The following is a 230,686-nucleotide window of genomic DNA, read 5'->3' on the forward strand; positions in this document are numbered from 1 at the left end:
CGGATACGGGCTTCAGTCCGAGGAACGTATAACGTCCGCCCTTTCCGCTTTCCAGCACGAAGGATCCAGGCTCAGCCGCCTGCCACGCCGGGGCCCAGGAGATGACCGTTGGTTCCTGTATGGGGTAGCTTCGCACGTAAGGCAGCACCGAATAATCTTTCGCCCAAGCCTTCCAAGCCTCATAAGATGTCAGAATCATCCGCCATTCCGCCTTTACCGTTCGTTCCGATTGTGATATTGGGATTAGTATACTTGAAAACCGCTGTGAAAAAAAGAGGGCCTTCGCACCCATCAACAGGAAGAGCCCGCTCGTGAGGAGCGGGCTCGGGTTAAGCGTAAGGACTAATCTTCAAATTGATACAAAGGCGTGGACAAGTAACGTTCGCCGTTGCTCGGAACGATGGCTACGACACGTTTGCCTGCGCCCAGTTCTTTCGCCACTTTCAGAGCGGCATAGATCGCTGCGCCGGAAGAAATACCGCCAAGGATCCCTTCTTCTTTGGCTACACGGCGGGACGTCTCGAACGCATCTTCGTTCTCCACTTGAATGACGCCATCGTAAACGGAGGTGTTCAGAATATCCGGCACAAAACCGGCTCCGATTCCTTGGATTTTATGAGGACCTGGTTTACCGCCGGAAAGCACTGGAGATGCTGCCGGTTCTACCGCATAAATTTTGATGCCCGGGAAGTTTTCTTTCAGCACGCTGCCGGCGCCTGTGATCGTACCGCCCGTGCCGATGCCGGAGATGAACGCATCCAGCTTGCCGTCGTGGGCTTTGATCGCTTCGACGATTTCCGGACCGGTTGTCTCGCGGTGAATTTTCACGTTCGCTTGGTTTTTAAACTGCTGAGGCATGAAGTAGGACGGATTCTCAGCTTGAATTTCTTCAGCGCGCTTGATCGCGCCTTTCATACCTTCGGCCCCCGGCGTCAGAACGAGCTGTGCACCGTAAGCACGAAGCAGGTTGCGGCGCTCGATGGACATCGTTTCCGGCATAACCAGAATCGCTTTATAACCTTTCGCTGCAGCTACCAGAGCAAGCCCGATACCCGTGTTACCGCTGGTAGGCTCGACGATCGTGTCGCCCGGCTTGATGCGGCCTTCTTGCTCAGCCACCTCGATCATGCTGATCGCAATACGGTCTTTCACGCTAGCACCCGGGTTCTGGTACTCCAGCTTAACATAAATTTCCGCACTGCCCTCCGGCACGACACGGTTCAATTTGACAAGCGGCGTATCCCCAATCAAATCCGTAACGCTTTGAACTAATCTTGCCATTTGCGAATTCTCCTCCTCAAGAGCGGCTCAAAATATCCGAGTGTTTTGCTAGGTATTATATTTTCATATTATCAACCCCCGCCAAGGTTGTCAATATGAAAATTACATGGCATGGCTCAATACGTTCCGCTCACCTTGACGTTCCACTTTTCCCGCAAGCGCTGCATCGTTTCCTTCAAAGGCGGCGCTTCCCGCAGCGCCAATTCCTTGCGAACTTGCTCGCGTATCGCTTCCGGGCTGCCTTTGGACTGCACTTTACGCTCTTTGACCCGAACGATCACGAATTGTCCTTCGACTTCTACCGGTTTCGAAATTTGCCCTGTCTGGAGCGACTTGGCAGCTTTCATAATAGGAGCCGGCACGAACGGATCGTCCTCCTCAAACCATCCGAGATCGCCGCCGCTCCCTCGCGTCGCATCGTCGAGGGAACGCTCCTTGGCGACCTTGGCAAACTCCGTCCCTTTGGCCAAATCATTCAACGCACGCTGTGCCTGTTCCTTGCTCGCTGTCACGATCTGCTCCAACCGAAGCAGAACGGTCGCCTTAAATTCGTCGGGATGACTTGCGATATAATCATCCACGTCGGCGTCGTCGATGGCGATGCCTTGAATCGAAATCTTTTCCGTATAAAGCTTGTGACGGACGTCCTCATTCAATTGCTCACGCGTCAATCCAAGCTGTTCTTCCATCGCTTGATAAAATTCATTCTCGCTTTCGTAGCCTTGCTGCATCCGTTCTAGTTCCCGCTTGATTTCAGACTCGCTAACCTGAATGCCTAGCGTTTCCGCTTCCCTGCGAATGACCTCATGGTCAATCATTTGTTCGAGCGTCTCTTTGCCGTGTTTCTGAAGCAATTGTTGTTCCAAATCTCGCAGCGTAATATCTTTATCTCCGATGCTGGCAATCGTTAGCTCATGATCGGCCTTCGACGGTGGTTCGAGTATGGGATCCGCAGCGGGCTGAAGGAAGGAACGGGCCGTTAATACGGAGGAAAGGATGCCCACAGCGATCAGCAACACAGCGATCATTCCCCATAAAACCTTAACGTTTCGCATGTCCTATCCCCTCGAATGGTCACTCTCTATCTTCGGACAGACCTCTTCCGCCCCTCATCGCCTCTTAGATAGATTCAATCAGTTCGCTTAATTCGCTCCCGTTGAACCTATAGGTTTCATTGCAAAAGTGACAAGACACCTCTGCTTGCCCGTCCTCAGCCAGCAGTTGCTCCAGCTCGGAACGTCCCAGACTGATCAAGGTTTGCTCCACACGCTCTCGCGAACATTTGCATTGGAACTTGATATCGTCCCGACGTTCCAACACTTCCACATCGGGCAGCAGCGTCTTCAAAATCGACTCCAAGCTCTCGCCTTGATCGAGCAGCTTCGTAATTGGTGGCAGCTCCCCGAGCTGTTTCTCCAGCTGGGCGATCTCTTGACCGTCCAGGCCGGGAAGCAGCTGGATGATGAACCCTCCTGCAGTCTTCACGGTATAATCAACATCGACCAGCACGCCAAGCGCTACGGCCGACGGCGTCTGCTCGGATTGCGCGAAATAATAGGTGAAATCTTCGGCGAGTTCACCGGAAATTATCGGAATGCTTCCCCGGTAAGGCTCCTTTAAGCCTAAATCCTTGGTGATATACAAAAAACCGTCGGTGCCGACCGCACCGGCCACATCCAGCTTGCCGATCGCATTCAGCGGCAAGTCGACCTCCGGGTTATCCACGTAGCCCCGCACTTCGCCCTTGGCGTTCGCATCCGCTACGATTTGGCCGATCGGACCGCCGCCTTTGACTTGAACCGTCAGCTTCTCTTCGCCCTTCAGCATGGTCCCCATCATAAGCGCGGCCGTCACCGTTCGCCCCAAAGCCGCCGTTGCGGTCGGAGTCGTCTGGTGTCTGACCCGGAGCTCTTCCACGATATGCTTGGTCCGAACGGCAAATGCGCGCACCTTGCCGCCGAACGCCGTTCCTCGGATCAAATAATCTTCTTGCATAGGATCACATATTCCTTTCATAAATCAGTTGAAGCCCCTGTAAGGTTAACAGCGGGTTGACCAGCTCGATGGTACGCGATTCGCTTGCGATCAATTCGGCCAGACCTCCGGTCGCAATAACGCGGGGATCCTTGCCCGATTCCTGCTTGATCCGGTCGACAATGCCGTCCACTTGACCGGCAAAACCGTAAATGATACCGGCCTGCATGGAATTGACGGTGTTGCGCCCGACCACGTTTTTGGGCTTTACAAGCTCGATGCGAGGGAGCTTGGCGGCGCGCTGGTACAGCGCTTCCGTCGAAATGCCGATGCCCGGAGCGACCGCCCCCCCGATATATTGCCCGGATTCGTCGATATAATCAAACGTCGTCGCCGTACCGAAATCCACAACGATACAGGGAGGACCGTACAAGTCGATCGCTGCCACCGCGTTCACGATGCGGTCGGCACCCACTTCTTTCGGATTTTCATAACGAATGTTCAGTCCGGTTTTGATGCCGGGACCGACGACAAGCGGCGTTTTCTTTAAATATTTTAAACATAAATGCTCGAGTACAAACATCAGCGGCGGCACTACGGAAGAGATGATAACCCCCTCAACCTGGTCCAATTCGATGCCCGCATGCTGGAACAAATTGTACATCATGATCCCGTATTCGTCTGCAGTGGTCGAACGATTCGTGCTCAACCGCCAGTGATGCAGCAGCTGCTTCTCTTCGTAAATACCAAGCACGATATTGGTATTCCCCACGTCCACTACTAAAATCATGCGCGCTCCTCCTTCTGCCCCTTCTGTTCGTTCAAATCCAAGCTGATGTCGAGCGCTTGCACCGAGTAGGTCAATCGGCCGACGGAAATAACGTCAACGCCGGTTTCCGCAATGAGGCGCACGCTGTCAAGGCTGACGCTGCCCGACGCTTCTACCATGATATGCGGGGCCTGATTTTTAATGCGCCGCACCGCTTGCTCCATTTGCCCGGGCTCCATGTTGTCGAGCATGATGAGGTCCGGACCGGCTGCGAGCGCTTCCTCCAGCTGTTCGAAGCTCTCGACCTCGACTTCAATCTTCATCGTGTGCGGAATGTTGGCACGCGCGCTTTTAATGGCTTGCGCGATCCCTCCGGCGCCTTTAATATGATTATCTTTGATCATGACCGCATCATATAAGCCATACCGGTGATTATGGCCGCCGCCCACACGCACGGCGTACTTCTCCAGCATCCGATGGCCCGGCGTCGTTTTGCGCGTATCGACAAGCCGGGTCGGGAGCCCCTCCAATCGATCGACAAACTGCCGCGTGCGCGTCGCAATGCCCGACATCCGCTGCAATAAATTCAATGCCAGCCGTTCTCCAAGCAAAATGCTGCGCGTGCTGCCCTCAATCTCGGCCAGCACCGTTCCATGGCTGACAGCTTGTCCTTCGCCAGCCAGAGCCTTGAATCTCAAGGCGGGGTCTACGACGGCGAAAACCGCCTTCGCAACCGGCAGTCCGGCGACGATGCCCGTGTCCTTGACATGAATGATTCCTTTCGATTCCGAAGCTTCCGGAATCGTCGTCATCGTCGTGACGTCCCCCATCCCGATATCTTCTTCCAGCCAGGCTTTCAGGTTATGTTCCAAAGCCGTCCGATTCAACTCAAACATCGTCAATCCGTCCTTCCGTCGTTCCATTCACCCGGTTGAATACCGTATGTTTACGCCACAGCAAGTCATCGCGTTCGGGAAAATCTTCTCTGTAGTGTCCCCCGCGGCTTTCCTCCCTAATCAGGGCGGCTTGTGTTGTCAGAAGTGCACAAATAAGCAGATTCGCGAACTCATACTCCTCCCGTTTGGCTAAGGAGTTGTCGAAAATAGCCAGATGCCGCTTCAATTCTTCATACCCTTTGGCCAGTCCTTTGCCATTGCGTTTCAAGCCGGCGTAACGCAGCATCAGCTTCTGCAGCTTCAGCTTCTTCTCCACGACCGGTTGAATGGCTTGCCCCGTAGCACGCCCCCGCTCGCTAAGCACTGGCGTTTCCGTTATCTTATCCAGCTCGCGGATACGCTCTACAATCCGGCGTCCGAACACGATCGCCTCGGACAACGAATTGCTGGCCAGCCGATTGGCTCCGTGCACGCCGGTCGACGTGACTTCGCCGCAGGCGAACAGCCGTTTCACCGTCGTTTCGCCGTGCAAATCCGTCTCCACGCCCCCCATCATGTAATGGGCGGCCGGGGCGACCGGGATCCAGTCAGAGGATAAATCCAGGCCGAAGGTCAAACAAGTTTCATAGATCGTAGGAAAACGGTATTTAACCGTCTCCTCGGATTCGTGCGTAAAGTCAATGTAAACGAAGGTCGACTTCGTCAGCTCCATTTCGCTGACGATCGCACGCGCGACGATATCCCGCGGCGCCAGCTCCAGTTGAGGGTGGTAACGATCCATGAAGCGTTCTCCATTGATGTTGCGGAGAACCGCTCCCTCGCCCCGTACCGCTTCCGAGATCAGGAAACGCGGGGCGCCCGGATAACAAAGGGCCGTCGGATGAAATTGAATAAACTCCACATCGCGTATGTTAGCTCCGGCCCGGTAAGCGATGGCGATGCCGTCCCCGGTCGCAATGTCCGGGTTGGTCGTATAACGGAACAACTGCCCCGCTCCGCCGCTGCACAACACCGTGGCGTTAGCGCGTATGAATACTTTCTGCCCGTCAGGCTTCTGTACGAGAGCCCCGAAGCATTCGCCGTCCTGCGTAATGAGATCGATCACAAAATGATCGTCCCAAATTTCAATATTCGGGTCCTGCTTGGTCCGTTCGGACAACGCGCGTACGATCTCCGCGCCCGTCGCATCTCCTTGCGCATGCAAAATACGCCGCTGGCTGTGCGCACCTTCTTTCGTAAGGGCGTACCGGCCGTCCTCCATATCAAACTCGGTGCCCATCCGGATCAAATCTTTCACCCCGGCAGGGCCTTCGTGTACGAGAACGTCCACAGCCGAAGAGGAACATAAGCCCGCTCCGGCAATTAGCGTGTCTTGCCGATGATAAGCCGGAGAATCCTCATCGGAAATAACCGCGGCGATGCCTCCCTGTGCGTAACGTGTGTTGCTGTCCAGCAGCGATTTTTTCGTGACCATCAGCACTTTATGCGTTTCGGCGCTTCTAAGCGCGGTAAAAAGACCGGCGATGCCAGCGCCGATCACGATCACGTCAGTATATACGGTAGGAAGCTGCTGCAAATCGAAATTGACCATATAACGGGGGATCATGAGCCTCCACCTTCCTAACAAGAGAAGTAGCGCATGCTACTTGACCTGCAGCATGCGCTCCAAGGATGCACGGGCCTTATCGGCCACGTCTTGCGGTACGTATACTTGGGGACTGTTCGTCTCCAAACATTTAACCACTTTCTTCAAATTATTCACTTTCATATTCGGACAAACCAAGTATTTGGTGGCAAAATGAAATTGCTTATGCGGGCTGTCAAGGCGCAGCTGATACCCGGTGCCGTCTTCTGTGCCGACGATAAATTCCTGGCAATCGGATTCCTTGCAGTACTTGATAATGGCCGTCGTGCTGCCGACGAAATCACCCATTTTGACAACCTCCGGACGGCATTCGGGATGAACCACGAATTGGGCGTTCGGGTGCAGAGCTTTCATCTCCTCAACGTCTTTAACGGTCAGCATATCGTGAGTGTTGCAGTAGCCTTCCCAGATGATCATTTTCTTGTCCGTGAACTTGGATACGTAGTCGCCCAGATTCTTATCCGGTACCCAGATGATTTCATCGGAATCTACCGAGTTTATGACTTTGATGGCGTTAGCCGACGTACAGCAAATGTCCGTTTCGGACTTCACTTCGGCCGATGTATTGATGTACGCGACGACCTTGGCATTCGGATGCTGTTTCTTCAAGGCGCGAAGCCCGTCAACATTGACCATATCGGCCATCGGACAACCGGCGCGCTCATCGGGAATAATAACCGTCTTGCCCGGAGCCAAAATCTTAGCGCTTTCTCCCATAAAGTGTACACCGCAAAATACGATGACATCGGCATCCGTCGATGCGGCTTTTTGTGCAAGAAGGAACGAATCCCCGCGGAAATCGGCTACTTCTTGAATTTCATCCCGCTGATAATAATGGGCAAGTATAATGGCGTTACGCTCTTTCTTTAATTGAGCGATCCGTTCTTTCAGCTCGCGCTGCTGCTCGGCTTTGCGCTCCAGTGCCAGTGCTTCCATAACACACCTTCCTTTGCTTTCCTCTCGAATGTAAAGACCCCGAAATAGATGGTGAAAATGTTCACAAAGATAATAAAGATTTACACCTAATTTACACGCGGGGGCCCCGCCATGTCAATGTTTAAATACCTACAAAAAGAAACAAATATACGCTTCGGACACATCGCCTGTACGACTGCTTATCCCTCACGGCCAGTTTCTCGCTTATCAACGCTTTTTGCCTGATACAAAAAGGAAAAACCGGCACCTTTCGGCACCGGTTTGCGTGATATTATTGATCCTGCTCGTCATCCGAGCTTTTCTTCTCGATATCGAGCTTATTGGAGTCCGCAGCTTGGTCTTGGCTTTGGATGTTCACTTTGACATCATCGTTCTTGCCGTCAAGCGCCGGCTCCTCATCAGGAACCGCACCCAATTTGCCGCTGTCGATCAGTTCTTTAATTTGATCTTTCTCGAGCGTTTCTTTCTCGATCAACGTCTCGGCGATCAAACGAACTTGGTCGCTGTATTTGGTGAGAATCTGTTTGGCACGTTCGTAACAAGCGCGAATGATCGACTGCATTTCTTGATCGATCTCATAAGCGATCGCATCGCTATAGTTCTGTTCATGCCCGATATCGCGGCCGAGGAACACCTGGCCCTGCGTCGTACCGAACTGCATCGGTCCAAGCTTATCGCTCATCCCGAACTCGGTTATCATCCGACGAACGATGCCTGTAGCGCGCTGGAAGTCGCTGTACGCGCCGGTTCCGATTTCGCCGATGAACAACTCCTCGGAAACGCGTCCGGCCAACAAGCCGGTCACTTTGTCGAGCAGCTCGTTCTTCGTCTGCATCATCTTGTCTTCGCCTTCTTTAGGCAGCATCATCACGTACCCGCCCGCGCGTCCGCGCGGGATGATCGTAACTTTGTGCACCACATCGGCATGCTCGGCGTGAATCCCGACGATCGTATGACCCGCTTCGTGGAAAGCGACCATCCGCTTCTCGCGTTCGCTGATGATGCGGCTCTTCTTCTGCGTACCGACAACAACGCGGTCAAAAGCTTCGTCGATCTCATCCATGGAGATGTCTTTGCGATTGCGGCGGGCCGCAATGAGCGCAGATTCGTTCAAAAGGTTCTCCAAGTCCGCGCCGGAGAAGCCGGTTGTGTAACGAGCCAGCTGATCCAGCTTCACATCCTTGGCCAAAGGCTTGTTGCGCGCGTGTACCTTCAGCACCGCTTCGCGGCCCTTCACATCCGGACGGTCAACCGTGATTTGACGGTCGAAGCGTCCCGGACGAAGCAGCGCAGGGTCCAGGATGTCCGCACGGTTGGTAGCGGCAACGATGATAATGCCTTCGTTCGCTCCGAATCCGTCCATCTCTACGAGCAATTGGTTCAAGGTTTGTTCCCTCTCGTCATGACCGCCGCCGAGACCGGCGCCGCGCTGACGACCAACCGCATCGATTTCGTCTATAAATATGATACAAGGCGCATTCTTTTTGGCGTTCTCGAACAAATCGCGCACCCGGGACGCACCGACACCGACGAACATTTCGACGAAGTCGGAACCGCTGATGCTGAAGAACGGAACGCCGGCTTCGCCAGCCACCGCTCTGGCGAGCAACGTCTTACCCGTACCCGGAGGGCCTACGAGCAGCACCCCTTTCGGAATACGCGCCCCTACAGCCGCAAACTTGCGCGGGTCTTTCAAAAACTCTACGACTTCCACCAGTTCTTGCTTCTCTTCATCGGCTCCGGCCACGTCTTCGAAGGTGACGCGTTTCTTCTCTTCGTTGTAAAGCCTTGCCCGGCTCTTCCCGAAGTTCATCACCTTACCGCCGCCGCCCTGGGCTTGATTCAGAAGGAAAAAGAACAAGATGAAGATGATGACAAACGGAATAATGGAGGTGAGGAAACTAATCCATACGTTGTCCCCTTCCATCTTCTCGATAAATACGTTACTTGCGGGAATGTCGCTTTGCTCGATCAAGCGGAAGATGTTTCCGCTGCTCTCTTCATACGGCGCCCGGGCTTCGAAATTTTTCTTTTCCGGCGTATCCGCGTTCTTTAGCTTCCCCCTGACCAAATACGTCTGAGCATCATACTTGACGATGATCGATTCGACGTTCTTGTTCATCAAATGTTGTCGGAGTTCGCCATAGCTGACTACGGATTTCTGATCGTTCTGGGTGCTGATGAAATGGACGATTCCAACGGTGACCAAAAAGATGAGCAGATAAAAGCCTGTATTACGTATAATGCGATTCATCCCCTACCTCCTCTCAACAAACGGCAACTTTGTATATTGTACCACAGCAAGTCTCGGCATCTCAAGAAATGCTACGTGGAGTAAATCTCGGGCTTTAAAATGCCGACATAAGGCAAATTGCGGTACTTCTCCGCATAATCGAGGCCGTATCCGACAACGAATGCATCAGGGATGACAAAGCCTTTATAGTCTGCGTCCAAATCGGCCGTTCTACGCGCAGGCTTGTCAAAAAGTGCCGCGATGGTGATCGAAAGCGCATTGCGCCGTTCCAGCACGTCGATCAAGTAGCTAAGCGTCAAGCCGCTGTCGATGATGTCTTCAACGATGAGTACGTGGCGGCCTTCGACGGAGATATCCAGGTCTTTAATAATCTTGACGACTCCCGACGATTTGGTGGAATGTCCATAACTGGATACGGCCATAAAATCGATTTCGAGAGGGATCGTAATATTTTTAACCAGATCCGACATGAAAATAAACGCACCTTTCAGCACGCAAATGACGAGCGGATTCCGGCCTTCAAAATCTCGACTGATAATCTCTCCCATTTCCTTCACTTTGTCTTGAATTTGTTGCTCGCTGTACAGGATTTCTTGAACGTCGTTTTGCAAGAGAGGTCCTCCTACTGTTAGTTAAAATCGCATTGCCATTCGATATGCAGCTTGCGCCTGCCGTCCTCGCGGACTAAAGCCTGCGCCGATCTTCTCACGCCCGGCAGCCACAGAATTCGTCCTTCGGCATCGGTCACAACCGGTGTACGCTCCCGCAGGTAAGGCGGTACTTTCGCATCGATGAACATATCTTTCACTTTTTTCGAACCGTTTAACCCAAGCGGCGACATCCGGTCACCGGTTTGGCGGCTTCGAACCGATAAAGGAAAGGACATGTCCATAACGTCGAACACCGCTTCGCGGACGCCCAGGACTGACGGCATCGGGTCATCCGGCTCCAGCCAGCGAAACACCATCCGCGCGCCGGTTTCGGGTATGAATAACTCGGTCTGTCCCTCGCTTACATGGTAAGCGTACGGGGGGGGTGGTAACACCATCCTATGTATCATGACACGATCATATTCCCTGCGAAACGTGAGACGGGAATCGACATCCATGCGAACGCTTCCGGCCTTCGTCTGAAGGACGGCGTTCCGTAGTTGTTCGATCTGATGATAATCGACGGAATCCGGGTCCAGCGCAAGATAACTTAATATTAGTTTAATCAACCGCCTTTGTAAAGCGACGTGAACCCCGCCGAACCATTGGGCCGACCAAGCAACGGAACCGTTTTCTGCGTTCACAAATTGTTCGAAAAGCGCTCTCGTTTGCTGCGTGAGCAAGTCGTCCTCTTCCGCCGCCAATATCGCCAGACGGTTTAACGACTCGGGCAGCCGATCCTGGTAACGCGAAAGATACGGCAGTACCTCCAATCGGATTTGATTACGGAAATACTTCGTCTCCAGGTTGCTGCTGTCCGTTCTGAAAGTTAACCCGCGCTGCTCGCAGTACCGAATAAGCTCGGCCTTATATATACGTAACAAGGGCCGAACAAGTTCCAAATCTTCCGTCTCGGATCTCCGCAGCGGAATACCCGCCAAGCCGGAAGGGCCCGTACCTCGAAGCAGACGCATAAGCACCGTCTCGGCCTGATCGTCGGCGTGATGGGCCAATGCGATCCGCCCTGCCCCCGCTTCACGCGCAGCCTCGCGCAGGAAAGCATAGCGGAGTGCTCTGGCAGCGGCTTGCGCATTCGCCTTCGTTCCCGCCAAATAGCCGGGCATGTCCAGCACCTTCAAGTAAAAAGGCAGCCGTAACGAAGCGGCCAGCTCTCTCACGAACTCCGCTTCTTCGTCCGCCTCCCGTCCTCGAAACCCATGATTGACATGGGCCACCGATAACCCCCAACGATGGCGTTCGGATAACGCAAAAAGGAGATGCAGCAGCGCCACGGAATCGGGACCGCCCGATACCGCTACCACTACTCCGTCCCCCGCTTCAAGAAGCGACTCTTCATCAATGAATCGCTCCACCGTGGACATTAACGACCAAGCTGCATCCATACTGAATTTCCTTCCTTCTCTCCTTGGGCATGACTCAATGCAGCGAAAAATAGACGGCTGCCGCGAACAACATCAAGGATGCGGCAAAGCAAGCTTTAATCCATGCGCCGTGCTTATTCCGCTTGGTGACCGGCCGCGCAGCGAGCATGCTTTTGGCCCGCCAATCCGCAAGCGCCTGCTTAGACGTTTCGTATCGTCCGGTCAGCGCCTTGCGCAAAATCGGCTCCACGGAAGCAAGCGACTTGTTCGCCTTCAGCAGGTCGAGCAGCATGTCTACGGTGCGGTTCTGCGGAAGCATGGAAGCCGCTCTCGCAAACGTACGCTCGCGGTCGGCCACACCCAGCATTAACGCAGCGAACGAGAACAAATCATAGGCTTCGCTTGCCACCCGGGAACCGCCGCCCCAATACCCGCGGTCAAATACCTCCGTAAACTGTTTGACGGCACGCCCTTTGGCCGTGACGCCTCCGAAGTCGATTAACTCGACGTCACCGTATTCCGTTATGAGCATGTTCTCCGGCTTCAAGTCGCCGAACACGTAACCGCCTGCATGTAATTCGGTCAGCTTGCGCAGCAGATTGAGACCGATCAAATAAATCCACTCAATCCCTTTATCGCGAATAAAATCGTTTAACGATTTTCCTTTAATATATCGCATCACGCTGAACGGATAATCGACTCCGCTCCAGCAGAAATCGTCCGCTTCCAGCCAAAGCTGTTGAAACGAAGAGGCAGATTTCGACAACGCTTGTAACGCATTCACTTCGGATTGATGATCCAATGAATCGAAGCCCATCTTAAGGGCGAACTGCTGTTTGCCGCGGCGAACCAAATACACCTTGCCGTTGGCGCCTTCTCCGAGCAAGCGTTCGACTTGATACTGGTTCTTGTTCCATTTGCCTTGTATAACGGTTCCCGCCGCAAATGAGGGTTCAAACGATGTAGTCACTCCAGATCCCTTCCTCACGCGATCTTCCAAGACCGGTGATGTCGTGTACCTCCGACTTGGTCTCGTACCCATACTGTGTATCCCCGGTATTCCCGGCTACAAAATGAACGACTTTTAATAAGGCGGGCCCTGTGGGCGTCGTTCCCCTCATGTTTAATTTATAGAACAACCTGTTCAAATTTGCAAGATCGCGCGTCCAACCGAGGTCCATTTCGACCTCTTGGTCGCCTGATAGATTCGCCGGGAAGTGAAAGACGGATAACAAACTTTCGCCGGCCCGCGACTGCAGGCTGAGCTGCAAATCGTAAATCGCCTCTTTCACCGCCTGCAGCTTCGGCTTCATGCTCGCGCTCGCGTCGATCAGCAGTGCGACTTTCAGATCGGCTTTCTCCGACCAATCGTCGATCACGCGCACAACCTCGGAGCGTTCGTTCGGCGGCAGCGCTTCGAGCTTATCGTGTCCAAGGATGCTCCGCAGCTCAGCCCCGACAGCTTGCTGAACTGTCTGCACAACCGTTTTACGCGTCATCATCTGAACGGTTTGGGACAATTGGGCCGGTTTCACCAAGCGGCTGATCCCCCCGCCGGCCTGGGCAATCTCATGAATCTCGACGGCGCCGAGGTCGCCGATCTCCCCGGTGTCCGCAATGCCGACTACATGCACGACAATGCCTTCCGCCTTGGCATGGGCCGCGGCGATGACCGGGCTTATGCCGACATTCGAGCAGCCGTCCGTAATCAATATAATTTGTTTCATGTCGATCCCTCCTTTATATTATTCTTATTTTTTCCATTCGAGAGAATTCTAAACTGGTTTATATGCAGAAAACCGCTGGAGCAGCGAGGCTCCAGCGGTTTAGTTCGATATAGCACCATTCCTTAACTGACCGTCCTCGGACGTTCGATCCGCTCCATTCCCGGCGTCCGGAAGGTCGCCCACTCCGGCCTGAACTTATCGACGCGCGCGACCACCACCGTCATGTCGTCATAAATCTCCCCATGATGGTAACGCACGACCCGTTCGAGCAGGATGTCCGCGAATTCCTGCGGATGATCGGCGTCGATCTCGGTGATCATCCGTTTCATCCAGAGCTCCTTATTCACCGCGTGCCCCGGCGCATCGTAGATCCCGTCGGTCATCATGATTAAAATATCGCCGTGTTTCAACGGTACGCTGACCAAGTCCACGTCGATCTCTTGCAAGATGCCGACCGGCAAATTGTTGGCGGTCACCGGAAACACCTCGCTGCCGCGTTTAATGAAGCTGGGGGTCGACCCGATTTTCATAAACGTCGTGTTGGCGCTGTACTGATCGATCAGCGCAACGTCGACCGTCGCGAACACTTCATCGGACGAACGAAGCATCAACACAGAGTTAACCGATTTGATAGCGAGCTTCTCGTCCATGCCGGATTGCAGCAGCTGCTGCAGGATCGACAGCGCCGCGCTGCTCTCCGCCCGCGCCCGCTCTCCGTTGCCCATCCCGTCGCTGAGCGCTACCGCGAACTTTCCGTTGCCCAGCTCGATCGTGCTGAAGCTGTCCCCGGACAGGAGGTCGCCCCCCTTGGCCGCCCCCGCAATTCCGGTCTCCACCTCGTACTCTTTCGCCGATCCGAACAACACCGTGCTGTACCCGTCCTTCCGGTCAAGCGCCTGCTCGTTCTTCACGGCGATATGCTCGCCCACGATTTCCGACAGCAGCGGCGCGATAATTTTACGGCACTCGTCAAACCCGCGCGTGTATTGATGGATGATTTCGATCTCGACATTGCCCTCATCCAAGCTGATAATATCGATGCTGTGAATGGCCAGCCCGAGTTCTTCCAGAGCGCTTCGAATTTGCTCCTCTTGCATGAATAACTCTTGGCCTTCCCGCTTGATTTCCTTCGCCAGGTCCTCCATCACCTGGGAGACGCCGGACAACTGTTCAGCTACCAATTGACGGCTGTCGAGAATTTGTTTCTTCCAATGCTGATCGTTCTTATATAAATGGTATTGCTGCAGCATCACTTCGAGCACCTGGTCCGGTTTGACGCATATTTTCTTCCATCCCGGCTGAATATCCTTCCGTGTCATCGTCTCGCGAAGCTCGACCTCGGTCATCATGTCCGTCATATATTTATAGGTGTGGTAAAAACGTTCGTCCCAGCACTGCGTCCGCTTCCAGCAGGCGGAGCACGACTTCTCCGCGACGGAGTTCATGAAGTGGCCCACCTCCTCTTCTTTGCGCATCGGCTGGGTGTCCACGGTAATTTGTTTAAAGCTTCGGGACAACTGACGGAACACTTCGGAGAACTGCTCCACGCGATGCGCCGTCACATCGCGCACCCGCCTCGCGTAATCCTGCTGCGACTTGAGATTCTCCTGCGTACCCGGCACATATTTGGCCAAGGTTTGAATGACGCCTTTGGGGGTAAGAAGGAATAAAGCAACGGCAGCCACCGACTCCCAGGTCGAGCTCATAATATCGGCCTGGTTTCCGAGATACACCGATAAGATCGACGAGCCGAGCAGCATGCCGAAAGCAACGGCCATTCTATTGCCTTCCTTCAATAGACCGGCCAGCATGCCGGCGAAGGCAAGCAAGCTCATCTGGTAGATTGCGCTGGAATTGGCCAAGCTGAGGATCAGTCCGGTCACGACACCCACCGAAGCTCCGAGCGGAGCTCCTCCGACGAGCGCAAACAGCAGAATCAGGTAACGCGACAACACATGCTCCAGCGTCATCGGGCCCGCAATCCAACCGACCGTTCCCGTCATCACCGAAGCGAGCAAGATGATTAAACAAATAACCTCCTCGTTTTTTAAACTGTAGTTTTTACGCGTTAACGTAAAGACAGGCACCGCTTGCAAAAATATATGGGTCAAAATCAGGCTTAACAACGCCCCTACCCCGGTCATCATCAGCGTATACCAGCTAAGATTCTCCGACGCGAGGTGGGAGAACAGCCGTACGAAAAACGTAGTGGCAAACACCATTGCCGGCGCATAAGAGATGTCGGAGCGCTGGAAACGCTCGACGCCTTTTTGCAGCAGGAGGAACACGACCATCTCCGCGATCAGGTAGCCGGTATGCATCGGCTCCACCGAAAACAAACTCCCTCCCGCTATAAAAACTGCCGTCCACACGAGCAGCTCCCGCCGCAAAAAATACATGACGGCAAAAAAGGCGACCCCGAACGGTGCCAACTGATCGAGGATCATCGCCCGTCCGAGCAGAAATGCCATGAACAAGAGTAGAATCGACCATTTCCTTGCGACGACGGCTTGTACGAGCCGGTTCTCCACAAAAACGCCTTTTACCGAGTCGCCCATCCGCCGCATGCCATCCGAACCTGCTGAACTCATTCGTTGAAATATTTGCCTTTTTTGCATAATTGTTTAACACCACCCATATACTATTAGTGTTACTTAGTATATAGCGTGTCCAGCAGAAAGTTTGTCAGAATGAGGTAGTCCAGCCGATGTTTTTTCCGACAAAATGAGGGCACTTGCAAAACATGAAAGAAACACGTGTCAAATAGAATTGCAAGCGCTTACAATAACGTATGTTCGGTTTAACGTCACGATTTGTTCGGTTTTGTTCGTCCACGTATCGGCGGTATTTACAGGAGGACCTGTCGATTTGCGGGGACGGAAATGAAGATACGACAAAAGTAGTCCCGCTTTGCGAATGGGATGACGGATCGAGTAGGAGGAGGCGCCTAGCCTCCGTCCTCTCACACCACCGTACATGCGGGTCCGCATACGGCGGTTCCAAAAGGTTAACAAAGCTCTAAATAACGAGAAAGCAAACTTTTCAGCCCTTTCGCTTCCCAATAGGAAGCCGGAAGGGCGTTGTTTGTGTTTCGAGACATTTCCCACGACCCGCGCCTGGAATTCGCCATCATAAAGCAAGCCCATTCTGGAACGCCGAGTGCTCGGAGCTCGCGGATTCGGGTACGCACCCGTTTCCACTGCTTCCATAAGCACATACGCAATCTGCGTCGAATCCATTGGTCGAATTTCTCGCAGTGACCTTTCGCCGAGGCTAGTCGGAAGTAGCCGATCCAGCCGATGAGATAACGGTTCAACTGCAAAATCCGGTTTTCCATAGACATCGATCGCGCTCGGTTCGTCAGCTCCCGCACCTTCTCTTTGAATCGTGAGATGGTTTGTGGAGCTAATCGAATCGTCGCTTTCTTGTCCCTCAGGAAGCTAAAGCCGAGGAACTTACGGTTCCAAGGGCGGTCTACCGCGCTTTTCTCTCGATTCACTTTTAGTTTTAGTTTTCCTTCTACGAAGCGTGTTACCGACTCCATGACGCGTTCGCCCGCACGTTTACTGGCTACGAAGATATTACAGTCGTCCGCGTAGCGGACGAAACGCAATCCTCGTTTGGTTAGCTCTTTGTCCAAGTCATCCAGCAGGATGTTGGCTAAAAGCGGACTGAGCGGTCCACCCTGCGGCGTACCTTCTTCCGTCTTCTCGAGTACTCCATTCGCCATGACTCCTGCGTTTAGATAGGCACGGATCAGCTTCAGAACACGCTTGTCCGTCACTTTCCGCGCTACCCTTGCCATGAGCATGTCGTGGTTCACTCGGTCAAAGAACTTCGCCAAGTCCATGTCTACGACCCATCGAAAGCCTTCCTGGATGTAGTGCTGGGCTTGCTTTACCGCATCGTGCGCTCGCTTCCCGGGACGAAAGCCGTAGCTATGCCTCGAGAAGTCCACGTCAAAGATCGGATTCATTACTTGCAGAAGGGCTTGTTGGAGGAAACGGTCCATTACGGTCGGGATGCCGAGCAGCCTCACGCCGCCCCCGGGTTTGGGGATTTCCACCCGTTTGACGGGCATGGGTCTGTACGTTCCCGCAAGGAGTTCAGTTTTCGCCGTTTCCCAGTGTGTTTTCAGGTAAGCTTGTAGATGCGCTACCGTTACACTGTCCACACCGGGGGCTCCCCCGTTCTGCACCACTCGTTTGTAGGCGAGCCTGAGGTTATCTCCTCTGAGTATTTGCTCCAACAAGTCGTTATTCGCTTCGCGAGAGGAAGGGGCGGCTTGTGCCGACGAAGAACTCGGCGCTCCGGCATACCCTGACGGCTTCACCGCTTCTCTTTGCCGCGAGCTCTCTTGCGAGATATTCTGCTGTCTTTGCTCTTCATACGAACGCATCGGTTTCCTCTCTCCTTTCGGTTCAGCCCTTCCGGTTTCCGGCGTCCCGTACTCCCGTACTATGGCTTCTGCTGACTCCTGCGGATTCAGCGCGGCTTCTCAGCCGCGGTTACGAAGTGACTTCGCGTGTTCCGCAGGTCTCCCCAGATAAGAACGTCATCTTTCTGCCCGCAGCCACTGGAGTCTACAACGTTAGCTCTTGGCGACTTCGGATTTCGTCATGTATGGGTGACTCATCCAGCTAACCCTGCCTCAAATCCAGTTCGTGTACCTTGGCTCGTGCATTTGCCTCCAGCTTCCTTCAGATTCCGCCTCGCGGTGGACACCCTTGCTCTTGGCTAACGGTAGGCGTTCGCCAGCCCCCGTTCGGGACTCTCACCCTAGAGATGACGCCCATGCTGGGCGTACCATGACAGAATAAGACCCCGGGAGCGATCAACGCTTCCAGGGTCTTATTGTTTCTATAGCGGCAGAGGGGATCGAACCCCCGACCTTACGGGTATGAACCGTACGCTCTAGCCAGCTGAGCTATGCCGCCGCAACAAGCATGAGTATATAATAGTCAGGAAGCGCTTGTCAAGCGTTACAGGCTGCGAGTTGTTGGAAGTTGCATGCAAAAAAGCTGCCCGCGCCTGATCCTGCACGAACAGCTTTGATTATTTTAGAAGTAGGCTTCAGTTAATCCCGACGCGCACCGCGTCCGCCGCGCTTGCCCTCGGTATTCTTTTTGAGGGAAGAAATGCGGTCTTCGCTGTCTTTCAGGAAACGCGCCATTTTGTCTTCAAAGGTAAGTCGATTTACGGGAGGCTTACCGCCACGTCCCCCACGGTCGCCCCGATCGCCACGGTTAAAACCGCCACGGTCGCCACCGCCGCCGCCACCTTGTCTTTCGAAACGAGCGGGTCTTGTCGGAGGAGCGGCATCTACCGGTCGATCCACCGCTTGCTTGATGGACAGCCCGATCTTGCCGTCTTTGTCGACATTAATCACTTTCACGGTGACGATATCGCTCAGCTTAAGATGATCGTTGACATCTTTAACGTAGTTGTCCGCGATCTCCGAGATATGCACCAGTCCGGTAACTCCCTCGGATAGCTCAACGAACGCCCCAAAGTGAGTAATGCCCGTTACTTTGCCTTGCAGCTTGCTGCCCACTTCAATTGCCATAAAGTAAACTGTTCCTCCCTTAAATAGTTAAAAAACGAATAGAAAATGAAGCTACGCCGATTATAACGTACGCATCTCATACGGTCAACAAGGGTATGCGCAAAACGGGCATCCTACTTTTTGGCAGTTTGCGGCGTATAAAACAACGTCTCTCCCTCTTTTACATATTGTAGCTCTTTCCGGATGATTTGTTCCACGTATTCCGGATCGTTCAGTCTCGTAATCTCGCGCTGCGCATCGCTTTGAGCTTGCTTCGTTTCGTCCAGCTTCTGCTGCAGCATGCTCACTTTGTCCTTCCGATCGTTGATCTTTTCGGTTTGATTCCAGAGCGTGATGCCGGCCCAACTCAGAAAGCAAGTGAGAATCAGCATCACCAAGCGGCGCCGACGAATCGAGCCCTTATTATGGAGTTGCGGATGAGTTGCTTTAGAGACTGCCTGCAAGGTTCGAATCCTCCTAAATCGATCAAAAGAACCGGCGAACGAAGTTCGCTACGCTTTGACCCGTAGTCTTCACCCATGCGGGAAGCGGAAACCGAATCCACCTTCCAAGCGGCCTGAAGAGCCATAGCAGCATTTTCCACACAGGGTATACTAATTGTAACATAATTTTATAAAGGAAAATAGCGGTTGCAAGCAAAAATCCTAAAATGATCACAGTCAATCGATAGAGTCCGATTAACGGCTTGACTACAAGCAGCATGAACATGCTCCGCACTATTCTTGCCGTCGCCACCACGACGCGGATGGTAAACTTAATTACCCGTATCACCGTCCGGCTAAACAGCAAAAAGTAAATGATAATGCCGATGCCCAGACCCAGAAATATGAACGGGCGAACTTCCCCCCAATTGCTCTCGTACAGCAGCTTAAACACGATCAAGGTACCGATGAACCAGTACGCCAGATCCAAGACGGCTTTCAACCAAGCAGGCGCTTTCAGCTGGCCAGAAAGCACCCTGTATACGTCGAACAATCCGCCTAACGATAATCCGCCCGCACACATCATGCCGAGCGTTATGAATTGAATTTGTAACGTCACTTAAACAGCTTGCCCCACAGCCCTTTGGATTTGCCCTGCGCGTTTCCGTCCAAATAGGCCAGCTCGTTCACGTATCCTTCGATTGCCACCAAACCTTGATCCAGGCTCAAGTTTTTGATGTGCAAATTTTGACCCCTGATCATTAAATACCCGCTGTCCGTTTCAAGCAGAAACTCCTCGCTGTCGAAGCTCTCCACGTTCAAGACGCCGGATACTTCGAGCAGCTTCCGGTTTAACATCTTGATTTCCTGCCGTTTGACTTTGCCCGGTTGCTCTAACATGGGTTCGTCCCCCTCCTGAACGCTTTGGACGTACGCTTCCGTACACAAAGCTTGTTTACTATAAACGTATGGAGGGTGGACGAGGTTTAGAACCTATGAACGGATGGAATCCGCCGGTTCCCGGCAGTCCGGTACCCGTCATGCAAAAAAAAAGAGCCGGTCCCTGTCGTTTCCGACAAGGGACAGCCCTTTAACGAACACCGCTGTGAAACCGCCCGTTATAAAAATGAATCCGTTTCCTGCGCATTTCTTTCTTCCTTCAGCAGGGTGTACATCTTGGCCGCATCTTCCTTACGGGTCGATTCGGACAACAGTTCCACCCGTACGGTGACCAGCTTTTGGCCGAATTGAACGGTAAGCTCGTCGCCTACCTTCACCGTGCTGCTCGGTTTCGCTTCCCGGCCGTTGATCCAGACGCGTCCTTGTTCGGATACGTCCTTCGCGACCGTGCGCCGCTTAATCAGACGGGACAGCTTCAGAAACTTGTCAAGACGCATTACTTCACCGCTTCTTTAAGTTTGTTGCCGGCTTTGAACGCCGGAACTTTGGATTCCGGAATGGAGATTTCTACACCTGTTTGCGGGTTACGGCCCGTGCGGCCGGAACGCTTGCGAGTTTCGAACGTGCCGAAACCGATCAATTGTACTTTCTCGCCGCCTGCGAGCGCATCGGTTACTTCACCGAGGAAACTGTTCAAGACGGATTCAACATCTTTTTTGGTCAGTCCGCTTTTCTCTGCAATGCTATTGATCAAATCTGTTTTGTTCATGGTTTCTAAATCCTCCTCATAAAAATAACGCTGAACTTAATATTCTTTGCCCATCAGGGAAATCCTGCTAGACCGCTTATTTTTTCAGAACTTTTTTTGCTTCCTGCCATAAGTCTTCCATCTCTTGTAAATCAGTTTGGTCAAATGTTTTGCCTTTTAAACGAAGCTGCGATTCAATATAACCGAAGCGCGTCCGGAATTTACGATTGGCATCCGCCATCGCTTCTTCCGGCTCCACTTTGAGGAATCGGGCAAGGTTCACGACGGCGAACAGCAAGTCGCCGAGTTCCTCCTGCTGCTCCGTTCTCGTATATTCGCGAATCGCTTCCTTCACTTCCTCGAGCTCCGATTCGACGATCGGGAGCACTTCCTCCAGCGTCTTCCAGTCGAAGCCGACTTCCGCCGCTTTCTTCTGCAGCTTGTACGCCTTCAATAAACCGGGCAGATCGTTCGGAACGCCGGACAATACGGATTGCTGCGCCGGATCGATGCCCTTCTTGCGCTTCTCCTCGGCTTTGATCTGCTGCCAATTGCCGAGCGCTTCTTCCGCATTCTCGGCATCCAGCGTGCCGAACACGTGCGGATGACGGCGGATCAGCTTTTCGTTCAATTCCGCGATAACGTCGAAGACGGTGAATGAACCTTCATCCGCTTCGATTTGCGCATGGAGCATAACCTGCAGCAGCAGGTCTCCGAGTTCTTCGCGCAGGTGGTCCGGGTCGTCCTCATCGATCGTCTCCAGCACCTCGTAGGCTTCTTCAATAAGATTTCGCCGCAGCGACTTGTGGGTCTGCTCGCGATCCCACGGGCAGCCCTCCGGACTGCGGAGAATCTCCACGATTTCATGCAAACGGCTGAACGTGCGGCTGTGAACGTCTTCGCGTTCCGTGCGCGGCACCCAAACGAGCGACAGATTGCCGAAGCCTTCGATGCGGTCGAGCTCATACAGCGGCACCTCCCGCACCCGTTCTTCCCCGGCGACGCCGAGCGCATGGCCGACTGTAACCATGTAATCGTCGGGGTACAGCTCCATCAGCGTCAGCTTGACGTCCGATGCCGTGAACGTGTCGTACACTTGTCCGATGAGCGTATGCAGCTGCGGATTCAAGCTGTATCTGGACAGCGAGGTGGCGTCCAGCAGTTGAAAGCCCTCGATCGGGTCGAAGCCGAGCCGCATGAACGCTTGGTCGAGAAAGCTCTCGCCGCCCATCATGGTCAGCAGCACGCCTTCGCGGGAGCAACGTTCGCGGAGCAGCTGCACGGTCCGCTCCGCCACCATCGGATGACCGGGCACCGCGTACACGATTTCGCCGGCAGTCGTTTGCTGCGATTGGGCGATAAGCTCGGAGGCGATCGTTTCATACACTTCATCGAATCCCGCATTCGCTTCGTAGATGTGATCGAACGATTCGTATCGAATGTGGTGATGATCCAGCAGCGCGACCATCGGGTGCTCCTTGGTGCGCAAGTACAACGCACCGCCGCGGTTGCCGACGGCTTCGAGCTTGCGCCAGACGCCGAGCGTCAGCTGGTTTTCGTCACCGGTTCCGAGGCCGACGATGGTAATTTGCGGTTGAGCGGTCATTATCGCTGATTCCTCCTTGGTTGGGCGCGGCCGCGTGAACAGCTCGCCGGCCGCGTAAGTATGTAGAACGAGTGCGTACGCCCCGTGAACGTGCGAGTTTGCGTGGGGCGCAAGGGCAGCACGGCGATAAAGAGCAAAGCCGGGGCACCGCGTGTGGCAGGCAGCGCGTGGAGCGCAAGTGCAAAAGCCCGGGGCTCCGCGTGCGGCGGGCAGCGCGTGGAGCGCAAGCGCAAAAGCCCGGAGCTCCGCGTGCGGCGGGCACCGCGTGGAGCGCAAGCGCAAAAGCCCGGGGCACCGCGTGCGGCGGGCAGCGCGTGGAGCGCAAGTGCAAAAGCCCGGGGCTCGGCGTGTGGCAGGCAGCGCGTGGAGCGCAAGTGCAAAAGCCCGGGGCTCGGCGTACGGCGGGCAGCGCGTGGTGCCACAACGCAAAAGCCCAGGGCTCGGCGTGCGGCGGGCAGCGCGTGGAGCGCAAGTGCAAAAGCCCGGGGCTCGCGCTACCGCACCAGGCGCCAGCGCCGCAGCAGCGCAAGCGGTTTGCCGCGCAAGCGCGGGACGAGCGCGAGATCCTGCGCGGTGACGACGCGCAAGTAGAGCAGCGCGAGCGCATACGCGAGCCCGCCCACGGCGACGCCGCCGAGCGCGACGATCGCGGCCAGGCCCCGGGGGGGCATGGCCGCGAACAGTCGCGCGAGCAGCGGCGCAGCGCCGTGCGTCACGGCCAGCAGGCCGAGCGTCATGATGCCGATGCCCAGCATCGGCATCATGACGGCGCGGCCGCGCGGGGCCGTAACGCCTGCGGCGCGCAGCGCGTGCGCGAGCGCGAGCCCGGCCGCGAGCGCATAGGCGGCGACGGCGGCCCACGCGGCGCCGTCGATGCCGTAGCGCGGCACGAGCGCGGCGTTGAGCGCGAGCTTCGCCAGCGCGGCGGCGAGCAGGTAAAGCGCGGGCGCGCGGACGGCGCCGAGGCCCTGCAGCAGGCTGCTCGACACCAAGTTTACCGCCGACAGCACGGCAGTGAACGATAGCACGATCATCGCAGACGTCCCCGCGGAAGATTTATAGAACATCACGTTCAGCGGCTCAGCCAGCATCGCCAACCCGAACGATGCCGCCAGCCCGACGAGCCACGTCACGCGCAGCGCGTAACCGGCCCGGCTGCGTACCGCTTCCGCGTCGCCGCGATGCCGTGCTTCCGCCATGGCCGGCACAAGCGCGGCCGACATGGAGGCCGCGATCATCGTCACCAGCTGAACAAGCGGCAACCCGTGGTTGTACAGACCGTACTGAAACAAAGCGCCGGTTTCGTCCCAACCGGTTTGTCTAAGCAGGCGCGGCATCGTGAACGAATCGACGAGCCCCAGAATCGGCGTCGCAAGCGTTCCGAGGCAGAGCGGAATCGCATAGAGGGAAAGCCGCTTGGCGAGCGTCCAGTCGCTACGCCATCGGCCCCTCACCGTTAAGCCTTCCCCTGCCGCTTCAACCGCCGGCAAGCGATCCGTTTGCCGCGCCTTGCGCCAATACCACAGCATGGCGGCAAGACCGGCCGCCGCGCCCGCCACCGACCCGAACGTGGCGCCGGCGGCGATCAGCTCCGGACTGCCCCCGAGCCTGATCAAGGCGAGCAGCAGTCCGACCATGACAGCGACGCGCACCGCCTGCTCGATCACCTGCGACCAAGCCGTCGGCGCCATATCGCCGTAGCCTTGAAAATAACCGCGCAGCGCCGACATCACCGGCACGATCAGCAGCGCGAAGGAAACGCTGCGGATCGCGGCGGCAGCTTGCGCCGCCCCCATCCAATCTGCGAGGACATCCGCGCCCATATATAAAAGCAGAAAGAACAAAATACCGCTAGCCAGAAGCAGAACGGACGCGACACGCAGCACTTGCTTCGCTTGCGCGTTCCGGCCGTCGGCCGCATATTCGGACACGAACTTGGAGACGACGAGCGGGAATCCGGCGGTAGCCAGAAACAAAATAAGCGTATACAGCGGAAATACCGCATTATAAATACCGAACACCGCATCGCCCGCCATGTTCTGCAGCGGGATCTTTTGCAGCGTCCCGATCATCTTCGAAGCGACCGCAGCCAAACCGAGCATCGCCGCACCTTGCAGCAGCGACGTAGCGGCAGGCGAGGTTTTCCCCGCACCGCGACGCGGGTCGCTCGCCCGGGCACTCCAACCAGCGCCTGCACGCAGCCTTCCCTGCTCTTCCCTCCCCGGCTCCGCCGGTCCGGTTTCTTCATCGGCCCGCTCCGCTTCTCTACGCCCCGCTTGCTGCTTCATCCTCGTTCTCCTTGCCTCCCGTGCCTAGTCAACGCCAACATTATACCGCATTTACGCATCTTTTCCAAAACCGGACGGGCAACAAAAAAGCTTCCCGCTTCTCCCCGCCGCCGGGAAGAATTCAGGAAGCTTGTGCCCTAGCTGTCATCAATATCGTACGGACCATACGACTATCGGATTATTGCTCCATCTGTTTAGCCAAGAAGCCGGCCGCCGTCTCGGCCATTTTCAGCTCCATTTGACCCATCTTCACATTCTCGTCTTTGGTAAATAGGATGACCGATCCGATCGGATCGCCACCCGCAACGATCGGGGCGATGACGTAAGAACCGTAAGTATCCGGGGCGTCTTTACAAATTTCATAAGAGCCCGTGCTTGTTTCCATCGAAGCTTTGCGGCTTTCCATGCAGGTTTCGACCAGAGGCCCGACGGGTTTCTCCAAATAATCCTTCTTCGAACCGCCAGCAACGGCGATAATATTATCGCGATCAGATATCATGGTAATGTGATTGGTGCTTTCAAAGAGCGATTCGGCATATTCCTTGGCAAAATCCCCGAGTTCACCGATTGGAGAGTATTTCTTCAAAATAACCTCTCCGTCACGGTCCACGAAAATCTCAAGCGGGTCCCCTTCCCGGATACGCAGAGTACGGCGGATCTCCTTCGGGATCACAACCCTGCCAAGATCGTCGATACGACGAACGATTCCAGTTGCTTTCATAATTCTAGATGCCTCGCTTTCCTTGAAGAATGTGATACAATCTGGATTGCCCTTTGTATACAATGTAGGGAATTCGACTGCCCATAGTATTCTTCGATTCCCAGAGGGTTATGCACCTACCGCTTGACTGCCGGCTGCCTTACGCGCCTATGTACGGGCTGCCGCTGTTTACATTATGCCCCAAAAAAAGAAAACAAAACAGGGCGCCCTTTCGGGCGCCCTGGTAATGTTTACTTCTTCTCTTCCGCTTTCGGCGCATCTGCCGCCGGTGCCGGAGTCGGAGCTGGAGTGGCTTCCGGCTTCGGCATATTGTTCGTCTGAATCAAGCCCGGAAGCTCTTTCTCCAGAAATTCATAAATTTTCGCCTGCGCCGCTTCCGAGCGCAGTCCTGCTTTCACGTCGTCGAACGTTTTGCTCGAACGCGACTCGACTTTCATCACATGGTAGCCGTAACTCGTTTCCACCGGATCACTGATTTTGCCGATCGGCAGTTCAATGGCCGCCTTTTTAAATTCAGGCACCCATTGTCCGACTTCCGCATTCTCATACTTCCCGCCGGTTTCCTTCGAACCCGGGTCGTCGGAATATTCTTTAGCCAGCGCATCAAAATCCCCGCCGCCGTTCAGCTTGTCCTGCACTTCTTTCGCAAGCTTCAGGGCGTCTTCCTTCGTACGCTTTTCCGCCCCTGTCGCTGCATCGGTCGTGCCGACCAGAATGTGGCGCACGGTCGCGATCGTATAGGCGCTTGGATCCTGCGCCAATTTGTCGTCGTAAGCCTTTTTCACTTCGTCATCCGTCACTTTGCTTTCTGCGGACACGATCGTGACCAAGCTGTTGCCGATGAAATCCTGAATGTCCTTCTCCGTCACATTGGCATCCTTCAGCGCCTTTTCCATGCCGCCTTCCTGCATGCCGAGGTACGTCTTAATCTGTTCCATTTGCTCGCTGGCTTGCTTCGCGGCGTCGGCTTTCGCTTTCTCGTCCGCGCGGGCGCCGAGCACTTTGAAGGCGAGCAGCTGATTCATGATGTCTTGCTGGAATGCCGGATCGGTCTTAAACTGCGCGTATTGCGGGTAGAACATCATATTGATATTGACGAATTTATCAAATTCGCCTCGGGTCACGTTAACGCCGTCTTTCATAGCAATCAGCACATCGCCCGGGTTGCCCGTCGCAGCCGGAGCTGCCGGCGTTTCTACAGCCGGAGCCGGCGTCGCCGCTGGCGCTTCCTCTTTCTTGCCGCATCCCGCGGCTAACCCTACGACTATTACAAGCGCCATAAGAGCAGTCATTCTCCGGTATTTCTTCCTGTTATTTTGCTGCATTTTGTAGTTCTCCCTTCGATTTCAGCGCACGCTTGTATTGTACCAGAAACCTTTCAAGTAAATCGATGGATTGTTCTGGTGTCAGTCCCTTGCCTTTCGTTTCGATTACCATGTTCGGCCCGCTGACCAACCGTACGCGATTTTCGAACTCCTGCTGCAGCTTTGCCCACTCGGCTTCATTCAGATTACCGGTCTGATCCGCATGTAGACGAAGTTCATAATCGAGCCCCTTCTGCGTGATCGTCTCGATCGCATACTGCGCCCCGTATACTTTCAAACGCGCAGCGCGCAGCAGATTATGCACCGCATCCGGCAAATCGCCGAACCGGTCCACCAGCTCGTCATGCAGCTCGTTCGCTTCTTCAAGCGACTGCACAGCAGCAACCTTTTTGTAAATCTCGATCTTTTGCATGCTGTCGTAGATGTAATCGCCCGGAATGTAGGCGTCCAGCTGAATGTCCAGCTGCGTCGACCAGACCTTCGTTTCCGGTACGGCCTCGCCGCCGATCTCTTTCTTCCGCTTCTGAATCTCTTCGCCCAGCATTTGCGAATACAGATCGAACCCGACCGAAGCGATAAAGCCGGACTGCTCTGCGCCCAGCAAATTGCCCGCGCCGCGGATGGACAAATCTCTCATGGCAATTTTAAACCCTGACCCTAGTTCTGTAAACTCTTTTATCGCCTGCAGACGCTTCTCCGCCACTTCCGTCAACACTTTATCCCGTTGGTAGGTGAAATACGCGTAGGCGATCCGATTGGAGCGACCGACACGGCCGCGCAGCTGATACAGCTGGGACAAGCCCATTTTGTCCGCGTCATGGACCACCAGCGTGTTCACGTTCGGAATGTCGACGCCGGTCTCGATAATACTGGTGCTGACCAGCACGTCGTATTCGCCGTCGAGAAAATCGAGAATCGTTTTCTCCAGCTCCTGCTCCGACATTTGCCCGTGCGCTACCGTTACCCGCGCGTCCGGCACCAGCATCGAGATCTGCTCCGCCATTTGGGTAATGCCTTGAACCCGGTTGTACAAATAGTACACCTGTCCCTCGCGCGCCAGCTCCCGCTCAATCGCTTCCCGTACGAGCGAAGCGCTGTACTCCACCACATACGTTTGCACCGGGAAACGATTCTCCGGCGGCGTTTCAATGACCGACAAATCGCGTACGCCCAGCATGGACATATGCAGCGTCCGCGGAATCGGTGTCGCCGTCAGCGTCAGCACATCCACATTCGTCTTCAGCCGCTTCAGCTTTTCTTTGTGCGAGACCCCGAAACGCTGCTCCTCGTCTACGATGAGAAGGCCCAAATCCTTAAACTGCATATCCTTGGACAGCAGCCTATGTGTTCCGATGACGACGTCAACCGTACCGGCTTTAATACCCTTCATCGTATCCGTCTGCTCTTTCTTCGAACGGAATCGGCTTAGCACTTGAATGTTGAACGGATATCCGGAGAACCGCTCGCGGAACGTCTCGTAATGCTGCTGCGCGAGAATCGTAGTCGGCACGAGCACGGCCACCTGCTTCCCGTCAATGGCCGCTTTGAAGGCCGCGCGGATCGCCACTTCCGTTTTGCCATAACCGACGTCGCCGCACAACAAACGGTCCATCGGACGGGGCTTTTCCATGTCCTGCTTGATCTCTTCGATCGCCCGCAGCTGATCGGCCGTTTCCTCGTAAGGGAACATGCCCTCGAATTCCTGCTGGTAGGCGGTGTCGGGTGAAAACGCATACCCCGTCGTTGCCTGACGTTCCGCATACAGCTTGATGAGGTCATCGGCAATGTCTTGCACCGATGCGCGCGCTTTGGTTTTAACCCGGTTCCAATCGGAGCCGCCGAGTTTATACACTTTCGGCTCTTTGCCTTCCTCCGCGCCGACATATTTCTGAACGTGGTCGATCTGTTCAATCGGTACCGAGAGCTTGTCGCCTCCGGCGTATAAAATGTGCAAATAATCTTTATGAATGCCGCCTACTTCTAATGTTCCGATGCCTACGAATTTCCCGATTCCGTGGTTGACGTGAACGACGTAATCGCCGACCTTCAGCTCCTGGTAACTTTTGATCCGCTCGGCATTCTCGATCTTTTTGTCCACTTTGCGCGCTTTGCGCTGCTTCTGCGTGAACATCTCGCCTTCGGTAATGATGACCAAATGAATGCCCGGCAGCTCAAATCCCGTCTGCAGGTTGCCTTCCACGATCATCGGCTCTTCGATATGGTAGTCGTCGAGTACCCGCTTGATCCGCTCGACGCGCTCCGGTCCGCCCGCCAGCATCATCACTTTCGCGCCGGCCTTTTTCCAGCGTTCCATTTCGCTCTTCAGCAAATTCATTTGACCGTGGAAGTTTTGCATGACACGGCACATGAAGTTGATGATATTTTGCGGAACCGCGCCCGGCACTTGTCTCAGGAATAACGACAGGTACAGAGTCGGATACGGCTTGCGGTGAAGCAGCGTTTCATAGGGCTTCGACAATACCAGCTGCGGCATATATTTGCCGTCCGACAGCGACATCGTCATCCATTCCGCTTCGTCCTTCTCGAGCTGCTTTGCCGTTTCCAGCAGTCGCGCCGGTTCGTCGATGAGCAGCACCGTATCCTTAGGCATATAATCCAGCAGCGTTTGCCGCTCCGGAAACAGCAGGGACATATATTTGAACATCCCTTGAACATGCTGCCCCTGCCGCATCTGCTCGATTTCATGTCCGATGCCTTCGAGCAAACGGTCTTTGGCCGTACGATCGGTCATCTTGTTCAGTTGCTCCTGCAGCAGTTCATAGGCATGCTGCGCCGCTTTTTGTAAACGGTTTCGATCCGCTACAATCTCGCGACAAGGCACAATCGTGAGCTCCTGAAATTTATCCATCGAGCGCTGGTCCCCGGCATCGAAGGAACGAATGGAATCGACCTCCACGTCGAACAGCTCGATCCGGAACGGATGCGGCGATGTCAGCGGGAACAGGTCGACGATGCCGCCGCGGACACTCATCTCCCCTTTATTCTCGACACGCTCTACGCGCTCGTAGCCAAATTCCACCAAACGCTCAATCCATGACTCCAGCTCAACGGATTGTCCGACCTGGATCGTAAATCGGGCCGCCGCGATCGCTTCCTGGTTCGGCAGCAGCCGCCGCATCCCGGCGTACGGCACGACGACAATCCCGCGGAAGCCTGCGGCCAAGCGGGATAACGCGTCAATACGCTGCGCCAGCATCTCCGGACTTGCGATCGCCGCCTCCGCGGCCAGCAGTTCCTGCGCCGGGAACAACAGCACTTGTCCCGGAGGAACCAGCTCCACCAAGTCTTCGAACACCTTCTGTGCGGAAAACATATTATGCGTCACGACAAAAAGCGGCTGACGCAGTTCTTCATACAACGAAGCCAGCATCACCTGCCGCGAAGAACCGGTGAGACCGGCGACCAATTGCTCTCTCATACCCGACCGAATGCCCGAAACGATCGTCTGGAAATCGGAATCGGCCGAGAATGCTTGAATTAATGCCTGCAACACAGGACACCCCTCTCAACCACACTAAAAAAGCCTAGAGCGAGAATCGCTTTAGGCCGGTCCATGAACGAAAAGCAGGATCGCCGAAATGCGAAAAAACCCCTGTCGCGAGGACTGCATCGATACTGCCGATGCCGCCTGATGACTTATTGCAGAGGATTCGCGAGGAGCGAGAGCTCCGGATTGGCTTCCAGCGCTTCCTTGCAGTAATCGCATACCACCTTGACGGTGACATCCCCATTCGGGTTATACGATATTATATCTCTCCGCTCTTCGGGGGTCAAGAAATGGAAGCCGAGCTGAAACTCGTTCACTTCCCCTTGACGGATCTCCCCAATAAACGTTTGACAATGGCGGCAAATATAGGTGACGGCCATCCTTCCAACCTCCTTACGCTTTACGGAAAAAGCGTTATTTTCAACCAGTATGCCCAACTGGCGAGGAGATTAGCCCGGGTCCGTCTTAACCGTTGTATTTGGCCATCGTATTTTCAAAGGTATGCTCAAGCAGATGCTCCATCGCTTCACAGGTCTTATCGAGCAGCTGAGGCATCTTCGTCAATTCCTCTTTCGAAAATGTATGCAGCACGTATTCGGCGATATCCCGCCCCGGCGCCGGCCGCGAAATTCCCATGCGAATCCGCTGGAACGACTGAGTCCCGAGGTGCTGGATGGTTGACTTGATGCCGTTATGCCCGCCGGCGCTGCCTTGATAACGAAGCCGGATGCTGCCGAACGGCGTATCCAAGTCGTCGTAGACCACGATTAAATCTTCGACCGGCGCTTTATAAAAATCCATAAACGCGCGTATCGATTCGCCCGACAAGTTCATGAACGTCTGCGGCTTGAGCAAGTATACCTTCTGCCCTGCCACCACGCCTTCCCCCAGCAATGCCTTGCACTTGCTTTGCGTAATCTTAATGCCGTGCCGGTCGGCGAATCGGTCCAGCGCCATAAACCCGATGTTGTGCCGGGTCTGTTCATATTGTTTGCCCGGATTCCCGAGGCCCACAAACCATTTCAAAGCGATTTCTGCTCCCTTCTAGCGGCAACGCCTTCGTTCGCCCTTCATCGGCGTCTTCAAGCGTCTCTTCTCTAATGATAACCGAAAACGTCGTCCGCGCCAACTTAACATGGACCTATCCGACAGGATGTGACCAAAGTTCCTTCTTTTCGATCCCCCCTCTTTCCCCCCTTCGCCAAGTGGGGAGGACTCGGGCGCTTCGCCCCGAGACCCCGAAAGGGAGCGTACCTGCCACCGGGCCGTCGTTGAAGCGGCTGTAGGGCGTGGAGCGCTTTTCGTCCCCCTATTCCCGCGCCTTAACGGCGGGGAACGGGGGACACGCTGTCATGCGGCGTTCTTACCCGGTGTTGTGCCTGCGATCGAGCAAACTCCGGCAATCGAGCGCAAGACGACCATCCGAGCGTCGACTCGCCCCAGGCCTTTGGCCTGAGCTTACTTCAAGTGGGGCAGAGCGGGAGCACATCCCGCGCGTTTCACCTGCGCGCCCGTGCTCGAACTGAATTAACTCGAGTTCCCTGCCAGCGCGGCCTGCCTTTGCGTTAGTGCACGAGCACCATCAGTACGGCTGTACCCATAGTGCTAGAGCATGACTCCCGCAACCTCGGCCGCGCCTGTGCTCGTTATGCGACGCTCGGCTTCCCGGACAGCAAAAAACGTATCGATTCGCATCGATACGCTGGACTTCTCGCTTATACGGTCTCCTCGGATTTGGCGGCCGCTTCGGCCGGGGCATCCTCGGTTTTTGCGCCAGGCTCTTCGTCCACGGTTTCCGGCTCCGCTTTTTGCGGCGTCAGGATGGTGGCCAGGACGTCGTGCTCGTTGGTTTTGATTTCGATTCCAGCGGATAGCTGTAACGAGGAAACCAGCAAATTTTCGCCGATGCCCAAGGAGCTGACGTCCACTTCGATCACGCTCGGGATTTGTGTAGGCAAGCAGCGTATGTCGAGCTCATGAAGCTGAATTTGCAGAATGCCGCCCTCCTGGACGCCGATCGCCTCGCCGGTGTACTCTAATCGAACTGTAGTGTTAACCGGCTCATCCATGTTGATTTGATGGAAATCGACGTGCAGCAGCTGACGGTTAATCGCATCGCGTTGGATTTCATTGATCATCACCGGCTGTTTGCCGAGCTGCGGAACATCCAGTTCGATAATCGCATGCCGGTTTGCTTTGATCAGGGCAAGGAGCTCCTTTTGATCGATGGCAATGGATGTTTGGGGCACCTTTTTACCATAAACGACAGCCGGCACTTTACCTTCTGCGCGCAGACGGTTGCGGTCACCCTTCGTTCTGCCGCTGCGAGCTTCCGCCTTCAATGTTGTAGCCATAGGAATACCTCCTTCATTTGGGGACAAGCCCTAACTTCTACTACTTTACCCAAATGAAGGAGGTCTGAAACGTCTTTCCTCAAGAAAACGCTCCGCCCCGGCGGATCGCTATTCGTCTCCCATTCACGCCTCCAGAACAAATAGCGGAACTAGAGTTCGCTCATTGCTCCAAATCCGGCAATTTTCGCCGAAAAGGGGCAAATCAGATACCCTGGCTCCGCTATTTCCCTTCAAAGGGAGAATTATCGCTTAATAACACATCACCGTTCCGCTATTCGCAGAACAACAGGGAATCGATTAATCCCGCCGCGAATAACAACTCAATCGTCCGCTTCCCTAACCATGAACCGTAACTTCGACCTTTCCCCGGCTAACGCCAAGTCCGAACCGATCCGCCACCGCAGGGGATCGGCTGCCTTACGCCTGCCGCTACTGCTTCTTCGACGACGCCTTCTTGGCGGCGAATTTAGCACGCAGCTTATCGGCATAACCCGCCTTGTTCACCTGCCGCTCACGGGCGATCGCCAAATCCCCGGGCTCCACGTTGTTTGTAATGGTCGAACCGGCAACGACATAAGCGCCCTTGCCCACCTTTACCGGCGCAATCAGGTTCACATTGCTGCCGACGAAAGCGTCGTCTTCCACTTCCGTCACCTGTTTGTTGAAGCCGTCGTAGTTGACCGTGATGGCGCCGCAGCCGACATTGACGTTACGGCCGATTACCGCATCGCCGATGTAGCTCAAGTGGGACACCTTCGTATCGTCTCCGAGCTTGGCGTTCTTAATCTCGACAAAGTCGCCGACCTTCACGTTCTGACCGAGGTCCGCGCCCGGCCGCAAATAAGCGAACGGCCCGACCGAAGATCCCGCGCCGACGACCGCATCCTGAAGCACGGAATGCTTCACGGTCACTCCGGAGGCGAGGCTGCTGTCGGCGATATCAGCCTGCGGCCCGATAACGCAATCTTCGCCGATAACGGTGCTGCCGCGCAGCACGGAGCCCGGGTGCACGACCGTATCGGCACCGATCCGCACGTCGGCTTCAATATAAGTCGCAGACGGATCGATGATCGTAACGCCGTTCAACATATGCCCGCGGTTGATGCGCGCGCGCATCGCTTGCTCGGCCTCCGACAGCGCCAAGCGATCGTTCACTCCGATCGACTCGACCGCATCGTCCAGCACGTAACCCTCTACCCGTTCACCTTGACCATTCAGGATGCTAATGACGTCTGTAATATAATATTCGTTTTGCGAATTATCGTTCTTCACTTGCGCCAAAGCCGTGAACAGCTTGCGGTTGTCGAAGCAGTACGTGCCCGTGTTGATTTCCTGTACCCGGCGCTGCTCCGGCGAACAATCCTTGTCCTCCACAATCTTCGTCACATACCCCTGCTCGTCACGGATAATGCGGCCGTAGCCTTTCGGCTCCGCCACATTCGCCGTCAATATCGTAGCGGACGCCCCGCGCTCCTGATGAAGCCGGATCATCCCCTCCAGCGTTTCATTCGAGACGAGCGGCGTATCCCCGCAAATGACGATGGCAAGGCCTTCCTCATCGCCAAGCAGCGGCTTTGCCTGCAAGACGGCATGACCGGTCCCGAGCTGCTCTGCTTGCAGCGCATATTCGGCGCGTTCTCCCAAATAGGATTTCACCGCTTCCGCTCCATGCCCTACGATAACGACTGTACGCGATGTATTTAAATTTTCGAGGGTGGACACGACATGACCGACCATCGGTTTACCGCAAACCGGATGCAGTACTTTGTATAATTTCGATTTCATTCGCTTACCTTGGCCCGCTGCGAGCACAATGCCTATAATGTTCAAAACGATTCAACCCCTAATCCTTATAAAAAATAAATCCACATCATGTTATGCGAACGCTATGCACAAAGCGCAATGAAATAAATATGCCATAATCCCAATATAGCTCACTTACCTGTAAAAGAAAAGAGAGCCTGTCCGGCTCTCTTAAATTGTAAACGGTTAAGCACCTTCTTCAATAACTTCTTCTTCCGTAGCAGCACGATCATATTCAGCCAATACGGCGGCCTGAATTTTTTCACGTGTGGAAGAGGAAATCGGGTGTGCGATATCTCTGAATTCTCCGTCCGGAGTCCGTTTGCTAGGCATCGCTACGAACATCCCGTTATTACCGTCAATGACTCGAATGTCGTGAACGACAAATTCGTTATCGATGGTAATGGAAGCAATAGCTTTCATTCTGCCTTCGGAATTCACCCGGCGAAGTCTGACGTCAGTAATTTGCACCTCTGTGTTCACCACCTTTTTCCATCTAGAAGACTTGAGTAGTAATTCCACATTTTAGTGCAAATTCCTGCTGCCAAACTGAGATTTTTTCTCAATTTTATAAATACTTTATATATTGCAAATTATTCGACATTTACCGCGGCAATGAGCTCTATTTCGACAAGCACATCTTTCGGAAGACGCGCTACTTCAACCGTCGAACGAGCCGGCTTGTGGTCGCTGAAGTACGAAGCATAGATTTCATTCACCTGAGCGAACTGGTTCATGTCTTTGATGAATACGGTAGCCTTCACCACTTGACCGAACGACGAGCCCGCTGCGGCTAAGACCGCTTGCAAATTGCGAAACACTTGATGCGTTTGCTCGGCAATTCCGCCTTGCACGAGTTGGCCGTCCAGGCCGAGCGGAATTTGTCCCGATGTAAACAACAGATTGCCGAATTGAACGGCTTGCGAATACGGACCGATGGCGGCAGGCGCCTGATCGGTTGCAATGGTTTGTAACGCCATAATTTTCACTCCCCGCGAATTTCGCTTTCTTTAAAATAAGTACCTGGCACTACTTTAATTTGACGCGACTTCGGATCTACCACAGAAAGCTTGGCGAGCGAGATATAATCCTCCACCAGGTGCTCTTCCACCTCGCCGGACTCCACAAACACCCCTACGCCTTCCACCGTCGCTTTAAACTCTTGCAGCAAATCCATCATGCCCTGAATCGTTCCGCCTACGCGCATGAAATCGTCGATAATCAGTACTCTCGACTCCTCTTTCAAGGCGCGGCGGGCAAGCGACATCGTCTGAATGCGCTTATTGGACCCCGACACATAGTTGATGCTTACAACCGAGCCCTCCGTCACTTTACTGTCGCGACGAACGATGACCACCGGCAAATTTAAATAAGTGGCGGTCGCATAGGCGAGCGGAATCCCCTTGGTTTCCACGGTCATCACGATGTCGATGTCTCTCTTCGCGAACACGGACGCGAACAGCTTCCCGATTTCGTTCAAGATCATCGGCTGCCCGAGAATGTCGGACATGTACAAATAACCGCCGGGCAAGATGCGCTCGGGCTGTTCCAATTGACGGCACAGCTGGTGAATGAACTGCAGCGCGCCGGCCGCCGTCACTTTCGGTATGTACTGAACGCCTCCGGCTGCTCCCGCGAGCGTCTGCAGCTCGCCGAGGCCCTCCTCTTCGAACACTTCTTTAATAATCGCCAAGTCTTCGCTGATGGAAGATTTGGCCGAATTATAACGATCTGCGAATGTCGTTAATGGAATAAGCGTGTGGGGGCGAATAAGCAAGTATTGGGTCATCTCCACCAATCTTGCGCTTCTTTTTAATTTTTTCAAGAGTGACCCCCCTTTGGCCAGATGCAAAATAACGATCTGCTGAAAATCCGAATGTTATAATCAAAATATATCATCTTTATACGGGTTTAATCAAGATCATCCCGTTAAAATATTGTGACATTTATGTTATGTAACATTACACATTATCAAATTATGTCACTTAAAATTACATCAACATCACGTCAACAAGCGAACCGCATATACGTCTTTGCAAAAACCGCGGAGCCCATTGTAGATCCGAGGCACCTTCGCCTCCTTGGATACTAGCCCGAAGACGGTCGGCCCGCTCCCGGACATGAGCACACCGTCAGCTCCCAAGCGCACCATCACTTCCTTCAGTTGTTTGACTTCCGGGTACAGATCCAGCGTGACCTCCTCGAGCACATTGCCGAGACGGGCGCACAGCTCGTCGAACCGCTTCTCCCGAATCGCGTCCAGTACGCAGGCGGTTGAAGGATGGTTTTTGATTTCGGACGCTTTCAGCTTGCCGTAAATTTCCGAGGTGGACACATTAATCGGGGGCTTGGCCAGCACGACCCAGCACTGCGGAGGCGATTCGATCGGCTCCAGCTTCTCTCCGCGCCCCCGGGCAAGCGCCGTTCCTCCGGTTACGCAGAACGGCACGTCCGATCCCAGCTCGGCGCCAAGCCGCTGAAGCTCTTCGGTCCCTATGCCGAGCTTCCATAGCTTATTCAGGCCGCGCAGCGTCGCCGCCGCATCGCTGCTTCCCCCGGCCAACCCGGCGGATACCGGAATTTTTTTATCCAAATGAATATAAACGCCCTGCCTCACTTCGTAACGTTCCTTAATCAAACGCGCCGCTTGAAACGCTAAGTTCTTCTCATCGAGCGGTATGTAGCCTGCTTGACTGGAAATAATGATCGTATCCCGTGGAAGCTCCTGCATCTCGATACGATCGGCCAAATCCACCATCGTCATGACCATTTCGACTTCATGAAACCCGTCGGCCCGCTTGTACAACACATCCAGGGACAAATTGATTTTTGCCGGCGCTTTCTCGAACACTTTCATAACACACCTTCTTTACACCTGTCTGACTTTTCCTGCCATGAGGCCGAATGCCATTTATGTCATTTAACCTAATACTATACCAAAAAGGAGACAAAAAAAAGCTAAAGCCCGGGTTTCGCGCTTTAGCTTCATGTTTCGACCGTTCGTTATTGTCCTGTATATGGCGAATAGGAAGAGGCGTTCGCCGGAGTGCCGTGCGAAGCCGCGTAATACGGCACATTCTGCACCGGATATGAAGAAACGCCAGCTGCAAAGCCGGACGGTCCGAACGAGACCGGAGGCGGCACGGGCTGCTGCATAGCAGGACGATATGGCGTCTGAACCGCCTGCGCTTGCACCTGCGTCTGCCGGGCAAGCGTTTGCTCCGCGATCTGAATGGCCCGCTTCACCATATTGCCGGCATCCTTCGTGCGAATTCCGCCCCAACCTTCCCGCTGCACCGTTTCATAGAACCCTAAATCTTTGGCCAGCTCATATTTAAATTGTTCCGACATCACGCCTCTGCGGCTTCTACGCCCCATATCCGAAACCCTCCTTCAAAGGATGAATGTTCGAGTTATGAGGTTAGTATGCGCCCGCCGCAGCAAATTCATACGAATGCAACTTTACATCTCATCCGAACGTCTTAAAAAGCGAAAGGACGAATAAGCGCCGAGTCCGCAGCACACAGCGATTCACATGGATAGGGCTACTAAAGAAAAACGACTGACCACCTAACGATCAACCGTTCCTTATGTAACCTTATTGCTGTATTGTAATCCGTACTTCTCCGTCGTCGTTACATACTGTGACTTCGACAGATTCCGTCAGTATGTCCGCATAACTGTAAGAAACTCGCTTGAAGGTTTGCTGTTCTTGATCCAGCTTCACAATGAAAACGGAAGGGTAGGTTTCCTCCAAGACTCCGGAGCGTTCAACCGTCTTGCGGCGGCCACCATTCGCTCTAAGCATTATCTTCTGTCCGACATGAGGTTCCAAACAACGTTTGATCTCCAATAGCGCATTTTTAGCCATTGACTGCTACCACCTCTTTCCTTCTAGATTATTATAACGCAACATAGGTAGTATGTCAATTTAAGCGAAATATTATATCAGCGTCTTTGATTAGTTGTCAACGATTATTTTCCCTGATTTTATGCGGTTTTACGCTAGGCGCTTCCGTATTCGTTCACCAAATTGTCGAATAAAAAAGAAAAAGCACCATTTCGGCGCTTATTTCGGAGTGGCATATTGAATTTTCGGCACGCCTCTTCGGTAGCTTCCCAGCGATTCGATGCCCCCGATCCCTTCGAGACCGCTGTGCGTCAACCCGATGACATCGACTATGTTTACGGTTTCTTTGATCGGCGTATAAGCTACTTTCACCGCAATGCACAATGGATCAAGCGCATGGATCAAGACGCGGGCCGGCGAGCTGGCAAAGTTCGCTCCCGCCTGCAGCAGCGCTTCAAAGTGCGATTGGCAAGCGCCTGCGACGATCGTTAAGGCATCGAGACTTTTCTCGAACTGCCTGGCGGCTTGAACCGCATTTACGAAGTTATGCGAATTCTTGTAACTGCTAAGCTTGGTAATATCGCCTGCCGGCCGATGCTTTACAAAGCCGTCGTGCCCCGTTATGACCACAATGTCGGGGCGTACCAGCGGAAGCAGCCGATACACCGCATCGGCCATATTCGCCTCGGCTACGTAATACCCTTCGGCGGGAACCCGCAATTCACCGTATAAGTTCATGCACTTGCGCAAATAATTCGGATCGCCGTCCAAATGCAATACTTTGCCTGGCATTTCGAAGTAAACGGGATGTTTGGCCGGCTCCCCCGCCGGCCAGCCGGGCGGCCCTGTCGTCGCCGCCGCCAATCCGTTGCGCGGCATCGTGTCCATCCATTTCGGACGTGTAATTGCTTTATCGAGGTAAGGATCGAGCTGCGGCATCACTTCCAGATCGACAAGGGGTGCATCGGCCAAAAGCCTAAGCTCCACTCCCCGAAGAACCGCCAGCTGTTGCCGGATTTCTTGAATTTTAAAAACGATATCACCACCATACGACTTCCGAGTGACCAGGTCTCCCTGCTTCATGGCTGCATCGCCTCCCCGTCTATCGTATGGCGGTTCTAGGCATTTGGTGCAGACGTTTCGCCCAGGATCGTTATTTGGCGGTTCTTGCCGTCTTCAAGTAATCGGCTAAGCGGTGCGACAACTTTGCATACTCTTCGATCGACAGCGTCTCGCCGCGCCTCGAGGGTGCGATTCCCGCACCCAGCAGCAGACGTTCCAGATCGGGCTTCGATTCTTTATCGAAATATTTGGCCGCCAAGTTGTTGTAAATCGTCTTGCGGCGCTGCACGAAGCTGGCCTGCATGACGTCAAAGAAGAACGCCTCGTCTTCGACTTCCACCGCCGGCTTCTCTCGCACCTTGAGCTTGATGACCGCCGAGTCCACGTTCGGCTGCGGAATGAACACCGTTTGCGGCACGATCGCGACCACTTCCGGTTCGCAATAATACTGTACGGCGATGCTGAGCGAGCCGTATTCCTTGCCTCCGGGCTTTGCCGCCATTCGCTCGGCCACTTCCTTCTGGATCATGACGACAATGTTCTCGAGCGGCAGCCGCTCTTCCAGCAGCTTCATCAGGATCGGGGTCGTCACATAGTAAGGCAGGTTAGCGACAACGCTTACTTTCGATACGTCTTGAAACTTATCCTTGAACAACGCCTGCAGGTCCACCTTGAGTACGTCCCCGTGCACCACTTCGGCCTGCGGATAAGGCGCCAGCGTCTCCTCCAGCATCGGCAGCAGCCGCTGGTCGATCTCGACGGCTACGACTTTGCCCGCACGTTTAGCGAGCTGCTGGGTCAATGCCCCGATGCCCGGACCAATTTCGAGCGCGCCCTTCGTCTCGTCAAGCTCAGCGGCAGAGACAATGTTGTGAAGCACATTCTGATCGATCAGAAAATTTTGTCCGAGGCTTTTCTTGAGCACAAAGCCGTACTTCTGCATCAGTTCCTTGGTTCGCTTCGGCGAAGCGATATCCTCGGACGCTTGTCCGTAACCCGGTTCATTTCCGTTTCGACTCATGACGTGGCACCCTCTTTTTCATTCAATTCCCGACGGGCCGCTTCAAACTCCTCCCGGGAAATTTGAAACATGCGGCAGCGGTTATAAAATTGCTTCCCGTTGCAATAACCGATTCCGAGACGATTGCCCATCGCAAGTCTCCGGGCGGCCGCACGAGGATGCACGATCAGCCCGGCCTCCATCAGATCGTCCCATGTGATAGCCGACTCTTCGTTTCGACCGTCGGTCCTCACGTTGGCCAGTGCCGTGCGAATCGCTTCGACCGATGCGTTCTCGACGCCGATATCGCCCTTGCTTGTCGCCGCCTCCTGCGTCAGGAAGGCATGCTTCGCGCCGGGTACTTCCTTCGTAATAATTTTGCGAATACGCTCCCCGGCATGATCGGGATCCGTGAATACGATTACGCCCCGCCGTTCTTGCGCAAGCTTAATGCGTCGAATAACGTCCGCATTGATCGCCGAACCGCCCGTTTCGATGGTTTCCGCTTCTACCGCTCGCTTAATGGCTACCGTATCGTCCTTACCTTCCACTACGATAATTTCTTTAATCATGTGCACGTACCTTCCTTCGTGAACAAGAGAAAAAGAAGAGGGACGCCTCACGAGCACCTCTTCTTATCTGCCGATCTATATATAATGAATGTAGTCTTTCCGAATTGCAAGCGCCTAATCCGCCGACGGTTTTTTGGGACCGATAATGTATACCGTATAACCGCGCTTCGTACCGAAACGAGTTGCATAGTCACCGTTCTCGAAAAAGACGTCGATCTTGTTCCCTTTCACAGCGCTGCCTGTATCTTCGGCTCGGCGGAAGCCGACGCCCTCGATATAGACCCACCAGCCGATCGGGATCACTTTAGGATCGACTGCAATCGTGCGACCTTCCGTTACCTTCGCGCCCGAAGAAGTTACGCCGTATTGCGGATGACTTTCATCCTTGCCGGTGGATGACACCCCCGCCGAATAAGCGGTTAGCGTAACGTTTTTGATTACTTGCTTGTAGCCGAATTTGACGCCGTTCTTGGTCAACTCCTCGACGTTCGGCGATGAAGAGGACAGAACGACAACCGGATTTTTCGTCCCGACGGCCACAATGCGTTGTTTGCTCTCGGTTTGTACTTGCTGATCCACGACCTGCTCCGACACAAGCACGCCGTCTTCATACACTTTCTCCAGCTTCTTCACAAGGAGGCCCTTCTGACCTTCCTGCAATACTTGCTCTTTGCCCTTTAACAATTGGGGCTCGCTCTTGGTTACTGTATCGAATGCGATCGGTTCTTGCACATCTGCTGTTTCTTTCGTCACGCGGACAACCTTCAGTTCCGCATGAGGGCTTACTTCCGTTTCCTTAGCCGGAATGACTTTATCGAGCTCGCCCACAGGGACGTTCAAATCCTGCAGAGCGGCCTCTACCGTCTTGCCAACCGTGTAAACTGTCTTCGTCTCGCCGTCGGCGGTTAATTGCACCGGCGTCGTATGCGTGATCGCAATGCGGTCGCCCGATTTCACCTTTGCATCCAGCGCATGGGAAATACGGTCGTTCTCGCTTACTGCGATTCCTTGCTCATCCAGTACTCGTTGCAGTACCTCTTCCCGGGTTTGGAACGTGCGTTCCTGTCCGTCTACAACGATCGATACGCGCTTAATGGCCGTACCGTGCAACATCATCAAGAACATGAAAGTCATAGCGAATGAAATGAGAGCGATAATCGAAATCATACGCAAGTTTTCATGCGTCCATCGCAACGCGAAGGTCATGCTGGATGATCGTCTTACATGGGTTTGCCCTGGTGTTTCAGCGCCCACTTGTTCGGTCCTCCTTAAAGCCTCGCCATTCGAGTGTTATGCATGATAAGATTCTGACGCGACTATGGTAAATTGTTTGATTGCCATTACCAACGTTTGTGCTGCTGACATCAGAGTATCCACTTGCCTGCCGTATTCACCCCCCTCGGGTGTAAAGAGTAGCCAGCTTGGACACGAATCCCTTTTACGGGAAACACAAAAAAAGTCAGCGGAGAAGAGGAACCTTCCCGTGACTTTTCTCATTTTGTCCAAATGAAAATAAAAGCACACGACAATGCGTTACCTCTCTCTAGACGCTTACGAGGTTAGCTGACGGATTCGGACTTGAGAGTCGCCCTACCCCGGGACAGTTGCCCGCCCCAGAGATTCACCCCTAAAAAACACCTTGGCAATCATGAATGGACCGCCGCGATGTGGTTCCCCCGTTTTCCTTTCGGAAACTCAGCGATGTTGGAATTCTGGTAATCGTATGAAGTTATTATTGAGTGTACGACGCGAGGGGTTTGGTTGTAAAGTATACAAACGTATAAAAAAAGAACGGTTTTTACCCATTTTCGTTTAAATATACTCATTACATGAATAAAATACATCTATCTCTCATTCGCACGAACCGATTTAGCTGTTTTCTTTATTTTTCTCGATTCGCTATAAGTAACAGCGTTTATGCAAGCGTTTCCCAGAGCCCAACACACTCACTTTAAACGAAAAAGTTCCATCGCATTTCGAGTCGTCGCTTCGGCTAATTGCTCGATCGAAATGCCCTTGATTTCGGCCGCCGTTTCGGCGACAAGACGGACGTAAGCGGACTCGTTTCGCTTGCCCCGATATGGATGCGGAGTTAAATAAGGCGCATCGGTTTCAATCAAAAGCCGGTCCATCGGCACCTTCTCGAGTACCTCTTTCGGTTGCTTGGCATTTTTGAAAGTTACTGGGCCGCCGAAAGAAATGTAAAAATTCATATCGAGACACATTTTGGCCGTCTCCCAGCTGCCGGAGTAACAATGCATCACGCCGCCGACCTCCGCCGCTTTCTCCTCGCGCAGCGTTTGTACGACGTCTTGATGCGCATCGCGGTTATGGATCGCAATCGGCAGGCCGACCCTGCGGGCCAGACGAATTTGTTCGCGGAATACCCGATTCTGTACGTCTTTCGGCGACGTATCCCAATGGTAATCAAGCCCGATTTCGCCGATGGCAACCACTTTCTCGTGACGACACAACGATTCGATCCAGGCGAGATCTTCTTCCCTCATATCTTTGGCTTCCGTCGGATGCCAGCCCACCGTCGAGTAGATGAAATCGTACTGCTCAGCCAGCGCCAAGGAGCTTGGAATCGTCTCCCGATTAAATCCAATATTCACGATTCGACTTATTCCGTTGTCTCTTGCGCGCGCAATCACCTCGTGTCGGTCTTCATCGAATTGCGGCGCATTCAGGTGTGCATGTGTGTCGATTAGCATAACGTTTTCTCCTTCATCTTCTATATGTCGTTTAAGATCTTAGCAGCTTCCGAATTTCTTTATCCAAAGCTGGAAGATGTTTCAATACGAGTTCCTGCGGGTAATACAGGTGGTATTTTCCGTTCTGGATCCCGCTGATCGAACGCACGATTTCGGATTTTCGCGAGATTTCCGTCAACGTGTCGTGCGCATCGAGCAATAAAATCGGCAGTTTCTCATCCTGTTCGCCCGGCCGGTACACATCATAGGATTGATCGGACGGGAAATCGACTTCCAGGTAATAGGAGGGATCTAATCCTAGATTGCCCATTTTTTCACGAAGCCGTTCCAGCATGCCGACGTCCATAATTTCCAGCGTTACATATTTGAATAAACGCCGCTGCAAGAAGCGTGAGCACAAATCAGCCAACACCGCATCCTCTTCCATCGTCCATTGCATCAGCACCGTTTGCATCAACGCTTCATCCAGCAAATGGTATTCTTCCGTGGTCAGCCGATTGCCGAACAAGCTGGGCAGCGGTTCGAGCAGAAAGTGGAACGGATACCCTTCATCAAACAGTTGTTTGGCTCTTTGAAAAATTTTATGCAGGACGACTTCCGCGCTTCGGGTAACCGGATGGAAGTACACTTGCCAATACATCTGGTATCGGGACATCAAATAATCCTCAACGGCGTGCATCCCGCTTTCCTTAACTACGATATGTCCTTGATACGGCCGCATCACGCGCAAAATTCGCTCCAGATCGAAGGTGCCGTAATTTACGCCGGTGAAATAAGCATCGCGCAGCAGGTAATCCATCCGGTCCGCGTCCAGCTGACTCGAGACGAGGCTGACGACGATTTCTTGCTGGTACGTCTTGGCAATAACGCCCGCTACCTGCTGCGGGAACGTCGGAGAAACGCGTTTCAGCACTTCGTTGACTTCCGTGTTGCCGAGTACGATTCGGCATGACCAATCCTCATGGTGAGTCCCGAACGTTTTCTCAATCGAATGCGAGAAGGGACCGTGTCCGACATCATGCAGAAGCGCCGCGCACAAGCATAACAGACGTTCTTCTCTCGGCCAATCTTCATATTGATTACGCTCGAACTGCGAGATGATTTTGCGTGTTACTTCATAAACACCCAGCGAATGCGAGAACCGGCTATGCTCGGCGCCGTGAAAGGTGAGAAAACACGTTCCCAGCTGACGGATGCGGCGCAGCCGTTGAAATTCCCGGGTATTGATGAGATCCCAGATCGTCTGATCCTGCACATAGATATACTTGTGAACCGGATCTTTAAACACTTTTTCTTCTTCCATCGGTTGTTGCATGGTATCCCTCCTCGCAATTTGCAGGTTTTGATCGACAATATTCCGCCAAAACATTGAAAATTGTCGAATGTTGTCGATTTATTTATTCCAAATTTTTGTTTCGACACGGCGTATAGATTTACATTTTATGGATGTATAAAGAGACTTTTGGTAAGTAAAACCAACATTTTAGCTCTACTAGTAGCGTTATTCTATTCCATGTTATACTAATCTAGCAGCCAGGTCCATAAATTGTCACTTGGTGTTGCATTTTTAGGTTGACTATTTTGGGAATGGTTGGTATCATAGGTTTAAAGAATTATGTCGAAACATGACGATTATTTTCATTCCGCTTCGCATTCATTCTAAAATAAACAACTTCTGGAGAGGGGAATTTTATTATTATGATGAAATCAACTGGTATCGTAAGAAAAGTCGACGAACTTGGTCGTGTTGTTATTCCAATCGAATTGCGCAGAACGCTTGGCATTGGCGAGAAGGACGCTTTGGAAATTTATGTAGACGGCGAGCGCATCATGTTGAAGAAATATGAGCCGGCCTGTATCTTCTGCGGAAACGCCGAGAACGTCTCTTATTTCAAAGGAAAAATTGTTTGTCACGAATGTTTATCTGAAATGCCAATACCTGTGACAAAATAAAAAAAATAGGTTATAATATAAATAGCAATATTAACTATGGTAATTCTAACCTTTTTCATATCTCCTCTATATCCCTGATTCGAGCTTGCCCCGAATCAGGGTATTTTTTTGTGCCGATCAACCTTGATGCAGCAAATTATACAATTCGCGTTTCGGAACGCCGCGCTCCTGCGCAGCCCTCCTAAGCGCTTCCTTATGGTCCAGCCCGTCCGCTTCGTATCGGGCCACATGCTCCTCAGGCGAGAGGCCGGTCCACCACGCCGTCTCCTCCGGGATTCCCCCGTCACCCGCCCCGCCGCGAACGATGAAGCAGTATTCACCCTGCGGCGGATGGTCAACCAAATAGGCGAGGCATTCGCGGATCGTACCGCGGACGGCTTCCTCATATTTTTTCGTTAGCTCCCGGGTCAGGCAAACCTCCCGTTCTTCGCCAAGAACTTCCGCCATCCGCGTCAGCGTCTTCACAATCCGGTGAGGCGATTCATAACCGATCACTGTAGCCGCTTCCCGTCTCCAGGTGGCAAGCTCCTGTTCCATCGGTTTGGCGTCACGCGGCGGGAACCCGACGAACAGAAACCGCTCCGTCGGCAAGCCCGACATGATTAAAGCGGACAACGCCGCGTTCGCTCCCGGAATCGGGACCACCGCAATGCCCGCCTCAATCGCCAGTCTGGCTAAATCGGCCCCAGGGTCGCAAATGGCGGGCAGCCCCGCATCGCTCACCAGCGCGATATCGTCTCCGCTCTCCATGAGCCGGATGAGCTCCGGCCCGCTGGCATGTTTGTTATGCTCATGATAACTGACAAGCCGTGTGCTGATGTCGAAGTGCGTCAGCAGCTTGCGCGTCTGGCGCGTATCCTCCGCCGCGATCCACCGAACCTCCTGCAAAATCCGGACAGCCCGGTACGTCATGTCCTCGAGATTGCCGATCGGCGTGCCGACCAAGTACAGTTTTCCCTTGCCGGACTCGTTATTATAGCTTTTTTGAATGTTCACGCGCATCGATTCCTTCTATTAATAAGTGTCCGGATTATGATCCAGCGTCAGCCGACGACCAAAGTATACGTCCATCAGTTCGTCGCTGTATTCGTTCTGATTTTTGTAAACGATCAGCGGGGGCAGCGTGCGAATTTCCGGCTTCCCGTCGCGCATTCCCTCAATCAGCACCATGTTGGCTTCATGGTCCGCCCGCGGATGCACGAAACGAATCCGTTTCGGTTCCAGACGGTACTCCCGCATTAACGTACAAATTTCGACCAGCCGGCTCGGCCGATGCACCATCGCTACCTTGCCCCCGGTTCGGACCAGCCGGCTGCTGACACGAATGACGTCTTCCAACGTGCAGAACAGCTCATGGCGTGCGGCGGCTACATGCTCATTGATGTTTTGTTCGCCATTAGGAACAGGCAAATAGGGCGGATTGACCGTCACGGCATCGAACAGTCCGTGTCCAATCTCCTGAACGGCGCTGCGCAGGTCGCCCTGCCTGATATCGATTTGTGCGTCCAGCCGATTCAGCTTGACGTTCCGCTGCGCCATCTCTGCCAGCCGCGGCTGAATTTCAACGGCCGTAATGTGCGCCCGCGTTCGAGTCGTCAACAGCAACGGAATAACACCGTTCCCGGTGCAAAGATCGATCATACGCCCGCGAGTCGGTACCGAGCAAAACCTTGCGAGCAGCACCGCATCCAGGGAAAAGCTGAAAACATCCTCGCTTTGGATAATTTTCAAATCTTGCGTCAGCAAATCATCGATGCGCTCACGCTCATATACAGGTACGGATTGTTCCAAGTGACAACTCCTCTTTCTTCCAAAAAAACCGTAGAGAAGTCAATCCTCCCTACGGCTAGTGTTCTTATTTATTTAGAAACGACATGCAGAACAAACAATCGCCCTCGGTCCGTAAATGACCGTAGTTTACATTGCAAATATGAAAGCCTTCATGGTAAATCCGAGTTAAATTATCGAGACCTTCACCGGTAACCTCTTTTATCCTCGCCGCTTCCTCCTCCGAGGAAGCCGGATCCGCAAGAGCCGGTGCGGCATCTTTCTTTAACAGCTTGCGCAGCTGACTGTTTTCTATACCGAGTCGTTTGTTTTCTTCCAATAGCTCGATAATTTGTTGTTTGATTTGACCGAGCTCCGCATACAACGTGCCCACTTGCTCTTCCATTTGATCGATTTGAATGAAAATGTCCCTTTTCACCACGATTGCCATCACCTCAGAGAGAGCCGTTCCCTTATCCGTGATACTCCACCACATCATCTAATGGGAGATCCATCACTTTCTTAAGCTCAAACACTTGTACCTTCGCCATCCGTTCCGCCACATTCATCGATATCAGGCGGCCGTTGCCGAACGATGTAATCACTTCGCTACCTACACGGGGCAGATCGTCTTTGGCGCTTTCATAGTTATCGTGCTCGTACTTCAAGCAGCACATCAAGCGACCGCATAGACCGGATATTTTGGTCGGATTGAGCGACAAGTTCTGATCCTTCGCCATCTTGATCGATACCGGCTCGAAATCGCCAAGAAACGACGAACAGCATAAAATTCTGCCGCAAGGGCCGATGCCGCCGAGCATCTTCGCTTCATCGCGAACGCCAATTTGGCGAAGTTCGATCCGCGTACGAAACACACTGGCCAAATCTTTAACCAATTCCCTGAAATCGACACGGCCTTCCGCCGTAAAATAAAAGATGATTTTGTTGCGATCAAATGTATATTCAACGTCAACCAACTTCATCCGGAGCTGGTGATCCTTGATCTTGTCCTGGCAAATGGCAAACGCGTTCTTCGCCGCTAGTTTATTGTCCTCCACAAGCTTCGCGTCCTGATGGTCGGCGATGCGTATAACCTTCTTGAGCGGCAACACGACATCCGATTCGCCCACGGTTCTGCGACCGATGACGACTTTCCCGTATTCCACGCCGCGCGCCGTCTCCACGATAACTGCGCTATCTTGGTCGACCGGCAAATCGCTCGGGTCGAAGTAATAAATTTTACCCGCTTTCTTAAAGCGGACTCCCACAACAGAGAACAATCCTACACCCCCTTAAGCTGCATTATTATATGTTCCAGCGCAAGCTGGGGATTGGCATGAAACCGCAATCGTTTCTGAGTCTCAATCGCTTGATCCAGGCACGCGATCCAGTGTTGGGGCGGCCGGCTTAACGCCTCTTTGGCCATCCACTCCGTTTGGTCGGAGAAGACGATCCCTTCACGGCGGCCCGTACCCAGCTGGACCATGTCTTTGAGCCACAGAATCAGCATATCCAACCAAAGCGAAAGCCGATCGCCGAGCTCGCCTTTCGACAGCTTCTGTTGTGCGGTCAGAAGCGCGACAGGCAGCCGAGTCAAGCTTTCTCTAGTCAATTGTATCACTAGGTTTCGAATTTCTGCAAACCCATTTCCTTGAATCATTGCGCGCGCGGCTTGCGGTCCCGCCGCCAATCGGACGGCGATCTGGACGAGCACCGGGGAATGGCCTTCCTTCAGCAGCAAATCCTGCATTTGCTGACGCATCATCGGCACGAAAGGAACCCATTGCGAGCGCGAGCGTATCGTCGGCAGCAGCGCTTGCCCGTTATCCGTAATGAGTACCGCAACCACCTGCGACGATGGCTCTTCCAGAAATTTCAGCAGGCTGTTGGCCGCTTGCGTCGTCATTTTGTCCGCGTCTTCCAGCACGTACATCTTCAAGCCCGATACGGTGGACCGGTACGCAAACTGCTTCTGCAGCTCGCGGATTTGTTCGATTTTGATCGAGGCGCCGTCCGGCTTCAGCCAGTGGAGGTCCGGATGGTTGCCATGGGCCACTTTACGGCAGTCGAGGCATTCGCCGCAGGCATCGTCAGGCAGCACCTTGCAGTACAACGCCATCGCGAACGCTTTCGCCATTTCACGGCGTCCGGAGCCGCTCGGCCCGGTAAATATATAGGCATGCGACACTTTATCGGTTCGAATGCTGTTTTGCAGCATGCGCTTAACCCGTTCTTGTCCTACAATCGCTTGAAACGACATGACGCTCTTTGTTCCTTTCCCTATATCAAGCGAAATCCGCAGCCGTCGTTAATTAGAAAAATAAATTAATGAGCATGCCGCGAATTTCTCCAATCTTCTGCAGCAAATCAATGCGACCTTCTTCGGTCGACAGCATATCGTCGGCTAGCCCCAGCAGCTCCTGATCGACTTCTTCAAGCAGCTTATACCGCTTGGATCGGCCGCGCCTGTCCCATCCCCGCGTCTCGCGAAGCTGAACGCCGCGCCGCACCGTCTCCTCCAGAAAATGCTTCACCATCAGCTTGTACTGCCGAAGCTCGCGCACCGTCATCGACTTGGCCAAACGCTGGCCTTGCTGATCGATTTGAGCCAGCATGCGCTGAAGCTGTTCCCGGGTGGCCCGCTCGGATTGATGCTGCATCATGTCATGAAACGACTTTTGCTGAAGCTGCTGGGACGACGTATTCTCGTTGCGAATCCATTCACTGCCGACGGGACGCCATCCCGGGTTAATTTTCACGATGGGCGTACCTCTCTTCTAGAAGTGTTCAAAACGTTCGACCGGCAGCACGAAAACGGCGGCTCCTCCCACTTGAACCTCGACGGGGAACGGGATGTATGAATCGGTTGTTCCTCCCATCGGGGAAACCGGGGTTACCATCTGCTCCCTAATTTTGCAGTTAGCTTTAATGACTTGCAGCGCTTCGTTCACACGATCGTCTTCGGTCCCAATCAAAAACGTCGTGTTTCCGGCCCGAAGGAAGCCCCCCGTACTAGCCAGCTTCGTCGCACGAAACCCTGCTTTAATCAGCGCGTTCGATAAACGGTTGCTATCTTTATCCTGGACGACGGCAATCACCAATTTCATACATCCAGCCTCCTTTAACAAGGATTCTTATCCGCGTTCTCTATATATAATTAGACAAACCTTTGTTAAATTCCTTCTTATCTCATCATACTCGATTCCGCAGCGTTTGGTTCACGATTTGTCGGATCTGCTCCGCAACTTTATCGGGCGTTTGTTCCGCATCGATACGGCGGACGCGCTCCGGGTAACGCCGCAGCACTTCGCGATACCCCTCTCTTACAAGCTCGTGAAACCGCATCTCCTCGAGATCGAGACGGTTCACTTCCCGGCTCCAATCGGCGCGAATCCGGCCGAGGCCTACCTCCGGGCTAACATCCAGGAATAGAGTCAGATCGGGCATCCAATCCCCGATCGCAAAGCGATTCACTTCGAGCACTTCATCTACGCCGAGCCCGCGCGCATGCCCTTGATAGGCCAGGCTGCTGTCGATAAAACGGTCGCACACGACAACCTTGCCCGATTGCAGCGCGGGAATCACTTTTTCCGTTAAATGCTGACGGCGCGCCGCGGCGTAAAGCAGTGCTTCCGTACGCTTGTCCATGGCGGTGTTCTTCGTATCCAGCACGACCGCGCGGATTTGCTCGGCAATGGGAATCCCCCCGGGCTCACGTGTCGAAATCGTTTCATATCCGAGTTCCTCGACGGTACTCACTATAGCTTCGATGGCCGATGTTTTGCCTGCGCCCTCTCCGCCTTCCACCGTGATGAAATAACCTGTTTTCAACTTTATGTCCCCTGCCTGCTAAGTAAGATGATGGAGCCCGCTGTATACGTTACTTCGATGATACATAAACCGGCACCGTCTTTCGTCCCGACACATCATATCCTTGAAAACGAGCCCCTGCTGCGGCAAGACGCCTCAGTTCCGCCGACACTCGCTTTCCAATATACTCGCCCGGGTATAAGAGCGGAATTCCCGGCGGATACGGTACGATCATTTCGGCGGCTATCCTGCCCTCACAGCGCTCCAACGGTACGTGGCTTACGTCCGGCTCCTCCCTGTGCAGGGACTCTATCGTAAAAGAGACCGGCTGTCCGATCAGGTCTTGCCGCTCGTGCGGCGAATTTGAAGCCTCGGGGCAATCGTACGACTCGGATTGATGCCTCCCTATGTCGGGCTGGGCTCGCCCGTTTCCTTTGCTTGCCGCTAATCCGGCCTCGATGTCCTTCAGCGCTCCCAGCAACCGCTGCGCTTCTTGGTGCTGCCCGGTCAGACCGAAAGCGAGAACGACACGTTCCGGGTCAGCCATTTCCGCGTAACAGCCGCGGCGCTCCAACTGCTCCTTTAGCTCGAAACCGCTCAAGATTCCATAGGAATCCTCAAGCACCATTTTAAAAGGGTCACACCTCCTGCTCGTCCCGTTCGGTTCGACCGTTCGCCATCTTTGATTCTTTTGCAGTTCGATCTTCAGACTGTTAATAGCCTTTAACCCTTCATCTATAGCTTGAAACCCTTGCTCCTGCAGCCAGTCACGGCTCAAATCCAGGCTGCCCATGATCGGATAGGAAGGACTCGAGCTTTGCAGCATGGCAAGAGCTTGACGCAGAGCCTTCCGGTTGATCCGATCTCCCTGCACATGCAGCATCGAACCCATCGTCATCGCCGTCAGCATCTTATGCGTCGATTGCACGACCACATCCGCGCCTGCCGACAACGCCGAGAGCGGCAGCTCCGGGTGAAAGCCGAAGTGAGCGCCGTGCGCCTCATCGACGAGCAGCAGCTTGTCCTGCGCATGCAGCAGGTCGGCCAGCGGCCTCAAATCGGCGCTTACTCCGTAATAAGTAGGGCAGGTTACCAATAAGCCTTGGGCTTCGGGATACCGACGGAGCGCTTCTTCAACGTCCTGCCTTTGCAAGCCGGTAAACAGCCCGCTGGCCGGATCTTGCCGCGGCGTTATAAATACAGCCTTGATCCCCGCCAGCATCAGTCCGTGAATCACTGACTTGTGGGCATCCCGCTGTACAAGCAACAGCTCTCCGGGACGGCAGGCCGCTAAGATCGCCGCTTGATTGCCGACCGTGCTGCCGCCTACGAGAAAGAACGTCTCGTCCGCCCCGAAGCAGGACGCTGCCAGACGCTGCGCCTCTAGAATCGCCGCCTCGGGATGATGCAGGTCATCCGTTCCCGGGAGCTCCGTCACATCGAGAGCCAATATCGGCCCGTAATACGACGCGGCCTCCTCGTAAGCTTCCGCCTTGCCCTTATGTCCGGGTACATGAAAGCGGCTTGTATGTAAATGATCGTAAGTCCGCATGGCTTCAAATAACGGACGTTTCCGTTCCGACACGTGCGACACGCCTCATTTCTAACCAGAATCACATGGATAGCAGTATTGTACCAAACTAAAAAGCCCGCTTCCATCCCTTCTTGAGACAAAGGAGCTTTGGACACGGGCAAACCTACCGATTACGCATTCTTTTTATATAAAATTTGTTTCAGCTGATGAATAAAGAAAGGATACTTCACGTCGCTGACATCCGTTCGAACCATCTCCGTCTCGCACTCTTCGCAAATGAATTCAGTAATAATCATGATGCCGTTTGCCTTTTCTTGTCCGCAAATAATGCAAGAGGCTGTATAGTCGTTCTGCAACGATTCATTCATGCAGTGTTCACCTCTATTCTTCTTTTCTATCAGTATGTCCTATTCTCTCAAGAATAAACGGTTATGAACTATTTTTATGTCAAAAGAGCTCATCCGGTGCACCCTATCTTCAAATTTGTTGCTCCATGACCGATAATAGTAATACTGAAATATTAGTTAATCGGCGAGGATGAACGTGATACGATGAACAACGACCGGACCCTATCCAAAGATTCGACGATTTACAACTATCGTTTGTTACGTAGAGTTCACCACAAGGCCGTCCATCATTATGCTTACTGGCTGCTGACCGTTCTGGCTTGGATCTACGCGCTGCTACACATTGAACTGCTGTCTTTCGCCGTTGTCCTCTTCGGAATTCCGCTGGTGCATGCCGTATTTCTACACACCCTTCACCGCACGAAGGAAGGACAGGCTCCAAAGGCATGGCGCTGGTCGTTCCGAATGCCTTGGTTCGGGTATACCCCCGGCAATTACATCGCGCTGGCTAAAGTCCTCCGGCTTCATAATCAATTGTTTTGGATCGTCTTGTTAATTTTAGCTTGTTTCTATCCGTGGCTGTCGACCGATGTGCTGCTGTTTGCGATGTTTTATCACGTATGGCTGCTTCTGCCGCGCCTTATGATCATCTTTATATTTCGCAAATACAAGTCTAGCGGATTATTGAAAATCAATCCTCACGACACGTCCTGTTATACCCAATAATAGGACGTGTTTTTCTATTCCAGTATATAGCGTAAAACAAAGAACCCTAGCTCATCCATGAGGACTGGCTAGGGTTCTGTTATTCCCTGAAAACTGGATACGAAACTCAGCATGCTGAATGCTTTTATTGGGGCCCACGCAAAGTAATCGGAATCAGCTTCGTCAGCTTCACGTCACTTTGTGGGGATACCATATGCTTCCGAAGCAGTTTCCTTCGGAAACTTGTAGGATAAGCCCTCGACCGATTAGTATTCGTCAGCTCCACACGTTGCCGCGCTTCCACCCCGAACCTATCAACCTCGTCGTCTACAAGGGGTCTTACATACTGGGAAATCTCATCTTGAGGGGGGCTTCACGCTTAGATGCTTTCAGCGCTTATCCCGTCCGTACTTGGCTATCCAGCCGTGCTCCTGGCGGAACAACTGGTACACCAGCGGTACGTCCATCCCGGTCCTCTCGTACTAAGGACAGCTCCTCTCAAATTTCCTGCGCCCACGACAGATAGGGACCGAACTGTCTCACGACGTTCTGAACCCAGCTCGCGTACCGCTTTAATGGGCGAACAGCCCAACCCTTGGGACCTACTTCAGCCCCAGGATGCGATGAGCCGACATCGAGGTGCCAAACCTCCCCGTCGATGTGGACTCTTGGGGGAGATAAGCCTGTTATCCCCAGGGTAGCTTTTATCCGTTGAGCGATGGCCCTTCCATGCGGTACCACCGGATCACTAAGCCCGACTTTCGTCCCTGCTCGACCTGTTTGTCTCGCAGTCAAGCTCCCTTATGCCTTTGCACTCTTCGAATGATTTCCAACCATTCTGAGGGAACCTTGGGGCGCCTCCGTTACTCTTTAGGAGGCGACCGCCCCAGTCAAACTGCCCACCTGACACTGTCCCCGTACCGGTTCACGGTACCAGGTTAGAACTCCGATACGATCAGGGTGGTATCCCAACGGCGCCTCCACCCACGCTGGCGCGCAGGCTTCCCAGGCTCCCACCTATCCTGTACAGATCGTACCAAAGTCCAATATCAAGCTGCAGTAAAGCTCCATGGGGTCTTTCCGTCTTGTCGCGGGTAACCTGCATCTTCACAGGTATTAAAATTTCACCGGATCTCTCGTCGAGACAGCGCCCAAGTCGTTACGCCATTCGTGCGGGTCAGAATTTACCTGACAAGGAATTTCGCTACCTTAGGACCGTTATAGTTACGGCCGCCGTTTACTGGGGCTTCGGTTCACAGCTTCGGGTTGCCCCTAACCGCTCCCCTTAACCTTCCAGCACCGGGCAGGCGTCAGCCCGTATACTTCGCCTTGCGGCTTCGCACAGACCTGTGTTTTTGCTAAACAGTCGCTTGGGCCTTTTCACTGCGGCCCCCTCGGGCTATTCACCCTACCGAGGCACCCCTTCTCCCGAAGTTACGGGGTCATTTTGCCGAGTTCCTTAACGAGAGTTCTTCCGAGCGCCTTAGCATGCTCTGCTCGCCTACCTGTGTCGGTTTGCGGTACGGGCACCTTCTCCCTGGCTAGAGGCTTTTCTTGGCAGCCTGAACTCATGACCTTCGGTACTAAAATTTCCCTCCCCATCACAGCCCAGCCTTACGGTGTGCGGATTTGCCTGCACACCAGCCTCACTGCTTGGACTGAGCAATCCATAGCCCAGCGTCACTATCCTTCTGCGTCACCCCATCGCTCATAACGGTTCACGGTGGTACAGGAATTTCAACCTGTTGTCCTTCGACTACGCCTTTCGGCCTCGCCTTAGGTCCCGACTTACCCTGAGCGGACGAACCTTCCTCAGGAACCCTTAGGCTTACGGCGGATCAGATTCTCACTGATCTTTTCGTTACTCATACCGGCATTCTCACTTGTATGCAGTCCACCAGTCCTCACGATCCAGCTTCTACCCGCATACAACGCTCCCCTACCCCAGCGCAATCACTTGCGCTCGTCATAGCTTCGGTGGTGTGTTTAGCCCCGTTACATTTTCGGCGCAGAGTCACTCGACCAGTGAGCTATTACGCACTCTTTCAATGGTGGCTGCTTCTAAGCCAACATCCTGGTTGTCTGTGCAACTCCACATCCTTTCCCACTTAACACACACTTGGGGACCTTAGCTGATGATCTGGGCTGTTTCCCTCTTGACAATGGATCTTAGCACTCACTGTCTGACTCCCGGGATAACGTCTGTGGCATTCAGAGTTTGACTGGACTTGGTAACCCTTGGCGGGCCCCGCACCCAATCAGTGCTTTACCTCCACGACGCATCTCCCGAGGCTAGCCCTAAAGCTATTTCGGGGAGAACCAGCTATCTCCGAGTTCGATTGGAATTTCTCCGCTACCCCCACCTCATCCCCGAATTTTTCAACATTCGTGGGTTCGGGCCTCCAGTGCGTGTTACCGCACCTTCACCCTGGACAGGGGTAGATCACACGGTTTCGGGTCTACGCCTACAAACTATTTCGCCCTATTCAGACTCGCTTTCGCTGCGGCTACGGCTTCTCACCTTAACCTTGCTTGCAAACGTAACTCGCCGGTTCATTCTACAAAAGGCACGCCATCACCCTGTTGACGAACAAGTTCGCAACATAGGGCTCTGACTTCTTGTAAGCACACGGTTTCAGGTTCTTTTTCACTCCGCTCCCGCGGTTCTTTTCACCTTTCCCTCACGGTACTGCTTCACTATCGGTCACCAGGGAGTATTTAGCCTTGGCAGATGGTCCTGCCGGATTCAGACGGGGTTTCACGTGTCCCGCCCTACTCAGGATACGCCTAGGGTGTTCGCAGACTTTTGGTTACGGGGCTTTTACCCTCTATGGCCGGCCTTTCCAGACCTGTTCGCCTAACCTGCTGCACCCATGACGGCGTCCTACAACCCCAAGGAGCAAGCTCCTTGGTTTGGGCTAATCCGCTTTCGCTCGCCGCTACTGACGGAATCACTTTTGTTTTCTTTTCCTGAGGGTACTTAGATGTTTCAGTTCCCCTCGTATGCCTCCTATGCAGCTATGTATTCACTGCATGGTACGTGAGTATTACCTCACGCGGGTTCCCCCATTCGGACATCCCCGGATCAATGCCTGCTTACGGCTCCCCGAGGCGTTATCGTTGTTCGCCACGTCCTTCTTCGGCTCCTGGTGCCTAGGCATCCTCCGTGTGCTCTTTATAGCTTATCCAGCTATCACTTGTACGACCGAAGTCGCACCGGATTTTGATTCAGCATTTGTTGCTTTGTTTCGTTTATCCAGTTTTCAAGGAACAAGTTCTTGCTGCCGTTCAACCGGCAGGAAAGTCATCTTACCATAATGCCGATCGCTCGACAAGAGGTAGTTTTTGGTGGAGCCAAGCGGGATCGAACCGCTGACCTCCTGCTTGCAAGGCAGGCGCTCTCCCAGCTGAGCTATGGCCCCAAACATTATGAAATTTATGGTGGGCCCTAGTGGACTCGAACCACCGACCTCACCCTTATCAGGGGTGCGCTCTAACCAGCTGAGCTAAGGGCCCTCATGTTGACCTTATTCATCCACACAAGGTGGATTCGCTTGGCGACGTTCTACTCTCCCAGGACCCTGCGGTCCAAGTACCATCGACGCTGGAAGGCTTAACGTTCGTGTTCGGGATGGGTACGCGTGGTTCCCTTCCGCCATCATCACCAAACGAATCGGTTAGCGGGCTAACCGAGAAAGGCTATTGCGCCTTTCAAAACTAAACATCGAAGTGAGTGCTTCTGTATACAGCAGTGGTGCTGCTGCAGATTTGTCCGATGACCTACAGTCATCATGGACTCCATAGAAAGGAGGTGATCCAGCCGCACCTTCCGATACGGCTACCTTGTTACGACTTCACCCCAATCATCTACCCCACCTTCGGCGGCTGGCTCCTTGCGGTTACCCCACCGACTTCGGGTGTTGTAAACTCTCGTGGTGTGACGGGCGGTGTGTACAAGACCCGGGAACGTATTCACCGCGGCATGCTGATCCGCGATTACTAGCAATTCCGACTTCATGCAGGCGAGTTGCAGCCTGCAATCCGAACTGAGACCGGCTTCTAAGGATTCGCTCCATCTCGCGACTTCGCTTCCCGTTGTACCGGCCATTGTAGTACGTGTGTAGCCCAGGTCATAAGGGGCATGATGATTTGACGTCATCCCCACCTTCCTCCGGTTTGTCACCGGCAGTCAACTTAGAGTGCCCAACTGAATGCTGGCAACTAAGTTCAAGGGTTGCGCTCGTTGCGGGACTTAACCCAACATCTCACGACACGAGCTGACGACAACCATGCACCACCTGTCTCCTCTGCCCCGAAGGGAAGGTACATCTCTGTACCGGTCAGAGGGATGTCAAGACCTGGTAAGGTTCTTCGCGTTGCTTCGAATTAAACCACATACTCCACTGCTTGTGCGGGTCCCCGTCAATTCCTTTGAGTTTCACTCTTGCGAGCGTACTCCCCAGGCGGAGTGCTTATTGTGTTTACTTCGGCACCAAGGGTATCGAAACCCCTAACACCTAGCACTCATCGTTTACGGCGTGGACTACCAGGGTATCTAATCCTGTTTGCTCCCCACGCTTTCGCGCCTCAGCGTCAGTTACAGTCCAGAAAGCCGCCTTCGCCACTGGTGTTCCTCCACATCTCTACGCATTTCACCGCTACACGTGGAATTCCGCTTTCCTCTCCTGCACTCAAGTCTCCCAGTTTTCAGTGCGAACCGGGGTTGAGCCCCGGGCTTAAACACCAAACTTAAAAGACCGCCTGCGCGCGCTTTACGCCCAATAATTCCGGACAACGCTTGCCCCCTACGTATTACCGCGGCTGCTGGCACGTAGTTAGCCGGGGCTTTCTTCTCAAGTACCGTCACCCTCAGAGCAGTTACTCTCCGAGGCGTTCTTCCTTGGCAACAGAGCTTTACGATCCGAAAACCTTCATCACTCACGCGGCGTTGCTCCGTCAGGCTTGCGCCCATTGCGGAAGATTCCCTACTGCTGCCTCCCGTAGGAGTCTGGGCCGTGTCTCAGTCCCAGTGTGGCCGATCACCCTCTCAGGTCGGCTACGCATCGTCGCCTTGGTGGGCCGTTACCCCACCAACTAGCTAATGCGCCGCAGGCCCATCCGTAAGCCACAGGTTGCCCCATGTTTCATGATTCCCCCATGCGGTGAAACCAGCTATCCGGTCTTAGCTACCGTTTCCGGTAGTTATCCCGATCTTACAGGCAGGTTGCCTACGTGTTACTCACCCGTCCGCCGCTCCAGGGGGTTTCCCGTAAGGGAACACCCCAAGCGCTCGACTTGCATGTATTAGGCACGCCGCCAGCGTTCGTCCTGAGCCAGGATCAAACTCTCCATTAATGTAGAAAGCTGACTTGCTCATTGTTGAAGCTAGCTGAGATATTGCTATCTCTTATTTAAAGCACTCACTCGATGTTCAGTTTTCAAAGGGCAATTGTCCGACAAAGCCGCGTCGTTACGCCATTTCTTCTTTGTCGTTTATTGTCGCTTCGTTTAGCGGCGACTTTATTAATATATCACATTTCACAACATTATTGCAAGCTTTTTTTAAAACTTTTGATTTGTGCTGCTTGCGATTATACGATGACCCAAAGTTTCAAGGCTGTTAAAACCGCCAAGCCCGGGATTCCCAGAATGCTCACGATCCCCACTGTCACCGCATTTAACGGAAGTTCGAAGTGTGTATAAGGGGTAAACAGATTCATAATATACAACAAAACAGCCGCAAACACAACATGTAAAGATAAGGCCCCCAGCCATTGAATGGCAAACCGGTTACGAAGCAGCAGCAGGGCCAGCAAGCCGCCCGAACCGATCATCAGCCCCCACAACAAATAAGCCTTCACGACGACCCCTCCCTCACGCGGCTGGCGCATACTTCGGCCGCCGAAATATGAATGTTTTTCGCCTGCTTGATCAGCATCTCGAATCGCTTCTCTGCAGCTTCCAGCGCATAGATGGCATAATCGATCTGCTCCTTCTCAACCGCATAGTGAAAGCGCCGTTCTGCAACCTCCCATTCCATATGAGCACGGCGTATTTCCTCGACAAGCTGCACACGCTCCTCAAAAAGCGCCGCCTGCTCCTCTTTTCTCTTTCCGTTCCCCCACCAGCTAAATCCACCCCGCCTGCTCCATTTCAGCACGCCGCCAGCCCCCTCACAGTTTGTCCTATAGTACATACATATCGAACAAACCAGCGGCTTAGAACCAAGAAAACCGTCCGAAACAAATTAGCCGGATCATCCTGCGCCGTGCACCCCCCAACGTTTCGAAGTACGCGCAGGGTTCCGCAAGCCGAAAAGTGCGGAAATTTCGATGGCGCAGGAGAAACAACAAAAAAAGCCTTACCGTTGCCGCGCAGCAGACCGAACCTGCCGCTAGCAAACCGTAAGACTTTTCTGAAACACGATTCAATTAAAGCTCCCTGCGACCTTCGAGCGCTTTGGTTAGCGTAACCTCGTCAGCGTATTCCAAATCTCCTCCAACCGGAAGTCCGTGGGCGATTCGAGTCACTTTAATGCCGAAGGGACGTACGAGTCGCGACAAATACATAGCCGTCGCTTCTCCTTCAATGTTCGGGTTGGTGGCCAAAATCAATTCCTGCACCCGCTCGTCACTCAGCCGCTTCAACAGATCGGCGATCCGGATCTCATCGGGACCGATCCCTTCCATGGGCGAAATCGCACCGTGCAAGACATGGTAATAACCGTTGAATTCCTTCGTACGCTCCATGGCGACCAGATCCTTCGGTTCCTGCACCACGCAAATGGTGGATACATCCCGGCTCTTATCCTGACAAATCCGGCAAGGATCCGTGTCCGTAATATTGCAGCATATCGAGCAGTAGTGCAGGTTTCGTTTGACGTTTACAAGCGCTTTGGCAAAATCGATCACATCGTCTTCTTTCATCCGAAGCACATGGAAAGCAAGACGCCCTGCCGTTTTCGGCCCAATGCCGGGCAGACGCGAGAATGAATCGATCAGCTTGGCTAACGGTTCCGGATAAAACAAAAGAGTTGCTCCTCACTCGTTGAAGTCAGTCCGAAAGGGGCAGATGCGATTAGAACAATCCCGGAATGTTCATGCCGCCTGTCAGTTTGGACATTTCTTTACCCGCCAGTTCTTCGGCTTTGGACATCGCGTCGTTAATGGCCGTCAACACCAAATCCTGCAGCATTTCGACATCGTCCGGGTCTACCGCTTCCGGCTTAATCGCAACGCCGATCACTTTCTTCTGTCCGTTCACCGTAACGGAGACAACACCGCCGCCGGCCGTACCTTCAATTGTTCGAGTAGCCAAATCTTCTTGAGCCTTAAGCATTTGTTCCTGCATTTTTTTTACTTGTTTCATCATTTGGTTCATGTTATTCATGTTTTATCGCTCCTTATTCGTCTTTAATTTTGACCAATTCGCCGAACAGTTGAATCGCCTCGCTGATCCACTCTTCCTTCACAGCACCGCCGGGACCTTCATCCTCGGGAATCAACTCCAGCACTTCCTTGGGAGCATCCGCAGACTTCGTTTGCTCCGTTGCCGCCTTCCAATCCTTAAGCATAACCGTCACCAGCCGATACGGCTGCCCGATCACTTCTTGAAACGCCTGCTCGATCAGCTGCTTGTTGGCCGGTCTCTCCGACGTTTCGCGATGCATAGCGCTCTTGAACGCAACAAGCAGATTCGTGTCCGAAAGACCTACCGGCTCTCCGTCTACAAGCCAGGCATGCACCGTTATTTTCAGTTCCTTCACCCGGCCGAGCACTTGGCTCCATTGCTGCGCCGCATGGCGGAACTCCGGCGAATCTATGCCGGCCACATAAGCATCCAGCTTCTCGATCGAGCGGCGCGAAACGGCCGGAGCCGGAGCCGATCTTCCTCCGCCACTCGAACCGCCGGCCGGGGCCGCGCCGCCCCCAGGCGCCACGCCCTGTTTCACGAGAGCAGCGAGCTGACTCTCCAATCGCTCGATCCGGCTCAAAAGCTGTCCGACCAAGGCGTCCTGCCGTTGAATCGTTTGGCCGTCGCCCGAACCCGCCGAAGCCGTATCGGCTCCGCCCTGACGTCCGGTAACGGGCGAGCCGCTGCACAGCTTCATCACGGCGACTTCCAGCAGGGTTTGCGGCTGTACGGAGTATTTCATTTCCGTCTGATAATAGTTTAGCGTATCAATCATTGCGATTAACGCTTCACCTGTGAAACGTTCCGCTACCGCAGTAAACCGTTTCACGTCCAAAATCCGTTCGGTGAGCGCTTCTGAATTCGGAACCATCTTGACCATCAACAGATCGCGGAAATAATAAATTAGATTTTCCATGCATTTGTCCGCGCTCTTGCCTTCTTGCATGAACGCGTCGATTAGAGCGAGCGCCGCACCGATGTCGCGATCTTGAATCGCTTGCGCCAGCTTCTCGAATTGGTCCGACGCCATGCCTCCCGTAATGGAGAGCACATCCTCGTAAGTGACACGTTCGCCGGAAAAGGCGATAATCTGATCCAGCAAACTGAGCGCATCGCGCATTCCGCCATCCGAGAGCCGCGCGATAAAGGCAAGCGCGTCCTCATCGATTGCGATTCCCTCTTTCGCGCACACTTGACGGAGCCGTTCAACTTGCTCTTCCAGCGCAACGCGGCGAAAGTCAAACCGTTGACAGCGGGAAATAATCGTCGCCGGCAGCCGATGCGGCTCGGTCGTCGCGAGAATAAACATCACATGAGCCGGCGGTTCTTCCAGCGTCTTCAGCAGCGCGTTAAACGCTTCCGTCGTCAGCATGTGCACCTCGTCGATAATATACACTTTCTGGCGCACTTCGGTCGGCGCGTATTTCACCTTATCGCGGATATCGCGAATTTCCTCGACGCCACGGTTGGACGCAGCATCGATCTCGACGACGTCCATCACGGCGCCTTCGGTTATGCGCAAACACGCTTCACAGCGGTTGCAAGGCTCGACGCCCGGACCATTCAAGCAGTTAACGGCTTTGGCGAGTATTTTCGCCGCACTCGTCTTCCCGGTTCCCCGGGGCCCGCTGAACAAATAAGCGTGACTGAACCGCCCTTCACGCAGCGAATTTTGCAAGGTTTGGACAATATGCTTCTGGCCGACCATGTCTTGGAACGACTGGGGTCTCCACGTACGATATAAGGCGATATGTGCCATCTTGCCCTCTCCAATGAATGTTTATCCCGTTCATTATACTACACTTGGATTTAGGTTTGAAGCAATCCCTCATGGAAAAGGGATGCTGACGGTGAAGGTGGTGCCGAAACCTTTGGATGAAACCCGGATATGCCCCCCAATGTCATGAATAATGCGTTGGCAAACCGACAACCCCAAGCCCGTCCCCTCCGCTTTGGTCGTAAAAAAGGGATCGAAGATTTTATCGATGACGTACATCGGAATCCCGGGACCGGTGTCGTGAATATCGACGCTTACCCGGCGCTCCTCCGGATCCATCTTCTCCGTTATGGTCAGATACCCGCCATCGCCCATCGCCTCAATACCGTTCTTGCATATGTTCAAAAACACTTGCTTCAAATGTTCGCGGTCCGCAATGACGCGCGGCAGGCCGTACACCGCTTCGTACTGTACCGTGACCTTATGTAAGATGGCTTCATTATTAATAATCGGCAGCAGCTCGCGTACCACCTGCGATACGTCGACCTCCTCGTAGGTCGCGTTCTTCGGCTTGCTCAAAAGCAAAAACTCGTTCACGAGCTCATTAATCCGGTTAATTTCCCTAAGCATCACGTCAGTATAGTCGCTTTCCCGAATCATACCCTGCTCTTGAAACGTCTTGCGGAACACCTGCAGGAACCCTTTAATGGAAGTAAGCGGATTGCGAATTTCATGGGCGGTACCGGCTGCAATTTGGCCGATCATCGCCAGTCGGTCGCTTCGCTGCACCTGCTCTTCCAGCGAACGCAGATTGGTCACATCCTTGAACATGATGCAAGCGCCGACAACCTGCCCCTGTTCGTCCCGAAGCACATTAGAGTCCACCAACAGCTCGTACCGCTCCTGATTGTTCGTCCAGGACACCGCTTGATTGCGCACGACCATGCCGTCCAAAATACGGGGGTCTACAATACGGTGCTCGGCGGGGAGATCCTTGAATACGTAGTCCATCGGCTTATGCAGCACATGCTCGCGCTGCAATCCCAACACCCGGCACGCCGTATCGCTGATGTCGATCAGTTGAAAATCAGTGTTCATCAAGATGACGCCCAAATTGACATCCTTCAAAAACATATCGGCGAAACGTTGAAGCAAGCTCAATTCCTGCCGCACGTTTTGCCACCCCCCATTATATAGGATCTGAAATCGACTGCTCTCCAAGCCCGTCATACCAACGTTCTCCAGTTAACTTTAGTATACATTCTCCTCTTTCCTTTATTTTCCTTCCCTGTAAGACAAAAAAACGTCATCAAGAGTCAAAATCGACCCCGACAACGTCATCGTTTATTTATTTCATAGCGAAAATAGTTAAACCGTGCACCTACTTCGATATTACGATCCAAGCGGAATTCTTATCGTCAGCTCAAGTTAGGCTTCCCTTCGGCACATGAAACATCCCGCTTACGGCTGCTTCCTTCCGGACCTGACCGGGTTCACGGGCATCCATTGCGAAGGACCCGACTCTCAACACCAACTTTAAGACCCAAACCTTACATCGCAATACCTCTAGAAGGCGTTCGACCCCGCTACAGCGGATTGCGGGTTACAGGGCACCGCTACCTCCCCGTCTAGCACGGCAAAATTAAGTATAGTCGAATCGCGGACAAATAGCAACCGTAGGGATTTATTTAGCAGTGACGGTAACCTCCGGGTCGTAACGAGGCGCTTCGGCCGCCAGCGTGCGCTGTACTTCCTCTCCCAAACGGCGCAGTTCCTCGCTTGAGGTTCCTGGCGGCGCCAAAAGCCGAATACGCGCGCTCGTCCCGTTCAAGCGAATCGATTCCACCGTTAACTGCGGATAGTGCGATTTTACCGCTGTTTCCATCACAAGCATATCCGATTGATACGTCCGATATCCGTTCGTTAGGGGCATGTTCGGATTGGCTTCGGTGATGCCCAGATAACCGTCCGCGGAGTGCGTTTTTACCTCCGGTGAAGCATTCTTTTTCTGGCAAGCGGTAAGGCCGGGCAGTACGAGAAGCAGCAGACAAAACCATAGAACCGTGATTTTCAACATATATAAAAACACCTCCTGCAGCGCTAAGATCTACAATCTTAGGATAGCCACAGAAGGTGCGCTTATGCTTGTAAGCGAATGGCAATGAATTAGATGCCGTATTTCTTTTTGAATTTATCGACGCGACCGCCGGCATCCAAGAATTTCTGCTTACCTGTGAAGAATGGGTGGCAAGCGGAGCAAATCTCTACGCGGAGGTTTTGCTTCAAGGATCCCGTTTCAAACGTGTTACCGCATGCGCAAGTAACCGTTGTTTGATAATATGTCGGATGAATCGCTGGTTTCATTGACCTTTCACCTCTTTTGCCCTGAAACACCATGTGAATCAGAGTTATCATAAATACACAAATTGCATTATACCATGTCCATTAGCTCCGCTGCAAGTGTTTCTTGCGCTTGTCCGTCAGCTCGCTGGGAATATGCGTGTAAGAACCAAGAACGACGCCCGGCAGCTCCTCGCGGAAGATCTCGAGCATCTGCTTCATGCCGTACCGTTCGCCTTGCGGCTGCGGGATAAGCTGCAAGTAGCTCTCCGGATCGATGTTCAAGTTCCGAAGCTGAATCAGCTTCAGATCGGTGCGCCGCACAAATTCAATCATCGCTTCCATCTCTTCCTCGCGGTCGGTAACCCCGGGGAAAATCAGGTAATTGATCGAAGTGACGACGCCTTTGTCCGCCGCGTAACGCAGCGATTTCTCCACGTTCTTGAGGGTATACCCCCGCGGCTTGTAGTAGGCGTTATAATGATCGTCCAAAGCGCTGATCGTGCTGACCCGCATCAGATCGAGCCCCGCATCGACGATACCGCGGATATGATCGGTCAAACCCGCGTTCGTGTTGATGTTGATATACCCGATATCCGTACGTCTGCGCACCTCGCGCATCGCTTCGATAATAATTTTCGCCTGCGTGGACGGTTCTCCCTCGCATCCTTGGCCGAAGCTGATGATGCTCTCAGGCGTCTTCAAGTGCTCCAGCATCACCTGCACAACTTCATCAACCGTCGGTTTGAAGTTCATGCGCGTTTGCGGTGCCGGAAACCCGCTATCCTCCGGCTGCTCGGAAATGCATCCGAAACAACCCGCATTACAGGAAAATGAGACCGGTACCGCTCCTTCCCAACGATTGAGGAACGTGTTGGAGGCGGTTAAACATTCGTAACCGAGCGCACAATTCGATAAGTGCTGATAAAGACGATTTTCCGGATAACGTGAAAGCAAGCTGTTCACTTGAACTTCCAACTCATCCGGATCGCAGTTGCGCGGATTCCACCGTTCGGGATCATCGCTTGCTTCCGCCGCTACATAGAACGTACCGTCCTTCCACACGACCGCCGAGTAACCGAAGAGCGGAAGCACCTTGCTCTTATCCGTCTTGGCGTAGCCCGGCAGCAGCAAGCGGGTAAACCCTTGCGGCAGCAGCGCGCCGACGGCGTTCACTTCGCCGGGCACAACCTCCATCGCGCCCGTCCGGGCATTCAGTCCGATCGGGCGGGTGTCCGGCAAGCTGACGAGTGTGGCCCCTTCCGGCAGCGGAATGAGCTCTTCTTCCAATAGTTCCGTCACGAGCTCGCCGTTCCGACCGAGTGCAATAAAGTCCGGGTGATCGTAAACGTGGCCGTCCGGTCCGGCATATACCAAATTCATCTTGCTGTCCCTCCTAGGAGACGGAGTGTTTCACGCGCCGGGAAGCGCCTCCGTTGCCGCCGGATCCGTTGCCATTCGTGGTGTCCAGCGTTTCCAAAAATTCTTGATTCGTTTTCGTGTCGGCGAACTTCTTGAGGAACGCCTCCGTATATTCATAGGAATCGTTCATGTTTTTGCGGATTGCCCATACTTTATCCAGCTCTTCCTTGGTCAACAGCATCTCTTCGCGGCGCGTGCCGGAACGACGAATGTCGATCGCCGGGAATACCCGGCGCTCCGCCAGCTTCCGATCCAAATGAAGCTCAAGGTTGCCGGTTCCTTTAAACTCCTCATAGATGACTTCGTCCATCCGGGAGCCCGTCTCGATAAGCGCCGTCGCAAGAATCGTCAGGCTTCCGCCCTCTTCGATATTACGGGCAGCCCCGAAGAAACGCTTCGGACGATGGAACGCCCCGGGATCGATACCCCCGGACAATGTGCGTCCTGTCGGAGGAACGACCAGATTGTACGCCCGCGCAAGACGGGTAATGCTATCCAGCAGGATGACGACGTCTTTCTTATGCTCCACCAAGCGGGTAGCTCGCTCCAACACAAGCTCTGCCACTTTAATATGATTTTCCGGCAGCTCGTCGAAGGTAGACGCAATGACCTCGCCTTTAACGGAACGCTGCATGTCGGTCACTTCCTCGGGCCGTTCATCAATCAATAACACGAAGAGTTCTACGTCCGGATGGTTGGTGGAAATGCTGTTGGCGATTTCTTTTAACAGCAGCGTTTTCCCTGCTTTCGGCGGCGCTACAATCAATCCGCGCTGTCCGAAGCCGACAGGAGCCAATAAATCCATCAAACGGGTGGAAAGTTTCGTAGGGGTCGTTTCCAAAACTAATTTCTTCTGCGGATAAAGTGGAGTGAGTGCGGGAAAGTGAAGCCGTTCCGCCGCCGTCTCCGGGTCTTCGCCGTTCACGGCTTCCACATGAAGGAGTCCGAAATACCGCTCGTTCTCTTTGGGCGGTCTGCATTTGCCGGACACCAAATCACCGGACCTCAGATCGAATCGGCGGATTTGCGAAGCCGAGATGTAAATATCCTCGGCACTCGGCAAATAGTTGATCGGCCGCAAGAAGCCGAAGCCTTCCTGCAGCACGTCCAGCACGCCTTGCATAAACATTAAACCGCTTTGTTCCGCTTGAGCGCGGAGAATGGCGAAGATCAATTCCTTCTTCTTCATTTGACCATAATAAGGAATTTGATACTTCTTGGCGAGCTTGTAAAGCTCGGTCAACTTCAGCGCCTCTAACTGCGCCAGATGCATATCCATAATTGTACCAACCACCAGCCTATTATAATTTCTATTATGTGAAAATATACTCTAGCCATGCCCAAAACATATCTCATCTATACCCGAAATCCAACTCTAGTCTTCTTGACGCCAAACTTCCGCGCCCAAATTTGATAGATTGGCAACCAAATGGTCGTACCCGCGATCGATGTACTCGACGCCTGTAATTTCGGTCGTTCCTTCAGATACGGTTAAACCCGCGATAACGAGCGCCGCGCCCGCCCGAAGATCGGTCGCTTTCACTTTCGCCGCGCTCAGCGGACTCCCTTCGATGATGGCGGAACGACCTTCCACTTTGATTTTGGCGCCCATACGCGCAAGCTCGGGTATATGCTTGAATCGGTTGGAATAGACAAAGTCGGACAATATACTAACGCCGCGCGTTTGCGTAAGCAAGCTGCTCATCGGCGACTGCAGATCTGTAGCGAAGCCCGGATACACGAGCGCCTTCACATCCACACTTTCATATTCCGGCTGGCCGACCACACGGATCGACTCGTCCATTTCGTAAATATGGACCCCCATTTCCTGTAACTTTGCCGTCAAGGCCTCTAAGTGTTTCGGAATTACATTGTCCACGATAACGTCGCCCCGTGTGGCGGCGGCCGCGATCATGTAAGTTCCCGCCTGTATCCGATCGGGAATGATCGAATGCCGGCAGCCGTGCATGCCATCCACGCCTTCAATACGGATGGTCTCGGTGCCCGCGCCTTTGATATTAGCCCCCATGGCATTCAAAAGTGTTGCTACATCTATGATTTCAGGCTCTTTTGCCGCGTTTTCGATAATAGTGACGCCTTTAGCCCGTGAGGCTGCCAGCATGATGTTGATCGTCGCGCCGACGCTGACGACGTCCAGATATATTTTCGCGCCGCGCAATTGCTTCGCGCGGATATGCAAAGCCCCATTCTCAGTCGTAACTTGTGCCCCCAGCGCCTCAAAACCTTTTATATGCTGATCGATCGGTCTTGGCTCGAAATTGCAGCCGCCCGGCAATCCAATCACCGCTTCGCCGAAGCGGCCCAGCAGCGCACCCATCAAATAATATGAAGCGCGCAATTTTTTTACGTTTCCGTTGGGCATATGCCTGGATACAAGCCGGCTCGGGTCAATAACCATTTGGTCCCCATCCCACCGAACCGTAGATCCCAATTCCTCGAGCAGCTCCGTATAAATGGCCACATCGCTGAGCGTAGGCAAGTTGTCCAAGGTTACTGCAGTTTCCGATAAAATCGCGGCCGGAATAAGCGCGATGGCGCTGTTCTTCGCTCCGCTGATTTGAACAGTTCCCCGCAGCGGGCGCCCGCCGGCGATCATCAATTTCTCCATTCGATGTCGTTCCTCCCACTTCCCACTTTAAAGCATAAAAAACAAAACAAAAGAGACATATCAACCTTGGTCGGACGGTAAGTATAGTGAATTACATAGGAAGAGAAGGGAAATACACCTCTGCCGGTGTATCTCCCGTATGTGTTTTAGGCTTGGTTGGAGCTGCCGAACAATACAATTTTGGATTTCACAACTTCAACCATAGCTTTGCGGGCAGGAGTGAGGTATTTACGAGGATCATACACTTTCGCATCTTTGTTCAATACATCGCGGATCGTTTGCGTACAAGCCACTTGATTCTCCGTGTTAACGTTGATTTTGCCAACGCCCGCTGCGATCGATTGCTTGATCATCTCATCCGGAACGCCGGAACCGCCGTGCAGGACAACCGGAACCGGAATGGCGCTGGCGACCTTCTCGATGATATCAAAACGGATGTTCGGCTCGCCCGCGTACATGCCGTGCGCCGTACCAACTGCGATTGCGAGGCAGTCTACGCCTGTTTCCTCGTAGAAACGGATCGCTTCTTCCGGCTTAGCCAGGTTCGCATCGGACTCATCTACGCTGATGTCATCCTCTACGCCGCCGATCGTGCCGAGCTCGCCTTCGACGGAAACGCCCATCGCGTGGGCCGCTTTCACGACTTCTTTGGTCAAGCGGATATTTTCTTCAAAGGAATAGTGGGATCCGTCGAACATGACAGAGCTGAAGCCCGCGCGGATACATTTCATCGCGACTTCAAAACTGCTGCCGTGGTCCAAATGAAGCGCGATCGGCAGCCCGGATTTCTTCGCCGCAGCTTCCGCAATCGCCACTGTAAATTCCATTCCCATATATTTCAGCGCTCCTTCGGATACGCCGAAAATAAACGGAGAATTCAGCTCTTGAGCTGCTTCCGTAATCGCTTGGGCAAACTCAAGGTTATTCATGTTAAATTGGCCAACGGCATATTTACCTGCTTTGGCTTTCGGTAGAAATTCATTCATTGAAACAAGTGGCATGGTGTTCTTCTCCTCCTTTTATATGTTGACCGTGCCAGAGAGCGATTCGCTCTCCTGTCATACTGCGCTATTATATCATAGATGGGGACAAACATTAAACATGAAATCCCCGATCGCGCACCTTTTGTGGCAGAAAAAAAGAGACCCTTCTCAGGATCCCACGGCGAATGAATTGTTATTAGGCGATCTTAACTGCTGGTTGACAGCCTGACGCAGTTCGTCGATGTCGAACGGTTTGGTGAAATGCATGATCGCGCCGAGGTCGGTCGCTTCCTTAATCATGTCGAGTTCTCCGTATGCCGTCATCATGATGACTTTAATTGAAGCGTCGATGCTCTTGATATGCTTCAGAATATCAAGGCCGTCCATACCAGGAATTTTCATATCCAACAAAACCAGATCGGGCGATACGTTTCTGACGATCTCGAGTGCAAGTTTACCGTTGGAAGCTTGATACGTTTCATATCCCTCGCTGCTAAATACTTCCATCAACAAAATGCGGATGCCGTTCTGATCATCGACGATGAGAAGCTTCTTCTTCATATGGTACCCTCCCATTTCCGTTTCCATAGGTCTGGAATTTCCGTCCCTGATTTGTCATTCTTTGTTTTGTATTCGCTACGCAAACATTGATTCCTGCCTGTGTACCGAAAAATGTTTTGAAAACTTTAACAAATCAAGCAACAATTTCAGATACGCCCTATGCATGCGGGAGTGCCGCCAAGTCAGAAGCCCTTATTAACGGGCTTGCTGATAGGCTGCTTGTACGAAATGTTTAAAGAGCGGCTGCGGACGGTTCGGCCTGGACGTAAACTCCGGATGGAACTGCACGGCCAGGAACCACGGATGATCCGGACATTCGACAATTTCGACGAGACGTCCGTCCGGGCTCGTGCCCGAAATGACAAGACCCGCCGCTTCGATGGAATCGCGGTACTCATTATTGAACTCGTAACGGTGACGATGGCGCTCATACACAAGCTCTTCGCCGTAACATTGCACGGCCAGCGAACCTTCCTTCAGCTTGCACGGGTACAGTCCGAGGCGCATCGTGCCGCCCAAGTCCTCGATGTCCTTCTGTTCCGGAAGCAGGTCAATGACCGGATACGGCGTCGTCGGATGAATCTCCGAGCTGTTCGCGCCTTCCAGCCCTAAGACCGAACGGGCGTATTCCACTACAGCCACTTGCATGCCGAGACAAATGCCGAAGAACGGAATTTTGTTCTGACGCGCATAACGGATCGCGGACACTTTACCTTCGATGCCGCGGTCTCCGAAGCCGCCCGGCACGAGAATGCCTTGAACGCCTGACAGCAGCTCGCCCACATTGTGATCAAACACTTCTTCGGCGTTAATCCAGCGAATCTTCACTTCGGTATCGGAAGCGATGCCGGCGTGGCCTAGCGATTCCACGATACTGAGGTAAGCGTCGTGCAGCGCCACGTACTTGCCGACGATGGCGATTTCGGTCGTCGTCTTGAGCGATTTGACGCGGCCGACGAGCTTCTCCCACTCCGTCATATCCGGCTCGTTCGTCGTCAGCTTCAGGTGGTTGACCACAATGTCATCCAGCCCCTGCTCGCGAAGCATGATCGGCACTTCATATAACGTTTCCGCGTCGATACATTCAATTACGGCGCCCGGGTCGACATCGCAGAATTGAGCCAGCTTGCGCTTCATGTCTTCGGCGAGCGGATGCTCGGTACGGCATACGATGACATGCGGCTGAATCCCGATGCTGCGCAATTCCTTAACGCTGTGCTGCGTCGGCTTCGTCTTCACTTCGCCCGCCGCTTTCAAATAAGGAATCAGCGTCACGTGAATGTACATCACGTTCTCGCGGCCGATATCGCTCTTGATTTGGCGAATAGCTTCCAGGAACGGCAAGCTCTCGATGTCGCCTACCGTACCCCCGATCTCGGTAATGACGACGTCGGAGTGCGCTTCGCGGCCGGCGCGGAATACCCGCTCTTTAATTTCGTTCGTAATGTGCGGGATGACCTGCACGGTACCGCCCAAATATTCGCCGCGGCGTTCCTTCGCAATGACGGACGAATAAATTTTACCCGTCGTCACGTTGCTGTTCTTGGACAGGTTAATATCGATGAAACGCTCATAGTGCCCGAGGTCGAGGTCAGTCTCCGCACCGTCGTCGGTTACGAACACTTCGCCGTGTTGATACGGACTCATCGTTCCCGGGTCGACGTTAATGTACGGGTCGAACTTCTGGATCGTGACCTTCAGCCCGCGGTTCTTCAGCAATCTGCCGAGCGAAGCGGCCGTAATTCCTTTACCCAACGAGGAAACGACGCCGCCCGTCACGAAAATATACTTGGTCATTATGTAAAACCTCCCTAGTTTAGCATGCCAAATTTGTCGTAAAAAAAAAGAAAAAGCCCCCGCTGTCGGCGGGGCACTTTTCATAGGAAAAGACCGTGTAGGTCTAAACGTCCATCTAAAGCCCAGAAAATAGTTTACTCTGAACGGTACACACTGTCAAGGACAACCGACAAATGGCAGATGATTACTTCCCGTCCTCGTCGTCGTCCGAATCGTTATCAGCTTCGTCCAACTCTTCTTCCTCATCGGACTCTTCTTCATCGATCGCCACTTCATCGAGCTCTTCTTCTACAATTTCTTCGTCCTCGAAAAATTCGGTCTCTTCTTCGATTTCTTCCTCCGTATCGAATTCGTCGCGAGGCGTATCGTAAGAATCGTATTCCTCTTCTTCGACAAACGTATCTTCTTCCTCGGCGAACAGATCCTCGTCGTCCAAATCGTCATCTTCATCGTTGATGATACGCGGACGTTTGCCGCTGCCCATGGAATCCTCGGATTTCTCGACCGGATACCAGCGCTTCAGCCCCCACAAGTTCGTTCCGACGCAGGCGAAGCGGCCGTCGATATTGATCTCAGTATATAGTTGAGCAATGACTTGCATCACTTCATCATCGGACAATCCTTTAATCTTGGCGATTTCCGCCATCAAATCCCGATAGTAATACGGCGTGTTCGCCGCTTTCAAGAGCTCGAACGCCAGATCCACCATTGGCATTTCTTTGGCTTGCTCCGCGCTCATTTTAAGCAGGTTCTGAGCACTCATTACAGGGCACATCCCTTCCGACATTATCAAACAGTTTCATCCGGCGGCTGGCCGCCTTCATACTAAAATATCCACTATCTCCAATAAGTAAACCTTATTTTATGTAAAAAAGCAACTGGTCTGCCGCAAGTCCCGCGCAAGTTTCCGGGTTATCCGTTACTAATGAAACAAAGGACCTCGCCGCTGAGCTGCCGGTCTGGACCGGAGGCTTCAGCAAGCGGGATCCTTCGTCCCGACTGTAACCCACAAAGGCGAGAGAGCGGCCCGTAACCGTTTCCGCGCTTTGACCCTATAGAAAACGGAGTTAAAGAACTCCCTCTCTAAATTATCGTATGTATCCGGCCAAACTTTGACACGGTTGGACACCCATTTATTTTTTATAGGAACATGCGTTTATACGCAAGGAAACGCCCCTACATAAAATAACGCATGGAATAGCCCTAAGTTGACGTCCAAAGCGCCTATGAATCTTCATTTTTCAACATCGCCTTCGGATGAAAATGCTTTGGCACGATTTTCATAGTAGGGGGGGATCGACTCTGGATCCATCGTCATTCGCCGAATGCCTGCATCAAGCCATGAAGGACACGGCAGAGCTTGAACGTCGGCACATTATCCGATTCGCGACCGCCCAAGATTACGACGCTTTCGCATGTCATATGAACCTCAAGTCGAAATCGTTTCCCCAGCTGCGCCAAGTCCGGCCGCTGCGCTTGATCCGAGCCATCTCCTGTCCGCTGAGCTCCGTGGACAGGATCGCGTCCACTCCCTTCGTTCAGTCGGTCGAAGCCGATGTGCGCATCCGCTTACACGCACGGGGCCCGAGCTCCGGCTCGTCTTCGCTGTACGCGGGCACACCGGCTGCCGCCGATCCGGAGGCCGTCAAGATCCCTTGGGGCATCCGCCATATCCGCGCCCCGGAAGTATGGTCGAAATCGAGAGGCGACCAAATCCGTATCGCCGTTATCGACACCGGCGCCGATTATTCGCACCCCGATCTGCGTCATTGCTTATCTCGGGGCATCAATGTGTTGAGCCACCAGCCGTACCCGATCGACGATAACGGCCACGGCACGCACATCGCCGGCACGATCGCCGCTTATACCAACCAACGCGGAATCGTAGGGGTTGCGCCGCAAGCGTTGATTCATCCGGTGAAAGCATTCGACAATCAAGGCGGCGCCTTCGTCTCCGACATCGTCAAAGGCATCGATTGGTGCGTGGCGAACGGCATGGATATCATCAACATGAGCTTTGGCATGAGAACGTACAGTAAAGCGCTTGAAGCTGCCGTGCTCAGCGCCTATCGGGCCGGCATCATCGTCATCGCGTCGTCCGGCAACGAAGGCAAGCGGGCCGAGATCGATTACCCCGCCCGCTTCCCCCAAGTCATTGCCGTCGGCGCCACGACCCGCCGCGGACGGATCGCCAGCTTCAGCAACGACGGCAAGCAAATCGACATTTATGCGCCGGGCGAGAACATTTATTCGACCTGGCTGCAAGGCAAGTACCGGGAGCTGAGCGGCACGTCGATGGCCACCTCGCACGTGACCGGCGTCGTAGCGCTGATGCTTTCCCTCAAGCCCGACCTCAAGCCGCTGCGCATTCGCATGCTGCTTCGCAAAAATGCGCGTCTGATCCTCAAGCCCGGCAAACGCGACTGCATCAAGGAGCTTCATGCGCTGCGCACAGTCAGCGCCTTATTCCGGAAAAAAAAATAATAATAGATCAACCGTGTGTTGGGGAGGCGGTCAACTCGATGGCGTAGTCGCCGGCCGCTTCACCCATAACCGTTAAGTTGTAAGCCCAGCGTAAGGTAACTGGCAGCGCCAGTCCTTCCGCCCGCTCGACGGACAAGCCGTGCGTGCGCGTCTCGATCTCCATTCGGCCGTGCGGCGTCTGCATGTACCCGATATGGCGGCGACCGGCGGCAATCGTCTGCTCGAAGCGCACGTCGCCGAACCGTACAATGCGGATTTCATCCGCTTTGACCTGCAGCGTCGTCACCGTATGGCCCATCTCCGCTTCCTCAGGCTCTTCGTACCGGATATAATAGTGGTCGCCCTTCGGGAACCATTCGCCGGTCATGTCGCGCACGATGCGTTCGCCCCCCAGCGTGCTTTGCAGGCGGATGCGGACCGCAATCTTCCCTGACCCGGCCGGCCCCTCTAGTTTGGTCATGTTCTTCATCTCTTTCGCAAAACGTATTCAACCGGGCGTTGTCTATTTGACCCAAGGTTATATAGACGGCTTACCCGGACAACCAGCTCCCGTCTTATATAACAAGGAACGATACGGATGTCAAGGTTCATTCGGGAAAACAAGTAAAACGAAATCTTATCTGCCGGGCAGCAAAAAGGAAACCTAAGCGGCCCCTGCTGCGTCTAACGTTGTACATGGTTTCATCACGATGCCGGAGGCCTATTCCTACATGATACCGAACCCCTCTCCCAGAAAGCGCAAGCTGACGAGAAGATCATTTTTGAAAAAGGCGGCTTTGACCGTGCTCGGCACGATGGCAATTCCGCCAACCGCCCTCGCTTACGCCCGTTACGCCGAGCCGAAATGGCTTGACATCGTACGCTTGAAGCTGGAAGCCCCGCGCTTGCCGCAGGCGCTGAACGGTTTAACCGTCGTCCAGTTCAGCGATACGCATCTGGGCTTTCATTATAACGCGGAAGACTTGGAGCGGTTGGCGGAGACGATCAACCGACTGAATCCCGATCTGGTCTGCTTCACGGGCGATCTCATCGATTACGCGATCGGCGCCGACGGCCCCGCCTACGCCGAAGCTTTAGGCAGGATGCAGGCCAAGCTCGGGAAATTCGCGGTGCTCGGCAATCACGATTATTTCAGCGGCCCGGCGAACGTCGCCAGGACGCTCGAAGCCGGCGGCTTCCGTACGCTGCGCAATGCCGCCTCCCGCGTGCAAAGCGAGAGCGGCATGTTCTGGGTAGCCGGTGTGGAAGATATGTGGCACGGCAAGCCGGATATTGGGAAAGCACTGGAAAAGGTACCGAAGGACGCATTCACGCTGCTGCTGTCGCATAGTCCGGATTTCGCGGACACGGCGGTACAGCACCCGGTCGATCTGCAGCTGTCCGGGCACAGTCACGGCGGTCAAGTGAGACTCCCGTTCTATGGGCATGTAGTGACGCCGAAATTCGGCAAAAAGTATGTCATCGGCGAATATGCGCTGGGCGCCAATCATTTCCGTTTATATGTCAACCGGGGCATTGGCGTTTCGCAGCATCCGATCCGGTTTCTATGCAGGCCTGAATTAACCTTCATTACTTTGCAGCGCGGGTAAGACGCACCTGCCCTGCGAACGGCTAAAGTCAATCCAAGATACAGCTCTCCAGCCCCATTTCCCTGTACGGCTTCTACGGGTCGCCCGACCAGCTCTACAAGCAAATCGGGCATGCCCCGAGCCGTCCAATCAACCCAGCGACGGCAATCGCATCAATGACCCCGTACATCGGCGAGCTGTCGATGGTCAAAGAACACCGCAAGCCGGCCGGCTGCAGCGTTCGGCTCCAACGAAACCAGCGCCGGAACACCCTCGGGACTGCAGTGTCTGCGGATCCGCTCGATCGGGGCATTGGCGGTTCGCTCAACCCGACGCACCCGAACCCCTTCGTCTCCGGGTACGTCTGTCAGCGTCACCTCGACCAAATCATGCGGCGGATTATGAGGCCCCTGGAATGTGACGACGCCAACGGTCACTTCATGTTCCCGGTTGCTGCGGTTCAACTGCCGAATTTGCAAAACACGCTCGCAGTAGAACGGTTCGCGGACACTTTGCATGAGCAAGGGCAGGTAGCGCACGATCAGCGTCTCTTCAAGCAGCTGCTCCTTCGTCTGCGATGACGGCTCATCAGCCGAAACGGACAGTGTGGCGGCAAGCAGCAGAAATCCCGACGTCAGCCCCAAGGCGACTCGCTTGATGATGGTGAACTCCCCCTTGACTCGATTTGGGGATATTATGGCCAACCCGCCGCAGCATCACTCAAGGGAAGGAGCAATCGCGCCGCAGCCCCGATGCTTGCCGGCCAAACGAAAAAAAGCCGGCCCCCCGCCCTAAGGCGTGAAGTCCGGCCGCAACTCTTGTTCAACCGCTGTGCAGCTGCTCTCGCTTACTTCACCAGACCCAGCAATATTTCGCGCATCAGCTTGCTGGCGACGATCTGTGTTTGCTCCGTCGGGTCGTAGGCGGGAGCCACTTCCACGATATCGGCGCCGACAAAGTTAAGCTCCGACGCAGCCATCGCATGAATGGCAGCGAGCAGTTCCTTCGACGTAATGCCGCCCGCTTCGGCGGTACCGGTGCCCGGTGCGCAGGACGGGTCAAGCACGTCGATGTCGATCGTCAGGTAAACGGGACGGCCGGCAAGCTCCGGCAGCACCTTTTTCAACGGCTCCAACACTTCGAACGGATAGAAATTGATATGCTCGCGCCCGAACTGGAACTCCTCGCGGGAGCCCGAGCGGATGCCGAATTGGTAAATATTCTTGCCGCCCATAAGCGCAGCCGCTTTGCGGACCGGCGTCGAGTGGGACAGCGGTTCGCCTTCATAGTGCTCACGCAGGTCGGCGTGCGCATCGATATGAATCAACGCAAGATCCGGGTACTTCTTGTACACTTCCTGGATGACCGGCCAAGAGACGAGATGCTCGCCGCCAAGACCGAACGGGAATTTGCCGTCCGCGAGCAGGCCGCTTACGTATTCGCCGATCACTTCCAGACTCCGTCCGGCGTTGCCGAACGGCAGCAGCAGATCGCCGGCGTCGAAATACGTAATATCCTCCAAGCTTTTATCGAGGTACGGGCTGTATTCCTCCAGACCGATCGACACTTCGCGGATGCGCGCCGGGCCGAACCGGGAACCGGGACGGAAGCTGACCGTATAGTCCATCGGCATGCCGTAAATGACGGCGCGGGAGGACGCATAATCGTCGGAGCTGAGAATAAAGACGTTACCGGAATATTTTTGATCGATTTTCATGTGGATTACGTCTCCCTCAGCCTATTTCGTCAAGTCTTCCACGAATTTCGGAAGCGCGAATGCCGCCTTGTGCAGGCGCGGCGTGTAGTATTTCGTATCGATCTCCGGAATGGCCGTTTCGTCAACAGCCAGCGGATCGTACTTCTTGCTGCCCATCGTGAACGTCCACAAACCGCTCGGGTATGTCGGAATATTCGCCACATACACGCGCACGATCGGGAAAATTTCCTTTACATCGCGATTGACGGTTTGGATCAAGTCCGCTTTGAACCAAGGGTTGTCCGTCTGTGCCACGAAAATGCCGTCTTCCTTCAGCGCGTCGAAGATGCCCTTGTAGAAGCCTTGCGTGAAGAGATTCACGGCTGGGCCAACCGGCTCGGTGGAATCGACCATGATGACGTCGTACGTGTTTTTGTGCTCGTGGATGTGCATGTAACCGTCGTTGACGATCACTTGCACGCGGGGGTTGTCCAATTCGCCGGCGATCGAAGGCAAGTATTGCTTCGAGTACTCGATGACTTTGCCGTCGATTTCGACAAGCACAGCCTTCTCCACTTCCGGGTGCTTCAGCACTTCGCGGATGACGCCGCCGTCGCCGCCGCCGACCACGAGCACGTGCTTCGGATTCGGGTGTGTGTACAGCGCCGGATGCGCCACCATTTCATGATAAACGAACTCGTCTTTAACCGTCGTCATCACCATGCCGTCGAGCACGAGCATTTTGCCCCATTCGGCAGTGTCGATCATCGCGAGATCTTGAAAATCGGTTTTCTCCGTAACCAGCGTTTCTTTAATTTTGGCGGTGATGCCGAAGTTCTCCGTTTGCTTCTCTGTATACCATAATTCCATTGCGCGCAAGCCACCTTTCTGAGTTAACGAACCGCGGGCCTTACATGTCAAATTGTATTATAGTAGATTACCCTGAAAATGCAAATACGAACGCGCTCCGGAACGGTAAATTTAAAAAAAATTAACGTTTTGGACACAGCCGGCTGAATACGTCTTTCTATGTTTTTCCATACTGGTTAATAGCACTTATCGTGAGCATCTTACCGCATCGCTCTTTCCGCAAGGAAGGAGCGGTCGCCAAGGAGGGTCAGCTATTGTCCGGGCAACGCATTACCGATGCCGACGAATTTCATCATAGTCGCAAAAAGGGACGCTTCCGCACGTTCCTGTCGTTCACCTTCACCTGCCTCATCCTCGGGGCCGCCTGCGGCATCGTGGGGCTGCTGTTCATGCGTTCGCAAGCGCTGCCCGTCTCCAAGATGGCGGCGGCCTCGGAGCTGTACGACGTGCACGGCAAGTTGATCGAAGCGTACGGAGGAGGCGGGAAAAACTCGCAAACCGTGCCGCTGCAGGAGATGGCGCCCAGCATCGTGGAGGCGACGCTGGCGATCGAGGACCGCAGCTTCTACGACCATTACGGCTTCGATCCGAAAGGGATCGCCCGCGCCGCAATCGTGAACCTGCAGCATATGTCCAAAGTGCAGGGCGCCGGCACGATTACGCAGCAGCTCGCGCGCAATATGTACTTGACCCATGAGCGGACATGGTCGCGCAAGCTGAAGGAGACGTATTATGCCGTGCAGATGGAGCTGCAGATGAGCAAGGATCAAATTTTGGAGCAATATTTAAATCAAATTTATTACGGCCATTCCACATACGGCATTCAATCGGCTTCCCAGCTTTTCTTCGGCAAGAGCGCCCACGATCTCACGTTGGCCGAGAGCGCGCTGCTGGCAGGCATTCCGAAGGGACCGCGCTATTATTCGCCTTATTATGACCTTGAGAATGCGCTCGGGCGTCAAAAGACGGTGCTGCAGACGATGGTCGAAGCCGGTTACATCACGCAGCAAGAAGCGGATAAGGCGGCGCGCGAGAAGCTCAAAATCATGCCGCTGGAGGCGAAGAAAACGACGGTGACCGCCCCCTACTTCCGCGACTACATTCGCAGTCAGGCGACCGAGCTGCTCGGCATCGAGGAAAAAGAATACGAAGATATGGGGCTGCGCATCTTTACCACGCTCGACTTGAATGCCCAGCAAATCGCGGAAGAAGTGATCCGCAAACAGCTGGAGCCTTACCCTGAGCTGCAAACCGCGCTCGTCTCGATCGATCCGCGCAACGGGTATGTAAAGGCGATGGTCGGCGGCCGCAGCTATGCGGACAACCAGTATAACCGGGCCTTCGCCAGTACTAGGCAGCCGGGCTCCTCGTTCAAGCCGATCGTCTATTTAACGGCGCTGAAGGAGAAGCAGTTCACCCCGGTCTCGCGTTTCAAAAGCGAACCGACCACGTTCACCTACGATCAAGGCCGCAAATCCTATACGCCGAGCAATTACGACGGCAAGTATTTCGATTGGATCGACATGCGGACGGCGATCGCCAAGTCGGACAATATTTTCGCCGTGCACACGGCGCTGGAAGCCGGACCGGACCGCGTCATCGACATGGCGCGCAGGATGGGCATCACGAGCCCGATGGAGCCGCTGCCGTCCCTTGCGCTGGGCGTGTTCCCGGTGAGCCCGTACGAGATGGCTTCCGCGTTCGGCATCTTCGCCAATCAAGGGGTGCGCGCTGCGCCGACGGCCATTCTGCGCATCGAGGACCGGCGCGGGCGGGTGCTGTACGAAGCGAGCCCTTCGGAGGAAACGATCATTGAGCCGGCCTACACGTACGTCATGACGCAGCTGATGGAGAGCGTGTTCGATCAGGGAGGCACGGGCAGCCGCGTGTCCAGCGTCCTGAAGCGTCCGGTCGCCGGCAAAACCGGCACAACCAACACGGACGCCTGGATGGTCGGGTATACGCCCGAGCTGTCGACGGCCGTCTGGGTCGGGTACGACAAGGACCGCAACATCGGTAATGTCGAATCGCACCTGGCGGCGCCGATCTTCGCCGAGTTCACGGAGCGGACTCTGGAATCCGTGCCTCCGAAGATGTTTCCGATTCCCGAGGGCGTGGTCAACGTCTACATTGATCCCGCAACAGGCAAGCTCGCCAACGACAGCTGCCCGAAATCGCGGATGGAAGCCTTCATCCAAGGCACGGAGCCGAAGGAATACTGCTCGCAGGAGCCGGTGAAGGACGAGCCGGTTAAGCAGGATCCGGGCAAAACCGGCGGCTCGTGGTGGAACGATTTGAAGCGCTGGTGGGCGAGCTGACAGCTGCAATGGCACGCAAGCAAGCGGAAGGCGGCAAGGGCAGACGGTTGAGGTTGATGCAGGCGCAGCTGTACAGACGCATTGGCGGACTGTTGATAGCCTGGACAGACCCCGCGCGCGTAAACAGGCGCAGGGTAGCGTTGGCAGAAGGTTGACGGCAGGTCAAACATAGGCGGCAAGAGGGGCTCCCGGCAAGCCGGATCGTTGATCCGTTTGCCCGAGGGGTCCTTTTCGTTTGAACGCTCGCCTTTCCGGTGATAACGACAGACGCGCGGCGGAAATAACGGAATTGTCCCGTGCTAGCGATCGCGCAGCCCCTCATGGATGTCAGGCGCATGGCCGCTTTGGCGCAGAAGGCCCGGCTTCGCCGGACAACACAAAAAGGCAGACCGAGAGGTCTGCCTTCCTGCTGTCCTAGTATATGATGCATATACTAGGCATTAGTATACATCGTTATGGATGGTGACACAATACCGTCACATAATGTACAAAAATTTAAGCAAGCGCCGTCTTTAGCGACTCGTCCGACCGTTCCCACATCCCCGGATCGTTCTCGATCAGCAGGTTTTTGAGCAGCGCCTTTTCCTTCTCTCCCAGATTGTCGACCATAATTTTGCGCTTGAGCGCATAGTCCATCCGGTTGACGTGATCGGCAAGAACTTTCCAGCCGCGGCGGTTGTCCGGATCGACGGTCATCTCGCAGGAGGTTACGCCGGCGTAATATTTGCCGTCCTCATGGAAGTCGACGGCCACCCAAACGATCCAGCAAGGCCGGCCGTTCGGCACTTCATCCTTGTTCGGCGAAAACTTGATTCCCTTCTCCACCCTGCTCTTCGCATGCAGCGCGCCTAAGTCCAAGTACGCCTCGTCTCCATCGATAATAACGCTGGACAATTGACTTAAATCAATCGAGCCCTGCCCGAAGCCGCGGTGCTTCGTTTCTTTTTTATTGACGATATTTAAAGCCGGCAGTTTCTTCTTCTCGCCAGACTCCGCATTCGCCTGTCCGCCGGCGCCCAAATCCTTTGTATCCACCGTTACATCCCCTTCCTTTCACTACCTTCATAGGTTTAACGTCTACCCGTCTTTCTTTTATTATCCATGAAACAGTGAGGCTTGACAATTTTTTGTTCATGGTTTCTTGTCCCGTTACATATACATGCCTTAGATGCTTGTCAACGGGGTGAAAATCGATGAGTAAACGACTCGGCAACCGACTTGCCATATGGGGCTGCGTGACGGTCCTCGCCTGCAGCAGCGCCCTGCTGCCAGGCGCGATTTTTTCGAACGAAATACGGACAGGCGATGCGGACGGAGGCTGGCAGCTGCCCTACAGCGCTGCCACTGCGGCTTCCGCCAGGCCGGACGCCTCTGCGCCGGGCCCTCTTGCCCTGAAGCCGGCCCGCACCGCGGGCGAGCATGCGCACGCGGTGGTCGCGGCGCCGGCCTGGCCGTCCGCCCGGGGGCAAGCGGACGGCTCGTCCACCGGCTTATTCTTGCCTGGCAGCGAAGCGCTGCCGGTCAGCGGGCGGGTTACCGAGCCTGCGGCGCCTCCGCCCGCGCCGCCGAGCTTGCCGGCGAGGCCGGTTGAGAAGCCTTCGCCCAGACCCTTGTCCAACCGCATCGTCGAATACCACCTGAACGCTGAGTTCGACGCCGAGGGCAAACTGATTCACGGCACCTCCTCCCTCACTTGGAAAAACCCCGGCAGTGTCCCGGTCCAGGATCTGTACTTCCACTTGTATCCGAATGCGTTCGAATCGAAAAAAACGACGTTCATGCAGGAGTCCGGCGGCAAGCTGCGCGAGGATGCAAGCACGGAAGACAACTACGGGAGCATGAAGCTCATTTCCATTCAAATGCTGAACGGGAATGAAACGGAGCTGACCGACCGGATCGAGTACGTGCAGCCGGACGACGGCAACGTTCATGACCGGACGCTCGTGAAGGTGCCGCTGCCGAAGGCTGTCGCCCCGGGCGAGCAGGTGACGCTGCTCACCTCGTTCACGGTGCAGCTGCCGCAAGTGTTTGCGCGTATGGGGTACGCCGGCGACTTCATGATGGCGGGGCAGTGGTACCCGAAAATCGCCGTCTATGAGCCCAAAGGAACGCGCGGGCAAGCGGAAGAAGGCTGGAATTTGCACCAGTATCACGGGAACTCCGAGTTTTATGCCGACTTCGGCATCTACAATGTGAAGCTGCGCGTGCCGGTGGGCTATACCGTGGCGGCGAGCGGATTCCCGACCAAACCTGTTGTGAACGACGGCAAGACGCGGCTCTATACCTTCTACGCCGACGACGTTCACGATTTCGCCTGGGCCGCCTCACCGAACTTCGTCTACTTCGAGGAGCCTTATGCCACCAAGGATTTGCCTGGCGTCCGGATCAAGCTGTATCTCGATCCGAAGCACGAGCATCTGAAAGCGCGTTATATGACGGCCGCGAAAAAAGCGCTCGCCCGCTATTCGGAATGGTACGGCAGCTATCCTTACTCGACACTGTCCATTGTCGTGCCTCCGGAGAACGGCAACGGCGCCGGCGGTATGGAGTATCCGACGCTCGTCACCGCTTGGGGAGCAGGCGAAGACAACCCGAGCCTTGAGCTCGAACGCGTCATCGTTCATGAGATCGGGCATCAGTTTTTTTACGGCATGGTAGCCAGCAACGAATTCGAGGAAGCCTGGCTGGACGAAGGGTTCACGTCCTACGCCGAAGATAGGCTGATGGAGAAAGAGTACGGCGTGCGTTCGAACCGTCTCGTCGAATCGAGCTACATCACCGCCCCTGCTTCACTCAAGCTGAACGCCTGGAACTATGCGGGGCACGGCAACTACGCCGAGAATGTCTATACCCGGGCCAAGCTCGTGCTGAAGGCGATAGAAGGGCAAGCGGGCCAGGAGACGATGAATAAAATTATGCGGACGTACTTCCAGCGCTGGAAGTTCAAGCATCCGTCCACCGAAGATTTTCAACGCACCGTGGAAGATGTGACGAAATCGAGCTGGAAAGAATTTTTCGATCAATATGTGTACGGCGGCATGATGGCCAATTATGAAGTGGCGGGGATCCAGACGAAGAAGATGACGGAGAACGGCCAAACGGTGTACGAGAACAGCGTCAAACTGCGCAAGCTCGGCGGCACCGTCCCGAGCGTCCCGGTTCGATTCCACTTTGCCGACGGCACGCAAATCGATAAGACATGGAACGGCTCTGAGAGCGAAATCATCTACAAGCTGACGCATGCCGCGACGCTCGACTGGGCGGCGATCGATCCGCAGCATACGATCGTGCTGGAAAACAAGCGGATTAACGGCTTTATGAAGACGAACGTGGATACGAAGCTGTCCGTCCGCTGGAATATGGGCATCGTTAAAATACTGGAGACCTTGTTCGGCTGGGTCGCGTGGTGAGGAGGGTTCGTACACATGTGGAATCGCGTTAAATCGGGCTGGTCGATCGCCTGGGGGCAGCCGTTCGCCGTCTTCACCTTATTTGTATACCATCTGGCTTGGGGTATCGCCCTCTACAAGCTGGTCCAGTCGGTTGTGTTGCCCTTGCTTCACCGCTACCCGACGGAGCTGTCGAAGGAAGCCGTGCAGCTGTTCTGGATTGAAAGCCAATTCCAGCTGATGAAGACAAACCTGATCGAGCCCTTCCTCTGGTGGGGACTAGCGCTGCTTGCGCTTCGGATGCTGCTGCATCCGTTGCTGAATGCCGGTGTCTACTACTCGCTTCAGAACCGTGACATGAACGCCGGCTACCGGTTCGTGGAAGGCATCCGCAGGCTGACGCTGCCCTATTTCGGATTCTACGCCGCTCAACTGCTGCTGACGCTGGCTCCGCTCGTATGGCTCGTACCGCTGGCCACCGAGCTGTTCGGCTCGCAAGTGTCCTACTCGGGGCTTGTGCGCGCGCTGCTGCCTGCACTTTCGGCGTTCGCAGTCTACCTGCTGCTCATCCAGCTCGTCTTCATGTACCTGCAGATCGGCAAAGCAAGCGGACGTTCGATGCTGTTCACCTGCCTCTTTATCGTCCGCCACCTGCCGGCAATCGTACTGGCCGCGCTTACCGTGCTCGGTCTGGGGCTTCTGGCGACGGCGGCCGTGATGGCGGCGTCCTTCTTCTGGGCCGGCTTCCTGGCCCTGCTCGCCGTCCAGGTGTTCCGCCTGGCGCAAATGTTCTTTAAAGTATGGGCGATCGGCACGCAATTCGCGCTTTGGACGGAGAAAGCGTAGCGGCGTGCGCGACGCACGGCGAAGAGGCCAAGGACGCAGCAGCGGCCTTGGCCTCGCTGCGCGATATCTCCCGATATCGGCAGTGCGGCCCAGCCGTGCGTGCGGACCGCAGCCGCCAACGACCCCAGCGCCCATCCGCAAACCGCGCCTTCGCCCCGCGCTTCCCTATCCATTACCCCTGCGCCTTCTCGAGCACAAGCCGAAGCTGCACTTGGATGTCATTCTGCGTGTCGAGCGCCACGGTGTGCGGATTTTTCATGCCGAAATCGGCGAACGTCACGACCGTACTGCCTTCCAGCCTCAGCTGCCCTTGCTCATACAAGGCCTCGCTCCGGAACGTCACGTCCTTCTTCCTGTCCTTCACTTGCAGCGTACCGCTCATTTGAAAACCGACTTTCTCGCCCTCCTTCCATGCCTGCGGCAGCTGGTCGAACGACTTGGCGGTGAACACCGCTTCCGGGAACTGCGCTGTGTCGAAATAATCTTTGCTCTTAATATGGTTGTCGCGCTGCGGATTTCCCGACTGCAGCGCACTCGTCTCGATTTTGCCTTCGGCCGTCGTCCTCGACGCATCGGCCGTGTTCAGCTCCCAGCTTCCCTGAGTCGGCGTCACGACAAAATTCACCGTCTCCTTCGACGTAGTAACGGAGAAATACACCTCCGATGCCGGCAGCACCGACCACTTCCCGTCGATCTGCTCCGCCTTGATGGCTTGTCCCGTCGCAGCGGCTCCGCCGACTGGCGCGGAGGCCGGAATGACCTCCTTCACCTCGATATGATTGCCGGCAAAATAATCGTACGCGCCGTAGGCCCCGGCTAGTAACACAACTGCGACTCCTGCGGAAAATGCGAGTGTTTTCGTTGTCATCAATACGCCTCCTTCAATTGTTAACACTACAATTCGTAGTGTAATTGTATAAAGAAAAATCCCTTAACGGGACCGATCCGCGATATGACTCGCTCAAACGCCACGGCTTCAACTTAAAGCAGCGACAAGAAAAACAAACCCGACAGGAAAACCACAACCGGCAGCGACACGATCGCCAGCTTTACCGGCAGTCCCAGCGAAGGCTCGCCTTGCGGATCGAGAATTTGCCGGATCCGGTAGTTAATCGAGGTATCTGCGAAAGAGACGTACGCGAAGTCCATCGAAGCGGTCCGCTCCCTCTTCTTCATCAGCTTCAACAAGGCGCTCCCCAAGCTCGCCGGCGATCCCATGACCGCCATCGCCTCGCGATCGGCCAATATCTCCCGCGCAATCTTATAATGATGGTAACACCAGCGCAGAATCGGGATATAACGCATGACCGAACAAGCGAGGTGCAGCAAGAACGTCTTCAGCGGATCTCGATGATTCCGGTGATACTGCTCGTGGTACACGACCGCTTCCAGCTCATCGCGATCGAGCAGCTTCAGCAATCCGGTCGATAAGATGATCTTCGGCCGGAACAATCCGAGCGTCAGCGCGATCGGCTCCGCGCACATGACGACCAGCAGATCAGGCTTGTCCGCGCTGAACCGGGCGTTCAGCTCCTGCGTCGACCGCTCATGCCGGGAAGCGAGCAGCTTCCGCCTCGACAAGCAGACTTGCTTCGCCCAGATCCAGAGGCTTAAGCCGAACGTAGAAGCGACCAGCACGCTAAGCAGCGGCGTCACCGAATCGAAGCCGAGCGCCTGCAGCAGACTGCTGCAAATTTCAAAGACGTTGAACCGAAGCGACCAGCCGAACAGAACATGAGCCGCATATAGCCCCATCTGGGCCCACACGATCAGCGCAAGGACGAACGCAGAAGCAAATAACATTCTAGACCGATTTTCCCACATGGCCTATCTTTCCTTTTTCAGGTCTTTAATTTTTTGTTCCAGCTTCTCGATCATCTCCGCATCGGCCTCTTCCAGCGCGTCGAGCATATGATTGACAACCAGCGGACCGAAATCTTCGAGCAGTTCGTGCGTAATTTCCCTCGATTGAATATCCAGAAAATGTTCTTTTGAATGCACCGGCTCGTACACCGACGCCCGCCCCGCCTGTTTCTTCGTGAGCACGCCTTTATCGACCAAGCGGTTCATCACGGTCATGACCGTATTGAAGTTCAAATGCTCATCCTGCTGCTCCAGCTTCTTCTGGACTTCTTTAATGGACTGATTCGGATGCGTCCACAGGATGTCCAGCACTTTCGACTCCAGCGGTCCGAAGAACCGTTTCAAGCCCTTCTCATAAAACTTGAAGCTATGAATTTTCATTTGCCACGCACCCCACACTACAAATTGTAGTGAAGCTATAAAGCGTTGTCAAATCCTCTCAATGAATCCGGGTCTTATACAGCTTTGTTCCATGGTCCTGGGTACCGTACCGATACTATCGGCCGCCCTCGTATGCGCAATCGCGAGCTTTCGAGGCGTTCCGACAATCGTTCACGAAGCACGTGTAAAAATTACGGAAGGCCCGGCTTCCGCATTTGTATGTATCCGCTTACAATGTCAATCTATCTAGTATACCCGCCCGGTTTCGTTTTAATCCCTGTATTTATTACAAGTTTGTGACAAAAGAAGGATATCGTCACTTTTGCTCGAATAACTGTACTTGGAAAATAAAACAGAAAATATTGCCGAATTTCTGCGCGCAGAAAACGGGGGAACCAGTTTTTGGGTGAATTGATCTCGCTTCAGAGTGATCATAGGGAACCTTCAACCGAACCCTTCAGCTAACCTCGTAGGCTCTGGAAGGGGAAACTTCTTTGAAGAAGCTTGTCAGTTTTGTTTTTTCCGCAGCACTGTTTTGCACGATTTCGGTAGGCAGCGTATTTGCTGAAACCCCATTAAGCGCAGCGGTTAACGAAGGTTTAGGCTCTCCTTACAAATGGGCGGGCACAACAACCAACGGCTTCGACTGCTCCGGCTTCACTTCTTGGGTGTTCGACAAACTCGGCGTCGACCTGCCGCACTCCTCCAAGGGCCAAGCCCAGCTCGGCACCACGGTGGAGAAGAACGACCTCCGTCCCGGCGATCTTGTCTTTTTCAACACGGACGGCAAAGGCATCTCTCATGTCGGCGTATACGTAGGAGACGGCAAATTTTATCACTCCGCCACGAACGAAGGCGTTGTGATCACGAAGATGACCGATTCTTATTATGCGAAGCGTTATGTAACGGCCCGTCGCATCCTTTCGGATGATCAATATGGGCAGGTTATGACCGACGCCAAGTAACCATCGCTAAGACGTAAACGATTCACTTGTCTGGAAAGCCCTCGGCTTGAACCGACGATCCCGCACCTGCGTGCCGGTCGATTACGGGACAAGCCGCCAGGGCTTTCTGTCTTTTTATTCCGGGAAGGAGCCGCAGCCGCGGAGCCGTGATCCAAACAGCGAAAAAAAGCCGTTCTCCCCGTCGTTAGACGTGAAGAACGGCTCTTCTGGTTTAACCGAGCAAGCGATGCAGCGTGCTAATCACGCGTTCTTTCTGAATCGGCTTCACGATAAAATCTTTCGCGCCCAGGCTGATCGCTTCGATGACCAGCTTCTGCTGGCCCATTGCGGAGCACATCAGCACTTTGGCGTTGCGGTCGTACTTCATGATGTTTCGCAGCGCCTCGATACCGTCCATTTCGGGCATGGTGATGTCCATGGTAACCAAATCGGGCTTCAGCATCCAATATTTCTGGAGCGCCACAACGCCGTTCTCCGCTTCGCCGACGACCTCATGTCCCAGTTCTTTCAACATTCCACCGATGATCGCACGCATAAATGCCGCATCATCCACGACAAGCACCTTAGCCATTGGAATCGCCCCTTTTGTCCGAGTCTGCTGTACGCCGCTCTATGTTTTCGACCCAAATTTTCCAATTTTGTGATATACTCATATTATATAGGCTTCTAGACCTAATTCCGATTAAAATCCGACTAAAGTAGATCAATTCAGCTTTAACTCGTTCCTTTTTCCGATATATTTCAACAAAATTCGTAAAGCTCCGGAGAAGCAACGCTCGCAAGAAGCAGCCGGGGCCTTACCGTAGACAACAGAAGTCGAGCGAAGGGAGTAATCCGCACGTGGCTAACCGGAAGATCCTCATTGTGGAGGATGAGCCCGAGATTCGCAATTTACTTAACATCGCCCTTACGGATGACGGGTTCGACGTGTACGAAGCGACCGATATGCAAGAAGCGATTACGCAGTTCGACGCGGTCGAACCGGATTTGATTCTGCTGGACATCGGCCCCCCGGCAACCGCCGGCCTGGAGACGTGCGCGGAGCTCCGCAGCTATTCCAACGCCCCCATCGTGCTGATCAGCAGTCGAAGCGGCTCGAGCGACATTATTCAAGGATTAGAGCTTGGCGCCGACGATTATATCGTGAAGCCGTTCGACCCCGAGGTGCTCGTCGCCCGGGTGCACGCGAACTTGCGGCGCACCGCCATCTTTCGCAGAGATCGCAAGTGGGAGGCGAGTGCCCCCGCCAAGGATGACGTCATTGCATACGCCGGTCTCGAGATCGACCCGGTCCGCTTTCAAGTGCTGCTGGACGGCAAGCCGATCGCGCTTGTGACCAAAGAGTTTCAGCTGCTCGTCCATCTCGCACGCAACCCCGGGACCGTCTATACGCTGGAAGAGCTGTATGCCTCGGTTTGGGGAATGGAAAGTCACGGGAATACGCGTACGGTCATTGTCCATCTCAGCAATCTGCGCAAGAAGCTGGAGCCTCTCCCTACAAGGCCGACCTACATTCACAATATTCGCGGAGTAGGCTATAAATTCGATCCCAAATAACCGGTAAAGTCCGTCCTTTCGGACGATGAGGAGATTCCATCTCATGGTGAACGAGAAAATTTTGATCGTCGAAGATACGGAAGACATTCGCGATATACTCAGGCTCTACTTAGAGCCGCAAGGCTTCCAGGTCATGGAGGCAGGCAGCGGGGGCGAAGGGCTGGAGCGCTTCGAGCGGGATTCGCCCGACTTGGTTCTGCTGGACATCGTGCTGCCCGATATGGACGGTTACGAGCTGTGCCGCCGCATCCGCAGCGTATCGAAAGTGCCGGTTGTGTTTATTAGCTGCAACACGTCTTCAAGCGATATCATTCGCGGCCTCGAGCTCGGAGGCGACGACTACATCGAGAAGCCGTTCGATCCGGCTGTCGTCGTGGCCCGCATTCATGCCAGTTTGCGGAGAGTTCCTATCGCCCGTAATCGGCCGGAGCCCAAGCCCTCTGGCTCTGTGCAGACACCGGACATCATCGTCGTCGGCGAATTAGAAATCGAACCGGCTCTTCTCCGAATCAGGACGGGAGGGAAGGAAGCGGCTTTGACCGTGAAGGAAATGCAGCTGCTCGTTCATTTAGCCGCTCATCCGAACCGAGTCTTCCCCCCCGACCAGCTGTATAAAGAGGTGTGGGGGAGCGACAGCATCGGGGATACGCGCACCGTCTTCGTCCACATCAGCAGCATCCGCAAAAAAATCGAGCCCGATCCGGCCAATCCGAATTATGTGCTGAACATTCGCGGCGCGGGGTACTTGTTTAAAGGTTAGCCGGGGGATGTTTATTCGTTCTACGAGGCTTGGAACGCCAACAGCGTAATATCGTCGCGCTGAGCCTCGTCGCCCATATAGGTTTGGAATTCGTGCCAGAACAGGTCTGCCTGTTCACGCAACGGTGAATGCCCGTAACGGTCGAGCAGCTCGGTAAACCGGCGTTTGCCGAAGGCATACCCTTTCTCCCCGCCGCTTTGATCAAAGAAACCGTCGGTTGCCATATAACACGACGTACCCGGCTGCAGGCGCAGCTCATGCGACACGAACGGGTACTCCATCGGCGTCCGGCGGTAGCCGATGCTCTTGCGTCCGCCTTCCAGCACGCGCGTCCCTTGGCGGTCATCCCTCAAATACAAGGAGCATTTGGCCCCGGCAAAGCGCAGCAGCGTCCGGTCCTCGCTCAAATAACAAATTCCGATATCGAGCCCGTCGTCGGTTAAGCCATTCGGTTCGGTTTGGTTCAACGTCTTCTTGATCAGACGATTCAATTCGCCCAGAACGCGGGCCGGCTCCTCCGCATATCCTTCCTCCGCGACGCGGTCCAGCAGTGAAATGGCGAGCATGGTCATGAGCGCCCCGGGTACGCCATGCCCCGTACAGTCGCCAATCGCGATAAGCGTCCCGCCGGGTAGCGGCTTCACCCAGTGAAAGTCCCCGCCGACACCGTCTCTCGGCTTGTAGATCAATACGTGCTCCTTCGTAGCCGTCGTCCATTCCTGCGGGCGCAGCAGCAGCGATTCCTGAATGCGCTTCGCGTAATCGATGCTATCCATCATTTTCTCATTCCGTTCCGCCAGCTCCTGCGTCCGCTCCTTCACCTTCCGCTCAAGCTGCTGATTCATCTGCAGCGCCCGCTCATACGGATTGGCCAACCGGTGGGAAACATAATAGAACAAGAACAGGATCAACACGAACGAGATCAGTGAAACGGCAACCGTGTTCAGCTTAATGCGGCTGAGGAACGACACCGTCTCCTGCCGTTCGATTTGGAACAGCAGCTGCATGTTGGTAGAGGTCAGCGGGTAGCTGATCAGATCGGTCAGCTCGCCGTCCGGGTTCTGGAATTCCAGCGTCTGCGATACCGGACTGGCCTGCTCCAGCAGCTGCGAGACGATGTTCCCGTCCAGGAACGATCCGATCTGCTTGCCGTAATCCGACGTCTCCGCCGCCAATACGATCTCGCCCTTCGGGTCGATCAGCCACAAGCGGCTTGTTTCGCCGTACTTGAACTGCTGGAACTCCTTGGCCAGGTCCTCCAGGCTAAGCCCGACGCCGACGACGGCGAGCGGCCGGTCGCCGTCCTTCACAAGCGCATTCGTAAATACGAACGTTTGCCCACGCTCTTTGTTGTAGTCCAGGTTGACCTGAATGTCCTGCTTGGACGCGAGGAAATCGAAGAACCACCGATCCGCCTGCTCGTTCGGGCTGACCGACCCGAGCAGCTTGCCGTTCTCGCCCCAATACTTGCTCGTGCCTGCGCTTACGATGAACGAATTGCTGTAGCCGAACTGCCGCACGAGCGTCGTTAACCGCTGCAGCGAGCGCTCCTGGTACTCGCCTGCAGCCTCTCCATCCTGCAGCCACCGCCGCACATCGGGGTCGGCGGCCAGCACGAACGACGTTTCCTTCGCCCGATCGATTCGACCGTCCACCTTGGCTGCCATCGCCTGCGCGATGCTCGGCAAATCCTTCTCCTTCAGCTTCTTCACGACGCCCGATTCGGTAAACATATACACGATGGCGCCGATCAGCAGCATGGAGAAGATGATGACCAGACTTGCAAATCCGATAATACGCAGCGTTCCTTTGTCGTAATATTTCACCAGGCTCACGCCTCTTCTCTTAGAATGATCTCGAACGGCAGGTTCAAATCTTCCTTGAATTCTTCGGCGCACTCCTGTTCGCTGTCATTATCCGGACTGCAGTACCAAGCCAGACGGATGTTCTTCCCGCCCCTGTAAGCTTCGTCGAATTTCTCCAGCAGCATCATGAAGCACTTGGTGCTGCTGGTATTGATATAAGGCAATCTGAGCTCCAGCAGTACGGACTCCTCCGCGCTCACCCGCTCTAAATACCGGTCTATCCATTGCATGAGCGGCTCGTAGAACTTGAATGCATTCTCCGGATACGATTGTCCGCTTATGACTAAATGGTTCGTCTCCGTATCGAACTGAACCGCCGGCGTACTTTTCGTCGATTCGATTTGCAGGCCCATCAAAGTATCCAACTCAAACCACCGCCTTTAAGGTAAAGAACGACACGTGCTCGTCGATCGGAATTATGGAATACTCGAGCGGGTGCTTCACTTTCCGCGACATCTCGATCAACCCGATGCCGGCACCGAGCGCGTCCGGGCTGACCGTCTCGCGAAGCTTCGCTTTGTACAGCTGTTTCAGCTCCGTCTTGTCGAGCGAAACGATTTGATCCAACGTCTTGCGCAAGCAGAGGACATCGTCATTGGCAAGCAGGTTGCCCGAATGAATCACATGATTGTGCTCCGTCTTGCCGATCGTCACGACACTGGAGGAGGCGATTCTCTCGCCATGCGGACTCTTTTCCTGATGGCTGCAGTAATTCTTAATGTTCTGCGTCTGCTCGATAAAAATAGAAAAGACGTCGTGAATTTCGCTCGTCGGCCGCTCCGCATGCTCCAGATATTTTTTGACAGCCGCCCCGTACTCTTCAATCAGTCCTTGCGTCAGCTTCCCGGAGAAGCTGATCAGGATGCGGTTGCTCTGCAAAAAGCGCTGCACTTCATACAATTGATTGTTCATGACAAGCCTCCTTTAATCATAGAACGCGTTTGCCCGTCGACGGACGTTACGGATTCGGCGGGGATCAGGAAGAAGAAGGTGCTGCCCTCTCCCGCCCGGCTCGTCACGCCGATTTCGCCGCCGTGCTTCTGGATAATTTCCTTAGTAATGGCCAGTCCTAAGCCGGCCCCCTCAATGCCGTTAGCGCTAGCCCGCTTGCTCCGGTAGAATCGCTCGAATACATGCGGCACCTCTTCTTCGGCGATACCGATACCGGAATCCGATACCTTCACGAACCAATGTCCGAGCAGCGCTCCCTCGTATTTCGGTTGAAACTCGCTGCACAGCCGGATGCTTCCGCCCGCTTGGGTAAATTTCATCGCGTTCCGCAGCAAATTTTCGAACACTTGATCCAGCCGCACCGGATCGGCCCATACGATAACCGGGTCTGCACCCTCCCCGGGCATCTCCATGTCAAACGCAATCCCGGCCCGCTCGCAATCCGGCATAAACTTCCGTTCCACCGCACGTACGAAAGCGCCGATCTCGATACGCTGATGCTCAAAGTGATTTTGATTCGCCTGGAACGTCGACAGCAGGAACAAGTCCTTGATGAGATGGTTCACTGTCAACACCCGGTCGTAAATAAGCCGCATGTATTTCTCTTCCGGTTGAATAACGCCGTCGAGCAGCGCCTTCACATACCCCTGCACAGCCACCATCGGCGTTCCCAGCTCATGGGAAATGTCTGCAATGAGCCGCTGCCGCAGCTTCTCCAGATGCTTGAGGCTTTCGTTCGCCGTCTGGATCTCCTGCTCTTGCTCCTTCAGCTTTTTTCCTTGGATATCGCTGATGCGCGAAAGCTTAATGGTCGTCTTGAGAAGCTTCTCGTATTGTCCCGCCAACTCTTGATGCAGCTTGTACAGCTCTTTGCCGGAAAGCGCACGATCCCTTACTACCTCTTTCGCTTCTTCCGCGAGCCGCAGCTCTTCGGCAAACAAACGACTATAGCTCGTATCCCGGTCTTTCTGGGACAATCGACTCACCCCGACTCTCGATTCTCGCCTTCCATCCCCTTCATTATAGCGAAGTTTCCCGAATATTCTGGAGGCGTCTTGGTAAAATATAGGTCAAAGACGATTAAGATTTTTTGATTTTACCAGTTTTTGGGAAAAAGAAAGGCTCCCTCTGCAAGAGGGAACCTTTAATTAAGAGGACAGCCGGCCCTGCCAATGGGCCGCCCTGCGGAACGTAAACATCGCCATCAGCTCCAGCAAGAACATCGGGATCACCGCGACAAAGGCGAACATCCGGGATTCATCGGGGGCGTTCAGAGCGAAAGGAAGCGCGAGCAGCATCAGCCACTGTCCGCCCGTATACAGCCGCCTGCGGAAACGCAAGACGTGCGCTTCTGCAGGAAGGGCGCCATCGAAGGCATGTCTTTCCATGGCCGCGAAGGTTTGATGCATGAACAGCAGCTTCAGCAGCAGCAGCATACCGCCGAACGCGATCCAGCCCGGGGAGGGCGGGGCATCGGCGTGAAATCCGGACGGGCCCGGCCAAATCTCGGCCAACGAAACGACAGCCATCGCAGCGGCCCAACCGGCAGCTTTGCCATAAGTGGGGCGCACCGCGCCCAACCGCTGCAAGGCGAAGTACATCATTCCATACCCGATCACATCGGGCCATACATCGAAGTAGGCGATGCGGATATCCAGCAGCACAAGCAGCAGGCCCCATGACAGCTTGCGAAAGCTACTCGCCATGATGCTCAGCCCCCTTCCGGTCTTCGATCAGACGGCGGATCCCCTGCTTATCGGGTTCAGGCGCCTTGTAGAACGTCTGCGTCCAGTAACGGATGCCGGATGATGCCGAGCCTTCCGCGGGTTCCAGCCGCAGCCTCATCTCAGGCATATACGCCTCCATCCGCCGGGGATCATTCGGCTCGAAGCGGAACCATCCGTCAATGGTAACCGTCTCCCCGGTCTTCAGCTCAAACGGAACCGTTACCTCTTCGTGCATCGTCCGATGCACCGACATGTCAAATGCGTCGGCGATTCTCGAATGTAAGCTGAAGGCCACGGACTGCAGCCGCACATCCTGCTTCGCTGCGAGCGTATGGTGATGCTCGCCCGTGCTGCTGGAGGACGCCTGCACCGTTTCGAGCGGGAGACCTTGAGAATCCTCGGCAGGCGTAAATGTAATTTCCCCGATCGGCACCGTTTCACTCGGTCCGTCGCTATACCAGACGCGAAATTCACGGAACGTTCCAAGCGCTTCGGTCGGCAGTTGGCCTTCCTGCGGGATGAGCTCGAGACTGGCCTTATGCAGCCGGTAAGGTCCGTAATCCCCGTAGGTCGATGTGCCGCGAACATACCAATGGACTTGTTCCGAGATTTGCACGGTCACCAATTGCCTGCGCGAATCGCGATGCGTGACGTAGTATAAGTCCATAGGCCGCCCTGGAGAAGGCGTGAACGCATAATAATGGTTCAAAAAAACGATATCCGGCAGCTTATGCGCCAAATAGTACCCATAATTGCCCACCCATACGCAGGCGGTTGCCAGAACGGCGAGCAGCCACAATAAGAAGCTGTTCCTCCTCTTCAAATCGGCACCTACTTTCGATCGACGAAAGGCATAACTTCTACTTTAATCAATTAACGCTTTCTGTTGTATAAAAGTTACAGTAGAACATGCTGCAACCGTGGTTCCCTAACAGGAAAAGCCCCCCGGCCGCTCGAGCTGAGCTGCGGAGAGCTTGTACCTGCGTTATCGGTTCGCCGCTACGGCCTCAGGCCCGGCTTCCTTCGTAAGCGGCAGCTGCCGGCGCTTGCCCATCGTCTCAACGAATAGGCGCAGCACGTCCAGCATCCGTACGATGTCCTTCTCCTTCAAATGGCCGAGCGAAGCGATCTGCAGCCAATTACGCTCCAACAGATAGCCGCTTTCGAACTGCAGCGCGAAGCCTTGATCGAGCATCCGCTGCCCGAGCTCCCTGGACGACAACTCCTTGGGCAGCGCTATCGTCAGAATGTAGGGCGCCTGATGCTCCCTCGGGGCGAGCACACGTAACCCCATCTCCTCGACGGCGGAACGGATCGAGCGGTACCGACTTGCCGTATGCGCATAAGGCGCGTCCGTTTCGAAGGCGCGGAGCGCTGCGTCCAGCGCGGCCAGCAGGTTCGATGACTGTGAGAACGGGATGCCTGCGCTCTGCTCGTACGTGTCCACATCCATATACACAGGCAGCAGATCCTGGGCATCGCCGGAGACCCGCGGTTCATCCCCCTGGAAAACAAAACATAGTCCCGTATAAGCGCCCAGCGCTTTCCCGCTCACTCCGCTGGCCCAGCTTACACCCGACAAGTCGGTCGGCACCGCGCCCAGGCTGCTGACGCCGTCCACCGCCAGACGCATTCCGTACTCCCGGCAAACCTGCTTCAGCTGCGCTAAGTCATTCAACACGCCGGTCGATGTTTCGCCGTGCACCGCCCACAGCCACGCGTACTTCCCGCCAGCCGCCGCAGCGCGCACGCCTTCATAATGAAGCGGCTGTCCATACTCGCTCTCCAGCGTATCGAACGGCAGCGCCCACCGGCGCGCATGCACGGTGAGACGCCGGCCGAATTCGCCGTTGACGAGCACCAGCCCGCGGCCGCCGTACCGCTTCAGCTGCCCGGCGACCGCATCGTTCGCCAGCGTCCCGCTGCCGAGCATCAGGTGCACGGATGCGGCGTTCGACATGGCGCACAGCTTGCGGCGCACCTCCCCGTGCATACGCATGAACGCCTGCGAGCGGTGAGACAACGGCCTGGCCTGCATCGCCCGCTCTACCTCCGGCGCCACCTCGACGGGACCGGCCAGAAACTGGACGTCCCGCTTCATATACCTGTAAGCCCGCGACGCCTCATAGGACGCCCTGGTCAAATACATAGGCTGGTACCAAGCGCCCTCCCGCCCTACCAGCTCGGCGAACGGCAGGAAGCCGAGATGCCGGTACAAGTGCAGCTCGCGGGTCGTTCCCGAGATGATGCCCATATCGTAGTCCCCCCGCTCCAAGTAGCGGTCTAAGAAGCGGATCAGGCCGAACAACACCCGGCTGCGTCGATATGCCGGGTCGACGGCCAACAGCCGGATCTCGACCATCCGCTTCGGCTGAACGGGCAAAAACCGTTCGAACCGCTCGATTTTCGCATCCATCGAGAAGGGTCTCCGGTCCCGCACCGCCAGCATCCCGGCCAACCGTTCTCCGTCCATTGCGAGAAGATACGTATTCTCTGCATCGTATCTGTCGATTAATCGTCGCGCCTCGTTGGCTTCATGCTGCGGAATTTCTTCCACGAACGTTCTATAGTTGAGATGAGCGACAAGCTCCCGCTCTCGTTCCGTTTCCGCGATTTTATAAAGGATCGGCATCCGGATCAGCTCCGTTTCATCCATAGTTGTCTCACATTGTCCCGATGGGCGTTCACGATGACTGCCGCAACCGCCGCTCCGAGCAGCATCGGTCCCGTCTCCCAGTGGAAGAGCAGCCATAATAAAGGAAACGCGCTTACTCCAATAAGACCGGCTGGCGTCCAGGAACGCAGGACAACGACCAGCACGGCCGCCACTGCAAGCATCACGAGCCAAATTCTCCAATCAAGCAGCACGGCCCCTCCGCAAAAGACCGACATCCCCTTCCCTCCGCGAAAGGACAACCACACCGGGTACATATGCCCAAGCACCACGGCCAGCAGCGCCGCAAGGATGAACACGCTTGACGGTTCGATCCACTTCGCGCAGCCGACCACCCACGCTCCCTTGAGCGCATCTCCGGCGAAGGTGGCGATAAAGGCCCCCTTCCCGTAAATGCGACCGGCATTTCGCGCGCCCGGATTCCCGCTGCCGAGCGACCGCAAATCGCCTCCGTCCTTCAGACGTGCGATCCAATATCCCGTTAACACGCCGCCCAGGCCGTAGCTGAGCAGCAAATAAGCAATGGCAGCCCCCGGCGTCATGACGGCCCTCCTTTTATTCGTAACCTTTCCATGAATTGATTATAAAAAGGAATCCGGCCTTCGGGGAGTACTAACTTTGTGTAGTACCTTGCCTGTTGACGAATCTCAAAAGCTCCTGAACGGAGCGCTAAAACTGGAATTGTGCAATTGGGGCAATGCTGCTGCAAAACAAAGAGGGTTGTGACAGGGCGCCCGCCGGCGACCTGCCACAACCCTTACATTCATTAAATAGCCCAGAATTCTTTCTAAAGGACAACGATATTACTCCAGTAAGGAATAATGGATAATCGTATTCGAAAGCTGGCCAATCACCATCGAAACTCCACCGTGGGCAACTCCGAGCTCCCCCAAATCCGAGCAGTAAATTTCCACATTTCTCAAAAAACGCTCTGGAATCATTTCATTCAGCGTATTCCATATCGAGTTGATAAGCTTAGGACCAAGCAGAGCAAGAAGTCCACCGATACAGATCACCCTTGGATTATAAGCATTGATGACATTGGCCAGACCGATGCCTTGATAATGGCCAAGCTCGTGGACGGCGCTCGTTACTTTGGAATCCCCGGCATGGAGGGAATCAACAATTTCAGTGAAAGACAACTGCTGGGGGGTTGATTCCAGCAAGTCGTATAGCGCTTTAATAGAAGCATACATTTCCCAACATCCTCTGCTGCCGCAGGAGCACTTTTTACCGTTCATATGGATGGTGGAATGTCCTAGTCTTCCCGCGGTGCCAGTCGTTCCAGTAAACAGCTCTCCATTGTTGTATACGCCAACGGACAAGCCCCACGAGCTGGTCACGTAAACCAAATGGTCCACCGATTTGGAACGTCCGAAATGAACTTCTCCCAAAGCTCCGGCATATGGCGCAGGGTTAATATAAATCGGAAAATCAGGAATCTGTTTCGTAAGCTCACTCAGTAACGGAAAATCAATCCATTCCTGCAAGTTGGCGCTGTAATCCACGGCATCCGTTCTTATATTGTAATAGCCTTGAATGACAATCCCGACTCCTACAATGCCTAACTGGCGATGGGCATATGAGCTCCGCCGATTATACCACAACGGCTTTCGAAGATGTCGTCAAAGAAGTAGATCTGGTCGTCGATTCCGTTGGAGGAGATACCGAGAACAGGTCATGGGCCGTTCTGAAACAAGGCGCGATTCTCGTTTCTTTGACGCAGCCTCCGTCCCAAGAGAACGCTCAAAAGCATGGCATTACAGCTAAATTCAACACCAAGTTCCCAACTTACGAGAATCTGCAGACAATAGCACAATTGATTGCAGACGGTACGATCAAAGCAGAGATCGATTCCATATTCCCGCTAAGCCAAACTAACAAACCACTAGAGAAAAGCGAAGCAAGACATGGCCGCGGAAGAATTTTGCTGCGCATCAACTCATTCTGATTCAATTCCTAAATGCCATCCAAGCACAAAGACCCCCTTTATCGAGGGGGCCTTTAGCCGTTACTTATGATAAGGCTCGCCGCACATAATCTTGAAACTAAGCTCCCTCTATGGAGAATCGTTTTCCTCTTAGATACGCTTGTTTCCTTAGATTTTGAACGTTTTTCTTTCGTACAAGACAACCATTAGATGGGACAAGATTGTAGAAGATGAAAAATATGGGGGCGAAGAAAGCGCAAAAAGACATCCACCCTGACCACTCGTTTTAAAAAGTGGACATTCTGGAGATATATGGTCGCACCTTTGGATCTCCACATAGCCTCATGGCGGTCAACCCTCCCATGTCTCACAGAGTCTACGCTCCCACATTCCTTCATTCAACCTGTCCATGAGGTGGAGGTCGGATATGCTGCCCGACAGGATCTTCGTCCGTATGTTAGTTTTGTTCCGACTCATCCGTGCTTCAATTGTCTGTAACGTGGTTATTTACGTTCGTCTTCTATGAAAAAACGTGAAATCTAAGCTGCTACGACACTTCCATGAACCGTGGGATATCCTGCAACATCTTTTCTTCACTAAACCGATGCCCCTTTTTCAGGACACCAAAGAGAATTCGAATTAGCTTACCGCAAAGCGCAATGAGTGACTGCATTTTTTTCAATGGATTAGTTGGCCGTTTTGTATAGTACTGATGCAATACCTTAAAGGCACGATTCTTTGCCACCAGTGGCATCATGACGCGAAATAGCAGCGCTCGTAGTCGCTTACGACCGCGCTTCGTGATCTTCGTCTGTCCCCTGTGTTTGCCAGAGGTGTTTTCTTTTAGGTTTAAGCCCGCCAGCTTAATGATTTGCTTAGGGTGCCGGTAACGCTCGATATCGCCGACTTCAGCGAGGAAACCAGCTATGCTATCCCGACCAATTCCTTTAATGGCCATTAATTGCTTCACATGAGGGATTTGCTCCAGGAGCTCGTCCAGTTTTGCTTCAAGCTCTGCAAACTTACTTTCAAGCAACTCGTACTGTGTTAACAACAGCTTAAGCTCGAGCTTTGCTAATTCTGTACCTTCTCGTATGCCAACAGAACGACTTGCAGCTACTTTCAAACACCTCATACGTTCCATGCCGAGACCTCGCTTAGCCACCTCTCTAAGATGCCTTAGCAAGGCTTCCTCTGACTGAGCAACCAGTTCATGCGGCAACAAACAAAGACTCAGCATTTGGCGTGCGGACTTGCATTCCCAATCCTTAAACACCGTGAGGAACTCTGGAAAGTACCGATCCAACCAATTATGAACCCGGCCTTGCACCACTCGCAGGTCGGTCGACAGATGATCGCGAATTTTCATCGCTTCCCTTAGTTCGGCATATTTGCCTTGGAGAAGATTAGGTACGGCGTATCTTCCATCTTTGACAAGCTGTGCAATGACTTTGGCATCTTTAATGTCGTTCTTGGTCGGCGAATTGTCATCTAATTCTTTGCTTTTCTTCACGTGCAGCGGATTAACTACGCCGCATAAAACTTGTTGTTCTCCCAGGTAATACGCGAGGTTCAGCCAGTAATGACCGGTGGGTTCCATGCCAACTATGGCGTCCTTGAATCCTTGCTCCGTCGCAATTTTCCGGAACCATCTAACGAACATTTCAAAACCTTCTCGGTTATTCTCAAACGTAATTGGCCTCCCGAGCTCGACTCCGCGGTAGTCTTGCGCTCGGGCCACATGTTTGAATTTTGCGATGTCGACACCGACAATTAAGGTAGATGCAGTGATTTGAGTTATTCGCTCGTTTTGGGTAGAATTCATGATGTAATCTCCTTGGTTTGTTTTTGGATCCGGTCGCTGGCCAGCATCTGGGACCCACATACATCATACCAAGGAGTCTTTTTGTTTCTCAAACCTCGTATTTCATCTTAATAGGAATGCTGCCCGTTAGAATTCCTGTGAAACGAAAAATTTGGACTTTGAATAAAAAAGAGTGCCTCTGTAAGATAGGATTGCGCACGGGGTCATTGCCCCAAAAACCTATCATCATGGAGGTCACTCTACAATGAAGTTTAAGGCACAAGATAAACAAAATCAACTCATTGAAAACATTACCGCTACCCATATGGTTGTGGGTGTGGATATTGCCCAAGAGACTCATGTTGCCCGAGCAGTCAGCTATCGCGGCATCGCATTGGGATCACCAATCGACTTTGGGAATCATCACGAAGGTTTCCGTCTATTCGGCCGCTGGATTCAAGACTTGCTCAAGTCATACAAGTTAGACAAAGTCATCGTTGGCATGGAGCCTACGGGTCATTACTGGCTGTGTCTAGCCCAGTGGCTTCAAGGACAAGGGATTGAAGCCGTACTCGTCAATCCCCACCTGGTCAAAAAGAACAAGGAAAACCGCGACAACACTCCATCTAAAAGCGACCGCAAGGATGCCCTTGTCATTGCAGACATGATTAAGAATGGGTATTATTCTCCTGTTCGTTTTCATTCGGAAGCCTACGAGGAACTGCGAATTCTCATGGCTAATCGGGACACCGTTACCAAACGGCTCAACAGCGCTGTTAACCAGATTCATCGCTGGGTAGATATCGTGTTTCCGGAGCTGCGACAGGTCTTTAAGATCCTTACTTGTACCAGTGCCATTGCTACGCTCAGGCTCTTCCCGTTGCCTAAGGAAATAAGTCAGTTAACAACTGAACAGGTCCTTGCTCTAAAGCCCCATAATTACCTTTGAGTCTTTTATCCTTATCCAGTACAATATGAATGAACGAAAGTGGAGGGATCAAAGATGCAGCGCAAGAGTTACAGTATCGAATTTAAACAGCAGCTCATCCAAGAGGCCTTAGAAGCAGGCAATGCAAGTCAAGTTGCAAGACGACATGGAATAGACGGGAAAATGCTCGCTCGTTGGATTCGTCAATCGAAGCATGCAAACTGGAAAAACACATCACCAGAATCCAAAAAAGTTGCAGCCTACACTCCATCATCTAAAGAGTTTCAAGCATTAGAGCAGGAAAACGACAAATTGAAAAAGCTGTTGGGCGAGAAGGATCTGGAGATTGCGATTCTTCGTGATCTCGTAAAAAAGGTGAACCCCGCCTATCGGACAAAATAGAGATTGCCGACAAATGGATTGCGCGGGGATATAAAGCTGCAGTGGTGCTGCGAATCGTCGGCGTCAGTGAAGCGACATACTATTACCGTAAGAAACATTTCAAGCAAGAGCGAGTGTATAACGGCGGACGGCCGCTTCCCGGCTTTTCCTTGGATCATAAGCGGCGTCCCGTCAGCGACGAGCAGATCAAGGAATGGCTGCTGGAGCTTATTGCCGGGGAAGAAGCGACTTACGGTTACCGTAAATTAACCATATGCCTGAAACGACAGTATGGGCTGATCATTAACAAGAAAAAAGTATACCGGCTGTGTCAGGAACTGGGCATCCTGCAGCCACAACGTCGGAAGCGAATCCAATATCCCCGAAAGCTGGCGAACAACCGTGAGATCCGCGCTTCGAATCAGCTTTGGGAGATGGACGTGAAATACGGCTATATTGCAGCAGAGCAGCGTTTCTTTTTCTTGCTCAGCCTGATTGACGTCTACGACCGATCGATTATCGACTACCATATGGGCCTCTCTTGCGAAGGGAAGCATGCCGCGCAGATCCTGCAGAGAGCGTTATGGAAACGGCAGCTCTTTGAGAAAGATCAACTGCCAGTGGTTCGTACCGATAACGGCCCGCAATTTATCAGCCATGCTTTTGAAGAAGCATGCTTGGAGTATTGTGTAGAACATGAACGGATTCCTCCGAAAACGCCGAATAAAAATGCGCATATCGAAGCATTCCATGCCATTTTAGAACAAGAATGTCTTTCCAGACATGAATTTGAAAGTTATCAGGATGCATACCGCATCGTATCTGACTACCTCTTGTTTTATAATCAGCGGCGTATCCATGGCAGTTTGTATGATCTGTCCCCGCACGAGTTTCATCAAGCTATGCATAAGCAAGCCATAAAACCGCTTGTGATTAAGGTATGATGGATAAAGCCCTTTACATGGAGGGGTGGGGCATGATAGGCTTGTTAGCCTCGCGATGCATGTGTGATCCGCATCGCCCTATCGCGAAAAATCATGCCCCCTGGAGGCTCCATGTCAAGGGCGGTAACGACGTAAATCAATAAGAAATTACGAAATCGTGAGAATAAGGGTGTAAGACTCTAAAGTTACGGGTTTAAACCGCTTGCCGGTTGGAAGCAGTATGTGAAGCGTCATGCCGGAGTGAAGCGGGCAGAGCAGCTCATTGCACTAGCAAAGTGCAGTGTTGGCGCCACACAGGCACTACACGCATACAAACTTCATTTAGGTCATCTGCTTGAGGAATATGACTTGGCGCAGCGCCAGCTTGAACAGATCGAGCATGAACTCAATCTCATCCTAAAGCGTATTCCCTATGCCCAGAAGCTACTTGAAATTCAGGGGCTGAATGCAACCAGCTTGGCTGGTGTACTTGGAGAAACCGGTGACCTATGTGGGTATGTACATGGAAATGCCTTGTTACCTCTAAAGCCCCATAATTACCTTTGAGTCTTTTATCCTTATCCAGTACAATATGAATGAACGAAAGTGGAGGGATCAAAGATGCAGCGCAAGAGTTACAGTATCGAATTTAAACAGCAGCTCATCCAAGAGGCCTTAGAAGCAGGCAATGCAAGTCAAGTTGCAAGACGACATGGAATAGACGGGAAAATGCTCGCTCGTTGGATTCGTCAATCGAAGCATGCAAACTGGAAAAACACATCACCAGAATCCAAAAAAGTTGCAGCCTACACTCCATCATCTAAAGAGTTTCAAGCATTAGAGCAGGAAAACGACAAATTGAAAAAGCTGTTGGGCGAGAAGGATCTGGAGATTGCGATTCTTCGTGATCTCGTAAAAAAGGTGAACCCCGCCTATCGGACAAAATAGAGATTGCCGACAAATGGATTGCGCGGGGATATAAAGCTGCAGTGGTGCTGCGAATCGTCGGCGTCAGTGAAGCGACATACTATTACCGTAAGAAACATTTCAAGCAAGAGCGAGTGTATAACGGCGGACGGCCGCTTCCCGGCTTTTCCTTGGATCATAAGCGGCGTCCCGTCAGCGACGAGCAGATCAAGGAATGGCTGCTGGAGCTTATTGCCGGGGAAGAAGCGACTTACGGTTACCGTAAATTAACCATATGCCTGAAACGACAGTATGGGCTGATCATTAACAAGAAAAAAGTATACCGGCTGTGTCAGGAACTGGGCATCCTGCAGCCACAACGTCGGAAGCGAATCCAATATCCCCGAAAGCTGGCGAACAACCGTGAGATCCGCGCTTCGAATCAGCTTTGGGAGATGGACGTGAAATACGGCTATATTGCAGCAGAGCAGCGTTTCTTTTTCTTGCTCAGCCTGATTGACGTCTACGACCGATCGATTATCGACTACCATATGGGCCTCTCTTGCGAAGGGAAGCATGCCGCGCAGATCCTGCAGAGAGCGTTATGGAAACGGCAGCTCTTTGAGAAAGATCAACTGCCAGTGGTTCGTACCGATAACGGCCCGCAATTTATCAGCCATGCTTTTGAAGAAGCATGCTTGGAGTATTGTGTAGAACATGAACGGATTCCTCCGAAAACGCCGAATAAAAATGCGCATATCGAAGCATTCCATGCCATTTTAGAACAAGAATGTCTTTCCAGACATGAATTTGAAAGTTATCAGGATGCATACCGCATCGTATCTGACTACCTCTTGTTTTATAATCAGCGGCGTATCCATGGCAGTTTGTATGATCTGTCCCCGCACGAGTTTCATCAAGCTATGCATAAGCAAGCCATAAAACCGCTTGTGATTAAGGTATGATGGATAAAGCCCTTTACATGGAGGGGTGGGGCATGATAGGCTTGTTAGCCTCGCGATGCATGTGTGATCCGCATCGCCCTATCGCGAAAAATCATGCCCCCTGGAGGCTCCATGTCAAGGGCGGTAACGACGTAAATCAATAAGAAATTACGAAATCGTGAGAATAAGGGTGTAAGACTCTAAAGTTACGGGTTTAAACCGTTACGACATGCCGGGCTTAATTTGACTGAGGCGAGTTCCGGTAAGTGGCGTGGTAAAATGGCGCTTAGTAAGCGAGGCCGCCCACGTCTCCGGCGGTTTCTCTATCTAATGACGATGTGTATGGTCATGACCAATCCAGATGTTCGTGCCCTACACCATTTTAATGTTGAAGTAAAGAAGCTAAAAAAGATGAAATCGATCATGAAATTGTGTGGTAAAGTAGCCCGCATGCTTGTTGGGCTAGCTAAGAGCAGTGAATCTTACGACTCGACCAAAGTATTCCCGCAAGCAGCCTAAGTTTAATCCACCTCACCGACTCATGCATTCGCAGGATATCAAGAAGCACGGAGTATCGGAAGACATTAAGCAAAAGGGCTCTGACCCGTTCCGTTAGAAAGACCGACCTCCACCCCTTAGTAAGATGTGACGAAGGAATGAAAGGGCTTAGACCCGTTGAGACATGGGAGTGAAAATCGCTAGGGATACGTGGAGACGTGCACATATTGGAACGATATGGTGTTGGTTCCGACACCTTTGTTCCCGCATGTCTTTCTACTGTCCCCGGCTACCGGCTCCTCTGTATATTCTTTGACCTCACACTTAATACAGGGTGAAATCCTGCGAATTCATGAGTCTGAGTGAGGAAACTGAATCATTTCGAGGGAGCTTAGTACCTTTCTTCAAACAATACGTAGATTACCTTGTCCGCTTGGATTACCCAAATTTATAATTATTATAAATGCACAGAATTACCGCCGCCTAGCTTGAACTGCTACCCTCTATGTAGACATGGCATTAAAAAGCCGAAAAAGTCTACATAGGGGGTTGTTTTTTCATGTCCAAAAAAGGATCCAACCATCGTAAACATTCGCAGGAGTTTAAAGTAAGCCTTGTGGAGCAAGCATCTTAAAGAAGGCATATCCATAGAAATACTGGCTGTCCAGCACCAATTAGAACCATGGCTTATCCGTAGTTGGAGGACAATCTATATCGAGCATGGTGCGAGCGGCTTACAGCCTAAAGCGAAGGGCAGACCTAAGACGACCTTCACTTCCGAGATGGAACGATTACAGTACGAGAACGCGAAACTAAAATTGGAGATCGCGCAATTAAAAAAACTCCAAAATTATCTAAGGGGGGATGTCTAGTTCCAGTTCAAGTCATCACAAGAACTGCGTATGAATCCATCCGGGAACTGTCCTCCGAATTGAGCATAAACATGCTTTGTAACATGGCCGTGTGTCTCCAAGTCGGGTTATTACAAATGGCTTGCTCGAAGGGGAAAACCAAATCGTTGGCAGGTGGAGGAGCAGTCGCTTATGAAAAGAATCGAGGCGGTTCACTCCATCCGACCAAGCTTTGGCTACAGGCGTGTCACGGATCGACTTCGCAAGGATGGCTGGTGGACAAGTAAATAACGTGTACTCAAGGCCATGCAGCGGCTAGGAATTCAGGCAAGGCTTCGAAAAAAGCAAAACCACAGAGTAGGAACGGAGCATCATTCCGTCGGTAATGTCCTGAATCGGAACTTTACTGCTACACGCCCCATGGAAAAGATCGTTACCGATGTTACATACTTGTATAGTCGCGGTACCGTTCAATACTTGTCTGTCTTCCTTGATCTCTACAACAATGAGATTTTGGAACTTGAAGTCAGCGACAGGAACGATCTTGAGCTTGTCATACGTCCACTCCAAAGACTGCTTTCCACCAAAAAGAGCGATTTGGCCCCTGACGCAATCATACCAAGGAAATCAATACACTTCTATAGCCTACGGGCGCTTGCTCGAGCAACATGGAATTACACAGAGTATGTCTCGTAAAGGGACTCCTTTAGATAATGCCCCCGTCGAAAGCTTCTTTGGTTGGTTTAAGAATGAGCTGTACGTAGACTACCGCCCTAGGAGTCCAGAGGAACTACGGGAGGCTGTGTATGTTCATGCGCTCTTTCACAATAACGAAAGGCCTCAATCTAGATTAAAAAACAACGCACCCATTCCCTACAGGAATGAATGCGCTTAGCGGCTTTAATATCTCTGTCTACAAAGACTTGACCAGTTCAGCTTTGGCGGCTTTTTTGCACCCATTTTGAGAGGAGCGGGGTCTGTAAAATAAATCGTGTAACCTCTTAAACCGGGGAAAAATGGGCATACTTTTATCATAGAAAACCCGGTGGAGGTACGAAGACATGATCGAGAAGTTTTGGACCAAAAAGGATTTGCGTGAGTTTGTAAAAGAACACAACTTTCAATCGGTTGAACACATTCAAACAACCTTGAAGGAATTGTTTAAGGACGTACTTGAAGAGGCGCTCCAAGCTGAGTTGGATACGCAGCTAGCGTATGATCGTTACGATGCCAAAAGCAAAAAAACAAAGAACAGCCGCAATGGTTACAGCAAGAAAACCGTATCTTCGGAGTATGGGGACATTGAAATCCAAGTGCCTCGTGACCGCTTGGGCGAGTTTGATCCGGTTGTGGTGAAGAAGCATCAAACCAATGTCACAGGGATTGAAGACCAAATTGTGGCTCTCTATGCTAAGGGAGTAAGCACGCGAGATATTCAAGATCACCTGCTGAATCTGTATGGCGTTGAGGTTTCACCTACACTCATTTCAAACGTTACAAATAAAATTGTTCCCATCATTAAGGAATGGCAAAACCGGCCGCTACAAAACATCTACACGGTTGTCTTCTTGGACGCGATCCACTTTAAAGTAAAGCAGGACGGGCATATTGTAAACAAAGCGGCCTATATGGTCATTGGGATTGATCTGGAAGGCAATAAAGACGTACTCGGCATTTGGATTGGCGAGAATGAATCCGCCAAGTTCTGGCTCAGCGTACTGAATGATCTCAAGAATCGTGGAGTGCAGGACATTCTCATTGCCTGTGTAGACAACCTAACGGGCTTCACCCAGGCCATCTCTGCATGCTACCCGCAAACGGAGATTCAAAAATGTATCATTCATCAGATTCGAAACAGCACGCGATACGTATCCTACAAAGATCTCAAGAAGGTGACGGCTGACCTTAAACCCATTTACAAGGCGGCTACGGAAGAAGCTGCTCTGCTGGAGCTGGATCGTTTTGAAGAGACCTGGGGAAGTAAATATCCCCTGTTAGTGAAATCATGGAGGCAGAACTGGGATGAATTGTCGACTTTCTTCAAGTATCCTCCGGAACTTCGGAAGCTCATCTACACGACGAACATGATCGAAAGCTACCATCGGCAGCTTCGCAAAGTCACGAAAGGCAAGAGCATTTTTCCAACGGATGAATCGCTTTTAAAAATGTTATATCTTTCCACGATGGACGTACTAAAAAGGTGGACGGGCCGCGTGCAAAACTGGGGACAGATTTTGCTGCAACTCACGGTATACTATCCAGAACGCGTTCAAGTACGTTAAAAGCGGCTTTACTTGGAGGGGCAGGCATGATAGGCTGGATGCCGGTGCGAATTAGTCTTCAGCTATTCGCCCTTTCGCAAGGACATCATGCCTGCCGGAGGTTCCAAGTCAAGCCGCGGCTCACTGTTACTAGACTCGGGAAAGAGAGATTACACAAAATTATTGACAGACTCGAGGAGCGATTCGTATGTTAACAGCAGCACGCCTGCGACTGACTCCCGCTGCTATCACCTTGCACCATCCTACCGGGATTGTGGCTGAATCATGCTTTTGACCTTTCCACTCATTCAACAGCCACCTGACCCGATTGCCCCGCTGTGGCTGGCTCCGAGGCTGCTACAACTGTTTTCGTCGGGTTCTTGATTGCAAGCTGTTGAACGGAAAGCTCAAAAAGGGCCGCAACAGGTCACTCGTTCACCACCTGTCACAGCCCCCAAATCCGCATCCAGCGCGCCCTTTCCGCTTCTACTCCCGCCCGGTCACCACCGGATTCTCCTTGTAAGAAACCCAATCGCTCCAGCTGCCCGCGTACAGCTTCACATTCTTGATGCCCGCCTGCTGCAGCGCAATGATGTTCGGGCACGCCGTTACGCCGGAGCCGCAGTACACAACCACTTCCTGCGCTTCGCGCAGGTCACTGAAACGTTCCGCCTGCTCAGCCTCCGACTTCCACAGTCCGGCGGAGTCCAGGCTGTCTTTCCAGAAGCGCTGCTTCGCGCCCGGAATATGGCCGGCCACCGGATCGATCGTTTCCTCGATTCCTTCATACCGCCTGCTTTCGCGGGAATCGATCAGCACGGTGCCGGGACGTCCGATCCGCTCCTTCACCTGCTCCATCGACAGCACCAGCTCCGGGCGAAGCTGCGGCTTGAATACTGTCGGATGCTCTACCGGCGGCTCATCCGTAACCGGATAGCCCGCTTCCTTCCACCGCGTATAACCGCCATCCAGCAGGCTCACCCGGTCATGCCCCAAGTAGGTGAGCAGCCACCATAACCGCGATGCCATCGCCCCTCCTTGATCGTCGTAAGCGATAACGAGGGTGTTCCGGTCGATCCCGATTTGGCCGAGCTTAACTGCCAATTGATCCGGGTCCGGCAGCGGATGCCGCCCGCCGTGTACGTCTTTCGGCCCCGATAAATCCTGCTCCAAATCCAAATAAAAGGCCCCGGGAATATGATCGGCCGCATAGGCTTTGCGTCCGGCCTCCGGATTCCCCAATATGAATCGGCAATCCACAATAACCACTTGATCATCTGTACCGTGTTCGAACAACCACTCCTGGCTCACCACATGCTGCATGCCAATCACTTCCTTTATAGGGATGATTTCCTGTATGATATCAGTATACAACGGAACGGATCTCCGGCGAAAGCGGAACGGGCTGCGAAGCGCCGATCTTGCGGCTGAACAAGCCGATAGCGGAAACCGGCAGACCGCCGTTTCGTACGAAGGAGGCCGGCTGTTTGCCATGTCTGAACCCCTATACCGGATCGCCCCCCTGCTGCCGGAACATTGCCGCGAAATCTGCACCTGGCGGTATCCCGCCCCTTACGACATCTACGAATGGCGGCCGTGGGAGCTGATGGTTTCGCTGCAGGAAGAGTTCGCCGACCCCCGGCTGCGCGACGAACAATACCGCGCTGTGCTGGACCGGGAAGGAGAGCTGTGCGGGTTCGCTCAATTGTTCCCCATCGTCGGGGTTACGCGTCTAGGTCTGGGCTTGCATCCGGACCGATGCGGCGGCGGCAACGGGGCGGCATTCGTCAGGGCGATCGCCGAAGAAGCGCGACGTCTTCAACCGGAGCACGAGATCGATCTGGAGGTGCTCACGTGGAACGAGCGGGCGATTCGCGCTTATCGAAGCGCCTGTTTTGAAATTACAGACACGTATGAGCGTATGACGCCGAACGGCCCGGCTGCCTTTTACTGCATGGTTTGGCACGAACGCTGACGAAAGGGAGGGCTGATCTTGCACACGGAAGCGTTAAACCGGATCGCCGGTGTTCTGAACGAACACCGCATCGAATGGGGTCTCGGCGGCTCCTCCTTACTGGCCGTCTGCGGCTTGGACGAGCGGCCGAACGACATTGACCTGCTCGTAGCCGCGAACGATGTCGAGCGGGCGCATGAACTGCTTCGGCAGCAGGGCAGCTTCGCGGCGTTCGCGCCGAAGGAGCCGTTCTGCACGACGTACTTTTACCACTACACGATCTGCGGCGCCGAAGTCGACGTGATGGGGCTGTTCGGCATCCGGCATGAGAGCGGCACGTACCGCCTCGATTGGCGCAGGAACGAGGATGACCGCAGCATCAGCCTCCCCGAGGTCTCCTCCCCCATTCCGCTTACGCCTCTGGAGGAATGGTTCGTCGTCTACTTGCTGATTCCGGGCAAAAGCCCCAAGGCCGATCGCATCGAGCAGCATTGGCTTCAAGAGGGTCGTCTCCGCCCTCATCGACTGCGTCAGGCGTTAAGCCGGGAGCTGCCGATGCCCGTACGCGAGCGGATCGCTCGCGTTCTAGACCGGGGATGAGGGGGGGCTCTGCCAACGCCGCTTGCGGCGGAGGACGTGTTTGGCGGCACAGACAGGGATCAGCTCAGACTCGGCGCGCTCCGGCTCTACCGTCTCCACTCCCTTGCCCGGCGCCTCCGCTCCGGCCCGAGCAAATTCGGCGTTCCTATGCCCATTATCCATCGTTCATGGAAAGGGCAGTATATAAAAAAAGAGCAGGCAACAGCCGCCCTACTCTCCCTCTTGCGCCTCGCCGCGTACGGCCGCATACGCCGCATCGAAGCGACCGGCCGACTCCAGGTCGAGCTCAGTCAAACCGCCGGCGCTCCACGTCGTCAGCTTGAGCGTGACGACTTTATAATCGATGGCAATCAGCGGATGATGATTCGCCTCCTCGGCGATCCGCGCCACCTCCTGCACGAACGCGATCCCGTCCAGGAAAGCCCGGAACCGGTACCGCTTCACGATCCACTTCGTCTCCTCCAGCCCCCAGCCGGGCAGTTCGCCAAGCCGCGCTTTCACAAAGGCCTCATCCGCAAGCTTCGGCTTCATCATCCTTCGCCCCCTCACACCAAATGAATAATACGCGTAAACGAATCGCCGGTAGCGACGCGAATAATATGCCGCTTCGCATCGTGAGTGACGACACAATTGCCGACATGCATGGAACCCTCCGTGCCAAGACCGTAGAACAAATCGTCGGCAAGCGTTTTCATGCAAGCCTCGCGTTCCTCCGCCTCCAGTTCTCCCCAATCCTCCGCCGACATCTCGAGAAAATCGTGACAGCCGGAGGCCGACTGCAGCGCATCCGTAAAATCCGTGATGATATCCTTGTATTCTCTGCCGAACTTAACTCCCATGCCGCTTCATCCTTTCCTTGCCGAACCGCAGACGATTCCGCGGACTCCTTGTACTTATTGTACCTGTAAAGCGGATATCGCCGCAACGGGCGAGAACCGAATGCGCCCTTCCCGAGAAAAGGCGGCCCCCGCGCATTTGCATGCAAAATCTGGTACACTATAAGGATAGACAAAACGAGCGGAGGGCAACAGATGCTCAAGCTGCAGATTCCGAAAAATCGAATAAACGCGTTGGCCCGGTATCTGCGCGATCATTTTACCGTCGAGCGGCTCGACGGCGGCTGGGAAGATTTCCACAAGCGCCGCGTCGAGGATGCGGAACTTAAACACGGCATCGAAATTCATGCGCTGGTGCGCGAGGCGAAGGCGCATGAAGTGATTTTAAACCTCGAGGCGATCGACAAAAGCGAGTGCAGCTGCTCGGATGGCGATCATTGCAAGCATATAGCCGCGGTCGTCTTTGCGCTGTTCACGCCTCACGGCCGCCCGGAGCTGCTGCTGCAGCAATTGAAGCAGGCGATTCACGTTCGCACGAGGCAGCAGCAATCCAAACAGCAAACGAACGCCCGGGCCGCCGAGAAGCGGCAGGATCGGCTCGATCCGCCGACTCCGGACCAACCGCCGGGGTACTGGCAGCGGTTTTTCGACCAGCAATTTTACGGATTTTCGCTGAACCAGCAGCAATCGATCGAGTTGTTTCACAGTGCGGCGAAAGAATCGCTCAGGCCATACGGGAAGTCCTGGGAACGTCCGCTTCGGGAGCTTTACGCGCTTCATCTGATTGTGTTCATCATGCGGAAGATCGAGCAATTTTATATGGATACCAAGACATCCTATCTCTCCTACTATATCGAGACCGGCTGTAAAGCCGTAGCGCGCCAATGCCACGAGGACATGCAGCAGCTTATTCCGGAGATGGACATCGCCGGGATCGCCAAGAAATATCCGGCCTACTGGAAAGAGACGCTTGCGATGATCGCCGAGGCCGCGCTGACCGGCAAAGATTCGCCGTTGTCGTGGTCGACGGTCTATCGCGGCCTCTGGTGGCGGATGGCCGATGAGCGCGAGTGGCTGCGGGAGGAACGGGCACGGCTGCAGAAGCTGCTCACCGCCTCCGATCTGCCGGCACGCCGCAAAGATGCGCTGGTGCTTGCGGAGGCTCATTTTACCCTCATGGAGGAAGGAGACGGGGCCGCGCGCGAACGGATGGATCGGCTCGTCCGCCGGGAGCCGCGCGACTTCTTCATGTACCTGCACGCTTGTTATCAAGAGGAAGCCTGGGAGCGGATGCTCGCTTGGCTGCGCTGGCTCCTGCCTGTCATGCAGAAGGCGCAGCAGGAGGACTTGCGGCAGTTTTGCCACTACTGGATCGAGGCCGTGCAGCGGCAGACGAACGACGCCGAGTGGGTGCACGTGATGGTGGCGCTTCTGCCGCGAACCTACACGTTCTACACGACCTATCTGATGAAAGCCGGGCGCTATCGGGCATGGATCGACCTGCAGCTGGCCAACCGGGTGTCGCCGCTCAACTTGTACTCGCCCGACCTGCAAACGGTGGAGAATCACGATCCGGCACTTGTACTGCCGCTTTATCATCAGGCGGTCGAGCGTTGTATCGCAGAGAAAAATCGAACGGCCTACCAGAACGCCATGAGGCTGCTGAAAAAATTGAACGCCCTCTATAAAAAACTGGAGCGACCCGCGGTCTGGGAGGAATATATTTATCGCCTGGCCGTGAAATACTCGCGGCTGCGGGCGCTGCAGGAAGAGCTGCGGAAAGGAAAATGGATCCCATGACCGACACGACCGAGATCCGCGTACATATACGTTGGGCGCAGCAGGACGATTTCTTCATCTGGGGCACGCGTTACAACGGCGGCATCTACGATGCTTACGACTTGCGGGATTGGCTCTTCGCCTGGCATGAGCCATCATTCTACGGTACCTTCATCGAGGTGACGGAGTCGGCCCAAATAGAAGGCCTGCTGCTGCCCGCCTTAGAGGCGCTCGACTATTTGGCCGCGCCGGCTGTGGTGCAGCACCAGCGGCTAACGTTTACCCCCGAGCTGTCGGAGCTGTCCAAGCTCGCTCCTTATGTCAAGGACGCGCTCCGCGCCGGACGCTTTATGCCGGATTTCGCCAAATGGAAGAGCGGCGAGCTTGGCTGGAAGCTCGAGTTGCCGGAACACGCCGCCGCTTGGGCGGCCTCTCCGCTCGCCCAGCATTGGATGGAACGGCTCATTCCGCTCTGGATCGAAGCCGACGGCGTCATGCGCGAGCATCTCAACCGCCTCGAACGTTCGTTCCCGCTGTTCCGGCGGGGCCAAGAGTCCGTCGACGTCTGGATGGACGAAGAAGACTGGCTCGTGTCCATCGGCTGGCAGTCGGACGGCACGCCGTTCCGCACGTGCCTGAAGCTTGAGGAGCCGGCCAAGGCGGGCGGCGACTGGCCGCTGCGCGTCGTGCTGCAGGATCGCGGCGCCAAGGAGAACGTGATCGAGCTCGAGCCGAGCGCGATCCATACCTGGACGGCCGCAAGCGCAGCCGCAGACACCGCCGCGACGGCAGGCGCGACTGACGGCGCAGCAGCCGGCGCGCCCGCAAGCGCAGCAGCGGCCGAGCCCGCCCGGGCGGCTGCGTGGCCGCCAACCGATGCGGCGGCAAGCGCGCTGCCGGAGGCGTGGCGGCCGCATATCGGCCGCGCCGTGCGCGATGCGTCCAAGTGGACGCGGATGGTGCCGTGGCTGGCCGCAGAAGGCCAGACGCTGCGCGGCACGCTGACGCCGGACGAGGCGTGGGAGCTGCTGTCACAAGGCAGCCTGCGCTTGATGGAAGCCGGTTATTCCGTCTTCCTGCCGGCCTGGTGGGACCGGATTCGCAAATGGCGTCCGCGCCTCAAGGCGAAGATTAAATCGTCGGTCGGCAGCGGCCCGCAATCGATGCTCGGGTTGAACCAGCTCATGCAGTTCGACTGGAAAATCGCGCTGGGGGATCTCGAACTGACCGAGGACGAATTCCGCGAGCTGCTCGCTCAAAACCGCAAGCTCGTGCAAATTAACGGGCAATGGGTGCAGCTTGACCCGGTTCATCTGGCGCAGCTGCAGCAGGTCATGAATCAGGTGCAGAAGAAGCAGGGCCTCTCTCTGCGGGACGTGCTGGAGCTGCATCTGCTAGGGTCCTCCGAAGGCGAAGAAGACCTCGATTTTCATCGCTCGCTGAATATGGAAGTGGAGCTCAACGAGCAGCTGCAGGAGCTGGTCGATCTGCTGAATCATACGAAGCGCCCGCCGCTGCAAGAACCGCCGCTTTCGTTTCGCGGCACGCTGCGGCCTTATCAGATCGAAGGCATCTCCTGGCTGCTCTTCCTGCGGCAATGCGGCCTTGGCGGCTGCCTGGCCGACGATATGGGGCTCGGGAAAACGATCCAAATGATCACGTACCTGCTCCATCTGCGCGAGCAGCGCATCGCCGCCGAAGCGAACGGCCATGCGCCGGCCGCGGCCACGATGCCTACCCTGCTCATCTGTCCTACCTCGGTGCTCGGGAATTGGCAGAAAGAGCTGCAGCGCTTTGCGCCGGACCTGCGGGTTCACCTGCACTACGGTCCGAACCGCGCCAAGGGCGACGCGTTCATGGAGGCGTGCCTGGATTGCGACATCGTGCTGACGACGTACACCTTGTCACACCTGGATGAAACGGAGCTTGCCGCCATCGAATGGGAATCGATTTGCCTGGATGAAGCCCAGAACATCAAGAACGCCTACACGAAGCAGGCGTCCTCCATCCGTACGCTGCAAGGGCGGCACCGGATCGCGTTAACCGGGACGCCGATCGAGAACCGGTTGACCGAGCTGTGGTCGATATTCGACTTTTTGAACCCCGGTTATCTCGGCACGCTTCGGGAATTCACCCATCGGTACGTGAACGCCATCGAGCGGACGCAGGACGCCGAGCTGATCGCTAAAGTGCAGCGGCTTATTCGTCCGTTCCTGCTGCGCAGGGTCAAGAAGGATCCGTCCATCCAGCTCGATCTGCCGGATAAATACGAATACAAGTCGTACGTATCGTTGACGACGGAGCAAGCGAGCGTTTACGAGAACTACATCCGCGACATGTTCGAGCGGCTCGACAAGCTGACGGCCATGGAACGCCGGGGGCTGATCCTGGCCGCCTTGACGAAGCTGAAGCAAATTTGCAACCATCCCGGGCTGATCGAATCGGGGAAAGCGGCCCGCTTGTCATGGAGACACCGTTCGAACAAGGTCGAGCGGTTGATCGAGATGGTGCACGAGCTGAGGCAGGAAGGCGATAAATGTTTGATTTTTACACAGTTTGTCGAAACGGGGTACTTGCTGCAGCAGGCGCTCGGGGAAGAATTCGGGCGGCCGATTCCGTTCCTGCACGGCGGTACCGCCAAAGCCGACCGTGACCGGATGATCGAGGCGTTCCAAGAGAGCGAGGCGGACCATCCGGACGACGCGGGAATCTTCCTGCTTTCGCTGAAGGCGGGCGGGACGGGGCTGAACTTGACTGCAGCCAATCACGTCTTTCATTTTGACCGGTGGTGGAACCCCGCCGTCGAGAATCAGGCGACCGACCGGGCGTTCCGGATTGGCCAAACCCGCCACGTGCAGGTGCACAAATTTGTAACGCTGGGCACGCTGGAGGAGCGGATCGACGAGATGATCGACAAGAAGCTCGGGTTAAGCCAGCAAATCGTAGGCACCGGCGAGCAGTGGATTACCGAGCTGTCGACGGATGATCTGAAGGAGCTGTTCGCTTTGCGGAGCGAATGGGTCGATTAAAATGGCAGCGACCGGGCACGGGACTGTACCTTCGCCTGGTGCGCCCAGTTAAATCGTCAAATCAAAAAACAAATAACAGGCTCCGCCCAGCGGACACGAATAGGTCTGCATGGTCAGAGAGCTGTCAAGATCGGTATAAGGCTGTGACAGACATCCCTGCCGTTGGTGTTTCATTTGCAGCACGGTAGGGATGAAGTACGGCCGCCAGATCCAGTTGGATTCTTGATAACGAACATCTCGGCTCCAGCTCCCGTCCGCTTCGCGCGAGAAGTTCGAGGACACCTGAAACCCCTCTTCCTTGCAGATGTATATACGGACCACGTTCGCACCGACGTGCGGCAGCAGCTTGCCGATCAGCGCATCGGCGTCTGCCGATGAACGGATTTCTACGGAAGACGGCACCAGGCCGCTCAACCTTTCCGTTGCCGCGAACAAGCGGTGCTGGCGGTCCAGCTCGCTATGCGTAAACACGGCGATACTCTCCCGAAGCAGCCCTTCGTAAGCATCTTCCTGCTGCAGGTCCGCCTCAGCCTGCGAGAACAGATACCCTTGCACGTAGCGCGCCCCCACCTGCAGGGCATGATTCAAATCTCCCTTCGTTTCCACCCCCTCCACGAGCAGCGAAGCGCCCATTTGCGCGGCCAGAATGGAGAATGAGTTCAAGACGGCGTTGTATCCGTGGTCTACGGCGCTTTTTTTCAACAATTTTAAATCGATTTTCAGAATGTGCGGCTTCACACTGGCGATCCGATCGTAATTGCTGTAACCGCTGCCGATGTCATCGACTGCAATCAGACAGCCGGCCTCGCGGTACTGCCCGATCATCTCCGACAGCTCGTCGAGTCCGCCCGTGAAATCCTCCTCCGTAATTTCGATCACGATGCGCGAAGGATCCAGCCCGTGACGCCTCATCATCTGCAAGGTCGGCAGCTCTCGCTTCTCCCGGTATATGCGATGGATCCAGGACGGCTTAAGATTGATAAACAGTTTGGCATCGGAATCCGCATCCGCCATGCGCCCGATAGCCCGCGACCGAATAATCCGATCGATCCGCAAATGCTCGGCTTCACTGTACGACGTGTTCTGAAAAAAGGGGCCCAGGCTGCGTACTATGCCGGGACTGACCCGGCGCCCGAGCGCCTCATATCCGATAATGCGCTGCGTCTGCAAAGACAAGACCGGCTGGAAATAAGGAAACGTTTCGGCAGCAGGAGGTAACGGTGCTCGCAGATCCGGGTCGATCATACTCTTCATCCTCCATCACCCTCTGAATGTGTTATTTTATTTCACCAAATTATGATAGAGAATATAACATGCAATGATGATTACTAATTCTAAAGCAGCGGCGGCCGTCGTGCAATCAGGAGCTGCGCGTTGCTCCAAAATGAAGCAATCGCTACCCGAGAGGAATTCGCTGTACAATTGTCGAATAATGGGAGATGACTTTTTATTTTACCTCAGGGGTGGTTATGCAATGAATATACTCCGCTCCAAGATGCCTATTGTTTATTCGGCTATCATCGTCTGCCTCGTTACGATGGTCAGCGTATCCAGCTTCATTGCCTCCGCCAATACCGAAGCCAAGCTGGAGAACCTCGTCAGCGGAGTCATTCCCCTGAACAATCTGGCTGAACATCTGCTGGTCGACTTCATTCATATGGAGACGGGCTTGCGCGGGTACGAAATATCGGGCGACGACAAGTTCCTGGAGCCTTATCATGCCGGTAAGGCGCAACTTGAGCTCGATCTCCGCGCGCTGTCCGATTATCAACAACAATACGATCGTCTCGATACTGTGATGACCGTCGAGGCGCTTCCGTCGATCCGGCAGCTGCAAGATTATTACGCCGGGCAACTTGATTTGATAAGAGACGGCCGGAGAGACACCGCTCTACAGAGCGTATCGATCGGCAAGACGTATATGGACCGGTTTCGGGACGCACATGGTAAGGTGATGGACGAAATCGATCAAATCGCCCTCGACGCGCATCAATCGGCCCATAACGCCAAACGTCTGGCGCGCATTATCCTTGTGATCGGAGGCGCGGCCGACGCTATTGCCGTCATCCTCTCCGTCATTATCTTCAGACGCGCCGCCCGGGCCGAGAAGGCGCTGCGCCACAGCGAGGAGACGTACCGCTTCATGGCGGAGAGCCTGGAGACGCAGAACGAGGAAATCATCGCGCAGCAGGAAGAGCAAGAGTCGACGCTGGAGAAGCTGTCCGAGCGCGAACGCGAGCTGGAAGCCATTACCGGATATCAGGAAAAGCTGACCGGAGCTACACATTTGGACGCGTTCCTGAACACCTCCGTGCCCGCCCTGCTCGAAACGCTGCAGCTCGATGCCGCCATGCTCGTCGTCAATAAAGCGGCTTTGGACGAAGCTCGAGGCGGCCACAGCGACAGCGATAATCCTAGCGATACGGCGGGCAATCCTTTATTTGAAACGATTTACGCCATCGGCTACCCGTCCAGCCTTCCCGCTTCGCGTCAAAGCGAATTATACGGCACCGCTCGACGCGTTCTGCTGGAGAAGCGGATGCTGGAATCGGTCCGCAACGTGTCCGAGCAGGAACGCGGGTTCCACCTTGGCATTCGGCAAGCTGCCGATTATTATTTCCCGCTCCTGAACGACCGGCAGGAAAGCATCGGATTTCTGCTGTTGACCGGCTACCTTACGTCCTCCTCCAACCAGAAGGTACGCCTCGCTCAGGGCTTAATCCGCCAGTTCGGGCTCGCCTTTATGGCGCAGCAAACGAATGAGGCGCGCCGGCGGCAGAGTGTGAAGCTGGAGCAATTAAACGAACAACTGCAGCAAGAGAAGCGGATGATCGAGGAGCAGCGCGACTTGATCGAGAACATTTTGGAATCCGCGCACGAAGGCATGATCATGTGCGACAGGCATGGTCATATCCTATTTCTTAATCAGCGCATGAAAAACTTCCTCGACATCTCGCATGAGGTCGGGGAATCCATCGTCACGGCCATTCGAATTTGGAACGACACCCCGACGAGCGGCCAAATCTTGTCTTCCGTGGAAGGATTGCTGAGGGGCAGAACGGATAATATTACAGAACGCTTCTTCTATACGACCGACGACGGCCAGATGCGCCACGTCGAATTGTACGCCACGAAGATGGGCGATTCGTCCAAACGGCCCGATTCCGGCTTCCTCTTCGTCGTACGCGACCGTACGGAGGAAGAGAAAATCGACGAGATGAAGAACGAATTTATAAGCACCGTCTCGCATGAACTGCGAACGCCGCTTTCCAGCGTGCTGGGCTTCATCGAAATTATGCTGCATCGCCAGCTGACGCCGGAGAAGCAGCGCAAATATTTGCAAACCGTGTACAAGGAAGCGGGCCGTTTGTCCACGCTTATTAACGACTTCCTGGATTTGCAGCGGATGGAATCCGGCAAACAGGCCTATCATTTCGTTCCCGTCGAATTGGGCGCGCTGCTGCGGGAGGTCGCCGAGCCATGGAAGGCGGAGCAAACGCATGAAATCCGGCTGCACAGACCCGAACGGGAGGTGTGGGTGCGGGGCGACGCCGACCGGCTGATGCAGGTGGCGCACAATCTGATCAGCAACGCCGTCAAGTATTCTCCCCAAGCGAACCGTGTTGACATCACGATACGCGAGAACGGGAGTACCGTCAGCTTCGAGGTACAGGACTACGGGCTTGGCATACCGGAAGAAGCGAAGGGCAGCATGTTTACCAAATTTTTCCGCGTAGATAACTCCGACCGGCGGCAGATCGGCGGTACCGGCCTCGGTCTGTCTATCGTCCGCGAGATTATGGACGCCCATCAAGGCTCCATCCATTTCGAGTCGACGATGGGAGAGGGCAGCGTGTTCACCGTTACCTTGAACGCTTATCAGGTCGGAAATGCCGAAGGCAGTATTCTGCTGCTGGAAGACGATGACAATGCCGCCAAGCTGATTCAAGTCGCTTTGATGAAGCTGCAAATCCCGACGATTCACGTGCGCTCCGCCGAAGAAGGGCTTCTTGCGCTGGAACGCGTCGATCAATATCCGCCGCGGCTGTGCATCGTGGACATTCATTTAAAGGGGCCCCAATCGGGGTGGGATTTCCTGACCGAGCTGTACAGGCATCCCAAGTTTCACCGCACGCCGGTTATCGTCTCCACGGCGCTCGAGCCGCCGCACGACTATTACGAGAAGGATTCGGAGAAATATTTGCGCAAGCCGTTTACCGTAAATAAACTGCTTCAGGTCGCCGAGCATCTCATGTTTCATAACGATCGCCGCCCGGCATATATTTTCCCGCCGCAGGACGAAAGCCTTATTCGCAGCCGGCTGGCCCAGAGCGGCATCGAGATTGAATCGATTACGACAGGCAGCGATCATATCCAGATTGAACCGACGCTGAAGCAAGGCACGGTTTGACGCGCAGGTCAAATAGACGGTACGCATGTTCGTACCGTCTATTTGGGCATGTCCGGTGCGGCGGCTCGCCACATGCCTCGCTCAAAGCGGCACTCCGTCCGGGTTATCCAACGCCCCTGCCGGAAATCGCGGCCGCGAATGACAACGTGGTCCTGCTCCACACGTACGACCAGCCCCTCGCTTCGGTCGTCGGCGCTTCCGGAAGCTTCAGCCGGCCCCTCATATTCCGGGCGGCTGACCGATGACCCGGCTACGGACAATAGCCGGTCCGCGACGACAGTCCCGGACTGCCCAAGCCCCGCATGCGTATGGCCGGAGAACACAATCACCCGCGGATGCCGCGACAGTATGTCCCGAAGCTCGCGGTGCTGCACGACGCCGCGCCCGCGTCCGCTTCCGGCTACCGTATTCGGCAGCGGTTGATGCAGAAACACGAAGATCGGCTGTCCGGAAGGCTCCTCCGCCTGCAGCCGCCGCTCCAGCCAACGAAGCTGCTCCTCGCTAAGGAACGCATCTTCACCGTAAGACGGATCGGATAGCCGGTATCGCTCCGAACCCAGGAATAGAAACAAGCGATCGTGCAGGCTCCGTTCCCGGTACACCTTCGGTTGGCCGGTGAAGCGCAGAAACCGTCCGATGGCCGCCGCTTCCGTCTCTCCGTTCGGGAATCCTTTCGGCCGCCATTGCCGATTGGCCCCGTGCCACATCCGGTAAAACTCGTGATTGCCGAGCGTGAAGTGAATTTCGCCCGGATGCGGACGTTCGGATAACAGCCGCTGCAGCGTCCTATAGTCCTCCGGGTCGCCGTCGCCCAAATCGCCGTTCAGCACGAGCGCCTCCGCTTCAGGCGCCGCACCGTGCAAGTCGTCGAGCGCCCGCTCAAATTTCCGGATCGCCTGGCGATCCCAGCTCTGCACGTGAATGTCGCTTAGCACCGCGAAGGTCAGCGGCGATGAGCGGCCGGCCGCGGGCGGCGTGAGAGATCCGGGTGCAGCAGAATGCGCATTCGGGCCCGCAGCCCCAACCGGCCCCGCAGCCTCCCAAAGCTCGCCTGAGCGGCCGGCCGCCATGCTTCCGGCTGCGGGCTGTGCGCCCAACAGCCAGACGCAGACGGCCGCGCGAAGCAAGCTTCCAAGAAAACTCACAGCTCATCCCTCCCTTTCATCGATATGCCTCTAATATGCGATATTTCCCCAGTTTTTAGAACCGCTATAGGCATCCGCTGAAAAATCAGGGACGGTGACATTGGCCCAATCCGCTCCTGCACCCCCGACATAAGATGTATGGTGTGAAAGCACAAAACCACCTTAAGGAGGAAACAACAATGTCACATGTAGGTCACGGTTTCACTTCCACGGGCGTAATTCTGGTACTCTTCATTCTGCTGGTCATCGTCAGCCGCGCGTTTTTATATTGATAAATGCGGTTCGGGCCGTCACAGGCCTCGGGCCTTCTACCTAATCGGCCACAACAACGGTCAGGAAGATGTACGGAGCTCTACTGCGCAGCGCTCGATTGACCCCCCCCCAAAAAAGGCGTCCGGCTCATAAGAGCCGGACGCCTTTGCCTAGCGCTGCCGTAAATGTCTTCGCGCTAGCGGATGCGCGTATCGTTAAGCCGGAACTGATTGACGAGGTGCTCCAAGAACGCCGTAATCGATTCGACACGTTTGGACGTCAGCTTCACCTGCACCGTGTCCGAAATCAGCTCCTGGACATTCCCCTCGACTTCCCGGGAGATGACGCGGTTGTCTTTACTGATTTCGGCGATCCGCTCCATCAGCTTCACCACTTCGTCGATAACCTGCGTTTTCAACGAATCGTTGCTGGAGGCGCTGTTCAGCAGCTCGGAAGCGGCCGCCACGAGCAGACTCCCTTCTTCCACCACCTTGGTGCCTTCCCCCATCGAAATAAACGCCTGCTCCGCATTGGTGTAAATATGCTGTACCGTCTCATGGATTTCTTCCGTTGAACGCCGGGTCAAGTCGGCCAGCTTGCGGATCTCGGTAGCGACGACGGCAAAACCTTTGCCGTGCTCGCCGACGCGGGCGGCTTCAATGGCGGCGTTCAACGCCAGCAGGTTCGTCCTGGATGAAATTTCCTCAATAACCTGCAGTACGTTTTTAATTTGCTGGGTCGTTTCCATGAACGTCGAGATCGTCCGATTCGTTTCTTCGACCTTGGCGGAAATGTGCGCCATCTTGTCCCCGATCCGCTCGACCTCGTTCTGCGCGACGGCGATTTGACCCGAAGCGTTAGCCTCGATGACGCGCAGCGTCTCCTTCATCTCTTCAACCGCATCTTTTGCTTGGTCGATATCGCGCAGCTGCTTGCGAAGGCTGCCGATCATATCATTAATCTTGCCGCTCATTCGATCCGTCGATTCCGCCGTCGTATCCGTCGATTCGTTCAGCAGCCGCTGGCTCGACAGCACGTCGGCCGCCGCCCGTTTCACTTGAAGCATGACCCCCTCGAGCGAGTCGATCATGTTGTTGATCCACTTGGCCAGCTCCCGGGATTCGTCGCCTTGGAACATCTCCGGCTTCAGACGCTGCGTCAAGTCGCCCTTCCCTTCGGCGTTCATGCGGATAAACCGCTGAATCTGATGTAAATGCCTCGCAAGCGGCGCGCTTCCTTTGCCATAGATCACCCAGGCCGTCACCAAACCGATCGCCAGCTGCAGAAGCCCTGCGGCCGCTCCCGCAAGCCAGAACGGGACGTCCGCGCTTGCCGCCAGCCAACCGATCAGCCCTGCGGCGGCCACACAGCCCGACACGATCCAAGGCAGTTGAAGACGGAACATCCGCCAGTTCGTGCCCCGAACCCGGTATACTTCCTCCAAATCGCCTTCGCACATCATCCCCCAGAGGTCCGGGCAATGCGGCAGCCGGAACGTGACGCCTTTACCGATAACCGGAATGTGCCGATAGTCCGAATAACCGGGAAATTCAACGAATAAATTGCTGCCGTTCTTAATCGTGTTCGCTACGCCGGGATGAAGATCGCCGGTCGCCGGATCGGTAAACCGCAGCTCCAGCTCGGTATGCTCCTTCACCGTCACTTGGCCCCAATCCGTGGTGACGCCGTCCTTCAAATTTTCCCCGTGCGTAAACGTCCGGTCCTCGAACCGGCTGCGCGAAAGCGCCGTGCCGGGAGCGATGTGCGTCTGCAGCCCGGCGGAAGCCATGAACAAATAGTTATCGCCCGAGTCGGGGTACACGTGCCCGGATTCGCGTTGAATCAAATCGCCGATCACGTCGTTAGGCACGCGTCCGCACAAGGCGCCTCGCCATACGCCCGACTCGACGATCGGCACGATAAACAGCAGGGTCATGGCATCGTGAAATGACGAGGTGCTCGGTCCGATCTTCAGCGTCGTCGGGTCGCTGTAAGGGCCGAATAAGCATTTGCGCCCTTCCACTCCGGATCCGGCATAACTGAGCCCCAGACCAATCACGCTTTGCTCGCCATAGACCGTGGTACGATGTGCCGGATACGTGGAGTGGACCACTTCATTTTGTTCATTTAACAGAAAAATTTCAGAAAAATCCGGAGCCCGCTGACGCATCGAGGTGCAGTGATCTTCCCATTGCTCCGGCTCCGGCTGCCGCCACAGCGGCGTCTCCGACGCTGCGGAACCCTGCAGCAAAGCAAGCAAGCGGTCCAAATGTCCCCAATATTCATTAGCCCAATCAATCAACAACTCTTTGCGGGTAGAAGCGATGCCCTCGAAAATGTCCTCGACATCTTTCTTTAACCCGCGATTCAGACGATACGACCACCAAAGCGGAAGCCCTTTTTGAAAACCAAGCCAATCAAACATATGCACCCTCCAAATCCTCAACTAGAATGCTTTTCTCTGTATGTCATATATCATAACATAAATAATATAACTTTCGTCGCATTATATGTGAAATTTATACATAAAATTTTGTGTTTTCTTCCCCCTACCCAGACCTTTGACTCTGCCGCCCCTACACGCATAGTGCCTTGGAACCAAGAGCCCGCTGCATGCAAAGAACAGGACCCGGCGGTGCATGTTGCCGTGCACGACCAAGTCCTGTTCCCTGTTTGTTTTCGCTGTTTAAGCCTCAAAGCCGAGGTGCCGAATAAATCGTCGGAACCCTTCCCGGCCCCGTTCGCCGTACTTGTACACGCCCGCGTCGCGAAGCACGGCCTCGAACTTGCGGCCGACTTCCTCGCGCAGCGCCTGCTCCGCTTGCCCGCGGGACAGGCCTTTCCCGTATTTCGCCGCCAATTCGGCCAGCCACGGCGCATGCTTATGCAGCGGATGGCTTTCATCCCCCAGGATCCGCTCATCCAGCTCCGCTTCGCCCGTGAATAGAGCCGCCGCCTGCTCAAGCTCGTCCTTGAGGCGTCCCGGCAGTACGGCGAGCCCCATCACTTCGATCAGCCCGATGTTCTCCTTCTTGATATGGTGCAGCTCCCGATGCGGATGGAAAATGCCGTCAGGATGCGCTTCGCTGGTCCGGTTATTGCGAAGCACCAAGTCCAGCTCGTACTCCCCCGCTTCGTTGTTGCGCGCGATCGGCGTAATCGTGTTGTGCGGCACCCGCGTCCCGTCCGGCGCATCGCTGAAAGCGAGAATGTCACAGTCCGGATCGCTGTAAACGCGCCATGCGTCCAGAATCGCACCGGCCAGCTCCAGCAGCTGCACCCGGTCACGGCTTGATATGCGGAGGACCGACATCGGCCACTTCACCACGCCAAGCTTCACCCCGCCGTAGGACGGATGCCCGAACCGCTCTTCCACCGGGGCCAGCTCCATCGGAAACCGGTGCCGCCCGCCCTGAAAGTGATCGTGGCTCAAGATCGACCCGCCGACGATCGGCAAATCCGCATTGGACCCGACAAAATAATGCGGGAACCGCTCCACGAAATCGAGCAGCCGCTCGAACGTATGCCTCGAGATGATCATCGGACGATGCTCTTTATCGAAAATGATGCTGTGTTCGTTGTAATAGACGTAAGGCGAATATTGAAAACACCATGGTTCCCCGGTCAGCTCAAGCGGAATGACGCGCAGGTTTTGCCGAGCGGGATGATTGAGCCGGCCGGCATACCCGATGTTCTCGACACAGAGCAAGCACTTCGGATAGCGGCTTTGCTTCGCATTTTTGAGCATTGCGATTTCCTTCGGGTCCTTCTCCGGCTTGGACAAGTTTACCGTAATTTCCAGGCTGCCGAAATCGGTCGAGGCGAGCCAGTACAGATTCCTGCGAATGCGGTCCATACGAATATAGTTCGAGTCGATGCTCAGCCGGTAGAAATCGGCCGTCGCGCGCTCGATTCCGTCCCGCTCGGCCGTTGCCCAGAAGCGATGAATCAGCTCGGACGGGCGCGGCATGATAACGCCCATGATGCGGGCGTCCAGCAAATCGCGCAGCGTCGTGTTGTCGTCCTCGAGCATACCGGCTGCGGCTGCGTAGTCGAGCAGCGGCTCCAGCAGCTCGCTGACGTCTTCGCCGGGTGCAGCCGGCAGCTCCCCCGCAAACGGCTCGTCAAGACGCAGCAAGTCGAGCAGCCCGTTGCGCGCCGCATACAAGTCCGGCGGCTCCAGCAGCTTGCGCCGGAGGCCGAACTGCAGCAGCCGTTCCACATCGCAGGATGCCTTCCGGCGCAGCGCTTCGATCTCTTGTTCCCGTTCGTTTTGCATGTGCTCTACACCCCTAGGTAAAGTCTTAAAGCCCATCGCTTCACGGCCTCCTGGCGAAATAGCGGAGCTCCGATTAACTCCGGCACGGCACGGTATTTCCGGGTTTACAGCTTGCCCGCCCCCGGGCGCATTTCCAGCGCTCCCCGCGTCCGGACGTCTACGCCTCGTAGCCGGTCGGGCGGCTTTGGTGCCATGCCCACGCCGAAGCGATGATGCGCTCCAGCCGGTCGCGCTTTGGCCGCCAGCCGAGCTCCTCGCGCGTCCGTTCGGACGAGGCCACAAGCACCGCCGGATCTCCGGCGCGGCGCGCCTCCACGACCGCCGGGATCGGATGGCCGGTCACCTGCCGGGCAATCTCAATCACTTCCTTGACCGAGAAGCCTATGCCGTTGCCGAGGTTGTATATGCGGCTCTCGCCGCCCCGGAGCAGCTTCTTCACCGCCAAGATATGCGCGTCTGCAAGATCGGACACGTGGATATAATCACGGATGCACGTGCCGTCCGGCGTCGCGTAATCTTCGCCGAACACCGAGATGTGCGGGCGCTGGCCGAGCGCCACCTGAAGGATGATCGGCACCAGATGCGTCTCGGGATCGTGATCTTCCCCGATCCGCCCGCTTTCATGCGCGCCGGCCGCGTTAAAATAACGCAGCGATACGTACTTGATGCCGTGTGCGGCGTCAAACCACTTCATCATGTTCTCCATCGCCAGCTTCGTTTCGCCGTAAGCGTTCGTCGGCAGCGTGCGGTCCGTCTCGAGAATCGGAATGTTCTCCGGCTCGCCGTAGGCCGCCGCCGTAGAGGAGAAAACGATTTTGTTCACGCCGTGCTCGTTCATCTTCTCCAGCAGACACAAAGTGCCGTATACGTTATTGTGATAATACTTGGCCGGGTTCTGCATACTTTCCCCAACGAGCGAGTTCGCCGCAAAATGAATGACCGCGTCGATCGCGTTCTCCCGGAACACCGTGTCCAAGAAGTCCTTATCCCGGATATCCCCGACGTACAGCTTACCTCCGAGCACCGCCTCGCGATGGCCCTGTTCCAGGTTGTCGACGATCACAACCTCCTCGTTCTTCGCCAGCAGCTCTGCCACCGTATGCGAACCGATGTAGCCCGCGCCGCCTGTCACCAATACAGCCATGGTCCTCTTTGCCTCCTGCTTATTCGATTTCTTTCACGCCGTCCCCGATGTCACCTACGTAAAAGCTGGCTTTCAAACCGGTCTTGTCTTCATACAAACGGCCTACTTCATCGATAAACCGGTCAATGCTGTCCTCGTGGACCAGCGATACCGTGCAGCCGCCGAAGCCCGCGCCGGTCATCCGTGCGCCAAGCACGCCGGGCACCTGCCAAGCCGCCTCGACCATCGAGTCGAGCTCGAAGCCTGTCACTTCATACAAATCGCGCAGCGATTCGTGGGAACCGTTCATCAGTCGGCCGAACGCCGCCAAATCCCCACGCTCCAGCACTTCGATCGATTGCAGCACGCGATCGATCTCTTCCGCCACGTGGCGGGCGCGCCTCTTCACAACTTCGTCCGCAATCAAGTGCTGCGCTTCGTTGAACTGCGCGAGCGTGAGCTGTCCGAGCAGCGTGAGCTCGGGATACCTCGCCTGCAGGTCGCGCACCGCTTGCTCGCACTGCGAACGGCGCTCGTTGTAGGCCGAATCGACCAACCCGCGCTTTTTATTCGTATTGCCGATCACCAGCCTATACGCACCGCTTTGGAAAGGAACGTGCTTATATTCCAGCGTATCGCACATCAACAGCACCGCATGATCCTTCTTCCCCATCGCTACCGCGAATTGGTCCATAATGCCGCACTTCACGCCGATGAAGTCGTTCTCCGCCTTCTGAGCGAGCCGGGCGATCTGTACCTGATCCGTCGGCTGCCCCTCCATCGTCAGCAGACCGAAAGCCGTGACGACCTCGATCGAAGCCGAGGAGGAAAGACCGGCCCCGTTCGGAATCGCTCCGCTGAACAGGATGTCGTAGCCGCCGACCGCAACGCCGCGCTGCTGCAGCTCCCGGATCACGCCTTTCGGGTAGTTCATCCAGCCGTCCTCCGGGTTGTTCTCCAGCGATTGAATGGAAATATGTTGGTGTCGTTCAAAGTTGGTCGAGGCGAATCCGACAAGCTCGTCGTCCCGTTTGCGGAGCAGCATCGTCGTGCCGAACGTCAGCGCCGCCGGAAACACGTACCCTCCGTTATAATCGGTGTGCTCCCCGATCAAATTAACGCGCCCCGGCGCGTGAAACACACGGATCGGATGCGGATTTTCCGCCCCGTATAAAGCTACAAACCGTTCTTTTAACGCTTCAATATCGGCCATCGCGGCTCACCTCAGGCGATTAGAATAGGGTTGCTGTGCAAATTTCGCCGAATCGCGGCATACAATCTTGCATTCATTGTTTTTAAGTATAGCCAGGCCGGACGCGGGAAACTATGGAATGATGTCAGCTGGATATGGAAAAATGTTAGATTCCCATGGTATACTTACGGCGACATCGGAAGTCGGCCCTTGTCCGACTACCCTGAAGGAGGGATCGCGGTGGCCGCTTACGACAAACGCGCCGATAGCTACTACGTCGTATCCAACCCGAATGCGTCTCAGGAACACGGCGGTCTCGTCGTCCTATTCGCCGGCAACAGCCAGACAAAGCCCGGGCACAGGCCCGGGCCGAAGGTCGTCGATTACTATTTGTTTCATCACGTGCTGTCCGGGCGCGGAACATATATGTGCGCGGGGCAAACACATGAACTCGGCGCAGGCGACACGTTCCTGATCGAGCCCGGGACACTGATCCAATATATGGCAGACTACGATCGCCCGTGGCATTATCGCTGGATGGCCTTCGATGGCCCGGAAGCGGCGCGGATGCTTGCCGGGATCGGCCTCAGCTCGCTTCAGCCGATTGTGCGGACGGGCGGCAACCGCGGCATCGCGGCCTTGTTCCAGCAAGCGCAGGAAGCGTTCCAGGCGCGGACCCCCGGGGCTGGACTGAAAGCCACGGGCTGCCTGCATCTGCTGCTGGCCGAATTCGCCGAGACGCTGCAGCCCGCGGAGCCGCGTCTCCCGGACACGGCGACAGGCGGCGAACGAACGGTGCGGCAGGCGCTGCAGTACTTGTCGGCCCAATACGCGGAGCCGATTACCATCGAGCTGATGGCCGAGACGCTCGGCTACAATCGGGCCTACTTGTCCACCTTGTTCAAGGAGCATACCGGCGTCAGCCCCGTCACGTTCCTGCTCCGTCTGCGGCTTGACAAAGCGCGCCGCCTGCTGCGCGAGCGGCCCGAGCTCACCGTAGAGCAAATCGCCTCCTCGGTAGGCTTCCAAGATCCGCTTCACTTCTCTAAACAGTTCAAGCGCCAGTACCAGACGTCTCCTTCCGAGTACCGCCGCTCGCTCCTTTAGTCGGCGGCCCGGATCATCGCGGACATCTGCGCTTCCTGCCGATCAGCGCGCCCGGGGCCTCCGCGCGAAGCAGCCGCCGATCAAGCGGTTCACTTGACCAGCGGCAGCATGAAAGCGATGCACGCCCCTTGACCGAGCCGGCTTTGAGCCCAGATGCGGCCGCCGTGGAAATCGACGATTTCCTTGGCGATCGCAAGACCGAGACCGCTGCCGCCGCCGGACGTATTGCGCGACTTGTCCTTTTTATAGAAACGGTCGAAGATGTACGGCAAATCCTCGGGCGCAATGCCCGTTCCGTTATCCTGCACCTGCACCACGAGCGAATGCTCGTCCACGATAAAATGCAACTGGATCAGCCCGCCCTGCGGCGTATGCTTCACCGCGTTGTAGATGATGTTGGTCAGCACCTGATCGATCCGGTTGGTGTCGACCTTGACAAGTGCCGGCCGGCCGTCTCCCGGGTGCAGGATATACGAAGCGGTCTCGAAGCGAAGCCCGCCTCCGGCCAACTCCAGCTCGTACCGCTCGTCGAAAAAGCGGAACAGCTCGTCCGTGCTGACCGTATGAATGTCGAATTCCATCTGACGCGCTTCAAGCTTCGACAGCTGGAACAAATCCTGGATCAGCCGATTCAATCCGGTAATGCGGTTGTGGATCAGCTTCAAATATTTCTGCTGCTGCTCCTGCTGTACGACACCGTCCATCAACGCTTCGACATATCCTTGAATAAGCGTCATCGGAGTGCCGAGGTCGTGCGAGATGTTGCTGAGCAGATGCCGCCGGGATGTCTCCATCCGGGCCAAATCCTCGTTCACCTGCCCCAGGCTGCGGTTGATCCGTTCCAGCTCAGCCGTGCGGTCGCGAATCTTCTGCTCCAGGCCCACGTTCATCTCGCGCATCTGCCGGGACAACGACTCCACCGAGGCGATAGCCTTCGTCGACCGGACGCTAAGCACGAACGAAGCCAGCATCGCGCCGGCGAATAAGCCGATGAACGCCACTTCCCCGGTATGGAGGTATTGAGGATCGAACCACTTTTTGACGGACACCGCCGCGATATATGCGGCGGTACCGAGGATGACGAAGGTCGCCCCTTCCCGCCCGCGATAGAGCGCTACAGCTAAGCAGAAGACGATATACACGCCGGAGACCATCGTCGCCAACTCGAAATACGGCACCATATAGGTCATCCAAGGGACGGGCAGTACGATGACAAGTACCGTGCACGTCATGCCGAGTCCGAACATCAGCCGAACGGCGGCGCGTTTCACTTCCTGCGGATAGAGCAGGTGCACGAACATGACGATCGCCGGAATGCTGAGGAAAAAGCAAACCGATTCGATCTTCTTCCCGACGAGCCAATCCAGATTCGGCATCCAGTAATAAATGACGCCTGCCTCCAGGAATGGCGCTCGAATGCCTACAAGCAGGCAAAACAATCCGAAATAAAACGATTCCCTTTCCTTCCTTCGCAGCAGATACAACACCATGTAGTGAATGCCCATGGCGAGCAGCCCGCCGACCATGATCGTCTCAATCGACAAATTCATCTGCAGCTCCGCATCGATCCGCTCAGGAAGCCCTAATATAGGGGAATCCTGCATGCCCCCGCTGAAGCAATGGAAATTGGACACCTGTACGACCAGCTCCAGCGTCGGACCCGGGGAGCCGATCAGCAGCGTCCGCGGCGAAAACTTTGGCTGCGAGCCGTTCGCATCCTTGCCGACCTGACCGACCTGCCCCAACAGCTCGCCGTTCACCCATACGGTATAGGCCGTTTCGACATAAGGCATTTTCAACGCATACGTTCTCGGTTTCCCATCCAGTGCGACCATCAGCCTATACGTGGCGTACCCGCTGCCGCTTGCTTTCCCTCCGTTCACGGCTGCACCGTTCCAGGCGCCAGGCACCCGGATATAAGAAGACTCCGGCCGTTCCCCGGCGTGAAGCTGATCAGGCGTCAGCAGAGCCCCCCAATAGAACTCCCACTCGCCCTCCAGCCGAACGTACGGCCCGCCTGCCCAGTCGTAGCCGCTCAGCGATAATTCGCCGCGATTCGCCTGTCCCGCATACTCGTTGGACGCGGCCATAGGCCGATAGCCGGATACCGACGTGAGCAGGGCAAACAAAAGTATGGAAATAAACACCCGAAACCATTTATAATAAAAGATGTTTCTGGAAATCGATACCACTTTCTTTCTTGTTGGTTATTGCCAATTCTGTCTATTATCGTATATGAAACCACAAGTTTTGGGAATGGGGAATTCAACAGCGGACGGCTATTTGGAGGAGAAACTCGATGTCTGGAGAAAAAATATTAATCGTAGACGACGAAACGGAAATTGTCGAATTAATTACACTTTATTTGGAAAAAGAGGGATACGAAGTATTAAGCTCCTCGAACGGAGCGGAAGCGGTCGAGATGGTGCAGGAGCACCGGCCCGATCTGGTCATCCTCGACATCTTGCTGCCCGAGCTGGACGGCATTGAAGTATGCCGCCAAATCCGTAAGCACTACACGACGCCGATTTTGTTCCTGAGCTGCAAGAGCGAAGACATGGACATCATTCTCGGCTTCAGCATCGGCGGCGACGATTACATGACGAAGCCGTTCAGCCCGGGTCAATTGGTCGCCCGGGTGAAGGCGCACCTGCGCCGCAGCCATCTGTTAGAGCAGCACAAGGAAGAAGCCCAATTTCTCTCGTTCCCCGGCCTTGAGATGGACTTGCTCAGCCGGACGGTCCGCGTGAACGGCCAGCTTGCGCCGCTCTCGTCGAAGGAGTTCGACCTGCTCCTGCATCTGGCCCGCACGCCGGGCAAAGTGCTGTCGCTGGAGCAGCTGTACAAAATGACCTGGGGCGTCGACAGCAACGGCGATACGCGCACCCTGCTTGTCCATATCAGCAACCTGCGCAAGAAGATCGAGCCGAATCCGGCCGATCCCCAATATATTTTGACCGTTCGCGGGATCGGCTACAAATTCAACCACTGATGCGGAATGCCCGGCAGTCGGGGATTACGGCGACCGGCTTGCCGCCAATCACCGCGAAGGCTCATGATCAATGCGGCGCAGCAATTCGGCCAATTCGTCCGGCGCCAGATCGCGCCACTTGCCTACCGGCAGGCCGCCAAGTTTAATGTTCATGATGCGCGTCCGCTTCAACCGGCGCACCTCGTACCCGAAGGCGGCGCACATGCGGCGAATTTGGCGGTTGAGCCCCTGCGTCAAGATGATGCGGAACGTCCGCTCGTCCATCCGGTGAACGACGCACGGCTTGGTAACGGTGCCTAAGATATGGACTCCGCCGGCCATCCCTTGCAGGAACGACGCCGTAATCGGCCGATCGACCGTGACGATGTATTCCTTCTCGTGCTCGTTCTCCGCGCGCAAAATTTTGTTGACGATGTCGCCGTCGTTCGTCATCAAGATCAGACCTTCCGAGTCCTTGTCCAGACGGCCGATCGGGAAGATCCGTTCGCGGTGTCCGACAAAATCGACGATATTGCCGCGTACGTGGCGCTCCGTCGTACTCGTGATGCCTACCGGCTTGTGCAGCGCTATATACACGGCCGGCTTCTTCGCACGGATCGGCCTGCCGTCGATGCGCACATCGTCGCCCTCGCCCACCTGGCTGCCCAGCTCCGCCTTAACGCCGTTGATCGTGATGCGCCCGGCCTCGACCAGCTTGTCCACTTCTCGTCTGGAACAAAGCCCGGTTTCGCTAATATATTTATTGATTCGCATACCGTAATCTCGCTTTCCGTTTTCGATCGATGATCTATTTATCTATCATACCATGGTTGTGGGGGAATGCTGGAATGACGTATCCGGCCAAAACCGTATTTTACTTCAGCTTTTACATGTTTGCGCTCAGCTTGACGCTGCTCTTGGCCCCGGGCCTGTTGTCCGGTCTGCTCGGCTATACGGCGGAGAGCTATATTTGGCTCCGGCTGATCGGCCTGTTCCTGCTGTACCTGGCGTTCGATTATTTCCAGGCGGCGCGGGAGAACATGCGCGGCTTCTTCTACCTGACCGTGTACACGCGGGCTTCGATCCTGTTGTTCATGATCGTCTTCGTGTCATTCGGCTGGCTGAAGCCGATTTTCGTTGCGCTTAGCCTGATCGACTTCAGCGGAGCGGTCTGGACGTGGAGAGCCTTGAAACGAACGGAACGTCATCGCTCTCGCCCGTCTGAACCCGTCAGGACCGCAGATGGCGCATAAGGCGAGCTCGCTGGCGGCCGCCCGCTACACCGTCCTCCGCTCCATCAGCCGGTAAGAAGCCCGTGTGTTTCGGCTTGGTCCGTGCGGCCGGTGACGCGATCGTGCAGCATCCGCGGGTACGGTCGTGACGGACACGCCGGCCGTGCGGGCGATCTGTTTGATGTTGGCCATAGCCAAGCCCCATGTAGAGCCGTTCTGCGAAAAAATCGCTTGACATGAAATGCATTTCACAAGATAAGCTGATTTTCGAAGCGCAAAGCGGCCAGACTCGCGGATGCGCTTCGCCAGGCGGCGGGACAGCGGGACAACGCTCGGCCTATAGACGATGGGGGAGCATTTTCAGGATGCCCGCTTCCGAGGCCAGGCGGGACGGCTGCCGCACAATGCCATCACCCGGAGGTGTATAAACCATGAACGAGACCATCGTATTTTTCGATATCGACGGCACGCTGCTTGACGAGCGCAACCGTCTGCCCCAAACGACCAAACAGGCCATCGGGCTGCTGCAGCGCAGCGGTATCCGAACCGCTATCGCAACCGGCCGGACGCCCAGTCAATTCGAGTGGATCCGCGAGGAGCTGAACATCGACACCTACGTGTCGGCCAACGGCCAATACGTCGTGTACGAAGGCCGTGAGATATACGCCCACCGGTTGCCGCCGGATCGGCTTCGCGACATGTGCGAATTCGCGGAGGAACGCGGACACTGTCTGGCGTTCAGCAGTCATGCGATGCTGTGCGCATCCCATGCGGCTCATCCGCTGATCGACGCCAGCTTCGGGGCGCTCAGCTTGGAATACCCGCCTGTCGATCCGCTCTTTTATACCCATTCCCCCGTATATCAAGCGTACCTGTTCTGCCCGGTGGAGGAAGAGCCGCTTTATACGGCCCGCTTCCCCGAATACCGGTATCACCGCTGGCACCGGTTAGCAGCCGACGTCATGCCCGCAGGCGGCTCGAAAGCAGTGGGCATTCAGAAGCTGCTGGAAGCGGTCGGCGCTGCGCCAGCCCAATGTTACGCCTTCGGCGACGGCTTGAACGATAAGGAAATGCTTGCTTGGGTAGGCACCGGCATCGCCATGGGCAACGCCTCCGACGAAGTGAAGGCCGTCGCCGACCGTGTCACCGCTACCAGTTCCGAAGACGGCATTTGGCACGGGTTAAAGCAAGTCGGTTTAATCTGATTGTTCATCATCATTATACTTGCTGTCCGGCCCGCCGTTCAATCGTACGCGACCGCAGCACCGACGGCCGGTCGGTTGACCGAAAGAGGCCGCTGCAGCAGCAACCGAACCATCGGGCTGACGCAGCGGCCTTACCTGTACCTGTACATCCAAGCTTATTTCACCGGTTTGACCGGTTTCCTGTCTTTGAAAAAAAGAACGGCGGCCCGTCGCGTAAGCCAGAACACGAACGCTTCGGAGACAAAGGTCCAATACCAGTCCCACAGACGGACGTACCGAATCAACAGCGTATATTTTTGGATCATATATTCGGCTATCGTCAATGCGGAACAGAACAGCACATAGTAGCCGATTCGCTTCCAGACCGGTGCGCCTTCCGGATACCGCGCAGTAAACAACGCGCACAGGACCGGCAGCGCCAAGTATTCGAAGATAAGGCTCGTTCGGTTAACTTGATGCAATTCCCGCACCGGGTATTCGATGAGCCCGAGCTCAACCACCAGCAGCCCCAAAATCCAAGCCGGCAGACCCGCAAATAGAAATACGAAATTCGCCTTTAATCGCTGTCCCTTCGGAATAAGCCAAATGATGCCAAATGAGATCATGACGACGGTAATTAATATTAAACGTTCCAGCCAATACATAGGACACCTAGCTTCTCAACGCTTCAAATTTCCCGTGAAACCAATTCACGTACCGATAGACGAGCGCATATTCCAGCCCTACGATTAGCGTCACCGTCAGGGCGTTGATCGACAAAAACCCCACGGTATTCGTATACCGGGAAAGCATCGATTTAAAAAAGCCCCATGGTTACCGCGAATATCGCGTAGTGCATCCATTTGCGGCTTCGTTCCCTCTTGTGAGGCGCCAGACCGGTCTCCGCTACTTATACTGTTGTCACCGCTCCGTCATTTTATTCAATTTTTTTGGAAATAAAATGAAGAGTGACTCGCGAATAATCCCGGTTTTTGGAAAAAATACAGGTATTTTGGCCCCTTTCTCCCCTAACCTGGTTTCATGCTTGTCCATGACGGGTAAATACAGGGTACTCGGTTCCACAGCGGTCCTCAGGGATCAAATGAGGGCGCCGAAGTTTCTATCGAAGGAGTGTTCCGTATGTCCCGTAAAAAAACGCTGCCGTCGATCGCCAAACCGTTTGCCCATGTGCACAGCATGCTCGCTGTTGTAGGCTTTACCGAATCGTCCGCTAAAGAAGGCACCGTCTACGAACTGTCGTTTCGCGACCCTGTGACATTGAAGGAATATCCGTTTCGCGTTTACGCGCATACCCTGGAGAACGGGATGACGCACATCAATTTGAACGAAGCGGCCTTTGCGGCCCGGGGCTATGTTCCCGATTCCGTGGCGGACGCAGCTGATGACATTATGCTCGATCTCGCGCAATATTTGGAGAATGGCCCGGTCAAGAAGAAGTCGGCGTCGACGTCGATTGAACACGCCATGAACGGGCAGATGGCAGGCAATGAGGAAGATGTCAAGCGACTGGGCCATGTGATGGCCAAGATGCCGACAAACGCCCAAGTGCGCGAGAATGGTATGATTCCCGACCCGATTCAGTAATAAGCATTGTTGTACACGCACGCCAAGAGCCTCCGCCGGATGGAATTCGGTTTCGGGGGCTCTTTTTGCAGTTCGTCCACCTGCACAAAAGTGTCGAAGCTTGCGAATACATTAAACAGACGCCTGAAACGTGCGTGGAACAGTTCAATTTTACGCCAGTATGGCGCATCACATATAGGGGGCAGATCTATGAAACCACCCCAGCAACCCGACTCAACGCCCCACACGGGCCAATTGCGGAATGACTCGCCGGCGCGAACGATGCGGGCGACCTGGCGCTCCGCCCGTGACAAGGACGCCGGTACCGCGGTGCAGGCCGAGGCAGCAACCGGGGCGCAGCGCGGCAAGGCGGCCCGGGCGGATGCGGGCGCGCCTCGCGACAGCGGCCCGGCCGAGGCGGGCGACGCTTCTATGGCCGGGTGGCAGAGGCCGCTCGCCAGCCCATACCATCCGATCCCTGTCGCCCCACGCAGACGGTACCGGCCATGGTTGTGGGCGGTCTTGTTCGGCCTGCTGCTTGGTGCGCTCGGTCTGGGGCTCGCTTCGGCCTGGATCAGCGGTCTCGATATCAGCAAGCTGGAGCATCCGCTGCCTGAAGCGAGCTTCGTGCTCGACGCAAGCGGCCAGCCGGTTTCCGAGCTCTCGTCGTCCAAAATCGAGCCGGTGCCGCTAGCGCAAATGCCGAAGCATTTGCAGCACGCGATCGTCGCGGTCGAGGATCGGCGCTTCTACGAGCACCGCGGCTACGATCTGCGATCGATCGCCCGCGCATTGATGCGCGATCTTCAATCCGGCTCTTTCGACGAAGGCGGCAGCACCATCACCCAACAGCTGGCCAAAAATATGTTCTTGTCCTCGGACAAAACGCTAACCCGTAAAATAAAAGAGCTCGGCTACGCCATAAAAATACACTTCGCCTACAGCAAGGACGAGATTCTCGAGCTGTATCTGAACAGCATTTATTTCGGTGAAGGACAGTGGGGCGTCGAGGGGGCCGCCCAGCATTATTTCGGGAAGCCGGTGAACAAGGTGACGCTGGCCGAAGCCGCGCTGCTCGCCGGGCTTCCGAAAGCCCCTTCCCGGTATTCACCGGTCAAGCATCCCGAGGAAGCATTGACACGACGAAATCTCGTATTGTCCTTAATGAAAGAGCAGCAGCTGATCGAAGCGGCCGATTACGGGCAAGCGGTTGCCGAACCGATCCGGCTGAAGGCGGAAAGCGGCGAATCGCTGAAGGGGAAATTTCCGGCGTTCGTCGATTATGTGATGGATGAAGCGGAAACGAAATACGGCTTCACCGAGCAGCAATTGCTGACGATGGGGCTGCGCATCCATACGACGATGGACCTCACTGTGCAGCAGTCGGCGGAAGCCGTATTCGCCCGGCAAGAGCTATTACCGGCAAGCCCGGATCAGAAGCTCGTCCAGGCGGCCGCCGTTGTGCTCGAGCCTGCCAGCGGCGCCGTGCGGGCTGTGATCGGCGGACGGGGCGAGCAGACGTACCGCGGCTTCAACCGCGCCACCGAGCTCAAGCGCCAGCCGGGCTCGACGTTCAAGCCGCTGGCCGTGTACGGACCCGCGCTGGAACACGGCTATACGCCCGACTCCATGCTCTTTGACGGCGAGCTCGATATCGGCGGCTACCGGCCGCGGGACTGGGACGGACAAACCCGCGGAGAAGTGTCCTTGCGCGAAGCCGTCACCCGCTCGTGGAACATTCCCGCCGTCTGGCTGCTGAACGAAATCGGCCTGAATACCGGGCTCGATTATTTGAGACGGTCGGGCATCACGCTGCCGGCTGCCGATAAGCATCTCAGCCTGGCGCTCGGGGGGCTGTCCGAAGGCGTCTCGCCGCTGCAGATGGCGCAGGCCTACGCCGCCATCGCCAACCAGGGCGTCATGCAGGAAGCGCATGCCATCACGCGCATCACCACCAAGGACGGCAAGCCCGTGATCGAGGCGCACCCGCAGCGGACGGACGTGACCGCGCCGGTCCATGCGTATACGCTGCGGACGCTGCTGCAGGAAGCCGTCACGTCCGGCACAGGCCAGGCCGCGCTGCTGAACGGGCGGCCAACCGCCGGCAAGACGGGAACAACCCAGCTGCCGGCGACGCAGGAGTTCGCCGCGGTAGGCCAGAACGGCGCCAAAGATGCATGGTTTGTCGGGTTTACACCCGAATTGGCGGCCGCTGTCTGGGTCGGGTACGACCAAACCGACCGCAACCATTACTTGACGACGTCGGGAGGGGCCGTGCCGGCGACGCTGTTCAAGGAAATGATGACCCGCGCTTTGCAAGGGGTGCCGGTGAAAGATTTTCCCGTACCGGAAGAAGTGCAGCGCGGCATCGAGCAGGCTCGCAAGCAAGCGGAGGATCAAGAGCGTGAAAGACAGAGAAAGTCGGAGGAAGATATAGAAAAGCCGGATAAACGTGACTACAGGTTTTTCGAGAATAAATACGACCGCAAAGAGGACAAGAAAAAAAACCGCAAGCACGACGACGATGACGATTAAGCCGCACTTCCTCCCGCATACCGAAAGCCCCTTACCCTTACGGCGAGGGGCTTTCGGTATGCCCCCGTCACCCGGCGGGAAACCTATTTGCGTTCCCTGTGGAACGGAATAACGAATCGAGGGAGGCCCCGTATGAAAATCGAAACGAACCGATACGAAGTTGCTTCGCTGCCGCAAACCGACGAAGCCGTTCGTATCATTCGGCAAGCCGAATCGAAGCTCGCCGAGCTGACCGGCGATGAGATTACGCTTATCGCTTATGCACACGCGGAAGGAGGCGAACGGCATGACGCATGACGACGCCCCGGCGGCGCATCCGCATGAACCTGCCGTCGCCCCTGGCATGAACACGCACGATCCGCTGGAGGAGAAGGCAACGGAACAAGAGGTGCGGCAGGGGGAGTCAACGCCGGTCACCAGGCTGTTCGTGGACCGTACGCCCGACGATTAATTCCCGCCACCGCCTACCCGAATGAGCCCGCCCGGTGACTCCCGGGCGGGCTCTCGTATTTGTCGCCAGCTTGGCTTGACTCCGTCAGCGAGCCTATTCCGCAAATAGCGGACTATGGCTCGCTATTCACATCTTCTTCCGGCCTGTCATCCGAACATCGTTCGAATAAGGCAACATCATTCCATTCTCTCCGCAGGACGCCTTCCCCCTCGCCCGATCAAGCGCCATCCCTCCACTTTCTGTGCAAGCGTCCCCGGCGCGGACAAACGGGCCGCCGCTTAGCCCGTCCCCCGCCGCCTTCTACACCCGCTCCCACCGGTTCGAGTGCTTCTGCAGCATCGGATGGGCCGAGTAAAATTCGCCGCTGCCACCGGCTATGAACATGCGCACTTTTTTGATCCACGGCTCGAAGCTCTCGTAACCGGCCAGCCTGCCGGCCATCGCTGCGCTCACATACACGAAGTACGGGGAGGCGTACTTTTCCTCCAGAAACCGGAAGGCCGTGTCCATCGGCGTATATTTCTTCCGCTTGCCTTCGAACCGCTCAATCGTCCAATCCACGCCCGATTCAGCCTCATCCAGCAAAGCTTCCAGCGCGTCCACACGCCGGTAGTAAGGCTCGACCGGCTCTTTCTCCATGCGGCGCACGGTCTCTTCATGCAGCGGATAAAACACCAGCTTCGCGATGCTCCGTTCTTCGGCCAACCGAAGAAGCGGCTGCAGCTCCTGCAGCGAATAGTCCGCGAAGCTGTCGTACACCCACAAGCTGCCGCGCTCCGATTCCCGCGACTTCGGGGGTTCGTAACCGAAAGGCACCTTCACGTTTTGCTTGGCCATCGCCATCATCCTCCTCGGGTTTCGAGCGTTGGGGATCTTTTTGGTTTAGTATACCATGCCAGGCATCCGGCATTCGCCTCCGAGCCGCGGCCCGCCCCGCCTTTGCCCGCAGTCAGGAAGCATATTTTGCAAGCAGGCTGCGCACGTTAATAATCGAAGTCCGATCCTATGGCGAGAAAGGAGGATCACGCCATGTCCGAGAACAAGAAGCATCAAGGCAACTACGAGGGCACCGCTTCCATGTCCGCCGAGAATCAAGATTTGGAGTTCGTCAACGATACCGTAGAAAATGTGAAAACCACGAAAAATTTACCCGGCGCGACGCAAAAGGAAAAGAAATAACCGCGCCCGGCCGTCCTGACGGCTGCACCGAAAACAACCGCAAAACGCCGCCCTTCGGGGCATGGCGTCTTGCGGTTGTTCGCCGTGCTTGCCGGCCTCGGCGGCATGGCCCGCTGGCTGCGCGGCCGCCTTCAGGCAGCCGGCTCACCGCCGGCTGCCGCCGGGGCTCCCAAGCTCCAGCCAGGCGTCCCGCACCGGCTGCCAGGCATCTCGCTTCGCTTCGAAGCTCATCGCCCGGGCCGGGCTGGACGACGGCAGCGTCCGGTACGTCCTGCCGTCGCCGGCCGGCAGCTTCGGGCGGACATGCCGCCGGAACAGCTCGGCCGCCGCGCTGCCGTTAAAAAACACATGCCGGATGCGCGGATGCATCCCGAACATCGCGGCGAAATCGTTCGCTTCCGGCTGGCGGATCGCCGCGTCCAGACTGCCCTCGCGCTCGCAGGTGCGCAGCACGTCCCACAGCGCCACGCCGCGCGATAGCGCGAACTGTACGCGCGCTTTATAGTCCGCATCCGGCTCGCCGCCGTCCAGCAGCGCATACAAGAGCCGCCAAAAATGATTGCGCGGATGCCCGTAATACTGGCCTGCCAGCAGCGAAGCTTCGCCAGGCATCGAGCCAAGGATCAGGAGACTCGACGCGTCGTCGGCGAAGGGCGCCAGCCCGGTAAGGCGGGGGCTCCCCAACTGGGCATGCGTCCGGTCCATGGCTCCGGGCTCGTCCCCGGCGGGGCCTTGCCGCGGCTGCCCGCTCCCGGCTTCGCCGCGTGCCGGTGACAGTTTCCCGATCCCGCTCTCCGCTTCGCCGTCTCCGCAATCCTTCACCCGAATCCCCTCCTTCCATCGGACTTTCAACAGATTTCAACAGACTTTCATCCGAGCTTCAACGGAGTTTCAACCGGCATCAAGCCTATCGTCCATCCGATGCTTCCAGCCCGCCCGCTTGACGCACTTTAGCCGGCCGCATCGGTAAGTTCAGCACCAGCAGCCCGACTACAAAAATCGCAGCGCCGCCCAATATGTACTCCGTAATCGGCTCCCGAAAAAATAAATACGACCATAAGATCGAAAACAATACGCCGCAATTGCTAATGATGACGGCTACCGGGAAAGAGACTACGCGGAGCGCCTGCGAGAACCAGTAAAAGCTGAGGCCCGTAATAACCCCGAGCAAGGCCAGCGCCAAGATGGGGTACAAGCCGACCGGGCCCGTTAAGGATGCCTGGAACGGAAGCGGAAGCGCCATCAGCAGCGAGCACCAGAGAAACACCGAGAAGTTCATGTTGCCCGCATCCATCTCCTTGATCAGCATCCGCTGGCTTAACACGTGAAACGCCGTTCCCAAGCCCGAAATCGCGTAAAGCACCGTCGTCCACGCCCCTCCCTGCAGCAGAAGCGCGAGCGGCAGCCCGTTCCAGCTGATCAGGAGCACTCCGGCAATACACAGAAGCGCTGCCGCCCAAGCCCGGACCGTCAGTTTCTCTTTTAGCCAAACGGCGGAAACGACCAGCAGAATGATGGTTTGTATCGGCGTCACCAAAATATTTCCGTAAGAATACCCGATAGATAACGCGATATTTTCAAAAAAATAATTGCAGCACTTCCCCGCCGCCCCCAGCCAAATCCACTTCATATCGAAACGAATTTTGATTGGATGCCTTTTGATCCACAGAAATCCGCCCAGGAACACAACGCCCAACGCGAACCGCATGAACGTAATCGTCATGCTATCCAGCATCATCGAGGCCGTCTTTACCAGTATACCGACGAAGCTCCACGACAGCGTCGCGAGCAGCAGCAGCACGTATCCCACGCCATAGCACCTCTTCCCACTTTAAGCAACAGCCTCATTGTAGCATATTTACTTCAGTCACCCCGCTGCTTTTCTTCGCCCGCCGCAATAAAAAGGAGCCGCCAAGGCTCCGGCCAACCGTATGAAATTCCCCTGCATGCGGAGCGCTCGCTATTCGCCGCAAACTTTGGATGTGTAACCGCAAAGTCGACGAATAAGATCCCCTCGCCTGCTTGCCTACAAAGCTCCGTCTTGTCCGGAATTTCTAGTCAACGCAGGCAGATCCGACGCCAAAGCGCGCTCCAAATACGGATCGGCATGCAGAAAATCCCGAAAACCGGCATACTCCGCCGCCAGCTTTGCCCCTTCGTCCGGCGAGAGCGCGGCGGCGTTCTTGACGGCGCGGATAAGCAAATTTTTGGGCGTGTGCTCCAGATCGATGAACTCCAGCAGCTGCGTCTTATAACCGGCCAGCTCCAGCAGCTTGGCGCGCATCGCATCGGTCGCCAGCGCAGCGAAACGCTCCTTCAGGATGCCGTGCTGCAGCAGCGGCGCGAGAGCCTCGCTCTTGACTTGACGGAACAGCTCGTGCTGGCAGCAGGGTACCGACAAAATAACGGACGCTCCCCAGCGGACCGCCTTGTCGAGCGCGGCATCGGTCGCCGTATCGCACGCATGCAGCGTAACGACCATATCGACTTGACGCAGCTCGTCATATTGGGCGATATCGCCCACCAGGAAGCGGAGCCGGTCGAAGCCGAGCTTGTCCGCCAATGCGCCGCAGAACGCGATTACATCCTCTTTCAGATCCAGGCCGACGATGCGCAAGTCCATTCCCCGCATCTCGTGCAGGAAGTGGTACAGCGCGAACGTCAAATACGATTTGCCGCAGCCGAAATCGATGATGTTCAAGGTTCGTCCTTGCGGCAGATGAGGCAGCACGTCGGCGATCATCTCGAGAAACCGGTTGATCTGCCGGAACTTGTCGTATTTCTTGGCCAGCACCTTGCCTTCGGCGTTCATAATGCCGAGCTCCACGAGAAACGGGATCTGCGTTCCCTCTTCGAGCACGTAGTTTTTCTTGCGATTATGCTCCGGCGGCCTTGCCGTATCGGCCTTCTTGGTCGGCGGCTTGCGCAGCACGGCCAGCTTGCCCTTCTTGCTGAGCAGCGCCTGATAATCCGCCTCGACCGCTTGCAGCAGCCCTTGCCTGAAGTCGTCCGTCAGCCACTGGACGAGCTTGCCGGTCGTTTCCGCCGGGGATACGTTCTCGTGCTTCACCTTCGGCCCGAAGAAGGCGCTGAACTGGTAATGCAGCTCCCCCTTCAGCATGACGGGCTTCACCGTCACCTTCGAGCAGCCGTCCGGCTCGTTGCGGCGGGGCTGGCTCAATGTCGCTTGAATTAGCGTGTTTTCTCTGACCAGACGGTCAACAATCTCATAAAGCTCCTGCATAGGCTGTCGTTATCTCCATTTCCGGATGTTCGTCGTTACTCATTATACCCCGGATGCCCTTCCTTCGAAAACTTCACGGTACAACAGTCCCCTCGTCAGCTTATTTCGTTGCCTGCTGGTGAGTCTGCCGTATGCAAACCCTGACATTCAAATTCCGGTTGGAGGCATCCCGTCCCTCTTGCAAAAAGTCCGCCTGCTTCCGCAGACGGACTTGTTTCGCGGCCTGCCTGCCTTCATGCAGGCGGGTCGGTTAAGTTTCGGTGTCCCCTAGCTGTACCGAGAGATCAATTCTTTCAATTTAGACGCGACCGTTTGCGCACCGTAACGCAGCTCGCTGCCCGGAATCGTCAAGCGGACGAAGCTCTCATCCAGCCCCAGCTCTTCGGCAAACATGCCGCGTAAGCCTCTTGCCCGGCGGTCGATTTGGAGGAACAGCTCCAAGTCGCCGCCTTTCGGGAAGAAGAGCACCTCCAGCTCATCAAGCTTCCCGCGGAAATGCGTCGTCGGCACGAATTCGAACTCCTGCACGAACGGCAGTCTTCCGCCGAGGCGCGGCGCATACTCGTTCTCCACCTCGCGCAAGCGGAAGCCGAGTACATCCAGCGCGTCCAGTACCGTTTGCATCTCCTGGCTCGGCGTCACTTGAATATAATCGCGGTCGGTCGGGTTGACAGCCATCTCGATATCCAATCCGGTTTCGACCCATACCGGCGCGTTGCGCAGCGTAACCGGGGTTTGCTCCGGCAAGCGGAAGCTGAACGGAATTTCTTTGCGCTCATCCGGCCGCAGCAGGAACGCGTCCGTCAGCAGAAACTTGCCGATTTCGGCTTCCCGTGTAACTTTATGGTCGTTTTCCTCTTTGACGTAGCTTGTTTTGATATACAAATAAATACGGTCGACCTGCTGCTCCGTGCTCCCGCCCTGTACGCGAACGACCCCGCTGATTGCACCGCCCACACTCACCTGCGACGAATCCAATTCCGTATCCACCTTGGCGGATCCAATTCCTACGCTTGCCAGCATTTTCTTAAAAAAAGACATCGAGCAAAGCCTCCTCATCGTATATATCGAACGGCTGCCGCATGGACTGCCGATGGCCAACCTTAAACGTTCATACGAGCCACCCAAAAGTTGGTTTCACCCTTTGCGGCAGACTGTGCGCTTACACTTTTTCCAGACGCGGTATCCTTTGCGAACCGAATTCAACAAAAAATCGGGAAACTCCACACGCCGCACCCAAGGAAAATAAAAGCGATAGTAGGCGCGCTTCAGATCGTCCCACATCTCGCACGGCTCTTCTTTCAAAAAATCCGAAACGTCGACCACTTTCCCCCGGCCGTCCTGCAGCATCACATTTTTCCCATGTACATCGTGGGGATTCAGCCCTTGCTTGCGCGCATATTTCAACGCTTCGTCGATATCCTCGATCACTTGTCTTGGAATCGGGATCCCCCGGCGCATGCAGTTATACAAGGTGATGCCCGTCAACCGGCGCAGCACCAGATACCCGGCCCCCGCATGCAGGCATTCCGAGTACGCCGGATGCCGGCCCAGCCGCCGGTACACTTCCGCTTCCTCTTCCAGCCCCGGACGCCCCGGCGCATATACTTTCACTACCCAATCGGGCCAAGCCGGATGCAGCAGCACAGCCGCGTAATTACCGACGCCAAGCGTCCGCCAAGGTCCGGGCACCTCATACACGGTGACCGGTTCATGCTCCCGCTCGCTCGCAATGCGCAGCCCGGGGAGCAGCTCCTGCTCAATGCACTCGATCAAGGCCGCATGCTGCATCCGGTTGTCCTGTTCTCCCGCACGTATGCGTTTGCCCTCCTTCATAAGCGTACGCGTCTTCCTTTCCCGCCAATCCGCCTGGCGCCGTTACACGAATATCGTTCCTGCTCATTGTATCATACGTGCGAAATCGGCGGCAGTATGAAATCGGTGTATGGCCCATCGGTTAACGCCCAAGCCCCTTTGTCGAACAAGGTTGTAAGCGCAACCAACATTTCGGAGGGGGCCTCGCGATAAGACCAAAGACCGTTCGGTTCGCCTTGTCCTGAGTAGGGTAAGACGGGGAATTACTTCCCCGGACTCCCCGTCAAACCGTGCATGCGGATTTCCCGCACACGGCTTTCCTTCGTCAGTTCCCCATCTTCAGGAGCGAGTCGTCTTCACCCGTCACCGGGCTGCATATTTCACACCTGAATTAGAAACGTGTGGTGAGTAGGTTTGTTAGAAATACCATGCCAGCTTCTTCCAACGCTTTGTTCGGGATAAGCCTGTTTGAAACCGTAGACTTCTTTTTCCGCATGAAAGCTCGTACTCTCATGCGTGACCATTCGTCTAGCCGCTGAAACTTGCTCTTTACGTTCCCAATCCCAAAGTAATTTCCAAATCCTCGCGACACTTCATTCAGCTTCTTGATCATTTCCTCAAGGTTGTTCCCTTGCTGCCTACGGGTGATCTTGCGGACTTTATCTTTGTACTTCTTTACTTTGGCGTCCGGCAAGATGAGATAATTCTTCCAGAAGTCGAACCCCAAGAAGCGGAACCCTTCGTCGAAATGCACCACTTTCGTTTTCTCCGGATGCATCCGCAGCCGCAGTTCTTCTTCCAGTATCGTCCTCGCCGCTCTATAGGCTTCTTCTGCCTGTTCCATTGTCTTGCAAAGAATGACGGCATCATCCGCATATCTGACCACGGCAAAGCCTCTCTCCTTCATTCCCCAGTCGAAATGATTCAAGTACAAATTCGCAAGCAGCGGACTGATGACACCACCTTGCGGGGACCCGACTTCCGTTTCATGGAACTGGCCATCTTCCATGACTCCCGCGGTAAGCCATCCGCGAATGAGCGTCAGCACTTTCCCGTCAGTTATTCGTTCACGTACCTTTTCCACCAGCATGTCATGCGGTATTTCATCGAAAAAGGACATGATGTCGAGGTCTACCACATAGTCGTATCCGCCGCGTTTTGCTCGCCGAATCGTATGAATCGCTTGGTGCGCGGAATATCCAGGTCTAAAGCCAAAGCTGTAGTAGTAGAAGTCCTGCTCGAAGATCGGCTCTATGATTTGGCGTACCGCCTGTTGGCATACGCGATCTCGAATGGTGGGAATACCGAGCGGTCTTTGCTTCCCGTTGTCCTTCTCAATGTAATGTCGCAGAACAGGGTCGGGCTCATAACGCCCTTGTTGTAGCAACCTTTGGAGCTCCCGTAGGTTCATACCCACATTCTTCTCGAACATTTCGATGCTTACTCCATCGATTCCGCCGCTTCCTTGGTTCTTCTTGACCGATAGCCACGCTTCGTACAGATTGTCCATTTGGTATACTTTGTCGATCAAGGAGTAGTATCTTCGTTTCGGTTTCATTGGTGTTTCACCACCTTTACCGCTACTCACCAAGCTGATCTTGTCCTTGCTACAAAGATCGATTCCTTGCTTGTTCAGCCCTTCGCGGCTGCGTATTAGGCTTTCGCCAATCGCTTCAACCTCGCAGTGCGTACTCAGGTCGCCAGCAGTCCTATGTCCTTTGACATTCTTTCGCCATCGGCGGGACGCACCCTCTTGGCACTGCCCTTCTGTTTAAGGCGCTTACGATCTCCATTCACTCGAACTCACAGACTTTGACGAAGCACGTTCCCTTTGCCTCTGTCTTCCCTCTTTTGAAGTGGAAGCAGGTTATGCGACTCGCAGTTTTCAAAGCTTACAACCGCTTCAAAAAAAAATCCGCGCATACTCATCCGAGTTTTCCCCTCCAGTCTGTTACCAGCTTTCATCGGCTCGGACTTACTCGCTACTATGGAACGATCCGCCATCTCGCAGCCCGTCGGCTTGGCTTTCCCCTTTGGGTTATACCTCCCCTACCTTGCCCGCGTTTGCGTCAAGGAGACTACGAGACTTCCCTCGATCATCTGCACATTCTGTTCCATCCATCCTGACCCTAATCACGTCGATGAGCCTTGCAGGTCATATCCCTTTCGTGCTTTCCTGCAAGATATGCGCATTCGCACAGGTTTCCCCGTTTTCTGGGCGGGTCACCCAACATCGCCGCCACCTCTGGTTCACCGCATTCCGGGCTGGACTTTGCCTGTAGGCCCTTCAGATTCTCCCTCGCGAGAGACACCCTGCCAGTCCTTCTCCTTCCGGAGGTAGGACCTCTGCTTCGGCTACGGCACTTTAAAGGGTAAAGTTACCGAGTGGATTTGAACCACCTAGATTGTGCGACTGTGAGGCGCACCAAAAAGCCGCCGCGGCGCAAAGCCGCGGCGGCGGTCTCTTGGTCGATGACGGCGACGGTACGCCGAAGCCTCAGGACTCAGGATTGCGAAGGCTTCACGCTTTGGAGCGCCGCTTGGTCCTCTGCGAGCGACTCTTGCGCCAGCTGCATCGGCTGCTCTGCGTGCTCATGGCCGACGGCTTGCGCAATGGAGCGCTGCGCTTTGTCGACAGCCGTCTCGGCCTGCTCGATCATCTGCGCGGTCGGATGGGACTGGGCTTGCGTGACGGCATGGTGAGCTTTCTCCACTGAATTTTGCGCTTGGGAAATCGGATTTTGCGATTGTAAGCTGGAATCGTATCTGGACATCTCACACGCCTCCTTTCCACATTAATCGCTGTTAATGTGGGACAATCGGCGGTGTTTTATGCGAGCTATGGAACAATCTGCGCTAGATGCATATGCGTTCCACGACAAATTCCGCATCTTCTCCCACCCCGCCCACCAGTGCGGAGCCGCGGGAATGCTGCCAGGGCAGCCCGACATAGTACAGTCCCGGATGGGCGCCGATCCCTCGCTTATGTACCGGAAGCCCCTGCGCATCCACGGCGCCCGGGATGCGGATCCAGGCGAAGTCCGGCCGAAAGCCCGTCGCCCAGACCACGTTCGCCGCGCGCTGCTCCGATCCGTCCTCGAACCGGATGATGTCGCCTTCGGCGCTGACGGTTCGAGGCATTAAGCGCACGTTCCCTCGCTTGAGACAGCGGGCAAGCTCTCGGCCGAATATGGGATCCTTCCGCTTCCGAAGCCAGTTCCCGATCCTCGAGTCCCGCGGTGCTCCCAGAATGCCGAGGGCGTCCATCCAGCCGAATACGCTTCGGCCGAGCACATCAAGCGGTATAAACTTGAGCGCGTGCGCCGCAGAGAATGCGACTTCTCGTCCGGATGCTGCGAGCTCCACGGCAATTTGGGCCCCGGAGTTGCCTCCGCCGACAACCAGCGCCGGCCCGGGCTGCAGCTGCTCCGGACGCCGGTAGACGCTGGAATGCAGCTGCACAACCGAGGCGGACAGTCCGCCCGCCAGCGGCGGCACGGCAGGTCGTTGAAAGGGCCCCGTCGCCACAACCACCTGATTGGCGGTAATTATGCCTTGATCGGTACGGATCTGATAGCGGGCGCCGGCGGTCTCAAGCGCTTGTACGGAGGTGCCAAGCTGAACCGGAAGGTCGAAGTCCGTCACATACGCCTGCAAATAATCGGCGATCTCGTCCTTCGAAGGGTAACCGTTCGGGTCCCCCTCCAAGCTTCTTCCCGGCAGGGCGCTGTACCATCGCGGCGTAAACAGCACGAGCGAATCATACCGATAACGCCACGCATCGCCGACCGCTTCGTTACGATCGATGCAAAGGAACGATATACCCCTTTTTTTCAAATAATAGGCAACCGCAAGTCCAGCTTGACCTGCTCCAATGACAGCCACATCCACCGACTTATTCATGCATGACCGCTCCTTCTTCTATGCTGCGTTATACCTTCAACTCTTCGTGTCGAATGGTCGAGTTTTCAATCTGAATCGTCGCATGCCCGATGCCGAACCGCTGCTCAATGAGTTGTATGGCCTGCTGCAGAATATGCTGGCCGTCCGCCTGATCCTCGACGACCATATGGCAGCTCAACGAATCGAGCCCAGAAGTAATCGTCCAGACGTGCAGGTCATGGACGTCGATAACGCCGGCAATGCCTTGCAGCGCCTGCTGAACGTCCGGCAAACGGATCCGCGAGGGCGTACCCTCCATCAAGATGTGCACCGTTTGGTTGATGACGCCCCAGGCGCCTTTCAAAATGAGCAGCGCGACGACGACGCTGATGATCGGATCGGCCGCGTACCAGCCGAACGCCCACATCACGAGCCCGGCGACGATCGCTCCGACCGACCCGAGCGCATCGCCGAGAATGTGCAGATAGGCGCTGCGCAAGTTCACATTCTCGTGCACGTTTCCCTTGCGCATCAGCGCCAGGGCGCTTAGTAAATTGGCGAGGAGGCCGATCGCGGCGATGCCCATCATCGTGCCGCTGGCGACCTGGGGCGGATCGAGGAGGCGTTCGTACGCTTCCCACATAATAATGCCGGCAATGACGAACAAGGTTACCCCGTTGAACAGCGCCGCCAAAATTTCAAAGCGATAAAAGCCGAATGTCTTCGCCGGGGAAGCCGGCTTGGCCGCGAAGCCGATAGCGATCAAGCTTAAGACAAGCGAGCTCGCGTCGCTCAACATATGCCCCGAATCGGACAATAGCGCCAAGCTGCCCGTCCACAAGCCGCCGAAAAACTCCAGCAGCATAATGCCCGCCGTAATTATCAGCGCGATGGTCAACCCTTGCTTATTGCCTTCGCGCCCGTGGTCATGGTGGCCGCCGATACCGTGGTGGTGACCGTGGTGATGGCCGCCGCCGTGGGCATGCCCGTGAGCGTGACTTTTCTCGTGCCGATGGTCGTGATTGTGTGCGTGATCGTTGTTGTGTTCATGGTTGTGTTCGTGATCCTGATCGTGTTTACACGCTTGATCGTTTGTATGATGGCCTTCCGGATCGTGACGGTGTTTCCCGTTAGCGTCTTCCTCCTGCCGGCACCCGTCGTTCGTTTTGCCGCTCGTCCCTCCGGACCGAGGAGAATGCTCATTGCCCATAAGATCAGCCTCCCTTGCTCCGTAGCTTCTGGTCACAGCATATGCAGAATCATTACCACTACATATGAGCATGTATTCATATATTATGATAAGAGGATATGGCTTCCCTGTCAAGATATACCTTCACATCCACGCTTGCAAAGAAGTATCCAGCTCCTCGCGCATGGATTCGGATCAAGTATTAAAAAATAGAAGTGGAGGTGCATCCTATGAAATCTACCCGTCTGTCCCTGCTGGCTTTGCTCATGGCCGCTATCCTTGTTCCGGAGCGGGCCGAGGCGACCCGCATACTTGAACCTTTCTTGCCGTCGTCCGTATCCGTAAGCCAGGAGCCGTCCTATGCGAAGTGGAGCCGCTTGGCCGTTCAGGAGGCTCAGAAGCGGCAATATCGCGTACTCGATTACCGGTACATCGGCCTCAAAGAACTGTCGCCTTACGCCGCGGAGCAGCAATTCAAACTGTGGGTGCAACAAAACGAAGAGCCGTTCTCCCTCTACGTCACCGTTCGCTACAACCCGAAAAGCGACAAGCTCATTCGGATCTCCACCAAAGAATCGCATCCTTAAGACGGCGGCATGCCCAATAGCCTGGCCATGGGCCAGGTTATTGGGCGTCTATGGAAGTCGCTCGCTCATTGACATGCACGGGCACACCTAAAACAAACCGAGCTGGCGCGGCGCAAGCGGCTCGGTCGGCATGCCGAGCAGCCGCATCAACTCCAACGCATTATGCGCGGCGTCTCCGCCGGAATTGTTGTTGAAGATGACGCAAATTTCCTTCGTCTGCTGCTGCAGACCGGTCAGATGCGCCTTCCACTCAAGCAGTTCGGACTCGCTGTAACGGTACAAATACCGCACTTCCCGCCAGTTTGGACCGCCGCCCTGATTCCAGTTGGCCGCGTTCCGGCCGTGCATCCGAACGATCGTCAGCGCGTCGTCGGTCGGCTGCAGCACCGTCGGGATGGACCCCACGCCGGCTTGAGGCTCGTCGCAAATACTATGGACCCAGCCTTCCTTCTTCATGAAGGCAAGCGTCTTCTCGCGCATGTCCGCCGTAAACCAGCTTTGATGGCGGAACTCTAGCGCCAGCGGGAGATCGCCCATCAGTCTTTTCGCTTGCCGGAGCAGCTCTACGTTCGTTCGCGTACAATCAAACCACGGGGGATACTGGAACAGCACGCAGGTCAGCTTACCCGCTTCGACCACCGGTCTTATCGATTCGCAGAAGGCGCGGAACATCGATGCCGCGTCCGGGTAAGGGATGCTGCCCCTCGCGTGTCCCGTCATTCCTTGATACGCCTTGATAACGAACGTGAAGTCGGGAGGCGTATCGCCGACCCAGCGCGCAAACTGGTCCGGCGATTGAACCGCATAGAACGAGCTGTCCACTTCGACGGTCCGGAAATAGCGGCTGTATACTTTTAGCTTATCCCGCGCTGCGGCGCCCTGTTCGTACAGCACGTCATGGTCGCCCCAGCCTGCAAGTCCGATTCGTATCATCGTTTCGCTCCTTTCCAAGGGCCCGCCCTCCGGTAACGGGACCGCCGTAATTAGCCGGATTCATCCGTCGCGTCATAACTTCTTCCTGCTCATATCGACGCTTGGGACCGATTCCATGTTCAGCGCATCCGGCTCCGCGCTATTTCGTAGTACTCTAGTAAGCAAAGGAGTGTGTATGTATCATGACGACCGATCCGATCCAGCCCTACCCGCATACCCCGGAATCCCGAGAAGCGCTGCTCGCCATGCTGAACGATATCGAGACTTGGGAGAAGAGCCAGAAAGACCTGTGGTTTTGGGAAAAAATCGGGCGCTTGCCCTTTCAGCTGCTCGACCGCTTAACGCCCCAAGCCATCCAGAAGAAACTGGCCCAGGCGATGGACGAAGTCGGCAGCTACGTGCAGAGCGGAGGCCGGTATCTCGTGTCGGAGAGCGGGGTTCTGAGCCGGCTTCAGGAAGAGCTTGCCGCATCCGATGAGGCTCGCGGAGAGGCGAAGGAAGCGCCGCTCACGCTCGCGGACGTTCCCGGCCTGCCGCTTGCGGTCATGAACCGCGCCGCGGCGAGCCTCACGCACAACCGCATAAAGCTGGCGACCGCACAGGGCGCGACTACCGGCTTCGGCGGCCTGTTCACGCTTGCCATCGATATTCCCGCCATCCTCGGGCTGTCGCTCAAGACCATCCAGGAAGTAGCCATGGTATACGGCTATGATCCGAAGGAGAAACCGGAGCGCGTTTTCGTCATCAAATGCTTGCAGTTCGCTTCCGCCGACATCGTCGGCAAAAAAGCGGTGCTCGAGGAGCTTGCCGACTACGGCAACGAAAGCCGCAAGCCCGAATCGCTCTCGCAGCTGCAGGGCTGGCGCGAGGTGGTCGCCGCCTACCGTGACAACTTCGGCTGGAAGAAGCTGTTCCAGCTCGTTCCGATCGCGGGCATGCTGTTCGGCGCGGTGCTCAACCGCAGCACCCTGCAGGACGTCGCAGAGGCGGCCACGATGCTGTACCGCAAGCGGCGCATACTGGAAAGGCTGCGGCAGCAACAATAACGATGATCTTGGACCGTCCGGACACCTGCCCGCGGACGGTCCTTCTCCGGTTGCGCAGCGGCCCCGCTGAAGGGCGGCAGAAGGCTCATGGATACTTTCAAATCGCGTACAGCCGTTCCGCTATGACCACGCGTCATCGTCCCTCCACTTGTGCGGCTTACATCATCCCCCCGCCCTCGCCCCGCACCGCCTTACTCCTGCGCGGCATACACCGCCGTCCGCTCCTGCGCCCATTCCGCGAACAAGCGATAATCGGCTTCCACTTGATGCGCGTAAGCCATCGACCAGTCGGCCGCATAATCGCAGAACGCCTCCACATCGTTCCCGATCGCAGCCGCGATCTCGTCCTCGCTGTGATAACGCATCAGCCCATGGTCCACATCCGCGTCCGCCCGGGCGTGCAGCTTCGCGGTGATCCGCCCCATGCAGTCCAGCACATCGAACAGCTCGTCGGCGTTAGCCAGCTTCTCAGCCTTCAGCTTCTTCTTATACGGCGATCGCTCGCGCGCGTAGAAGTGCCTGTCGTTCATCGTCATATACCCGAGGAACGGATCGGCTTCATGGTGCATCGCCTGCTGCGTCATCGTCACCCGCTTGCCCTGATGGCCGAAATAAGCCCAGAACGCCTCATGATACGGCAGAAAATAAGCCGGGACCGGTGTGCGCACTTCCTTCACCTCGATGACGTGATCGTCTGGAGCATGCTCGCCGCCTTCCCCTTCGATCAACACGTAGTACCGGTCGAGCCCGATGGAAGCTGTCCCGGAGCCATGCTTAAGCGCCACATCCTTGATCGCGTAGTAGCCATCCGGCCGCTTGGCTTGCTCGCTGATCGTCTGCAGGTAGCCGGGCCAAGCCGACTCCAGCATCCGGCGCTCCTCCGCGGTCGGAGCCACAAGCTCCGCGGATTTCGTGAAGCGGCGGGCGGAACGCGTCAATGTCGTAATGCCCTCCAGAAATTGCGAGGCCGCCCGCTTTTCCGACTTTTTCAACAGCTTGCGAATCGGGCCATGCGTATGCTCCTTATCGAAAACGAGCGTACGCGGATCTTCCTTCCGTTTGGCAAACCGCCGAATCTGCTTGTCGTATGCGCCCGCATAACGGACAATCGCTTCGTGCTCCTCTGCGGGCGTCAACCCCTTCATCCGGCATACGAGCGAGATGCTCACGGACATCCGCAATATATCGTACAGGTACGAGCCCAGGTACCCTTCGTCAAAATCGTTCACATCGTAAACAAACCGGCCGTGCTCGCTGCGGAATACGCCGAAATTTTCAAAATGCAGGTCGCCTTGTATCCATGTCGGACGATCGGCGGGCGTATGATAAGGGAACCACTCCCGGGTCGTATCGAAATAAAACAGGTAAGCGCTGCCGCGAAAAAAAGAAAAGGCGCTGCCCGCCATTTTGGCGTACTTTTGCCGGCGCCCCGCCTCTCCTATTTGCATCAACTGTCCGTCAAATTCGTCGAATACCCGCTGCAGCATATCTTTGCGCAGCCGCCCGTGCGTCTCTTGAACGCGAGCGATCAATCGTTCAATCGTCATGAACAGGCTCCCCTCCGTTTCAGGCTATCGTAGCCGATGCTTCATCCTGGTGTCAATGCAATGCGGCCATGCCGTCTCATGCTCGCAACCCCCGAATCCACGCATCCAGCCCCTGACCGGCGGCTTCCCGCCCACACCTACGAAACCGCCGGAGCTCCCGGCGGTTTCTGGCCTTACATAGCAGACCGCAGATTCCGGATTGCTTCTTCAATCGTATCCGTCAGGCGGTTGACGCTGGCGGTCAGCCGCTTCAGCTCGTCGCCTGCCGAAGCCAGTACGCCGGTTTGCTCGCGCAGTGCCCCTGTTTGCTCCTGCACGGCACGGCCGACGCCGTCCATGCTGCCGGCCACCGCCCACAGGGCGGCGACGACCCCTGCGATCCCCAGCAAAGCGACAAGCAGCCACAGCCAGCCATGCCGGTACCACGGCTTCCGGTAGGTTTGGCTGCGGATCGGAAGCGGGGCGTACGGGTGCGACGGTCGTCTCGTCTCGTGAAAATAGGTTGAATCCGGATGCCTCTCATATTCGAATGGCAGGTCTTCCTTGCCGGGCTGCCCGTTCGGTGTTTTATTCATAGTCAAGCGAATCCCTCCTCGGTAATAGCGTTCGCAACGGTACGGGAGTGTTAAACCGTTCGCAGGCCTCCTCCGTTTTTCAGGGGATGTGATGGAAAATTCAGGATTTCCTTTTTCCGTTTCACAAACCACGATTAGCCGGTACTCTTCATTCACCGCGTTGATTTTCATAGAAACCGGTTTCATCCGGATTCATACGGAAAAACATTATAATTGCCGCCGATTTTGTGTATTATAAGTAGTAATAGTTTTGGCATTTTTTCAGAGAAAGGTTGATACCACCGTGGAGACTACGAAACCGGCATCTGCTTCATCCACTAATTTCATTAAACAAATTGTGGCCGACGACCTGAAAACGGGGAAAGTCAGCGAAGTCGTCACCCGCTTCCCGCCGGAGCCTAACGGCTACCTGCATATCGGTCACGCCAAGTCGATCTGTTTGAACTTCGAGCTGGCCGACGAATTCGGCGGTCGGACGCATTTGCGTTTTGACGATACGAACCCGTTGAAGGAAGACACCGAGTATGTCGAATCGATCAAGGAAGATGTGAAATGGCTCGGCTTTGATTGGGAGAAGCTGTTTTTTGCTTCCGACTTTTTCGAGGAAATGTACGACCGGGCGGTACTGCTCATCAAGAAGGGCAAAGCCTATGTCTGCGATCTGACGGCGGATCAAATCCGGGAAACGCGCGGAACGCTGACCGAGCCCGGCCAAGAAAGTCCGTTCCGCAACCGCAGCGTGGAAGAAAACCTCGACCTGTTCCAGCGGATGCGCAGCGGGGAGTTCCCGAACGGCCAGAAGGTGCTGCGCGCCAAGATCGATATGTCCTCGCCGAACATCAATATGCGCGACCCGGTGCTGTACCGCATCTCCCATGCGCAGCATCATAATACCGGCGACAAGTGGTGCATTTATCCGATGTACGATTATGCTCACCCGCTGGAGGATGCGATCGAAGGCGTCACACATTCCATCTGTACGCTTGAGTTTGCCGACCACCGGCCTTTATACGATTGGGTCATCCGTGAATGCGAAATGGAGTGCGTCCCGCAGCAATACGAGTTCGGCCGCCTGAACATTACGAATACGGTCATGAGCAAAAGAAAGCTGAAGCTCCTCGTCGACGAGAAGGTTGTGGACGGCTGGGACGATCCCCGGATGCCGACGATCTCCGGCTTGCGCCGCAAAGGATACACGCCGGAAGCGATTCGCGAATTTTGCCGCGAGATCGGCGTCGTGAAGAGCAACAGCACCGTTGACGAGAAGATGCTCGAGCATTTCATCCGCGAGGACTTGAAGCTGAAGGCTCCCCGTACCATGGCTGTGCTGAACCCGCTGAAGGTGGTCATCACCAACTACCCGGAAGGGCAGACGGAAATGCTGGAGGCGGAAATTAACTCGGAGAACGAAGCGATGGGCGTTCGCCATATTCCGTTCTCGCGTGAAATTTATATCGAGCAGGACGATTTTATGGAGGAACCGGTGAAAGGCTACCATCGCCTGTTCCCGGGAAATGAAGTGCGCCTGAAGCACGCTTATTTCATCAAATGCGAGGAAGTCGTGAAGGATGCGGCGGGCCATGTGATCGAGCTGCGCTGTACGTACGATCCGGCAACGAAAAGCGGCAGCGGCTTTACCGGCCGCAAAGTGAAGGGCACGATTCATTGGGTCGAGGCCACGCAAGCGCGCCCGGCCGAATTCCGCCTGTACGAGCCGCTTATTTCCGATGCAACGGCCGGGGAAAGCGACGACTTCCTAAGCAACCTGAACCCGAACTCGCTGGAGACGGTGCACGGATTCGTGGAAGACAACATGAAGGATGCGAAGGCCCAGGACAAGTTCCAATTTTTCCGCCACGGCTACTTCAATGTCGATTCGAAGCACTCGGACGCAAACAAGCTCGTGTTCAACCGGATCGTCTCGCTGAAAAGTTCCTTCGATGTGAAGGGCAAATAATTTTTAACAAAACTTAATGCGTTGTTCCCCTTTCTGCGAAAGGGTTCCGGGCGTTCTTATGGAAGGTATACAAGCAGGGATCTTCACCAATCGTTCCATGAAACGGGAGAGTGGATTGCATGTTTATTCAGAGCATTGCCGCCTTTGAACAAGAATGGAAGCACGAGAGCGCCTCAACCTTGAAAATATTCCGTGCGCTGACGGACGCCTCGCTTGCACAGGAAGTAGCTCCGGGACACCGCAAGCTCGGTGAACTCGCCTGGCACATCGTGACGACGCTCCAGGAGATGATGTCGAGAACCGGCCTGAAGTTCGAATCACCGGACGAACACACGCCCCAGCCTTCGTCCGCCCAGGCGATCGCCGACGCTTACGAGCGGGCGAGCCAAGCGCTGCTTGAAGCGGTGCTCGGGCAATGGACAGACGCCTCGCTGCAGGAGCAGGTCAATCTGTACGGCGAACCGTGGCCGAACGGGGTGACGCTGCACATTCTCGTCAACCACGAGGTGCATCACCGCGCGCAGATGACCGTCCTGATGCGTCAAGCCGGCTTGAAGGTGCCAGGCGTTTACGGGCCTGCGAAGGAAGAATGGCAGCCGGCTGCGCAGTAAGCCGTGCTTCCGGGTAAGGAAAACTTGCAAATCACCAAAAAAACCAGCGCCGTTCCTCGGGAATCGGCGCTGGTTTTTTTGGTGAGTCAACGGCAGTACACCGCACGCGTCGCAAGAAAGCGGCGGGCATGGGCTTTCGCCCTTGCAAGCGGTGCCGTCCCGACGCAGCCGAGACACGGCCCGCTGCGCCGTCCTTCTCAGGAGACGCCCGCATCTCCGGGCCGCTGCCGGCGCATGCGGTTCGCTTCGCGAACCGCCAGCCATCCGGCTAAAGCCAGCGACAGCACGCCGTACCACAGCACCATCTGCCGCAGCCCGATCGTGTCGAGCAGCAGGCCGGTGCTGAGCAGCACGGCTTGAAACATGACGCGGTCGAGCATACTGCGGAACGAGAAGAAGCGGCCGTGGTACGCTTGGGGGACGTCCCGTTGAAACAACGTCGCAGCCGCAGGAAAGAAGCCGCCCACCGCGAAGCCGAATACACCGAAAGCGAGCAGCGACCACAGCTTCACATGCGCGAATACAAGCAGCAGCTCGGCTCCGGCGACGAACAGAGCGAACAGGAACAACCGGCTAAGAAGCGAACCTTTCCGGGCGAAGCGTTTCACCAGAAAGCCGGTGAGAATGATGCTGGTGCCTTCAACGGCGTACAGCCAGCTTTTGACCCCGGGATCGTGCTGCAGCTCGCTGATATTGATGACCATCAGGTTGAAGCCGCCGATAAACACCGTCGGGATGATCGTCAGCAGCAGCACCGTCAAGACCGTCGGCTGCGTGCGCAGCAGCGGTACGATCGCTTTAAAACCGCGCTCGGCCGGACCTTCCGCCCGTTCGTCCATGGCTTCAGCCTCCCGCTTCCCTGGACCCGCCGGAATCCCGTACTCCGCCGCTGCCGGCGTGTCCCGCTCGCGCACCTGCAGGAAGAAGGTAGAGACGAGCAGCAGCGCATATGCGGCCATCGCCAGCATGTACAGTCCATACAACGACATGACCGACAGCAGAAGTCCCGCCAGTGTCGTGCCCAGAATACGCGCCAGTGTGCCGGCATTCATATGCACGCCGTTCAGCGCCAGCAGATCCCGATCCGTCACGATCAGCGGAATAACGGACTGCAGCGCGGGGAAATAAAACGCCGCCGAGGCCTGCAGTGACACGAAGAACACGACCATCCAGCCGATCGACTCCTGCTGCAGGGCGATGAACATGAAGCAGACGCTGAGCATGCGGCCTGCACTTGCGTACAGCAGCACCCGTTTCTTCGAGACGGTATCGATCACCCGACCGGCCAGAGGGCCGAACGCGACGCCCGCCAGCAGCCCTGCAATCAAGATCAACGATTTCACAAAATCCGAAGGCACCCGCTGCTGCATAAACTCGAGATTGGCAATAATCGACATCCATAAGCCGAGTCCTGCGATAAATTCCCCTGTGAGCACGATCCATACGTTCCGGTTTCTCCACATGATATGTTCATCCGCCCTTCCATGACTGCCCGACCGCAAGTCTGTACGTCCTAGGGTACCATAAACTCCGCTCCGCAAAAAAGCCCCGACCCGCCGTTTACGCCAGGTAGGGACTTCCATGTCAAAAGGGATGCTTTGAAGAACGCTTCATGTCGCTATGAATTTTCTCTGTCGCCACGACCTGCTCCTCCGCCAGCCGCTTCACGACGGCATTGCGCTCTGCTAATAAGCGGCGCATGTACCGCTCCAGAAACCATGCGTCCGCCAACCAACCGAGCGGGCCGCAAGGCGACGTATAGTCGAACGTATCCGTCATCCGCGTCCCCTCTGCCTCGGGCATAAACGTATGCTCGTGGTAAAATCGCGCAAACGCCCCCTTCACCATCTCGTCGACGAACCGGTGCGGCTTGTCCATCTCTGTAATCTTAGCCGTCAATTGCTGACGCACGCCGAAGTGGACGGCCTCCCACGTCACGGTTTCGCCGAGCTCGATCAAACCGCTCGTCCTCCCGCCGATTGCCCGTTCTTGCGACCCCGACATAGACAGCATATGAACATCGATGCTGCGGGCCAAATCGAAGCAAAGCTCCGGTGGGGCTTCGATAAACAATTCCATCCGAATGACCGGCATTCCCCTTGCCACCTCTTTTCCTTACCCGACGTAAGGCGGAAGCCTGAAGGCGGCGATCCAGACGCACACCCGGCCCTCGTCTCTCCCGCGCCGGCTCGCGATAACGAAACGCCCTCCTCCTGACCGATCGGCCGACGGAAGAGGGCGCTTGCTCATTTCATATATTTAGACTCGACTTTTTTGCCAAGCAGCCACAAGAGACCGAACACGCCCAAAATAAGCGCGATTTTCCAAGGCTGCTTAAGAACGTCGGCCAAGTCGTTGCCCGCCAGCGAAACCAGAAAAATCATGACCCCTTTACCTAAGGCGGTCGCCGTGAAGAACGTATGGAACGGCATCCGCGATAACGCCGACACGACGGTGACGACAGCCGACGGCGTAAACGGGAAACAGGCAAGCAAGAACACCGAGGAAAAGCCGTGCTTCTCCAGCCAATGAATCAACTGGCCCGTTCTCGGCAGCTTCCGTTCCAACAGCCCGCGCAGCCGGCCTCCGAACGTCCGCACGACAGCAAATACACAGGACGCTCCGCCTACAACCCCAATCCACGAAAGCAGCACCCCTTCGCCCAATCCGTAAGCGTTGACATTGGCAATCAAGATCGCGACGAGCGGCAGCACCGGGAAAAACGACTCGACAAGCGGCGCCAGGATGCCCGGAATCGGACCGAGCGCCTCGTACTGCTTCAACCACCCCTGAATATCTTCCCATGTCAGCGCGGATATCGCTTGCGTCCACTCCATGCCCGTTACACGACCACCTTCTGCTTGTACTACTTTACAATATAGCCGAAATTCGCGCCGAATCAAAGAGGCGGGATGTTGCCCGGACAGGGCGTCACGTCAGGGTCAGCCGCCGGATCAATCGGTCCAGGCGGTCTTCCGGCTTATGAGAGTACGCCTGCCGTAAACCGCCGTTCGCCGCCCCGAATACAGGCTTGGCACGAATGCGGCGCACGGAGCGACTGCTCTGCCGCGTGAATCAGAGCTTCTCCGCGCTGCAGGCGAAGCCGCATGCGGCAGCGACTGCCATGGGCGGTCCGGACCCGCCTTCAGCATGCGCCAGACTCCCTTCCCGGGCATCCGCTCAGCTCGGCCGGTCCTGCAAACGCAGCTGCTGCGAAGCGAATTCGCGGTACAGCGGGTGCGAGGCGAACAGCTCGTCGTGCGTCCCGACGCCGGTGACCGTCCCCTTCTCGACAAAAACGATTCGATCGGCGTCAATGACCGTAGACAGCCGATGCGCGATCACAAGTGTCGTTCGGCCCCGCATCAAATTGTGCAACGCCTGCTGCACCACGATCTCCGACTTGCTGTCGAGGCTCGACGTCGCTTCGTCGAGCATCAAAATTTGCGGGTCGCGCAGCAGCGCGCGAGCGATCGCGATACGCTGGCGCTGGCCGCCCGACAGCTTGAGGCCGCGCTCCCCGACCTCCGTCTCGTAGCCGCCGGGCAGCTGGCCGATAAACTCGTCGGCATACGCCATCTGCGCTGCCCGGTCGAGCTCCTCCGGCGTCACTTCCCGATCCAGCCCGTAGCTTATATTCTCGCGAATCGTTCCCTCCACAAGCGGACTCTCTTGCGAGACGTACCCGATCCGGCTGCGCCACGAAGGCAGCGCGTACCGATCGATCGGAACCTCGCCCAGCTTAATCGTCCCCCCGGTCGGGCTGTAGAATCGCTCCAGCAGCGAGAACAGCGTCGTCTTGCCGCTCCCGCTCGGACCTACGATGGCTGTAACCTTGCCTGGCTCCGCCGTGAACGTCACCTGTTTAAGCACAGCTTCGCCGCCCTTGTAAGCGAATGACACGCCTTCCAGCACGATCGGCAGGTCGGCTCTTTCAAGCGGAAGCCCCAAGACGGACTCCTCTTCCGCCTCAAGCGTCTCGATGATGCGTTCGGTCGCCCCTTTCGCCTTCTGGAACTGTGTGAAAAACTGCGTAATCTGCGTCGTAGGCAGCACGATTTGGAACAAATACAGCAGGAAGGCCACCAGCGCTCCCGCCGTCAGCGCGCCGGACGATACCCGAAGGCCGCCGTAACCGATGATCAGCACGAACATCAGCATCATGACAAAGGACATGACCGGCGCGATCCCGGCCTGCACCTTACCTTCGCGGATGCCGTAACGGAGCAGCTTCAATATGCCGCTGCTCCCGTTCTCAAACTCCCGCGTTTCCGCGTTAGAGGCTTTCACCAAGCGAATTTCCGACAGCACACGGGTCAGTACGGACGTGAAATCGGCCGTCTCATCCTGCAGACCTTTGGAAATTTTGTACATTTGCCGGCCCAGCGGCACCAGGACGGCGGAAGCGAGCGGAAGCGCGATGAGCAGGAGCAGCGTCATTTTCCAATCCAGATAGAACAGCATCACGAGCGAGCCGACAATGGAGATGATGCCCGTGAAAAAGTTGGCCGAGTGCTCGGTGATCAGCCCCTTCAATACCCCGGTGTCGTTGGTCATACGGCTGATCGTTTCGCCCGTCTGGTGTTCGTCGTAGTAGGAAACAGGCAGCTTGAGCAGCTTCTGCCACAACCGGTGCCGCAGATTGGAGACGATTTGCTGGCCGATCCGGCTGAGCAAATACGTGGAAATGCCGGCTGTAACCGCCTGCGCGATGAAAGCGAGACCGATGCCGGCCATTTGCACGGCATTCAGGTTCGCGAGCGAGAAGTTATCGACTACATGCTTCGTCAGCAGGGGAATCACGAGTCCCGAGAGCGTCGTGACGAGATTGAGCGAAAGCGCCAGCGCGAGCAGCGTCTTGGACGGCTTCGTCTGTAGAATAAGCCGGACGAACGGTTTCCAGCCGGCTGTCGATGGAGAGGTTTCTTGTGTCATATAAAGGAAATTCCTCCTTCAGATCGGGTGCTGAATGGTGCGGCGCTCTTAGTTCGCCCGATGCTTCCAGTGTACCTGTGCGGCGTGAACGATATATGAACAAGGCGTGCCGTCTGTCCGGCAATCGGCAGCAGACTGTGCGCGGGCGCGGGTGGGTAAATGCTACTCCCCAGCATGCCATACTCGCGGTCGAAACACAAAACGCACGAACGTGCTTCTGCTTGTCCCTGATTCTAATCTTATATTGCCATCCGCCCCTAAATGTCCCATACTAGAGTTACTTATGAAATTAAAGTGGAGGTGCTGCTTTATGCAAATAGACGTCTACTCCGATATGGTGTGCCCTTGGTGCCGGATCGGCAAGCAAAACTTAAAGGACGCTTTGGCCGCATGGTCCGGCGGCAAGGAAGCGACGATTCGCGTCCGCTCGTTCCAGCTTGATCCGTCGCTGCCGCCCGAAGGACTTCCCTTCCACGACGCGATGGGCAAAAAGATGGGCGGTCCCGCCGGGGTAGCGCAGGTGACGGAGCGCGTCACGCAAGCGGGCGCGGCGGTGGGCGTCACCTTCCGCTTCGATCGGGTGACCCGGATGCCCAGCACGCTGCTGGCGCATCGGCTCGTCGCGCTGCTGCCGGAGGATCGGCAAGCTGCGCTCGTAGACGGGATCATGAAGGCCTACTTCGAGGATGGCCAGGATATCGCGCAGCTGGAGGTGCTGCTGGCTATCGCCGCAGCCCAGGGACATGCCCCCGAAACGCTGCGCAGCCGCCTGGAGCAAGGCGAAGGCGCCGAGCGGGTGAACGCCGATCAGGAAGAAGCGGCTCGCATCGGCGTTACCGGCGTTCCCTTCTTCGTGTTCGATAACAAGTACGCGCTCTCCGGCGCTTATCCCGCTGAGCAAATGATCAAGGTGATGGAGCAAATCGTCTCCGAAGCGCAAGGCTAAGCCGTTAGCCAGGCGCAGCCGTAAAACAAAAAAGCAGCCGTCGTTCCCGAAGGGAGGCTGCTTTTTTCCGTTATGAAAATCAAATCCCTTGGCCGACGATGCGCTAGCCCAAAATTTTGGAGATCGCTTCGCCTACCCGATCTTTCTGAAACGGCTTCACGATAAAATCCCTCGCCCCTGCTTGAATGGCCTGCAGAACCATCCCTTGCTGCCCCATTGCCGAGCACATGATGATTTTGGCGCCAGCGTCTATGCTCTTAATGTTCTTAACGGCTTCGATCCCGTCCATATCGGGCATTGTAATATCCATCGTCACCAGATCCGGGCGAAACTTCTCATAAGCCGCAATGGCTTCTATGCCGTTCTGCGCTTCGGCCACCACCTGGTGCCCGAACTCGGTTATCATCTGCTTCAGCATCATGCGCATGAAAGCTGCGTCATCCACGATCATAATGTTAGCCATCCGTTGTCTGCTCCTTCGAAATTAAAATGAACTGCCGATCAACAGCAGCCGGCAATCATGAGCGTAGGGTTGTCGGCTAATGAAACTTCTTGTCCCGTCGTCAGGTAGCGAACGACCGGCCGCTGCATATGATCGGTGATTTTCGTCACGATCGCGTTATCGCCGGTTTGCATCCGAATTTTCGTTCCTGGCGGGTACGAGGGAACGGCTCTTACGAAAGCCTTGACCACATCCGCGTTATAGTTGATGCTGCTCGTAGCCATGATGCGTTCCATCGCATCGTGAGGAGCCGCATCCTGCACCGAGATCAGGTTCTCGTACAGATTGCACACGCCGCAAATTTGCGCATACTCGTGAAAGGTTGCCCCGGAGATGCCGCGCGGGTATCCATGGCCGTCGAGGGTTTCATGATGTTGATACGCAATATGCGCCGACAGCAGACTGAATTCGCGAATGCCGCGGATCAGGTTGAAGCCGGCCTCGGGATGCCCCGTCTCTTGTTGCGCCGTCACTTTGCCGATATCGTGAAGCAAACAGCCTACCGCCAAATCGCGAAGCATCAGGTCGTTGTAACCGAGCGCCTTGCCGACCTGGAGCGCCAGCAAAGCCACGTTGACGGCATGAGCGTAAGGCTTCAGCTCTTCCGCAAGCGTTCTCGAAGGCACCGGGATAACGACCGGCCGGCTTTGAACTTCTCTGATCAGACGGCTGACGCCTGTCAGCACATTTCGGATGGGAAAAGCTTTTTTCGCCTTGACGGCGGCATAAGCCTCCTGCACGTTGTCGATGACATCCATCCAGGTGGGCATGTCCATCATTTCTTCCAAGGTGATCCCCTTGGACTCGGCGTCCTCAATGATCAATTGCTTGATGCCGACTTGGATCAGCTTCTCCAGATACCTCGGATGAATGGTGTTGTTGGCCGCAAGCAGCATGCGCCGCTTGTTGTCGTATACGGGCTGAGCCAGCATCATGGCTTGTTCGTTGTATTCGGTAATCGGGATAAATCTCATCAAGCTCACTTCCCTTTTCATCAAAGTCGATTGGTTTGTCCGATGCGCCGCCGTTGAAGTTCCTTACCGCTGCTCCTCGTTACTCGACCTTCAAAAAAGAAACTACCTCAGCCAAATATCAGGTAGTTTGTCGCGATCTAGCCTCGATGGCAGCCCAGCCGTCATAGCTTCCGCATTAGACCTGTGGCTTTGCGTCCTTATCTTTCAATAAGTTTGCCTTTACATAGGTTGTTAGAACTAATTTCCATATAAACTCTTAGCTCAGCATAGCACATACGAACTAATATTGTAAATAATGATCACTTTTTGTCGAAGTAGGGTAAGACGGGGAATTACTTCCCCGGACTCCCCGTCAAACCGTGCATGCGGATTTCCCGCACACGGCTTTCCTTCGTCAGTTCCCCATCTTCAGGAGCGAGTCGTCTTCACCCGTCACCGGGCTGCATATTTCACACCTGAATTAGAAACGTGTGGTGAGTAGGTTTGTTAGAAATACCATGCCAGCTTCTTCCAACGCTTTGTTCGGGATAAGCCTGTTTGAAACCGTAGACTTCTTTTTCCGCATGAAAGCTCGTACTCTCATGCGTGACCATTCGTCTAGCCGCTGAAACTTGCTCTTTACGTTCCCAATCCCAAAGTAATTTCCAAATCCTCGCGACACTTCATTCAGCTTCTTGATCATTTCCTCAAGGTTGTTCCCTTGCTGCCTACGGGTGATCTTGCGGACTTTATCTTTGTACTTCTTTACTTTGGCGTCCGGCAAGATGAGATAATTCTTCCAGAAGTCGAACCCCAAGAAGCGGAACCCTTCGTCGAAATGCACCACTTTCGTTTTCTCCGGATGCATCCGCAGCCGCAGTTCTTCTTCCAGTATCGTCCTCGCCGCTCTATAGGCTTCTTCTGCCTGTTCCATTGTCTTGCAAAGAATGACGGCATCATCCGCATATCTGACCACGGCAAAGCCTCTCTCCTTCATTCCCCAGTCGAAATGATTCAAGTACAAATTCGCAAGCAGCGGACTGATGACACCACCTTGCGGGGACCCGACTTCCGTTTCATGGAACTGGCCATCTTCCATGACTCCCGCGGTAAGCCATCCGCGAATGAGCGTCAGCACTTTCCCGTCAGTTATTCGTTCACGTACCTTTTCCACCAGCATGTCATGCGGTATTTCATCGAAAAAGGACATGATGTCGAGGTCTACCACATAGTCGTATCCGCCGCGTTTTGCTCGCCGAATCGTATGAATCGCTTGGTGCGCGGAATATCCAGGTCTAAAGCCAAAGCTGTAGTAGTAGAAGTCCTGCTCGAAGATCGGCTCTATGATTTGGCGTACCGCCTGTTGGCATACGCGATCTCGAATGGTGGGAATACCGAGCGGTCTTTGCTTCCCGTTGTCCTTCTCAATGTAATGTCGCAGAACAGGGTCGGGCTCATAACGCCCTTGTTGTAGCAACCTTTGGAGCTCCCGTAGGTTCATACCCACATTCTTCTCGAACATTTCGATGCTTACTCCATCGATTCCGCCGCTTCCTTGGTTCTTCTTGACCGATAGCCACGCTTCGTACAGATTGTCCATTTGGTATACTTTGTCGATCAAGGAGTAGTATCTTCGTTTCGGTTTCATTGGTGTTTCACCACCTTTACCGCTACTCACCAAGCTGATCTTGTCCTTGCTACAAAGATCGATTCCTTGCTTGTTCAGCCCTTCGCGGCTGCGTATTAGGCTTTCGCCAATCGCTTCAACCTCGCAGTGCGTACTCAGGTCGCCAGCAGTCCTATGTCCTTTGACGTTCTTTCGCCATCGGCGGGACGCACCCTCTTGGCACTGCCCTTCTGTTTAAGGCGCTTACGATCTCCATTCACTCGAACTCACAGACTTTGACGAAGCACGTTCCCTTTGCCTCTGTCTTCCCTCTTTTGAAGTGGAAGCAGGTTATGCGACTCGCAGTTTTCAAAGCTTACAACCGCTTCAAAAAAAAATCCGCGCATACTCATCCGAGTTTTCCCCTCCAGTCTGTTACCAGCTTTCATCGGCTCGGACTTACTCGCTACTATGGAACGATCCGCCATCTCGCAGCCCGTCGGCTTGGCTTTCCCCTTTGGGTTATACCTCCCCTACCTTGCCCGCGTTTGCGTCAAGGAGACTACGAGACTTCCCTCGGTCATCTGCACATTCTGTTCCATCCATCCTGACCCTAATCACGTCGATGAGCCTTGCAGGTCATATCCCTTTCGTGCTTTCCTGCAAGATATGCGCATTCGCACAGGTTTCCCCGTTTTCTGGGCGGGTCACCCAACATCGCCGCCACCTCTGGTTCACCGCATTCCGGGCTGGACTTTGCCTGTAGGCCCTTCAGATTCTCCCTCGCGAGAGACACCCTGCCAGTCCTTCTCCTTCCGGAGGTAGGACCTCTGCTTCGGCTACGGCACTTTAAAGGGTAAAGTTACCGAGTGGATTTGAACCACCTAGATTGTGCGACTGTGAGGCGCACCAAAAAAACCGCCCGAAGCGTCGGACGGTCCTGCCGTATAAAACTTATGCGTTCGCACTTTTGGTTTTTCTGCCTGGAGTCACGAATTATGTTGCGTTTCTGGCAATCGCCGGGTCAGGTATACTGCACCAAGTGGCTTACCATTTGGTCGACGAGGCTCTCGTGCACAGCGGCGTTGTTCATCAGCGGTTGGCGGGTGCGGATGAAGAAGCAGTTTTTCTTCGGGCGGTCCCGGTTCAGGCTCCGCCAGTGATGCTCCAGCTCCGCGCAGCGATCCTCCGAATCGGCAATATCGACCAGGAACACCACATGGTCGCTGTCAAGCTCGGACAGCTCCTGCACCGAAGCGACATCGAGAAAGCTCATGTTCCGGACAAGTGCCGGTGGCGTCACCTGCAGATCGTCGTAGAACAAATCTTTCATCTTCCGCATCTGCATGCCGAATACGCGAAACCCAAGACCCGAAGCGTTGACAAGCAGCACCGACTCGTCCCCGAGCCGTTTGCGCACCAGATAACGCGCATTCTCCGTCTTCACTTCGAAATAGGACAGCCAACGCTCGGCTACCGTCGATATGTCGAGCGCCCGGCTAATATCGAGCAGGCGTTCTTTCCAGGAATAACGCTTCCAGTCGAGCATGACGACCGGAGCGATGCGGGACAAGGCGCGATACACATCATCCGTTACCGGCGGGATGAAGATGAGCTCCGGCGCCTCCTCCGCTACCTTGCGCAGTCCCTCCTCCGGAGCTTCCCACCACCCGCGTTCCAGAACGAGATGGGGAGTAATGCCGAGCACGGACAGATCTCCGAGGAAGATCGGCGCCAGACAGGCGATCTTCCTTCTCGCCGACAACGCATATTCGGTCGGAGACATCCCCATATGCTTCTTGAACAACCGGCTGAAATAGTACTCGTCCGGATACCCGACCGAATGCGCCACATCAAGGATCGGAAGCGAGGAATCCGCGAGCAGCGACAAGGACATGTCGAGCCTGATTTTCGTCATGTATTTGTGCGGACTCAGCCCTGTATGGCGGCGGAACGCCTGATAAAACCGGCTCGATCCGACCCCCGACAAACGCGCGATCTCCTCCATATCGAAAGGATTGTTATACCGCTCCACCATATACTGACGTGTCTGCTCGACGTAATCCAGCAGCTCCGCCTCCGGCTGTTTCGGCTTTTGAATTGTCGTCATGTAGGCCGCGGCTAATCCGTACAGATGCGATTGCAGCTGATAATAATGAGCCGCGTCGTCGCCGGAGTCTCCGATGAAAACTTGAATCCAGCTCCGAACTTGAGGAATGCGGAAGCGGATCAGCTCCAGACGTTCCGCGAATATCGGCAGCGGTGAAGCCGGTAAGACGTGGAGCTTCTTCGGCACGCATTGGAAGCGGATGACGACCAGAGCGGCCGTATGATTGGCCGACAAGTTATCGAACGTGCATGCGCTGCCCGGAGGAATGAGGAACAAATCGCCGCCGAGCACGTTGCCCGAAAGCCGCTGACCGCGAGCGCGCAGCGTGACGCGAATCTTATCCTGCTGTACGAAGCCGAAGGCGTATTCGTCCCCTGTCGAGACATCCGCTTGCGAACGGCATGGGATTTTCAACTCTTCCGTGCTCATATATTCGAACAAAAGCTGGTGCAGTTGGGTGCTGTCGTACAACATTCTGCATTCACATCCTTCCGCGTACATAGAAAATAGTAGTGATAATAAAAATCATTGTCAACAAGCTGCTAAATGTTACCTGGAGGGGCAGAAGACATGGATCACGATCGGCACGACAGTTCGGAGCGATCCCTGGCCCCTCGGCCTCGGGCAGGCAAGGAACGCTTCTGCCCCGCTTCCGGCTCCCTATGTGTTATGATTGATCATACCTGCGCTCGAACAAGGAGACGATGCCGATGCGATGGAAGGCCCTATGCGCCTTGTTCCTTATCCTAGGTTCAGCGATGCTCGGAGGGTGCAGCGTGACACACTCCGTGTCTACCCCTGCCGTGAAGGAGCTGCGCCAAGATCTGCGGCAGCTGAGTCCATCGATGCAACGCGTTCACGTTACATTCACGCGCCCCAACCTGACCATCCGGGCCGACACGGCAGGGTTGCCGGACCCGGCTGTGCTCGAAGCGATGCTTGAGCGGGTGAAAGCTTTCGCCACTGTCGAGCACGTCAACGAAGCCGCCCGTTCCGTGAAGTGGGAGCTGGAAGTGTCCTGCGTTCACTTCACGGTGAACAGCGACGGCAACGCGGAGACGGCGGAAGCCGCCTACTTCGCCCGCTATTTCCGAACGTCCGACGCCTCCGACGATTCCCCGGACAACATCGAAGCCTATCGGACCTGGTACGAAATGAAGAAGCCGTAAGCGGAGCACGATGAAATCGGCTTCGCTTACGGCTGGCTGCGGGGCTCGCCCCCGTCAAACAGTAAAGCTTATTTGCCCAAGAACGAATTTAACATCCAAACGTGCTTCTCAAGCGCCGAGTGAATACCGAGCAGCAAATCGCCCGTCGTCTCGTCCTGAATCGATTCGGCGTATTCCATGCCCAGCTTCAATTCGCCGATAATCAGGCTGAAATCGTTCACGATCACCTCCACCATCTGTTCGGCCGATTCCTCTCCGGCTGCTTCCCGGACCGATGCGATTTCCAGACTCCCCGTCATCGTCGCGACCGGCTTGCCCCCTAAGGCGAGTAACCGCTCGGCCAGTGCGTCGACGTGCAGCCCAGCTTCTGTGTACAGTTCCTCGAACTTCGTATGCAGCGTAAAAAATTGCGGACCCTTCACATACCAATGATAGTTGTGCAGCTTTACATACAGTACCGTCCAGTTGGCAATTTGTTTGTTGATCATATCCGTCAGTTGGTTTCTCATTTAAAATTCCTCCTCTTATTTTTCAAATCGGCTTCTTAGATCGCAATGCCTCGCTCCGGCCGCTGCAGGACGGCACATGCCTTACAGGTACCCGTTACTTCCAGGAAAATACTGTGCGCCTGAAACCCCGGACTCACCTCGATGGACGGCAGGGGCAGCGCCCCCGTATAATCCGTCACCCTTCCGCATCGGACACAATACAGATGATGATGCGGAAGCACGTTCGTGTCGTAACGGGCGATTCCGGTTTGACGTACATAAAACTCCTTCAATAAGCCCAAATCGCGCAGCACCCGCATATTTTTGTAAATCGTCGTAATGCTGACGACCCTAGGATAATCGGCATAAATGGCTTCATATAATTCCTCGGCCGAAGGATGGGACAACCTGGCATACAGGTAATCCAAGATGAGTTCACGCTGCGCCGTCATCCGGATACCGGATGCTTTCAAGCGCTCGACCGCTTCTTCGATCGTCACGTTCATGGTATCCCGCCTTTCCATTCGCAATTGCTGTTACCCTCCCGGTGTCATACGGCTTTCCGATATCGATACCCCGTTCGTCGGCCAATGGCACACTTTATCCCGAATCGGCCCGGTAGAAATTACAGTGATCTGCAGCAGGCGAGCCTTGATTCGAAGTTAGTCCAGATTGTTGCGTGTTCATGGTTCCAACCTCCTTTTATATTTAGACTCAGTCTAAATATATAAATTGATAATACCATCGAATACCCGTCCGTTCATGAAGGAAAGATGATGTTTTCATGAAGATAGGATGAAGATCCTGCTAACAAGCGTTAGCGGACGATTACTCGTCCGCCAACCGGTAGCCGACACCGCGTACGGTGACAATATAGATCGGAGCCGCGGCGGGATCGCCGAGCTTTTTACGCAAGCTTTTGACATGCACGTCGACGACGTTGCTGCCGCCGAAATATTGACTGCCCCAGACGCGATCCATAATTTCCTCGCGGGTGAGAACGGCTCCGCCCTCCTGCATCAGCAGAAGCAGCAGCTCGAACTCTGTTTTCGTGACTTCGACGCGCTTGCCGCCGCGGGAAAGCGTCATCTTCTTCGGATCGAGGGTCAAATCCTTAAACGTGTAGACGGTGCTGTTACCATTAGCGGTTGCAACCGGCGTCGTCACGGCTTCGGCTTGCGCCGCCGACAGCAGCTCCTCCACCCACTGTACGGCATCGGAAAGCGGCATCGGCCAAACGATCGTTTCGGCATTGGCCAAATCCGCAGCCGGCGCATTCTCCTGCACGAGCCACAGGAAGCGCGCGCGGCTGCGCGTATCGGCGACGGCCGCCTGCAGCTCGGCCAGCTCGCCCGCTTCCGCAGCCGCGGCGGCGTCAATGACGACCAGCTCGAGCGGCAGTCCGTCCATGACGGCCGGATCGAAGCGGTGAAAGACGAGCACATCCAGGCACCGCGCCGTCAGTTCGCCAACCAGTCCGCGCAGCCTCTCGGGGAACAGACTGATGACCGCAACCCGCTGCGTTTCGCTGCAATAAGCGCCAATGGCTGTTTCGACGGGTCGCCCCATCTTTTCTGCCGCTTGGCCCGGTGATTTGAACCCCGGATGCCCGATGTCCAGCGACGCCCGCTTCATGAATGAATTGTCGATTTTCTGCATGTCGGACACACCCCTTCGAACACCACGTGCGAATGATCGACCAAGTACGCCGTTTCCTGCTCGACCGCCTGAACCCAGGCGGCAGGCGTCTGGGCTAACACTTCATCGACGCGGCCGCATCGCTTGCATAAGATATGATGATGATCGTCGGTCCGGGCGTCATATCGGCTGGCCGCTTCCCCGAGCTTCAGCTCGCGAATCAACCCCATATCGGACAAATAGCGCAGGGAGTTATATACGGTGCCGTAAGCAAAGTTATGGCCTTTGTCACGCAGCCGTTCGATCACCTCCGCCGCCGTCGGGTGATCGTCGCTATGCTGCAATATGTCATAGATCGCTTTACGCTGCGTCGTTAAATTGAGCTTGGTCATTAGCGTTCATTCCCTCTGATTATATTTAGATTTAGTATAAATCCATAGTGAAATAAGGTCAATACACACCCGGCCGCGCGTGCCCCGCCACTGGCGCCGAACGCTGATCGCAGCGGCAGAAAGGCCATGCCCCATCAAGTCCGATCGACTTGAGAGCATGGCCTTTCTGCCGCGCATTTACTAGCGGGCACCCGCCGGACGGGCGCTGATGGTTTGCGGGCTTCTCTGCTTCACCTTCCGCCAATGAACCCGGGTCGAGGCCGGCAGATCTGCTAGCCTCTTGACTTTCTGTAATACATATAGGACCCGAGATAAGGGACGATCGTCGTCAAAGCGATGAGTCCGATGAAGAAACCGAATTTCACAGCGTCTGGCAGGAAAACGCTTAGCAGCAGAAGTACGCCGCCTGCCACAAATACTCTGCCGCTCAAATAGTGGGTTTTACGCCAAACCTCTTCGCTCGCAAGCGTCCAGGGGGTGCGGACGCCCATGAAATAATTCGTTTTGAACCGCGGCATATAGTTGCCCAGGACGATGAACACAATTCCTGCAAACGGCAGCGCAACATAGTTCATATTGAAGGTGAATCCGTATCCGTAAGCAATTGTAAAGGCATGCAGCACCAGCAGCCCGATCATAATCACATTCCGGATCACATTCACCGAAGACTGGAATTTGCCGTAGTTTTCTTTCTTCGGATCCAATTTCGGCAAATACGTAAGCAAGCTGTGGACAACGATCAAAATGCCAGGGACGAGAAACAAAGCAACCGCCTTGTGCGCATAGTTGTCCGGCTGTCCGTCAACGCCCCAATGAATCGGCATGAGATCCGGCCTCGACGGATACAGAACAATGCCGGCAACAATAGACGCCGCAAGAAGCAGCCAAATAAACCATGGTTTATTCATGATGATCCTTCCCTTCCGGTAGTTGTTGGAATTGCAGCACCCATTTCAACAAATCTTGAAATACCGTCGTGTTCAGCGAGTAGTAAATATGCTGGCCTTCACGTTCGTCCCGGACCAGATCCGCTTGCTTCAATAAACTCAGATGGTGGGAGATGCTCGGTTTCGTCATCTGAAATTGATTGGCGATCTCGCCGGCCGTCAAATCCTTTTCCTTCAGCAGGTCGAGGATTTTCCTTCGAGTCGGGTCGGATAACGCTTTAAAGGCTTGATTGATCGACATCGGCACACCTTCTCTTGCAATTTAAAGTTAAATATTTAGATAAATATCTAACTATCTAGCTGTTTTTAGTATACCTTTTGACGTCCAGCCTTGTCAATGCAATAAATGCCTACTCTTTTTCCCAACTCCGAATCCCCCGGCAACCCCCGACTTTATTCCTAATTTATGAGGAGATAAAAGGGGTTTTTGCGTAGAAAAGCGAATAGATAACAACATATGAAGCCAGTCACACAGGAGGTTCACATGAAACCGATGTTACGTTCATTGAAGCTGCTGCTCGTCTTTGGTATCGCCCTCGCTTTATTCGCAGTCGTTCCCGCCCCGGCCCAGGTCAAGGCGGAAACGTTCTATTACATCGCCTATCCGAAAGGAACCGTTGGCCTGAAGAAGCCGACCGTCGGGTTTGCCATAACGGACACCGAAGTCACGATGCTGCATGACATTTCGCTGAAGCTGGACGGTCAAGAGGTACAAGGAACGTTCGACCCGAAATCCATGTCCTACCGCTATACGCCGGCCGGCAACTTATCCGTCGGCGAGCATACCGTCAAAGTTTCCGTCAATTTCACGGGATACGAGCCGATCGAGCAGCAATGGACATTTACAGTTTCCCCGCTCGCCATCGATGAGCCTCCGTCCGACTACTCGGACAAGCAGCTGGAATTGGTGAAAGCCGTCAACGATTATCGGACCTTGTACGGCTTGCCGCCCTTGCAAATCAACCGCCATTTAACGATGGCCGCCAAGATGCACGCCGAATACCTGCACGTCAACCAGATCGACCCGAACAAAGTGTCCCTGCATGACCAAAGCAAGTCGGTGCCCGGATATACCGGCAGCACGCCGGGCGAACGCGCCGTCTATGCCGGTTATTACGAGGGAGTAGCCGAGGACGTATCCTATAACTACGGGACGCCTGTCGAATCCGTCGACGGACTGTTCGACGCCCCGTATCACCGCATTCCGTTCTTGTACGCAACCGTCAAGGAGGTCGGAGTTGCGGTCGCCGGTCCGATCGTCGTACTGGAATTCGGCTTTCAAGACGAGAACCAGATGGAGCTGCAGGTCACGCCTGCTCCCGGGGACAAATACGTCCCGGTTGCGTTCGAAGGCAATGAAGTCCCGGATCCGATCCGCATGCATACCGCTACCGCTTCGTATCCGGTCGGATATCCGATTCTGGCCCGGTTGACCGGCGCCGACCTGGAGGAAGTAACGCTGTTGGATGCCAAACTGACGGACGCCGCCGGTCAACCGGTCGAGCTGCTGCGCAATTCGCCGAAGAACGACAACCATCTGAAGCAGGAAGTGATTCTGACGCCGGTTAAGCCTCTGCAGCCGGATTCCGCCTATACGGCTTATGTGAAACTATCCGCCAGCCGCAATGGGACGGTCAGCACCTTCGAGCGGAAGTGGGATTTCCGGACGGAGCCCGTTCCAACTGTAGGCAAGGAGAAGCTTCACCAGGATGCCGCGGCTTACAAGAAGCTGGCAGAGCTTCAAGGCGACGCGGCGCACACGGTTTCCTTCGCGCTGAACGGAGACAAGTACGTGCTCGACGGCGTGACGTTTGATATGCATGTGGCCCCGGCCGTGGTCGACGGCTCTGCCTACTTGTGGGTACGCGATCTGGCTTCCGCCCTTGGCGCCGCGGTCACGTGGGATGACGCGCAGAAGGCGGCCATCTATACGAAGAAGGACCGAACGATCACCTTCTACACGACTCGCGGCGCGTATGCCGTCAACGGCCGGGAGTACGTAACCGGGACGGCCGCCAAGCTGATGAACGATCATACGATGATTCCGGTCCGGCTGCTGTCGGAGGTGCTCGGAGCTAAAGTCGAGTACGTGCCGGAGACGCACAGCGTCAGCATCCGGTACTAACCACAACAAACAAGACAAGACCCTCGCTGCAAAGCAGATGATGATCGCCATCCGCTTGCAGCGAGGGTTTTCTTTGTGGGCTTATTTGACGGCCGCTTTGGACCTTCGGTTTTATTCCTCGAGCTTAGGAGACGTTACTCAGCTCAAGCTCGTCTTCTTCGTCGCGGTTAAACGCTTCGCGGTTGAATTCGCCTTCGGCATTCGCTGCGACTTGCTTGACAGTTGGTAAACTTTCACTTTGGTTATTACTGATGTTTTCCGAACCCCGGTTATCACTTTTACCCATGTCTCAACCTACCTTCGGGCAAGATTATGAGACAATTATACCCCGCCGCTAGGACGGGGCACAATGACTAATGGGTGCGGCTACGTCGGGCCGCGCCTTCTCGAAGGATTTGTTCCGTCTTGATGAAATTCGCTTCTGTAGACGATACCCGTGCCAGTGTCATTACTGCGCCGATCCTCACCAAGTCCGGATCCTCGCTCCTCATCATATTCATGGCCGTATCTATTCCGGCGTGTGCCAGCTCCAAACACGCCTTCAGCCGGTTAATTTCAATCTGTAGCCATTCCATTTCACCCGACATATTCAACCGACATATTCAACCTCCATATTCACCCGTTTTGGGCTGTATTCGTCGATTTTGCTTCCGTGGAACAATTCAGTTTTCTGTACCATTCTCCATAGAGCCGAAGTCCGGTTTTCTCCTATTTTCTCCCGATTAATACCTAACCTTGTCCGAAAACCCCTCGGACATGTTCACAAAATCAGTTATTTTATGAACAAGTCAAAAAGGAGCTGCCGCGCAGCTCCTTACTTTTTTCAAGAATAGACTCGATTTAAAAGGAACTTTTTGAGACCTTTTATTTCTTTTTTAAATATTTAATTACAAAATATAGAATGATAATAATGATAATAAGAAATACAAGATTAATCAAAGGAGCGTAGGTTACTAGCCAGTTTGCCATGGTTTATTATGACCTGCTTTTTATCATTTTTTTATTACATTTAAATTTCTACATTATGACTTCCGTTGACTGGAACGGTTGCAATTTGCCCAACACCTCCTACAAAAACAAGAAAAGAGAGTTGACCAGAGGCGATTGAAATCCACTTACGCTGGTAATATGCCAAGTCCCAGCCCAAGAGCCATCAGCAACGTTGGTCAAAATATAATTCGAATACAGTAGCAAATCATATCCGGCCCCATCATATAAAACTGAACTAGTTTGCCCAGTTTTAGTATCGCCAATGGCATATGGGCTAATGTTATTCGTTTTATTTCGTTCAGGTGGAGGAGGTAGTTTGATGTTTTGGTTTAGCGCTTTTTCTGCCTGAGACTTAACTGAAGCCAATAGAGCATCCAACTCTTGAAGACTATCTAACTTAATTACAGCAGATCCTTCTGGAAGACTATTTAAATCTATATTTTGAACAGTTCCACCATAAGATTTTACTAGTTCCTCTGATGTTTTATATGGAAGACTACGTCCAGTAATATCTTGAGTTATGTAACGCTCAGCCTCAATATATTTAATTTCTCCTTGTGCGGCACTAACTCCTCCTACATTAATAGAAAAAAGTAATGTTGCTGAAATAATTGCACTAACTATAATGTAATCTATCAAACAAATTACCTAAAAATAGGTTTGTTTTATCTTTATTTGTAAAAAATCTCGTGAATTCGACAACTATTATCACACGGATTCTACAATCCCGATTTCGATAACGACTAGACATATGTACAAATCCCCTAATTTTGTACAGAAGTCCTTGCCGCTGCCGCCAATCCAACGGCAAAGACTCCCCTAAGTAACTAAATTATTCATTTTGTTACTCTAATTCCGAGTGGCCAAAATAGGAATTAAGCCAATCAGACAAAAGCAAAATTGATATCATAATCGCATTAAAAATCAGCACCATTTTCAATAGATCCATGTACTCACCCTATTCCGCAGGAGCCGTACCGTCACCCCTCCATTTTTAATTTCACTTGTTTGAGCAGCTTCTCCCCGCTGCAACCAGGACAAAGGATCGGCGCGGCAGCTCCCTTCGGATCGATCTCCCCGTAACCGGAACAGACCGGACAAAGAACGTAATCAAACTCGCTAAACTTGGGGTCATAGACCAGCAGCGAAGAGACTGTCGTACCCGTCGCGTTGACGGCAGTCCGCCCCATATCGACGACGGCGTCGATCGCCAGCGTCAAGCCGATCCCTTCGAGCGGCAAGCCGAGCGCAGTCAGCACGACCGTCGTCGAGATGGCGGCCGGTCCGGGAACCCCCGCCACGCCGACAGAAGAGATGACGCTGACAAGCACGATGAGAATGTAGTCGGATATATCCAGCGGTATGTTGTACATCTCACGCGGCTTGAAGTCCTGCGGAACGGCTTGGACTATGCCTGCCCCCGGATCGATCAACACCGCCACGATAACGCCGATCAGCGCGGCGATACCGGTCGTAGGAAGATGGATATCGTCTTGACGCCGATTTTGCGCAAATGACCGAGAATGGTCAGCGTCGTTATGCTGTTGATCACGAGCACGACGACGAGCGGGATGACCAGCATTCGCACCAGGTTCACATAAATGCTGCCGATCGTGCTGACACTCTTGAAGTCGAACTTGTATGAGTTAAAGAAAATCCCGGCGGCCAAACCGAGTCCGAGCGCGATCAATACCCGATAGCCGAAACCGAGCGTCTGCGGCCTAAAGCATAAGCAAGCCGATGACCGCCAAGGAAACCGCTAAAGAAACCCCGTTCGTCTGAAAAGCCGTGATCAGGTTGTTCTCCATGGGATCCAGCTCATTTATATATTGTCTATCCGAATAGGTTGATTTCGAATAAAACCGAGTTTACTCCCCGCTATACCGGATGTCCATGTAAAAAGTTGCCGTCGGCTCCGGCCTTGGATACCCGGCCTTCAACACGGGAACACTGGCATTTATGGACATAAATTTTCTCACCTTAATCCAAAAAAGCAACAACTTGATTTAGTTTTTCTAAAGCATTTGGGACAATTTTCAGCGTCGATGTCGGTTCTCCCGTACCACCGTAAATAAATGGATAGCGGAAAAGTCCTCGATCTACGATACAAGGCAAAGAAAGCACTATAGAGACACTGCCAACCGTGCAGCCGGTTATCTGTTGGACTTCTTTTGGAGTTGCCATTTTCAATTGATTGCATCCTAAAATTCCCGACACTTCTTCTAAATTTACACGCCCGCGACTTCCAGAAACTATCATCGCAAAGTAGCCTTTTTCTGACTTGAGAACTAATGTAGGTGCTGTCTGACCTGTTTCAATTCCAAAATAATCCGCACCTTCCAGTGCAGTACGAATCGGTTTTTCGTGATGAATCATTTCAAATTGAACTCCACTTTCTTGCAAAATGGTTCTTAAATTATCCATGAGGGTTCCCCCGTTTAGAAGGTCTTAAGCAAAGCAGCCGCTTGAAAAGACGATATTTTGTATCACGAATACGAAGCAATAACGTCCAGGAGGTAGCCATGAAGCGAATTTGGTCCATCTACGCCACAGATATGCGAAATGTCGGCCGCAACTGGGCCGCTTCGGTCATCGTCCTCGGACTGATATTCCTGCCTTCGCTCTACGCTTGGTTCAATATTCTGGCCTCGTGGGATCCCTATTCGAACACCGGCTCGCTCGCGATCGCCGTAGTCAATCAGGATCTGGGCACGACCGTCAACGGCCGCGAGCTGCACATCGGGGATGAAATCGTCGCCTCGCTGCGAGCCGATCACCGCATCGGCTGGACGTTCGTCGAAGCGGAGCAGGCGATGAAGGGCGTGCGACGCGGCGATTATTACGCCAGTCTGACGATTCCGCCGGACTTCTCCGAGCGTATCGCGTCCGTGCTGACCGAATCGCCGCGCAAAGCGGAGATCGTCTACGACGTCAACGAGAAAATCAACGCCATTGCTCCGAAGATTACGTCAAAGGGCGCCAGCGGCATTCTGGAAGAGGTCAGCCGCAGCTTCATCAAAACGGCGAACGGCGCCATCTTCGAAATCATGAATAAGGTCGGGCTCGAGCTGGAACGCGGACTGCCGACGATCGAAGCGGCGAAAACCGTCTTGTTCAGGGTAGAGGCGCTGCTTCCCGAAGTCGAACAGGCCGTCGGCACCGGACTTGCCGATATCGAGAAGGCGCAGGACATCGTGCGCCGAACGGAATCGTACTTGCCCGAAGTTGCCAAGCTGGCCGATACGGGTCAAGCCGTCACCGCCCAGCTCGGCCAATGGCTCGAACGAAGCGACGAGGCGCTCAATTCGCTGGCGCCCGGCATCAAGCACGATCTGTTCCTGCTGCAGCAGGCGGCGATCGCCACCGAGCAGCTGACCGGGCTGCTGCAGGACGCCAAACTCGATCCGGCGGCCTTACAGGCCGAGCTGGAACGCGTCAGGCATCGCTTGACGGTCGCCGGGGACGTGACCTCCCGCATGCTGACGCTGTTCGAGCGGCTGAACGGCCTGACCGGCGGCAAGGGCTCCGCGTGGGCCGCGGGAAAGCTGCAGCAGCTGCAAAGCAGCCTGCAGATGCAGACCGCGATCGTAGGCCGCATCGCGGACGCGATCGCCAAAGGCGCCAAGCCTGCGGATGCGCTTGTGAACGACTTGGCGCGCGTGTCCCGGGATGTCTCCGCGGTGCTGGGCGACGTGCTGGAGCGCTACGACGGCGAAATCGCCCCGGGCATCGCGGACGGCGTAGAACGCGCCAAAACGGCGGCGCGTAAGGCGCACGACGCGCTCATCGAGGCGCAGAGCAGCATGCCCGACGTGACGCGCATCGTAGGCGACGCCAGCCGCGGCTTGGCAACCGGGCGCGAGGAGCTGCTTGCCGTTCAACAAGCGCTGCCGCGCATCGGAGCGAAAATCAAGGAGCTGGCCGATCGGGTCCGCGCCTTCGAGCGGGAGGGAAATTTGGGCGAGATTTTGCGATTGCTGAAGCTGGATGCGCAGAAGGAGAGCGAATTTTTCGCCGAACCGGTCATTTTGAAAGAAAACAAATTGTTCCCGATTCCGAATTACGGCTCCGCCATGTCGCCCTTCTTCACGACGCTGTCGCTGTGGGTCGGCGCGCTGCTGCTCGTCTCGCTGCTGTTGGTGGACCTTCACGCCGGTGAGGCCGCCCCTTATACGAGCCGCGAGGTTTATTTAGGCCGCTACTTGACGTTTCTGACGTTCGCGCTGCCGCAATCCTTGTTCGTCACGCTCGGCGATCTGTACCTGCTGCACACGTACGCGGCCAATCCGTTCTGGTTCATTGCGTTCGGACTTGTGTTAAGCGCGTTGTTCATGCTGATCGTGTACACGCTTGTGTCGGTGTTCGGCAACGTCGGCAAGGCGATGTCCATCGTGCTGCTCGTGCTGCAGCTTGCCGGGTCGGGCGGCACCTTTCCGGTGCAGCTGACGCCGCCCTTTTTCCAAGCGATTCACCCGTTCCTACCGTTTACGTATGCGATCGGGCTGATGCGGGAAGCGGTCGGGGGTATATTGTGGGAGCTCGTGTTCGAAGACTTGCGGATGCTGGCGCTCTACGCCGCCATCGCCCTGCTGATCGGACTTGCGTTGAAGGAATGGATCAACGCCTCCTCGGCGAAGCTCGTGAATAAAGCCCGCGAAAGCAAGCTCATCCATTAATAAACGCGCTCCACGGGGATCAAAATCGTAAACGCCGGATCGGGGTCGTACGGATCCTGACGCATCGGGTACAGCTCGAAGTGAGTAAACGTTCCGGGCACGGTCCGGTAACCCTCGCGTTCGATCCAGGCGAATAAGCCGGTGTACGACCGTTCGATCTGCTGCCCTTTGCGGTGCTCCGTCTGGACATAGGTATGTGAAGGGACGGAGAGCCGGGTCATCCCGGACGGAACGTCCTCCGCCCGCTCGACCTCCACGGCCGCATAATGGGTGAAGCTGTCCCTTGTCGGCGTGACGTGATAAGACAGACCTAACAGCACGGCCGGGTCCGCGACATAGCGAATTTCGTTCAGTCTGCTCTGCAGCGCCCGTTGAAGCCCGCGTATCTCCCCGGCGCCCGCTTGCGCGAACGTGCCCTCCCAGCGCAGACCGACCGCTTGAAAAGCCGGACGCGTCACCAGCGTTTTGACTTGCGTCTGTTCCATAAGCACCCTCTCCTTGGCTTTCGTTCGGTTAAGCGTCTTGCGTCTGCGGGCTTCTCATCAGATATGGATAAAGCAGAATCAGTCCGGCGACATATAGCGCCAAAGCAAACAACGCGGGCAGCAGGTGCCAGAAATCGGTGTATCCGATACCGAGATGCACGCCGAAGCCCGCAATAAACCCGGGAGCCCCGCCCACAAGCAGCGTCTTCCACTGCCAACGCTCACCCTGCTGCAGGCCCCAGAGCGCCATAATAAGAAGCGCCAGCGCATCGGACAGCAGCGCTCCGCCGAAGCCGGCGCGATCATGCGCGATGAGCGGAATGAGATGCGGATTGGCCGCCTCAAGCTCGGCCGGCGTAACCTGCATGAACGCCAAATCCTCCGGCACGAACACCTGCGTCATGCCGACAACGGCGATCGTGATGCCGCCGGCTGCGAGGGCGAAGCCCAGTACGACGAAGCAAAGCTGCCCCCACATCGCCAGCCGCCACACGCGGTCATTGCGCCTGTTCACCGGCTTGCGGTAAGGCCGGTCCGGATTGTTCCGCATGGACAAGACGAACATCGGAAGCAGCGCCGCAGCCGCGATGGCATGAAGCGGATCGAAGTACCCGTAGCCCAAATATAAGAAAAAGCTCGAGAATCCGACGACGCCGGAAACCGCCAAAGCGGTTTTGCTCCAATGCAGCCCGTGCTGGAGTCCGTTCGCGGCGATTTGGTAATACAGGATGCCGATCGAGATCATCGTCCCCGCCAGCGTAATCCGGTCGTGCGACATGAAGTGCAGAAGGTTGGCGTTGATCCGCGACAATTCTTCGAGATCCATGCCTAAATACGCTTCGTCGTAAGGCAGCAGCACGGTCGTCGTCGCCACAAGCCACGCCAGAATACCGCCGAAGATCATCCCCAGCCCCAGCAGGCACATCCAGCCCCAATGCTTCCAGAACGACGGCGGCAACGGCTCGGGTTCCCCGCGGATTTTCTCGTAGAGAACCGCCTCGTTCACCCGCTTGGGCAAGCCCGGTCCGGCGTACACCAGACCGCTGTGCAGCAGCACGTAATCCGCCCCAGCCCGCATCAGGTCGACCGCATCCTGCGGCTCGTGCACCCCGCCCGCTGCTTTCACGGCAAATCCGTTCACGTCCCGGCTGCCCAACCGGTCGAAGCTTGAGCCGGGGCCGAGCACACGGCGGATCGCCCGAAGCTTCTCCAGCGCCGCCGCTTTGCACGCCTTGCCGATACGGACGCCGCCGCCAGCCGCGGGAAGCGCTTCCCCGACAACGATGCCCGCCCATGCCGATCGATCCAGCCGCTCCAGCAGCCGCTCCAACTGCTCGTTCGGGTAGTCGAGCGGAACATATAGAAACAGAGGCCGGCCGGCCTCCGCAGCGCCCGGGATGCGCTCCAGCAGCGCCAGCGCCTCCTCCGTCCCTTCGCAGTCCCGCAGCACATCGATGTAAAAGCCCGCCGCTCCAGCCTCGGCCAATCGCGCCCGCAGCAGCCGCAGCTCTTCGAGCGCCCGCTCGCCGCGGGTACCGGGCATCGGCGCGATGCGCACCAACTGCGGCAGCGTGTGCCCCGGTTTCGCGATTCGGCGGGCGGCCGCCTTCAGGCCGGGGTTCTCCGCGTACGCCGGATAGACGATCGATTCCGCGGCAGCCTCGCGCACAATCGGCTGGCCGCTGCGCACGGATGAAACGGTCACCGGGCCCACTTCCATGAAGCCGAAGCCGAACTGCGACATCGCCTTGTGAGCCGTCCCTTCCGGGTCCAAGCTGCCGGATAATCCGACAGGCGTTGGGAACGTTAGCGCGGTTACGCGGCTCTCCAGCAGCGGCGAAGGCTCCATATGCCCTAACGTGCGGATAACGAAGGCGCCTCCGGGCAACCGGCTCAGCCGCCCCATCGCGCGAAGCGTCAGCTCGCGTGCCAGCCGGGACGGGAGACGAAACAGCAGCGGGCGAAATATCGTTTGATACGACCAATCGGGCATGACGGCCACCTCTTTTTTCCGAGATCTAGTTAGAAACCGTAACCAACACATCATCCTTATACGTTCCATTTTAACAAATAACGGGAACGGCACAAAAAAGAAAATCGCTTGGGCTTCAAGATCGAACACCGCAACCTCGTACATTCCTTCTCCGTCTAGGGGTAAACGGATGGATTCCGCAGAAAAACCAGGTAGGCGATGCCGCGTCATGCCGTCAAATGGTTTCGCCGGCATCCGGCAGGGGCGAAGCTGAAGCATGGTTGCAGGAAAATTACGGCATACTGGTTGGTAGGTTGAAATAGGCTGCGGCCTAAAAAGGAGGGCTTCTTTTGCGGCAATGGCGTCACTTTTATCGACTTGGTCTTCTCTTGGGGTGCCTCGGTCTGGCAGGCGGGTGCACGGGCCCGCAGAACGACGTCCCGCCGCCTCCCGCCGCGACGCCCGACCCGATTCAAACACAAATCCAAAGGATGAACACCGACGAGAAGATCGGACAGCTGCTGCTGATTGGTCTGGAGGGGAGGACGCTGGACGCGCCGGTTCGCGAGCTGATTGCGAACCGGCATATCGGCGGAATCATTCTGTTTAAACGCAATGTCGGATCGCTGGAGCAAACCATCGGCCTTCTCAACGCCTTGAAGGCGGCGAACGGGTCGAATGCCGCTCCGCTCTTCTTAAGCGTCGATCAAGAGGGCGGCGCCGTCAGCCGGCTGCCTGCGGCCTTCGCGGCGCTGCCGGACAACCGTCACATCGGGCAGGCGAACAATCCTCAGCTGGCGAAGCGTATCGGGGAGCTGCTCGGGGAAGAACTGCGTTTGCTGGGGATGAACATGAATTACGCCCCGGTGCTCGACGTGGACAGCAACCCGGACAACCCGGTCATCGGTCCGCGATCCTATGGCGCCAGCGCCGCTCTCGTAGCCGACCTCGGCACGCAGGCGATGAAAGGCATGCAGGGGGCCGGCGTCGTGCCGGTCGTGAAACATTTTCCCGGTCACGGCGATACGGAGGTCGACTCGCATCTGGAGCTGCCGGTCGTAAGCAAGCCGCTCGAGGAGCTGCGCAAGCTGGAGCTGCTTCCGTTCCGGCGTGCGGTGCAAGAAGGCGCGGACGCGGTCATGGTCGCCCATCTGCTGATACCGGCACTGGATAACGCCGCCCCCGCCTCCTTCTCGGAGCCCGTTATCGACGGACTGCTTCGCCAGGAGCTCGGGTTTCAAGGCGTGGTCATGACCGACGATTTGACGATGGGCGCGATCACGAAACACTTCGACATCGGCGAAGCGGCCGTACGCACCATCCTGGCCGGCGGCGATCTGGTCATGGTCGCCCACGGCGCCGACCGCGCGCTGCACGTCCTCGATGCGCTGAAGCAGGCGGCGGCGGACGGCACGCTGACGGAGGAACGCCTGAATACGAGCGTCTCCCGCATTCTCGCACTAAAAAAGAAATACGGCCTCTCGGACAAAGCCGTCTCGACGCCCGACCCCGGCACGCTCAATGCGGCTATCCGCAAGCTGCTCGAAGCGAACAACCTCTGATCCGGGACTCCCTGAACCTGAAGAGCCCCGCACCCGAATGGGAGCGAGGCGCAGCGCGGGAGTATGGAGCCCGGGCCGGGAGTCAAAGCACGGGAACCGTCTTTTCTTCCGTTACGACTTGAGACGGATACTGATACACGCTGGCGTCGCGTTCGCATAAGCGGACCCACGCGTCTACACAGCCGGGGTCGAAATGCGTCCCCCGCCAATCCTTCAAGAACCGCATCGCTTCGCGATGGGACATGGCTTGCCGGTACGCGCGGTTCGACGTTAGCGCGTCATACACGTCGGCCACGGCCACAATGCGCGCCATCAGCGGAATCTGTTCGCCCCGCAGACGGTCGGGGTAGCCGCTGCCGTCCCATTTCTCATGATGCCAGCGGATGATGCCGAGCTCTTCTTGCATAAAACCGAGCGTACGGCACATCTCGTAGCCGCTCACCGGATGCAGCTCGATCACGCTTCGTTCCTCGGGCGTCAGCCGTCCCGGCTTGTTGAGAATCGCATCGGGAATATTGATCTTCCCGACGTCGTGGACGATCGTGCCCTGCGCCAGAGCGCGCAGCTCGTCCGGCCGAAGCTGAAGCTCCTCCGCCAGTTTCAGGGCATACATCGTGACCCGGAAATTGTGTCCGGCCGTATACGGATCCTTCTGTTCGGTAGCGGCCATAAGCACTTTCACGCTGGGCGAGATGCTGCCGGTAATCCGTTCGATCGGGTCGCTCGTGTACAAAGCGCGAATCGCATCGGCCAACGACCGGTTGGATGCATACTGGCGGATTAATCCGGCCACCATGACGATCATGGAAGCAAGCAGCAGGAAGTGGTACAGCCACCAGCTCGCGCGCCATATCTCGCCGGTCACCATAATGAGCTGGGCCACGATTAACCAGCCGGAGCTGTATACGATGGCGATTTGCAGCGGAAACCGCGAATACAAGTAAGATTGATAATAGCGGTACATGACGATCCCGTTCAAGGCGATCGTGAGGGCGACCATCGCCCCGTTCAGCGGATGGACGTTCAGCGGAATGAACGCGGCCGTGTGCGGAAACAGCATGCCTGTCACGCCCATGACGGCAAGCGCCGCCGTCCAAGCCGGAATAAGCCGTGACTGGTGCTTGGACAAAACCCTCACGAGACGATGATCGGTGGAGAATGCCGACAGCCACAGCCAGAAGGAGGCAAGCAAGACACTCATTTGCGCGGCTATGCCCGGCAGATTAGTGGCGTGAAGGATGAAATTGGGCGTCGACAAGCCATGAACCATAAACAACTCGGCTATGGAGACGAACGATAACGCCAAGAAGCTCACTTTAATATTCCGCAGCCGGCTGCCGGCGACGCCTACAGCGATAGCGATCACCAGAGCCAAGCAGGCTACAGCGCTGACGATATAGAAGTGCCCCCTCGGCATGGCGAAATGCCCGTCGATGGAAGCATGACTGCGTAACAGCAAATACGCCGCATACGGCAAGACGATGCCCGCCATAGGCCCTAAGAGGCTGCGATAACGCATGGAACGGTCTCCTTCCCCCTGCCAAAAGTCCCCAAGATTCTTGCCCTTATTCTAACATAAAGCGTTATATTCGAACATGCCCCGGCTTGCTGAAATGGCTTGTACAATTTCATTGCATTTACAACTTTTGCATCAAATCCGGGCATTATAGGGGTGGAGGTGTTGGCGTTGTCTTCTTATGTTTGCAGCGTGTGCAACGGTCTGGAGACGCTGGGAGGAAGCTGCCCGTCCTGCCGTCAAGCGGCGGAGGACCGCGGGAGGCTGAGCGATTATGACGATCCGTATTCACCTTACCGATCGATCGACGATATGAAGCTGACGAACGGCTTCGCCGATCTCGAACGGCATCAATGCGTCCATATGGCTTACTGTCCCGGCTGCGGCGCCACGTTTACCTTATCGGTGCAGGAGCAGGAGCGTTAGTGCGGGGAGGACAGGAGCAAGGCGGTCCGGTCAGGACGGACGATCCTTCGTCTCCCCTCGGCCGGGCACAAGAGGACAACTGTCCACCTTCCCGGCTGCCCGCGCCGTATGACCGAATGCCCGAAACGGCTTCCAACCCCCTTCATTCCCATCATCGAAAGCAGTCTGCGCAGCCATGAACCGGCTAGGAATCCAACCGCCGTATAGACGGACTGGAAACGCCGTGAACGGCAGCGGCACGAGCGAAGTGAGCGTCAGCTTCCACGAGACGAACACGGTCATCGGCACGAGCAGCATCGTCATCCGCAGATCATGCCCCATCAACCAAGACCGTATCAGGCCGCTCCACGACGAACGAGCCGCCGAACAGGTTGTGGCCCCAACCCTATGAAACCACGTACACGATAACGGTAATGCCGCCCAACTGCAGCAGCGCGCGGTTGGGGAATCCCATCATCTTCATCTTGAGGTCTCCCCTTTTCCGCTGATGAGTTAGCTTGGGTAATTATGTAAGATTTTATTGGAATGAAACCCCATGTCAATGGTTCCTGGGACGAACAATTGGTAATCATAATTTTTTACTTTTCAATTAATGCACCATTGGTTAATATATTTGTTGTTGCTATTAACAGGATTCTAATTTTATAGAAAGAAAGCAGGGTTAATGACGTGAAAAAAAGCAAGGTTTCTCCCTCTTTAGACAACCAGCCCGCATCTTCTGACCGCTTTAGCTCGTCCGGCTTTATTTTAACCGCCATCGGCAGCGCTGTCGGACTCGGCAACATGTGGAAGTTTCCCTATATTACCGGACAATACGGCGGGGCGGCCTTTTTCCTGCTTTTTATCGTGTGCTTGCTGCTTGTCGGCCTTCCGGTTCTGATCGCGGAAATGACGATCGGGCGCAGCGGACGCGGGAACGCCTCGTCGTCGTTCTTCCTCTTGTCGAAATCCAGAACATGGGGCGCTTTCGGCTTCGTTTCGGTATTCGCTTCGTTCATGATCATGACGTTCTACGCCGTCGTAGCCGGATGGACGATGCACTACGCAGCGCTGTCGTTCACCGACAGCTTATATGCGGACAACATGTATAAAGAGCGCTTCGTATCCTTCACCTCGGGGTACGTTCCGCTGTTCTGGCAAGCCGTCGTCATGATCATTACCGGCTGGGTTGTGGGCAAAGGGATTTCCGGCGGAATCGAGAAATTCAACAAAGTGCTGATTCCCGGACTCGTCATCCTCCTGCTTGGACTGATGATTCGTTCGCTTACGCTTCCGAACGCGATGGCCGGCGTCGAATTTTTCCTCAAGCCGGATTTTAGTAAATTGTCCGCTGAATCCGCCCTGGTGGCGTTAGGTCATGCCTTCTTTTCGTTATCGCTCGGGATGGGGATCATGATCACCTACGGCGCATACACGCATAGGAGTCAGTCGTTGAAGGGCGCTACACTGGCCATCGGAGCCGGGGATTTGATTTACGCATTCATCGCCGGGCTCATTATTTTCCCGACTTCGTTCGCCTTTGGCATTGAACCCTCGCAGGGGCCTGGACTCGTGTTTATGGCGCTGCCGGCCGCTTTCGCCGCGATGCCGTTCGGCCAGTTGTTCGGCGGGCTGTTCTTCGTGCTGTTAGCCATCGCTGCGCTGACGTCGGCCGTCTCCATTCTGGAAGTGCCGGTTGCTTATGCGATGGGCAAATGGAACTGGTCGCGCATCAAAGCCGCGACGCTGGTCTCGGCCGCTTGCTTTGTGCTCGGCGTTCCTTCCGCACTGTCGGCCGGCGCCATTCTCGGCGGCTTTACGATTGCGGGCAAGCCGATTATGGACCTGATCGAATACGTGGCGTCCAACGTGCTGCTCCCGTTCGGCGGCTTGGTCGTCACGCTCTTCGCCGGATATGTGTGGACAAAGTCCGCCAAGGAAGCGGGGCTCGACGGCTTCGGACACAAGCTGCTGATGTTCATGCTCCGCTACGTGTCGCCGCTGCTGACGCTGCTCGTCCTTCTGTATACGGCGGGCCTATTCGACCGGTTCTTTAATAAATAAAATGCGCAAGCTTAAAAGAACCGTCCGCCCGGACGGTTCTTTGACGTGCGTATTGGCCAAGCCCTGCGCGATCCATAGCGGAGCCTGATTGTGCGATGGATGGCTTGTCGCGCGTGTCACCGGCCGGCCTTGTTTATTGAGTCAGGGTCAGGTTCAGCTTAACTGTCAGCCGAATTGCCGCATGAACCGATCACGGAACCGTTGGCCCATCGCGTAGCATATTTCCCATAAATCAACGACAGGCTGACGGGTGAACGGCAGCGTGTGCATATATCCCGGCGGTCCGAACTCCGGTGTAAACGTCAATATCGGAAGTCCGGCGGATTGATGACGGGCGCAAATTTCGTCCCACCATTGCTCGTGCTTCAACAAAGCATATTTGTATTCAGGCGCACGGAAATCGGGCACCTGGGGCCCCTGCTCATAACCGACTCTGCCATGAATGTGGATGGCATGACGCATCGCGAGGGACAAGTTATCCGCTTGGTCCGGCAGCATGGACTCGCAGACACAGCACCAATGGCTGAAATCGGCTACAAGATGGAGGTCCGGCAAATCCCGAAGCAAGCGGGCCGTGCTCCATGGCGTAAACATCGCCCGGCCCCGATGGGTTTCGTGACCGATCGGAACGCCCAGCTGCCGTTCAAGCCGGATCGCATGCTCGAAGAAAACGAGCTGATCGTCGTACGGCATGGAGTCCTTCGCGCTATGAGAGTTGATTAATTGAGGCTTGAACGCAGCTGCCCGCTGCACTTGCTCTTCGAACGAAGCGATGTGATTCCCTTCCGTATACACTTGCACAATGAGCTCCAGCTGATACTGATCCAGCAGTTCTTTGAAGTGCGACTCGTCCTCGGGGGCGGGCACCGGGCATTCCACCCCGTTGTAACCGGCTTCCGCAATTTGCTTCAGCATCGAGTCCCAGCTTCCCGGCATCCCCCACACGGCTTTGTACATCTTCAATTCCATCGTCTGTTCACTCCCAATCCGGTATCAACACGCACCCGTTCACTCAGCGAGTGTACCTCTCCAGCTGCTGCGACGGATGTCAGTCGGTGTTTTTCCCGAGAAATTTTTAATCATTCTGGAAAGGTGGTACGTGCTCTTAAAGCCGGTTTGTTCCGCAATTTCATCTAACGTCAGGCCCGTGCTTTGCAGCAGCTCCAGGGCGCGGTCCGCTCTAACTTTCCATAAATAACGCATCGGCGTAACCCCTTCGTACTGATTAAAAAGCCGGATCAAGTATTCGGCGGATACATTCGAAATAGCCGCTAGCCGGTGCAGGGTTAACGGATCCTCATAGTTTTTGTGAATTTCCGCTTTGGCTCTTACGACAGAGGGGTGCTTCCCTTTCTCCAGCCATCCGTTCTGACTTTCCGTCTGGTACAGCATAATCGCCGCCACCGCCAGCGTACATCTCAGCTGATTCTGATTGTCCTGCGTCGAGCTATGGGTTAACGATTGTAAGGCGTCGGTCAAGTGATTCATCGTATCGGACAGCGGAATATATCTCGGCAGGCCCTCCAGCTTCTGTCCAATCTCCGGGTTAGACTCGTTAAGCTGAATATGAATCCAGCGGTGCCGGGTCTCCATATTGTCGGCAAAATAAAACATTTCACGATGACCCGGATGCAGCAAAGCCACGTACCCGGCGGGCACAAAATAGGCCTCATCATCGACATGGATATGTGCGTGTCCGGTATGGACAAGTACGAACTGCAGGTTCGGTTGAATACGCGGCCCCCAGCGCCCGCCAGGGGGATATATACTGGCGCCGGCCGTGGCGTTGTAGACCATGGACAGGAGCTCCCGGTTGTCTTCCCAGAAATTCACGGTCATCGCAGCGTTCCCCCTTCTGCTCCTGTAGTAAGGTTCATGTTTGAAGCAGACTCTTCAGCTTCACGTTAGCATTAGCCAAAGCGTCAAGCTCGGGGCTAGCCTGCCGCTCGATCAGCATTTCCCCGAAACGGATATCCTTCGCGATACCCGGGGATCCAATGCCGCTGACCGCGACCAGCCGCCCTTCACCGGACAGATGGAAGTAGAGCTTGCCTGCGGCGCCCATATCGCGTATAACGGTTTTCTCGCCGCTATCCGCCAGCCCCGTTACCTGCAGGGTGAGCTCGTATTGATCGGACCAGAACCAAGGGACGGCGGCATAAGGCTCGGCAGCGCCCAGCATATTCCTAGCGACATGCAGCCCTTGATCCTGCGCATTGCGCCACGCTTCAAGCCGGATGCGCTTGCCTCCATAGAGACGGTGCGGGAAGGAGCAGCAATCGCCCGCCGCGTAAATATCCGGATCGCTCGTGGCCAGCATCTCGTCGGCTCGTATGCCGTTCTCGATCTCAAGGCCGCATGCGGCAGCAAGCGTCGTCTCGGGAATTGCCCCGATTCCGGCAATAATTTCATCGCAAGCGACGATAGAACCGTCGGCAAGGACGATGCTGCGCTCATTGCCTGTGCGCTGTATACGGTCAATAGCGGTACCGAGCTTAAACCGGACGCCGGCCTCACGATGCCGCGCGTCGACGATGCGGGCAATGTCCTCGGGAACACCCCGCATCAGAATGCGCGGGCCGACCTCGATGAGGGTCACGGAGCAGCCCCTCTTCACAGCGCTTGCCGCAACCTCAAGTCCGATAAAACCGCCGCCGATGATAGCGATACGTTTACCGCTTTGCAGCCTTGCACGAAGCGCGAGCGCATCGGAGTAGGTGCGAAGATAGCTTACATGCGATGGATCAGAGCCTTCGACGGCAAATGGCCGCGGGCGCGCTCCCGTAGCCAGCAGCAAGCGCTCGTACCGGATTTGCCTTCCATCGGCAAGTACCGCGGAATGACGATCCCTGTCGATCCGCTCTACAGCCGTCCCGGACAAGAAGCGGATATCATGCCGGGCCAGCATCTCGTCGCTCAGAATAAACACCGGCGACGGCTCCTCCTCCGCAACCAGCTGCTCCTTGGAAAGCGGCGGGCGCTCATATGGCGCCCACTTTTCTTCCCCGATTAACGTAATGGACCCGGCCCATCCTTGCGTGCGCAGCTCGGCGGCCGCCCGCGCGCCGGCCTCGCCGGCCCCAACGATGACCATCCCCAGATCAGTCATAGCACACTCTCCTCAGTCGATCTTGACGAACACTTTATCGGCTTCAATTTGTACGGGATACGTTTTCAGAGCGACGCAAACCGGGGCGCGTTTCGGCTCGCCTGTCGTCACATCGAATCTGCCGTTATGCTTCGGACATTCGATCGTACTGCCCATCACAAGGCCGTCAGCCAAATGAAATTTTTCATGCGTGCAATATCCGTCCGTCGCATAATACTCGTCTTTGTCCGTGCGATAGATGGCGAAGGTCCGATCTTCATGATCAAACCGGATGACGTCCTCATTATCGATATCGTTAACTCCACAGGTTTCGATCCAACCGTTAAGCGCCAAGAGCTATTCCTCCAGAAATTCAGTATTTAATGATGGGTATACCGCTTAACTTGCTTGCCGCCGTCCCTTTGCGAGCTAGCCGACCCGTTCCGGAGCCATCGTTCCCGTATCATGGCCGTACTTGTAGGGACGAGCGGTGCTTGGGAGAGATCGATCAATCGTGTAGGCAGGGTCTTTTCCTTGCTTGATCAGCGCGACGACCACGTCCTTGAGCGCCGCCGGGAAGCTGCGGGAAGCCGGCGGGCAATCGGCCTTGATCTCTTCATGCAGCTTAGCCAGCGCGTGGTAAGGAACCATCGGAAACATGTGATGCTCGATGTGATAGTTCATATTCCAATAAAGAAACCGAAGAACCGGGTTCATATAGATCGTGCGCGAGTTCAAGCGATGGTCAAGAACATCTTCATGAAGGCCCAAGTGCTGGGTCATCCCGAAGAGAAGCACGATAACCATGCCGTAAAAGGAAGGCAGGCCGATAAACATGGCGGGCAAAATGCTGCCCATTTGTATGCACAAGGCGATAACCGATAAATAGATGATCAGGTAAATACGGGCTTCCAGGAAGACTTTGCGGTACTCTGAAGTCGGAATATATTCCAGTTCCTCTTTATCCAGCTTGCCGAAGCAATGGAGGAAAAACTTGTAGAACTCGCGCGGTCCTCCGTATAAGTGAAAGATTTGCATGAAAATGATTTTCCAAATCGGCGGCCGCTCCATCACAATCTCAGGATCCCGGCCCACGATGATCGTATCGGTATGGTGGCGCGTGTGACTCCAACGCTTAGGCGTTGCCGACCTCAGGGCCATGAAGGAGGCGATCTGGTAAACGACTTCATTCATCCATGGCGTTTTGAAAGCGGTTCCATGACCGCACTCATGCCAGCGTGAATCGGAAGGCGTGGCGTATACGATGCCATAAAGCGCGAATGCGGGAATCGCCCACCACGTGCCCCAGCTGTAATAGGCCAGAACCCCTAAAGCGATAACCAAGCCGAACCAAATTAGCGTATCGCGTATGGCCGGCCCGTCCTTTCGCTTCATCAGCTCCTTCAGGCGTTGACGGGGTACCGGACTCGTATACCACTCGGCTGCTACGAGCCCTCTTTCGTACGCCCGCTGTTTCTCGGGACCGACGACACTGTAGTCTCTTCTGGTCTTTGTAGAAGACAACTTGACTCTCCTCCTCTTGATTTGGCTGCCAGGCTTGAGTCCGAATTGCCCGCGGCTGCAAGCCCCATATTTGAATTGATAATCACATCCTCAGAGTACATAATTTTACAGCTCATAGCAATGCATTGAATTGACATCGTTTTGTCTGAAATTGATAAGTTACCCAAACATCCTGAACATCCTTTCTGCCGGTGACGCTCATCCCCTGTTCTCTTAACGTTCCTTTAAACAGAGAAAGGCCCCGCTTCTCTATATGCAGAGAAGCAGGGCCTGCCCGATCGATGATTTTAGTACGCCAAGGTGAACAGTCCGTTGATGTGCGACAAGTAACGCACGTTGCTCGCTTCTTTCATCAACGTCGCCGGCAAGCCTTTCAATTTCGTTTGGTTGCCGCCGATTGTGCCGATTCCGTCTTTGCGGCCAAGGCTCGCGAGCGTTCCGGAGAATACCGGCTCGAACGACTGCATCGGCGCGCCATTATACGACGCGAAGATGTTGTAACCGATCGTTTCGCCCATTTGCCAAGCCAATTGCGCTGTCGGCGGGTATGGACGGCCTTCTTTGCCCATGACAACCGCGCTGTCGCCGGCCACGAATACGTCCGGATGCGACGTCGATTGGAGCGATTCGGTCACGGTTGCGCGGCCGCGGTTCACTTCGATGCCGCAGTTTGCGACAACCGAATTACCTTGAACGCCGCCCGTCCATACGAGCGTGCTTGTCTCGATGACGCTGCCGTCTTTCAACGAAACGGACGTCTCCGTCATTTCCGTAATCGCCACGCCGGTCAGGAACTGCACGCCGCGCTTTTGCAAGCTTGTTTGGGCGCGCTCGATCAATTCAGGCGCAAAGCCCATCAGAATCGAAGGGGCCGCTTCTACGCAGTACAACGAAACGTCGTTGAAATCGACGCCTTTCTTCTTACACAGACCCGGCAGCATATCGGCAAATTCGCCGACCAGCTCGATGCCGGTCAAGCCGCCGCCGCCTACGACGAACGTAACGTCCGCTTTGTTCTTCGATTGCTTGTAAGCTTCAACCCGCGCTTCAACGTGCGCACGCAGACGGTTCGCGTCGTTAACGGATTTCAGCGTGAAGCTGTGCTCCTGCAGGCCAGGAATGCCGAAGAACGCCGTTTCACTGCCGAGCGCGATGACAAGCGTGTCATACTCGTAGGTTTTACCGCTTTTCAGAAGCACGCGCTTCTCGTCGAGTCCGATCGTTTCGACCGTATCGATGCGCAGTTCGATGTTTTTACCGCGAAGCAGCTTCTCGAGCGGAAGCGCTACAGCTTGCTCGCTCAAGTTGCCTGCAGCCAAACGGTGCAGCTCGGTAATAATTTGGTGAGAAGGGAATCGGTTCACGACCGTGATAGTCGCTTCTTCCGCCGTCATATATTTACGCGCCGTCAGCGCGGTTAACAACCCGCCGTATCCGCCGCCTAGAATCAAAATTTGCTTCGACATAGTTATCCTCCGTCCGGTATTGATGCTTCTTAAGATTGACGCTGATTTTGCTGACGCTCTGCCGATACTTCCAGGAACGCTTGGGCAAAACGGAACATCTTCTGCACTTGCGGATCCTTCAGCATTTTAAGCAGACCGAACAAGCCGATAGTCGCCGTTTCCGCTTGCGCACGGTCGCTTGCTTCAATCGCCGTCGCGGCTACGCTCTTAACTTTCTCTTGGATCGGCTTCACGAATTCTTCCATGCCGCCCTTCAGATCGTCGATCAGGACGCGGTCGGTGGCCACATTTTGCACCAAATCGTACGTTTTCGTTAAAAGGGTTACCATTTCGGCCAGCTTCGGCAGGTTGTCGACCAACACCGTAAGCGACTGTTGGACCTCGGGCTTCATCAATTGATCGAGTACATCGAGTGATTCGCGCGAGATCGTTTGCGTTGTTTGTGACATAAGTAAACGTCCTCCTATACTTTGCATAGATGTCCCTTGTGCCGGCTGCCTGTTCTTTTCGAGCGATGGGAGGTTCGTCTTCTTCAAGCCGTCTCTCTGACAAGCTTATCGTCCATGAAGATCCATGACCATCCAATTGTAACATTTTTCACATGCTTGAGAATAAGGCAGTGCCTGAAAGGGAACGCTATATGGACTCTATTATACGACCATTCCCTTCATCTTTGAAAAGCCAATTTCCTACAATTGTGAACATTCTGTTAACACTAATTTCAAGCAGCCGATTCCTTTTTGAAAAAACAGCGCGGCCGCTGCTTCGCTCCCTGGACTCAGCCGCGACCGCACTTCAAACCTTACGCGTTTACCGAACGCTTGCGGCCGATCATGACCGCGTACAGCACAATCGCGCTGACGTTCGCGGCGGCAATGACAATCCCCATCGGGACAGTCGCTTCGCTGCCGCCCAGACCGACCAGCGGCGCCACCAATCCGCCGAAGATGAACGACAGCACGCCGAGCAGGGCTGAGGCCGTCCCCGCCGACTTCGCCTGATTGCGCATCGCCAGCGGGAACGACGCCGTTCCGACGATGCCGACGCACGAGACGACGATGAACAGCGGCGGCAGCACGGCGGCCAGCCCCGCTCCGGCGATAAGGCCGACGAGCAGGATAATCCCGCCGAGTGCGGCGAGCACGAGTCCGCTGACGAGCAGCGTCGTTTCCTTGATTTTACCGGCTAGTTTCCCTGTGACTTGGCTGGCAATAATGATGCCAAGTCCGTTTATGGCGAATATGAAGCTGAACGTTTGCTCCGAGACGCCGAACGCATTCTGAAGGACGAAGGGCGATCCGGCGATATAAGCGAACATGGCCGCGGTCACAAGCCCTTGCGAAAGCGCATAGCCCATAAACAGCCGGTCCTTCGCTATCGCGCGCATCGTCGACAGCGATTGCGCAATACCGCCTTGCGACCGGTGCTCGGGCTTCAAGGTTTCCGGCAGCGCGAAGAGGACGGCGATGAATACGAGCACCCCGATGAGCGACAGCACGAGGAACACGCCGCGCCACGACGTGAACTGCAGGAGCTGACCTCCCATAATCGGAGCCAGGATCGGAGCCGCACCGTTCACCAGCATCAGCAGCGCGAAAAACTTCGTCAGCTCCGTCCCCGCATAGAGGTCCCGGGCCACCGCCCGCGAGATGACGATACCCGCCGAGCCGGCCGCGCCTTGAATGAAACGCAGCGCGACGAACGCCCAGGCCGACGTGCTGAACATGCACAGCAACGAAGCTACGGTGTACAAGAGCAGCCCCGCCAGAAGCGGCCCCCGTCTGCCGCGCACGTCGCTGAGCGGCCCGGCAAGCAGCTGTCCGAGCGACAGCCCGAGCAGACAAGAGGTAAGGCTTAGCTGCGCCATCGAGGTGCTCGTGTGCAGGTCGCCTTCAAGCATGGGCAGCGCCGGCAGGTACATATCGAGCGATAACGGACCGAAAGCCGACAAAATGCCCAGCACAAAAGCGATCCAGATGCGCCTGGACCGGGCGGGCGCTTGAATAGCCGCAGATGATTTCATGAATGAATGCCTCCTTAATTCCGGACAGTAAACCTAATAACGGAACAGCCGTGCGCCATCTGAGCGGTTGGCGAATTTTCCGGCGGAAAATTGGCGTATAAGAAACCGGGGTGCGAAGTTTCCGTAACCGCAACCGCTAACGCTTCTTCTCCAGCTCCACGTTGTAGGCGCTTAAATATTGGCTGAGCCGCTGAATTTGATCGTCGAATTGCGCAATTTCCGATTCCGGCACCTTCGCAAAAATCAGATCCGCATGCTCGGCAAAATGCTCCCTCCACCGCAGCAGCTGCTCCATCCCCGGCCCGGTTAACCGCACGTACATGATACGCCGATCCTCCTCTGAACGTACGCGTTCGACCCACTGCTTCTCCTCCAGTTTATCGATAAGATTGGAAGCCGCGCCGATCGTAATGCCAAGTACGGTGGCAACGTCGTTAACCTTCAGCGAGTCTTCGTGTTCCAGCTTAAAAACGAGCGCCACGGCGGACGCGGGAACTTCCGCTTCCTGACTTAACAAGCACAGCGTCTGCTTCAGCCCGCGATCCAAATCAAGAAGGCTTCGCCACAAGCGGTTTATAGATTGAGAAGGCATGGATGCTTCACCTCAGAACGGTTCGAATATATTCCATCTTACATGAAACCGTCAGGAAAGGAAAAAGTTTCAGCGCGCGGCATTGACAACGAGACGCAAGCAAGTTATATTTTACCAAAAATACTTTCACAAGAATAGTATTTTTATAAAACAATTTCAGTTGGCTCAAGGAGGCTGTGCCTGTATGGAACGATTCAATCCTTCATTTCGAGAATCTCTGATCATCCCGCTTTGGAGCATCACGGTCATGTTGGTCGTCATGAATACAACGATGTTTAATGTCGCGCTGCCGACGGTCGCTCAAGCCCTGCATTTAACGGCTACCAGCGCTTCGTGGATCGTCACGGGATACTCCATTTTGTTTGCCATATCCTCCATCACCTACAGCCGCCTCTCGGACTTCATCCCGATTCGGACGCTGCTGACGCTCGGCTTGCTCCTGCTCGGTGGAGCGTCGATCGTCGGCATGCTGGCGACGAATTACTACATGCTGATGGCCGCCCGCCTGCTGCAGGCCGTCGGCGCCGCATCGGCGCCCGGTCTCGGCATCGTGCTCGTGACGCGTTACATTCCGGTCGAACGGCGCGGACGCTCGATGTCGGGCATCGTCTCCGCCGCTTCGTTCGGCTTTGGCTTCGGACCGATCGTCGGCGGGATACTGACGCAATACATCGGCTATTCCTCGCTGTTCGCAGTGACGGCGCTCGTCCTTCTGGCGCTTCCCGTCTTCCTGCGCCATATGCCCAAGCAAGCTGCGGCCCCCGTTCGATTTGACGGGTGGGGCGCGCTCTTCATCGGGGTCGGTGTAACGGGGCTGCTCCTGTACTTGACCGGACATCAATGGCTGCCTCTCGCGCTTGGCCTTGCTGCGCTCTTCGCGTTCTGGGTGCGCATTCAGCGCGTCGAGCACGCGTTCGTTCAGCCCGCCTTATTACGTAAACCTAAATACATGAGCTTGATCGCCATCAGTTTTGTCTCCTATGTACTGCACTTCTCCACCTTATTCCTGATGCCGGTCATCCTTACCCACTTATTCGGCAAAAGCTCTTCCGTCACCGGGCTGCTCATCTTTCCCGGGGCCATCTTGACCGCTCTCCTGTCTCCGCAGATCGGACGCTGGATCGACCGTCTGGGCAACGCTCCCGTCATGGTAAGCGCGCATGTCCTGCTGCTGCTATCCGCTGCCGGGTTCGCCCTGCTGTCCACGCAGTCGGCCTATTTCATCGGTGCCGCCTATCTCTTCATGAGCGTGTCGGTCTCGGCCATCGGCTCCAGCGTATCCAACGAGATGTCGCGCATTTTGGACAAAAGCGAGATTGGCGGGGGGATGGGGCTGTCGCAGCTCGCGCAATTTTTCGGCGGCGCGCTCGGCGTAGCCCTGACGAGCGCCTCGCTGGTTTGGCAAGCGGCGCGGCCGCTGGAGGCCGCCTATGCAGCCATCTTCTGGGTCATGCTCGCTGGTGCAGTTCTCTCTTTGCTGCTGTCCGTTCAATACGTGCGCGCCGGTCGCCGTAAACCGGCAGCAGCGCCGCTTGCCGCCTCCGAGTGATCCATGCGGCTGGTATGCTCATGAAAAATCCCCATAAAGCGAAACCATCCGTTATTCCGGATGTCCGCTTCATGGGGATCGCCTTGCTTAACCGAGGGCGATGTTATTGTTCTTGCTGCTGCCCGGTGTTGATGACGGCACAGCTTCCCGGATACCCGTCGTTCTGCATCGTTTCTTCCAAGTGCTCCCGCATCTCGCCGTCTCCCGGCAGGTCGGCTGCAAGCTTGGCCGGAGACTGATTAAACTCGACGTGACCCTTCGGTTTACGATCCGTCATTCGCCCTTCACTCCTTTTGGACTGTGTCAACTGCTCCGTAAAGCTGTATGCTCCCTGCCTAACCTGCAAACCGCAGGATAGCCTGGGCCCATACTTCCTTTACGGGAGGTATTGTTGCCCATAAGGCCGGAAATCATCACGTTCATCAGGCTGCGTATTGAGCCCGCCCAGGCCGGGAGGCCCTCCGCCGGTATCTCAGGCAAGATAATCGTTCTACCCGTGCCCAGCCCGGCAGGAATATTCCGTCGACATGTGGAAGTTAGGCCCTATACGATCTTGCCCATAACGACCGGCCTTCGCCCAACTTTTTTCGCTTGCTGTCACAGATTGCTCCTCCTCTCCGTCCTATGCTTGAACCGAATAAACGGAGGGGATTCCTATGAAAATGTATGATGCAGCTGTTATCGGCGGCGGTTTGGCGGGTCTCATCGCAGCAATCGATCTGGCGAGGGCCAAAAAGTCGGTCATCTTGTTGGAGAAGTCCAGCCGCGTCGGCGGCCGGGCCGTGTCGACCCGCAAGGACGGGGCCATTTTCAACCTTGGCGGCCATGCGCTTTACCCCGGCGGCGAAGCGTATCAAATCCTGCAGGAGCTGGGGGTCAAGCTTGAAGGCGGTTCGCCGCCGGCCAAAGGATTGGCTCTGTGGCGTGGACGCCTAACGACGTTGCCGGGCGATCCTGCCTCGCTGCTCGCCTCCAAGCTTCTCTCGTGGCCGGGCAAAATCGAATTGGGCCGCTTCATGTTAAAGCTCGGCAAGCTCGAGACTCACGCCCTTCCGAACATCGCCTTGCGGGACTGGGCCGAGCGGGAGATTCGCGACCCTATGGTGCGGCATTTGTTCTATGCGCTTTGCCGGACGTCCACCTACGTGCAAGACCCTGACCGCCAATCCGTCGGTCCCGTGCTTCGGCAAGTGCAGCGGTCTCTAAAAAGCGGCGTCCTGTACCTCAACGGAGGGTGGCAGCGGGTGGTCGATCAGCTTCACGATCTGGCCGTTCGCGCCGGGGTCACGGTGCTGAATAACAAGAACGTGACCGGCCTTTTGCAAGAGAACGGCGTCGTTCGGGGCCTTCAATGCACGGACGGCGAGCTCGTCTGCACGCCGAATGTGATCGCAACCGGCTCCCCTGCTGATACGTATCGGCTGCTCGGCGAGGCCGCCGAACGGACGGCGCTGCGGCGCTGGAAGAATGACGCGCGACCAGCCTCAGCCGCCTGCCTCGATCTCGGGCTGAATCGGCTGCCCGTGGCGGACCGGCATTTTGCCATCGGGCTGGATCAGCCGATCTTTTTCTCGCATCATTCGCGGGTGGCGAAGCTGAGCCATAACGGCACGCTGGTCATGCATCTGATCAAATACAACGGCAGCGGTGACAGCCATCCGCAAGCCGATGAACGGGCGCTGGAGCAGACGATGGATCTGCTGCACCCCGGTTGGCAGCAGGAGGTGGTCGCCCGCCAATATTTGCCGAACATCACGGTCGTGCACGACTATATGCATATCGGCCGCCAGGATTCGCAGCCCGGTCCAGCCGTATCGGAGGTGCGCGGACTGTATGTAGCCGGAGACTGGGCGAGCCATGGCGAAATGCTCGCCGATGCTGCGGCTGCCAGTGCCAGACGAGCGGCCTTGCGGTTGCTGAAGGACCTCGCCGCGACGGCGAATCACGCTATAACCATATAACGAACTGGCGCGGCGCTTGCTTCCAGGAGGCGGTAGGCGGCGAAGCTATGGAAGAGGAAGGGTGTTAGCTATGGAACCTGAGCACACGACCGAGCAATTGTATGCCGCCTACAAGCCTTTGTTATTTTCCCTGGCCTATCGGATGCTTGGCCGCGTCATGGATGCCGAGGATATCGTCCAGGAAGCTTTTCTTTCCTTGAACGGAGCCTTGCCCGAGCATGTGCGCCATCCGAAGGCGTATTTGTGCAAAATCGTCACCAACCGCTGCATCGATTTGCTCCGTTCGGCAAGCAAGCAGCGCGAAGCGTACGTAGGGCCTTGGCTGCCGGAGCCGCTTGTTGCGGAGGAGGACGGTTCCGGCTCCGGCTTAGGCGACCCGTCCCGCCACTATGTACAGAAGGAGTCCGTCTCCACCGCTTATTTGCTGCTGCTTCAGCAGCTCTCTTGGGTCGAGCGGGCCGTCTTCCTGCTGCGCGAGGTGCTGCAGTACGAGTACGACGAGATCGGCGAGATCGTCGGCAAGAGCGGCACAAACTGCCGGCAAATTTTTCATCGGGCCAAACGCAGCCTTGGTACGCATGCGGCGCCGGCCGCCGGGGACCTGCCCTCTACGGGCTCCGGCGTTCAACTGCACACTCCGGCCGCGGGGTCTGCAGCCGGCGGCCTGGTGGAGCAGTTCGTGACGGCGCTCGCCAGCGGCGATATGGCGAAGCTGCTGCGTCTCCTGTCCGAGGACGCCGCGCTCTACTCGGACGGAGGCGGCAAAGTCACCGCCGCGGTTCGCCCGATCTTGGGAGCGGAGCGCATCTCACGCTTCCTGGCAGGCCTTCTTGAGAAGGTGCAGGACGGCTTCTCCTATCGCTTCGCCGTCGTCAACGGGTATACCGGTATCGTCACCTACGTCCACGGGCGGCCGTTGAACGTCTTCTCGTTCCACGCCGAGAACGAACGGATCGAAGCGATCTATATCGTAGTCAATCCGGAGAAGCTGAAGCATGTGAAGTGAAGCGTGCGCAGCCAAAAAACCCCCATTGGACCCAAGTCCGACGGGGGTTAAATGTTATAGACGACTGCTCCGGCCGTCCGACCTAGCGGCCTTCCCGGCCTTCTACCCGACTTCCTTCCGCATGCGTCCGCTGAACTGGCTCTCGTACAGCTCGGCATAGAAGCCGCGCTGCGCCAACAGCTCCTCGTGCGTACCCTGCTCGATGACCGAGCCCTGGTTCATGACGAGGATCAGGTCGGCATGCCGAATCGTCGACAAACGGTGGGCGATGACGAAGCTCGTGCGCCCCTGCATCAGCTCGTTCATCGCTCGCTGAATGTGAATCTCCGTCCGCGAATCGACGCTGCTCGTCGCCTCATCGAGGAGGAGGATCGCCGGATCGGCGAGAATCGCCCGCGCGATGGTCAGCAGCTGCTTCTGGCCTTGCGAGATGTTCGACGCTTCCTCATTCAGCACGGTGTCGTAACCGTCCGGCAGCGTGCGGATGAAGTGGTCCGCATAGGCCGCTTTCGCCGCTTGCACGACCTCCTCATCCGTCGCTCCGGAACGGCCGTAGGCGATATTGTCGCGGATCGTGCCGTTGAACAGCCAAGTATCCTGCAGCACCATACCGAACAGCCCGCGAAGCTCGCTGCGCTGCATCTGCGTGATGTCGACGCCGTCAATCGTAATGCGTCCGCCGTTCAATTCGTAGAAGCGCATCAGAAGGTTGATGAGCGTCGTTTTGCCGGCGCCCGTCGGCCCGACGATGGCTACCGTTTGCCCGGACCGCACATCGATATTCATGTCCGCGATCAGCGGCGCATCGTCCTTGTAGCCGAACTTCACGTGCTCGAATCGGACGCGGCCCTTCGCCTGGGCGACGCTGCCGCCAGCCGCCTCCGCCACCTCTTCCGGCTCGTCGAGCAGCTCGAACACGCGTTCCGCCGCAGCAATCGTCGACTGGATGATGTTGGCGATTTGCGCCGTCTGGGTAATCGGCATCGAGAACTGCTTCGAATACGAGATAAACGCCTGCACGTCCCCGATCCGAATCGAGCCCCGCATGACGAGGAGCCCGCCCGCGACGCAGACGAGCACATAGCCGATGTTGCCGATAAAGTTCATCAGCGGCATGATTGTGCCCGAAATAAACTGCGCGCGCCAGCCCGCTTCATACAAGCGGTCGTTGACCGCATCAAACTGTGCGATCGACTTGCGCTCGTGACCGAACGCTTTCACGATCGGGTGTCCGGTGTACATTTCCTCCACATGTCCGTTCAGCTCGCCAAGCGACTGCTGCATCCCGCGGAAATGCTTCTGCGAACGCGGTGTCACCAGCCGGATCACCATAAAGCTGAGCGGCAGCGTCACGACGACGATCAGCGTCATCAGCGGGCTGATCGTCAGCATCATCACCACGACGCCGACGAGCGTTACGACCGAGGTGATCAGCTGGGTCAAGCTTTGCTGCAGTGTCGAGCTGATCGTATCGACGTCGTTGACGACACGGCTTAACGTTTCGCCGTGGGTGTGCGAATCGAAATATTTAAGCGGCAGACGGGCCAGCTTCCGATTGACCTCGGCACGCAGATCGTACACGACCTTCTGCGAGATGCCTGCCATCACATATTGCTGAATGTAGCTGAATAGCGTACTGACCACATAAAGACCGGCCAGCAGCAGGAGCAGGCTGCCGATAAACCCGAAGTCGATGCCTGCGCCAGGCACACCCTTCATCTTCGCCGTCATGCCTTCGAACAGCTTGGTTGTCGCGTCGCCCAAAATTTTCGGGCTGACGATGGAAAATACGGTGCTCAGCACCGCTGTGAGGAAGACGACCATGAGCGCCGTGCGATGCGGCTTGAGATAACCGATCAGCCGGCGCAGCGTGCCCTTGAAGTTTCTGGCCTTTTGCACGGGCATGCCCATGCCGGGGCCGCCGCGTCCGGGACCGAAGCCGAAGCCCTGAGCGGGACCGCCGGGTCTGCCGCCCATGCCGCCGGCTCCGCCTGAACCGCCGGCGCCTCCTTGAGAACGTTCGTGCGGACGCTCACTCATGCGATCTCCTCCTCCGATAGCTGCGAAGCTACAATTTCCCGGTACACGTCCGACGTCTGCAGCAGCTCGCGGTGCGTACCCATCCCGACGATTCTGCCTTCGTCGAGAACGATTATCCGGTCGGCGTCAATGACCGTGCTCACCCGCTGTGCGACAAGAATGACGCACGCATCCGCGGTTTCCGCCCGCAGGGCTTCGCGCAGCTTCGCATCGGTCTTGAAATCGAGCGCCGAGAAGCTGTCGTCGAACACATAGATGCCGGGTTTACGCACAAGCGCCCGCGCGATGGAGAGCCGCTGCTTTTGCCCGCCGGATACGTTGGCCCCCCCTTGCGAGATGGGCGAATCATAGCCGTCCTTCATGCCCCGGATGAACTCGGACGCCTGCGCAATTTCGGCGGCTCGGCGAACCTCTTCGTCCGTCGCCTGCTCCTTGCCGAAGCGGATGTTATCGGCAATCGTACCGGTAAACAGCAGCGCCTTCTGCGGCACAAGGCCGATCTGCGCCCGCAAGCTTTCCTGCGTCAGCTCGCGCACGTCGATGCCGCCGACGAGCACCTGCCCTTCCTCCACGTCATAGAAGCGCGGGATGAGGTGCACAAGCGTCGACTTGCCCGAACCGGTGCCGCCGATAATCGCTGTCACTTCGCCGGCGTGCGTCGCGAAGGAGATGTTCGAGAGCGCCTGCATCTCCGCGCCCGGATAGCGGAACGATACATTCCGGAATTCGACGGACGGTCTTGCCGAGCCCGCACTCCGCTTCCCTCCATCAGCATCCCGGATGTCAGGCATCATGCTCAGCACCTCGTTGATCCGGGCCGCCGAAGCGGACGCTCTCGGAATCATGATGAACATCATCGAAGCGAAGACGAGCGAGAACATGATTTGCCACGCATATTGGATGAAGGCGATAAGATCGCCTATCTGCATATGTCCGGCATCGATCCGAATACCGCCGAACCAGATAATCGCAATGCCGGCGAAATTAAGCACCAGCATCATCACCGGCATCATGAACGCCATAATGCGGTTCACTTGAATCGCCGTATTCGTCAAATCGCGATTGGCCCGGTCGAACCGCTCCTGTTCGTGACCGATCCGGTTGAACGAACGGATCACACGGATGCCGGTAAGATGCTCGCGCAGCACAAGGCTCAGCTTATCCAGCTTCGTCTGCACCGCTTTGAAGAGCGGACCGCCCTTGCGGAAGACAAGGAAAATGAATCCGGCCAGCACAGGCACGACAGAGATGATAACCATCGCCAGCGCAGCGTCCTTCGACAGCGCCATCACGATGCCGCCGATACACATCATCGGGGCCATGACCATCACGCGCATCATGATCGTCAGCACCTGGTTCAATTGCGTAATATCGTTCGTCGTCCGGGTAATGAGCGACGCCGTGCCGAGCCGATCGAATTCGCTTAACGAGAATCGCTCCACATGCCCGAACAGCCGGCTGCGCAAATCGCGGGCAAACCCGCTCGCCGACTTCGCGGACCACAGACTCGCCCCGACCGAGCACAAAGCGCCGCAGGCGGCGACCAGCAGCATCAACCCGCCGATGCGCCAAATATAAGGCGTGTCGCCTTGAACGACGCCGCGGTCGACGATGTCGGCCATCAGGGTAGGCAAATACAGCTCCGCGATCGATTGCAGGAACACGAGCAGCAGCACGAGCCCAACCTGCCGGCGATAAGGCCTTAGAAAACGAAGCAGTTTAATCATAGGTTCACCTTCACCTTCCTTCGAATCCGATTCTTCAGGAATCCGTCTCCCGCTCCTGCGGCGGTTCGGCGGCCTGCGCACGGTAGTATGAGGCAACATCGTCGAGCAATTCGATGAGCTGTAAGCTGCGTTCGTGGCCCAAGTGGTCGATCAGTCCCTTCATTCCCTCCAGCATCGCTTCTTCCGCCTGCTCGGTTTCCCGTCTTCCGGCTTCAGTCAGCCGAATGCGCACAGCTCTTCGATCGTCCGGATCGGCACCTCGCTCCAGCAGCCCTCTGGCTACGAGCAAGTTAACCGTCTGTGTGACGGTCGGCAAAGAAACGCGCAGAATGCCGCTGATCTCCGACATCTTCAAGCCGGGCGAGCCGGCCGACATCCCCCGGCGAATGGCAAACAGCAGCATCGTTTCGCTTCGCGTACAGCCTTCGGCCGGTCGCCGGCCGCTCCAGTTCATATGCCGCAGCTGACGGAAGGCGCGGATGAGCTCATGGGAAGTGGTGTATTCAGTAGTCAATCGCAACAGCCTCTTTTCGCCTCGAAAAATTTAACCGAAATATTTAGTTAGATAACCTAATTATATAGATATTAATTATTTACTGTCAACGCAATTCCGCGATGGGCATCGGAAGCGGCAGGAAGCACGCCGGGCAGCATCCGATGCCGCTCCAAACCGCCGTACGGCCCCGGCGTCCGATACCGCGATCAGCAAGCAGTATGCGGCATGCCCGCATCCCTTGCCCGTTCCGCTCATTCTTCTGAATAGCCGTATTCCTGCTCTTCCCGCCATAAGGCACATCTTATTCCAACTAACTTTATGTAAGCGAACCGCCGTGTTATACTCGAGAAAAGAATGAGTTCTCTCACCACACGCTTCAGGCGTATCCGAGAATGGAGGGCTGTTGATATGAACCAGATGTATATTCGACACACGGTAGGTAGCCGGCTGCTGTTGGATTCGGTGAAGCATAACGCCGATTTCGACATCCAGCCCGTTGACGGACAGTGGCAATTCGTCATCCGGCTTGCGGACGACAAGGTCGCTGAAGAAGTGCTTAAGTTCCGGGACGAGCTTAACCTGTTTGTCGTCGATGACGAGAAGCCGGACGTGAAGACCTGGTACTATTCCTCGGACGGACGGGTCGATTACGATAAGGCCGGACGCACCTTGACCATCATCGCCGACGCCAGACTCGATTATAACGTGTAGTCCGGTACGCAGCCGGACAAACGAAAAACAAAAAGGAAGGTGATCCCGGATGAGCAAGGAGCGCATTATTGAAGCTTACCGTTTCAGACACGCCTGCAAGGAGTTTGACGCTTCCCGCCGGATCCGTGAGGAGGACTTTCACTTCATTCTGGAGACCGGACGCCTTTCGCCAAGCTCCTTCGGCTTCGAGCCTTGGTCGTTGGTCGTGCTGCAAAATCCGCAAATCCGCGCAAAGCTTCTCCCCGTCACATGGGGCGGGCAGAAGCAAATTCCGACAGCCAGTCACCTCGTCCTTCTGTTGGCGAGAAACGCCTCTAGCCTGAGGCCAGACGCTCCCTATATTACTTCCATGCTGGAAGACGTGCGTAAAATCCCGCCAGAGCTCGTAACCGGCGCCCGCGATCGCTACCGGAAGTTTCTGGACAGCGATTTCAAGCTGAGCGGCAACGATCGGGCGATGTTTGAATGGGCGTGCCGGCAGTCGTATATCGCATTAGGCAACATGATGACGGCTGCAGCCCAGATCGGCATCGATTCATGCCCGATCGAAGGCTTCGACAAGGAGGCGGTAGAGACGCTGCTTCGGGCGGAAGGCGTTGTGACGGGCGACGATTTCGGTCTCGCCTGCATGGCGGCCTTCGGCTATCGTATCCGCGAACCGCGCGACAAGACCAGACGCCCTTTGGACCAAGTGGTGCGCTGGGTTTTGTAACTCGCGCAGCTTAAAGAGGGGCCGGCCTTTGTTTGAGGGCGGCCCCTCTTGGGCATGCATATTTGGTGCGCTTTCCACAGGCGGCTCCCCGCCAGCATCCGGCCGCTACGAGGACTTCACGATCCGAACCGCCGGTTCGTTCGGCCCGGCCGTGTCCCCTTCCGGATCGGGAAACAGCCGATCCATCCGGATCGCCGCGGCGTTCCGGTCTTTGAACGTCACATGGCTCCGCTTAAACCCGGTAGGCGACTCCAGGCCGCAAGAAGCAGCAAGCATAAAGACGCCTTCGCGCACCGTCGCCAAATAGTTGGCCGTCCGAAACCGCTTCTCCTGCACGACAAGTCCCTGCTTGAGCTCCGGCTTATGGCTCGTCACCCCGGTCGGGCATTCGTTCGTATTGCACTTGAGCGCATTAATACAGCCGATCGTATTCATCGCCGCCCGCGCGACGTTGATCAAATCCGCGCCGAACGCGAGCGCGATAGCCATCTTGTCGGCGGAGGCCAGCATGCCGCTGGCGAAAATTTTCACCCGGCCGCGAACGCCGTATTTGCGCAGCGTACTGTCGACGATCAGCAGTGCCGAATACAGCGGGAGCCCCAAAGAATCGGCCATCTCCATATACGTAGCGCCCGTTCCGCCCTCACCGCCGTCCACGGTCAAGAAGTCGGGCGAGCGGCCCGTGCTCCGCATATAGTCGGCCAGCTCCTCCACCGCCAGCTCGCTGCCCGCCACCAGCTTCACGCCGACCGGCTTGCCGGACAACGCGCGCAGCTTCTCGATGAAATCGAACAATGTCGGGATATCATGGAAGTCGGTAAAACGGTTCGGCGACTCCACATCTTGATCCCAATCCATCGGGATCCCGCGGATTCGGCGGATCATCGGCGTCAGCTTGCTCTTCGGCAGCTTGCCGCCGCGCACCTTCGCCCCCTGCGCCAGCTTCACTTCGATCAGCTTGACTTCCGGCCGCCCGGCCGTCTGCAGGAAAGCTTGTTCGTCGAACGTTCCATCCGCATCGACCCGGGAGCCGTTCTTGGCCGAACCGATCTGATAGATCAGATCCGTCTCCTTACGCTGCAAATAGCCGCGATCCACAAGCCGCTCAGCCGCGAGCACGTACGGATTGCGTTCCATGTCGAACACATCCATGGCGTCGTGCTCGATACCGCTCAAGTCCTTCATAATCTCAAAGGTCGACACGAGCAGCTTCCTGCCTACCAAGTCGTACACCTGAAGCTCCTCCGGTTGCTCCGGCCGGGGCAGCTTTCGGTCCCGCATCTCGTACACTTTGGACAAGTGATACGGCGACAGCCCGCCCTCTCCCGTATTCAACCAGGTGCCGGTTGCAATGGCAGCGCCTTGCGCCAGCGCCATCACCGCATGGTCGGACAACGAGCCGAAGCTCATCGCCGAGATGCCGATAAACCCTTGCGTCCGGTAAGGCTGCCGAACGTCGTTGCAGCCGCCGATGACAACGGCATCGCGCGCGTCAAGCAGCCAAGGCTTCGCCGACGTGAGATACCTTGTCTCCTTCCGGGAGACAAGCCCTTCCTTCACGATTTGATACTTATACGTGATCGAGATCGGGGACGACTGATCGACCGCGAGCTCATCCCCATTTTTAGGGAACATCGCGTTGTTCAAATAAAAGCCTTCCTGCGAGAAATCTTTACGCGAACCGAACCCGATGACGGTGGATCCGTATTTGCCCGCTTTGGCAATATACCCCTGCGTGTCCCGGTCGATCGGTCTGCCCTCTTTATCGCCCCAGATGAAATATTGGCGAAGCTCCGGGCCCAGCATTTCGAACACATACCGGAATCGGCCGATCACCGGATGCGTCCTCAGAATCGAATGCTGCTTCTGAATATATTTGTCCCATACATAGACCCCCGCTACCGTCAGCGGGAGCGCCAGAACGACGACCTTCGTCACGATATCGAGAATCGCCCACCATACATCGAACATTGTACCGCCTCATTTCCGTCTAAGATGCAACCTCATCTTTGAATGAAAACGTATACAACTTCTTCTGTTTCTTTCATTGCCGGCTCCTGACCAGGAGGTAGAGCATGATTGGGCGTTCGCCGACATGGGCTGCAGCGCCGCGCATTTCCACCCCTACCATCTTATTCCGGCATTCGAAAATTCGACTGGCGTTTCGCCCATTTCCCGGTATGAATCGCCGCGCGTCGGGAAGGCGAAGTCTGCGGCTGCCGTTCTTTGCGGCTCCACGGATCCGGCCTATCCCCCGGCCTCATCGCCAACAAAAAAACCGCGATCCCAAAGTTCGGACTGCGGTTATTATTCCAATATGAACTTTTCCTTCGCGTCTTATCGGAACGACTTGCGGTCCGCGTTCGAGTTGATAAGTGACGGGAGCATCCTGGTGTCGCTGACCATTGGAGATGCGCATAACGGGCAGCTCGGCTCGTGTTCGAACGCAAAGTTGTCCCGCATCCACCCCTTGCAGCCATCCATTGTACAAGACCAGATCGCGGTTTGCTCCGTAGGGATTTCCTCTAACGTCTTCTTACGAAAATTCATGAATACTCCCCCTTCTTATCCTTATCCGAAAAGAAAAACTGCTCTTAACAACCGTTAAGAGCAGCTAGGTTTCTTAGTAAACTTTAACGACGTTCTCAGCTTGCGGTCCGCGGTTGCCTTGAACCACATTGAATTGAACGCGTTGGCCTTCGTCCAAAGACTTGAAGCCTTCGCCTTGGATTGCGCTGAAGTGAACGAATACGTCGCTGCCGCCTTCAACTTCGATAAAGCCAAAACCTTTTTCTGCGTTAAACCATTTAACTGTACCTGTTTGCATTGTTTGTTGCCTCCAAAATTGTTTTTAACATGTTCATTTTTCCTATACGAAAAAAATTCACACATTGAAAAAAGTACCCTTCTAAACATGACACCTTTTTCAATATGCGAATTCCGGTTTCAAATTTTTCAATTACATACATCTTATCACAGCTGGAAGCAGAAAGCAAATACTATGATACTCCGTCCAAAGCAGAGGGATTCCCCGCCTGAAGGCTAGCTTCGAATACCGCCTTCGGTCCGTTTTCTCCTCGTCTTGCTTCCCCTAGAATAAAGACATGAACAACACCCGCGAAACCGGCCGCCGGCCGAATGAATCTTACCTGATCCCGAAAGGAGAACGAACCATGAATAGATTATACCGTTCCAGAACGGACAACAAAATGACGGGTCTTTGCGGAGGGATTGCCGATTGGCTCGGGCTTAACGCAACGCTCGTCCGGTTATTGGTCGTGATCGCCGCCTTCTGCAGCTTCGGAACGACGATGCTCCTATACTTTATCGTCAGCCTGGTAATCCCGAAAGCGCCATACGGCCCTAATCCTTACAACCAATCTTACACCACTTATTAAATTAAAGCGCGTCTGGACGAATATAACCGGCTGGCGGAGCAGTGCGAGAGGCAGGCGGTCGAGGCGTTGGCAGAAGAACGTACGGCGGAAGCCCGGCTGGCGCTGGAAACGCAGCTGCGCAGCGTACCGCCGACTCCCTAATAAAGACCGGACTGCCGGCTGGAACCTTGGCAAGCCCCCCTGCTTTGGCAGGGGGGCTTGCCTTGTTCTAGGAGTAGATGGCGCTGCCGCCTTCTTTAAACGCTTTGGCCTTCTCCTTCATCCCTTCTGCAACGGCCTGCTCATCCGTGAGCTTTTCTTGCTTGGCAAACTCGCGAATATCATGGGTGATCCTCATGCTGCAAAACTTCGGACCGCACATCGAGCAGAAATGGGCCGTCTTGGCCCCTTCGGCCGGTAACGTTTCATCGTGATATTCCATCGCTCTTTCCGGATCCAGCGACAGATGAAATTGATCTCTCCACCGGAACTCGAACCGGGCTTTGGATAAGGCGTTGTCCCTCTCCTGCGCGCCGGGATGGCCCTTGGCCAAATCCGCCGCATGCGCAGCGATTTTATAGGCGATGACCCCTTCGCGAACATCGTCCTTATTCGGAAGACCCAGATGCTCCTTCGGGGTCACGTAGCACAGCATCGCCGTACCGAACCAACCGATCATGGCCGCGCCGATAGCCGAAGTAATATGATCATAGCCGGGGGCGATGTCCGTCGTTAAAGGGCCCAAGGTGTAGAACGGGGCCTCCTTGCACACCTCCATCTGACGATCCACATTCTCCTTGATCTGATGCATCGGCACATGACCGGGCCCTTCCACCATCACCTGTACATCGTGCTTCCAGGCCAGCTGCGTTAACTCGCCTAGCGTCTCCAGCTCCGCAAACTGGGCCTCATCGTTCGCATCGGCAATGGACCCGGGACGCAGGCCGTCCCCGAGAGAAAAGGCTACATCATAAGCTTTCATAATTTCGCAAATCTCTTCAAAATGCGTATACAGGAAGTTTTCCTGGTGATGCGCCAGACACCACGCCGCCATGATGGAACCGCCGCGGGATACGATCCCGGTCACACGATTCGCGGTCATCGGTATATAACGCAGCAGCACGCCGGCATGAATCGTGAAATAGTCGACGCCCTGTTCCGCTTGCTCGATAAGCGTATCCCGGTAAATGTCCCAGCTTAAATCTTCCGCTTTGCCATGGACCTTCTCCAGCGCTTGATACAAGGGTACCGTTCCGACAGGCACGGGGGAGTTGCGGATAATCCATTCGCGGGTCGTATGTATTTGCTTGCCCGTCGACAAATCCATGATCGTGTCCGCCCCCCAACGGGTAGCCCACCGCATCTTCTCCACTTCCTCCTCGATCGAAGAAGCAACCGCCGAGTTCCCGATGTTCGCATTGATTTTCACCAAGAAGTTGCGGCCGATAATCATCGGCTCGCTTTCCGGATGGTTAATATTCGCCGGAATAATCGCCCGGCCGCAAGCGACCTCGCTGCGGACGAATTCCGGCGATACGTTCTCCCGAATCGCGATGTATTCCATTTCCGGCGTAACGATCCCTTGTCTGGCATAATGCATTTGGGTTACGTTGGCGCCCGGCTTCGCTCTTAACGGTTGGCGTTCCAGGCCTGGGAACCGCTCCGGACTGTCCGGCTGTCCCTGCTTGTAGCCGTTGTCTTCGGGCTTGACGGCGCGGCCTGCATAAGCTTCCGCATCGCCGCGCTGCAAGATCCAGTTCAACCGGTTCCGGGGCAAGCCCTTGCGGACGTCCGCGCTGTACGAGCTGTCCGTGTAGGGGCCGCTGCTATCATACACACGAACGGGGGGATTCTCCTGCTCGGTACCGCCGACGGCCGTCGGCGTTAACGTAATTTCCCGCATCGGAACTTGAATATCCTCGCGGGAGCCTTGCACATACACTTTCCTGCTTCCCGGTATAGACGATAAATTCGGGACGACTTCCACTTTCTTGTTTTCGCTTGCCATTTCATTTCCTCCTCGGATGAATGTGGAGCAAGCGGAGAATTCCTTGTATACGCCAAAAAAGACCGCAACGAAGAAGCGGTCTTTGTGTGTACAAAGGCTAAGTCTTTTCCTCCGCTGGCATTACCCAGATCAGGTATTACGGTCGATAGCATTAGGGCTACCCTCTCAGCCTGGCTCACCAAGCTCCCGTGTTTATTCGGTTGTCGTAACTATCATATTACAGATCGCCCGTAAAAATCAATCCATAGCTTTTCGGGAGTCTGCCTGTCGGGAACGTTGCTTTTATCGCCCTTGATGTAGTATTTTGGGTATGAAGGGCTTGTTCGCATGATCGATAGACCAGGACGATTCCCCTTCCATCCGGACAGGGTAGATATAAAGGAGATTATCGCCATGAAGCTCGATCCAAACACGGAAACACCTGCCGGTTCAGGCTCCGGCGAACCGGACAAGCATTTGCGCGTTCTCGTGATGACCGCAGTCGCTGCCGAGCGAGACGCGGTGCTGCGCGGGCTCCGCGGATCCGGCAGATTCGATGTCCTGCTGGCCGGTGTCGGCCCGGCTATGGCCGCCGCCCGTACGGCAAGGGCATTAGCCTCGGCCGAGTACGGCTTGGTCGTAAGCGCCGGGATCGGCGGCGGATTTATCGGCAGGGCTGAAGTGGGGTCCCTGGTGGTGGCGAATGAGATCGTAGCCGCCGACCTGGGCGCGCAAACCCCGGAAGGCTTCTGCAGCCTGGACGAGTTGGGCTTCGGCTCTTCCCGCATCCAGGTCGACCCCAGCCTGACGATCCGGGTAACGGAGGCGCTGCAGGCGGCCGGACAGCCGGTTTATGCAGGCCCCGTACTTACCGTATCGACGGTGACCGGAACGGCGGCGCGAGCCCTGGAGCTGGACGTCCGGGTGCCGGGGGCGACCGCCGAGGGGATGGAGGGGTTTGGTGTAGCTGCCGCCGCCCTCGACAGCGGCGTGCCGATCCTCGAAATCCGTGCCATCTCGAATGCGGTCGGTCCGCGTGACCGGACTGCCTGGCGTATCCAGGAAGCGCTGGACGCACTGGAAGCTGCAAGCACAGTATTACTGGAGGTGTTATGATGAACATTGCCTTTTCTCCTTGCCCCAACGACACGTTTGTTTTCCACGCCTGGGCGCACGGGCTGCTGCCCGGAGCTCCGAAGCTTGACGTCATGTACGCAGACATCGATATTACGAACACGCTGGCCGCCGGCCCGGACGGGCCGGAAGTGCTCAAGATCTCGTATGCGGCGCTGCCTTGGGTACTGTCCGATTACGCGCTGCTGCCGTGCGGGGGCGCACTTGGCAGAGGCTGCGGGCCCCTGGTGCTGACGGCCAATCCTGCAGTCAGCGCCAAAGGCCCGGCGGCCCTGAGCGGCCGGCGCGTAGCGGTACCGAGCGAGCGGTCAACCGCCTACCTGCTCTTCCGGCTATGGGCTGCTCAGCAAGTGCCGGGAGGCGTCGGCGAGATTGTGATTATGCCGTTTCACGAGATCATGCCGGCCGTACGCGATGGCGTGATCGATGCCGGTCTGGTGATCCACGAGGCGCGTTTCACCTATCCGTCGTACGGGCTCACTCTCCTGACCGACTTAGGCAGCTGGTGGGAGAGCGACACCAACCTGCCGATTCCGCTCGGGGCGATCGTCGCCAAGCGGTCGCTGGACCTGCAAGCGATCGCCGGCTGGATCCGCGCATCCGTCGAATACGCCTGGGCGCACCCGGAAGCGTCGCGCGATTACGTGCTAACCCACTCCCAGGAACTGGCCCCCGAAGTCGCCCAAGCGCACATCGACTTGTACGTGAACGAATTTACCGCGAATTTGGGAGACAGCGGATATGCCGCGGTGAATGCGCTGCTCAGCCGCGCCGCACAAGAAGGGCTGGTGCCGAAGATCGATCCGGCTGCCCTGCGGCTGCCGCAGGCATAACGGTCAGGTGGCGCCGGGTCTCACCTGCCGCTTATTTATAAAACACATTTCCATACTTGGAAACACGCGGCGGCTTTCCTGGCGAATGCCGCGTATTTCCGTCGTTTTCTCCGTTCTCGCGATCCATCGGGACAACGTCAACAATGGCGTCGGGATCGATGGAATGAATGAGGTCTCTCAGTGTCAGCTCTTCCAGCCTGTAGATGACCAATTGCAGCCTGTGCACGACCGCGCAATCCCCGCTTTGTATGCTTGCAAACCGTACCAGGTTACGCCCTGTCTCCCGTTTGACCGCTTCCTCCATGATATCCCCATGGCGGGTGTTAATCCGCATCATCCGATTCAACGACCGCACGTTCAGCAACCGATATCCTGCGATAAACGAAGTTGCCAGCACAATCGCATAAAAGACTGCATCGTATATCATCAGTTCATGTCTCACTTGGGTTCCTCCTCACCACATGGGCTAGAAGCTCCTTGACTCGACGCTTTTGTAACAGACTCGCATTCCTGCTGCTCCAGCTTTATCCCTTTTGTTTCTCACGGTTTAATCGGGATAGTTTAAATACGCGATCCAGGCCTTTGTATATCACTTTGGTTTCCTTCGTTAGCAGCGGCCCCAGCACCGCCAGAATCAATACGTACAGCGCCGCAAACGGCTGCACGATCGGCAGCAAGCCTCCCGCTTTGGCCAGGTTGGCCATAATAATTGAAAATTCGCCGCGCGCCACAATCGTGAGTCCGATATTCACAGACGCTTTCGGAGACAAGCCGGCGCTATGCCCGGCCCACATGCCTGCGGCGAAATTGCCGAGCAGCGTCAGCGCGACCGCGCCTAAAGACAGCCAGACGGCGCCGCCGAGCGAGAAGGGATCGATCGTCAGACCGAAGCTGAAGAAGAAGATCGCCCCGAAAAAATCGCGAAACGGTAAAATCAGATGCTCGATCCGCTTCATATGCTCGGTTTCGGCGAGCACCAGCCCGACGAGCAGCGCTCCGATCGCCTCCGCCACATGGATCGTTTCCGAGAACCCGGCGATAATGAACAGCCCGGCGAAAATGACGAGCAAGAACAGCTCATTCGAGCGAATATTCAACAGCCGGTTGAGCAGCGGAACCGCTTTGCGTCCGATGATCAGCACGAGCAGCATAAACCCGAGCGCGATGGACGCGGACAAGAGGACGCCTCCCAACGAGGAGGAGCCGCTGAGAACAAGACCGGAGACGACCGAGATGTAGATAGCGAGAAATACGTCCTCGAACATAATGATGCCGAGTATCATCTCCGTCTCCGGATTGGCCGTACGTTTCAGATCAACCAGCACCTTGGCCACGATCGCACTGGAGGAAATCGTCGTAATCCCCGCTACGATAAGCATCTCCAGAAAGGGAAGCCCCGCCACGAAGCCGAACAGGAGACCCAGCGTGAAATTGATCGCGATATAAATGGTACCGCCTACAGCGATGGACCGGCCCGATTTAATCAACCGCCCCACCGAAAACTCAAGCCCCAAATAAAAGAGCAGGAACAGAACGCCTATCCGGCCCAAAAAATCGATCAATGGCGCACTTTCTATAAACCTCAGATCAAAGTGCCACCACTCGAAGGAATGCGGGCCGACCGCCATGCCAACCAATATATAGAAGGGAATAACGGAGAAGCGCAGCTTGGCGGACAGCAGTCCGGCAAGCGCAATGAGCGCAATCGCCAACCCGATTTCAAATACGATGTAGTCCATAGGTCACTCACATCCATTCATTAGAATATTTTTGAAATGTTTCTGCTGCCTCCTTTCTCCCGCTACAACAAGCGTCGATTCCGCCTTTAGGACAACTTCGGGCCCCGGATTGATATGCTTGGATTGCTTCTCGACAACGGCGATAATGGTTGCGCCTGAAGTTTGACGCACGTTCAGCTCGCCTATGGTTTTGCCGACGCATTTGTACTCGGGCTCCACCCGATACCATTCAATAATAAGATCATCCAGCGCCATTTCCATCGTCTCCAGCGCCTTTGGCTTGTACGTCATCCCGCCAATAATGCCCGCGACTAACCGCGCTTCATCATCATCCAGCGTAACTAAAGAAATACTCTCGTCGGAGTCCTCGTAATCAAAATGGTAGCATTCCCGCCTGCCGTCATCATGGACGACGATCACCAGCTTGTCTCCCCCCCGTGTCGTGATTTGAAATTTTTTCCCGATTCCAGGGAGATCGCTTTCTCGAATTGTCATATCGATAACCCTCCTATATTTAATTTTCCCTATCCTTAATCCGATACGTACAGAACGTTTCGGCGCAAGGTCCATGGTATCGTTATCGCCTTATAGGGACAGTTTTCAGACAACAGCAAACAGACCCTACGCTGTCGTTTTTTAAACGAAGCAAGTGCGCGTTTGATTATCGCATTCCTTGAAAAATTGGGAAGATTCAGTTTACAGTTGAGCCCAGCACAAATAAACGTTCGGACATAACCGAAAAAATGGCTGTTCGTTCATGGAATGATCGCATGTCAGATTGTCAATAACCGACAGGGGCAGGAAGAAACAACTACACGAAGAGGGAGGTAAACTTAATGGGGGATAATAACAGCCGGGTTAAACGGCGCGCGATTTGCGGACGAAAGGAGACGCGGGCTTTCGGAAGCGCTCTCGAGGCGGCATTCTTCATAGCAAGCAGCAGAAAAGAGAAGGCAGAGATATGCCCTGCAAGCCGCAAGCCTTCGGTAGCCGAGGAGTGCTTCCGAACAGTCGCTTGGTTGGAGGTAAAAAATTCCATGCCATGAGACATTGAGGTGCGAGCCGATTCGCCGGCGCTTACCTCGAGACCGGGAGTCGGAGTAGCGAAAAGCATAAACACCATCATTAAAACTAAAGGAATCCAACGATTGGACGAGATATCACGCGAGAACATGCAAATACACCTCCTTTTCCGATGATTATAATGAAATTATACCATGTTTCAGCCTTAACATCCAGATTACTTGCGATTTAGGGCTGGCAAGTTTCCCCCATGCTGTATTAGGTATATATATTCACCAAACCATTTCCTCGTTCTGGATAAAGGCACACCTGCCTGAACATAATAAAGCCGATGATCCTCATATGCCATATTCTTGAACATGCGTGGTCAAATATGAACTCCAGGTGATGAATGATCATGTCCGTAACACTCGATGCCCTAAAACAACTCGTAGTGAACATGAATGATGCCGAAATCATAGAACGCCAAACCGGACAGGGTCATCCGGTGACACTTCTGTTCATTCGAACGTTAATCGATCAGGAGCGTTTGAATGAAGCCGTTATCGGACCGCTGAACGGCCGCTCTCACGACACGATCATCGGCAGTCTGGCGGCCCCCCGTGATGCGAAAATCACGGCTTTGAATGAGGCGAGGAAGCACCTTCTGCAAGGGTCCGTGCTCATCCATGACGGAATCCGGGACGAGTGGTGGGCCGTGCCGTTACCCAATCCGTTGGCCCGTTCCATCGAAACCTCCGAAACGGAAACCATTATATTCGGACCTAAAGACAGCTTCAGCGAACAATTGGAACAAAATATTACTTTAATTCGCAGGAGGCTTCCCTTAGCGGCGCTAAAAACGGAGACATATACGCTTGGTTCCCTAAGTCAAACAACGGTTGTCCTCATGTACATCGATGGATTGACCAACCCGGAATTCATATCCATAGCAAGAAATAAAATAACGGCGATCGACTTCGATCTTTTTCTGGATTCCTCCCATGTTGCCGCGTTCATGGAGGACCAGAATCACAGTTTGTTTCCGCAGTTTATGCAAACGGACCGGCCCGATTCCTGCGCGTATTCGCTTGGGCTGGGTAAACTTGTATTGCTGGTGAACAATACACCGTTTGCCTTAATCGCTCCGATTACCTTGTTCCATCTGTTTCAGTCCCCTGAGGACTACATTAACCGTTGGCTGGTGGCCAGTGCTTTGCGTTGTCTTCGATACTTTAGCTTCTTCCTGTCGATCACGCTGATTCCGATGTACGTTGCCTTAACGACGCACCACTATCAGATGCTTCCGCTGCAAATTCTTTTTGTCATCCTGGAATCGAGAAGCAAATTGCCGCTTACGCCGTTCTGGGAAGCGTTTCTGATGTTGGTTACGCTGGAAATTCTGAAAGAAGCCAGCTTGCGGATGCCGACCAAAACAAGTCAAACCCTTGGAGTGATCGGCGGTATCGTCATCGGACAAGCGGCGGTGCAAGCCGGCTTCGCCAGTCAGGTATTGATTGTTCTGATGGGTATTTCGGCCGTTGCCTCGTTCCTGGTTCCCAACTATCTGGTGACCAAATCAAGTTTGATCATTCAGTTCCTTTTTCTGGCGCTCGCGTCTTTATTGGGTATCCCCGGGATGGTGCTCGGTTCGACCGCAGTGCTTGCTCATCTGAATGGACTTACTTCCCTGAAACAACCTTATTTGGCGCCTGTATCCCCCTTTTACTGGAGAGAATGGATGGATCTTTTCATACGCGGTCCTTTGAGTTTCATGAATGTCCGTCCTGAATCTTTAAAGCCTTTATATAAATGGCGAAAACAGCCAAAGGAGAAAATAACTTGACGTCATCTTCACTATTCAATAAAACGTCTCCCTATGGCGGCGTATACGCCATGTTTCTGGTAAACCGGCTTCAAATGCTTTACTTCGTCCTGGTTATGCCTGCGTTTTTAGTTCATCCCTATATGATCTGGGCCATTATCGCCATGGGGTTATTATCGCAGGTTAATCTGATCATGCTCTCCAGATGGTTTGCTTCCGATCTTTCTGAACAGGGCTATGAAGGATTTGTGCTGCTTTTTGGCGAGCGGACGGTGCGTTTGCTTGCGATGGCAGGCCTATTGTTCATCTTGATCAAGATCACCGTTATCACGCAGGGCTACACCGATATTATTCATCAGTATATTTTTCCGTCGATGAACCGGAATTGGCTGATTCTTTTTCCCATCCTGATGAGTTTTTACTTGGCGGCTCAAGGCATGGAGAACATGATCCGCTTTATCATGATCGCTTGTTTAAGTACGTGCTGGATGGTTATCGTCTTTGTTCCCTTTTATTTTTCGCCGACTGCATCGCTGACCGATTTATATCCGCTGATCCCTGCAAGCGGGTCGGCATTTACATGGAAATCGCTGTTATTCATTTTGTCCGCCTTGTCAGGTCCGGAATATTTGATCCTGATAACCCCTTGGCTTAATCCGCGGCAGAAGACGCTGAAATATTTTACTGCTGCAAATGCATACACAATTTGGGAATATTTGTTTCTGTTTATCGGCGCGTTATTATTTTATGGTTCCCACTACTTGAGCACGATCAAGTTTCCGATTGTGAGTATGGGACGATACTTGCAATCCCCGGTTTTTGAGCGCGTGGACATCTTTCTGGTGTCGGTACATATGATTTACTTCATGTATGCGATGGCTCTCTTCTTGTTATTATGCTATGGGGCTGTGCGGATCATTGCAGGCAGAGTACACGCCAAGACCAGCCAGATCGGGCTTCTGTTAAGCGGTACGGCTGTACTTCTCTGTATGTTCGCGGTAAGCAATTGGTTTTGGGATGCAGGAACCGATCAGAACATGTGGCTCAGCCTGCAGAGCTGGTCAGGCGCATGTACGTATCTGCTCGCTCCCGCAGTCCTTCTGATAACCCTTAAACGAAAGAGGCGTGTCTAGCTATGCGGCATATCCAAAGGTGTGCGTTAATGGTCGTATTGAGCGGTTTGTTGCTGCTGACAGGATGCGCCCCGTTCGTGGAGAACAATATGATCGAGGAGCTTTCCCCTGTCATTTTCTGGTCGCTTGAGGATGCGGGTGAAGGGAAGCTGACGATCAGCACGCTGGTCCCGCCGCTGATCAGGGAAAGAAAGCGTATTCTCAGGCTGCAGGTCGATCTCATTAAACAAGGGGGAAAGGGATTTAATTTGCTTTATTACCGCGAATTGAAAGCCGGACAGCTTCGAATCCTGTTAATCCATGAAGACCTTGCCAAAAAAGGGATCAATTCGCTGCTTAACAACTTATTGACGGACCCCGATATTTCGCATCGCCTTTATCTGGTGATCATAAAAGGAAGCTTTGACGATTACATCAACAGTCAACTGCTAAAGCAAGAAAAACTTGATTATTTTCTTTACCGCATGCTCAAACATTACGAGAAAAAAAATCAAGGAGAGCTGACGATCGTCAATCTGCATCATTTCATGAAAAAGCTTTACTCTCCGTATTCGTACCCGACGCTGCCTGTCTTCAAGGTCAACAACGAAAATTTCACTTACGAAGGAACTGCTTTCTTCAAGCATGACAAGCTTATAGCAAACGTTAAACAAGCCGATGACCAAATTATCCAGCTCATTGGCAACAATCGTTACCTGAAATTCCTCCCCATACCGGAATTATCGGTCGCTGTAGGTCATATTCGCTCCAAGGTCAATACGCGAATCAATGAAGATCATTCGTCCATGTATATGCACGTCGATCTGAACGGCCGGATTGAGGAATACCGGGGGAATGAAAATATATTGGAACCCGGCCAATTAGCCGAGCTCAACCAGGAAATAAAGTCCTACCTGGAGAAACAGACTACAGCCCTGCTGAAAAAAATACAGCGCTGGAAAGTCGATCCCTTGCAGCTCGGGAATGTCACGCGAACCCCATTCTCGAAGGGCGTCCCTGAACAAGAATGGATGGATCAGTGGGAGAAAATGAAAATTTCCGTCACTTATGATCTTCACTTTCAGCCTTTGACCAATGTAAATCCATGAATGATACGGGTGCCGACTGGCAAATAATAGTATTCGGAAACTTTAATCCGAAAGGGGTATACCATTGAATCACGATAAGAAAAGCGAAACGAGCCCCAATCTCTCCGCAGCGAGCCAAACGCTGACGACCCGTCAGGGGCATCCGGTCACGGACAACCAGAACATCCGAACGGTTGGTAGCCGGGGGCCCAGTACGCTGGAAAATTACCATTACCTGGAGAAGATTACCCACTTTGACCGTGAACGCATTCCGGAGCGGGTCGTTCATGCGCGGGGAGCCGGAGCCCACGGTATTTTTGAGGCCTACGGGAAAGCCGGGGACGAGCCCATTGCGAAATACACCCGCGCCAAGCTGCTCCAGCAGCCGGGAAAACAAACCCCTGTCTTCGTCCGATTTTCTACGGTCATACATGGCACGCATTCGCCGGAGACGCTCCGCGATCCCCGCGGTTTTGCGGTTAAATTTTATACCGAAGACGGCAATTGGGATATGGTGGGCAATAACCTGAAGATCTTTTTTATCCGCGATCCGTTGAAATTTCCCGACATGATTCACGCCTTCAAGCCGGACCCCATTACGAATGTGCAGGATATGCAGCGCTTCTTCGATTTTGTATCGTTAAGTCCGGAAGCTACCCATATGATCACGTTTCTCTTTTCTCCATGGGGGATTCCCGCCAACTACCGGCAAATGCAGGGCTCCGGCGTCAATACCTACAAGTGGGTAAATGAGGCTGGGGAAGCTGTGCTCGTGAAGTACCATTGGGAGCCGTTGAAGCAGGGAATTAAAAACCTGCTGCAGCCGGAGGCCAACGAGATTCAGGCGGTGAATTTCAACCATGCGACACTGGATCTGTACCAGGCCATCGAGCGGGGCGACTATCCGGAGTGGGAGCTTTGCGTTCAAATCATGAGCGACGACGAGCATCCCGAACTCGATTTTGATCCGCTGGATCCTACCAAGCTGTGGCCTGCCGATCAATTTCCTTTCCTGCCGGTAGGCAAGATGACGTTGAACCGCAACCCCGAGGACTATTTCACCGAAGTCGAACAGGCCGCATTCGGTACCGGCGTTCTGGTGGACGGGCTGGACTTCTCGGACGACAAGCTGCTGCAGGGGCGCACGTTCTCCTATTCCGATACCCAGCGGCACCGCGTAGGGACCAACTATTTGCAGCTTCCGATTAATGCGCCGAAGACACATGTCGCAACGAACCAGAGCGGCGGACAAATGCAGTATCGCCCGGACCGCGCCCCCGGACAAAACCCTCATGTGAACTACGAGCCCTCGTCCATGGGCGGTTTGCAGGAGGCGCCCAAGCGGGGCAAAGATCACGAGCCCTACTACGAAGCGAAGCTGGTCCGCCAGAAGATCGATCGGACGTGCGACTTCAAGCAGGCCGGCGAGACGTACCGGTCATTCGAGGATTGGGAACGGGATGAGCTCATTAACAATCTGGTCGATGCGCTCAGCATGTGCAAGAGCGATATCCGCGAGCGCATGATCCGTCATTTTACGGAAGCGGACGCCGACTACGGCCGGCGTGTGGCAGAAGGGTTAACCCGGGCCGATCAGATCAAAATCGAAAGCGGACAAACCGATCCTGAACAAGCTGTCAAGAAAGCGCAGCAAAAGGGACACGAAGCAGAGCCTTATTGAGAAGAACGCCGCAGGCATACGCCTGTGGCTGCTTGCTGTAACGGCAGATAATTGTAATGCGCGTGCATTTACAATATTTTCTCAAAACAATAGTAAGGCGTACTCCGGAAAGGAAATTGGACGGCTCCGGTATGCATATACCCGGCTCGTGTATACATCGCTAATGCCGTCTCATTCGCGGAGTACACATCCAGCCGGATGCTGGAGCATCCTTGCGTTAACGTATATTGCTCTGCAAATTGAAGCAGCTTCTTCCCGAGTCCCATTCCCTGATAATCCGGATGAACCGCAAGACGATGAATACAGGCTGCTTTTCCCTGACGATCTTGCCAGTTTACTTGTAAATATTTGGAGCTTTGCTTTTCATCCACGACGACCGCCGCAATGACGGCCCCATCCTGCTTCACCCCGAACAGGCAGCCGTTCTTGAGATCGTTATGAATGACGAACCGATTCGGATAGAAGCGGTCCCATTGATAAATACCGTTCTCTCTGAGGTGACTCGTAACCGCTTTGTACAAATGCATCACGCTCTTATGATCCTGACGCTGCAAGGCTGCAATATGCATAGCTACCCCCCGATTCTCTTCTTATTCCGACTGAAGCTTGATTTGTTCAAGACGCCGGGCAGATTTCTTCCGATAAACGACGGTCCATACAATAGCCGCGCCGACAAAACCATACAGCACGAAGTTGGACAAAGCCAGAAATTGCGAGGTGGTCAGTTGAAACACCAGGATCACACGGACAACCGACTCCAGAAGCAGCATGCCCCCCCAAACCAAGGTCATTAATCGCATGACAAACCGGAAATAATCATATTTCCAATTGTCGGAAATGTCCTTATTGAGAAATCGGACAACCAGGTAAAACATGAGCGGACGCTTGAACAAAAGAGAGCCCAGAAAGACGAGTCCAACCGCTCCCGTAATAAGCGACTCCCGAACCAGCAATATTTTCTCGCTTCCCCCGAAGGATACGAGTACAAGCGTCAGCACCAAAGTGAAAAGCATTAACGTCCCGAACGCATCCAGCTTCTTGTGCTTGATCAAATGAACGACGTTATCCGCGAGCGGCACTAGCGTTGCAATGGATAAGGCCGCTATACTGCTCATGTAATGGGATAACCATTCATAAATGGCCCAAGGTGCGAGACCGTTGATCAACAAGGCAAAAATGACGTATTTACGGGTGGACATTTCGTATCCCTTCCTTTTCCGAGCACTTATTTTTGTTGTATACCGACCGTCGGTATGTTATATATTCCATATTACAGACCGTCGGTCGGTATGTCAAGCGTTTTTGGAAGAAGTCTCTTCCGGGGCATCCCGATCATCTTCTGCATGTCCGTCCTATTGGATAGGCTTTGTGAATAGCATAGTATGGATAAACGTGTAAAGGGAGATTGTCCATGCTGACTTATGTGGTTCAACAAGGCGATTCGCTTTATCTCATCGCCAGACGGTTCGGAATTACCGTAGAGGCTTTAATGAAAGCGAATCGTCTGACTTCGTCCGTCCTTTACGTCGGCCAAACGTTGACTGTTCCTGTAGCTTTGCCGTTCATGTACCAAGTACAGCCGGGCGATTCGCTCTACTCGATTGCCCGGAGATTCAACACGACCGTAGATGCGATCATGGTCCTGAACAGCCTGACATCGGCATCGCTCTATGTGGGCCAAAGACTGCGAATTCCCGTCTATACCGAGGTGGTGGTCACGGTCGAAACGGCCAATGTGCGCAGCTATGCGGGGACGGGGTTCTCGGTCATCGCCCAAATGGACCGCGGCGCCCGTCTTCCTGTGACCGGGATTGCCGGCGATTGGGTTCGGGTTCGGCTATATAACAACAGGCCGGGCTGGATATTCCGCGACGTCGTCAACCTGGTTGCGCATGACGGCGAACGCCCGATCAAGGAAATATTGGGCTATTATACGGAAGAAGAAGGACCGACCTTGCCCAGCTCCCATCAGGTCTTCGTGCAGCAAAGCGCCCAGCTGTCCAATGTCGGGATGTTCCATTTCCGTATAAACAGGGAAAGCCCGACGCAAGTCGAGAAGTTTCCCGTGTTCGATGATTCTTATATGCGGCAAGAGGTCGAGTTCGGTCACCGCCACAATGTTAAAATGCTTGCCACCATTCATAACCTTCTATATGAACGGGGCAATCAGGAGGTCAATAAGGAAGTGGTCCGGCGGATGCTGGCCAGCTCCGATACCCGCAAAGGGTTTATCCAACATGTGATCCGTCTTCTGCAAACCTATAACTTCGACGGCGTGAATATCGACTTTGAAGATGTTCATTACGAGGACAGAGAATTGCTTAACTCGTTCTATCGGGAATTGGGCCGGGAATTAAAGCGTTTAGGGTATTATTATTCCGTCGCTGCCCCGTCACGCACTTCTGACGAACCGACCAATCCTTTCTCCGCTCCATTCAATTATGCGCTTCTTGGGGAAGTTGTCGATGAGCTGGTGGTCATGCTTTATAACGAGCACGGCTGGCCGGGAAGCGGCCCCGGTCCGGTCGTTTCCATCGGATGGATGGAAAGCGTCATCAAATATGCCTTAACGAAAATGCCGGGCCGAAAAATTACGGCTGCCGTTTCCGTATTCGGTTTTGATTTCAATTTGACGACCGGCCGGAATACGTATGCGACTTACGATATGGCGATGGACCTTGCGAAAAAATACAATAAAACCATCACTTTCGATCAAAAAACACAAACGCCTATGTTCGCTTATACGGATGAGTCCGGCAACGAGCATGAAGTATGGTTTGAGAATGCGGCGAGCATTCGCGCCAAGCTTCTGGCGGCCCAGCGCCTCGGCATCCGGGGAATCGCCCTTTGGCGGTTAGGGATGGAGGATCCCGATATATGGAGGATGATTGCAGACGAATTTGTCGTAGAGAAAAGTATTGCGCCTTGAGCAAACCCATTCACTCCCGCATCCAATACGGCAGCCAAACGTTTCCTTTTTCGGTATAATGAAAGGCGTATAGACGTGTTTTGTCATGGGGGGATGCCTGCGTGTTTAACGAACAAGAAAAAGAAGCCTTTTACAAAATCATTCACACGAGAAGAGACGTAAGAACCTTTTTAACCGATCCGATTCCTCCTGAAACGATCATGAATTTGCTTGATGCGGCACATCATGGCCCTTCGGTAGGCTTCATGCAGCCATGGAATTTTATTTTAATAACGAAGGAAGAGATTAAGGCAAGGCTGGCTTGGGCAGCCGATAAAGAAAGACGGGCGTTGGCCATCCATTACGAAGACGGCCGGCAGGACCAGTTTTTAAGCTTAAAGGTGGAAGGCATCAAGCAGGCGCCGCTGACCATCTGTGTCACGTGCGACCCCACTCGCGGAGGTTCCCATGTCTTAGGACGAAATTCGATCCCGGAAACCGACATCTTATCTACGGCTTGCGCCATACAGAACATGTGGCTGTCAGCCTGCGCCGAGGGTCTTGCTATGGGCTGGGTCAGCTTTTATAAAAAAGCCGACGTCCGTGATATTTTAAGTATTCCTCCCCACATCGAGCCTGTTGCTCTGCTATCCGTTGGATATACCGAGCATTATCCCTCCAAACCGATCCTGGAAGCAGCGAATTGGGAAAAAAGAAGAAGTCTTACCCATCTTATCTTTCACGAATCGTGGGGAACCGCCTGACTCGGCCGGCTAGGATCCCCTTCTCCCGGTGTGGACGGATAAAGCCGAAAAAAGGCAGGCGGGCTGTGCCCCCCTGCCTTTCCCTTATCGTTACGCTTGCTTAGAAGCTTCAATTTCAATCGTAAATTTAACCTCATCGCCGATGAGCACTCCGCCTGTTTCCAGGACAGCGTTATACGTTAAACCATAGTCGCTGCGTTTGAGTTTTCCTTGCCCGCTGAATCCGACTTTCTCATTCCCCCACGGATCTTTGCCCGCACCCTCGAATGTGACGGAGAACGTTTCGGAACGAGTTACGCCATGAAGCGTCAGATTGCCGGTCACATCGTATTCTCCATCGCCGGTTTTGGTGATTTGAGT

217 protein-coding genes, 3 tRNA genes, 3 rRNA genes, 1 other RNA gene, 4 pseudogenes and 3 riboswitches (2 of these 231 only partly in view) are annotated in these 230,686 nt (G+C 55.2%); of the genes and pseudogenes, 61 read left to right on the forward strand and 167 right to left on the reverse strand.

The window, feature by feature from the left end:
• The 43 genes and pseudogenes from ACZ439_RS11890 to ACZ439_RS12100 all read right to left on the reverse strand — a co-directional run.
• A protein-coding gene (locus tag ACZ439_RS11890; RefSeq protein WP_054797901.1) for an anthranilate synthase component I family protein crosses the window boundary here: on the reverse strand, positions 1 to 199 show its 5' end (the start). 1,364 nt of this gene lie to the left of the window's left edge; the window shows 199 of its 1,563 coding nt (coding positions 1-199); the start codon lies at positions 197 to 199; the stop codon falls past the left edge of the window.
• Positions 200 to 342: 143 nt separating this feature from the next.
• On the reverse strand, positions 343 to 1,281 hold the full coding sequence (gene cysK, locus ACZ439_RS11895) for a cysteine synthase A (protein ID WP_127610082.1): 939 nt from the start codon (positions 1,279 to 1,281) through the stop codon (positions 343 to 345).
• Positions 1,282 to 1,397: 116 nt separating this feature from the next.
• Positions 1,398 to 2,336, reverse strand: a complete 939-nt coding sequence (locus ACZ439_RS11900; protein ID WP_201317696.1) for a peptidylprolyl isomerase — start codon at positions 2,334 to 2,336, stop codon at positions 1,398 to 1,400.
• Positions 2,337 to 2,400: 64 nt separating this feature from the next.
• Positions 2,401 to 3,276 (reverse strand): Hsp33 family molecular chaperone HslO, encoded by an 876-nt coding sequence (hslO, locus tag ACZ439_RS11905; RefSeq protein WP_464621030.1) that lies wholly within the window; start codon positions 3,274 to 3,276, stop codon positions 2,401 to 2,403.
• Positions 3,277 to 3,280: 4 nt separating this feature from the next.
• The gene (locus ACZ439_RS11910) at positions 3,281 to 4,045 is read right to left on the reverse strand and encodes a type III pantothenate kinase (RefSeq protein WP_054797900.1); all 765 of its coding nucleotides are present in this window, start codon (positions 4,043 to 4,045) and stop codon (positions 3,281 to 3,283) included.
• Positions 4,042 to 4,920, reverse strand: coding sequence for a carboxylating nicotinate-nucleotide diphosphorylase (gene nadC, locus ACZ439_RS11915; RefSeq protein WP_054797904.1), 879 nt, complete (start codon positions 4,918 to 4,920; stop codon positions 4,042 to 4,044). The genes ACZ439_RS11910 and nadC overlap by 4 nt, the downstream gene beginning before the upstream one ends.
• Positions 4,913 to 6,526 (reverse strand): L-aspartate oxidase, encoded by a 1,614-nt coding sequence (gene nadB, locus ACZ439_RS11920; RefSeq protein ID WP_127610076.1) that lies wholly within the window; start codon positions 6,524 to 6,526, stop codon positions 4,913 to 4,915. The genes nadC and nadB overlap by 8 nt, the downstream gene beginning before the upstream one ends.
• 36 nt (positions 6,527 to 6,562) lie before the next feature.
• Positions 6,563 to 7,501, reverse strand: coding sequence for a quinolinate synthase NadA (nadA, locus tag ACZ439_RS11925; RefSeq protein ID WP_054797899.1), 939 nt, complete (start codon positions 7,499 to 7,501; stop codon positions 6,563 to 6,565).
• Between the two features lie 271 nt (positions 7,502 to 7,772).
• Positions 7,773 to 9,755, reverse strand: a complete 1,983-nt coding sequence (gene ftsH / locus ACZ439_RS11930) for an ATP-dependent zinc metalloprotease FtsH (RefSeq protein ID WP_054797898.1) — start codon at positions 9,753 to 9,755, stop codon at positions 7,773 to 7,775.
• A gap of 71 nt (positions 9,756 to 9,826) precedes the next feature.
• A complete protein-coding gene (gene hpt / locus ACZ439_RS11935; RefSeq protein WP_127610072.1) occupies positions 9,827 to 10,366 on the reverse strand; it encodes a hypoxanthine phosphoribosyltransferase in 540 nt (179 codons plus the stop codon).
• Between the two features lie 17 nt (positions 10,367 to 10,383).
• A complete protein-coding gene (tilS, locus tag ACZ439_RS11940; RefSeq protein ID WP_464621031.1) occupies positions 10,384 to 11,808 on the reverse strand; it encodes a tRNA lysidine(34) synthetase TilS in 1,425 nt (474 codons plus the stop codon).
• 34 nt (positions 11,809 to 11,842) lie between these two features.
• A complete protein-coding gene (locus ACZ439_RS11945; protein WP_054797897.1) occupies positions 11,843 to 12,757 on the reverse strand; it encodes a protein kinase domain-containing protein in 915 nt (304 codons plus the stop codon).
• Positions 12,741 to 13,514 carry a vWA domain-containing protein gene (locus ACZ439_RS11950; RefSeq protein ID WP_127610096.1) on the reverse strand — a complete coding sequence of 258 codons (774 nt, stop codon included), beginning with the start codon at positions 13,512 to 13,514 and terminating at the stop codon, positions 12,741 to 12,743. The genes ACZ439_RS11945 and ACZ439_RS11950 overlap by 17 nt, the downstream gene beginning before the upstream one ends.
• 122 nt (positions 13,515 to 13,636) lie before the next feature.
• Entirely contained in the window at positions 13,637 to 16,081 is a 2,445-nt protein-coding gene (gene spoIIE / locus ACZ439_RS11955; protein ID WP_373423942.1) for a stage II sporulation protein E, read from the reverse strand.
• Between the two features lie 440 nt (positions 16,082 to 16,521).
• Positions 16,522 to 17,913, reverse strand: coding sequence for a group II intron reverse transcriptase/maturase (gene ltrA, locus ACZ439_RS11960; protein WP_372814082.1), 1,392 nt, complete (start codon positions 17,911 to 17,913; stop codon positions 16,522 to 16,524).
• Positions 17,914 to 18,377: 464 nt separating this feature from the next.
• Positions 18,378 to 18,451 (reverse strand) — tRNA-Met (locus tag ACZ439_RS11965).
• A 140-nt stretch (positions 18,452 to 18,591) separates the two neighbouring features.
• The gene (locus ACZ439_RS11970) at positions 18,592 to 19,080 is read right to left on the reverse strand and encodes a S1 domain-containing RNA-binding protein (protein ID WP_054800161.1); all 489 of its coding nucleotides are present in this window, start codon (positions 19,078 to 19,080) and stop codon (positions 18,592 to 18,594) included.
• Between the two features lie 113 nt (positions 19,081 to 19,193).
• Entirely contained in the window at positions 19,194 to 19,523 is a 330-nt protein-coding gene (locus ACZ439_RS11975) for an FtsB family cell division protein (RefSeq protein WP_054797896.1), read from the reverse strand.
• A gap of 22 nt (positions 19,524 to 19,545) precedes the next feature.
• On the reverse strand, positions 19,546 to 20,121 hold the full coding sequence (gene yabQ, locus ACZ439_RS11980) for a spore cortex biosynthesis protein YabQ (RefSeq protein WP_127610734.1): 576 nt from the start codon (positions 20,119 to 20,121) through the stop codon (positions 19,546 to 19,548).
• Positions 20,118 to 20,402 carry a sporulation protein YabP gene (yabP, locus tag ACZ439_RS11985; RefSeq protein WP_054797895.1) on the reverse strand — a complete coding sequence of 95 codons (285 nt, stop codon included), beginning with the start codon at positions 20,400 to 20,402 and terminating at the stop codon, positions 20,118 to 20,120. Before yabP ends, yabQ begins: the two co-directional genes overlap by 4 nt.
• A gap of 218 nt (positions 20,403 to 20,620) precedes the next feature.
• On the reverse strand, positions 20,621 to 20,899 hold the full coding sequence (locus ACZ439_RS11990) for an RNA-binding S4 domain-containing protein (protein WP_054797894.1): 279 nt from the start codon (positions 20,897 to 20,899) through the stop codon (positions 20,621 to 20,623).
• Positions 20,899 to 21,171: an HU family DNA-binding protein gene (locus tag ACZ439_RS11995; protein ID WP_127610736.1), complete on the reverse strand. Its 273-nt coding sequence runs from the start codon at positions 21,169 to 21,171 to the stop codon at positions 20,899 to 20,901. The genes ACZ439_RS11990 and ACZ439_RS11995 overlap by 1 nt, the downstream gene beginning before the upstream one ends.
• A gap of 76 nt (positions 21,172 to 21,247) precedes the next feature.
• On the reverse strand, positions 21,248 to 22,756 hold the full coding sequence (gene yabN / locus ACZ439_RS12000; protein WP_201317699.1) for a bifunctional methyltransferase/pyrophosphohydrolase YabN: 1,509 nt from the start codon (positions 22,754 to 22,756) through the stop codon (positions 21,248 to 21,250).
• Positions 22,757 to 23,250: 494 nt separating this feature from the next.
• Positions 23,251 to 25,044, reverse strand: coding sequence for a putative polysaccharide biosynthesis protein (locus ACZ439_RS12005; RefSeq protein WP_464621032.1), 1,794 nt, complete (start codon positions 25,042 to 25,044; stop codon positions 23,251 to 23,253).
• Positions 25,045 to 25,222: 178 nt separating this feature from the next.
• The gene (spoVT, locus tag ACZ439_RS12010) at positions 25,223 to 25,765 is read right to left on the reverse strand and encodes a stage V sporulation protein T (RefSeq protein WP_054797924.1); all 543 of its coding nucleotides are present in this window, start codon (positions 25,763 to 25,765) and stop codon (positions 25,223 to 25,225) included.
• 230 nt (positions 25,766 to 25,995) lie between these two features.
• Complete coding sequence (locus tag ACZ439_RS12015) at positions 25,996 to 27,090, reverse strand: peptidylprolyl isomerase (RefSeq protein WP_127610661.1); 1,095 nt, start codon at positions 27,088 to 27,090, stop codon at positions 25,996 to 25,998.
• Positions 27,077 to 30,601 carry a transcription-repair coupling factor gene (gene mfd / locus ACZ439_RS12020; RefSeq protein ID WP_464621033.1) on the reverse strand — a complete coding sequence of 1,175 codons (3,525 nt, stop codon included), beginning with the start codon at positions 30,599 to 30,601 and terminating at the stop codon, positions 27,077 to 27,079. The genes ACZ439_RS12015 and mfd overlap by 14 nt, the downstream gene beginning before the upstream one ends.
• A 146-nt stretch (positions 30,602 to 30,747) precedes the next feature.
• Positions 30,748 to 30,978: an anti-sigma-F factor Fin family protein gene (locus ACZ439_RS12025; protein ID WP_054797923.1), complete on the reverse strand. Its 231-nt coding sequence runs from the start codon at positions 30,976 to 30,978 to the stop codon at positions 30,748 to 30,750.
• 85 nt (positions 30,979 to 31,063) lie between these two features.
• The gene (gene pth, locus ACZ439_RS12030; protein ID WP_127610659.1) at positions 31,064 to 31,624 is read right to left on the reverse strand and encodes an aminoacyl-tRNA hydrolase; all 561 of its coding nucleotides are present in this window, start codon (positions 31,622 to 31,624) and stop codon (positions 31,064 to 31,066) included.
• A gap of 689 nt (positions 31,625 to 32,313) precedes the next feature.
• Positions 32,314 to 32,952: a 50S ribosomal protein L25 gene (locus tag ACZ439_RS12035; protein WP_054797922.1), complete on the reverse strand. Its 639-nt coding sequence runs from the start codon at positions 32,950 to 32,952 to the stop codon at positions 32,314 to 32,316.
• Between the two features lie 429 nt (positions 32,953 to 33,381).
• Positions 33,382 to 34,782 carry a bifunctional UDP-N-acetylglucosamine diphosphorylase/glucosamine-1-phosphate N-acetyltransferase GlmU gene (glmU, locus tag ACZ439_RS12040; protein WP_054797921.1) on the reverse strand — a complete coding sequence of 467 codons (1,401 nt, stop codon included), beginning with the start codon at positions 34,780 to 34,782 and terminating at the stop codon, positions 33,382 to 33,384.
• A 159-nt stretch (positions 34,783 to 34,941) separates the two neighbouring features.
• Entirely contained in the window at positions 34,942 to 35,226 is a 285-nt protein-coding gene (gene spoVG, locus ACZ439_RS12045; protein WP_127610130.1) for a septation regulator SpoVG, read from the reverse strand.
• Positions 35,227 to 35,348: 122 nt separating this feature from the next.
• On the reverse strand, positions 35,349 to 35,735 hold the full coding sequence (locus ACZ439_RS12050) for a RidA family protein (RefSeq protein ID WP_054797920.1): 387 nt from the start codon (positions 35,733 to 35,735) through the stop codon (positions 35,349 to 35,351).
• 5 nt (positions 35,736 to 35,740) lie between these two features.
• Complete coding sequence (gene purR, locus ACZ439_RS12055) at positions 35,741 to 36,580, reverse strand: pur operon repressor (protein ID WP_127610132.1); 840 nt, start codon at positions 36,578 to 36,580, stop codon at positions 35,741 to 35,743.
• A gap of 177 nt (positions 36,581 to 36,757) precedes the next feature.
• A complete protein-coding gene (gene ispE, locus ACZ439_RS12060; protein WP_127610134.1) occupies positions 36,758 to 37,612 on the reverse strand; it encodes a 4-(cytidine 5'-diphospho)-2-C-methyl-D-erythritol kinase in 855 nt (284 codons plus the stop codon).
• A gap of 344 nt (positions 37,613 to 37,956) precedes the next feature.
• Positions 37,957 to 38,133: pseudogene (locus ACZ439_RS12065) on the reverse strand (small, acid-soluble spore protein, alpha/beta type); the annotation flags it as partial.
• A gap of 220 nt (positions 38,134 to 38,353) precedes the next feature.
• Positions 38,354 to 38,626, reverse strand: a complete 273-nt coding sequence (veg, locus tag ACZ439_RS12070; protein WP_054797919.1) for a biofilm formation stimulator Veg — start codon at positions 38,624 to 38,626, stop codon at positions 38,354 to 38,356.
• A gap of 198 nt (positions 38,627 to 38,824) precedes the next feature.
• Positions 38,825 to 39,688, reverse strand: a complete 864-nt coding sequence (gene yabG, locus ACZ439_RS12075; protein ID WP_054797918.1) for a sporulation peptidase YabG — start codon at positions 39,686 to 39,688, stop codon at positions 38,825 to 38,827.
• 70 nt (positions 39,689 to 39,758) lie between these two features.
• On the reverse strand, positions 39,759 to 40,688 hold the full coding sequence (rsmA, locus tag ACZ439_RS12080; protein ID WP_054797917.1) for a 16S rRNA (adenine(1518)-N(6)/adenine(1519)-N(6))-dimethyltransferase RsmA: 930 nt from the start codon (positions 40,686 to 40,688) through the stop codon (positions 39,759 to 39,761).
• Positions 40,685 to 41,239 carry a ribonuclease M5 gene (gene rnmV, locus ACZ439_RS12085; RefSeq protein WP_127610138.1) on the reverse strand — a complete coding sequence of 185 codons (555 nt, stop codon included), beginning with the start codon at positions 41,237 to 41,239 and terminating at the stop codon, positions 40,685 to 40,687. Before rnmV ends, rsmA begins: the two co-directional genes overlap by 4 nt.
• A gap of 114 nt (positions 41,240 to 41,353) precedes the next feature.
• Positions 41,354 to 42,445, reverse strand: a complete 1,092-nt coding sequence (locus ACZ439_RS12090) for a 3D domain-containing protein (RefSeq protein WP_127610156.1) — start codon at positions 42,443 to 42,445, stop codon at positions 41,354 to 41,356.
• A gap of 326 nt (positions 42,446 to 42,771) precedes the next feature.
• Positions 42,772 to 42,950: riboswitch (cyclic di-AMP (ydaO/yuaA leader) on the reverse strand.
• Between the two features lie 235 nt (positions 42,951 to 43,185).
• Positions 43,186 to 43,953 carry a TatD family hydrolase gene (locus tag ACZ439_RS12095; RefSeq protein WP_054797916.1) on the reverse strand — a complete coding sequence of 256 codons (768 nt, stop codon included), beginning with the start codon at positions 43,951 to 43,953 and terminating at the stop codon, positions 43,186 to 43,188.
• Positions 43,954 to 43,984: 31 nt separating this feature from the next.
• Positions 43,985 to 45,268: an HD domain-containing protein gene (locus ACZ439_RS12100; protein ID WP_464621034.1), complete on the reverse strand. Its 1,284-nt coding sequence runs from the start codon at positions 45,266 to 45,268 to the stop codon at positions 43,985 to 43,987.
• 383 nt (positions 45,269 to 45,651) lie between these two features.
• On the opposite strand from ACZ439_RS12100, the gene ACZ439_RS12105 reads away from it, so the two are divergent.
• Positions 45,652 to 45,906 carry an AbrB/MazE/SpoVT family DNA-binding domain-containing protein gene (locus tag ACZ439_RS12105; protein ID WP_010501678.1) on the forward strand — a complete coding sequence of 85 codons (255 nt, stop codon included), beginning with the start codon at positions 45,652 to 45,654 and terminating at the stop codon, positions 45,904 to 45,906.
• A 117-nt stretch (positions 45,907 to 46,023) separates the two neighbouring features.
• Here ACZ439_RS12105 and rsmI read toward each other — a convergent pair whose 3' ends face one another.
• The 10 genes from rsmI to ACZ439_RS12155 form a co-directional block, all read right to left on the reverse strand.
• Entirely contained in the window at positions 46,024 to 46,908 is an 885-nt protein-coding gene (gene rsmI / locus ACZ439_RS12110) for a 16S rRNA (cytidine(1402)-2'-O)-methyltransferase (protein WP_155615568.1), read from the reverse strand.
• Between the two features lie 12 nt (positions 46,909 to 46,920).
• Entirely contained in the window at positions 46,921 to 47,697 is a 777-nt protein-coding gene (locus ACZ439_RS12115) for a tRNA1(Val) (adenine(37)-N6)-methyltransferase (protein WP_054797915.1), read from the reverse strand.
• 64 nt (positions 47,698 to 47,761) lie between these two features.
• On the reverse strand, positions 47,762 to 48,115 hold the full coding sequence (yabA, locus tag ACZ439_RS12120; RefSeq protein WP_054797925.1) for a DNA replication initiation control protein YabA: 354 nt from the start codon (positions 48,113 to 48,115) through the stop codon (positions 47,762 to 47,764).
• Between the two features lie 31 nt (positions 48,116 to 48,146).
• Positions 48,147 to 48,953: a PSP1 domain-containing protein gene (locus ACZ439_RS12125; protein WP_054797914.1), complete on the reverse strand. Its 807-nt coding sequence runs from the start codon at positions 48,951 to 48,953 to the stop codon at positions 48,147 to 48,149.
• Positions 48,954 to 48,955: 2 nt separating this feature from the next.
• A complete protein-coding gene (gene holB / locus ACZ439_RS12130) occupies positions 48,956 to 49,933 on the reverse strand; it encodes a DNA polymerase III subunit delta' (RefSeq protein WP_054797913.1) in 978 nt (325 codons plus the stop codon).
• Positions 49,934 to 49,985: 52 nt separating this feature from the next.
• The gene (locus tag ACZ439_RS12135) at positions 49,986 to 50,432 is read right to left on the reverse strand and encodes a YaaR family protein (protein ID WP_054797912.1); all 447 of its coding nucleotides are present in this window, start codon (positions 50,430 to 50,432) and stop codon (positions 49,986 to 49,988) included.
• An 18-nt stretch (positions 50,433 to 50,450) separates the two neighbouring features.
• A complete protein-coding gene (locus tag ACZ439_RS12140; RefSeq protein ID WP_054797911.1) occupies positions 50,451 to 50,780 on the reverse strand; it encodes a cyclic-di-AMP receptor in 330 nt (109 codons plus the stop codon).
• 85 nt (positions 50,781 to 50,865) lie between these two features.
• Positions 50,866 to 51,504: a dTMP kinase gene (tmk, locus tag ACZ439_RS12145; RefSeq protein ID WP_127610146.1), complete on the reverse strand. Its 639-nt coding sequence runs from the start codon at positions 51,502 to 51,504 to the stop codon at positions 50,866 to 50,868.
• Positions 51,505 to 51,553: 49 nt separating this feature from the next.
• Positions 51,554 to 53,068, reverse strand: coding sequence for an aminotransferase class I/II-fold pyridoxal phosphate-dependent enzyme (locus tag ACZ439_RS12150; RefSeq protein WP_054800166.1), 1,515 nt, complete (start codon positions 53,066 to 53,068; stop codon positions 51,554 to 51,556).
• A 119-nt stretch (positions 53,069 to 53,187) separates the two neighbouring features.
• Positions 53,188 to 53,385: a sigma factor G inhibitor Gin gene (locus tag ACZ439_RS12155; RefSeq protein WP_054797908.1), complete on the reverse strand. Its 198-nt coding sequence runs from the start codon at positions 53,383 to 53,385 to the stop codon at positions 53,188 to 53,190.
• A 183-nt stretch (positions 53,386 to 53,568) separates the two neighbouring features.
• On the opposite strand from ACZ439_RS12155, the gene ACZ439_RS12160 reads away from it, so the two are divergent.
• Positions 53,569 to 54,090, forward strand: coding sequence for a hypothetical protein (locus ACZ439_RS12160; protein WP_127610152.1), 522 nt, complete (start codon positions 53,569 to 53,571; stop codon positions 54,088 to 54,090).
• 225 nt (positions 54,091 to 54,315) lie between these two features.
• Here the strand turns inward: ACZ439_RS12160 and ACZ439_RS12165 are convergent.
• The 21 genes from ACZ439_RS12165 to rpoE form a co-directional block, all read right to left on the reverse strand.
• Positions 54,316 to 57,257: ribosomal RNA gene (locus ACZ439_RS12165) — 23S ribosomal RNA — on the reverse strand.
• A 158-nt stretch (positions 57,258 to 57,415) separates the two neighbouring features.
• Positions 57,416 to 57,491: transfer RNA gene (locus ACZ439_RS12170), tRNA-Ala, on the reverse strand.
• 17 nt (positions 57,492 to 57,508) lie between these two features.
• Positions 57,509 to 57,585: transfer RNA gene (locus tag ACZ439_RS12175), tRNA-Ile, on the reverse strand.
• A gap of 36 nt (positions 57,586 to 57,621) precedes the next feature.
• A 5S ribosomal RNA gene (gene rrf / locus ACZ439_RS12180) occupies positions 57,622 to 57,738 on the reverse strand.
• Between the two features lie 135 nt (positions 57,739 to 57,873).
• A 16S ribosomal RNA gene (locus ACZ439_RS12185) occupies positions 57,874 to 59,424 on the reverse strand.
• Together the 16S, 23S and 5S rRNA genes with 2 tRNA genes alongside form the textbook arrangement of a ribosomal RNA operon.
• Before the next feature lie 236 nt (positions 59,425 to 59,660).
• Positions 59,661 to 59,930, reverse strand: coding sequence for a pro-sigmaK processing inhibitor BofA family protein (locus ACZ439_RS12190; RefSeq protein WP_127609516.1), 270 nt, complete (start codon positions 59,928 to 59,930; stop codon positions 59,661 to 59,663).
• A complete protein-coding gene (locus ACZ439_RS12195) occupies positions 59,927 to 60,229 on the reverse strand; it encodes a DUF2508 family protein (protein ID WP_054800470.1) in 303 nt (100 codons plus the stop codon). The genes ACZ439_RS12190 and ACZ439_RS12195 overlap by 4 nt, the downstream gene beginning before the upstream one ends.
• A 271-nt stretch (positions 60,230 to 60,500) precedes the next feature.
• Positions 60,501 to 61,097 (reverse strand): recombination mediator RecR, encoded by a 597-nt coding sequence (gene recR / locus ACZ439_RS12200; RefSeq protein ID WP_054798093.1) that lies wholly within the window; start codon positions 61,095 to 61,097, stop codon positions 60,501 to 60,503.
• A 49-nt stretch (positions 61,098 to 61,146) separates the two neighbouring features.
• Positions 61,147 to 61,458: a YbaB/EbfC family nucleoid-associated protein gene (locus tag ACZ439_RS12205; RefSeq protein ID WP_054800469.1), complete on the reverse strand. Its 312-nt coding sequence runs from the start codon at positions 61,456 to 61,458 to the stop codon at positions 61,147 to 61,149.
• Between the two features lie 13 nt (positions 61,459 to 61,471).
• Positions 61,472 to 63,241 (reverse strand): DNA polymerase III subunit gamma/tau, encoded by a 1,770-nt coding sequence (dnaX, locus tag ACZ439_RS12210; protein WP_054798092.1) that lies wholly within the window; start codon positions 63,239 to 63,241, stop codon positions 61,472 to 61,474.
• Positions 63,242 to 63,310: 69 nt separating this feature from the next.
• On the reverse strand, positions 63,311 to 64,372 hold the full coding sequence (locus ACZ439_RS12215) for an ATP-binding protein (protein ID WP_141336645.1): 1,062 nt from the start codon (positions 64,370 to 64,372) through the stop codon (positions 63,311 to 63,313).
• 200 nt (positions 64,373 to 64,572) lie between these two features.
• Positions 64,573 to 64,836: signal recognition particle sRNA large type (gene ffs, locus ACZ439_RS12220), an RNA gene on the reverse strand.
• A 47-nt stretch (positions 64,837 to 64,883) separates the two neighbouring features.
• The gene (locus ACZ439_RS12225; protein ID WP_054798091.1) at positions 64,884 to 65,276 is read right to left on the reverse strand and encodes a hypothetical protein; all 393 of its coding nucleotides are present in this window, start codon (positions 65,274 to 65,276) and stop codon (positions 64,884 to 64,886) included.
• A gap of 89 nt (positions 65,277 to 65,365) precedes the next feature.
• On the reverse strand, positions 65,366 to 65,563 hold the full coding sequence (rpmE, locus tag ACZ439_RS12230; protein WP_054798090.1) for a 50S ribosomal protein L31: 198 nt from the start codon (positions 65,561 to 65,563) through the stop codon (positions 65,366 to 65,368).
• Positions 65,564 to 65,644: 81 nt separating this feature from the next.
• Entirely contained in the window at positions 65,645 to 66,922 is a 1,278-nt protein-coding gene (locus tag ACZ439_RS12235) for a radical SAM family protein (protein ID WP_054798089.1), read from the reverse strand.
• Between the two features lie 13 nt (positions 66,923 to 66,935).
• Complete coding sequence (rho, locus tag ACZ439_RS12240; RefSeq protein WP_054800468.1) at positions 66,936 to 68,240, reverse strand: transcription termination factor Rho; 1,305 nt, start codon at positions 68,238 to 68,240, stop codon at positions 66,936 to 66,938.
• Between the two features lie 96 nt (positions 68,241 to 68,336).
• Positions 68,337 to 69,590, reverse strand: coding sequence for a UDP-N-acetylglucosamine 1-carboxyvinyltransferase (locus ACZ439_RS12245; protein WP_141336644.1), 1,254 nt, complete (start codon positions 69,588 to 69,590; stop codon positions 68,337 to 68,339).
• Between the two features lie 146 nt (positions 69,591 to 69,736).
• Complete coding sequence (fba, locus tag ACZ439_RS12250; RefSeq protein WP_054798088.1) at positions 69,737 to 70,591, reverse strand: class II fructose-1,6-bisphosphate aldolase; 855 nt, start codon at positions 70,589 to 70,591, stop codon at positions 69,737 to 69,739.
• A 150-nt stretch (positions 70,592 to 70,741) separates the two neighbouring features.
• The gene (locus tag ACZ439_RS12255; protein WP_054798095.1) at positions 70,742 to 71,134 is read right to left on the reverse strand and encodes a response regulator; all 393 of its coding nucleotides are present in this window, start codon (positions 71,132 to 71,134) and stop codon (positions 70,742 to 70,744) included.
• A 195-nt stretch (positions 71,135 to 71,329) separates the two neighbouring features.
• Positions 71,330 to 72,931, reverse strand: coding sequence for a CTP synthase (locus tag ACZ439_RS12260; RefSeq protein WP_054798087.1), 1,602 nt, complete (start codon positions 72,929 to 72,931; stop codon positions 71,330 to 71,332).
• A gap of 184 nt (positions 72,932 to 73,115) precedes the next feature.
• Positions 73,116 to 73,694, reverse strand: coding sequence for a DNA-directed RNA polymerase subunit delta (gene rpoE, locus ACZ439_RS12265; protein WP_054798094.1), 579 nt, complete (start codon positions 73,692 to 73,694; stop codon positions 73,116 to 73,118).
• A 578-nt stretch (positions 73,695 to 74,272) separates the two neighbouring features.
• On the opposite strand from rpoE, the gene ACZ439_RS12270 reads away from it, so the two are divergent.
• Entirely contained in the window at positions 74,273 to 75,415 is a 1,143-nt protein-coding gene (locus ACZ439_RS12270; RefSeq protein WP_054800394.1) for a S8 family serine peptidase, read from the forward strand.
• A gap of 7 nt (positions 75,416 to 75,422) precedes the next feature.
• On the opposite strand, the gene ACZ439_RS12275 is transcribed toward ACZ439_RS12270, so the two are convergent.
• The gene (locus ACZ439_RS12275; protein ID WP_054798086.1) at positions 75,423 to 75,875 is read right to left on the reverse strand and encodes a YwiB family protein; all 453 of its coding nucleotides are present in this window, start codon (positions 75,873 to 75,875) and stop codon (positions 75,423 to 75,425) included.
• A gap of 250 nt (positions 75,876 to 76,125) precedes the next feature.
• On the opposite strand from ACZ439_RS12275, the gene ACZ439_RS12280 reads away from it, so the two are divergent.
• Positions 76,126 to 77,004: a metallophosphoesterase gene (locus ACZ439_RS12280; RefSeq protein WP_054798085.1), complete on the forward strand. Its 879-nt coding sequence runs from the start codon at positions 76,126 to 76,128 to the stop codon at positions 77,002 to 77,004.
• Between the two features lie 152 nt (positions 77,005 to 77,156).
• Here ACZ439_RS12280 and ACZ439_RS12285 read toward each other — a convergent pair whose 3' ends face one another.
• The 3 genes from ACZ439_RS12285 to speE all read right to left on the reverse strand — a co-directional run bounded on the left by ACZ439_RS12285 (position 77,157) and on the right by speE (position 79,549).
• Positions 77,157 to 77,687 (reverse strand): DUF3888 domain-containing protein, encoded by a 531-nt coding sequence (locus ACZ439_RS12285; protein ID WP_464621035.1) that lies wholly within the window; start codon positions 77,685 to 77,687, stop codon positions 77,157 to 77,159.
• A gap of 143 nt (positions 77,688 to 77,830) precedes the next feature.
• Positions 77,831 to 78,700 (reverse strand): agmatinase, encoded by an 870-nt coding sequence (speB, locus tag ACZ439_RS12290; RefSeq protein WP_054798083.1) that lies wholly within the window; start codon positions 78,698 to 78,700, stop codon positions 77,831 to 77,833.
• A gap of 21 nt (positions 78,701 to 78,721) precedes the next feature.
• Positions 78,722 to 79,549, reverse strand: a complete 828-nt coding sequence (gene speE / locus ACZ439_RS12295) for a polyamine aminopropyltransferase (protein WP_054800395.1) — start codon at positions 79,547 to 79,549, stop codon at positions 78,722 to 78,724.
• Between the two features lie 254 nt (positions 79,550 to 79,803).
• Here speE and ACZ439_RS12300 point away from each other — a divergent pair, with 254 nt between their 5' ends.
• Positions 79,804 to 81,867 (forward strand): transglycosylase domain-containing protein, encoded by a 2,064-nt coding sequence (locus ACZ439_RS12300; protein ID WP_230876360.1) that lies wholly within the window; start codon positions 79,804 to 79,806, stop codon positions 81,865 to 81,867.
• Positions 81,834 to 82,022 (forward strand): hypothetical protein, encoded by a 189-nt coding sequence (locus ACZ439_RS12305; protein WP_054798081.1) that lies wholly within the window; start codon positions 81,834 to 81,836, stop codon positions 82,020 to 82,022. Before ACZ439_RS12300 ends, ACZ439_RS12305 begins: the two co-directional genes overlap by 34 nt.
• A 340-nt stretch (positions 82,023 to 82,362) precedes the next feature.
• Here the strand turns inward: ACZ439_RS12305 and ACZ439_RS12310 are convergent, their stop codons facing one another.
• Positions 82,363 to 82,902 (reverse strand): YwhD family protein, encoded by a 540-nt coding sequence (locus tag ACZ439_RS12310; RefSeq protein ID WP_236595716.1) that lies wholly within the window; start codon positions 82,900 to 82,902, stop codon positions 82,363 to 82,365.
• Between the two features lie 356 nt (positions 82,903 to 83,258).
• Here ACZ439_RS12310 and ACZ439_RS12315 point away from each other — a divergent pair, with 356 nt between their 5' ends.
• Together ACZ439_RS12315 and ACZ439_RS12320 are read left to right on the forward strand one after the other, a co-directional pair.
• On the forward strand, positions 83,259 to 85,277 hold the full coding sequence (locus ACZ439_RS12315) for a M1 family metallopeptidase (RefSeq protein WP_464621127.1): 2,019 nt from the start codon (positions 83,259 to 83,261) through the stop codon (positions 85,275 to 85,277).
• 15 nt (positions 85,278 to 85,292) lie between these two features.
• Positions 85,293 to 86,102, forward strand: a complete 810-nt coding sequence (locus ACZ439_RS12320; protein ID WP_054798314.1) for a hypothetical protein — start codon at positions 85,293 to 85,295, stop codon at positions 86,100 to 86,102.
• A 172-nt stretch (positions 86,103 to 86,274) separates the two neighbouring features.
• Here the strand turns inward: ACZ439_RS12320 and ACZ439_RS12325 are convergent, their stop codons facing one another.
• The 3 genes from ACZ439_RS12325 to ACZ439_RS12335 all read right to left on the reverse strand — a co-directional run bounded on the left by ACZ439_RS12325 (position 86,275) and on the right by ACZ439_RS12335 (position 88,346).
• Positions 86,275 to 86,970, reverse strand: coding sequence for a YceI family protein (locus tag ACZ439_RS12325; RefSeq protein WP_054798315.1), 696 nt, complete (start codon positions 86,968 to 86,970; stop codon positions 86,275 to 86,277).
• Positions 86,971 to 87,083: 113 nt separating this feature from the next.
• Positions 87,084 to 87,926, reverse strand: a complete 843-nt coding sequence (locus tag ACZ439_RS12330) for a M56 family metallopeptidase (RefSeq protein ID WP_054800347.1) — start codon at positions 87,924 to 87,926, stop codon at positions 87,084 to 87,086.
• Between the two features lie 3 nt (positions 87,927 to 87,929).
• Positions 87,930 to 88,346: a BlaI/MecI/CopY family transcriptional regulator gene (locus ACZ439_RS12335; RefSeq protein ID WP_464621036.1), complete on the reverse strand. Its 417-nt coding sequence runs from the start codon at positions 88,344 to 88,346 to the stop codon at positions 87,930 to 87,932.
• Between the two features lie 353 nt (positions 88,347 to 88,699).
• Positions 88,700 to 88,837: riboswitch (cyclic di-AMP (ydaO/yuaA leader) on the forward strand.
• A gap of 3 nt (positions 88,838 to 88,840) precedes the next feature.
• Here ACZ439_RS12335 and ACZ439_RS12340 point away from each other — a divergent pair.
• Positions 88,841 to 89,311: a C40 family peptidase gene (locus tag ACZ439_RS12340; RefSeq protein ID WP_127609546.1), complete on the forward strand. Its 471-nt coding sequence runs from the start codon at positions 88,841 to 88,843 to the stop codon at positions 89,309 to 89,311.
• A gap of 211 nt (positions 89,312 to 89,522) precedes the next feature.
• Here ACZ439_RS12340 and ACZ439_RS12345 read toward each other — a convergent pair whose 3' ends face one another.
• Entirely contained in the window at positions 89,523 to 89,882 is a 360-nt protein-coding gene (locus ACZ439_RS12345) for a response regulator (RefSeq protein ID WP_054798318.1), read from the reverse strand.
• Between the two features lie 269 nt (positions 89,883 to 90,151).
• Between ACZ439_RS12345 and ACZ439_RS12350 the strand changes: the two genes are divergently transcribed.
• Together ACZ439_RS12350 and ACZ439_RS12355 are read left to right on the forward strand one after the other, a co-directional pair.
• Positions 90,152 to 90,868, forward strand: coding sequence for a response regulator transcription factor (locus ACZ439_RS12350; RefSeq protein ID WP_464621037.1), 717 nt, complete (start codon positions 90,152 to 90,154; stop codon positions 90,866 to 90,868).
• Positions 90,869 to 90,911: 43 nt separating this feature from the next.
• The gene (locus ACZ439_RS12355; protein WP_127609550.1) at positions 90,912 to 91,628 is read left to right on the forward strand and encodes a response regulator transcription factor; all 717 of its coding nucleotides are present in this window, start codon (positions 90,912 to 90,914) and stop codon (positions 91,626 to 91,628) included.
• 20 nt (positions 91,629 to 91,648) lie between these two features.
• Here ACZ439_RS12355 and ACZ439_RS12360 read toward each other — a convergent pair whose 3' ends face one another.
• The 9 genes from ACZ439_RS12360 to ACZ439_RS12400 all read right to left on the reverse strand — a co-directional run bounded on the left by ACZ439_RS12360 (position 91,649) and on the right by ACZ439_RS12400 (position 100,452).
• Positions 91,649 to 93,454, reverse strand: a complete 1,806-nt coding sequence (locus ACZ439_RS12360; RefSeq protein ID WP_155615733.1) for a SpoIIE family protein phosphatase — start codon at positions 93,452 to 93,454, stop codon at positions 91,649 to 91,651.
• A 5-nt stretch (positions 93,455 to 93,459) separates the two neighbouring features.
• Positions 93,460 to 93,858 carry a DUF1987 domain-containing protein gene (locus tag ACZ439_RS12365; protein WP_218029656.1) on the reverse strand — a complete coding sequence of 133 codons (399 nt, stop codon included), beginning with the start codon at positions 93,856 to 93,858 and terminating at the stop codon, positions 93,460 to 93,462.
• A 1-nt stretch (position 93,859) separates the two neighbouring features.
• Complete coding sequence (locus ACZ439_RS12370) at positions 93,860 to 94,405, reverse strand: SiaB family protein kinase (protein WP_054798321.1); 546 nt, start codon at positions 94,403 to 94,405, stop codon at positions 93,860 to 93,862.
• On the reverse strand, positions 94,402 to 95,421 hold the full coding sequence (locus ACZ439_RS12375) for a sensor histidine kinase (RefSeq protein ID WP_464621038.1): 1,020 nt from the start codon (positions 95,419 to 95,421) through the stop codon (positions 94,402 to 94,404). The genes ACZ439_RS12370 and ACZ439_RS12375 overlap by 4 nt, the downstream gene beginning before the upstream one ends.
• Before the next feature lie 171 nt (positions 95,422 to 95,592).
• On the reverse strand, positions 95,593 to 96,150 hold the full coding sequence (locus ACZ439_RS12380; RefSeq protein WP_054798325.1) for a hypothetical protein: 558 nt from the start codon (positions 96,148 to 96,150) through the stop codon (positions 95,593 to 95,595).
• Complete coding sequence (locus ACZ439_RS12385; protein WP_464621039.1) at positions 96,140 to 96,970, reverse strand: hypothetical protein; 831 nt, start codon at positions 96,968 to 96,970, stop codon at positions 96,140 to 96,142. Before ACZ439_RS12385 ends, ACZ439_RS12380 begins: the two co-directional genes overlap by 11 nt.
• Before the next feature lie 186 nt (positions 96,971 to 97,156).
• Positions 97,157 to 98,827, reverse strand: a complete 1,671-nt coding sequence (locus tag ACZ439_RS12390) for an aminotransferase class V-fold PLP-dependent enzyme (RefSeq protein WP_054800349.1) — start codon at positions 98,825 to 98,827, stop codon at positions 97,157 to 97,159.
• Positions 98,809 to 99,387: a glycerol-3-phosphate acyltransferase gene (locus ACZ439_RS12395; RefSeq protein WP_054800350.1), complete on the reverse strand. Its 579-nt coding sequence runs from the start codon at positions 99,385 to 99,387 to the stop codon at positions 98,809 to 98,811. The genes ACZ439_RS12390 and ACZ439_RS12395 overlap by 19 nt, the downstream gene beginning before the upstream one ends.
• Positions 99,388 to 99,648: 261 nt before the next feature.
• Positions 99,649 to 100,452 (reverse strand): ROK family protein, encoded by an 804-nt coding sequence (locus tag ACZ439_RS12400; RefSeq protein ID WP_464621040.1) that lies wholly within the window; start codon positions 100,450 to 100,452, stop codon positions 99,649 to 99,651.
• On the opposite strand from ACZ439_RS12400, the gene ACZ439_RS12405 reads away from it, so the two are divergent.
• Positions 100,428 to 100,796, forward strand: a complete 369-nt coding sequence (locus ACZ439_RS12405) for a zinc-binding dehydrogenase (RefSeq protein ID WP_464621041.1) — start codon at positions 100,428 to 100,430, stop codon at positions 100,794 to 100,796. The two genes, ACZ439_RS12400 and ACZ439_RS12405, sit on opposite strands and share 25 nt — an antisense overlap.
• Positions 100,797 to 101,322: 526 nt before the next feature.
• Here ACZ439_RS12405 and ACZ439_RS12410 read toward each other — a convergent pair.
• Positions 101,323 to 102,600: an IS110 family RNA-guided transposase gene (locus ACZ439_RS12410; RefSeq protein ID WP_464620910.1), complete on the reverse strand. Its 1,278-nt coding sequence runs from the start codon at positions 102,598 to 102,600 to the stop codon at positions 101,323 to 101,325.
• A gap of 244 nt (positions 102,601 to 102,844) precedes the next feature.
• On the opposite strand from ACZ439_RS12410, the pseudogene ACZ439_RS12415 reads away from it, so the two are divergent.
• The 9 genes and pseudogenes from ACZ439_RS12415 to ACZ439_RS12455 all read left to right on the forward strand — a co-directional run.
• Positions 102,845 to 103,501, forward strand: a pseudogene (locus ACZ439_RS12415) (IS110 family transposase); the annotation flags it as partial.
• 81 nt (positions 103,502 to 103,582) lie between these two features.
• Complete coding sequence (locus ACZ439_RS12420) at positions 103,583 to 103,909, forward strand: transposase (protein ID WP_141334052.1); 327 nt, start codon at positions 103,583 to 103,585, stop codon at positions 103,907 to 103,909.
• Between the two features lie 41 nt (positions 103,910 to 103,950).
• Positions 103,951 to 104,832, forward strand: coding sequence for an IS3 family transposase (locus ACZ439_RS12425; RefSeq protein ID WP_464619852.1), 882 nt, complete (start codon positions 103,951 to 103,953; stop codon positions 104,830 to 104,832).
• Positions 104,833 to 105,054: 222 nt separating this feature from the next.
• Positions 105,055 to 105,378: a hypothetical protein gene (locus tag ACZ439_RS12430; protein WP_464621042.1), complete on the forward strand. Its 324-nt coding sequence runs from the start codon at positions 105,055 to 105,057 to the stop codon at positions 105,376 to 105,378.
• Positions 105,379 to 105,432: 54 nt separating this feature from the next.
• A complete protein-coding gene (locus ACZ439_RS12435) occupies positions 105,433 to 105,759 on the forward strand; it encodes a transposase (protein ID WP_141334052.1) in 327 nt (108 codons plus the stop codon).
• A 41-nt stretch (positions 105,760 to 105,800) separates the two neighbouring features.
• Positions 105,801 to 106,682: an IS3 family transposase gene (locus ACZ439_RS12440; RefSeq protein WP_464619852.1), complete on the forward strand. Its 882-nt coding sequence runs from the start codon at positions 105,801 to 105,803 to the stop codon at positions 106,680 to 106,682.
• Positions 106,683 to 106,865: 183 nt separating this feature from the next.
• Positions 106,866 to 107,180 (forward strand): annotated as a pseudogene (locus ACZ439_RS12445) (transposase); the annotation flags it as partial.
• Between the two features lie 1,515 nt (positions 107,181 to 108,695).
• Entirely contained in the window at positions 108,696 to 108,905 is a 210-nt protein-coding gene (locus tag ACZ439_RS12450) for an IS3 family transposase (RefSeq protein ID WP_464621128.1), read from the forward strand.
• 166 nt (positions 108,906 to 109,071) lie between these two features.
• Positions 109,072 to 110,292 (forward strand): IS256 family transposase, encoded by a 1,221-nt coding sequence (locus tag ACZ439_RS12455; protein WP_127608444.1) that lies wholly within the window; start codon positions 109,072 to 109,074, stop codon positions 110,290 to 110,292.
• Positions 110,293 to 110,757: 465 nt separating this feature from the next.
• On the opposite strand, the gene ACZ439_RS12460 is transcribed toward ACZ439_RS12455, so the two are convergent.
• Positions 110,758 to 111,594 (reverse strand): sulfurtransferase, encoded by an 837-nt coding sequence (locus ACZ439_RS12460; RefSeq protein ID WP_464621043.1) that lies wholly within the window; start codon positions 111,592 to 111,594, stop codon positions 110,758 to 110,760.
• 169 nt (positions 111,595 to 111,763) lie between these two features.
• Between ACZ439_RS12460 and ACZ439_RS12465 the strand changes: the two genes are divergently transcribed.
• Together ACZ439_RS12465 and ACZ439_RS12470 are read left to right on the forward strand one after the other, a co-directional pair.
• The gene (locus ACZ439_RS12465; RefSeq protein WP_054798638.1) at positions 111,764 to 112,246 is read left to right on the forward strand and encodes a GNAT family N-acetyltransferase; all 483 of its coding nucleotides are present in this window, start codon (positions 111,764 to 111,766) and stop codon (positions 112,244 to 112,246) included.
• 18 nt (positions 112,247 to 112,264) lie between these two features.
• The gene (locus tag ACZ439_RS12470; protein WP_054798636.1) at positions 112,265 to 112,825 is read left to right on the forward strand and encodes a nucleotidyltransferase family protein; all 561 of its coding nucleotides are present in this window, start codon (positions 112,265 to 112,267) and stop codon (positions 112,823 to 112,825) included.
• Between the two features lie 210 nt (positions 112,826 to 113,035).
• Here the strand turns inward: ACZ439_RS12470 and ACZ439_RS12475 are convergent, their stop codons facing one another.
• Both ACZ439_RS12475 and ACZ439_RS12480 read right to left on the reverse strand, forming a co-directional pair.
• Positions 113,036 to 113,359: a 4a-hydroxytetrahydrobiopterin dehydratase gene (locus tag ACZ439_RS12475; RefSeq protein WP_306439401.1), complete on the reverse strand. Its 324-nt coding sequence runs from the start codon at positions 113,357 to 113,359 to the stop codon at positions 113,036 to 113,038.
• A gap of 11 nt (positions 113,360 to 113,370) precedes the next feature.
• Positions 113,371 to 113,664: a hypothetical protein gene (locus ACZ439_RS12480; protein ID WP_054798637.1), complete on the reverse strand. Its 294-nt coding sequence runs from the start codon at positions 113,662 to 113,664 to the stop codon at positions 113,371 to 113,373.
• Between the two features lie 192 nt (positions 113,665 to 113,856).
• Here ACZ439_RS12480 and ACZ439_RS12485 point away from each other — a divergent pair, with 192 nt between their 5' ends.
• Positions 113,857 to 115,461, forward strand: a complete 1,605-nt coding sequence (locus ACZ439_RS12485; RefSeq protein WP_464621044.1) for an SWIM zinc finger family protein — start codon at positions 113,857 to 113,859, stop codon at positions 115,459 to 115,461.
• Positions 115,449 to 118,469 (forward strand): DEAD/DEAH box helicase, encoded by a 3,021-nt coding sequence (locus ACZ439_RS12490; protein ID WP_464621045.1) that lies wholly within the window; start codon positions 115,449 to 115,451, stop codon positions 118,467 to 118,469. Before ACZ439_RS12485 ends, ACZ439_RS12490 begins: the two co-directional genes overlap by 13 nt.
• A 48-nt stretch (positions 118,470 to 118,517) precedes the next feature.
• On the opposite strand, the gene ACZ439_RS12495 is transcribed toward ACZ439_RS12490, so the two are convergent.
• The gene (locus tag ACZ439_RS12495; protein WP_464621046.1) at positions 118,518 to 119,714 is read right to left on the reverse strand and encodes an EAL domain-containing protein; all 1,197 of its coding nucleotides are present in this window, start codon (positions 119,712 to 119,714) and stop codon (positions 118,518 to 118,520) included.
• A gap of 229 nt (positions 119,715 to 119,943) precedes the next feature.
• Between ACZ439_RS12495 and ACZ439_RS12500 the strand changes: the two genes are divergently transcribed.
• Positions 119,944 to 122,880, forward strand: coding sequence for an ATP-binding protein (locus tag ACZ439_RS12500; RefSeq protein ID WP_464621047.1), 2,937 nt, complete (start codon positions 119,944 to 119,946; stop codon positions 122,878 to 122,880).
• A 38-nt stretch (positions 122,881 to 122,918) separates the two neighbouring features.
• Here the strand turns inward: ACZ439_RS12500 and ACZ439_RS12505 are convergent, their stop codons facing one another.
• Positions 122,919 to 124,025 (reverse strand): metallophosphoesterase family protein, encoded by a 1,107-nt coding sequence (locus ACZ439_RS12505; RefSeq protein ID WP_054800278.1) that lies wholly within the window; start codon positions 124,023 to 124,025, stop codon positions 122,919 to 122,921.
• A 179-nt stretch (positions 124,026 to 124,204) separates the two neighbouring features.
• Between ACZ439_RS12505 and ACZ439_RS12510 the strand changes: the two genes are divergently transcribed.
• Positions 124,205 to 124,297 (forward strand): sporulation protein YjcZ, encoded by a 93-nt coding sequence (locus ACZ439_RS12510; protein ID WP_201317722.1) that lies wholly within the window; start codon positions 124,205 to 124,207, stop codon positions 124,295 to 124,297.
• A 176-nt stretch (positions 124,298 to 124,473) separates the two neighbouring features.
• On the opposite strand, the gene ACZ439_RS12515 is transcribed toward ACZ439_RS12510, so the two are convergent.
• The 4 genes from ACZ439_RS12515 to ACZ439_RS12530 all read right to left on the reverse strand — a co-directional run bounded on the left by ACZ439_RS12515 (position 124,474) and on the right by ACZ439_RS12530 (position 130,892).
• The gene (locus ACZ439_RS12515) at positions 124,474 to 126,702 is read right to left on the reverse strand and encodes a methyl-accepting chemotaxis protein (protein WP_464621048.1); all 2,229 of its coding nucleotides are present in this window, start codon (positions 126,700 to 126,702) and stop codon (positions 124,474 to 124,476) included.
• 261 nt (positions 126,703 to 126,963) lie between these two features.
• Positions 126,964 to 128,556 carry a UDP-glucose--hexose-1-phosphate uridylyltransferase gene (locus ACZ439_RS12520; RefSeq protein ID WP_464621049.1) on the reverse strand — a complete coding sequence of 531 codons (1,593 nt, stop codon included), beginning with the start codon at positions 128,554 to 128,556 and terminating at the stop codon, positions 126,964 to 126,966.
• A gap of 157 nt (positions 128,557 to 128,713) precedes the next feature.
• Positions 128,714 to 129,700, reverse strand: a complete 987-nt coding sequence (gene galE / locus ACZ439_RS12525) for a UDP-glucose 4-epimerase GalE (protein WP_127605086.1) — start codon at positions 129,698 to 129,700, stop codon at positions 128,714 to 128,716.
• A gap of 19 nt (positions 129,701 to 129,719) precedes the next feature.
• On the reverse strand, positions 129,720 to 130,892 hold the full coding sequence (locus ACZ439_RS12530; RefSeq protein WP_141336663.1) for a galactokinase: 1,173 nt from the start codon (positions 130,890 to 130,892) through the stop codon (positions 129,720 to 129,722).
• Positions 130,893 to 131,111: 219 nt separating this feature from the next.
• Between ACZ439_RS12530 and ACZ439_RS12535 the strand changes: the two genes are divergently transcribed.
• Entirely contained in the window at positions 131,112 to 131,978 is an 867-nt protein-coding gene (locus ACZ439_RS12535; RefSeq protein WP_054800279.1) for an AraC family transcriptional regulator, read from the forward strand.
• A gap of 89 nt (positions 131,979 to 132,067) precedes the next feature.
• On the opposite strand, the gene ACZ439_RS12540 is transcribed toward ACZ439_RS12535, so the two are convergent.
• Both ACZ439_RS12540 and ACZ439_RS12545 read right to left on the reverse strand, forming a co-directional pair.
• Positions 132,068 to 132,559 (reverse strand): sensor histidine kinase, encoded by a 492-nt coding sequence (locus ACZ439_RS12540; protein WP_372814200.1) that lies wholly within the window; start codon positions 132,557 to 132,559, stop codon positions 132,068 to 132,070.
• Between the two features lie 66 nt (positions 132,560 to 132,625).
• Positions 132,626 to 134,068: pseudogene (locus ACZ439_RS12545) on the reverse strand (7TM diverse intracellular signaling domain-containing protein); the annotation flags it as partial.
• Positions 134,069 to 134,277: 209 nt separating this feature from the next.
• Here ACZ439_RS12545 and ACZ439_RS12550 point away from each other — a divergent pair.
• Positions 134,278 to 134,970 carry a response regulator transcription factor gene (locus ACZ439_RS12550; protein ID WP_054800277.1) on the forward strand — a complete coding sequence of 231 codons (693 nt, stop codon included), beginning with the start codon at positions 134,278 to 134,280 and terminating at the stop codon, positions 134,968 to 134,970.
• Between the two features lie 48 nt (positions 134,971 to 135,018).
• On the opposite strand, the gene rluF is transcribed toward ACZ439_RS12550, so the two are convergent.
• A complete protein-coding gene (rluF, locus tag ACZ439_RS12555; RefSeq protein WP_054798123.1) occupies positions 135,019 to 135,723 on the reverse strand; it encodes a 23S rRNA pseudouridine(2604) synthase RluF in 705 nt (234 codons plus the stop codon).
• 74 nt (positions 135,724 to 135,797) lie between these two features.
• On the opposite strand from rluF, the gene ACZ439_RS12560 reads away from it, so the two are divergent.
• A complete protein-coding gene (locus tag ACZ439_RS12560; protein WP_054798122.1) occupies positions 135,798 to 136,202 on the forward strand; it encodes a hypothetical protein in 405 nt (134 codons plus the stop codon).
• Positions 136,203 to 136,612: 410 nt separating this feature from the next.
• A complete protein-coding gene (locus tag ACZ439_RS12565; protein WP_054800276.1) occupies positions 136,613 to 137,386 on the forward strand; it encodes a Cof-type HAD-IIB family hydrolase in 774 nt (257 codons plus the stop codon).
• 155 nt (positions 137,387 to 137,541) lie between these two features.
• Here the strand turns inward: ACZ439_RS12565 and ACZ439_RS12570 are convergent, their stop codons facing one another.
• Both ACZ439_RS12570 and ACZ439_RS12575 read right to left on the reverse strand, forming a co-directional pair.
• Positions 137,542 to 138,030: a CBO0543 family protein gene (locus ACZ439_RS12570; RefSeq protein WP_464621050.1), complete on the reverse strand. Its 489-nt coding sequence runs from the start codon at positions 138,028 to 138,030 to the stop codon at positions 137,542 to 137,544.
• A 7-nt stretch (positions 138,031 to 138,037) separates the two neighbouring features.
• Positions 138,038 to 138,178, reverse strand: a complete 141-nt coding sequence (locus ACZ439_RS12575) for a hypothetical protein (protein ID WP_464621051.1) — start codon at positions 138,176 to 138,178, stop codon at positions 138,038 to 138,040.
• Positions 138,179 to 138,505: 327 nt separating this feature from the next.
• Between ACZ439_RS12575 and ACZ439_RS12580 the strand changes: the two genes are divergently transcribed.
• The 4 genes from ACZ439_RS12580 (at position 138,506) to ACZ439_RS12595 (ending at position 141,935) form a co-directional block, all read left to right on the forward strand.
• The gene (locus tag ACZ439_RS12580) at positions 138,506 to 138,970 is read left to right on the forward strand and encodes a hypothetical protein (protein WP_155614939.1); all 465 of its coding nucleotides are present in this window, start codon (positions 138,506 to 138,508) and stop codon (positions 138,968 to 138,970) included.
• Between the two features lie 189 nt (positions 138,971 to 139,159).
• Complete coding sequence (locus tag ACZ439_RS12585) at positions 139,160 to 141,484, forward strand: transglycosylase domain-containing protein (RefSeq protein WP_464621052.1); 2,325 nt, start codon at positions 139,160 to 139,162, stop codon at positions 141,482 to 141,484.
• A 132-nt stretch (positions 141,485 to 141,616) separates the two neighbouring features.
• Positions 141,617 to 141,781 carry a hypothetical protein gene (locus ACZ439_RS12590; protein WP_164751718.1) on the forward strand — a complete coding sequence of 55 codons (165 nt, stop codon included), beginning with the start codon at positions 141,617 to 141,619 and terminating at the stop codon, positions 141,779 to 141,781.
• The gene (locus tag ACZ439_RS12595; protein ID WP_464621053.1) at positions 141,771 to 141,935 is read left to right on the forward strand and encodes a hypothetical protein; all 165 of its coding nucleotides are present in this window, start codon (positions 141,771 to 141,773) and stop codon (positions 141,933 to 141,935) included. The genes ACZ439_RS12590 and ACZ439_RS12595 overlap by 11 nt, the downstream gene beginning before the upstream one ends.
• A 300-nt stretch (positions 141,936 to 142,235) precedes the next feature.
• On the opposite strand, the gene ACZ439_RS12600 is transcribed toward ACZ439_RS12595, so the two are convergent.
• The gene (locus tag ACZ439_RS12600) at positions 142,236 to 142,772 is read right to left on the reverse strand and encodes a hypothetical protein (RefSeq protein ID WP_127605102.1); all 537 of its coding nucleotides are present in this window, start codon (positions 142,770 to 142,772) and stop codon (positions 142,236 to 142,238) included.
• Positions 142,773 to 142,964: 192 nt separating this feature from the next.
• Between ACZ439_RS12600 and ACZ439_RS12605 the strand changes: the two genes are divergently transcribed.
• Positions 142,965 to 143,114, forward strand: coding sequence for a hypothetical protein (locus ACZ439_RS12605; RefSeq protein WP_164751720.1), 150 nt, complete (start codon positions 142,965 to 142,967; stop codon positions 143,112 to 143,114).
• Positions 143,115 to 143,258: 144 nt separating this feature from the next.
• Here ACZ439_RS12605 and ACZ439_RS12610 read toward each other — a convergent pair whose 3' ends face one another.
• From ACZ439_RS12610 to ACZ439_RS12650, 9 genes are all read right to left on the reverse strand, one after another.
• Complete coding sequence (locus tag ACZ439_RS12610) at positions 143,259 to 143,936, reverse strand: DNA-deoxyinosine glycosylase (RefSeq protein ID WP_464621054.1); 678 nt, start codon at positions 143,934 to 143,936, stop codon at positions 143,259 to 143,261.
• 85 nt (positions 143,937 to 144,021) lie between these two features.
• A complete protein-coding gene (locus tag ACZ439_RS12615; protein WP_141334810.1) occupies positions 144,022 to 144,924 on the reverse strand; it encodes a DMT family transporter in 903 nt (300 codons plus the stop codon).
• Positions 144,925 to 145,140: 216 nt separating this feature from the next.
• Entirely contained in the window at positions 145,141 to 146,358 is a 1,218-nt protein-coding gene (locus ACZ439_RS12620) for a class I SAM-dependent methyltransferase (RefSeq protein WP_464621055.1), read from the reverse strand.
• A 267-nt stretch (positions 146,359 to 146,625) separates the two neighbouring features.
• Positions 146,626 to 147,399, reverse strand: coding sequence for a sporulation protein (locus ACZ439_RS12625; protein WP_127605108.1), 774 nt, complete (start codon positions 147,397 to 147,399; stop codon positions 146,626 to 146,628).
• Between the two features lie 96 nt (positions 147,400 to 147,495).
• On the reverse strand, positions 147,496 to 148,194 hold the full coding sequence (locus ACZ439_RS12630) for a serine/threonine protein kinase (RefSeq protein ID WP_372814180.1): 699 nt from the start codon (positions 148,192 to 148,194) through the stop codon (positions 147,496 to 147,498).
• 370 nt (positions 148,195 to 148,564) lie between these two features.
• Positions 148,565 to 149,731: a group II intron reverse transcriptase/maturase gene (gene ltrA, locus ACZ439_RS12635; RefSeq protein ID WP_464620539.1), complete on the reverse strand. Its 1,167-nt coding sequence runs from the start codon at positions 149,729 to 149,731 to the stop codon at positions 148,565 to 148,567.
• 946 nt (positions 149,732 to 150,677) lie between these two features.
• Entirely contained in the window at positions 150,678 to 150,947 is a 270-nt protein-coding gene (locus ACZ439_RS12640; RefSeq protein ID WP_054798306.1) for a hypothetical protein, read from the reverse strand.
• A gap of 82 nt (positions 150,948 to 151,029) precedes the next feature.
• A complete protein-coding gene (locus ACZ439_RS12645; RefSeq protein WP_201317765.1) occupies positions 151,030 to 152,076 on the reverse strand; it encodes a flavin-containing monooxygenase in 1,047 nt (348 codons plus the stop codon).
• Between the two features lie 28 nt (positions 152,077 to 152,104).
• Positions 152,105 to 153,265: a cation diffusion facilitator family transporter gene (locus ACZ439_RS12650; RefSeq protein WP_464621056.1), complete on the reverse strand. Its 1,161-nt coding sequence runs from the start codon at positions 153,263 to 153,265 to the stop codon at positions 152,105 to 152,107.
• A gap of 209 nt (positions 153,266 to 153,474) precedes the next feature.
• On the opposite strand from ACZ439_RS12650, the gene ACZ439_RS12655 reads away from it, so the two are divergent.
• Positions 153,475 to 153,831, forward strand: a complete 357-nt coding sequence (locus ACZ439_RS12655; RefSeq protein WP_054798307.1) for a DUF3889 domain-containing protein — start codon at positions 153,475 to 153,477, stop codon at positions 153,829 to 153,831.
• Between the two features lie 87 nt (positions 153,832 to 153,918).
• Here the strand turns inward: ACZ439_RS12655 and ACZ439_RS12660 are convergent, their stop codons facing one another.
• On the reverse strand, positions 153,919 to 154,764 hold the full coding sequence (locus ACZ439_RS12660) for a DUF72 domain-containing protein (RefSeq protein ID WP_464621129.1): 846 nt from the start codon (positions 154,762 to 154,764) through the stop codon (positions 153,919 to 153,921).
• A gap of 182 nt (positions 154,765 to 154,946) precedes the next feature.
• Between ACZ439_RS12660 and ACZ439_RS12665 the strand changes: the two genes are divergently transcribed.
• Positions 154,947 to 155,810, forward strand: coding sequence for an EcsC family protein (locus tag ACZ439_RS12665; RefSeq protein WP_141334816.1), 864 nt, complete (start codon positions 154,947 to 154,949; stop codon positions 155,808 to 155,810).
• Positions 155,811 to 156,001: 191 nt separating this feature from the next.
• On the opposite strand, the gene ACZ439_RS12670 is transcribed toward ACZ439_RS12665, so the two are convergent.
• Together ACZ439_RS12670 and ACZ439_RS12675 are read right to left on the reverse strand one after the other, a co-directional pair.
• Positions 156,002 to 157,357, reverse strand: a complete 1,356-nt coding sequence (locus tag ACZ439_RS12670; RefSeq protein ID WP_464621057.1) for a DUF2252 domain-containing protein — start codon at positions 157,355 to 157,357, stop codon at positions 156,002 to 156,004.
• Positions 157,358 to 157,530: 173 nt separating this feature from the next.
• The gene (locus ACZ439_RS12675) at positions 157,531 to 157,938 is read right to left on the reverse strand and encodes a hypothetical protein (RefSeq protein WP_155614932.1); all 408 of its coding nucleotides are present in this window, start codon (positions 157,936 to 157,938) and stop codon (positions 157,531 to 157,533) included.
• Positions 157,939 to 158,215: 277 nt separating this feature from the next.
• Here ACZ439_RS12675 and ACZ439_RS12680 point away from each other — a divergent pair, with 277 nt between their 5' ends.
• Together ACZ439_RS12680 and ACZ439_RS12685 are read left to right on the forward strand one after the other, a co-directional pair.
• Positions 158,216 to 159,889, forward strand: coding sequence for a glutamine--tRNA ligase/YqeY domain fusion protein (locus ACZ439_RS12680; RefSeq protein ID WP_330164542.1), 1,674 nt, complete (start codon positions 158,216 to 158,218; stop codon positions 159,887 to 159,889).
• A 119-nt stretch (positions 159,890 to 160,008) separates the two neighbouring features.
• Complete coding sequence (locus tag ACZ439_RS12685) at positions 160,009 to 160,500, forward strand: DinB family protein (RefSeq protein WP_054798309.1); 492 nt, start codon at positions 160,009 to 160,011, stop codon at positions 160,498 to 160,500.
• 197 nt (positions 160,501 to 160,697) lie between these two features.
• Here ACZ439_RS12685 and ACZ439_RS12690 read toward each other — a convergent pair whose 3' ends face one another.
• The 4 genes from ACZ439_RS12690 to ACZ439_RS12705 all read right to left on the reverse strand — a co-directional run bounded on the left by ACZ439_RS12690 (position 160,698) and on the right by ACZ439_RS12705 (position 165,435).
• On the reverse strand, positions 160,698 to 161,963 hold the full coding sequence (locus ACZ439_RS12690; protein ID WP_054798310.1) for an MFS transporter: 1,266 nt from the start codon (positions 161,961 to 161,963) through the stop codon (positions 160,698 to 160,700).
• Positions 161,964 to 162,084: 121 nt separating this feature from the next.
• On the reverse strand, positions 162,085 to 162,594 hold the full coding sequence (locus ACZ439_RS12695; protein WP_054800345.1) for an SRPBCC family protein: 510 nt from the start codon (positions 162,592 to 162,594) through the stop codon (positions 162,085 to 162,087).
• A 152-nt stretch (positions 162,595 to 162,746) separates the two neighbouring features.
• Entirely contained in the window at positions 162,747 to 163,337 is a 591-nt protein-coding gene (locus tag ACZ439_RS12700; RefSeq protein ID WP_201317771.1) for a TVP38/TMEM64 family protein, read from the reverse strand.
• 343 nt (positions 163,338 to 163,680) lie between these two features.
• Positions 163,681 to 165,435 carry an ABC transporter ATP-binding protein gene (locus tag ACZ439_RS12705; protein WP_141334824.1) on the reverse strand — a complete coding sequence of 585 codons (1,755 nt, stop codon included), beginning with the start codon at positions 165,433 to 165,435 and terminating at the stop codon, positions 163,681 to 163,683.
• A gap of 310 nt (positions 165,436 to 165,745) precedes the next feature.
• Here ACZ439_RS12705 and ACZ439_RS12710 point away from each other — a divergent pair, with 310 nt between their 5' ends.
• Positions 165,746 to 166,381, forward strand: a complete 636-nt coding sequence (locus ACZ439_RS12710) for a DsbA family oxidoreductase (protein WP_054798311.1) — start codon at positions 165,746 to 165,748, stop codon at positions 166,379 to 166,381.
• A gap of 103 nt (positions 166,382 to 166,484) precedes the next feature.
• On the opposite strand, the gene ACZ439_RS12715 is transcribed toward ACZ439_RS12710, so the two are convergent.
• The 4 genes from ACZ439_RS12715 to ACZ439_RS12730 all read right to left on the reverse strand — a co-directional run bounded on the left by ACZ439_RS12715 (position 166,485) and on the right by ACZ439_RS12730 (position 172,026).
• On the reverse strand, positions 166,485 to 166,844 hold the full coding sequence (locus ACZ439_RS12715) for a response regulator (protein ID WP_054798312.1): 360 nt from the start codon (positions 166,842 to 166,844) through the stop codon (positions 166,485 to 166,487).
• A 38-nt stretch (positions 166,845 to 166,882) separates the two neighbouring features.
• Positions 166,883 to 167,857 (reverse strand): HD-GYP domain-containing protein, encoded by a 975-nt coding sequence (locus ACZ439_RS12720; protein ID WP_127605134.1) that lies wholly within the window; start codon positions 167,855 to 167,857, stop codon positions 166,883 to 166,885.
• 145 nt (positions 167,858 to 168,002) lie between these two features.
• A riboswitch (cyclic di-GMP riboswitch) is annotated at positions 168,003 to 168,085 on the reverse strand.
• Between the two features lie 232 nt (positions 168,086 to 168,317).
• Positions 168,318 to 169,484, reverse strand: coding sequence for a group II intron reverse transcriptase/maturase (ltrA, locus tag ACZ439_RS12725; RefSeq protein ID WP_464620539.1), 1,167 nt, complete (start codon positions 169,482 to 169,484; stop codon positions 168,318 to 168,320).
• A gap of 982 nt (positions 169,485 to 170,466) precedes the next feature.
• Complete coding sequence (locus tag ACZ439_RS12730; RefSeq protein ID WP_464621058.1) at positions 170,467 to 172,026, reverse strand: helix-turn-helix domain-containing protein; 1,560 nt, start codon at positions 172,024 to 172,026, stop codon at positions 170,467 to 170,469.
• Between the two features lie 302 nt (positions 172,027 to 172,328).
• Between ACZ439_RS12730 and ACZ439_RS12735 the strand changes: the two genes are divergently transcribed.
• On the forward strand, positions 172,329 to 172,721 hold the full coding sequence (locus ACZ439_RS12735) for a hypothetical protein (protein WP_464621059.1): 393 nt from the start codon (positions 172,329 to 172,331) through the stop codon (positions 172,719 to 172,721).
• A 68-nt stretch (positions 172,722 to 172,789) separates the two neighbouring features.
• Here the strand turns inward: ACZ439_RS12735 and ACZ439_RS12740 are convergent, their stop codons facing one another.
• From ACZ439_RS12740 to ACZ439_RS12765, 6 genes are all read right to left on the reverse strand, one after another.
• On the reverse strand, positions 172,790 to 173,230 hold the full coding sequence (locus ACZ439_RS12740; protein WP_127605140.1) for a Dps family protein: 441 nt from the start codon (positions 173,228 to 173,230) through the stop codon (positions 172,790 to 172,792).
• Between the two features lie 35 nt (positions 173,231 to 173,265).
• Positions 173,266 to 173,715: a Fur family transcriptional regulator gene (locus ACZ439_RS12745; RefSeq protein ID WP_054798661.1), complete on the reverse strand. Its 450-nt coding sequence runs from the start codon at positions 173,713 to 173,715 to the stop codon at positions 173,266 to 173,268.
• Positions 173,716 to 174,037: 322 nt separating this feature from the next.
• On the reverse strand, positions 174,038 to 174,868 hold the full coding sequence (locus ACZ439_RS12750) for a winged helix-turn-helix domain-containing protein (protein WP_054800375.1): 831 nt from the start codon (positions 174,866 to 174,868) through the stop codon (positions 174,038 to 174,040).
• A complete protein-coding gene (locus ACZ439_RS12755; RefSeq protein WP_054798516.1) occupies positions 174,841 to 175,239 on the reverse strand; it encodes a Fur family transcriptional regulator in 399 nt (132 codons plus the stop codon). Before ACZ439_RS12755 ends, ACZ439_RS12750 begins: the two co-directional genes overlap by 28 nt.
• Before the next feature lie 272 nt (positions 175,240 to 175,511).
• The gene (locus ACZ439_RS12760) at positions 175,512 to 176,147 is read right to left on the reverse strand and encodes an SdpI family protein (protein WP_054798515.1); all 636 of its coding nucleotides are present in this window, start codon (positions 176,145 to 176,147) and stop codon (positions 175,512 to 175,514) included.
• Positions 176,140 to 176,421: an autorepressor SdpR family transcription factor gene (locus ACZ439_RS12765; protein ID WP_174817556.1), complete on the reverse strand. Its 282-nt coding sequence runs from the start codon at positions 176,419 to 176,421 to the stop codon at positions 176,140 to 176,142. The genes ACZ439_RS12760 and ACZ439_RS12765 overlap by 8 nt, the downstream gene beginning before the upstream one ends.
• A gap of 249 nt (positions 176,422 to 176,670) precedes the next feature.
• Between ACZ439_RS12765 and ACZ439_RS12770 the strand changes: the two genes are divergently transcribed.
• Positions 176,671 to 178,311 carry a stalk domain-containing protein gene (locus tag ACZ439_RS12770; protein ID WP_054798513.1) on the forward strand — a complete coding sequence of 547 codons (1,641 nt, stop codon included), beginning with the start codon at positions 176,671 to 176,673 and terminating at the stop codon, positions 178,309 to 178,311.
• 124 nt (positions 178,312 to 178,435) lie between these two features.
• On the opposite strand, the gene ACZ439_RS12775 is transcribed toward ACZ439_RS12770, so the two are convergent.
• The 5 genes from ACZ439_RS12775 to ACZ439_RS12795 all read right to left on the reverse strand — a co-directional run bounded on the left by ACZ439_RS12775 (position 178,436) and on the right by ACZ439_RS12795 (position 181,725).
• Positions 178,436 to 178,597 carry a hypothetical protein gene (locus tag ACZ439_RS12775; RefSeq protein WP_181410107.1) on the reverse strand — a complete coding sequence of 54 codons (162 nt, stop codon included), beginning with the start codon at positions 178,595 to 178,597 and terminating at the stop codon, positions 178,436 to 178,438.
• Positions 178,598 to 179,379: 782 nt separating this feature from the next.
• Entirely contained in the window at positions 179,380 to 179,940 is a 561-nt protein-coding gene (locus ACZ439_RS12780) for a hypothetical protein (RefSeq protein WP_464621060.1), read from the reverse strand.
• Positions 179,941 to 180,281: 341 nt separating this feature from the next.
• A complete protein-coding gene (locus ACZ439_RS12785; protein WP_464621061.1) occupies positions 180,282 to 180,737 on the reverse strand; it encodes a cation:dicarboxylate symporter family transporter in 456 nt (151 codons plus the stop codon).
• A gap of 17 nt (positions 180,738 to 180,754) precedes the next feature.
• Positions 180,755 to 180,991 (reverse strand): cation:dicarboxylate symporter family transporter, encoded by a 237-nt coding sequence (locus ACZ439_RS12790; protein ID WP_054798508.1) that lies wholly within the window; start codon positions 180,989 to 180,991, stop codon positions 180,755 to 180,757.
• 290 nt (positions 180,992 to 181,281) lie between these two features.
• Positions 181,282 to 181,725: an aminoacyl-tRNA deacylase gene (locus tag ACZ439_RS12795; protein ID WP_155614927.1), complete on the reverse strand. Its 444-nt coding sequence runs from the start codon at positions 181,723 to 181,725 to the stop codon at positions 181,282 to 181,284.
• A 98-nt stretch (positions 181,726 to 181,823) separates the two neighbouring features.
• On the opposite strand from ACZ439_RS12795, the gene ACZ439_RS12800 reads away from it, so the two are divergent.
• The gene (locus ACZ439_RS12800) at positions 181,824 to 183,977 is read left to right on the forward strand and encodes a YhgE/Pip family protein (protein WP_464621062.1); all 2,154 of its coding nucleotides are present in this window, start codon (positions 181,824 to 181,826) and stop codon (positions 183,975 to 183,977) included.
• Here the strand turns inward: ACZ439_RS12800 and ACZ439_RS12805 are convergent.
• The gene (locus tag ACZ439_RS12805) at positions 183,974 to 184,462 is read right to left on the reverse strand and encodes a GyrI-like domain-containing protein (RefSeq protein WP_054798507.1); all 489 of its coding nucleotides are present in this window, start codon (positions 184,460 to 184,462) and stop codon (positions 183,974 to 183,976) included. The two genes, ACZ439_RS12800 and ACZ439_RS12805, sit on opposite strands and share 4 nt — an antisense overlap.
• A 28-nt stretch (positions 184,463 to 184,490) precedes the next feature.
• Positions 184,491 to 186,455 (reverse strand): dihydroorotate dehydrogenase, encoded by a 1,965-nt coding sequence (locus ACZ439_RS12810; RefSeq protein WP_372814187.1) that lies wholly within the window; start codon positions 186,453 to 186,455, stop codon positions 184,491 to 184,493.
• A 329-nt stretch (positions 186,456 to 186,784) separates the two neighbouring features.
• Here ACZ439_RS12810 and nagZ point away from each other — a divergent pair, with 329 nt between their 5' ends.
• Positions 186,785 to 187,996, forward strand: a complete 1,212-nt coding sequence (nagZ, locus tag ACZ439_RS12815) for a beta-N-acetylhexosaminidase (RefSeq protein WP_464621063.1) — start codon at positions 186,785 to 186,787, stop codon at positions 187,994 to 187,996.
• 82 nt (positions 187,997 to 188,078) lie between these two features.
• On the opposite strand, the gene ACZ439_RS12820 is transcribed toward nagZ, so the two are convergent.
• Positions 188,079 to 189,515: an HD-GYP domain-containing protein gene (locus ACZ439_RS12820; RefSeq protein ID WP_054799762.1), complete on the reverse strand. Its 1,437-nt coding sequence runs from the start codon at positions 189,513 to 189,515 to the stop codon at positions 188,079 to 188,081.
• Positions 189,516 to 189,683: 168 nt separating this feature from the next.
• Here ACZ439_RS12820 and ACZ439_RS12825 point away from each other — a divergent pair, with 168 nt between their 5' ends.
• Positions 189,684 to 189,938, forward strand: a complete 255-nt coding sequence (locus ACZ439_RS12825) for a hypothetical protein (protein ID WP_054797231.1) — start codon at positions 189,684 to 189,686, stop codon at positions 189,936 to 189,938.
• 30 nt (positions 189,939 to 189,968) lie between these two features.
• Here the strand turns inward: ACZ439_RS12825 and ACZ439_RS12830 are convergent, their stop codons facing one another.
• Positions 189,969 to 190,259, reverse strand: a complete 291-nt coding sequence (locus ACZ439_RS12830) for a hypothetical protein (protein WP_054797207.1) — start codon at positions 190,257 to 190,259, stop codon at positions 189,969 to 189,971.
• Positions 190,260 to 190,607: 348 nt separating this feature from the next.
• Between ACZ439_RS12830 and ACZ439_RS12835 the strand changes: the two genes are divergently transcribed.
• Complete coding sequence (locus tag ACZ439_RS12835; RefSeq protein ID WP_464621064.1) at positions 190,608 to 191,981, forward strand: sodium-dependent transporter; 1,374 nt, start codon at positions 190,608 to 190,610, stop codon at positions 191,979 to 191,981.
• Positions 191,982 to 192,146: 165 nt separating this feature from the next.
• On the opposite strand, the gene ACZ439_RS12840 is transcribed toward ACZ439_RS12835, so the two are convergent.
• From ACZ439_RS12840 to ACZ439_RS12880, 9 genes are all read right to left on the reverse strand, one after another.
• Complete coding sequence (locus ACZ439_RS12840; RefSeq protein WP_054797208.1) at positions 192,147 to 192,950, reverse strand: sugar phosphate isomerase/epimerase family protein; 804 nt, start codon at positions 192,948 to 192,950, stop codon at positions 192,147 to 192,149.
• 39 nt (positions 192,951 to 192,989) lie between these two features.
• Positions 192,990 to 193,820 (reverse strand): helix-turn-helix domain-containing protein, encoded by an 831-nt coding sequence (locus tag ACZ439_RS12845; protein ID WP_054797209.1) that lies wholly within the window; start codon positions 193,818 to 193,820, stop codon positions 192,990 to 192,992.
• 34 nt (positions 193,821 to 193,854) lie between these two features.
• Complete coding sequence (locus ACZ439_RS12850; RefSeq protein WP_054799757.1) at positions 193,855 to 195,090, reverse strand: NAD(P)/FAD-dependent oxidoreductase; 1,236 nt, start codon at positions 195,088 to 195,090, stop codon at positions 193,855 to 193,857.
• A 12-nt stretch (positions 195,091 to 195,102) separates the two neighbouring features.
• Entirely contained in the window at positions 195,103 to 195,423 is a 321-nt protein-coding gene (locus ACZ439_RS12855; RefSeq protein ID WP_054797210.1) for a MocE family 2Fe-2S type ferredoxin, read from the reverse strand.
• 75 nt (positions 195,424 to 195,498) lie between these two features.
• Positions 195,499 to 196,593: a fatty acid desaturase family protein gene (locus ACZ439_RS12860; protein WP_054797211.1), complete on the reverse strand. Its 1,095-nt coding sequence runs from the start codon at positions 196,591 to 196,593 to the stop codon at positions 195,499 to 195,501.
• 287 nt (positions 196,594 to 196,880) lie between these two features.
• Entirely contained in the window at positions 196,881 to 198,059 is a 1,179-nt protein-coding gene (locus ACZ439_RS12865; RefSeq protein ID WP_054797212.1) for an NAD(P)/FAD-dependent oxidoreductase, read from the reverse strand.
• Between the two features lie 29 nt (positions 198,060 to 198,088).
• Entirely contained in the window at positions 198,089 to 198,508 is a 420-nt protein-coding gene (locus ACZ439_RS12870) for a helical membrane plugin domain-containing protein (protein WP_054797213.1), read from the reverse strand.
• Between the two features lie 353 nt (positions 198,509 to 198,861).
• Positions 198,862 to 200,082, reverse strand: a complete 1,221-nt coding sequence (locus ACZ439_RS12875; RefSeq protein ID WP_054799756.1) for a multidrug effflux MFS transporter — start codon at positions 200,080 to 200,082, stop codon at positions 198,862 to 198,864.
• A 136-nt stretch (positions 200,083 to 200,218) separates the two neighbouring features.
• Entirely contained in the window at positions 200,219 to 200,674 is a 456-nt protein-coding gene (locus ACZ439_RS12880) for a MarR family winged helix-turn-helix transcriptional regulator (RefSeq protein ID WP_464621065.1), read from the reverse strand.
• A gap of 184 nt (positions 200,675 to 200,858) precedes the next feature.
• Between ACZ439_RS12880 and ACZ439_RS12885 the strand changes: the two genes are divergently transcribed.
• Positions 200,859 to 202,223, forward strand: coding sequence for an MFS transporter (locus ACZ439_RS12885; protein WP_464621066.1), 1,365 nt, complete (start codon positions 200,859 to 200,861; stop codon positions 202,221 to 202,223).
• A gap of 103 nt (positions 202,224 to 202,326) precedes the next feature.
• Here the strand turns inward: ACZ439_RS12885 and ACZ439_RS12890 are convergent, their stop codons facing one another.
• Positions 202,327 to 202,500, reverse strand: coding sequence for a hypothetical protein (locus ACZ439_RS12890; protein ID WP_164751724.1), 174 nt, complete (start codon positions 202,498 to 202,500; stop codon positions 202,327 to 202,329).
• Between the two features lie 379 nt (positions 202,501 to 202,879).
• On the opposite strand from ACZ439_RS12890, the gene ACZ439_RS12895 reads away from it, so the two are divergent.
• Both ACZ439_RS12895 and ACZ439_RS12900 read left to right on the forward strand, forming a co-directional pair.
• Positions 202,880 to 204,184, forward strand: a complete 1,305-nt coding sequence (locus ACZ439_RS12895) for a phytoene desaturase family protein (protein WP_464621067.1) — start codon at positions 202,880 to 202,882, stop codon at positions 204,182 to 204,184.
• A gap of 70 nt (positions 204,185 to 204,254) precedes the next feature.
• Positions 204,255 to 205,190, forward strand: coding sequence for an RNA polymerase sigma-70 factor (locus ACZ439_RS12900; protein WP_054797215.1), 936 nt, complete (start codon positions 204,255 to 204,257; stop codon positions 205,188 to 205,190).
• Positions 205,191 to 205,292: 102 nt separating this feature from the next.
• On the opposite strand, the gene ACZ439_RS12905 is transcribed toward ACZ439_RS12900, so the two are convergent.
• From ACZ439_RS12905 to ACZ439_RS12915, 3 genes are read right to left on the reverse strand one after another with little or no spacing between them, the layout of a single operon-like run.
• Positions 205,293 to 207,167 carry an ABC transporter ATP-binding protein gene (locus ACZ439_RS12905; RefSeq protein ID WP_054797232.1) on the reverse strand — a complete coding sequence of 625 codons (1,875 nt, stop codon included), beginning with the start codon at positions 207,165 to 207,167 and terminating at the stop codon, positions 205,293 to 205,295.
• A gap of 59 nt (positions 207,168 to 207,226) precedes the next feature.
• Positions 207,227 to 208,957, reverse strand: a complete 1,731-nt coding sequence (locus ACZ439_RS12910) for an ABC transporter ATP-binding protein (RefSeq protein ID WP_054797233.1) — start codon at positions 208,955 to 208,957, stop codon at positions 207,227 to 207,229.
• A gap of 34 nt (positions 208,958 to 208,991) precedes the next feature.
• Positions 208,992 to 209,471, reverse strand: a complete 480-nt coding sequence (locus ACZ439_RS12915; protein WP_464621068.1) for a MarR family winged helix-turn-helix transcriptional regulator — start codon at positions 209,469 to 209,471, stop codon at positions 208,992 to 208,994.
• 390 nt (positions 209,472 to 209,861) lie between these two features.
• On the opposite strand from ACZ439_RS12915, the gene ACZ439_RS12920 reads away from it, so the two are divergent.
• Both ACZ439_RS12920 and ACZ439_RS12925 read left to right on the forward strand, forming a co-directional pair.
• Positions 209,862 to 210,164: a hypothetical protein gene (locus tag ACZ439_RS12920; protein ID WP_054797217.1), complete on the forward strand. Its 303-nt coding sequence runs from the start codon at positions 209,862 to 209,864 to the stop codon at positions 210,162 to 210,164.
• A 49-nt stretch (positions 210,165 to 210,213) separates the two neighbouring features.
• A complete protein-coding gene (locus ACZ439_RS12925) occupies positions 210,214 to 210,876 on the forward strand; it encodes an NAD(P)H-dependent oxidoreductase (protein WP_054797218.1) in 663 nt (220 codons plus the stop codon).
• Positions 210,877 to 210,981: 105 nt separating this feature from the next.
• On the opposite strand, the gene ACZ439_RS12930 is transcribed toward ACZ439_RS12925, so the two are convergent.
• The 3 genes from ACZ439_RS12930 to ACZ439_RS12940 form a co-directional block, all read right to left on the reverse strand.
• Positions 210,982 to 212,847 carry a glutamate synthase-related protein gene (locus ACZ439_RS12930; protein ID WP_464621069.1) on the reverse strand — a complete coding sequence of 622 codons (1,866 nt, stop codon included), beginning with the start codon at positions 212,845 to 212,847 and terminating at the stop codon, positions 210,982 to 210,984.
• Between the two features lie 366 nt (positions 212,848 to 213,213).
• Complete coding sequence (locus tag ACZ439_RS12935) at positions 213,214 to 213,426, reverse strand: cold-shock protein (protein WP_127605189.1); 213 nt, start codon at positions 213,424 to 213,426, stop codon at positions 213,214 to 213,216.
• 73 nt (positions 213,427 to 213,499) lie between these two features.
• On the reverse strand, positions 213,500 to 213,703 hold the full coding sequence (locus ACZ439_RS12940; protein WP_054799749.1) for a cold-shock protein: 204 nt from the start codon (positions 213,701 to 213,703) through the stop codon (positions 213,500 to 213,502).
• A gap of 346 nt (positions 213,704 to 214,049) precedes the next feature.
• Between ACZ439_RS12940 and ACZ439_RS12945 the strand changes: the two genes are divergently transcribed.
• A complete protein-coding gene (locus tag ACZ439_RS12945) occupies positions 214,050 to 214,274 on the forward strand; it encodes a PspC domain-containing protein (protein ID WP_054797222.1) in 225 nt (74 codons plus the stop codon).
• A 208-nt stretch (positions 214,275 to 214,482) separates the two neighbouring features.
• Here ACZ439_RS12945 and thiC read toward each other — a convergent pair whose 3' ends face one another.
• A complete protein-coding gene (gene thiC / locus ACZ439_RS12950; RefSeq protein WP_054799748.1) occupies positions 214,483 to 216,261 on the reverse strand; it encodes a phosphomethylpyrimidine synthase ThiC in 1,779 nt (592 codons plus the stop codon).
• Between the two features lie 393 nt (positions 216,262 to 216,654).
• Between thiC and ACZ439_RS12955 the strand changes: the two genes are divergently transcribed.
• Both ACZ439_RS12955 and ACZ439_RS12960 read left to right on the forward strand, forming a co-directional pair.
• Entirely contained in the window at positions 216,655 to 217,356 is a 702-nt protein-coding gene (locus ACZ439_RS12955) for a futalosine hydrolase (protein WP_155614914.1), read from the forward strand.
• A complete protein-coding gene (locus tag ACZ439_RS12960; protein ID WP_127605384.1) occupies positions 217,356 to 218,207 on the forward strand; it encodes a 1,4-dihydroxy-6-naphthoate synthase in 852 nt (283 codons plus the stop codon). Before ACZ439_RS12955 ends, ACZ439_RS12960 begins: the two co-directional genes overlap by 1 nt.
• A 31-nt stretch (positions 218,208 to 218,238) precedes the next feature.
• Here the strand turns inward: ACZ439_RS12960 and ACZ439_RS12965 are convergent, their stop codons facing one another.
• From ACZ439_RS12965 to ACZ439_RS12980, 4 genes are all read right to left on the reverse strand, one after another.
• Positions 218,239 to 218,649, reverse strand: coding sequence for a YitT family protein (locus ACZ439_RS12965; RefSeq protein WP_054797223.1), 411 nt, complete (start codon positions 218,647 to 218,649; stop codon positions 218,239 to 218,241).
• Between the two features lie 82 nt (positions 218,650 to 218,731).
• On the reverse strand, positions 218,732 to 219,946 hold the full coding sequence (locus tag ACZ439_RS12970; protein ID WP_464621070.1) for a cation:proton antiporter: 1,215 nt from the start codon (positions 219,944 to 219,946) through the stop codon (positions 218,732 to 218,734).
• 3 nt (positions 219,947 to 219,949) lie between these two features.
• Positions 219,950 to 220,441 carry a cation:proton antiporter regulatory subunit gene (locus ACZ439_RS12975; protein ID WP_141334877.1) on the reverse strand — a complete coding sequence of 164 codons (492 nt, stop codon included), beginning with the start codon at positions 220,439 to 220,441 and terminating at the stop codon, positions 219,950 to 219,952.
• A gap of 316 nt (positions 220,442 to 220,757) precedes the next feature.
• On the reverse strand, positions 220,758 to 221,120 hold the full coding sequence (locus ACZ439_RS12980; RefSeq protein WP_054799747.1) for a hypothetical protein: 363 nt from the start codon (positions 221,118 to 221,120) through the stop codon (positions 220,758 to 220,760).
• A 246-nt stretch (positions 221,121 to 221,366) separates the two neighbouring features.
• Here ACZ439_RS12980 and ACZ439_RS12985 point away from each other — a divergent pair, with 246 nt between their 5' ends.
• The 4 genes from ACZ439_RS12985 (at position 221,367) to ACZ439_RS13000 (ending at position 226,654) form a co-directional block, all read left to right on the forward strand.
• Entirely contained in the window at positions 221,367 to 222,794 is a 1,428-nt protein-coding gene (locus ACZ439_RS12985; RefSeq protein ID WP_464621071.1) for a spore germination protein, read from the forward strand.
• Positions 222,791 to 223,906 carry a GerAB/ArcD/ProY family transporter gene (locus ACZ439_RS12990; protein WP_464621072.1) on the forward strand — a complete coding sequence of 372 codons (1,116 nt, stop codon included), beginning with the start codon at positions 222,791 to 222,793 and terminating at the stop codon, positions 223,904 to 223,906. The genes ACZ439_RS12985 and ACZ439_RS12990 overlap by 4 nt, the downstream gene beginning before the upstream one ends.
• Positions 223,907 to 223,935: 29 nt before the next feature.
• On the forward strand, positions 223,936 to 224,994 hold the full coding sequence (locus ACZ439_RS12995; RefSeq protein ID WP_464621073.1) for a Ger(x)C family spore germination protein: 1,059 nt from the start codon (positions 223,936 to 223,938) through the stop codon (positions 224,992 to 224,994).
• A gap of 64 nt (positions 224,995 to 225,058) precedes the next feature.
• Positions 225,059 to 226,654, forward strand: coding sequence for a catalase (locus ACZ439_RS13000; protein ID WP_464621074.1), 1,596 nt, complete (start codon positions 225,059 to 225,061; stop codon positions 226,652 to 226,654).
• A 68-nt stretch (positions 226,655 to 226,722) separates the two neighbouring features.
• On the opposite strand, the gene ACZ439_RS13005 is transcribed toward ACZ439_RS13000, so the two are convergent.
• Together ACZ439_RS13005 and ACZ439_RS13010 are read right to left on the reverse strand one after the other, a co-directional pair.
• Positions 226,723 to 227,223: a GNAT family N-acetyltransferase gene (locus ACZ439_RS13005; protein ID WP_054797225.1), complete on the reverse strand. Its 501-nt coding sequence runs from the start codon at positions 227,221 to 227,223 to the stop codon at positions 226,723 to 226,725.
• A gap of 21 nt (positions 227,224 to 227,244) precedes the next feature.
• Positions 227,245 to 227,853, reverse strand: coding sequence for a VC0807 family protein (locus ACZ439_RS13010; RefSeq protein WP_054797226.1), 609 nt, complete (start codon positions 227,851 to 227,853; stop codon positions 227,245 to 227,247).
• Between the two features lie 212 nt (positions 227,854 to 228,065).
• Between ACZ439_RS13010 and ACZ439_RS13015 the strand changes: the two genes are divergently transcribed.
• On the forward strand, positions 228,066 to 229,583 hold the full coding sequence (locus ACZ439_RS13015) for a LysM peptidoglycan-binding domain-containing protein (RefSeq protein ID WP_127605207.1): 1,518 nt from the start codon (positions 228,066 to 228,068) through the stop codon (positions 229,581 to 229,583).
• Positions 229,584 to 229,684: 101 nt separating this feature from the next.
• Positions 229,685 to 230,326 (forward strand): 5,6-dimethylbenzimidazole synthase, encoded by a 642-nt coding sequence (gene bluB, locus ACZ439_RS13020; protein WP_127605209.1) that lies wholly within the window; start codon positions 229,685 to 229,687, stop codon positions 230,324 to 230,326.
• Positions 230,327 to 230,416: 90 nt separating this feature from the next.
• On the opposite strand, the gene ACZ439_RS13025 is transcribed toward bluB, so the two are convergent.
• Positions 230,417 to 230,686, reverse strand: partial view of a YceI family protein gene (locus ACZ439_RS13025; RefSeq protein WP_054797227.1) — the 3' portion only. 264 nt of this gene lie beyond the right edge of the window; the window shows 270 of its 534 coding nt (coding positions 265-534); the start codon falls outside the window, past its right edge; it ends in the stop codon at positions 230,417 to 230,419.

This window comes from Paenibacillus sp. JCM 9796, from assembly GCF_055379675.1.

Bases quoted from the DNA above. Each gene is read 5' to 3' on its own strand.
- cysK (WP_127610082.1), bottom strand. From the start codon at position 1,281: ATGGCAAGATTAGTTCAAAGCGTTACGGATTTGATTGGGGATACGCCG.
- ACZ439_RS11900 (WP_201317696.1), bottom strand. From the start codon at position 2,336: ATGCGAAACGTTAAGGTTTTATGGGGAATGATCGCTGTGTTGCTGATC.
- hslO (WP_464621030.1), bottom strand. From the start codon at position 3,276: ATGCAAGAAGATTATTTGATCCGAGGAACGGCGTTCGGCGGCAAGGTG.
- ACZ439_RS11910 (WP_054797900.1), bottom strand. From the start codon at position 4,045: ATGATTTTAGTAGTGGACGTGGGGAATACCAATATCGTGCTTGGTATT.
- nadC (WP_054797904.1), bottom strand. From the start codon at position 4,920: ATGTTTGAGTTGAATCGGACGGCTTTGGAACATAACCTGAAAGCCTGG.
- nadB (WP_127610076.1), bottom strand. From the start codon at position 6,526: ATGATCCCCCGTTATATGGTCAATTTCGATTTGCAGCAGCTTCCTACC.
- nadA (WP_054797899.1), bottom strand. From the start codon at position 7,501: ATGGAAGCACTGGCACTGGAGCGCAAAGCCGAGCAGCAGCGCGAGCTG.
- ftsH (WP_054797898.1), bottom strand. From the start codon at position 9,755: ATGAATCGCATTATACGTAATACAGGCTTTTATCTGCTCATCTTTTTG.
- tilS (WP_464621031.1), bottom strand. From the start codon at position 11,808: ATGGATGCAGCTTGGTCGTTAATGTCCACGGTGGAGCGATTCATTGAT.
- ACZ439_RS11950 (WP_127610096.1), bottom strand. From the start codon at position 13,514: ATGAAACAAATTATATTGATTACGGACGGCTGCTCGAATGTCGGCATA.
- spoIIE (WP_373423942.1), bottom strand. From the start codon at position 16,081: ATGCGGCGGATGGGCGACTCGGTAAAAGGCGTTTTTGTGGAGAACCGG.
- ltrA (WP_372814082.1), bottom strand. From the start codon at position 17,913: ATGCGTTCGTATGAAGAGCAAAGACAGCAGAATATCTCGCAAGAGAGC.
- ACZ439_RS11970 (WP_054800161.1), bottom strand. From the start codon at position 19,080: ATGGCAATTGAAGTGGGCAGCAAGCTGCAAGGCAAAGTAACGGGCATT.
- yabP (WP_054797895.1), bottom strand. From the start codon at position 20,402: ATGTTAGAGCAACCGGGCAAAGTCAAACGGCAGGAAATCAAGATGTTA.
- ACZ439_RS11990 (WP_054797894.1), bottom strand. From the start codon at position 20,899: ATGCGTCTTGACAAGTTTCTGAAGCTGTCCCGTCTGATTAAGCGGCGC.
- ACZ439_RS11995 (WP_127610736.1), bottom strand. From the start codon at position 21,171: ATGAACAAAACAGATTTGATCAATAGCATTGCAGAGAAAAGCGGACTG.
- yabN (WP_201317699.1), bottom strand. From the start codon at position 22,756: ATGACCGCTCAACCGCAAATTACCATCGTCGGCCTCGGAACCGGTGAC.
- ACZ439_RS12005 (WP_464621032.1), bottom strand. From the start codon at position 25,044: ATGAAGCAGCAAGCGGGGCGTAGAGAAGCGGAGCGGGCCGATGAAGAA.
- spoVT (WP_054797924.1), bottom strand. From the start codon at position 25,765: ATGAAAGCAACTGGAATCGTTCGTCGTATCGACGATCTTGGCAGGGTT.
- ACZ439_RS12015 (WP_127610661.1), bottom strand. From the start codon at position 27,090: ATGCAGCAAAATAACAGGAAGAAATACCGGAGAATGACTGCTCTTATG.
- ACZ439_RS12025 (WP_054797923.1), bottom strand. From the start codon at position 30,978: ATGGCCGTCACCTATATTTGCCGCCATTGTCAAACGTTTATTGGGGAG.
- ACZ439_RS12035 (WP_054797922.1), bottom strand. From the start codon at position 32,952: ATGGCTACAACATTGAAGGCGGAAGCTCGCAGCGGCAGAACGAAGGGT.
- ACZ439_RS12050 (WP_054797920.1), bottom strand. From the start codon at position 35,735: ATGGCGTTACAAACCATTGCAACCGATCAGGCGCCTGCCGCCATCGGT.
- ispE (WP_127610134.1), bottom strand. From the start codon at position 37,612: ATGAAAGTGTTCGAGAAAGCGCCGGCAAAAATCAATTTGTCCCTGGAT.
- veg (WP_054797919.1), bottom strand. From the start codon at position 38,626: ATGGCTAAAAATGCGCTATTGGAGATCAAACGTTGTTTGGAACCTCAT.
- yabG (WP_054797918.1), bottom strand. From the start codon at position 39,688: ATGAAGCAGGGAGACCTGGTCACTCGGAAGTCGTATGGTGGTGATATC.
- rsmA (WP_054797917.1), bottom strand. From the start codon at position 40,688: ATGAGTCGAAACGGAAATGAACCGGGTTACGGACAAGCGTCCGAGGAT.
- rnmV (WP_127610138.1), bottom strand. From the start codon at position 41,239: ATGATTAAAGAAATTATCGTAGTGGAAGGTAAGGACGATACGGTAGCC.
- ACZ439_RS12090 (WP_127610156.1), bottom strand. From the start codon at position 42,445: ATGACCTTCGCGTTGCGATGGACGCATGAAAACTTGCGTATGATTTCG.
- ACZ439_RS12095 (WP_054797916.1), bottom strand. From the start codon at position 43,953: ATGCTAATCGACACACATGCACACCTGAATGCGCCGCAATTCGATGAA.
- ACZ439_RS12100 (WP_464621034.1), bottom strand. From the start codon at position 45,268: ATGCAACAACCGATGGAAGAAGAAAAAGTGTTTAAAGATCCGGTTCAC.
- ACZ439_RS12105 (WP_010501678.1), top strand. From the start codon at position 45,652: ATGATGAAATCAACTGGTATCGTAAGAAAAGTCGACGAACTTGGTCGT.
- rsmI (WP_155615568.1), bottom strand. From the start codon at position 46,908: ATGCGCGTGAACATTCAAAAAAGCTATAATAACGAGTCCGGCAAGGGA.
- holB (WP_054797913.1), bottom strand. From the start codon at position 49,933: ATGTCGTTTCAAGCGATTGTAGGACAAGAACGGGTTAAGCGCATGCTG.
- ACZ439_RS12140 (WP_054797911.1), bottom strand. From the start codon at position 50,780: ATGAAATTGGTGATTGCCGTCGTCCAGGATAAAGATAGCAACCGTTTA.
- ACZ439_RS12155 (WP_054797908.1), bottom strand. From the start codon at position 53,385: ATGAATGAATCGTTGCAGAACGACTATACAGCCTCTTGCATTATTTGC.
- ACZ439_RS12160 (WP_127610152.1), top strand. From the start codon at position 53,569: ATGAACAACGACCGGACCCTATCCAAAGATTCGACGATTTACAACTAT.
- ACZ439_RS12205 (WP_054800469.1), bottom strand. From the start codon at position 61,458: ATGAATAACATGAACCAAATGATGAAACAAGTAAAAAAAATGCAGGAA.
- dnaX (WP_054798092.1), bottom strand. From the start codon at position 63,241: ATGGCACATATCGCCTTATATCGTACGTGGAGACCCCAGTCGTTCCAA.
- ACZ439_RS12225 (WP_054798091.1), bottom strand. From the start codon at position 65,276: ATGTTGAAAATCACGGTTCTATGGTTTTGTCTGCTGCTTCTCGTACTG.
- rpmE (WP_054798090.1), bottom strand. From the start codon at position 65,563: ATGAAACCAGCGATTCATCCGACATATTATCAAACAACGGTTACTTGC.
- ACZ439_RS12235 (WP_054798089.1), bottom strand. From the start codon at position 66,922: ATGAATTTGGTATATGCCGGACCGGACGGCCACGTTTACGATCACCCG.
- rho (WP_054800468.1), bottom strand. From the start codon at position 68,240: ATGGATATGCATCTGGCGCAGTTAGAGGCGCTGAAGTTGACCGAGCTT.
- ACZ439_RS12245 (WP_141336644.1), bottom strand. From the start codon at position 69,590: ATGGAGAAATTGATGATCGCCGGCGGGCGCCCGCTGCGGGGAACTGTT.
- fba (WP_054798088.1), bottom strand. From the start codon at position 70,591: ATGCCACTTGTTTCAATGAATGAATTTCTACCGAAAGCCAAAGCAGGT.
- ACZ439_RS12255 (WP_054798095.1), bottom strand. From the start codon at position 71,134: ATGAAGAAGAAGCTTCTCATCGTCGATGATCAGAACGGCATCCGCATT.
- ACZ439_RS12260 (WP_054798087.1), bottom strand. From the start codon at position 72,931: ATGACCAAGTATATTTTCGTGACGGGCGGCGTCGTTTCCTCGTTGGGT.
- rpoE (WP_054798094.1), bottom strand. From the start codon at position 73,694: ATGAGTGCTCAGAACCTGCTTAAAATGAGCGCGGAGCAAGCCAAAGAA.
- ACZ439_RS12270 (WP_054800394.1), top strand. From the start codon at position 74,273: ATGAAGGACACGGCAGAGCTTGAACGTCGGCACATTATCCGATTCGCG.
- ACZ439_RS12275 (WP_054798086.1), bottom strand. From the start codon at position 75,875: ATGACCAAACTAGAGGGGCCGGCCGGGTCAGGGAAGATTGCGGTCCGC.
- ACZ439_RS12280 (WP_054798085.1), top strand. From the start codon at position 76,126: ATGATACCGAACCCCTCTCCCAGAAAGCGCAAGCTGACGAGAAGATCA.
- speB (WP_054798083.1), bottom strand. From the start codon at position 78,700: ATGAAAATCGATCAAAAATATTCCGGTAACGTCTTTATTCTCAGCTCC.
- speE (WP_054800395.1), bottom strand. From the start codon at position 79,549: ATGGAATTATGGTATACAGAGAAGCAAACGGAGAACTTCGGCATCACC.
- ACZ439_RS12320 (WP_054798314.1), top strand. From the start codon at position 85,293: ATGTGGAATCGCGTTAAATCGGGCTGGTCGATCGCCTGGGGGCAGCCG.
- ACZ439_RS12325 (WP_054798315.1), bottom strand. From the start codon at position 86,970: ATGACAACGAAAACACTCGCATTTTCCGCAGGAGTCGCAGTTGTGTTA.
- ACZ439_RS12330 (WP_054800347.1), bottom strand. From the start codon at position 87,926: ATGTGGGAAAATCGGTCTAGAATGTTATTTGCTTCTGCGTTCGTCCTT.
- ACZ439_RS12335 (WP_464621036.1), bottom strand. From the start codon at position 88,346: ATGAAAATTCATAGCTTCAAGTTTTATGAGAAGGGCTTGAAACGGTTC.
- ACZ439_RS12345 (WP_054798318.1), bottom strand. From the start codon at position 89,882: ATGGCTAAGGTGCTTGTCGTGGATGATGCGGCATTTATGCGTGCGATC.
- ACZ439_RS12355 (WP_127609550.1), top strand. From the start codon at position 90,912: ATGGTGAACGAGAAAATTTTGATCGTCGAAGATACGGAAGACATTCGC.
- ACZ439_RS12370 (WP_054798321.1), bottom strand. From the start codon at position 94,405: ATGAACAATCAATTGTATGAAGTGCAGCGCTTTTTGCAGAGCAACCGC.
- ACZ439_RS12380 (WP_054798325.1), bottom strand. From the start codon at position 96,150: ATGGCGAGTAGCTTTCGCAAGCTGTCATGGGGCCTGCTGCTTGTGCTG.
- ACZ439_RS12390 (WP_054800349.1), bottom strand. From the start codon at position 98,827: ATGGATGAAACGGAGCTGATCCGGATGCCGATCCTTTATAAAATCGCG.
- ACZ439_RS12395 (WP_054800350.1), bottom strand. From the start codon at position 99,387: ATGACGCCGGGGGCTGCCATTGCTTATTTGCTGCTCAGCTACGGCCTG.
- ACZ439_RS12405 (WP_464621041.1), top strand. From the start codon at position 100,428: ATGAGCTCCGCCGATTATACCACAACGGCTTTCGAAGATGTCGTCAAA.
- ACZ439_RS12410 (WP_464620910.1), bottom strand. From the start codon at position 102,600: ATGAATTCTACCCAAAACGAGCGAATAACTCAAATCACTGCATCTACC.
- ACZ439_RS12420 (WP_141334052.1), top strand. From the start codon at position 103,583: ATGCAGCGCAAGAGTTACAGTATCGAATTTAAACAGCAGCTCATCCAA.
- ACZ439_RS12435 (WP_141334052.1), top strand. From the start codon at position 105,433: ATGCAGCGCAAGAGTTACAGTATCGAATTTAAACAGCAGCTCATCCAA.
- ACZ439_RS12450 (WP_464621128.1), top strand. From the start codon at position 108,696: ATGTCTCGTAAAGGGACTCCTTTAGATAATGCCCCCGTCGAAAGCTTC.
- ACZ439_RS12455 (WP_127608444.1), top strand. From the start codon at position 109,072: ATGATCGAGAAGTTTTGGACCAAAAAGGATTTGCGTGAGTTTGTAAAA.
- ACZ439_RS12460 (WP_464621043.1), bottom strand. From the start codon at position 111,594: ATGCAGCATGTGGTGAGCCAGGAGTGGTTGTTCGAACACGGTACAGAT.
- ACZ439_RS12465 (WP_054798638.1), top strand. From the start codon at position 111,764: ATGTCTGAACCCCTATACCGGATCGCCCCCCTGCTGCCGGAACATTGC.
- ACZ439_RS12475 (WP_306439401.1), bottom strand. From the start codon at position 113,359: ATGATGAAGCCGAAGCTTGCGGATGAGGCCTTTGTGAAAGCGCGGCTT.
- ACZ439_RS12480 (WP_054798637.1), bottom strand. From the start codon at position 113,664: ATGGGAGTTAAGTTCGGCAGAGAATACAAGGATATCATCACGGATTTT.
- ACZ439_RS12485 (WP_464621044.1), top strand. From the start codon at position 113,857: ATGCTCAAGCTGCAGATTCCGAAAAATCGAATAAACGCGTTGGCCCGG.
- ACZ439_RS12490 (WP_464621045.1), top strand. From the start codon at position 115,449: ATGGATCCCATGACCGACACGACCGAGATCCGCGTACATATACGTTGG.
- ACZ439_RS12495 (WP_464621046.1), bottom strand. From the start codon at position 119,714: ATGATCGACCCGGATCTGCGAGCACCGTTACCTCCTGCTGCCGAAACG.
- ACZ439_RS12500 (WP_464621047.1), top strand. From the start codon at position 119,944: ATGAATATACTCCGCTCCAAGATGCCTATTGTTTATTCGGCTATCATC.
- ACZ439_RS12510 (WP_201317722.1), top strand. From the start codon at position 124,205: ATGTCACATGTAGGTCACGGTTTCACTTCCACGGGCGTAATTCTGGTA.
- ACZ439_RS12515 (WP_464621048.1), bottom strand. From the start codon at position 126,702: ATGTTTGATTGGCTTGGTTTTCAAAAAGGGCTTCCGCTTTGGTGGTCG.
- ACZ439_RS12520 (WP_464621049.1), bottom strand. From the start codon at position 128,556: ATGCAAAACGAACGGGAACAAGAGATCGAAGCGCTGCGCCGGAAGGCA.
- galE (WP_127605086.1), bottom strand. From the start codon at position 129,700: ATGGCTGTATTGGTGACAGGCGGCGCGGGCTACATCGGTTCGCATACG.
- ACZ439_RS12530 (WP_141336663.1), bottom strand. From the start codon at position 130,892: ATGGCCGATATTGAAGCGTTAAAAGAACGGTTTGTAGCTTTATACGGG.
- ACZ439_RS12540 (WP_372814200.1), bottom strand. From the start codon at position 132,559: ATGGAATTCGACATTCATACGGTCAGCACGGACGAGCTGTTCCGCTTT.
- ACZ439_RS12550 (WP_054800277.1), top strand. From the start codon at position 134,278: ATGTCTGGAGAAAAAATATTAATCGTAGACGACGAAACGGAAATTGTC.
- rluF (WP_054798123.1), bottom strand. From the start codon at position 135,723: ATGCGAATCAATAAATATATTAGCGAAACCGGGCTTTGTTCCAGACGA.
- ACZ439_RS12560 (WP_054798122.1), top strand. From the start codon at position 135,798: ATGACGTATCCGGCCAAAACCGTATTTTACTTCAGCTTTTACATGTTT.
- ACZ439_RS12565 (WP_054800276.1), top strand. From the start codon at position 136,613: ATGAACGAGACCATCGTATTTTTCGATATCGACGGCACGCTGCTTGAC.
- ACZ439_RS12570 (WP_464621050.1), bottom strand. From the start codon at position 138,030: ATGTATTGGCTGGAACGTTTAATATTAATTACCGTCGTCATGATCTCA.
- ACZ439_RS12575 (WP_464621051.1), bottom strand. From the start codon at position 138,178: ATGCTTTCCCGGTATACGAATACCGTGGGGTTTTTGTCGATCAACGCC.
- ACZ439_RS12580 (WP_155614939.1), top strand. From the start codon at position 138,506: ATGTCCCGTAAAAAAACGCTGCCGTCGATCGCCAAACCGTTTGCCCAT.
- ACZ439_RS12585 (WP_464621052.1), top strand. From the start codon at position 139,160: ATGAAACCACCCCAGCAACCCGACTCAACGCCCCACACGGGCCAATTG.
- ACZ439_RS12590 (WP_164751718.1), top strand. From the start codon at position 141,617: ATGAAAATCGAAACGAACCGATACGAAGTTGCTTCGCTGCCGCAAACC.
- ACZ439_RS12595 (WP_464621053.1), top strand. From the start codon at position 141,771: ATGACGCATGACGACGCCCCGGCGGCGCATCCGCATGAACCTGCCGTC.
- ACZ439_RS12600 (WP_127605102.1), bottom strand. From the start codon at position 142,772: ATGGCCAAGCAAAACGTGAAGGTGCCTTTCGGTTACGAACCCCCGAAG.
- ACZ439_RS12605 (WP_164751720.1), top strand. From the start codon at position 142,965: ATGTCCGAGAACAAGAAGCATCAAGGCAACTACGAGGGCACCGCTTCC.
- ACZ439_RS12620 (WP_464621055.1), bottom strand. From the start codon at position 146,358: ATGCAGGAGCTTTATGAGATTGTTGACCGTCTGGTCAGAGAAAACACG.
- ACZ439_RS12625 (WP_127605108.1), bottom strand. From the start codon at position 147,399: ATGTCTTTTTTTAAGAAAATGCTGGCAAGCGTAGGAATTGGATCCGCC.
- ACZ439_RS12630 (WP_372814180.1), bottom strand. From the start codon at position 148,194: ATGAAGGAGGGCAAACGCATACGTGCGGGAGAACAGGACAACCGGATG.
- ltrA (WP_464620539.1), bottom strand. From the start codon at position 149,731: ATGAAACCGAAACGAAGATACTACTCCTTGATCGACAAAGTATACCAA.
- ACZ439_RS12640 (WP_054798306.1), bottom strand. From the start codon at position 150,947: ATGTCCAGATACGATTCCAGCTTACAATCGCAAAATCCGATTTCCCAA.
- ACZ439_RS12645 (WP_201317765.1), bottom strand. From the start codon at position 152,076: ATGAATAAGTCGGTGGATGTGGCTGTCATTGGAGCAGGTCAAGCTGGA.
- ACZ439_RS12650 (WP_464621056.1), bottom strand. From the start codon at position 153,265: ATGGGCAATGAGCATTCTCCTCGGTCCGGAGGGACGAGCGGCAAAACG.
- ACZ439_RS12655 (WP_054798307.1), top strand. From the start codon at position 153,475: ATGAAATCTACCCGTCTGTCCCTGCTGGCTTTGCTCATGGCCGCTATC.
- ACZ439_RS12660 (WP_464621129.1), bottom strand. From the start codon at position 154,764: ATGATACGAATCGGACTTGCAGGCTGGGGCGACCATGACGTGCTGTAC.
- ACZ439_RS12665 (WP_141334816.1), top strand. From the start codon at position 154,947: ATGACGACCGATCCGATCCAGCCCTACCCGCATACCCCGGAATCCCGA.
- ACZ439_RS12670 (WP_464621057.1), bottom strand. From the start codon at position 157,357: ATGACGATTGAACGATTGATCGCTCGCGTTCAAGAGACGCACGGGCGG.
- ACZ439_RS12685 (WP_054798309.1), top strand. From the start codon at position 160,009: ATGTTTATTCAGAGCATTGCCGCCTTTGAACAAGAATGGAAGCACGAG.
- ACZ439_RS12690 (WP_054798310.1), bottom strand. From the start codon at position 161,963: ATGTGGAGAAACCGGAACGTATGGATCGTGCTCACAGGGGAATTTATC.
- ACZ439_RS12695 (WP_054800345.1), bottom strand. From the start codon at position 162,594: ATGCCGGTCATTCGGATGGAATTGTTTATCGAAGCCCCACCGGAGCTT.
- ACZ439_RS12700 (WP_201317771.1), bottom strand. From the start codon at position 163,337: ATGGAGTGGACGCAAGCGATATCCGCGCTGACATGGGAAGATATTCAG.
- ACZ439_RS12705 (WP_141334824.1), bottom strand. From the start codon at position 165,435: ATGACACAAGAAACCTCTCCATCGACAGCCGGCTGGAAACCGTTCGTC.
- ACZ439_RS12710 (WP_054798311.1), top strand. From the start codon at position 165,746: ATGCAAATAGACGTCTACTCCGATATGGTGTGCCCTTGGTGCCGGATC.
- ACZ439_RS12715 (WP_054798312.1), bottom strand. From the start codon at position 166,844: ATGGCTAACATTATGATCGTGGATGACGCAGCTTTCATGCGCATGATG.
- ACZ439_RS12720 (WP_127605134.1), bottom strand. From the start codon at position 167,857: ATGAGATTTATCCCGATTACCGAATACAACGAACAAGCCATGATGCTG.
- ltrA (WP_464620539.1), bottom strand. From the start codon at position 169,484: ATGAAACCGAAACGAAGATACTACTCCTTGATCGACAAAGTATACCAA.
- ACZ439_RS12730 (WP_464621058.1), bottom strand. From the start codon at position 172,026: ATGTTGTACGACAGCACCCAACTGCACCAGCTTTTGTTCGAATATATG.
- ACZ439_RS12740 (WP_127605140.1), bottom strand. From the start codon at position 173,230: ATGAGAAACCAACTGACGGATATGATCAACAAACAAATTGCCAACTGG.
- ACZ439_RS12745 (WP_054798661.1), bottom strand. From the start codon at position 173,715: ATGAACGTGACGATCGAAGAAGCGGTCGAGCGCTTGAAAGCATCCGGT.
- ACZ439_RS12750 (WP_054800375.1), bottom strand. From the start codon at position 174,868: ATGCAGAAAATCGACAATTCATTCATGAAGCGGGCGTCGCTGGACATC.
- ACZ439_RS12755 (WP_054798516.1), bottom strand. From the start codon at position 175,239: ATGACCAAGCTCAATTTAACGACGCAGCGTAAAGCGATCTATGACATA.
- ACZ439_RS12760 (WP_054798515.1), bottom strand. From the start codon at position 176,147: ATGAATAAACCATGGTTTATTTGGCTGCTTCTTGCGGCGTCTATTGTT.
- ACZ439_RS12770 (WP_054798513.1), top strand. From the start codon at position 176,671: ATGAAACCGATGTTACGTTCATTGAAGCTGCTGCTCGTCTTTGGTATC.
- ACZ439_RS12775 (WP_181410107.1), bottom strand. From the start codon at position 178,597: ATGGGTAAAAGTGATAACCGGGGTTCGGAAAACATCAGTAATAACCAA.
- ACZ439_RS12795 (WP_155614927.1), bottom strand. From the start codon at position 181,725: ATGGATAATTTAAGAACCATTTTGCAAGAAAGTGGAGTTCAATTTGAA.
- ACZ439_RS12800 (WP_464621062.1), top strand. From the start codon at position 181,824: ATGAAGCGAATTTGGTCCATCTACGCCACAGATATGCGAAATGTCGGC.
- ACZ439_RS12805 (WP_054798507.1), bottom strand. From the start codon at position 184,462: ATGGAACAGACGCAAGTCAAAACGCTGGTGACGCGTCCGGCTTTTCAA.
- ACZ439_RS12810 (WP_372814187.1), bottom strand. From the start codon at position 186,455: ATGCCCGATTGGTCGTATCAAACGATATTTCGCCCGCTGCTGTTTCGT.
- ACZ439_RS12820 (WP_054799762.1), bottom strand. From the start codon at position 189,515: ATGCGTTATCGCAGCCTCTTAGGGCCTATGGCGGGCATCGTCTTGCCG.
- ACZ439_RS12830 (WP_054797207.1), bottom strand. From the start codon at position 190,259: ATGGGGCATGATCTGCGGATGACGATGCTGCTCGTGCCGATGACCGTG.
- ACZ439_RS12840 (WP_054797208.1), bottom strand. From the start codon at position 192,950: ATGGAATTGAAGATGTACAAAGCCGTGTGGGGGATGCCGGGAAGCTGG.
- ACZ439_RS12845 (WP_054797209.1), bottom strand. From the start codon at position 193,820: ATGACCGTGAATTTCTGGGAAGACAACCGGGAGCTCCTGTCCATGGTC.
- ACZ439_RS12850 (WP_054799757.1), bottom strand. From the start codon at position 195,090: ATGACTGATCTGGGGATGGTCATCGTTGGGGCCGGCGAGGCCGGCGCG.
- ACZ439_RS12865 (WP_054797212.1), bottom strand. From the start codon at position 198,059: ATGTCGAAGCAAATTTTGATTCTAGGCGGCGGATACGGCGGGTTGTTA.
- ACZ439_RS12870 (WP_054797213.1), bottom strand. From the start codon at position 198,508: ATGTCACAAACAACGCAAACGATCTCGCGCGAATCACTCGATGTACTC.
- ACZ439_RS12875 (WP_054799756.1), bottom strand. From the start codon at position 200,082: ATGAAATCATCTGCGGCTATTCAAGCGCCCGCCCGGTCCAGGCGCATC.
- ACZ439_RS12880 (WP_464621065.1), bottom strand. From the start codon at position 200,674: ATGCCTTCTCAATCTATAAACCGCTTGTGGCGAAGCCTTCTTGATTTG.
- ACZ439_RS12885 (WP_464621066.1), top strand. From the start codon at position 200,859: ATGGAACGATTCAATCCTTCATTTCGAGAATCTCTGATCATCCCGCTT.
- ACZ439_RS12890 (WP_164751724.1), bottom strand. From the start codon at position 202,500: ATGACGGATCGTAAACCGAAGGGTCACGTCGAGTTTAATCAGTCTCCG.
- ACZ439_RS12895 (WP_464621067.1), top strand. From the start codon at position 202,880: ATGAAAATGTATGATGCAGCTGTTATCGGCGGCGGTTTGGCGGGTCTC.
- ACZ439_RS12900 (WP_054797215.1), top strand. From the start codon at position 204,255: ATGGAACCTGAGCACACGACCGAGCAATTGTATGCCGCCTACAAGCCT.
- ACZ439_RS12905 (WP_054797232.1), bottom strand. From the start codon at position 207,167: ATGGGCGGCAGACCCGGCGGTCCCGCTCAGGGCTTCGGCTTCGGTCCC.
- ACZ439_RS12910 (WP_054797233.1), bottom strand. From the start codon at position 208,957: ATGATTAAACTGCTTCGTTTTCTAAGGCCTTATCGCCGGCAGGTTGGG.
- ACZ439_RS12920 (WP_054797217.1), top strand. From the start codon at position 209,862: ATGAACCAGATGTATATTCGACACACGGTAGGTAGCCGGCTGCTGTTG.
- ACZ439_RS12925 (WP_054797218.1), top strand. From the start codon at position 210,214: ATGAGCAAGGAGCGCATTATTGAAGCTTACCGTTTCAGACACGCCTGC.
- ACZ439_RS12930 (WP_464621069.1), bottom strand. From the start codon at position 212,847: ATGTTCGATGTATGGTGGGCGATTCTCGATATCGTGACGAAGGTCGTC.
- ACZ439_RS12935 (WP_127605189.1), bottom strand. From the start codon at position 213,426: ATGAATTTTCGTAAGAAGACGTTAGAGGAAATCCCTACGGAGCAAACC.
- ACZ439_RS12940 (WP_054799749.1), bottom strand. From the start codon at position 213,703: ATGCAAACAGGTACAGTTAAATGGTTTAACGCAGAAAAAGGTTTTGGC.
- ACZ439_RS12945 (WP_054797222.1), top strand. From the start codon at position 214,050: ATGAATAGATTATACCGTTCCAGAACGGACAACAAAATGACGGGTCTT.
- thiC (WP_054799748.1), bottom strand. From the start codon at position 216,261: ATGGCAAGCGAAAACAAGAAAGTGGAAGTCGTCCCGAATTTATCGTCT.
- ACZ439_RS12955 (WP_155614914.1), top strand. From the start codon at position 216,655: ATGAAGCTCGATCCAAACACGGAAACACCTGCCGGTTCAGGCTCCGGC.
- ACZ439_RS12960 (WP_127605384.1), top strand. From the start codon at position 217,356: ATGAACATTGCCTTTTCTCCTTGCCCCAACGACACGTTTGTTTTCCAC.
- ACZ439_RS12970 (WP_464621070.1), bottom strand. From the start codon at position 219,946: ATGGACTACATCGTATTTGAAATCGGGTTGGCGATTGCGCTCATTGCG.
- ACZ439_RS12975 (WP_141334877.1), bottom strand. From the start codon at position 220,441: ATGACAATTCGAGAAAGCGATCTCCCTGGAATCGGGAAAAAATTTCAA.
- ACZ439_RS12980 (WP_054799747.1), bottom strand. From the start codon at position 221,120: ATGTTCTCGCGTGATATCTCGTCCAATCGTTGGATTCCTTTAGTTTTA.
- ACZ439_RS12985 (WP_464621071.1), top strand. From the start codon at position 221,367: ATGTCCGTAACACTCGATGCCCTAAAACAACTCGTAGTGAACATGAAT.
- ACZ439_RS12995 (WP_464621073.1), top strand. From the start codon at position 223,936: ATGGTCGTATTGAGCGGTTTGTTGCTGCTGACAGGATGCGCCCCGTTC.
- ACZ439_RS13005 (WP_054797225.1), bottom strand. From the start codon at position 227,223: ATGCATATTGCAGCCTTGCAGCGTCAGGATCATAAGAGCGTGATGCAT.
- ACZ439_RS13010 (WP_054797226.1), bottom strand. From the start codon at position 227,853: ATGTCCACCCGTAAATACGTCATTTTTGCCTTGTTGATCAACGGTCTC.
- ACZ439_RS13015 (WP_127605207.1), top strand. From the start codon at position 228,066: ATGCTGACTTATGTGGTTCAACAAGGCGATTCGCTTTATCTCATCGCC.